182 protein-coding genes (1 of these 182 running past the window's edge) are annotated in these 228,838 nt (G+C 71.5%); 90 read left to right on the forward strand and 92 right to left on the reverse strand.

Annotated elements, in window-relative coordinates; translation table 11 throughout:
• The 5 genes from acnA to G4D85_RS02725 all read right to left on the reverse strand — a co-directional run.
• Positions 1-1,615: the 5' portion of an aconitate hydratase AcnA gene (gene acnA, locus G4D85_RS02705; RefSeq protein ID WP_164007558.1), read on the reverse strand. The gene continues 1,118 nt to the left of window position 1, outside the view; only the first 1,615 of its 2,733 coding nucleotides appear in the window; its start codon is at positions 1,613-1,615; its stop codon lies beyond the left edge, outside the window.
• Between the two features lie 215 nt (positions 1,616-1,830).
• A complete protein-coding gene (locus G4D85_RS02710) occupies positions 1,831-3,072 on the reverse strand; it encodes a phospholipase D-like domain-containing protein (protein ID WP_240359037.1) in 1,242 nt (413 codons plus the stop codon).
• Between the two features lie 194 nt (positions 3,073-3,266).
• Complete coding sequence (locus G4D85_RS02715; RefSeq protein ID WP_164007562.1) at positions 3,267-4,865, reverse strand: FHA domain-containing protein; 1,599 nt, start codon at positions 4,863-4,865, stop codon at positions 3,267-3,269.
• Between the two features lie 6 nt (positions 4,866-4,871).
• The gene (locus tag G4D85_RS02720) at positions 4,872-5,801 is read right to left on the reverse strand and encodes a helix-turn-helix transcriptional regulator (RefSeq protein WP_164007564.1); all 930 of its coding nucleotides are present in this window, start codon (positions 5,799-5,801) and stop codon (positions 4,872-4,874) included.
• On the reverse strand, positions 5,798-6,796 hold the full coding sequence (locus tag G4D85_RS02725) for a helix-turn-helix transcriptional regulator (RefSeq protein ID WP_164007567.1): 999 nt from the start codon (positions 6,794-6,796) through the stop codon (positions 5,798-5,800). Before G4D85_RS02725 ends, G4D85_RS02720 begins: the two co-directional genes overlap by 4 nt.
• A gap of 315 nt (positions 6,797-7,111) precedes the next feature.
• On the opposite strand from G4D85_RS02725, the gene G4D85_RS02730 reads away from it, so the two are divergent.
• Positions 7,112-7,582 (forward strand): hypothetical protein, encoded by a 471-nt coding sequence (locus tag G4D85_RS02730; protein WP_164007569.1) that lies wholly within the window; start codon positions 7,112-7,114, stop codon positions 7,580-7,582.
• Between the two features lie 29 nt (positions 7,583-7,611).
• Here G4D85_RS02730 and proB read toward each other — a convergent pair whose 3' ends face one another.
• Positions 7,612-8,745, reverse strand: coding sequence for a glutamate 5-kinase (proB, locus tag G4D85_RS02735; RefSeq protein ID WP_164007571.1), 1,134 nt, complete (start codon positions 8,743-8,745; stop codon positions 7,612-7,614).
• 186 nt (positions 8,746-8,931) lie between these two features.
• Between proB and hflX the strand changes: the two genes are divergently transcribed.
• On the forward strand, positions 8,932-10,584 hold the full coding sequence (gene hflX, locus G4D85_RS02740) for a GTPase HflX (protein ID WP_164007573.1): 1,653 nt from the start codon (positions 8,932-8,934) through the stop codon (positions 10,582-10,584).
• 57 nt (positions 10,585-10,641) lie between these two features.
• On the forward strand, positions 10,642-11,082 hold the full coding sequence (locus G4D85_RS02745; RefSeq protein WP_164007575.1) for a hypothetical protein: 441 nt from the start codon (positions 10,642-10,644) through the stop codon (positions 11,080-11,082).
• 1 nt (position 11,083) lies between these two features.
• On the opposite strand, the gene G4D85_RS02750 is transcribed toward G4D85_RS02745, so the two are convergent.
• A complete protein-coding gene (locus tag G4D85_RS02750) occupies positions 11,084-12,091 on the reverse strand; it encodes an NAD(P)H-dependent glycerol-3-phosphate dehydrogenase (RefSeq protein WP_164007577.1) in 1,008 nt (335 codons plus the stop codon).
• Between the two features lie 35 nt (positions 12,092-12,126).
• Positions 12,127-13,065: a hypothetical protein gene (locus tag G4D85_RS02755; protein ID WP_164007579.1), complete on the reverse strand. Its 939-nt coding sequence runs from the start codon at positions 13,063-13,065 to the stop codon at positions 12,127-12,129.
• A gap of 180 nt (positions 13,066-13,245) precedes the next feature.
• On the opposite strand from G4D85_RS02755, the gene G4D85_RS02760 reads away from it, so the two are divergent.
• The gene (locus G4D85_RS02760) at positions 13,246-13,815 is read left to right on the forward strand and encodes a hypothetical protein (RefSeq protein WP_164007580.1); all 570 of its coding nucleotides are present in this window, start codon (positions 13,246-13,248) and stop codon (positions 13,813-13,815) included.
• 75 nt (positions 13,816-13,890) lie between these two features.
• On the opposite strand, the gene G4D85_RS02765 is transcribed toward G4D85_RS02760, so the two are convergent.
• A complete protein-coding gene (locus tag G4D85_RS02765) occupies positions 13,891-15,897 on the reverse strand; it encodes a c-type cytochrome (RefSeq protein WP_164007582.1) in 2,007 nt (668 codons plus the stop codon).
• A gap of 258 nt (positions 15,898-16,155) precedes the next feature.
• Between G4D85_RS02765 and G4D85_RS02770 the strand changes: the two genes are divergently transcribed.
• Together G4D85_RS02770 and G4D85_RS02775 are read left to right on the forward strand one after the other, a co-directional pair.
• A complete protein-coding gene (locus G4D85_RS02770; protein WP_164007584.1) occupies positions 16,156-17,688 on the forward strand; it encodes a sensor histidine kinase in 1,533 nt (510 codons plus the stop codon).
• Complete coding sequence (locus G4D85_RS02775) at positions 17,685-18,380, forward strand: response regulator transcription factor (protein ID WP_164007586.1); 696 nt, start codon at positions 17,685-17,687, stop codon at positions 18,378-18,380. Before G4D85_RS02770 ends, G4D85_RS02775 begins: the two co-directional genes overlap by 4 nt.
• A 65-nt stretch (positions 18,381-18,445) precedes the next feature.
• Here G4D85_RS02775 and G4D85_RS02780 read toward each other — a convergent pair whose 3' ends face one another.
• Positions 18,446-19,144 (reverse strand): class I SAM-dependent methyltransferase, encoded by a 699-nt coding sequence (locus G4D85_RS02780; protein WP_164007588.1) that lies wholly within the window; start codon positions 19,142-19,144, stop codon positions 18,446-18,448.
• Between the two features lie 211 nt (positions 19,145-19,355).
• Here G4D85_RS02780 and G4D85_RS02785 point away from each other — a divergent pair, with 211 nt between their 5' ends.
• The gene (locus G4D85_RS02785) at positions 19,356-20,996 is read left to right on the forward strand and encodes a proline-rich domain-containing protein (protein WP_164007589.1); all 1,641 of its coding nucleotides are present in this window, start codon (positions 19,356-19,358) and stop codon (positions 20,994-20,996) included.
• A gap of 82 nt (positions 20,997-21,078) precedes the next feature.
• Here the strand turns inward: G4D85_RS02785 and G4D85_RS50175 are convergent, their stop codons facing one another.
• Positions 21,079-23,754 (reverse strand): amidohydrolase family protein, encoded by a 2,676-nt coding sequence (locus G4D85_RS50175; protein WP_164007591.1) that lies wholly within the window; start codon positions 23,752-23,754, stop codon positions 21,079-21,081.
• A gap of 120 nt (positions 23,755-23,874) precedes the next feature.
• On the opposite strand from G4D85_RS50175, the gene G4D85_RS02795 reads away from it, so the two are divergent.
• The 3 genes from G4D85_RS02795 (at position 23,875) to G4D85_RS02805 (ending at position 27,440) form a co-directional block, all read left to right on the forward strand.
• The gene (locus tag G4D85_RS02795; RefSeq protein WP_164007593.1) at positions 23,875-25,239 is read left to right on the forward strand and encodes a sigma 54-interacting transcriptional regulator; all 1,365 of its coding nucleotides are present in this window, start codon (positions 23,875-23,877) and stop codon (positions 25,237-25,239) included.
• A 200-nt stretch (positions 25,240-25,439) separates the two neighbouring features.
• Entirely contained in the window at positions 25,440-26,084 is a 645-nt protein-coding gene (locus G4D85_RS02800) for a DUF3332 domain-containing protein (protein ID WP_164007595.1), read from the forward strand.
• A 294-nt stretch (positions 26,085-26,378) separates the two neighbouring features.
• A complete protein-coding gene (locus G4D85_RS02805; RefSeq protein WP_164007597.1) occupies positions 26,379-27,440 on the forward strand; it encodes a PrsW family intramembrane metalloprotease in 1,062 nt (353 codons plus the stop codon).
• A gap of 9 nt (positions 27,441-27,449) precedes the next feature.
• On the opposite strand, the gene G4D85_RS02810 is transcribed toward G4D85_RS02805, so the two are convergent.
• Together G4D85_RS02810 and G4D85_RS02815 are read right to left on the reverse strand one after the other, a co-directional pair.
• Positions 27,450-28,007, reverse strand: a complete 558-nt coding sequence (locus G4D85_RS02810) for a hypothetical protein (RefSeq protein WP_164007599.1) — start codon at positions 28,005-28,007, stop codon at positions 27,450-27,452.
• Complete coding sequence (locus G4D85_RS02815; protein ID WP_164007601.1) at positions 28,004-29,344, reverse strand: hypothetical protein; 1,341 nt, start codon at positions 29,342-29,344, stop codon at positions 28,004-28,006. The genes G4D85_RS02810 and G4D85_RS02815 overlap by 4 nt, the downstream gene beginning before the upstream one ends.
• 132 nt (positions 29,345-29,476) lie before the next feature.
• Here G4D85_RS02815 and G4D85_RS02820 point away from each other — a divergent pair, with 132 nt between their 5' ends.
• Both G4D85_RS02820 and G4D85_RS02825 read left to right on the forward strand, forming a co-directional pair.
• The gene (locus tag G4D85_RS02820) at positions 29,477-30,130 is read left to right on the forward strand and encodes a gluconate 2-dehydrogenase subunit 3 family protein (protein WP_164007603.1); all 654 of its coding nucleotides are present in this window, start codon (positions 29,477-29,479) and stop codon (positions 30,128-30,130) included.
• Complete coding sequence (locus tag G4D85_RS02825) at positions 30,127-31,779, forward strand: GMC family oxidoreductase (protein ID WP_164007605.1); 1,653 nt, start codon at positions 30,127-30,129, stop codon at positions 31,777-31,779. Before G4D85_RS02820 ends, G4D85_RS02825 begins: the two co-directional genes overlap by 4 nt.
• Positions 31,780-31,787: 8 nt before the next feature.
• Here the strand turns inward: G4D85_RS02825 and G4D85_RS02830 are convergent, their stop codons facing one another.
• Positions 31,788-32,294: a hypothetical protein gene (locus tag G4D85_RS02830; protein ID WP_240359038.1), complete on the reverse strand. Its 507-nt coding sequence runs from the start codon at positions 32,292-32,294 to the stop codon at positions 31,788-31,790.
• Between the two features lie 32 nt (positions 32,295-32,326).
• On the opposite strand from G4D85_RS02830, the gene G4D85_RS02835 reads away from it, so the two are divergent.
• The gene (locus G4D85_RS02835; RefSeq protein WP_164007607.1) at positions 32,327-32,758 is read left to right on the forward strand and encodes a hypothetical protein; all 432 of its coding nucleotides are present in this window, start codon (positions 32,327-32,329) and stop codon (positions 32,756-32,758) included.
• Between the two features lie 62 nt (positions 32,759-32,820).
• On the opposite strand, the gene G4D85_RS02840 is transcribed toward G4D85_RS02835, so the two are convergent.
• The 9 genes from G4D85_RS02840 to G4D85_RS02880 all read right to left on the reverse strand — a co-directional run bounded on the left by G4D85_RS02840 (position 32,821) and on the right by G4D85_RS02880 (position 48,426).
• The gene (locus tag G4D85_RS02840; RefSeq protein ID WP_205525391.1) at positions 32,821-35,202 is read right to left on the reverse strand and encodes a hypothetical protein; all 2,382 of its coding nucleotides are present in this window, start codon (positions 35,200-35,202) and stop codon (positions 32,821-32,823) included.
• Positions 35,203-35,213: 11 nt separating this feature from the next.
• Positions 35,214-36,956 (reverse strand): VWA domain-containing protein, encoded by a 1,743-nt coding sequence (locus G4D85_RS02845; protein ID WP_164007611.1) that lies wholly within the window; start codon positions 36,954-36,956, stop codon positions 35,214-35,216.
• Positions 36,953-38,938 carry a cell-cell cohesion protein MtsD gene (mtsD, locus tag G4D85_RS02850; protein ID WP_164007613.1) on the reverse strand — a complete coding sequence of 662 codons (1,986 nt, stop codon included), beginning with the start codon at positions 38,936-38,938 and terminating at the stop codon, positions 36,953-36,955. The genes G4D85_RS02845 and mtsD overlap by 4 nt, the downstream gene beginning before the upstream one ends.
• A 34-nt stretch (positions 38,939-38,972) precedes the next feature.
• Positions 38,973-40,298: a cell-cell cohesion MYXO-CTERM protein MtsC gene (mtsC, locus tag G4D85_RS02855; protein ID WP_164007615.1), complete on the reverse strand. Its 1,326-nt coding sequence runs from the start codon at positions 40,296-40,298 to the stop codon at positions 38,973-38,975.
• A 170-nt stretch (positions 40,299-40,468) separates the two neighbouring features.
• Complete coding sequence (locus G4D85_RS02860) at positions 40,469-42,118, reverse strand: calcium-binding protein (RefSeq protein ID WP_164007617.1); 1,650 nt, start codon at positions 42,116-42,118, stop codon at positions 40,469-40,471.
• 177 nt (positions 42,119-42,295) lie between these two features.
• Positions 42,296-43,990, reverse strand: a complete 1,695-nt coding sequence (locus G4D85_RS02865; RefSeq protein WP_164007619.1) for a C25 family cysteine peptidase — start codon at positions 43,988-43,990, stop codon at positions 42,296-42,298.
• Between the two features lie 44 nt (positions 43,991-44,034).
• Entirely contained in the window at positions 44,035-44,796 is a 762-nt protein-coding gene (locus G4D85_RS02870; RefSeq protein ID WP_164007621.1) for a hypothetical protein, read from the reverse strand.
• Between the two features lie 79 nt (positions 44,797-44,875).
• Complete coding sequence (locus tag G4D85_RS02875) at positions 44,876-47,887, reverse strand: CHAT domain-containing protein (protein WP_164007623.1); 3,012 nt, start codon at positions 47,885-47,887, stop codon at positions 44,876-44,878.
• A 5-nt stretch (positions 47,888-47,892) separates the two neighbouring features.
• Positions 47,893-48,426: an RNA polymerase sigma factor gene (locus G4D85_RS02880; RefSeq protein ID WP_164007625.1), complete on the reverse strand. Its 534-nt coding sequence runs from the start codon at positions 48,424-48,426 to the stop codon at positions 47,893-47,895.
• Positions 48,427-48,843: 417 nt separating this feature from the next.
• Here G4D85_RS02880 and G4D85_RS02885 point away from each other — a divergent pair, with 417 nt between their 5' ends.
• Positions 48,844-52,068, forward strand: coding sequence for an nSTAND1 domain-containing NTPase (locus tag G4D85_RS02885; protein WP_164007626.1), 3,225 nt, complete (start codon positions 48,844-48,846; stop codon positions 52,066-52,068).
• A gap of 26 nt (positions 52,069-52,094) precedes the next feature.
• On the opposite strand, the gene G4D85_RS02890 is transcribed toward G4D85_RS02885, so the two are convergent.
• The 4 genes from G4D85_RS02890 to G4D85_RS02905 form a co-directional block, all read right to left on the reverse strand.
• Positions 52,095-53,414 carry a leucine-rich repeat domain-containing protein gene (locus tag G4D85_RS02890; protein WP_164007628.1) on the reverse strand — a complete coding sequence of 440 codons (1,320 nt, stop codon included), beginning with the start codon at positions 53,412-53,414 and terminating at the stop codon, positions 52,095-52,097.
• A gap of 69 nt (positions 53,415-53,483) precedes the next feature.
• Positions 53,484-53,843, reverse strand: a complete 360-nt coding sequence (locus G4D85_RS02895; protein WP_164007630.1) for a hypothetical protein — start codon at positions 53,841-53,843, stop codon at positions 53,484-53,486.
• Complete coding sequence (locus tag G4D85_RS02900; RefSeq protein ID WP_164007632.1) at positions 53,840-54,391, reverse strand: YaeQ family protein; 552 nt, start codon at positions 54,389-54,391, stop codon at positions 53,840-53,842. The genes G4D85_RS02895 and G4D85_RS02900 overlap by 4 nt, the downstream gene beginning before the upstream one ends.
• A gap of 45 nt (positions 54,392-54,436) precedes the next feature.
• A complete protein-coding gene (locus G4D85_RS02905; protein WP_205525392.1) occupies positions 54,437-56,770 on the reverse strand; it encodes an MtsA protein in 2,334 nt (777 codons plus the stop codon).
• Positions 56,771-57,067: 297 nt separating this feature from the next.
• Here G4D85_RS02905 and G4D85_RS02910 point away from each other — a divergent pair, with 297 nt between their 5' ends.
• The 8 genes from G4D85_RS02910 to G4D85_RS02945 are packed head-to-tail and all read left to right on the forward strand — an operon-like array spanning position 57,068 to position 68,369.
• Positions 57,068-57,415 (forward strand): hypothetical protein, encoded by a 348-nt coding sequence (locus G4D85_RS02910; protein ID WP_240359040.1) that lies wholly within the window; start codon positions 57,068-57,070, stop codon positions 57,413-57,415.
• Between the two features lie 39 nt (positions 57,416-57,454).
• Complete coding sequence (locus tag G4D85_RS02915) at positions 57,455-59,707, forward strand: AgmX/PglI C-terminal domain-containing protein (protein ID WP_164007634.1); 2,253 nt, start codon at positions 57,455-57,457, stop codon at positions 59,705-59,707.
• A gap of 50 nt (positions 59,708-59,757) precedes the next feature.
• Positions 59,758-60,393, forward strand: a complete 636-nt coding sequence (locus G4D85_RS02920; protein ID WP_164007636.1) for an outer membrane beta-barrel domain-containing protein — start codon at positions 59,758-59,760, stop codon at positions 60,391-60,393.
• Positions 60,390-62,036, forward strand: a complete 1,647-nt coding sequence (locus G4D85_RS02925; protein WP_164007638.1) for a hypothetical protein — start codon at positions 60,390-60,392, stop codon at positions 62,034-62,036. The genes G4D85_RS02920 and G4D85_RS02925 overlap by 4 nt, the downstream gene beginning before the upstream one ends.
• The gene (locus G4D85_RS02930; protein ID WP_164007641.1) at positions 62,033-65,302 is read left to right on the forward strand and encodes a tetratricopeptide repeat protein; all 3,270 of its coding nucleotides are present in this window, start codon (positions 62,033-62,035) and stop codon (positions 65,300-65,302) included. Before G4D85_RS02925 ends, G4D85_RS02930 begins: the two co-directional genes overlap by 4 nt.
• Positions 65,299-65,811 carry a hypothetical protein gene (locus G4D85_RS02935; RefSeq protein WP_240359041.1) on the forward strand — a complete coding sequence of 171 codons (513 nt, stop codon included), beginning with the start codon at positions 65,299-65,301 and terminating at the stop codon, positions 65,809-65,811. The genes G4D85_RS02930 and G4D85_RS02935 overlap by 4 nt, the downstream gene beginning before the upstream one ends.
• Positions 65,808-66,443: a hypothetical protein gene (locus tag G4D85_RS02940; RefSeq protein ID WP_164007644.1), complete on the forward strand. Its 636-nt coding sequence runs from the start codon at positions 65,808-65,810 to the stop codon at positions 66,441-66,443. The genes G4D85_RS02935 and G4D85_RS02940 overlap by 4 nt, the downstream gene beginning before the upstream one ends.
• Positions 66,444-68,369 carry a tetratricopeptide repeat protein gene (locus G4D85_RS02945; protein WP_164007646.1) on the forward strand — a complete coding sequence of 642 codons (1,926 nt, stop codon included), beginning with the start codon at positions 66,444-66,446 and terminating at the stop codon, positions 68,367-68,369.
• A 171-nt stretch (positions 68,370-68,540) separates the two neighbouring features.
• On the opposite strand, the gene G4D85_RS02950 is transcribed toward G4D85_RS02945, so the two are convergent.
• The 3 genes from G4D85_RS02950 to G4D85_RS02960 all read right to left on the reverse strand — a co-directional run bounded on the left by G4D85_RS02950 (position 68,541) and on the right by G4D85_RS02960 (position 72,860).
• Positions 68,541-69,389 carry an EamA family transporter gene (locus G4D85_RS02950; RefSeq protein ID WP_240359042.1) on the reverse strand — a complete coding sequence of 283 codons (849 nt, stop codon included), beginning with the start codon at positions 69,387-69,389 and terminating at the stop codon, positions 68,541-68,543.
• Positions 69,390-70,064: 675 nt separating this feature from the next.
• Positions 70,065-70,934, reverse strand: coding sequence for a hypothetical protein (locus tag G4D85_RS02955; protein ID WP_164007650.1), 870 nt, complete (start codon positions 70,932-70,934; stop codon positions 70,065-70,067).
• Between the two features lie 288 nt (positions 70,935-71,222).
• Positions 71,223-72,860 (reverse strand): hypothetical protein, encoded by a 1,638-nt coding sequence (locus G4D85_RS02960; protein ID WP_164007652.1) that lies wholly within the window; start codon positions 72,858-72,860, stop codon positions 71,223-71,225.
• 319 nt (positions 72,861-73,179) lie between these two features.
• Here G4D85_RS02960 and G4D85_RS02965 point away from each other — a divergent pair, with 319 nt between their 5' ends.
• Positions 73,180-74,055: a fatty acid desaturase family protein gene (locus tag G4D85_RS02965; RefSeq protein WP_164007653.1), complete on the forward strand. Its 876-nt coding sequence runs from the start codon at positions 73,180-73,182 to the stop codon at positions 74,053-74,055.
• A gap of 80 nt (positions 74,056-74,135) precedes the next feature.
• On the opposite strand, the gene G4D85_RS02970 is transcribed toward G4D85_RS02965, so the two are convergent.
• From G4D85_RS02970 to G4D85_RS03000, 8 genes are all read right to left on the reverse strand, one after another.
• A complete protein-coding gene (locus tag G4D85_RS02970; RefSeq protein ID WP_164007655.1) occupies positions 74,136-74,939 on the reverse strand; it encodes a heme ABC transporter ATP-binding protein in 804 nt (267 codons plus the stop codon).
• Entirely contained in the window at positions 74,936-76,024 is a 1,089-nt protein-coding gene (locus G4D85_RS02975; RefSeq protein ID WP_164007658.1) for a FecCD family ABC transporter permease, read from the reverse strand. Before G4D85_RS02975 ends, G4D85_RS02970 begins: the two co-directional genes overlap by 4 nt.
• Complete coding sequence (locus G4D85_RS02980) at positions 76,021-77,115, reverse strand: heme/hemin ABC transporter substrate-binding protein (RefSeq protein WP_240359043.1); 1,095 nt, start codon at positions 77,113-77,115, stop codon at positions 76,021-76,023. The genes G4D85_RS02975 and G4D85_RS02980 overlap by 4 nt, the downstream gene beginning before the upstream one ends.
• Positions 77,112-78,224 carry a hemin-degrading factor gene (locus tag G4D85_RS02985; RefSeq protein ID WP_164007660.1) on the reverse strand — a complete coding sequence of 371 codons (1,113 nt, stop codon included), beginning with the start codon at positions 78,222-78,224 and terminating at the stop codon, positions 77,112-77,114. The genes G4D85_RS02980 and G4D85_RS02985 overlap by 4 nt, the downstream gene beginning before the upstream one ends.
• A gap of 26 nt (positions 78,225-78,250) precedes the next feature.
• Positions 78,251-78,952, reverse strand: coding sequence for an HmuY family protein (locus G4D85_RS02990; protein ID WP_164007661.1), 702 nt, complete (start codon positions 78,950-78,952; stop codon positions 78,251-78,253).
• Positions 78,953-78,981: 29 nt separating this feature from the next.
• Positions 78,982-80,994, reverse strand: coding sequence for a TonB-dependent receptor plug domain-containing protein (locus G4D85_RS02995; protein WP_164007663.1), 2,013 nt, complete (start codon positions 80,992-80,994; stop codon positions 78,982-78,984).
• Positions 80,995-81,119: 125 nt separating this feature from the next.
• On the reverse strand, positions 81,120-81,293 hold the full coding sequence (locus G4D85_RS48765) for a hypothetical protein (protein WP_205525393.1): 174 nt from the start codon (positions 81,291-81,293) through the stop codon (positions 81,120-81,122).
• 110 nt (positions 81,294-81,403) lie between these two features.
• The gene (locus G4D85_RS03000) at positions 81,404-82,042 is read right to left on the reverse strand and encodes a hypothetical protein (RefSeq protein WP_164007665.1); all 639 of its coding nucleotides are present in this window, start codon (positions 82,040-82,042) and stop codon (positions 81,404-81,406) included.
• A gap of 55 nt (positions 82,043-82,097) precedes the next feature.
• Here G4D85_RS03000 and G4D85_RS03005 point away from each other — a divergent pair, with 55 nt between their 5' ends.
• Positions 82,098-82,940, forward strand: a complete 843-nt coding sequence (locus G4D85_RS03005) for an LEA/WHy family protein (protein ID WP_164007667.1) — start codon at positions 82,098-82,100, stop codon at positions 82,938-82,940.
• 12 nt (positions 82,941-82,952) lie between these two features.
• Positions 82,953-83,663 (forward strand): leucyl/phenylalanyl-tRNA--protein transferase, encoded by a 711-nt coding sequence (aat, locus tag G4D85_RS03010; RefSeq protein WP_164007669.1) that lies wholly within the window; start codon positions 82,953-82,955, stop codon positions 83,661-83,663.
• A gap of 51 nt (positions 83,664-83,714) precedes the next feature.
• Here the strand turns inward: aat and G4D85_RS03015 are convergent, their stop codons facing one another.
• The 3 genes from G4D85_RS03015 to G4D85_RS03025 all read right to left on the reverse strand — a co-directional run bounded on the left by G4D85_RS03015 (position 83,715) and on the right by G4D85_RS03025 (position 86,022).
• Positions 83,715-84,017: a hypothetical protein gene (locus G4D85_RS03015; protein ID WP_164007671.1), complete on the reverse strand. Its 303-nt coding sequence runs from the start codon at positions 84,015-84,017 to the stop codon at positions 83,715-83,717.
• Positions 84,018-84,174: 157 nt separating this feature from the next.
• Positions 84,175-85,203 (reverse strand): hypothetical protein, encoded by a 1,029-nt coding sequence (locus G4D85_RS03020; RefSeq protein WP_240359044.1) that lies wholly within the window; start codon positions 85,201-85,203, stop codon positions 84,175-84,177.
• Between the two features lie 45 nt (positions 85,204-85,248).
• Positions 85,249-86,022 (reverse strand): hypothetical protein, encoded by a 774-nt coding sequence (locus tag G4D85_RS03025; RefSeq protein ID WP_164007673.1) that lies wholly within the window; start codon positions 86,020-86,022, stop codon positions 85,249-85,251.
• Positions 86,023-86,076: 54 nt separating this feature from the next.
• Between G4D85_RS03025 and G4D85_RS03030 the strand changes: the two genes are divergently transcribed.
• Positions 86,077-87,489, forward strand: a complete 1,413-nt coding sequence (locus G4D85_RS03030; RefSeq protein ID WP_164007675.1) for a hemolysin family protein — start codon at positions 86,077-86,079, stop codon at positions 87,487-87,489.
• A 13-nt stretch (positions 87,490-87,502) separates the two neighbouring features.
• Here the strand turns inward: G4D85_RS03030 and G4D85_RS03035 are convergent, their stop codons facing one another.
• Genes G4D85_RS03035 through glgA form a run of 3 tightly spaced genes read right to left on the reverse strand, consistent with a single transcriptional unit; the run spans position 87,503 to position 90,377 of the window.
• Positions 87,503-87,991: a hypothetical protein gene (locus G4D85_RS03035; RefSeq protein ID WP_164007677.1), complete on the reverse strand. Its 489-nt coding sequence runs from the start codon at positions 87,989-87,991 to the stop codon at positions 87,503-87,505.
• A complete protein-coding gene (locus tag G4D85_RS03040; RefSeq protein ID WP_164007679.1) occupies positions 87,991-88,908 on the reverse strand; it encodes a serine/threonine protein kinase in 918 nt (305 codons plus the stop codon). Before G4D85_RS03040 ends, G4D85_RS03035 begins: the two co-directional genes overlap by 1 nt.
• A 35-nt stretch (positions 88,909-88,943) precedes the next feature.
• Positions 88,944-90,377 carry a glycogen synthase GlgA gene (gene glgA, locus G4D85_RS03045; RefSeq protein ID WP_164007680.1) on the reverse strand — a complete coding sequence of 478 codons (1,434 nt, stop codon included), beginning with the start codon at positions 90,375-90,377 and terminating at the stop codon, positions 88,944-88,946.
• 42 nt (positions 90,378-90,419) lie between these two features.
• Here glgA and pdxH point away from each other — a divergent pair, with 42 nt between their 5' ends.
• Positions 90,420-91,040 (forward strand): pyridoxamine 5'-phosphate oxidase, encoded by a 621-nt coding sequence (pdxH, locus tag G4D85_RS03050; RefSeq protein WP_420821688.1) that lies wholly within the window; start codon positions 90,420-90,422, stop codon positions 91,038-91,040.
• 37 nt (positions 91,041-91,077) lie between these two features.
• Here pdxH and G4D85_RS03055 read toward each other — a convergent pair whose 3' ends face one another.
• On the reverse strand, positions 91,078-91,767 hold the full coding sequence (locus tag G4D85_RS03055) for an SDR family oxidoreductase (protein ID WP_164009069.1): 690 nt from the start codon (positions 91,765-91,767) through the stop codon (positions 91,078-91,080).
• A 159-nt stretch (positions 91,768-91,926) separates the two neighbouring features.
• Between G4D85_RS03055 and hemG the strand changes: the two genes are divergently transcribed.
• The 4 genes from hemG to G4D85_RS03070 all read left to right on the forward strand — a co-directional run bounded on the left by hemG (position 91,927) and on the right by G4D85_RS03070 (position 95,432).
• Positions 91,927-93,318 carry a protoporphyrinogen oxidase gene (gene hemG / locus G4D85_RS03060; RefSeq protein WP_164007684.1) on the forward strand — a complete coding sequence of 464 codons (1,392 nt, stop codon included), beginning with the start codon at positions 91,927-91,929 and terminating at the stop codon, positions 93,316-93,318.
• A gap of 122 nt (positions 93,319-93,440) precedes the next feature.
• A complete protein-coding gene (locus tag G4D85_RS50180) occupies positions 93,441-93,563 on the forward strand; it encodes a hypothetical protein (protein WP_275900263.1) in 123 nt (40 codons plus the stop codon).
• Between the two features lie 31 nt (positions 93,564-93,594).
• A complete protein-coding gene (locus G4D85_RS03065) occupies positions 93,595-94,650 on the forward strand; it encodes a sensor histidine kinase (RefSeq protein ID WP_164007686.1) in 1,056 nt (351 codons plus the stop codon).
• On the forward strand, positions 94,647-95,432 hold the full coding sequence (locus G4D85_RS03070) for a LytR/AlgR family response regulator transcription factor (protein ID WP_164007688.1): 786 nt from the start codon (positions 94,647-94,649) through the stop codon (positions 95,430-95,432). Before G4D85_RS03065 ends, G4D85_RS03070 begins: the two co-directional genes overlap by 4 nt.
• A 234-nt stretch (positions 95,433-95,666) precedes the next feature.
• Here G4D85_RS03070 and G4D85_RS03075 read toward each other — a convergent pair whose 3' ends face one another.
• From G4D85_RS03075 to G4D85_RS03085, 3 genes are all read right to left on the reverse strand, one after another.
• Positions 95,667-96,416: a TolB family protein gene (locus G4D85_RS03075; RefSeq protein ID WP_240359045.1), complete on the reverse strand. Its 750-nt coding sequence runs from the start codon at positions 96,414-96,416 to the stop codon at positions 95,667-95,669.
• Positions 96,417-96,620: 204 nt separating this feature from the next.
• A complete protein-coding gene (locus tag G4D85_RS03080; protein ID WP_164007691.1) occupies positions 96,621-98,042 on the reverse strand; it encodes a hypothetical protein in 1,422 nt (473 codons plus the stop codon).
• 120 nt (positions 98,043-98,162) lie between these two features.
• On the reverse strand, positions 98,163-99,656 hold the full coding sequence (locus G4D85_RS03085; protein WP_164007693.1) for a glutamate-cysteine ligase family protein: 1,494 nt from the start codon (positions 99,654-99,656) through the stop codon (positions 98,163-98,165).
• A gap of 129 nt (positions 99,657-99,785) precedes the next feature.
• Between G4D85_RS03085 and rlmN the strand changes: the two genes are divergently transcribed.
• From rlmN to G4D85_RS03100, 3 genes are all read left to right on the forward strand, one after another.
• Complete coding sequence (gene rlmN / locus G4D85_RS03090) at positions 99,786-100,865, forward strand: dual-specificity RNA methyltransferase RlmN (protein ID WP_164009071.1); 1,080 nt, start codon at positions 99,786-99,788, stop codon at positions 100,863-100,865.
• 78 nt (positions 100,866-100,943) lie between these two features.
• Positions 100,944-101,810: an aldo/keto reductase gene (locus G4D85_RS03095; RefSeq protein WP_164007695.1), complete on the forward strand. Its 867-nt coding sequence runs from the start codon at positions 100,944-100,946 to the stop codon at positions 101,808-101,810.
• 148 nt (positions 101,811-101,958) lie between these two features.
• Positions 101,959-102,336, forward strand: coding sequence for a hypothetical protein (locus G4D85_RS03100; protein ID WP_164007698.1), 378 nt, complete (start codon positions 101,959-101,961; stop codon positions 102,334-102,336).
• Between the two features lie 63 nt (positions 102,337-102,399).
• On the opposite strand, the gene G4D85_RS03105 is transcribed toward G4D85_RS03100, so the two are convergent.
• The 3 genes from G4D85_RS03105 to G4D85_RS03115 form a co-directional block, all read right to left on the reverse strand.
• Positions 102,400-104,025, reverse strand: a complete 1,626-nt coding sequence (locus G4D85_RS03105) for an adenylate/guanylate cyclase domain-containing protein (RefSeq protein ID WP_164007700.1) — start codon at positions 104,023-104,025, stop codon at positions 102,400-102,402.
• A 32-nt stretch (positions 104,026-104,057) separates the two neighbouring features.
• The gene (locus tag G4D85_RS03110; RefSeq protein WP_164007702.1) at positions 104,058-104,912 is read right to left on the reverse strand and encodes a metallophosphoesterase family protein; all 855 of its coding nucleotides are present in this window, start codon (positions 104,910-104,912) and stop codon (positions 104,058-104,060) included.
• An 82-nt stretch (positions 104,913-104,994) separates the two neighbouring features.
• The gene (locus G4D85_RS03115; protein WP_164007704.1) at positions 104,995-105,588 is read right to left on the reverse strand and encodes a hypothetical protein; all 594 of its coding nucleotides are present in this window, start codon (positions 105,586-105,588) and stop codon (positions 104,995-104,997) included.
• Between the two features lie 605 nt (positions 105,589-106,193).
• Here G4D85_RS03115 and G4D85_RS03120 point away from each other — a divergent pair.
• From G4D85_RS03120 to G4D85_RS03135, 4 genes are all read left to right on the forward strand, one after another.
• On the forward strand, positions 106,194-107,414 hold the full coding sequence (locus tag G4D85_RS03120) for a PEGA domain-containing protein (protein WP_240359046.1): 1,221 nt from the start codon (positions 106,194-106,196) through the stop codon (positions 107,412-107,414).
• A complete protein-coding gene (gene gluQRS / locus G4D85_RS03125) occupies positions 107,411-108,358 on the forward strand; it encodes a tRNA glutamyl-Q(34) synthetase GluQRS (protein WP_164007706.1) in 948 nt (315 codons plus the stop codon). The genes G4D85_RS03120 and gluQRS overlap by 4 nt, the downstream gene beginning before the upstream one ends.
• Positions 108,359-108,503: 145 nt before the next feature.
• Positions 108,504-109,442: a hypothetical protein gene (locus G4D85_RS03130; RefSeq protein ID WP_205525394.1), complete on the forward strand. Its 939-nt coding sequence runs from the start codon at positions 108,504-108,506 to the stop codon at positions 109,440-109,442.
• Between the two features lie 260 nt (positions 109,443-109,702).
• Positions 109,703-110,362 (forward strand): AgmX/PglI C-terminal domain-containing protein, encoded by a 660-nt coding sequence (locus G4D85_RS03135; protein ID WP_164009075.1) that lies wholly within the window; start codon positions 109,703-109,705, stop codon positions 110,360-110,362.
• A 29-nt stretch (positions 110,363-110,391) separates the two neighbouring features.
• On the opposite strand, the gene G4D85_RS03140 is transcribed toward G4D85_RS03135, so the two are convergent.
• Positions 110,392-112,134, reverse strand: coding sequence for a DUF6311 domain-containing protein (locus G4D85_RS03140; RefSeq protein WP_164007707.1), 1,743 nt, complete (start codon positions 112,132-112,134; stop codon positions 110,392-110,394).
• Between the two features lie 262 nt (positions 112,135-112,396).
• Here G4D85_RS03140 and G4D85_RS03145 point away from each other — a divergent pair, with 262 nt between their 5' ends.
• Together G4D85_RS03145 and G4D85_RS03150 are read left to right on the forward strand one after the other, a co-directional pair.
• Positions 112,397-113,233, forward strand: a complete 837-nt coding sequence (locus G4D85_RS03145) for a DUF4081 domain-containing protein (RefSeq protein ID WP_164007709.1) — start codon at positions 112,397-112,399, stop codon at positions 113,231-113,233.
• 28 nt (positions 113,234-113,261) lie between these two features.
• On the forward strand, positions 113,262-113,885 hold the full coding sequence (locus tag G4D85_RS03150) for a MiaE family protein (protein ID WP_164007711.1): 624 nt from the start codon (positions 113,262-113,264) through the stop codon (positions 113,883-113,885).
• 15 nt (positions 113,886-113,900) lie between these two features.
• Here the strand turns inward: G4D85_RS03150 and G4D85_RS03155 are convergent, their stop codons facing one another.
• Positions 113,901-115,829 carry an SLC13 family permease gene (locus G4D85_RS03155; protein ID WP_164007714.1) on the reverse strand — a complete coding sequence of 643 codons (1,929 nt, stop codon included), beginning with the start codon at positions 115,827-115,829 and terminating at the stop codon, positions 113,901-113,903.
• A 253-nt stretch (positions 115,830-116,082) separates the two neighbouring features.
• Between G4D85_RS03155 and G4D85_RS03160 the strand changes: the two genes are divergently transcribed.
• From G4D85_RS03160 to G4D85_RS03170, 3 genes are all read left to right on the forward strand, one after another.
• Complete coding sequence (locus tag G4D85_RS03160) at positions 116,083-117,876, forward strand: phosphoenolpyruvate carboxykinase (GTP) (RefSeq protein ID WP_164007715.1); 1,794 nt, start codon at positions 116,083-116,085, stop codon at positions 117,874-117,876.
• Between the two features lie 139 nt (positions 117,877-118,015).
• Positions 118,016-118,837 carry a tetratricopeptide repeat protein gene (locus G4D85_RS03165; RefSeq protein WP_164007719.1) on the forward strand — a complete coding sequence of 274 codons (822 nt, stop codon included), beginning with the start codon at positions 118,016-118,018 and terminating at the stop codon, positions 118,835-118,837.
• Positions 118,837-120,267 carry an ABC transporter substrate-binding protein gene (locus G4D85_RS03170; protein WP_164007721.1) on the forward strand — a complete coding sequence of 477 codons (1,431 nt, stop codon included), beginning with the start codon at positions 118,837-118,839 and terminating at the stop codon, positions 120,265-120,267. The genes G4D85_RS03165 and G4D85_RS03170 overlap by 1 nt, the downstream gene beginning before the upstream one ends.
• Here G4D85_RS03170 and G4D85_RS03175 read toward each other — a convergent pair.
• The 6 genes from G4D85_RS03175 to G4D85_RS03200 all read right to left on the reverse strand — a co-directional run bounded on the left by G4D85_RS03175 (position 120,248) and on the right by G4D85_RS03200 (position 125,309).
• Positions 120,248-121,438, reverse strand: a complete 1,191-nt coding sequence (locus tag G4D85_RS03175; RefSeq protein ID WP_164007722.1) for a pyridoxal phosphate-dependent aminotransferase — start codon at positions 121,436-121,438, stop codon at positions 120,248-120,250. The two genes, G4D85_RS03170 and G4D85_RS03175, sit on opposite strands and share 20 nt — an antisense overlap.
• On the reverse strand, positions 121,435-121,713 hold the full coding sequence (locus tag G4D85_RS03180; RefSeq protein WP_164009077.1) for a hypothetical protein: 279 nt from the start codon (positions 121,711-121,713) through the stop codon (positions 121,435-121,437). The genes G4D85_RS03175 and G4D85_RS03180 overlap by 4 nt, the downstream gene beginning before the upstream one ends.
• 132 nt (positions 121,714-121,845) lie before the next feature.
• Positions 121,846-122,523, reverse strand: a complete 678-nt coding sequence (gene bioD / locus G4D85_RS03185) for a dethiobiotin synthase (protein WP_164007723.1) — start codon at positions 122,521-122,523, stop codon at positions 121,846-121,848.
• Positions 122,516-123,709 (reverse strand): 8-amino-7-oxononanoate synthase, encoded by a 1,194-nt coding sequence (gene bioF / locus G4D85_RS03190; protein WP_420821695.1) that lies wholly within the window; start codon positions 123,707-123,709, stop codon positions 122,516-122,518. The genes bioD and bioF overlap by 8 nt, the downstream gene beginning before the upstream one ends.
• A gap of 125 nt (positions 123,710-123,834) precedes the next feature.
• Positions 123,835-124,869, reverse strand: a complete 1,035-nt coding sequence (bioB, locus tag G4D85_RS03195) for a biotin synthase BioB (protein WP_164007725.1) — start codon at positions 124,867-124,869, stop codon at positions 123,835-123,837.
• 170 nt (positions 124,870-125,039) lie between these two features.
• On the reverse strand, positions 125,040-125,309 hold the full coding sequence (locus G4D85_RS03200) for a GlsB/YeaQ/YmgE family stress response membrane protein (RefSeq protein ID WP_164007727.1): 270 nt from the start codon (positions 125,307-125,309) through the stop codon (positions 125,040-125,042).
• 178 nt (positions 125,310-125,487) lie between these two features.
• Here G4D85_RS03200 and radA point away from each other — a divergent pair, with 178 nt between their 5' ends.
• Positions 125,488-126,852, forward strand: coding sequence for a DNA repair protein RadA (radA, locus tag G4D85_RS03205; RefSeq protein ID WP_164007729.1), 1,365 nt, complete (start codon positions 125,488-125,490; stop codon positions 126,850-126,852).
• Between the two features lie 93 nt (positions 126,853-126,945).
• Here the strand turns inward: radA and G4D85_RS03210 are convergent, their stop codons facing one another.
• Complete coding sequence (locus G4D85_RS03210) at positions 126,946-128,139, reverse strand: LLM class flavin-dependent oxidoreductase (RefSeq protein ID WP_164007731.1); 1,194 nt, start codon at positions 128,137-128,139, stop codon at positions 126,946-126,948.
• A 511-nt stretch (positions 128,140-128,650) separates the two neighbouring features.
• Here G4D85_RS03210 and G4D85_RS03215 point away from each other — a divergent pair.
• Together G4D85_RS03215 and G4D85_RS03220 are read left to right on the forward strand one after the other, a co-directional pair.
• Positions 128,651-130,591: a glycosyl hydrolase family 18 protein gene (locus G4D85_RS03215; RefSeq protein ID WP_240359047.1), complete on the forward strand. Its 1,941-nt coding sequence runs from the start codon at positions 128,651-128,653 to the stop codon at positions 130,589-130,591.
• Between the two features lie 324 nt (positions 130,592-130,915).
• Complete coding sequence (locus G4D85_RS03220; RefSeq protein WP_164007733.1) at positions 130,916-133,648, forward strand: glycosyltransferase; 2,733 nt, start codon at positions 130,916-130,918, stop codon at positions 133,646-133,648.
• Between the two features lie 48 nt (positions 133,649-133,696).
• On the opposite strand, the gene G4D85_RS03225 is transcribed toward G4D85_RS03220, so the two are convergent.
• Positions 133,697-134,290 carry a dihydrofolate reductase family protein gene (locus G4D85_RS03225; protein ID WP_164007736.1) on the reverse strand — a complete coding sequence of 198 codons (594 nt, stop codon included), beginning with the start codon at positions 134,288-134,290 and terminating at the stop codon, positions 133,697-133,699.
• 423 nt (positions 134,291-134,713) lie between these two features.
• Between G4D85_RS03225 and G4D85_RS03230 the strand changes: the two genes are divergently transcribed.
• From G4D85_RS03230 to G4D85_RS03240, 3 genes are all read left to right on the forward strand, one after another.
• A complete protein-coding gene (locus G4D85_RS03230) occupies positions 134,714-135,397 on the forward strand; it encodes a proline and serine-rich protein 1 family protein (protein WP_164007738.1) in 684 nt (227 codons plus the stop codon).
• 99 nt (positions 135,398-135,496) lie between these two features.
• Entirely contained in the window at positions 135,497-136,348 is an 852-nt protein-coding gene (locus G4D85_RS03235; protein WP_164007740.1) for a C40 family peptidase, read from the forward strand.
• Between the two features lie 46 nt (positions 136,349-136,394).
• The gene (locus G4D85_RS03240; protein ID WP_164007742.1) at positions 136,395-137,873 is read left to right on the forward strand and encodes a sensor histidine kinase; all 1,479 of its coding nucleotides are present in this window, start codon (positions 136,395-136,397) and stop codon (positions 137,871-137,873) included.
• Here G4D85_RS03240 and G4D85_RS03245 read toward each other — a convergent pair.
• Together G4D85_RS03245 and G4D85_RS03250 are read right to left on the reverse strand one after the other, a co-directional pair.
• A complete protein-coding gene (locus tag G4D85_RS03245; RefSeq protein WP_164007744.1) occupies positions 137,857-139,653 on the reverse strand; it encodes a methyl-accepting chemotaxis protein in 1,797 nt (598 codons plus the stop codon). The genes G4D85_RS03240 and G4D85_RS03245 overlap by 17 nt on opposite strands.
• A 216-nt stretch (positions 139,654-139,869) precedes the next feature.
• Complete coding sequence (locus G4D85_RS03250; RefSeq protein WP_164007746.1) at positions 139,870-141,213, reverse strand: cytochrome P450; 1,344 nt, start codon at positions 141,211-141,213, stop codon at positions 139,870-139,872.
• Between the two features lie 350 nt (positions 141,214-141,563).
• Between G4D85_RS03250 and G4D85_RS03255 the strand changes: the two genes are divergently transcribed.
• Genes G4D85_RS03255 through G4D85_RS03270 form a run of 4 tightly spaced genes read left to right on the forward strand, consistent with a single transcriptional unit; the run spans position 141,564 to position 146,366 of the window.
• Positions 141,564-141,836, forward strand: coding sequence for an acyl carrier protein (locus tag G4D85_RS03255; RefSeq protein WP_164007748.1), 273 nt, complete (start codon positions 141,564-141,566; stop codon positions 141,834-141,836).
• A gap of 4 nt (positions 141,837-141,840) precedes the next feature.
• A complete protein-coding gene (locus tag G4D85_RS03260; RefSeq protein ID WP_164007750.1) occupies positions 141,841-143,793 on the forward strand; it encodes an enoyl-CoA hydratase/isomerase family protein in 1,953 nt (650 codons plus the stop codon).
• Positions 143,786-144,520, forward strand: coding sequence for an SDR family NAD(P)-dependent oxidoreductase (locus tag G4D85_RS03265; RefSeq protein ID WP_164007752.1), 735 nt, complete (start codon positions 143,786-143,788; stop codon positions 144,518-144,520). The genes G4D85_RS03260 and G4D85_RS03265 overlap by 8 nt, the downstream gene beginning before the upstream one ends.
• A complete protein-coding gene (locus tag G4D85_RS03270) occupies positions 144,510-146,366 on the forward strand; it encodes an AMP-binding protein (protein ID WP_164007755.1) in 1,857 nt (618 codons plus the stop codon). Before G4D85_RS03265 ends, G4D85_RS03270 begins: the two co-directional genes overlap by 11 nt.
• A 55-nt stretch (positions 146,367-146,421) precedes the next feature.
• Here G4D85_RS03270 and G4D85_RS03275 read toward each other — a convergent pair whose 3' ends face one another.
• Positions 146,422-146,997, reverse strand: coding sequence for an NUDIX hydrolase (locus G4D85_RS03275; RefSeq protein WP_164007757.1), 576 nt, complete (start codon positions 146,995-146,997; stop codon positions 146,422-146,424).
• 161 nt (positions 146,998-147,158) lie between these two features.
• Here G4D85_RS03275 and G4D85_RS03280 point away from each other — a divergent pair, with 161 nt between their 5' ends.
• A complete protein-coding gene (locus tag G4D85_RS03280) occupies positions 147,159-148,565 on the forward strand; it encodes a sigma-54-dependent transcriptional regulator (protein WP_164007759.1) in 1,407 nt (468 codons plus the stop codon).
• A gap of 174 nt (positions 148,566-148,739) precedes the next feature.
• On the forward strand, positions 148,740-149,804 hold the full coding sequence (locus G4D85_RS03285; RefSeq protein ID WP_164007761.1) for a TetR family transcriptional regulator: 1,065 nt from the start codon (positions 148,740-148,742) through the stop codon (positions 149,802-149,804).
• Positions 149,805-149,819: 15 nt separating this feature from the next.
• On the opposite strand, the gene G4D85_RS03290 is transcribed toward G4D85_RS03285, so the two are convergent.
• Positions 149,820-150,356, reverse strand: a complete 537-nt coding sequence (locus G4D85_RS03290) for a hypothetical protein (protein WP_164007763.1) — start codon at positions 150,354-150,356, stop codon at positions 149,820-149,822.
• Positions 150,357-150,473: 117 nt separating this feature from the next.
• On the opposite strand from G4D85_RS03290, the gene G4D85_RS03295 reads away from it, so the two are divergent.
• A complete protein-coding gene (locus G4D85_RS03295) occupies positions 150,474-151,529 on the forward strand; it encodes a hypothetical protein (protein WP_164007765.1) in 1,056 nt (351 codons plus the stop codon).
• 25 nt (positions 151,530-151,554) lie between these two features.
• Here the strand turns inward: G4D85_RS03295 and G4D85_RS03300 are convergent, their stop codons facing one another.
• Positions 151,555-151,869: a tetratricopeptide repeat protein gene (locus G4D85_RS03300; RefSeq protein WP_240359048.1), complete on the reverse strand. Its 315-nt coding sequence runs from the start codon at positions 151,867-151,869 to the stop codon at positions 151,555-151,557.
• A 61-nt stretch (positions 151,870-151,930) separates the two neighbouring features.
• Between G4D85_RS03300 and rsfS the strand changes: the two genes are divergently transcribed.
• From rsfS to G4D85_RS03350, 9 genes are all read left to right on the forward strand, one after another.
• A complete protein-coding gene (rsfS, locus tag G4D85_RS03305) occupies positions 151,931-152,485 on the forward strand; it encodes a ribosome silencing factor (RefSeq protein ID WP_205525395.1) in 555 nt (184 codons plus the stop codon).
• The gene (locus tag G4D85_RS03310; protein WP_164009085.1) at positions 152,482-152,946 is read left to right on the forward strand and encodes a 23S rRNA (pseudouridine(1915)-N(3))-methyltransferase RlmH; all 465 of its coding nucleotides are present in this window, start codon (positions 152,482-152,484) and stop codon (positions 152,944-152,946) included. The genes rsfS and G4D85_RS03310 overlap by 4 nt, the downstream gene beginning before the upstream one ends.
• Before the next feature lie 71 nt (positions 152,947-153,017).
• Positions 153,018-154,172, forward strand: a complete 1,155-nt coding sequence (locus tag G4D85_RS03315; RefSeq protein WP_164007769.1) for an RNA ligase RtcB family protein — start codon at positions 153,018-153,020, stop codon at positions 154,170-154,172.
• Positions 154,173-154,250: 78 nt separating this feature from the next.
• The gene (gene gpmI / locus G4D85_RS03320) at positions 154,251-155,792 is read left to right on the forward strand and encodes a 2,3-bisphosphoglycerate-independent phosphoglycerate mutase (protein WP_164007772.1); all 1,542 of its coding nucleotides are present in this window, start codon (positions 154,251-154,253) and stop codon (positions 155,790-155,792) included.
• An 18-nt stretch (positions 155,793-155,810) separates the two neighbouring features.
• Positions 155,811-156,512, forward strand: a complete 702-nt coding sequence (locus tag G4D85_RS48770) for a ComF family protein (RefSeq protein ID WP_205525396.1) — start codon at positions 155,811-155,813, stop codon at positions 156,510-156,512.
• Positions 156,513-156,726: 214 nt separating this feature from the next.
• Complete coding sequence (locus G4D85_RS03335) at positions 156,727-159,447, forward strand: M1 family metallopeptidase (RefSeq protein WP_164007774.1); 2,721 nt, start codon at positions 156,727-156,729, stop codon at positions 159,445-159,447.
• A 51-nt stretch (positions 159,448-159,498) separates the two neighbouring features.
• On the forward strand, positions 159,499-160,257 hold the full coding sequence (locus tag G4D85_RS03340) for an arylamine N-acetyltransferase family protein (RefSeq protein WP_164007775.1): 759 nt from the start codon (positions 159,499-159,501) through the stop codon (positions 160,255-160,257).
• A gap of 146 nt (positions 160,258-160,403) precedes the next feature.
• Positions 160,404-160,919 (forward strand): chemotaxis protein CheW, encoded by a 516-nt coding sequence (locus G4D85_RS03345; RefSeq protein ID WP_164007777.1) that lies wholly within the window; start codon positions 160,404-160,406, stop codon positions 160,917-160,919.
• A gap of 175 nt (positions 160,920-161,094) precedes the next feature.
• On the forward strand, positions 161,095-164,754 hold the full coding sequence (locus G4D85_RS03350) for a DUF3857 domain-containing protein (protein WP_164007779.1): 3,660 nt from the start codon (positions 161,095-161,097) through the stop codon (positions 164,752-164,754).
• Positions 164,755-164,805: 51 nt separating this feature from the next.
• Here G4D85_RS03350 and G4D85_RS03355 read toward each other — a convergent pair whose 3' ends face one another.
• From G4D85_RS03355 to leuS, 6 genes are all read right to left on the reverse strand, one after another.
• Entirely contained in the window at positions 164,806-166,053 is a 1,248-nt protein-coding gene (locus tag G4D85_RS03355) for a serine hydrolase domain-containing protein (RefSeq protein ID WP_164007781.1), read from the reverse strand.
• A gap of 104 nt (positions 166,054-166,157) precedes the next feature.
• Positions 166,158-168,323, reverse strand: coding sequence for a bifunctional alpha,alpha-trehalose-phosphate synthase (UDP-forming)/trehalose-phosphatase (locus G4D85_RS03360; protein ID WP_164007783.1), 2,166 nt, complete (start codon positions 168,321-168,323; stop codon positions 166,158-166,160).
• A gap of 17 nt (positions 168,324-168,340) precedes the next feature.
• Positions 168,341-169,489 carry a hypothetical protein gene (locus G4D85_RS03365; RefSeq protein WP_164007785.1) on the reverse strand — a complete coding sequence of 383 codons (1,149 nt, stop codon included), beginning with the start codon at positions 169,487-169,489 and terminating at the stop codon, positions 168,341-168,343.
• Between the two features lie 39 nt (positions 169,490-169,528).
• On the reverse strand, positions 169,529-170,305 hold the full coding sequence (locus G4D85_RS03370; RefSeq protein ID WP_164007786.1) for an SDR family NAD(P)-dependent oxidoreductase: 777 nt from the start codon (positions 170,303-170,305) through the stop codon (positions 169,529-169,531).
• On the reverse strand, positions 170,305-170,976 hold the full coding sequence (locus G4D85_RS03375) for an SDR family oxidoreductase (protein WP_164007787.1): 672 nt from the start codon (positions 170,974-170,976) through the stop codon (positions 170,305-170,307). Before G4D85_RS03375 ends, G4D85_RS03370 begins: the two co-directional genes overlap by 1 nt.
• A gap of 93 nt (positions 170,977-171,069) precedes the next feature.
• On the reverse strand, positions 171,070-173,589 hold the full coding sequence (gene leuS / locus G4D85_RS03380; protein WP_164007788.1) for a leucine--tRNA ligase: 2,520 nt from the start codon (positions 173,587-173,589) through the stop codon (positions 171,070-171,072).
• 257 nt (positions 173,590-173,846) lie between these two features.
• Here leuS and G4D85_RS03385 point away from each other — a divergent pair, with 257 nt between their 5' ends.
• From G4D85_RS03385 to G4D85_RS03425, 9 genes are all read left to right on the forward strand, one after another.
• Positions 173,847-175,007, forward strand: coding sequence for a sensor histidine kinase (locus G4D85_RS03385; protein ID WP_240359118.1), 1,161 nt, complete (start codon positions 173,847-173,849; stop codon positions 175,005-175,007).
• Positions 175,004-176,356, forward strand: coding sequence for a sigma-54-dependent transcriptional regulator (locus tag G4D85_RS03390; protein ID WP_164007790.1), 1,353 nt, complete (start codon positions 175,004-175,006; stop codon positions 176,354-176,356). The genes G4D85_RS03385 and G4D85_RS03390 overlap by 4 nt, the downstream gene beginning before the upstream one ends.
• A gap of 100 nt (positions 176,357-176,456) precedes the next feature.
• A complete protein-coding gene (locus G4D85_RS03395) occupies positions 176,457-176,735 on the forward strand; it encodes a hypothetical protein (protein ID WP_164007791.1) in 279 nt (92 codons plus the stop codon).
• Positions 176,736-176,930: 195 nt separating this feature from the next.
• The gene (locus tag G4D85_RS03400; protein ID WP_164007792.1) at positions 176,931-178,400 is read left to right on the forward strand and encodes a DUF6209 family protein; all 1,470 of its coding nucleotides are present in this window, start codon (positions 176,931-176,933) and stop codon (positions 178,398-178,400) included.
• On the forward strand, positions 178,397-178,717 hold the full coding sequence (locus G4D85_RS03405; RefSeq protein ID WP_164007793.1) for a hypothetical protein: 321 nt from the start codon (positions 178,397-178,399) through the stop codon (positions 178,715-178,717). Before G4D85_RS03400 ends, G4D85_RS03405 begins: the two co-directional genes overlap by 4 nt.
• 357 nt (positions 178,718-179,074) lie before the next feature.
• Positions 179,075-181,591, forward strand: coding sequence for a BamA/TamA family outer membrane protein (locus G4D85_RS03410; protein ID WP_240359049.1), 2,517 nt, complete (start codon positions 179,075-179,077; stop codon positions 181,589-181,591).
• A 5-nt stretch (positions 181,592-181,596) separates the two neighbouring features.
• A complete protein-coding gene (locus G4D85_RS03415; protein WP_164007795.1) occupies positions 181,597-182,205 on the forward strand; it encodes a hypothetical protein in 609 nt (202 codons plus the stop codon).
• A 141-nt stretch (positions 182,206-182,346) separates the two neighbouring features.
• Positions 182,347-182,823, forward strand: coding sequence for a hypothetical protein (locus tag G4D85_RS03420; protein ID WP_205525397.1), 477 nt, complete (start codon positions 182,347-182,349; stop codon positions 182,821-182,823).
• 393 nt (positions 182,824-183,216) lie between these two features.
• Complete coding sequence (locus G4D85_RS03425; protein ID WP_164007797.1) at positions 183,217-184,410, forward strand: acyl-CoA dehydrogenase family protein; 1,194 nt, start codon at positions 183,217-183,219, stop codon at positions 184,408-184,410.
• 78 nt (positions 184,411-184,488) lie between these two features.
• On the opposite strand, the gene G4D85_RS03430 is transcribed toward G4D85_RS03425, so the two are convergent.
• Positions 184,489-186,216 (reverse strand): M23 family metallopeptidase, encoded by a 1,728-nt coding sequence (locus G4D85_RS03430; protein ID WP_164007799.1) that lies wholly within the window; start codon positions 186,214-186,216, stop codon positions 184,489-184,491.
• A 283-nt stretch (positions 186,217-186,499) separates the two neighbouring features.
• Between G4D85_RS03430 and G4D85_RS03435 the strand changes: the two genes are divergently transcribed.
• Positions 186,500-186,892 carry a LysM peptidoglycan-binding domain-containing protein gene (locus G4D85_RS03435; protein WP_164007801.1) on the forward strand — a complete coding sequence of 131 codons (393 nt, stop codon included), beginning with the start codon at positions 186,500-186,502 and terminating at the stop codon, positions 186,890-186,892.
• A 70-nt stretch (positions 186,893-186,962) separates the two neighbouring features.
• Here the strand turns inward: G4D85_RS03435 and G4D85_RS03440 are convergent, their stop codons facing one another.
• The 6 genes from G4D85_RS03440 to speD are packed head-to-tail and all read right to left on the reverse strand — an operon-like array spanning position 186,963 to position 192,819.
• Positions 186,963-188,597 (reverse strand): flavin monoamine oxidase family protein, encoded by a 1,635-nt coding sequence (locus tag G4D85_RS03440; protein WP_205525398.1) that lies wholly within the window; start codon positions 188,595-188,597, stop codon positions 186,963-186,965.
• Positions 188,588-190,084, reverse strand: coding sequence for a polyamine aminopropyltransferase (locus tag G4D85_RS03445; protein WP_164007805.1), 1,497 nt, complete (start codon positions 190,082-190,084; stop codon positions 188,588-188,590). The genes G4D85_RS03440 and G4D85_RS03445 overlap by 10 nt, the downstream gene beginning before the upstream one ends.
• 37 nt (positions 190,085-190,121) lie before the next feature.
• Positions 190,122-190,349: a DUF350 domain-containing protein gene (locus G4D85_RS03450; protein ID WP_164007806.1), complete on the reverse strand. Its 228-nt coding sequence runs from the start codon at positions 190,347-190,349 to the stop codon at positions 190,122-190,124.
• Positions 190,349-190,510: a hypothetical protein gene (locus G4D85_RS48775; RefSeq protein ID WP_205525399.1), complete on the reverse strand. Its 162-nt coding sequence runs from the start codon at positions 190,508-190,510 to the stop codon at positions 190,349-190,351. The genes G4D85_RS03450 and G4D85_RS48775 overlap by 1 nt, the downstream gene beginning before the upstream one ends.
• A gap of 24 nt (positions 190,511-190,534) precedes the next feature.
• A complete protein-coding gene (locus G4D85_RS03455; protein ID WP_240359050.1) occupies positions 190,535-192,436 on the reverse strand; it encodes a DUF4178 domain-containing protein in 1,902 nt (633 codons plus the stop codon).
• Complete coding sequence (gene speD, locus G4D85_RS03460) at positions 192,433-192,819, reverse strand: adenosylmethionine decarboxylase (protein WP_338052857.1); 387 nt, start codon at positions 192,817-192,819, stop codon at positions 192,433-192,435. Before speD ends, G4D85_RS03455 begins: the two co-directional genes overlap by 4 nt.
• Positions 192,820-192,918: 99 nt before the next feature.
• On the opposite strand from speD, the gene G4D85_RS03465 reads away from it, so the two are divergent.
• The gene (locus G4D85_RS03465) at positions 192,919-193,923 is read left to right on the forward strand and encodes a PGAP1-like alpha/beta domain-containing protein (protein ID WP_164007808.1); all 1,005 of its coding nucleotides are present in this window, start codon (positions 192,919-192,921) and stop codon (positions 193,921-193,923) included.
• A 1-nt stretch (position 193,924) separates the two neighbouring features.
• On the opposite strand, the gene G4D85_RS03470 is transcribed toward G4D85_RS03465, so the two are convergent.
• Together G4D85_RS03470 and G4D85_RS03475 are read right to left on the reverse strand one after the other, a co-directional pair.
• Positions 193,925-195,016: a trigger factor gene (locus G4D85_RS03470; RefSeq protein ID WP_164007810.1), complete on the reverse strand. Its 1,092-nt coding sequence runs from the start codon at positions 195,014-195,016 to the stop codon at positions 193,925-193,927.
• A gap of 84 nt (positions 195,017-195,100) precedes the next feature.
• Entirely contained in the window at positions 195,101-196,060 is a 960-nt protein-coding gene (locus G4D85_RS03475) for a hypothetical protein (RefSeq protein ID WP_164007812.1), read from the reverse strand.
• A gap of 179 nt (positions 196,061-196,239) precedes the next feature.
• On the opposite strand from G4D85_RS03475, the gene G4D85_RS03480 reads away from it, so the two are divergent.
• From G4D85_RS03480 to G4D85_RS03490, 3 genes are read left to right on the forward strand one after another with little or no spacing between them, the layout of a single operon-like run.
• A complete protein-coding gene (locus G4D85_RS03480) occupies positions 196,240-196,977 on the forward strand; it encodes a peptidylprolyl isomerase (protein WP_164007814.1) in 738 nt (245 codons plus the stop codon).
• Positions 196,977-197,726 carry an alpha/beta hydrolase gene (locus G4D85_RS03485; RefSeq protein WP_164007816.1) on the forward strand — a complete coding sequence of 250 codons (750 nt, stop codon included), beginning with the start codon at positions 196,977-196,979 and terminating at the stop codon, positions 197,724-197,726. Before G4D85_RS03480 ends, G4D85_RS03485 begins: the two co-directional genes overlap by 1 nt.
• 3 nt (positions 197,727-197,729) lie before the next feature.
• The gene (locus G4D85_RS03490) at positions 197,730-198,143 is read left to right on the forward strand and encodes a secondary thiamine-phosphate synthase enzyme YjbQ (RefSeq protein ID WP_164007817.1); all 414 of its coding nucleotides are present in this window, start codon (positions 197,730-197,732) and stop codon (positions 198,141-198,143) included.
• 15 nt (positions 198,144-198,158) lie between these two features.
• Here G4D85_RS03490 and G4D85_RS03495 read toward each other — a convergent pair whose 3' ends face one another.
• The 3 genes from G4D85_RS03495 to G4D85_RS03505 form a co-directional block, all read right to left on the reverse strand.
• Positions 198,159-200,243: a L,D-transpeptidase family protein gene (locus G4D85_RS03495; RefSeq protein ID WP_240359051.1), complete on the reverse strand. Its 2,085-nt coding sequence runs from the start codon at positions 200,241-200,243 to the stop codon at positions 198,159-198,161.
• 186 nt (positions 200,244-200,429) lie between these two features.
• Positions 200,430-201,251, reverse strand: a complete 822-nt coding sequence (locus tag G4D85_RS03500; protein ID WP_164007819.1) for a class I SAM-dependent methyltransferase — start codon at positions 201,249-201,251, stop codon at positions 200,430-200,432.
• A gap of 68 nt (positions 201,252-201,319) precedes the next feature.
• Complete coding sequence (locus tag G4D85_RS03505) at positions 201,320-202,573, reverse strand: peptidase C39 family protein (protein WP_164007821.1); 1,254 nt, start codon at positions 202,571-202,573, stop codon at positions 201,320-201,322.
• A gap of 187 nt (positions 202,574-202,760) precedes the next feature.
• On the opposite strand from G4D85_RS03505, the gene G4D85_RS03510 reads away from it, so the two are divergent.
• From G4D85_RS03510 to G4D85_RS03520, 3 genes are all read left to right on the forward strand, one after another.
• On the forward strand, positions 202,761-203,213 hold the full coding sequence (locus tag G4D85_RS03510) for a nuclear transport factor 2 family protein (protein WP_164007823.1): 453 nt from the start codon (positions 202,761-202,763) through the stop codon (positions 203,211-203,213).
• A 138-nt stretch (positions 203,214-203,351) separates the two neighbouring features.
• Positions 203,352-204,926 carry an SDR family NAD(P)-dependent oxidoreductase gene (locus G4D85_RS03515; RefSeq protein WP_164007825.1) on the forward strand — a complete coding sequence of 525 codons (1,575 nt, stop codon included), beginning with the start codon at positions 203,352-203,354 and terminating at the stop codon, positions 204,924-204,926.
• A gap of 224 nt (positions 204,927-205,150) precedes the next feature.
• A complete protein-coding gene (locus G4D85_RS03520) occupies positions 205,151-207,400 on the forward strand; it encodes a hybrid sensor histidine kinase/response regulator (protein ID WP_164007826.1) in 2,250 nt (749 codons plus the stop codon).
• A gap of 15 nt (positions 207,401-207,415) precedes the next feature.
• Here G4D85_RS03520 and G4D85_RS03525 read toward each other — a convergent pair whose 3' ends face one another.
• The gene (locus tag G4D85_RS03525) at positions 207,416-209,917 is read right to left on the reverse strand and encodes a PAS domain-containing sensor histidine kinase (RefSeq protein WP_164007828.1); all 2,502 of its coding nucleotides are present in this window, start codon (positions 209,915-209,917) and stop codon (positions 207,416-207,418) included.
• 372 nt (positions 209,918-210,289) lie between these two features.
• On the opposite strand from G4D85_RS03525, the gene G4D85_RS03530 reads away from it, so the two are divergent.
• Positions 210,290-210,658 carry a hypothetical protein gene (locus G4D85_RS03530; RefSeq protein ID WP_164007830.1) on the forward strand — a complete coding sequence of 123 codons (369 nt, stop codon included), beginning with the start codon at positions 210,290-210,292 and terminating at the stop codon, positions 210,656-210,658.
• Between the two features lie 148 nt (positions 210,659-210,806).
• Here the strand turns inward: G4D85_RS03530 and G4D85_RS03535 are convergent, their stop codons facing one another.
• Genes G4D85_RS03535 through G4D85_RS03545 form a run of 3 tightly spaced genes read right to left on the reverse strand, consistent with a single transcriptional unit; the run spans position 210,807 to position 214,079 of the window.
• Entirely contained in the window at positions 210,807-212,153 is a 1,347-nt protein-coding gene (locus G4D85_RS03535; RefSeq protein ID WP_164007832.1) for a sigma-54-dependent transcriptional regulator, read from the reverse strand.
• Positions 212,150-213,583, reverse strand: a complete 1,434-nt coding sequence (locus tag G4D85_RS03540; protein WP_164007834.1) for a sensor histidine kinase — start codon at positions 213,581-213,583, stop codon at positions 212,150-212,152. Before G4D85_RS03540 ends, G4D85_RS03535 begins: the two co-directional genes overlap by 4 nt.
• Before the next feature lie 37 nt (positions 213,584-213,620).
• Positions 213,621-214,079 carry a hypothetical protein gene (locus tag G4D85_RS03545; RefSeq protein WP_164007836.1) on the reverse strand — a complete coding sequence of 153 codons (459 nt, stop codon included), beginning with the start codon at positions 214,077-214,079 and terminating at the stop codon, positions 213,621-213,623.
• 301 nt (positions 214,080-214,380) lie between these two features.
• On the opposite strand from G4D85_RS03545, the gene G4D85_RS03550 reads away from it, so the two are divergent.
• The 4 genes from G4D85_RS03550 to G4D85_RS03565 all read left to right on the forward strand — a co-directional run bounded on the left by G4D85_RS03550 (position 214,381) and on the right by G4D85_RS03565 (position 221,367).
• Positions 214,381-214,635, forward strand: coding sequence for a hypothetical protein (locus tag G4D85_RS03550; RefSeq protein ID WP_164007837.1), 255 nt, complete (start codon positions 214,381-214,383; stop codon positions 214,633-214,635).
• Between the two features lie 313 nt (positions 214,636-214,948).
• Positions 214,949-215,539, forward strand: a complete 591-nt coding sequence (locus G4D85_RS03555; RefSeq protein ID WP_164007839.1) for a GAF domain-containing protein — start codon at positions 214,949-214,951, stop codon at positions 215,537-215,539.
• Between the two features lie 104 nt (positions 215,540-215,643).
• Positions 215,644-217,503 (forward strand): serine/threonine-protein kinase, encoded by a 1,860-nt coding sequence (locus G4D85_RS03560; protein WP_164007841.1) that lies wholly within the window; start codon positions 215,644-215,646, stop codon positions 217,501-217,503.
• Positions 217,504-217,587: 84 nt separating this feature from the next.
• The gene (locus G4D85_RS03565; RefSeq protein ID WP_164007843.1) at positions 217,588-221,367 is read left to right on the forward strand and encodes a DUF3857 domain-containing protein; all 3,780 of its coding nucleotides are present in this window, start codon (positions 217,588-217,590) and stop codon (positions 221,365-221,367) included.
• Here the strand turns inward: G4D85_RS03565 and G4D85_RS03570 are convergent.
• Positions 221,330-222,253 (reverse strand): ankyrin repeat domain-containing protein, encoded by a 924-nt coding sequence (locus G4D85_RS03570; protein WP_164007845.1) that lies wholly within the window; start codon positions 222,251-222,253, stop codon positions 221,330-221,332. The two genes, G4D85_RS03565 and G4D85_RS03570, sit on opposite strands and share 38 nt — an antisense overlap.
• Positions 222,254-222,490: 237 nt before the next feature.
• On the opposite strand from G4D85_RS03570, the gene G4D85_RS03575 reads away from it, so the two are divergent.
• The gene (locus G4D85_RS03575; protein WP_164007847.1) at positions 222,491-223,564 is read left to right on the forward strand and encodes a YXWGXW repeat-containing protein; all 1,074 of its coding nucleotides are present in this window, start codon (positions 222,491-222,493) and stop codon (positions 223,562-223,564) included.
• Positions 223,565-223,609: 45 nt separating this feature from the next.
• Here G4D85_RS03575 and G4D85_RS03580 read toward each other — a convergent pair whose 3' ends face one another.
• Positions 223,610-224,239: a TetR/AcrR family transcriptional regulator gene (locus G4D85_RS03580; protein WP_164007849.1), complete on the reverse strand. Its 630-nt coding sequence runs from the start codon at positions 224,237-224,239 to the stop codon at positions 223,610-223,612.
• Positions 224,240-224,363: 124 nt separating this feature from the next.
• Between G4D85_RS03580 and G4D85_RS03585 the strand changes: the two genes are divergently transcribed.
• Positions 224,364-225,221 (forward strand): DUF6463 family protein, encoded by an 858-nt coding sequence (locus tag G4D85_RS03585; RefSeq protein ID WP_164007851.1) that lies wholly within the window; start codon positions 224,364-224,366, stop codon positions 225,219-225,221.
• 37 nt (positions 225,222-225,258) lie between these two features.
• Here the strand turns inward: G4D85_RS03585 and G4D85_RS03590 are convergent, their stop codons facing one another.
• Positions 225,259-226,596 carry an alpha/beta hydrolase family protein gene (locus tag G4D85_RS03590; RefSeq protein ID WP_164007853.1) on the reverse strand — a complete coding sequence of 446 codons (1,338 nt, stop codon included), beginning with the start codon at positions 226,594-226,596 and terminating at the stop codon, positions 225,259-225,261.
• A gap of 137 nt (positions 226,597-226,733) precedes the next feature.
• The gene (locus G4D85_RS03595; protein ID WP_164007855.1) at positions 226,734-227,870 is read right to left on the reverse strand and encodes an isoaspartyl peptidase/L-asparaginase family protein; all 1,137 of its coding nucleotides are present in this window, start codon (positions 227,868-227,870) and stop codon (positions 226,734-226,736) included.
• Between the two features lie 284 nt (positions 227,871-228,154).
• On the opposite strand from G4D85_RS03595, the gene G4D85_RS03600 reads away from it, so the two are divergent.
• On the forward strand, positions 228,155-228,823 hold the full coding sequence (locus G4D85_RS03600) for a type 1 glutamine amidotransferase domain-containing protein (RefSeq protein ID WP_164007857.1): 669 nt from the start codon (positions 228,155-228,157) through the stop codon (positions 228,821-228,823).
• Positions 228,824-228,838 lie beyond the last annotated feature (15 nt).

A 228,838-nucleotide genomic window follows, 5' to 3' on the forward strand; every position in this document is an offset into this window, starting at 1 on the left:
CCTCGGTGACGGCGTTGGCGACGGGCTCGGGCAGCGGGCCGGAGTTGCCGATGCAGGTGGTGCAGCCGTAGCCCACCACGTGGAAGCCGACGGCCTCCAGGTAGGGCAGCAGGCCCGCGTCACGCAGGTACTCGGTGACGACGCGGCTGCCCGGGGCGAGGCTCGTCTTCACCCACGGCTTGGGGTTGAGGCCGCGCTCCACCGCGTTCTTCGCGAGGATGCCCGCCGCCACCAGCACCGCCGGGTTGGAGGTGTTGGTGCAGGAGGTAATCGACGCAATCACCACCGCGCCGTGGCCGAGCTGGTAGCTGGAGCGGCCCGACTTCACGGTGGACGTCTGGGCCAGGCGCTCCGGGGGCACCTCGGCCGCGGGGGCCTTGCCCTTGCCGCCGCCCTCGTCGTCCTCGCCCTTGCTCTTGCCGGCGGCGAGCATCTCCACCAGCGACTTCTCGTAGCCCGCCTTCATCTCCGTGAGGGGCACGCGGTCCTGCGGGCGCTTGGGGCCGGCGAGGCTGGGCACCACGGTGGACAGCTCCAGCTCCAGCGTGTCGCTGAAGACGGGCTCGGCCGCGTCATCCTTGCGCCACAGGCCCTGCTCCTTCGCGTAGGCCTCGGTGAGGGCCACGACGTCATCCGGGCGGCCGGTGAAGCGCAGGTAGTTGAGGCTCTCCTCGTCCACCGGGAAGAAGCCGATGGTGGCGCCGTACTCGGGCGCCATGTTGGCGATGGTGGCGCGGTCCGGCAGGGACAGCGACTTGAGGCCGCTGCCGAAGAACTCCACGAACTTGCCCACCACGCCCTTCTTGCGAAGCATCTGCGTGACGGTGAGCACCAGGTCCGTGGCGGTGGCGCCCGCGGGCAGCTGGCCCTTGAGCTTGAAGCCCACCACCTGGGGAATCAGCATCGTAATCGGCTGGCCGAGCAGCGCGGCCTCGGCCTCGATTCCGCCCACGCCCCAGCCCACCACGCCCAGGCCGTTGATCATCGTGGTGTGGCTGTCGGTGCCCACCAGGGTGTCCGGGTACACGGTGGTGCCCTCGCGGAACGTCACGCGGGCGAGGAACTCGAGGTTCACCTGGTGGCAGATGCCGATGTCCGGCGGGACGACGCCGAAGCCCTTGAAGGCGCTCTGGCCCCAGCGGAGGAAGGCGTAGCGCTCGCGGTTGCGCTCGAACTCCAGCTCCGCGTTCTCCTTGAAGGCCGCGGTGGTGGCGAAGGCGTCAATCTGGACCGAGTGGTCGATGACGAGGTCGGCGGGGTTGCGCGGGTTGATTTTCGCCGGGTCGCCGCCCATGGAGGCGAGCGCCTCGCGCATGGCGGCCATGTCCACCACGGCGGGCACGCCGGTGAAGTCCTGGAGGAGGACGCGGGCGGGGTGGAAGGAGATTTCGACGTCCGGGGTGGCCTTGGGGTCCCAGGCGAGCATCTTCTCCACGTGCTCGCGCTTGACGACGCGGCCATCCTCGTTGCGCAGCAGGTTCTCCAGCAGAACCTTGAGCGAGAACGGGAGGCGCTCCACCGCGGGGTGCGCCTTCGCCAGCCTGGCCAGGCTGTAGTAGTCGTACGTGGCCGAGCCCACCTTGAGCTGGGACTTCGTGCCGAAACTGTCGGTCATGTGCGTTGCCGTCCTTCCATGCGCGGGATGCGGCGACTTGTAGGCCCCCCTTTGACGCGTTGCAAAGGGTTCCTGCGCGGTCATCCAGGGCCGGACGGTTCCCCGTGGCGGAGTCCAGTCCCGCTCATTGGAACCATGCGTCCTGCTGGGGGTTCAGGCGCCGGGCCAGGCACATGTTCCGGGGCCGGAGGCCCGCCCCGGACGGTTGGAGCGCCTCAGAGCACCTTGCGGAAGGCGTACAGCACGCGCTCCAGGACCTTCTCCCAGAGGGGCCGGCGGCGGAACCCGGCCAGCGTCACCTCGCGGCAGTTGCCGCAGTCGGTGCGGAAGGACTCCTCCAGCTGCCGCCCCAGGCGGGGGTCGGCGAAGACGGCGTTCACCTCGTGGTTGAAGGCGAGGCTCAGCCGCTCCAGGTTGAAGGAGCCGATGGTGCCCCACACCCCGTCCACCACCGCCGTCTTGGCGTGCAGCACGCCGCGCTGCCACTCGAAGATGCGGATGCCGGAGGCCAGCAGCTTCTCGTAGAAGGCCCGGGTGGCGAACTCCAGGAAGGGGTGGTCGCTGCGGGCGTTGAGCAGCAGGTGCACCTCCACCCCCCGCTTCGAGGCCTCGCGCAGCGCGGCCACCATGCGCCGGTCCGGGATGAAGTACGCGGCGGCGATGAGCACGCTGCTGCGCGCCCGGTGAATCGCATGCAGGTACGCCCGGTGGATGCTCCGCCGGCTGGACAGCACCGCCAGGCTCACCTGACCTCGCCTGGGTGCCCGGCGCTTGAAGCGATGCAGCCCCGACGCCAGCCGGTGGAACCGGTCCTGGAACATCATCCGCCACGTGGCCAGGAAGCGCCGCTCCAGCTCGTGCACCGCAGGGCCCTCAATCCGCAGCACGTCGTCCCGCCACCCCGAGCCCTGCCCCGCCGGGGCCCAGTGCGCGGAGATGTTCACCCCGCCCGTGAAGGCCACCTCACCGTCCACCACGAGAATCTTCCGGTGGTCCCTGCGCAGCAGGTGGCGCAGCCCACGCGACAGGCTGAAGGGCTTGAAGGCGCGGATGTCCACCCCGCGCTGGCGCAGCGCCTCGAAGAAGCTCCGGCGGCTCGTCCACGAGCCCACCGCGTCGTAGAGCACCTTCACGTGCACGCCACGCTCGGCGGCCTCCGCCAGCGCCTGGCCGAACAGCTCACCGACGGCGTCGGTGATGAACATGTACGTCTCCAGGCGGATGTAGCGGCGCGCCCGGCGGATGGCCTCCAGCATGGCCGGATAGGCCTCGACACCGTCGCGCAGGAGCTGACACGCGTTGCCCGTCACCACCGCATGGCTGCGGGGCAGGTAGAAGCGCGACAGCAGGAGCCCGGAGACATTCTGGCTCCACACGGGCGGGTGCACCGGCACCGGCCCCGGGGAACGCACGAGCCCCGGCTCACCGTCGCTCGAAACGCCTGACTGCTCGCTCATCACCTCCAGGTCGCGCATGGCCACCCAACGGTGAGGACGACACCGCGAGCCGGCAACCCAAGGCCCCGACGCACGTCCGCAAGGCGGGCGACAGCGTTGGTTGGAGGACGGAGCAAGCTCCCGTCATACCGGGCGGCGGCACTTTCCGCCACCCGGCGACGGGCGTTGGCCCGTCCGGACTCCGGAGCGACGGGCTACAGCCCGTACTCCGAGCGCTTGTTCTCCGCGCGGGTGGCGCACGGCTGGTCGTACTCGGGGAAGTACTCCTTCACGTGGTCCAGCGTGGCGGAGGCGGCCTTGTAGTTGCCCTGGTTGTAGTAGCCCTCCACCTCGAGCAGCAGCTTGGCGCAGGTTCGGTCCAGCTCCTGCTGCGCCGCCCTCATGCGCTCCTGGGCCTCGAAGTAGAGGTCCGGCTTGGGCACCGGGTGGGCCTCCAGCATCAGCCACGACTCGCGGAAGGCCTTCCACGCCTCGTAGCGGTTGCGCGCGCCGATGTCCGGCGTGTCGAAGTTCTTCCGGCCGCGCCTGTAGGACTCGTTGGCCTTCAGCGCGAGCTCCTCCGGCAGCAGGTCCGGCAGCAGCGCGCGCTCGACCCACACGTTCCAGATGACCCACGGGTCCTCGCCCGGCGGGTTCTTCACGTTGTCGAAGATGATGCGGTTGGGCTCGCCCTTCTTGAGGTTCTCCGCCGGAATCATCAGCTCCAGCGCGCGGTCCTGGCTGGCCAGCGTGTCGGGCAGCACCTTGCCCACGTCCACGCCGTTGACGCTCACCACCACCTCGTCCTTGGAGATGCCCTGGGCCTGGTAGTGGAGGATGACCACCGCGCGCGTGGCGGCGGTGTATTCCCACTGGAAGATCTTCATGTCCGGCCGCTCCCAGGTGACGCCCTCACCCAGGCCGAACGAGTCGCGGATGGGCTGCGCGCTGAGCAGCGCGGGCTCCTCGCCCTTGCCCGGCCCGCCGTCGCCGTCGCTGATGACCAGCCAGTAGAGGAGGCCGAAGATGCCCAGCACCACCGCGGCGGCGCCGCCGAGGATGCCGCTGCGGACCCCGGAGCTGGCGTCCGCCCAGAAGAGCTTCGCGCCGGCGACGAGGCCGGGCGACTCGCGACGGATGCGGGCGCGCTCGGCCGCGGAGAGGCCTCCGCCCACCGGCTGGGCACCCCCGGTGCGCGGGCGCGCGGGGACCGGCGCCGCCGCCGCCGTGGAGCGCCTGGGGACGGGAGGTGCCGCCGCCGGAGCCGCGCGCTCGATGGCCGCCTTGGGCCCGGAGGCCCGGGGCGAGCTCGGCGCAGGGGCCACGGGACGCAGCGAGCGCATGTTGTGGCGGGTGGCGCCCTGGCGCATCTCCTCCAGCTCTTCCTCGTCCGCCCCTTCCGGCGCCAGCGCTACACCCTTGTTGCGCTGCCGCTTGATGGCGTCCACGGAGACGATGCGGGTGCTGTTGGCGGCGGGCGGCGCTTCGGCGGGAATCTCTTCCTCACCCGTGGACGCCTCGTCCGTCATCATGACGAAGACGAACGTCACCGGGCCGAGCGTCAGCTTGTCGCCGTCCTCCAGGGACTGCGTGGCCACCGGGGAGCCGTTGACGAGCGTGCCGTTGGCGCTGCCCTGGTCCTCGACGGAATAGGTCTCTCCGTCGAGGAAGATGCGGCAGTGCTTGCGGGAGACGCCGGGGTCGAACAGGGCGACGTCACAATCCGTCGACCTGCCGATGAGCACGGAGTCCTGGTCGAAGACGAACTCCTTACCGGCTTCTCTTCCTTCGGAGATCGTCAGCTGGAAAGGCATGGGGGGCTACAATCCTACCGAGGCCCGCGCCGCTCGGGCAACGGCGGCTCGCGCGCTTTCGGGTTCCATGACCTGCGCCTCGCCTCCAAACGACAGCACCCACTGCGTCAGCCAGCGCTCGCTATCGCCGGCCACCGACACCTCCACGCCCCCATCGGCGAGCGGGCGAGCGTCCCGGCCGAAGCGCTCCTTCACGTAGGGAGCGGCCACCGGGGAGAAGCGCACCCGCACGGAGACCTCGGTGCGGCTGCGGGCCGGGTTGGGCACGTCCGCCCGCGCGTCGGGCGGGGGCAGGAAGGCGGTGTCCGTGACGGCGATGTCCTCCATCCGGTCCAGCCGGAAGAGGCGCGCGTCCTGGCGCATGTGGTCGAAGCCCTGGAGGTACCACTGGCCCCGGTGGCTGAGCAGCTCGTACGGGCGCACCCGGCGCGCCTCGGGCGCGCGGCCCGGGGTGGCGTAGGCGAACGTCACCTCCAGCCGCTCGATGATGGCGCGGGTGAGCGGCGCCAGCGCCTGGGGCGCCTCGGCGGAGGCGTCGATCTTCCGGTACATCTCCCGGTAGCGCTCGCGGGTGGAGGGCGGGAGGATGCGCTCCAGCTTCTGGAGGGCGCTCTGCAGCGCGTCCCCCGCCGCCGGGCGCAACAGCTCCGCCGAGGCGGCCAGGGCCGCGGCCTCGCCCGGCGTCAACCGGGGCGGCGCGAAGAGGCGCTGGTCGAGGTCCACGTAGACGCGATCATTGTCCACGTAGATGTCGATGTAGTCGTCCGGGTTGAAGGGCGGCCGGCCCACGCAGGTGAGCAGGTCCAGCTCCTCCAGCAGGTCCTCACGGCTGATGTTGAGGGCCTTCGCGAGCGACTCCACCGTGACGCCGGGGTGCTTGGACACGTAGGGGACGAGGAACAGCAGGCGGCGGAGCCGCTCGTGGACGTTGCTCATACGTGTCGCTCCAGGATGCGCGTCGCCATCTCCGTCAGCCGCGCCTGGGCGCGCTCCGGGCCCTCCACGCGGCAGTCCGGACCCAGCTGCAGACAGAAGCGCACCAGGCCGTCCAGGAACGTCACCCGCATGCGAGCGCGGACGACGCCCTCCTCCGCGGGCTCCAGCGTGGCGCCGGGCAGCAGGCTCGCGGCGCGCGAGGCCAGCGCGCCCGACAGGCGGAGCACCACCTCCATCGGCTCGTGGAAGCGGTGCTGCCACGGGAAGTACGCCACGTGGGCGTCCAGCGAGAAGTCCTCCGGCACCTGGAAGTCCGGCGTGCGCGGACGGGCGGTGTTCACCTTCAGCTCCCGGACGCGGTGCACGTGGAACGTCCGCAGGCCGCCGCGCAGGTGGCAGTGGCCCACCAGCGTCCAGACGCCGCGGCGCAGCGCGAGCCCGTACGGGTCCACCTTGCGCTGCGTGGTGCTGGGGCTCTTGGGACTGGCGTAGGTGATGTCCACCCACTTGCGCGAGGCGCACGCGTCCCAGAGCTGCTCCAGGCGGGCGGACAGCTCCTTCTCCTCGCCCTCCTGCACGGCGCCCAGCTCCATGCGCACGCGGGGCGTGGGCAGCGACTCGCCGGCGAAGAAGCCAATCTTGCGCAGTGCGTGCGCCAGGTCGTCCCGGCCGGGGAAGGCGCCGGAGGCCAGCGCCGCGGAGCCGGCGGCGTACAGCACGGCCAGCTCCTCCTTGGTGAGGTCCGCCTCCGGCAGGTAGTAGGCGTCGCGGTCGACGATGTAGCCGTCGCGCCGGTCGTCGTCGCCCTGCACGTAGGTCAGCGGGAAGCCCAGCTCCACCAGCTCCGCCTTGTCACGCTCGAACTTTCGCTCGGCGGCATCGTCCGAGCCGCCGTAGTCAGAAGGGAAGTGCTCGCGCAGCTCGGCCCAGGAGATGGGCTCGCGCGCGTCGAGCAGAAGGGCTACGAGGTCGAGGATGCGTTCGGTGCGTTCCATTCGGGAAGGTCGTCGACGATGCCGGGCAGACCCCGGGGGGTCAAGGAAGTGGGAGGCGACGAGGAGAAACAGGCGGCGGGCCGACCCGCGTCCGGGCGGATATCCGGACTCGACTGAACAAACAAGCAGGTAGTCGATTGTGTGCCAGCCGACCCTTGGCACGGTGGCGGACAACCCATGACGGGGGGCTCGCACTCAGGGCGCGACTGGGATATTCCTGAGACGTCTAATGAAGTGAGAAGCGCCGATGACGGGCCGTGCCCGACTGGACGCCGCGCGGCCGGCGCGGCAAGGGCGCTTCGAAGGGACCTCACCATGGGCCGCACCTCCCTCGTCCGTAATGTGGTTGCCGGGCTGGCGCTGCTGGTGGGGCTGTCCTCTGTCGTGAGCCCCGCCGCCGCCAGCGCCGAGCCGCTCTACTTCGCCGTCGAGGTCCGCCGTGAGGGCCGGCTGGTGGCGAAGCCCCGGCTGCTGGGCGAGACGGGTCGCACCCTGCGCGCCGAGCGCCGCCGCCCGGGCGCCCCGCATCCGGACTACCGGCTGATCCTCACCCCCACCGCCGCCGGGGACTCCTTCCTCCTCCAGCTCGACTTGCAGTTGCCCGAGGCCAAGGGCCACTCCGAGCTGGCCCTGCTCCACGGGCAGGAGCGCAAGCTCCAGCTCGGCCGGGTGCCGGGGGAGCTGGAGGTCCACCTGCTCCTCATGAAGGTGGACTCCCCCGAGTTCCGCGCGCTGATGCAGCTGGGCCAGGACTCGGACAAGGGTTCGTCCACCTCCTCCATCTAGGCCGGCCCGCTCCCCTGCCCCGCGGGCTCCTACAGCACCGCCAGGTCGTCGCGGTGCACCGCCTCGTCCAGGTAGCGGTAGCCCAGCACCGCCTCGATGTCCGTCGTGCGCCGGCCGGCGATGCGCCGCAATTCGTTGGCGTCATAGGCGGCGAGGCCCCGGGCGAACACGGCGCCGGACGCGTCCGCCAGGTCCACCGGGTCTCCCCGGCCGAAGTCCCCCTCCACGCCGCGCACACCGCTGGGCAGCAGGCTGCGCTTGCCGGTGACGATGGCCTCGCGCGCCCCCGCGTCCACCGTGATTCGTCCCCGAGGCCGCAGGGCGTGGGCTATCCACGCGGCGCGGGCGCTGCGGCGGTTGCCGGTGGGCTCGAAGAGGGTGCCCACGGGCTCGCCCTCCAGCACCTCACGCAGCCGGCCCGGCACCGCGCCGGAGGTAATCACGCAGCGGATGCCGGACTCCGTGGCCCGCGCGGCGGCGCGCACCTTGGTGGCCATGCCGCCGGTGCCCACGCCGCTGGTGGTGTCGCCGGACAGGGCCAGCACCTCGGGCGTCACCTGCTCCACGGAGAGCATCAGCTCCGCGCCCTCATCCCGGCGAGGGTCCCCGGTGTAGAGCCCCTCCACGTCCGAGAGGAGGACGAGCGCCTCGGCCTCCACCACGCCCGCCACCAGCCCGGCCAGCGTGTCGTTGTCGCCGAACTTCAGCTCGTCCACGGACACGGTGTCGTTCTCGTTGATGACGGGCACCACCCCCGCCGCCAGCAGCCGCTCCAGGGCGTGCTTCACGTTGAGGTAGCGCCGCCGGTCCTGCACGTCCTCGTGGGTGAGGAGCACCTGGGCCACGGCCCGGCCCGCCCCGCTGAAGGCTTCCTCATAGGCCTGCATCAGCCGGCTCTGGCCCACCGCCGCGCACGCCTGCTTGCCGGGAATGTCCTTGGGGCGGCCCGGCAGGCCCAGGCGCTCCACGCCCAGGGCGATGGCGCCGCTGGAGACCACCACCAATTCCCGCCCCTGGGCCGCCCACAACAAATCCCGGCCCAGCGCATCGAAGTGGGGACGGTTGAAGCGCCCGGTGGCGTTCGTCAGCGCGTTGGTGCCGATCTTCACCACCACGCGACGGGCGGCGCGCAGGGCGGTGCGGCCAGCGGGAATCGAACTCACAGTCACCAGCGTAGGTCAGAATCGGAAACAGGGCGCGTCATCCGTGTGTTCACCCCTGTCGCTGTCCTCGGAACGAACAGCGGGAACGAACAGCGGGAACGTACGGGGACATGAAACCCACCCCGCCGGTGGCCATATAAAGTTCCGGATGCGTGGGGGCCTGGCGCCCCCACCAGGAGAAACGGTTTGAAGGAAATCCACGGCAACACCCTGGGCCTGAAGTCGAGCGAGCAGCACCGGCTGCGGAACACCTTCCGGCGGCGCGTGTCGCCGCACGAAATCGTGTCGCCCGAGCTTGCCCGCCACCTCACCGAGCTGTCGCGTGAGACGAACCGGCAGGTGGGTGTGCTCATCAACCGCAAGGGCGAAATCGAGCATGTGGTGGTGGGCAACGCGCACAAGCTGGAGCTGCCGGACATCGGCCGCGCCCGCGCGGGCCAGATTCGTCTGCGTGGCCTGCGGCTGGTCCACACCCACCTCAAGAGCGAGCCGCTGACGAAGGACGACCTGACGGACCTCGCGCTGCTGCGCCTGGACTGCGTGGCCGCCATCGGCGTGGGCGCGGAGGGCCTGCCCGGCGTGCTCCACTACGCGTACCTGGTGCCGGAGAACGGCAGCGGGGAGTTCTGGCACGTCGCCACCCTGCCCTCCGTCCACGGGGAGCAACCCAACCTGGAAGACACGCTGGGCGCGCTGGAGGAGGAGTTCAACCGCAAGGCGGCCGCCCGCACCGTCGGAGGCCGGGAGAAGGCCATCCTCGTGGCGGTGTGCCTGGACGGCAACCGCGGCAAGGCCGAGGCCAGCCTCGCGGAGCTGAAGGAGCTGGCGCGCACCGCGGGCGTGGAGGTCATCGACAGCGTGCTCCAGGTGCGCCGCGAGGCGGACCCGCGCTACCTCATCGGCCGCGGCAAGCTGGAGGACCTGAACCTGCGCTCCATGCAGTCCATGGTGGACCTGCTCATCTTCGACAAGGACCTCACCCCGTCGCAGGGGCGCCACATCGGCGAGGCCACCAGCCTCAAGGTGCTGGACCGCTCGCAGCTCATCCTCGACATCTTCGCGCAGCGCGCGCAGAGCGCCGAGGGCAAGCTCCAGGTGGAGCTGGCGCAGCTGAAGTACCGGCTGCCCCGGCTGGTGCAGAGCGACGACTCGCTCAGCCGGCTCGCGGGTGGCATCGGCGGACGCGGCCCTGGCGAGACGAAGCTGGAAATCGACCGACGCCGGGTGCGCGACAGGATTACGAATCTGGAGAAGCGCATCGACGCCATCAGCCGCGAGCGCAGCGTGCGGCGGGCCCAGCGCAACCGGCGCGAGCTGCCCGTCATCTCCATCGTCGGCTACACCAACGCGGGCAAGTCCACGCTGCTCAACGCGATTACCAACGCGGACGTGCTGACGGAGAACAAGCTGTTCGCCACGCTGGACCCCACCAGCCGGCGGCTGCGCTTCCCGCAGGAGCGGGAGGTCATCATCACCGACACGGTGGGCTTCATCCGGGACTTGCCCAAGGACCTGGTGGCGGCCTTCCGCGCCACGCTGGAGGAGCTGTACGACGCCAGCCTGCTGTTGCACGTGGTGGACGCGGCGGACCCGAGCTGCGACGACCAGGTGGAGGCGGTGGAGAACATCCTCGAGTCGCTGGACTTGATGGAGAAGCCGCGCCTCATGGTCTGGAACAAGGCGGACAAGCTGTCGCCGGAAGAGGTGGAGTCGCTGCTGCGCTCCAAGGGCGGCGTGGCCATCAGCGCCTCGACGCGCGAGGGGCTGGCGTCCCTGCTGGCCAAGGCGGACACCACCCTGTTCGCCGAGGGCGCCACCGAGGCCATCGGCGCCGTCTGACGGGGACGGACAGGCTGTTGCCGGACAGGCACGGCACCCTCTAGAGTCGGGGGCGCCGTGCCTACTTCCATTTCATTGCTGCCGCTCCAGGGCCTGCTCGCACAGGCCGCGCCGGACTACACCAAGCCGGTCTCCTCCCTGTCACCGAAGTACTTCGAGCTGCTGGAGCAGAACAGTCACATCATCTACCCCTCGCTGGCGGTGCTGACGCTGGTCATCATCGCCGCGGGCATCCTCCAGGCGTGGAGGACGCAGGACCTGGACGGCCTGCAGAAGAACGAGTTCAAGCGCGCCATCGTCAACGAGCTGCGCCGCAACATCAGCGGCATGCCCGGCGACATGCTGGCCAAGGCCGTGGGGTTGGACCGGCTCAAGACGAACCACCTCCTGGAGCAGATGCTGAAGGAGGGGCTGGTGGTGAGCCACACCAACTCGCAGCGGCTCACCGTGTGGCGCATCCGCGGCGCGACGCCGGACCCGAGCGTGCGGCAGTACTGACTCAGCCGCCCGACAGCTCCGACTTCGGCTGGCGCGTCATCAGGTCCACCACCGCGGCCTTCGCGTTCTTGCCTTCGTAGGCAATCAGGTAGACCTGATGGCAGATGGGCAGCTCCACGCCCGTCTTGAGCTCCAAGTCCCGGGCGCTCTTCGCCGTCTTCACGCCCTCGGCGACCTCCTTCATCTCCGCGAGGATGTCCGGCAGCTTGCGGCCCTTGCCCAGCTCCATGCCCACGTGCCGGTTGCGGCTCAGCTCGCCCGTACACGTCAGCACCAGGTCGCCCATGCCGGACAGGCCGGAGAGCGTCAGTGGGTTGGCGCCCTTGCGCACCGCCAGGCGCGTAATCTCCGCCAGGCCCCGGGTGATGATGGCCGCGCGCGCGTTGTGGCCCATGCCCAGCCCGTCCGCCATGCCCGCGGCAATGGCAATCACGTTCTTCAGCGCGCCGCCGTACTGCACGCCCACCACGTCCGTGGACGTGTAGCTGCGGAACGTCTCCGTCTGCAGCGCCTTCTGGCAGCGCACCGCCACCTTGTCCCAGTGGGACGCAATCGTCACCACCGTGGGCATGCGCCTGGCCAGCTCCTTGGCGAAGCTGGGCCCGGAGAGCACCGCGATGTACGGATGGAACTCCTCCGGCAGGCAGTCCTCCAGCAGCTCCGTCATCGTCAGCAGCGTCTCGTTCTCAATCCCCTTGGACACGGTGATGAGGGGCACGTGGCGCGGGAGGTACGGCTTCGCCTTCGCCACCACCTCGCGCGTGGCGTGGCTGGGCGTGGCCAGCACCACCAGCTCCGAGCCGGCGAGCGCCTCCTCCAGGCTGTTGGTGGCGCGCACGCGCTCGGAGATGGGGATGCCCTTGAGGTAGGTGGGGTTCTCGTGCCGGGTGTTGATGGCCTCGACGACGGAGGGCTCCCGGCCCCACAGCCGCACCTCCTCGCAGTTCACCGCGAGGACGTTCGCCAGGGCTGTACCGAAGGAGCCGGAGCCGATGACACTGCCACGCATGCAGGACCTCGCTGGAGGGGGGGCGGCTCGCGCCGCTAGAGACCGGTGACGACGCCGAGGGAGAGGACCGGCATGAAGTCCGCGTCCTCGGGACGCGTCCGCACATCGCCACCCACTGTCACAGAGTAGGACGTTTTCTCGCTGAGGGGCACTTCGGCGCCAAAGCGGATGGGGAAGGCGCTGCCCGTCACCACCGACGGCGGCAGGCCCCCCAGCGGCGTGCGCTGCAGCGGCTCCGTGTCCAGGGAGAGGTGGTAGCGCACGTCCAGGAACAGGCGCGCGGAGAGCGGCCCCTTGCGCTGGAGGTTGGCGACGATGCCGGGCAGCACGTTCCAGTTGCGCCGGCCGCTGAGGTAGCGCGCGCCCCTCAGCTCCACGCTCGCCGGCCGGAGGAAGAAGGCCTTGCCCCCCTCCACCGCCAGCCCCACGCTCCACCGCGGGCCGCCGTCCAGCACCATCCACCGCCCGCCCAGGCGCAGCTCGTTCATCATCCCGTAGAGGCTGTCCACGCCGGCGATGACGTCCACGCGCGGCAGCACGCCATACGCCACCCGGGCGGACAGCGTGGGGAAGCCCAGTGAGAAGCCCGCCGCGAGCCCTCCCGCCCCCACCGTGCGCGCGCCCAGCAGGCTCACCCGGTTGGGCACCGGCGGCGGGCCGGGCGGAGGCCGCGGCGCACGCCGCGCGGGAGAGGCCACCCGGTCATCATCCACCGGGACGAGGGGCGGCACCTCGGGCAGCTTCGGGAGCGCCGCGGCGTCGCCCCCCGTCGGCACCGACGTGGCGCCGGGGAAGTCCTGCCACGCGGCATCGTCCGGAGCGCTGTTGCGCCGGGGAGCCTCCACCTCACCGCCGGGCGCGGCCCAGGCCTCGTCCGGCGTCGGGTTGCGCGCGGCGGGCGCCTCGGAGGATTGCGCCAGGACGGGCACGCCCGGGACGAGCAGCAGCAGGATGAGGAGGCGGGGGGAGACCATGGAAGCGGGCAGGAGCTTAAACCACCGGGCAGGACGACACGAGGGAAGCCCGCCCGCTCCCCGAGCCGGCGGGAGAGCCGTCCGGAAGCGGGCACCCCCCCACGGGAAACGTGGCCGCCGCGGCCTTCCTCCGGTCTACCATCCGCGCCGCGCCGACGTGCGCCAGGGAGAGACCACGGGATGAGGGCAGGAGGGCGCGCGGCACTGGTCGTGGCACTGACGCTGGGCGCATGCCGCGCCCGCACCGGAGACGCCACCTCGGCGGACGCGGGCCCCGGCGCGGGCCTCAGGGCCCAGGCCGGCGCGCTGGCGCTTCCGGGCTGCGACGTGCTGCTCCCCACGGACGTGCGCGAATTGATGCTGCCCGGCTTCTCCATGCGGGAGGAGCGCGCGTGCCCCACGTGCGGCCCGCTGTGCGCCTTCCGCTCGACGGCGGACGCGGACACCTCCGTGTCGGTGGCCTGGGACTGCAACCCCCGCTACACGCAGGCGGACGTGCACTCGCTGCTGGCCCCCACCCTGCGCGCCGGAGGCACCGAGGTGCCCGCGCTGGGCCGCGCCGCCGTCCGCCGCGCGCCCGCCCAGGGCATGCTCCAGGTGATGACGTGGGACGACGACACGCCCTGCGCGCTCGTCGTCACCTGGCTGGGCGTGGACGCGGACCGGGCGCTGGACGTGGCGCGCTCCACCCTCGGCGCCACCACCCCGGCCTTGCTCGCCACGCCGCCCGCCGACGCGGGCGAGCCCTGAAACGGCGCGGGGGCCGGCCCCGCGACGCGCGGAAGCGGCCCCCGACGGCGACAGGCCCTCACGGGCCCCGCGCGCTCACAGCGTGCGCAGGTACTCCACCAGGTCGTCGATTTCCGCGTCGCTGAGGTGCGACGTGGAGCCGTGCTGGTTGCTCTGCCGGCCCTGGACGAAGCGCTCCTTCAGCGTCAGGGCGCTGCCGTCATGCAGGTACGGCGCCGTGCGGGCCAGGCCCAGCAGCGACGGCGTGTTGAGGCCCACCTTGCGCACGTTGGCGTCGTCCTGGATGGGGCCCGTGACGATGAAGGTGCCCACGTCGGCCTGCTTGTTGTTGGTGAGCGTCTCGCCCTCGTGGCAGCCGTCGCAGGCGGCCTTCTTGAAGACGAGCGCGCCACGGGCCTGCGCGTCGGTGAGCGTCTCGCGCTTGTGCGGGTTGTCCGGCGCGGGGATGACGTCGATGAAGGAGGACAGCTGCGACACCATGACGCCGTCCAGCGCCGAGCCGCCCATGCGCTTGCGCACCGTGGTGTCCAGGAAGTCGCGCAGCGTGGGGAACTCGCCGCTCCAGTGGAACGGGCCCGTCTGCGTCACCTTGCGGCCCGCGAGGCTGGGCGTCTGGCGCGGGCCGTCCGGGAAGCCCCAGACGTGGCCGTCATCCCGGGCGTCCAGGTGGCAGGACGCGCAGGAGGCGCCCACCGAGGCGCTCGTCATGCGCGAGTCCAGCGCGGAGAAGAACAGCTTGCGGCCCGCCACCGCGTGGGGCTCGAGCGTGTCGCCGGCCACCGGCAGCGGCTGGCCCTCGGCGCGCACGTTGGCCACGCCGGAGGAGCCGTCGCTCACCAGCGTCGTCACCGTGTGGTCGAACGCGTTGTAGACGTACGCCTTGCGCCCGTCCCGCGTCATGGCGATGCCGCTGGGCCCGGAGCCGACGCGGATGAGCTGGCGCACGCTGCTGCCGGTGAAGTTGGTGATGTCCGGCCCGGAGCGGCGGTCCGTGGGGATGATGGCCACGTTGTCCGTCTCGCGGTTCACCACGAACACCCAGAGGCCCGACGGGTCCACCACCGCGGCCACCGGGCCTTGGATGGCGTGCGTGGGCTCCGGGCTGACGATGGTGGAGGGCGGGAAGTCCGGCATCTCCTCCGGGGGCGGACGGCACTGGTCCAGGTCGTCCACCACCGGCGTGCCATCCTCCGTGTCGAAGGTGACGATGCCCGGGGCCACCACGCCGGCCGAGCTGCACGGGCTGCCGCCGCCGTACAGCGAGTCGCCGCCGGAAGGCATGCCCGGCTGCGTCGTGCCGCCGAGGGGGTCCTCGCGGGCCCACAGCACCGGGGCCAGGGCGCGCTCGCCGTCCGGCGTCAGCACCACGTCCGCCATGCCGCGCGGCCGGAAGGAGAGGTTCACCTCCAGGCCCGTAAACCGGTCCGTGGTGGGCTGCGAGGGGTCGCGCACGTTGGCGCGCGAGTACAGGTCCGTGCGCTCCTTCATGACGCGGGGCCGGCCGGAGTCCGACAGGTCCACCATCACCATGTCGCTGTGGCGGAAGAGGCTGACGAGCGCGCGCTTGCCGCCGTCCACGAGGGCGATGCCGCGCGGCTCCTCGCCCACCGGCAGCTCCCAGCGGACCGACAGCGAGCGCGTGTCCACGGCCATCAGCGTGCCGTGCTCGGTGGAGTCCAGCGCGGTGCTGTTCACCACGTACAGCGTGTCCCCGCCCGGCGTCACGGCGAGGCCCATGGGCTCCACGCCCACGGGGATGCGCGCCGCCTCGTTCCAGTCACCCCGGCGGATGACGGACACGGTGCGCTCGGCGCGGTTGGAGACGTAGACGGTGTCGTCCGGCCCCACCACCACGCGCTCGGGGCCGCGGCCGACCTTCACCTCGCCCACCTTCTCGCCGCGCCCGGTGTCCACCACCGCGAGCACGCCGTTGTCGGCGTCCACCACGTACAGGAAGGCGTCATCGCGGCTGAGCGCCACCGAGCCCGACGAGTTGTTCCACGTCGCCTCGGCCTGGCGGTCACCACACGCCGCCAGCCCCAGCGTCGAAGCCAGCACCACGGCAAGAACGTGCCGTCTCATAGGGAATGTCCTCCTCGCGACGTCCCGGCCACCACCCACCCGCCCGCGCCAGACTCCGGGACACCTGCGTCATGTGAGGGGGAACTGGCGGCCGGCCCTGGTCGCTCGCCTCCCCCGCGACCCCACATGCTTGCACCAGAACCCCCCGAAAGTCGATTCCTTCCACACCCGGTGTGTGGGCGATGGACAGTCCGGGGCCACCCCCTGGGTGAAACGCCACGAGCATGTGGCACCGGGTGGGAGTAAAGGAGTGGAGTCGTGGCGCGCTCCCCCCCTGTCATCCTCAACTTCCGGCGCACGTTCGCCCTGCTCATCGTCCTGGTGGTGGTGCCGTCCGCCGGCCTGTCCGGCTTCGGGGTGGTGGCCATCATCAACGAGCGCGCCGCGGTGGAGAAGCGGCTGGAGTCCGCCTGGCGCGGGACGCTGGAGTCCCTGTCGGCGGAGCTGCCCCGGGCCCTGGCCTCGGCCGACCTGGTGGAGGAGGCGGGCGCGCTGAGCCTGCGGATGCCGGACGGTCGGGTGGTGTCGGAGCCGGACGGCACCTTCCAGGTCGAGGACGGACGCGTCCACACCAGCGACCCCCAGTTGATGGAGGCCTTCACGGCCGTGCTCCCGGAGGCCGGCTCCGTGCCCACCGAGCCCACCGTCTTCTCGCTGGCGGCGGGCGGCCGCGCGCTGCTGGTGGCGGCCGAGCGGCGGGGCGACGACGTGCGCGGCGTGCGCCTGTCGGTACGGGCGCTGGAGTCGCTGCTGGCCGAGCGGGTGGACTCGCGCGTGGTGTCCGGCGAGCCGGTGCTCTTCACCCTGCTGCCCGTGCCGCGCGAAGTCGTGAGCGAGGGCGGGCTGATGGGCAAGCTGGTGTCGGAGGTGGCGCAGGCGCGCGCCAGCGCCCTGGCCCCGGTGGGGCTCGCCGAGCGCGTGTTGGACCCGCCCCTCCAGGACTTCCGGCTGGTGGTGCTGCCCACCGGCGAGGACCCGGTGGCGCGCGCCTCCACGCGCAACCGCGTGGTGTACGGCGTGCTGCTGGGCCTCTTCTACCTGACGCTCACCTTCGGCGTCGCCTACACGGGCCGCGCCCTCTACCGCGAGGCCCAGCTGTCCCGGATGAAGACGGACTTCGTGTCGCTGGTGAGCCATGAGCTGCGCACGCCGCTCACCTCCATCCGCATGTTCATCGAAACGCTCGCCCTGGGCCGGCTGAAGGACCCCGCGCAGATGCAGGAGGTGCTCACCCTGCTGACGCGCGAGACGGAGCGCCTGTCCATCTTCATCGAGCGCGTGCTGGACTGGGCGCGAATCGAGGGGGGCCGCAAGGTGTACCAGCGCACGCCCCTGCCGGTGACCGAGGTGGTGGAGGCGGCCGTGGCGGCCTTCCGCGCGCAGCGGCTGGAGGGCGGCGTGGAGCTGAAGCTGGACGTGCCCGAGGGCCTGCCGCGGCTGGACGCGGACAAGGACGCCATCGCCGGGGCGCTGCTCAACCTGCTCCAGAATGCGTACAAGTACAGCGGCCCGGACGACAGGCGCATCACCCTGTCCGCGCGCGCCGGGGGCAGGTTCGTGGACCTCATGGTGGAGGACAACGGCGTGGGCATCCCCACGAAGGAGCGCAAGCGCATCTTCGAGCGCTTCTACCGCGTGGACAACCTGCTGACACGGCGCACGGAGGGCAGCGGACTGGGGCTGGCCATCGCCCGGCGAATCATCGAGGCTCACGGCGGACGCATCGGCGTGCAGAGCGAGCCCGGCAAGGGCAGCCGGTTCACCATCCACCTGCCGGTGGGGAAGGCATGACGGAGACGACGCGGCGCATCCTGGTGGTGGAGGATGACCTGTCCATCCTCGCCGGCCTGTCCATGAACCTTCGCTTCGAGGGCTACGAGGTGCTCCAGGCCCAGGACGGCCGCACGGGGCTGGCGCGCGCGCTGGACGAGGCGCCGGACCTGGTGGTGTTGGACTTGATGCTGCCGGAGCTCAACGGCTTCGAGGTCCTCAAGGAGCTGCGCCAGCGCGGCCGGGACACGCCCGTGGTGGTGCTGTCCGCCAAGGGCATGGAGACGGACAAGATTCTGGGCCTCAACCTGGGCGCGGACGACTACGTGGTGAAGCCGTTCGGCCTCCAGGAGCTGCTGGCGCGAATCAAGGCCGTGCTGCGCCGCCGCTACCCCACGGTGGGCGCGGCGCCGCCGCCGGTGACGTTCGGCGACGTCAGCGTGGACATGACCGCGCGCACCGTGGCCCGCAACGGCACGCAGGTGGAGCTGACGGCGCAGGAGTTCAAGCTGCTGGCCCACTTCCTCGGGCACCCGGGGCGCACCTTCACCCGCGAGGAGCTGCTGTCCGGCGCGTGGGGCTACCACTACGAGGGCAGCGCCCGCACCGTGGACAACTTCATGCGCCAGCTCCGGCTGAAGTTCGAGCCGGACCCGGAGGCGCCCCGCCACTTCCTCACCGTGCGCGGCCTGGGCTACCGCTTCGAGCGCTGACGGGGGCTCCGAGCCTGGGGCCTGGGAACTGGGGAGCCTGGGCGTCTCGGGCGAGAGGCTCCCGCTCAGGGCCCGGCGATGCCGATGTGGCGCGAGTCCTCGAGGTCGAAGGGCTTGCCGTCGAAGCGGCCGTAGCGCTCGCGCGGGACGAGGCCGGCGGCGTTGAGGGCCGTGTCCAACTCCTCGGGGGAGAAGTGCCGCAGCTTGAGGCGGCGGATGGGGCTGGGGCCGCCGGGCTGCTTGCGCTCGCGCAGGTGCAGGGCGAACAGCGGGCGGCGCGGCTCCAGGCCGGCGCCGGGCTCCTCGTCGTCGCGCGGGAGCACCGGCTCGCGGGGCGTGTTGAGCACGTCGTAGACGAAGGTGCCGCCGGGGGCCAGGTGGTAGCGCACCGTGGCCAGGAAGGCCTCCAGGTCGTCATTGCCCTGCATCAGCCCCAGCGCGTGCTGCGGGGCCAGCACCAGCGGGAAGCGGTCCGGCAGGCGCAGCGAGCGCAGGTCCATCACCTGGAAGCGGGCGCGGTTGGAGACCTCGGCGGACTCCGAGGCGCGGCGCTCCTCGGCGGAGCGGATCATCACCTCGGACGGGTCCACGCCCACCGTGGTGAAGCCATGCTCGGCCAGCGCCCACACCACGCGGCCGTTGGCGGCGCCCAGCACCAGCACGGGCTCGCCGTGCTCGTTTGCCTGCCGCGTGTAGAAGAGGAGGTCCGGCTCCTGCCCCACCAGTGAAAGCGGCGTCCGGCCCCGCGCGTCGTTGCCACCCATCGTCCCACGGCCTAGCACGTTTCCGGGGCTGGCCGGGACAACCCCGTGCACACGGTGGGAACGGGGTTGCCCACCGCGTGTCCGGGAGCGGACGCTCCTCCCCCCTCCAGGGACACTCGGGGCTGGCATCCGCCTTGCGAAGGGAGGGGCGCGGACGCGGTGGCCCGTCCAGGGCGGCCGGTTTCTGGATTCTTCGCAGGGGTGGTGGCGGATGACGCGCGGATGGCGTTGGGCGGGCGCGCTCTTCATGGCGGGCGCGATGTGGACGACGGTGGGTTGCGCCTCCAAGGGCAGCGACGAGTCGGAGCGGGGCAACCCGGGGATGGATGACCCCAACCCCCAGGACGAGCGGCCGGGTGAGCTGCCGCCTCCCACGAACCCGCCGTGGGGCGATGGTGGCGTGCCGGACAGCGGCACGGACGCGGGCACGCCGCCTCCCGACGACGGAGGCACCGAGCAGCCGCCGCCCGACGGTGGCACCCAGCAGCCGCCTCCGGATGGAGGCACGACGCCTCCGCCCGACGGGGGCACCGAGCCGCCGCCTCCGGGCCGGAGCGTGGAGATTCCGCCCCTGCCCGCGGCGCCGGGCTGGAAGTTCTACGGCGTGGACCAGGGCGGCCCGCAGACGGTGTACGGCGTGACGGCGGACGAGGGCGGCAACGTCTGGGTGGCCGGTGGCGAGGAGGGGCTCTTCCTGCTGAAGCCGGGCGCGGAGACGTTCCAGCGCTTCGGCCTGGCGGACGGCCTGCGGCCCTACGGCTTCATGCCGGACGGCAGCGCGCCCCCGGGGCCCAAGTACCTCAAGGTCATCTCCGTGTCCGGCGGCAAGGCCGGCTCCGTCTTCGTGGGCTACGAGGGCATGCCCGGCAAGGGCGCGGACCACTGCGAGAGCAACTGGGACGGCCCCAGCCCGGACCCGGCGCGCTACAAGAGCGGTGACGCGGACAAGGTGACGCTGCAGCGGGATGGCACGCTGAGCGTGGTCCACTACGACATCTTCTCCGGCCCCGGCGTGGTGCGGGACGAGCTGCGCGGCCGCGAGAAGATCTGCAGCATCCTCCGCATCCGCTACGACAAGAACACGGCCAGCGTCTGGTTCGGCGCCAACCACGGCTTCGCGCGCGGCGAGGCCGAGTTCAGCGGCGCGCCCATGTGCAACGGGCAGCTCGGCTGCTCGGGCGTGCTGGAGCACGTGCACCCGCACATCAACGCGCTCAACGCCGCGGGCAGCGTCGTCCTCCTCACGGACGCGTACTACGGCGTGGGCCTGGACCCGAGCGGTGACGTCTGGTTCGGCGGCTCGGACCGCTCCACGCGCTTCCTCTACGGGACGAATGGCGGCAACTTCTGGCGCGCGCAGACGGGCACCGAGAACAACATGGCCAACAAGCTGGACGTGTGGCCGGACGCGAAGCCCGAGTACTCGAAGCCGAACGAGCGCGTGCAGGACAGCGTGTCCGGCGTCGCGGTGGCCCGGGACGGCTCGGTGTGGATGAGCTCGTTCTCCAACGGCCTGGCGCACCTGGACTCGAGCGGCAACGTGACGCGGCGGATGGGTGACGGCTCCGGGCTGGTGGCGAAGCACCTCTCGGCCCTCTCCCTGGACCCGGCGGACGGCAGCATCTGGGCGGGCGCCAGCTGGGGTGGCGGCATCTCCCGCGTGAAGGGCGGGGACATCACCAACTACAGCCTGAACACCTTTGGCCGGAAGTACGTCATGTCGCGCATCAGCGACATCCAGGCGGACCGCTCCGGAGACAAGCGCCGCATGCTCGTGGCCTTCATGGGCCACGACGACACCGTCAACAAGAAGTGGGTGACGGGCGGCATCGGCATCTATTCGGGTGACTGACCCCACACGGGTAGCCTGAAGGCACGGCGGCCGTCCTCCTCGCCGGGGGGACGGCCGCTGACTTTTTTGCAGGTGAAGCGCCCTACTTCGGCAGCACCTTGTACTTGTCGAACAGGGCCTGCTGGCGGCTGGTGAGCGGCACCTGCTTCCCCGCCAGCCACATGCCCACCGGACGCGAGGACAGCTCCAGCGGGTCGCCGTTCCACAGCACCAGGTCCGCCGGAGCGCCCGGCGCAATCCGGCCTCCGTCCAGGCCGAACGCCGCCGCCACGTCCTGCGTCACCGCGCGCAGCGCGTCCGTGTGCGGCAGGCCCCACGCCACCGCGTTGCCCGCCTCCTGAGCCAGCGTGCGCACCATCGCGGGCTCACCCAGCACGGAGAAGAGCACCTGCACGCCCGCCGCGCGCAGCAGCGCCGCCGAGTCTCCCCGGCTGTTCAGCCTGTCGAAGTCCGCCGGCAGGTTCTGCGTGGGCTGGAGGATGACCGGCACCTTCGCCGCCGCCAATTCGGGCGCCACCATCCACGCCTCGCTGCCCCCGGCGAGGATGAGCTTCAGGCCGTACTCCTTCGCCAGCGACAGCGCCGCGCGCAGGTCCGACACGCGGTCCGCCCTCACCACCACCGGCAGCCGGCCCGCCAGCACCGGCTGCAGGGCCTCCAAATCCAGCCGGCTCGCCGCCACGTCGCGCATGCGGCGCTGCTCGTAGTCCGCCTTGCGCCGGCCGTACTCGCGCGCGTCGAACAGCAATTCGCGCAGCCGCTCCAGCACGCGCGCCCGGGAGCCGGACACCGCGTCGCGGCCCGTCACTCCCAGGTTGATGTGCATGGCCAGCGTGGCCTGGCGGATGGCGCCATCCGTCGTGACGAAGGCGCTCTGCCCCGCCACCAGCCCGCCCTTCGGCGCCGCCACCGCGCCCGTCACCCCGCCCAGCCGCGCCACCGGAAAGACGGCCGACGCCGGGTTGATGCTGTCCGAGGCCTGGAGCGCCGCGCGCACGTCCTGCTTCGCCGCATCCCCGCGCAGCCCTTCGTCCTGCGTCGTCTCCTCGGCCCCCACCTCCACCAGCCCCAACTCCGTCAGCGGGTCGATGAGGCCCGGCGTCAGCACCCGGCCCTTCCCGTCCACCGCCTCGCAGCCCGCTGGCGCCACGGCCGCGCCCACGCTCCGCACGCGGCCGTCGGCCACCACCACCGTGACGTCCTTCAGCCACGCGGTGCCGGTGAAGGCCGTCACGCCCTGGAACGCGGTGCAGGTCGCCTTGCCTGGCGGCAGTGGCTGGGCGCAGGCGCGGTCCTTCCCCGCGTCGCAGCGCGTGGCCAGCCCGAGGTCCTGAAGCGACGGCACGGGCGCGGCGGCGGCCACCAGCCTGGCGGCGTTGGCGGCGCTGTCGCCCACCTCGAAGTCGCTCGGGTCCACCGCGCCCGTGGCCGCGTCATAGGTGACGACGCCGTCCGTCCACACGCGCTGCGCCCGCGCGTACACGCTCAGCGGGTGCCCCTTCCACAGCACCACGTCCGCCATCTTCCCCGGCTCCAGCGAGCCGGTGACGCCCTCCACGCCCATCATCCACGCGGGGTTGAGCGTCACCCAGCGCAGCGCCTCCTCCTCGGTGACGGGGATGCCGGACTCGAGCGCGCGCCACATCGCCTTGCCCGCCTCCTGGTTCAGCCGCTGGATTCCGTACTGCGAGTCGGAGTGGATGACGGCCTTCCCGCCCGCCTGCGCCACCAGCGCCGCGTTCTCCGGGATGCCGTCCCACGCCTCCAGCTTGAAGCCCCACCAGTCCGCCCACGTGGCCACGCCCACGTTCTTCTCCGCCAGCCTGTCACGCAGCTTGTAGGCCTCCAGCGCGTGGTGGAAGGCGCGAATCTGGAAGCCCGCTTCGTCCGCCACCTGGAGCATCACCGCCATCTCGTCCGCGCGGTAGCAGTGGTTCTGCACCAGGACGTTGCCGCGCAGCACCTCGGCCAGCGTCTCCAGCTTCAAGTCGCGCAGCGGCTCGGGGCCCGCCTCGTCGGGCTTCTTCTCCTTCTTCGTCCGCCAGTCCTCCCACTTGCTCATGTACTCGCGCGCCTGCGCGAAGGCCTGCCGGTAGCCGGCCACGTTGCCCATGCGCGTGGAGGGCGCCACCTTCTTCCCCTCGCCATAGACGCGCCGGGGATTCTCTCCGCACGCCATCTTCAGGACGTCCTTCGCCCCCGGAAAGCGCATCTCCGCCGCCGAGCGGCCGAAGTGCAGCTTCGCCGGGTAGCCCCGCCCTCCCACCAGGTTGGCGCTGCCCGGCAGCACCAGCAGCGAGGTGATGCCTCCCGCCGCCGCGCGCCGCAGCCCCGGGTCCTGCGGCCAGAAGGCGTGCTCGGCGGAGACCTCGGCCGTCACCGGCGCGGTGGCCTCGTTGCCATCGTCGTTTGAGAAACTGGAAGGCGAGGCGTACACGCCCAGGTGACTGTGCGCGTCGATGATGCCGGGCGTCACGAACAGGCCGGTGCCGTCCACCTCCTCGGCCCCCGGGGGCGTCGCCACGTCCGCGTTACGGCCCACCGCCACCACCTTCCCGTCGACGAAGGCCACCGCGCCGTCCTCCAGCGCCGGGCCGGTGGCCGGCATCACCGTGGCGTGACGCACCACCACCGCGCGGGGCTGCTTCCAGACGCGGGAGGTTGGCGTGACAGAGGAGACTTCCACGGGCGGCGGCGTCGCCTCGGGGACTGTGGCGCAGGCGGCGGCCAGCAACAGCAGCAGGGAGGGGGTGCGCATGGGGGCCCTCGTAGCAGGTCGTCCCAGGGCCGGCCACGCTCGGCTGCCCGCTGGGCGGAGACAGTGCGGACTACAGGAAGTCACCACGCGTCCCGAAGCCGTCTACAATCCCCGCCAGTCATGCCTGCCCTACCGCCATCCCCCATTCCCACACACACCGTCGTCGGCGCACGGGCGCAAGGGGAGCGGCTGTCCGCTCAGCACTTCCACCTCGTGCTCCTCGACACCGAGCGCGCCGGCACCGTCTTCCCCCTGGCCAACGAGGCGCTCAGCGTCGGCAAGGCCTCGGACAACGACGTCGTCATCGACCACCCCACCGTCAGCCGCAACCACCTGGTGGTGCGCCGCCAGGGCGACCGCTTCCTCGTGCAGGACCTGGGCTCCACCAACGGCACCTTCCTCGACGGCGCCCAGGTGCGCGAGGCGTACCTCCGCCCGGGCGCACTCCTGGAAGTCGGCGACGTGCGCCTGCGCTTCAGCCCGCAGGTGTCCCCCGTCCAGGTGGAGCCCACCGTCGAGGACCGCCTCGGCGATTTGGTCGGCCGCAGCGTGCCCATGCGGCAGATATTCGCCCTGCTCCAGCGCATCGCCCCCACCGACTCCACCGTGCTGCTGGTGGGCGAGACGGGCTCCGGCAAGGGCGCCGCCGCCAAGGCCATCCACAAGCTCAGCCCCCGCTCCCCCGGGCCGCTCGTCGTCTTCGACTGCGCCAGCGTGTCCGACTCCCTCATCGAGAGCGAGCTGTTCGGCCACGAGAAGGGCGCCTTCACCGGCGCGGTGGGCCAGCGCATCGGCTGCCTGGAGCGCGCCAACGGCGGCACCCTCTTCCTCGACGAAATCGACGACCTGGCCCTGGACCTCCAGCCCAAGCTGCTGCGCGCGATTGAGGACCGCGAGTTCCGCCGGCTCGGCTCGTCCTCGCCCATCTCCTTCGACGCGCGCATCGTCGTCGCCAGCAAGAAGGACTTGTGGTCCGAGACGCAGGCGGGCCGCTTCCGCGAGGACCTCTACTTCCGCCTCTCCGTCTTCACCTTCAGCCTGCCCCCCCTGAGAGACCGCAAGGAGGACATCCCCCTGCTGGTGGACACCTTCGCCGGCGAGGGGCTGTGGACGCGGCTGCCGGAGAAGATTCGCGAGCAGTTCACCGGGCACACCTGGCCGGGCAACGTGCGCGAGCTGCGCAATGCGCTCGAGCGCGCCCGGCACATGGTGGACATCCCCGAGCTGGCCGGGGACACGCTGCTGCGCGAGTTCACCCGCGAGGCCCCCGCCGCCGCCGGGGACTCCCTCCCCGTGGAGTTCACCGGCCCGTTCAAGGTCTGCAAGGACGAGCTGATTCGCGCCTTCGAGCGTGAGTACCTCACCCGGCTGCTGGGCCGCGCCCGGGGCAACATCGCCCGCGCCGCCCGCGAGGCCGAGCTGGACCGCAAGCACCTCTACTCGCTGCTGCACAAGTACGGGCTGGTGCAGAGCGAGGGGGACTGACGGCGCGGCACCGGCCTGGCCCACGTGTCAGGGCCGGGCTCCGAGGACTTCGCGGCGCGTGGGTTGCGCGCCGCGGGAGCACGGGGCGGAAAAGTGCCGGGCAGCGGACTCAGGCGTGAAAAAGCCGTGACACGGAGTGCACGCTTGGCATGGTGGCGCCGCACTCCCAGTCACCTCATCCCCCTTGAGGAGGGTTCACGATGAAGCGTCCGTCCCCCTGGCTCGCCGTGCTGTGCGCGGGTTTCTTCTCCACCCACGCCACCGGCTGCTTCGGTCAGTTCAAGCTCACGCAAGGCATCTGGAACTTCAACAAGAACGTCTCCGGCAACAAGTTCGTGCAGTGGCTGATGTTCCTCGTGCTGACCATCATCCCCGTCTACGGGCTCGGCGCGCTCATCGACGCGCTCGTCATCAACAGCATCGAGTTCTGGACCGGCAGCAACCCCGTGGGCAGCGTCGACGGCCAGGACGACGGCACCCGCATCGTCAAGCTCAGCCCCACCGACACGCTGCGCCTGTCCAGGGACGCGGAGACCGGCGTGATGCGGCTGCAGCTGGACCGCGCGGGCCAGGAGTCCATGGTGCGCTACTTCGAGCCGCTGGAGAACGGCATGGTCGTCCGTGACGAGGCCGGCGCCCTGCTCATCCAGGCCCAGGAGGCGGCGGACGGCGCCGTGGCCGTGACGGACGCGGCCGGCACCACCATGACGGTCCACGCCGCCGAGGCCCTCGCCGTCGCCCGCCGCGTGTACGAAGAGGGTGGCGCCGCGGCGCTCGCGCAGCACGCGAGGGCGCAGACGGACATGTCTCGCGGCCTGGCGCTCGGCGCCTGCGTGGCCCCGTAGCCGCCCAGGGGGCGTGCTGTTCGGAAATGTCGGGACATTTCGCGACGCAAAACCCCCGACATTTCCGAACAGCACGCCTCCGACTCCTCCCGGGGGCAGGACTCCTCCGTCCCTTGCTCCCAGCTTCCCCGTAACGCCGGGCCAGCCCCGCCCCGGTCTTCAAACAGCACCGCGTCGGTGATTGCGGAGCGTGGTTTCCTCCGCGCCCCGCCCCAGGTCTTCAAACAGCACCGCGTCAGCAGTGGCCGGGCGTGGTTTCCTCCGGGCCCCGCCCCCCTGCTACCGTGCCGCGCCATGTCGGCGTTGGTGCTCGGTGGTTCAGCGGTCGTCCCGTCCCTGTTGCTGTTCTGGTACGTCTACGCGAGGGACCAGCGGCCGGAGCCACATGGCCTGCTGCTCCGCACGTTCCTGCTCGGCGTGGCCACCTGCGCCCCCGTGCTGCCCGTGGCCCTGGCGCTCCAGGCGCTCGGTGAGCCGCTCGCCGTGGGCGTCTGGGGCTCCGCGCTGGTGCGGGCCTTCCTCGGCGCCGCCATCCCCGAGGAGGTGTTCAAGTTCCTCGTCCTGTACCTCTACGTCTGGCGCAAGCCCGCCTTCGACGAGCCGCTGGACGGCGTGGTGTATGGCGTCACGGCCTCGCTGGGCTTCGCCACGCTGGAGAACATCCTCTACGTGAGCGAGCACGGGCTGGGCGTGGCGATTCTGCGCGCCATCACCGCCGTGCCGGGCCATGCCTTCACCGGCGTCATCATGGGCGCCTTCGTCGGCCGCGCGAAGCTCGCCGAGGAGTCGTCGCAGCGCTTCGGCCTGCTCGCCGCGGGGCTCGCCTGGGCCACCCTGCTGCACGGCGCCTATGACACCTTCCTGATGACGAACACGAACTTCGCCGTGCTCGCGTTCGGCGTGCTCCTCATCGAGGTGCAGTGGGGCCGCAAGCTCTACCGCACCCTCCAGTCCGAGCAGCTCGCGCACATGGCCGCGCTCGGCCCCATGTCCGGAGAGCTCATCGTCGAGCAGACCCCCCTGGTCATGAATGGCCCGAGCGTCCCCGTGGCCACGGCGAGCGCCGTCATGCGGAGTACCGGACCGCAGGAGGCGCCCTGGCTGCTCGAGAACCTCCGGGAGCCCCGGCGCTCGGCGGGTGCGTGGCTGAAGCTCGTCATCGGTGGCCTGGGCCTGACGGCGGGGAGCCTGTGGCTGCTCGCACTCGCCGCCGCCATGTTCCAGTACGAATTCAAGGAGGCAACGGACTACGTCGCCTGTGCCCTGCTGGGCGGCATCTCGCTGGCCGCCGCCGGCGGCTTCCTGTGGCTGTTCCGCTCGGGACTGCGAGAACCGGAGGTCCTCCCCGAGCGGTAGCCCCACACCTCACGGAGGAGGGACGCCCGCGTCCAGCATCTCCCCCGGCTCGGGGCCGAAGCGCGCATCCACGGCCGTGGCCTTGAAGGTGCCCTCCAGGCTGCGGCCGGCGCCGTAGCCGTCCCCCTTCTGGAAGGACATGGAGAAGTCCCCGCGCGTCGTCTCGCCCGGGTTGCCACCCTCGTCCAGTTGGAGGTCGCCGTTCTCCACCGGAGCGAAGACCCGCGAGGGCTCGCCCGCGTTGAGGTGCACCACGGTGGCGCGCGCCAGCCCCGAGGGCGTCATCCCCGAGAGGTCCACCTTCGAGCCGGGCCGCAGCTCCAGCCCCTCGGTGGCCACGGTGAGCCGCACCACCAGGTCCACGTCCAGCTCGTTGTTCCGGTAGTAGCTCACCTGGAGCGCCTCGGCGTTGCGGAGCACCTCCACGCGGGAGACGTCCCCCAGCGGGAAGAGCTCCGACACGCTGCCGGACAGCTCGTTGTCCGACAGCCCGCACGCCGTCAGCCCCGCGCCGCACGCCAGGGCCGCGAGCGCCCATGCCACCAGTGCCCGCGTCGCCCGACTCATTGCTCCACCGCGAGCTTCAGGGTGCCGCTGTCCGGCGCCACCACCGGGGCCCGGTACATGATGACGCGCTTGCCGTTGGACAGGTACGCCAGCTTGGGAGACCAGCCGCCGCCCGCGTCCACCAGTTGCTCGCGCCAGATGCCGGAGATGCGCGTGGACACCACCAGCTCGTCGTCACCCGGGTTGCAGCTGGTGTCGTTGCGGCCGGACTCCAGCGCGCAGACGTAGAAGGCGATGGACGGCTCGTGGTTCACCGGGTCGAACGCCAGCGACGGGTACCAGCCGCCGGTGCCGATGTTGTACACGGGGTCCGGCGAGGACCAGTCGCTGGCCGCGGTGCACTTCGTCGCCGAGCTCTCGTCGCATTCAATGTACGTGAGCTTGTCGCCAACCTTGTCCACCACGGCGATGCCGAAGCCCGCCGTCGCGTCATACGCCACCGAGGCGCCGAGCTGCGTGTTGCTCACCGCCTGCACGCGCACCGCCGCGGACCAGGTGGAGCCATCCGTGTTGCGCCGCTGGAAGATGACGTCCGTGCCGCTGGCCATCGCGCCCTCGACGGCCTTGTCGTGGACCAACGCAGGCTGGTTACCCGCCATGATGAGGGAGATGTGCGCACCCCAGCCCAGCTTGTCATTCCCGCCCGGCGTCAACATGCGCGCCTGCCATGCCGTGGGGCCGCCCACGGCCAGCTCCAGGTCGCTCGGGCCCCAGTCCTGGTTGGGGAATTGCCCCTGGTGCCCGTCGCGATAGGCAACGAGGGCCTGATTGCCGGAGAAGACAATGGAGGGGTTGAGGCCCACGAGGAAGCCGCTGTCACTGACCGGGTTGCCTCCAGGCGCCTGGTTGGAGCGCGTCACGGCGATGCGCTGCGTCCACGTGCCGTTGGCGCTCCGGTACGCCACCGCCAGGTCGCTCTGCCACCAGAACGTCGAGTCGTCACTGCCACCGCCCAGGTACGTCAACGCCGGCTGCCCGTCCGGGCCGAAGGCCAGGGACACGCCGTACACGCGCTGCACCTTGGCCACCGTCTCCGCCGCACCCAGCGTGCCGGCGTTGAACTCGCGGTAGCGCAGCTCGAAGTCGAAGGCGTCGTTCGTCTTGGTGGTCAGCTTGACGAAGTACGCCATGCCGATGCGGTCCTGCGGCCCCACCGCCATGGCGATGGAGGAAATCAGGTGGAACTCGCTCGGGTCCGAGTCCACCACCAGCCGGGTGAAGCGCGATTGAGAGTTGGGGTCACCCGCATCGGGGTTGCCCGCGTCGGGGTTGCCTGGGTTGTCCTTGCCGCATCCCAGCGCTAGCGCCATTCCCAGTGCCCAGGCGTGCCGTCTCATGTGCTTCTCCTTGCGTGTTGTCGGCTCTGTACGACGTCTCGCCATCCTACGTCAGCGGGCCGTCGAGGGGAGCAGCCGAGCGGGTTTCATCTTCACGGCGGCGCGCGCCACGCTGGGTTAGGCTCGCACCCCATGCCACGCGCGAGCTCCCCCCGGCGCCGCCTGTCCCGGCGCTCCTTCATCCAGCGGCTGTCCTTCCTTGGCGGAGGCGTGGTGCTGCTCGGCCCCGCCTGCAAGCGCTCCGAGGAGAAGGCCAAGGCGCCGCCCGTGGACCCGGGCCCCCTGGGCACCACGGCCAGCGGCCAGGCGCTGCACACCTTCTCAACCTTCGAGTACGCCGTGGTGGCCGCCGCCGCCGAGCGCATCCTCCCCCGGGACGAGGACCCGGGCGCCGTGGACGCGGACGTGCCCGTCTACATCGACCGCATCCTCCAGACACCGGAGCTGGAGCCCGTGCGAGACGACTTCCTCAGCGGCGTGGCCGCGCTGGAGCGCCGCGCGCAGAGCATGTTCCAGAAGGGCTTCTCCGCCCTCACCGCCGAGCAGCAGGACGAGCTGCTCACCCTCTTCAAGGACAGCCCGCCCCGCAGCGGCGAGGCGCACTTCTTCGAGCTGCTCACCGTCATGACGCTGGAGGGCTACCTCGGGGACCCGTCCTATGGCGGCAACAAGGGCAAGGTGGGCTGGCGGCTGATGGGGTTCGACACCGTGGGCACCGTGGCCATGGCGCCCCCGGAAGGCCATGACGGGCCGAAGTGCCTGCGCGAGTGTGGGGTCCACAAGTGAGCCTGCCCGAGGTGGACGTCTGCATCATCGGCAGCGGCGCGGGCGGCGCGCCCATGGCGCTGGAGCTGGGCCGCGCGGGCTTCAAGGTGGTGGTGCTGGAGAAGGGCCGGCACTACCGCCCCCAGGACTTCGTCCACGACGAAATCCTGAACAGCCGCCGGAACTTCTTCATGCCGCTGCCGTGGGAGGAGCCGCACCTGGTGCGCCAGGGCGCGAAGGGCCGCTACGAGCGCTCCACCGCGGCGTGGACGGCCAACTGCGTGGGCGGCGGCACCGTGCACATGAGCGGCTTCTTCTACCGGCTCAAGCCGGTGGACTTCCGGCTGCGCTCCACGCTGGGCGCGGTGGCCGGCAGCACGGTGGCGGACTGGCCCATCTCCTACGAGGAGCTGGCGCCCTTCTACGACAAGGCCGAGGCCGAGCTGGGCGTGTCAGGCCAGGCCGTGCCCCACCCCTTCGCGGAGCCGCGCTCGGGGCCCTACCCGCTGCCCCCGCTGGACGTGCACCCGGTGGCGGGGGAAATCGACAAGGCCTGCACGGCCATGGGCTGGCACTCGCTGCCCACCGCGCGCGGCATCCTCAGCAAGCCCTACCGCGGGCGCTCGCCGTGCTCGTACTGCGCGCTGTGCGGCAGCTACGGCTGCGAGACGGGCGCCAAGAGCGGGACGAATGCCAGCCTCATCCCCGCCGCGCTGGCCACCGGCAACGTGCAGCTGCGCCCCGGCTGCATGGCGCGCACCGTGGAGGTGGACAAGCAGGGACGCGCGCGGAGCGTCATCTACCTGGACGCGGACGGCGTGACGCGTGAGCAGCCGGCGAAGGTGGTGGTGGTGTCCTGCACCGCGGTGGAGAGCGCGCGGCTCTTGCTCAACTCCACCTCCAGCCGCTTCCCGCGCGGGCTGGCCAACGGCAGCGGGCTGGTGGGGAAGAACCTCATCTTCAGCTCCTTCGGCGAGTCGCAGGCCACCTTCCGCGTGACGAAGCAGGCCGCCGCGCGCCCGTGGCTGAAGGACCCGGCGCCCTTCGTCAACCGCAGCCTCCAGGACTTCTACCTGATGCCCGACGCCCGCTACGGCTTCCGCAAGGGCGGCACGCTGGGCTTCATGTGGACGCACCCCAACCCCATCCACGCGGCCGTGGGGCTGGCCGGCACCGGAAAGGGCGCCCTCTTCGGCAAGGCGCTCAAGGACAAGATGCGGGAGTACCGCGACTCGCGCATCCTCCAGTTCGAAGTCTACGCGGAGTTCCTCCCCACGCCCGGCACCTACGTGTCCGTGGAGGACGGGGTGAAGGACAAGTTCGGCATCCCCGTGGCCGCAATCACGGTGGAGCGCCACCCCATGGACCTGGCCGCCACGCGCTTCCTGGTGGAGCGCGGCGAGGAAGTCCTGCTGCGGTTGGACCCGGACGACGTGAAGCGCGGGAGCACCTCGGGCGAGACGACCATCCTCCAGCACGGCACCTGCCGCTTCGGCAGCGACGCGGCGGCGTCCGTGCTGGACAAGCACTGCCGCGCCCACGAGGTGCCCAACCTCTACGTGGTGGACGGCAGCTTCATGCCCACCGGCGGCAGCGTGCCCTCCACGCTCACCATTGCGGCCAACAGCTTCCGCGTGGCGAATCACCTGGTGCGCGCGCTGAAGGGCTGACGGGCGCGCTACCGGTTGCGCAGGGGCGACACGTCCACCTTCACGATGTAGCGCGCCTGCATGTCGGACTCGAACTCGATGAGGTGGTCTCCCACGCCGGTGAGGTCCGCCTCGCGGGAGAACTCGCCGAACTTCTCCATGGTGTCGAGCACCGCGCGCCCGTCCGAGGCCTCGCGCGTGCGGGCCCGGCAGCCCTCTTCATGGAAGAGGACCACCGTCTCCTCGCCCGCCGACGTCACGTCCTCCAGGTAGAAGCGCACCTTCACGGTGGCGGCCTCCGGCACCTGGACGATGAACTGCCCGCGACCAGGGAAGCGGCCCTCCGAGTAGCTCTCCGTGCCGAGGATGCAGCCAGCCACGCGGCTGCATACGGGCCAGGACGCATCACACGTGTCCTTCACACGCGGGCCGATGAAGTCCTCGCGCGAGTCCCCACATGCTCCCAGGAACACCGCGAAGAACAGCCCCGCGGCCACCTGGGCCTTGCGCTGAAACACTGTTACAAACGACGTCATTCTCTGACCCTCAATCCGAGGAGTGGACGTTCATGCGACTGCGTACCCGGTGGCTCCCCATCATCTTCTTCGCCCTGGCCGGCTGTGGGAATGAGGCCGAGATTCCCACGACGCCCCAGCTCTTCACGGACCGCGACGAGATGGCCTTCAACCGCGAGTTCAACAGCGGCACCTTCGTCGGACAGGTGGGCTACAACTCGCTCGTCCTGGAGAACCGCGGCGAGGGCACGCTGCAAATCACCGACATCACCCTGTCCGCCCCGTCGCAGTTCAAGGTGGTGCTGCCGGAGGGCTTCACCCCCGGCACCCCGCTCGCGCTGGAGACGTACAAGCGGGCCTTCATCACGGTGGAGTTCCGGCCCACGGACGACGTGGAGTACACGGGCACGCTGACCATCAAGTCCAACGCGGCCAACACGCCGGAGAAGGTCATCGGCCTCAACGGCCTGGGCGTCCAGCCCTGAGTCCTGGCCGGAGTCCGGCGTGACAGGCGGGAGCCGAAGCTCCCGCCCTACCGCCACCGCGCTCATGGCTGGCGGGTGAAGACGCAGCCGCCGGCCCAGCCGAGGGGTGTCACGCCCCCGTCCGGAAGCGTCGTGCCGCCGTCCTGCACCGGCGCCGGGCAGGCCGCGCTGGCCCCGCCGTCCAGCGCGTAGCTCTGGGGATAGGCGCCGTAGCCGGTGCGCAGCGTGTAGTTGACGCGCTCGTAGTCGAGCCGCTCGGCCGCCGACACGTCCACCCGCATGGTGCCGCCACGGATGAAGCGCCGCTCCAGGCAGCCGCAGGCGTACGGCGCCAGGGTGACGACGGTGGAGTTCGGGCGCTCCTCCAGCGTGTACTGCGGCTGCAGGCTGCTCACCGAGGCGCTGCTCGGCGTGTGCCAGGCGCGCAGCGCGTCCGAGCGGTAGCCCAGCGTCAGCGAGCCGTTGCGGCTGCCCGTCGTCACCGGCGCGCAGATGCCCGCGCCGGCATCGGGCGAGTCGCCGTCGCAGAAGGTGAGGTCCAGCGCCAGGCCGTGCGGCGTGCCACCGTCCGCCAGCTTCTCCACCTCCCACTGCACCAGCCACGCGCGGTCCTCGGGGGCCGCCACGGAGGGCAGCTGGAACTGGTACGAGTCCACGTCCGAGGGCACCGCGTCGTAGTCCGCCGGGCCGCGCACGCCCAGGCCGTTGACGCGGTCATTGCCGCTGCGCAGCCGGCCGAAGCCGTGCGACAGCTGGCCGCTCACGGAGAACTCGGCGGTGTCCGGGGGCGCGGGATACGCGGTGGTGGACGCCAGGGTGCGGGCCACCGGCACCTCGGCCGCGCCGGGGTTGCGCGCCAGCTCGTCCGCGTCCTCCGCCTGCCAGTCCACCTCCAGCCGGTAGTCGCGGTCATCCGCCCAGTTGGTGCCGTCGTCCTGGACGAAGAAGTAGTACGTGACGGCGGCGGCGTGCGCGGGCACGGGGAGTTGGCCACGGAGGTTGCTCAGGTTGGCGAAGCGCGAGTTGGCCGTCACCTCCTCGCGGTACGAGTGCGTGCACATGGGCGCCGGCAGGTCCGTGCGGGTGCAGTAGCCCTCCACCAGCTGGCGCGCGTCCGGGTTCTCCCCGAAGCCCTTGGGGCAGGCGGTGACGTCGCTGAGGCAGGAGGTGCGCCACTCGTTGAGGTTGGCGCCCTTGGACACCAGCGTGACGACCTGCACCAGCCGGTCCGGCGTGCCCGGCAGCGGCGGGAAGCGTCCGCCCGTGCCCAGGGGCACCACGCGGTAGCGCAGCACCGTGGGCACGGTGGAGGCAGGCAGCCGCACCGAGTACCAGTCCCGGTCCGCCTTGTAGCCCAGGCGGCCGGTGATGGACGTCGTGGCGCCCGCGCTGCCGGGCGCGGAGCCCTCGAAGCTGCGGGCCGTGGCCCCCTGGATGGTGTCATTGGTCGGGGCCGTGCGGTCCTGGGGGTCCTCCTCGTCCATGACGCGCACCTCGACCTCGTAGCGCTGGCGCAGGTCGCCCTGGGCCGTGTCCTTGTCGTCGGTGCCGCGGTAGCCCTTCACCACCAGCGTCCACGTGCCCGTCTGCTGCACCTTGCGCGCCGTGGCCAGCTCGCCGCCGCGCACCTGGGGAGGCACCTGGCCCTCGTCCTCCTTCTCCGCGAAGCCCGGGCGGCGCAGCTCGTAGGCCAGGCGCCAGTTGGGGACGAACTCCTGGTTGGGCGCGACGAGGCGCACGTACGCCACCTTCCCCGCCGTGAGGGCGAAGGTGTAGTGGTCCACGTCGTTGTCCGTGGCGAGGTAGCCCGTGGCGGTGCCCACCAACTGCCCCGCCTCGGAGGCCAGCGTCACCGGGGTGGCCGCCGTCGGCACGTCGTTGGGCTCGTGCGTGTCCGGGTTGGTGGCAATCTGCATGGTCAGCCGGTACCGGCTCTTCGCGTCGTAGTTGGGCCGCGAAACCACGTCCGGCGAGTCCTGCACCAGCACCAGCAGCGTCTTGCTCTTCAGGTCCTCGCGCAGCGGCAGCACCATGTCCACCGGCCGGGGCGCGCCCTGGCCGTGCTTGTCCTCCTTCTTCACCAGGGCCGAGTCGCTGCCGCTGGCGAGGGGCTCCAGCACGGTGACGGACAGATTCACCGCGGTGCTGGCGGCCAGGTAGGCGCCGTTGACGTTGAGCAGCGTGCGCGCGCTGGTGTCGGCGGGCAGGACGATGCGGTACCAGTCCTGGTCCCCCGCCTTCACCTCGCCCGCCTGCGCGAGGAAGCGCTCCAGCGGCTCGCCGGGCTTCAGCTCGCACTCGGCCAGCGTCAGCGCCTCCTCGCGGGTGTTGCAGAGGTCCTCCACCGGGTTGGTGCCCGCGTCCGTCTCCTCGTCCTCACCTCCGGACGAGCAGGCGACGAGGGCGAGCAGCGCGAGCGGCAGCAGTCGGACTTGGGTGGGCATGGCTTGGGTTCTCAAGGCGTCTGGGGCACGTCGACGCGGCCGGGGCAGCCGTCGACGAACATCTCGGGCTCCACGCGGATGATGCCGTCGGCGGGCGATTTGATGCCGCCCACCGGGTAGCGCACGGTGTCCACGCGGAAGGTGCGGACCTGCGTGCGCGCGGTGGGGTCGTCCGCGGGCACCATGGCCACGGACAGGGACAAGTCGTTGAAGCCGGCTCCGCGCTGCACCACGCCCGCGTCGTCCGCGTCCGCCTGGGTGGGCGCCAGCAGGACGTTGTCCACGCGCAGGCGGTAGCACTGGCGGCCGTCCGCATCCGGGGCGCCGTCCGCCTCGAAGGAGTAGCGGTAGCCGTCCACCGACAGGTTCGCGGTGTCCACCTCCAGCGGGCGCGTGTGCAGGCGCAACTCGGCGCGGCTCGTCAGCCCGTCGCTGTCCGGGTCCTCGTCCAAATCGTCACTGGCGCCCTGGGTGCCGCCGCGCCACTCCACGCCGTCCGGCACGCCGTCGCGGTCGCTGTCGGCGAGGTTGGCGTTGGTGCCGATGAACTGCTCGTCGCAGTCCAGCAGCCGGTCGCAGTCCGAGTCCTCCGCGCGCAGCGCCGGGGGGCAGCCCTTGTCCAGCCCGCCGCCGTCCGGCAGCGGAATCTGCGTGGGGTTGAAGTCCACGCCGCGCTCGCGGAAGTACACCTCCACGCCGTCGCTGAAGCCGTCCGTGTCGGTGTCCACGAGGTTGGGGTCCGTGCCCACCTCGGCCTCGCGCGCATCGGTGAGGCCGTCCCCGTCCGTGTCCGCCTCGTCCGGCGGGCTGCCCGGGGGCGCGGAGAAGTTGCTGGCGATGACCTCCTTCACGATGAAGGAGCGGCGCACCTGGCCGAAGGTGAAGTCCAGGAAGTTGATGGGCTCGTTGTTGCGGAAGTCGCGGAAGTTGCCGCCGCCCCGGTTGGCCATCTGCTCCAGCCGATCCGCGTTCTGATTGATGATGAGCAGCGGGCAGCCGCCGTCCCCGGCGATGTCGCACCCGCCCACCGGCTGCGTGGGGTTGAAGACGTGCACGGTGTTGACGCGCACGTCCTCCACCAGGTCCCGCAGCTGGCGGATGCGCACCACCGCGTCACCCTGGATGAGCTCGTCGTCCTGGTCGTTGGTGGGCTTGCCGTCCGACAGGAAGATGACGGAATAGCGCGCCTGCGCCAGCGCCTGGGCGCCTCCCGGCTCCAGCCGGCTGCGGGCGATGTCCGTGTTGATGAGCGAGTAGATGTCCGACAGCGGCTTGACGAAGTCCGTCGAGTCCCGGTTCGGAGAGTTGTCCGGGTTGCGGAAGGTGAGCAGCTGCTCGGTGAGCTGGCGGCGCGTGGCGTCGTCCATGGTGGAGACCTGGACGAAGCCGTCCTCCGGCGGATTCCCCGGCGCCTGGGTGAGGAAGGCCGTGGTGCTGCCGGCGAAGAGCACCACCGCGATATAGACTTCGGGGTCCCTCGGCAGGTTCTCAATCAGCTGCACCAGCGCGTTGGCGCGCGTGCCGTCCGGGTCGCTCACGCGCATGGACTGCGAGGCGTCCATGGCGACGACGAGCTTGATGGGGCGCACCACCTCGTTGCTGCCCACGGTGCAGAAGCGGCCCTCGAAGGCCACGGCCCGGTCCACCGGGACTTCCGCGTCGCGGCGCGGGTCATAGAGGTACGAGTCCGTGCAGGCCACCACCACCACGAGCGCGGCCAGGGCGCACGCCAACGCGCGTCCGGCGCCGCTCACGGGTTGCCCCCCTGCGCGCCCGAGGGCGGCGTTCCCACGCAGTCGTTCTGGTTGTTCCACGGGTTGCTCAGCTGGTCGGGCCGGCGGAAGTCCGCATCCGTCAGGGACAGCTCGGGGCCGGCGGGGACGCGCACGCTGGGCGGCGCGTACTGGGCCCAGGCGCAGGAGGCGCGCCACACGCCGTAGTCGGTGGACACGCCGCTTTCCGGCGCCTCCGCGAACCACACCTTGTAGAGGTTGTGTCCCTGCTTCGCGCCCGCGCGGTCCGGCGGGGTGACGAGCTGCAGGTTGGACACGGTGAAGTCGTAGCAGATGCTGCCGTCCGGGCGGACCTCGGCGATGCGCGTCTCGTACTGGTAGCCGTAGCGCTCGTAGAAGGCGCGGTCCCTGCGGGTGGGGTCCGTGCCCGAGCGCAGCTCCACGTCGTCCGGCAGCCCGTCCCCGTCCGTGTCCAGGCCCGCCACGCTGGGCTCCAGCGGGTCCAAGCCCCAGCGCGCCTCCATCCGGTCCGGGGCGCCGTCGCCGTCGCTGTCCACGATTCCGGTGCGCGTGCGCAGGTAGTCCTCGGCGAACTGCGACAGGCCGTCACCGTCCGTGTCGCGGCACACGCAGTTGCGCGTGAGCGGGGACGCCGGGTCGCATCCGCGCGCGTCCAGGTCATTGCTCGCCTGGAAGCCCTGGTCCTCGCGGCGGGCCTCGAAGCCGTCTTCCAGGCAGTCGCCGTCGCTGTCGGCGAGGAAGGTGTTGGTCTTCAGCGTGAAGGAGTTGTCCAGCGAGTCCGGCACGCCGTCGCCGTCGCTGTCCAGCACCCGCGCCTCTTCACCCGGGGCGGAGCTGAGCGACTCGACCACCAGCGACTTCATCACGTTGCGCGAGGCGAAGGACGAGTAGTCCAGCGCGCCCAGGCCCAGGTTGGAGATTTCCCCCGTGTCGTTGAACTCCTGGTAGACGCCGTTGCCCATCTCCGCGAAGCGACGCAGCAGCCACGCGGCAATCTTCTTCGCGGCCTCCGGGTAGCGGGCCTGCTCGACGCCGGGGTAGATGCCGTAGATTTCCTGGCAGATGGGGCCGCAGGCGCGCACCGCCTCCTGGTTGAAGAGCAGCACCGTGTGCATGCGCACGTCGCCCACGTTGTACTGGTCCTTCAGCTCCATCAGCCGGCGCACGTAGCTGAACAGCTGGTAGTTCTGGTTGCGGTCCGTGCCCACCTCGAAGCCATCAATGACATCCGTGGTGTTGGTGGCGTTGCAGAAGTCGACGAGGGAGTCCGCCCACGTCAGGTCCGGGCTGTCCGGGTTGGCGTAGACGCTGAGGTTGTCGGTGGCGGAGCAGCGCGGGTACGGGGTGCCGTCGGTGAGGAAGACGACGACGTACCGGGTGCGCGGCAGCAGCTCCGGGTTGGACTGGGCCACCGCGTTGATGTCGCTGGCGATGACGCTGTACGCGTACGACAGCGCGCCCTGGTAGTCGGTGCCCTTGCCGAGCTGGCTCTGCAGGCCCTCGATGTAGGTGTCGATGTTGTTGTCGGGCCGTGCGAAGCGGCTGCCCACGGTGGTGGGCGGCCAGACGTTGCGCACGTTGGTCTCGAAGGGGGCGACGGACAGCTGCACGTTGCCGCCCTGGGCGTTGACCTGGCGGAACTGCGCCACCAGTCGCTTGAGGGCGCGCACGCGGGCGGGCTCGGTGACGCCCGGAGGGATGATGGCCTGCACCTCCGCGCGCTGGCAGAAGCCGCTGTCCAGCTGCGAGCCGGGCGGGTCGGAGATGCACATGCTGCCCGACTCGTCGATGACGACGACCACCTTCACCGGGAAGCCGGAGGGGTTGGGCGGGCGCGTACACACCCGCCCCTGAAGCGTCAGCCGGTCATCGAGCTGGGTCTTCGCCTCCGCCCGGGGTTCGAGCAGCGAGTCGGTACAGGAAAGCAGGCCGGTGGCCAGGAGGCCCGCCGCGAGAAGCGGGAAACGAACGAGGCGGCGCATACGAATGAGACCTCCTGGCATGAGGGCTGCGATGTTACTGCTGGCGGCGACGACGACGCATCAGCACGCTGAGCAGGGCGGCGCCCAGCGCGGTCGCGCTGAAGCCCGCGGGAACCGAGCTGCAGGCGGGGCCGTCGCCCGAGCCCTTGCCCACCCGGACGATGACGCTGGAGGTGGAGACGCGCTGGTCAGGGAAGACGCGGTCGGCGAAGGCCAGACGCGCCGTCACCTGCAGCTCGTACTCACCCTCCTCGTCGGGGGTGAAGAAGGGAACGCTGCCGTCGACGTAGGTGTACTGCCAGTCGCGGCTCAGCGTCACCGCGCCCTGCGGGTTCTCCACCACCGCGTTGGAGCCCTCGGGGCGCTTCACCACCGTCCACTTGTACTCCATGGCCGCGCCGTTGCGGTTGGCGAAGAGCGGCGGGCGCATCGGCTCGCCCGTCTTCTCGGTGGTCAGGAAGCCGCCACCGCTGACGGTGAAGGGCGCCTTGGGGTCCAGGCAGTCGTCCGGACGGGCCTGGTCCAGCACGAGGCAGTAGCGCGTGTCGCAGGCGTCACCGACGGCGTCGCGGTCGTCATCGAGCTGCTCGCGGTTGGGGACGGCCGGGCAGTTGTCCTGCGCGTTGAGGACGCTGTCGTCGTCGATGTCCGCGTCGCACGCGTCACCCTGGTTGTCCGCGTCCGCGTCCGCCTGGTCCGGGTTGGCCAGGCCGGGGCAGTTGTCGCCGTTGTCGGAGATGTTGTCGCCGTCCGCGTCCACGCGGCACTGGCTGCCGTCCGTCGGCATCACCTGGCTGGGGTTGGACAGGCGCGGGCAGTTGTCCTGGCCGTCGCTGATGCCGTCGTTGTCGTCGTCCAAATCACAGACGTCGCCGGCACCGTCGGTGTCCAGGTCGCTCTGGTCCTTGTTGGGCACCAGCGCGCAGTTGTCGGCCGCGTTGGCGACGGTGTCGTTGTCCTGGTCCGCGTCGCAGTCGTCGCCGCGGCCGTCACCGTCCGCGTCGCGCTGCTGGAAGTTGGAGAGCGTGGAGCAGTTGTCGCACGCGTTGCCCACCGCGTCGCCGTCGTCGTCCGTCTGGTCGCGGTTGGAGACGAAGGGGCAGTTGTCGCGGTCATCCGCGCGGCCGTCGCCGTCCGCGTCGTCGGTGTAGGACAGCGTGTCGCCATCGTCCGTGTAGTTCACCCAGACGGAGCCGCCACCACAGCCACAACCACCACCACCCACCTCCTGGGGCGCGCCGCAGCTGTTACCCAGGCACTCCGGGTTGTCAGGGTTGTTGTTGGACTGCGCCTGCGCCTCGGGACTCAGGAAGAGGAAGGCCCCGAGGGTGAAGGCAGAAGCGAAACGAGCGATTGTCATGGTGACTCCTTTCAGCCAGTGCTCCTTAGCAAGGAGCGATCCGTACCCGACACTTGAGTGAAACCCAGGAGATTCAAGATGTTGGACACAGGCTGGGGGGACACGGGCGGGGGGGTGTGGGGGGCACTCCCCATTGAGAGCGAGGGGTTCACCCCACACCCCGGGGTGGATCAGGTTCCGAGGATGAAGGCGTCGGGCTCGAGGGAGATGGTGCCCGCCGGGGTGCGCCCGTCCTTGTCGCTGTACTCGACGGGCTGGATGAAGAGCGAGCCGATGCCGGCGCCGCGCGGGTCATTGTCCCGGCCCGCCTGGAGGTAGATGTACACCTCGTTGGTGCCGGCGGGGATGACCTCGCCCGGGATGAAGGGGTGGGGCCGGGCGCGGGTGGGCAGCACGGTGATGTTCTCCGCGCGGGCGGCGTAGCAGGTGCGGCCGTCGGGCGTGGCCTCGGACTCGACCAGGTTGTAGCCGTAGCCGCGCTCGCGGTGGAAGTCGAGGTCGGCGCTGAGCGGGTCGCCATGCGCCTCCACCTCGGCGACGTTGGTGATGCCGTCGCGGTCCGAGTCGAGCAGGTCCTCGGGGACGAGCGGGTTCGTCATGGACAGCGTCTCCACCAGGTCCGGCACCGCGTCCCCGTCCGTGTCGCCGATGCACGGGTCGGTGCCCAGCACGCGCTCCTCGCAGGTGTTGAGCCGGTCGCCGTCCTCGTCCAGGGACAGGTTGCAGCCGTTGATGACGTCCGGAACGAGCGGGTCCAGGCCCATGCGGACCTCCAGGCCGTCCATCAGCCCGTCCTGGTCCGAGTCCAGCACGAGCGCGTCCGTGCCGAGCACGTCCTCGTCCACGTCCGGCAGGCCGTCCCCGTCGCTGTCGGCGAGCGCCTGGCCGGCGCGCACCACCACGTTGCGGTTGAAGGCGATGAAGCGCTTGAGCTTGAGGGTGTTCGTCCGCGCGGCGTACTGGATGCCGGTGAGGGCGCCGGGCAGGCCCGCGAAGTCCACTTCAATGGGCTCGGTGCCACCGGCGCTGGCGATGGCGGCCACCACCTGGCGGGTGAGCGGGTCCGGCGTGGTGCCGCGCACGTAGATGGGCTGCACCACCACCTCGCCGGCGCCGAACTGCTGGGCCAACGCCTTGATTTCACCGGTGACGGCCGTCAGCTCACAGCTCGCGCAGGCCGTGTCGCAGGCATCGCGCCCCGGGGTGCCGATGGCGCCGCAGCTCGCCGCCTGCGCCAGGGCGAGGCAGCGCGAGTCGAGCCCCACGCCGAAGTCGGCGTTGTCGCGCGCCCGGGCGCAGGTCCTGTCTCCACTGCGGATCACCACCACCACCATGTAGCGCGTGCGGGCCACCTCGCCGCGGCAGGACGTCTGCATGTCGCCGGACAGCAGCGTCTTGGAGAGCCGCAGGGCCGAGCGCACGCTCACCGGCCCCGACTCCTGGTACGTCGCGTAGCGCGGCAGCGTGGCCTGGAAGTCCGACGCGTCGGAGAAGCCGCCCAACAGGCCGGTGGCCACCGTGTGGTAGGCCACGAGCCCGAACTGGACGAAGGGGCCGGAGAAGCGGCTCGTCAGCGTGGCCAGGCCGTCCGTGGCGTAGCCCACCATCTCCGCCTCGACGCCGTCCCCGCCTTCAATCGCGAAGAGCACCTTGGTGGGGAACGCGTCACCGCCCGCCAGGGGCACACAGACGTTGCCGGCGAAGCTGGCGCGGTCCTTCCCATCCGGGCCGCGCCCGCCCAGGGCATACAGGCCCGCGTCGGAGCACGACAGCAACAGCACGGGAACGAGGAGCCAGGCAGACCGTGAGAGGGCGCGCATCAGTCGGATTGTACACCTTAGCCCCCCAAGTGGACGCAAGTGACTCCGGCACAGGTCGCGGATTCAGGGGGAGAGTGGCACAGCGGGGGCCGAGATTTCGGCCCGCCGTGGAACCGGCCCGTCAGGCTGGTTGCTCTCCTGGCCCCGCGGTGCATGGACCTCAAGGTGCGCGTGCGCTCACCCCTGTCCCGAGAGGTGACGGGCCAGGGCCGCGAGGCCGGCGGCGCGGTAGAGCGCCTCCCACCGTCGCAGTTCCGTGACGGAGACGCCGTGCGCGTCGGCGAGTACCCCGGCGTCCTGCTGCCCGGAGAGCAGCGCGAGGACGACCGCCTCCAGCGCCTCGGGGCCGTGCGCGGGCGCTTCCAGGGAGGGCATCCGGAACTGGTCTCTCAGGACGCTGGACGCCAGCCGGTTGAAGTCGGCGGGGGCCGGCGCCGGGGCCACGGCGCGCGCGGGCTCGCGAGGGGAGGCCAGCGGCAGCCGGACGGCGGGGTCGCCCAGGAGGAGGTAGTTGGCGAGGTCCTGGCGGAGAATCCAGAGCCGGGCCCGCTCCAGCAGGTCGATGGAGGAGGGCAGCCCGCCCGCGCGCTCCTGCTCCTCCTGGTTGTAGAGCGACGCCAGCTCGCTGCTCGTCTCGTTGAGCACCTGTGTCAGCGTGTGCAGCGCGACGCCCGCGCGGCTTCCCCGGGCCAGCTCCTTGAGCAGCTCGATGAAGCGCGACGGCGTGCCCTGGCCCCTGTCACTGAAGCTGTGGGACCAGGCGAGGTCCACGTGGCCCAGCACCGCCAGCGGCCCGTCGGGGTTGGCCAGCGCGGCCCGGGCCGGCGCGGCGATGAAGGGCGTCTCGCCCTCCCGGGGCAGCGCCTCCAGGCCCCGGCGCGCGTTCGGGTCGGTGGAGGGCAGCTTGCGCAGCCAGTGCGCGTAGCTGCTGCGCGACGGCGTGCCCGCGCTGAAGCACGCGAAGCTGAACCAGACGCCGCCCGGGACGAAGGGCCGCGACGCCAGCGCGTCGGCGGAGAGGAAGCGTCCGTCCGGCAGCTTCAGCTCGCCCTGGTGCGCGAGGCGCTCCCCGGGCCCGGCCCAGCCGCTCGGCGGCCGTCCCCGGCCATGGCTGAGGGTGAAGAGCACGCCCGCCCCGACATCCGAGGCGCGGGCCAGGAGCGACTCCTGCGTGCCGCCCAGCTCGTGGATGTCCGCGCGGGGGAAGTCGGCATCCTCCTGGCGCTGACGGCAGGCCGCCATGCTCGGGGTGATGAGCGCCCGGTAGCCGGTCTCCGTCGCGGAGGTGCCGTCCCGCGAGGTGTAGAAGAGCAGGCGCGCCCGCGACTCGCGCGCGGGCTCTCGCTCCCAGCGCAGCACCTTGGCGACATAGGCCTCGTAGTCCGCGTCCGCGGCGAAGGCCAGCCGGCCCACGTAGGCGTCCGTGGACAGCTCGGCCTGCAGCTCCAGCGGCAGCTCGTGCAGGTCTCCCAGCAGCAGCAGGTAGCGCGGCCGGTCCTTCTCGGGGGTGCGCTCGTCCCGGTAGACCTCGCGCTTCCAGCCCCGGGCATACGCGCTGTCCATCACCGGGCGGACCCGGTAGACGGCCACGGGCGCGCCGCCCTGCGCCTCCTGCCGCCAGCGCCGCAGCGGCTCGACGAGCCCGAGGAGCCTGTCTCCCCGGGGACCGCTTGGCGCCACCAGCCCCCACCGCTGGCGGCGCAAGTCATTCGGGTCTCCCGTCGCGTCCCACAGCGCGTCGGGCTCGTCGAGCGGCGCGGGCCGAGGAGCACTCCGGAGGCACTCCAGGGGAAGCCCGTAGCGAGGCACGGCCGCCTCGTCGTCATCGGCGAGCAGCAACTCGACGGTCCTCGGGCGTCCCCTGTCCTGCACGGCCCTTCCCTTCTCCAATGACCTTCGGCTTGCGGCCTCCGGCGTCAGGAGGCCCGCGCGGCGACCTGCGCGCTCGTGTGGGTGAGGATTTCGCACGTGCCCGCAGCGCAGGCGCAGGCCGAGAACAGCGCGCCGGCGTGCTGGTCGACGTACGCCTGGAGGAACGGCAGCGGCGGCGCGTCGCGCAGCTCCAGGCTGGCCCCGGCCAGCTTCATCCGCTCGCTGAAGCCGCCGAGGTGGTCGCTCACACGGCCCCGGGCCACGAAGACGAACCGGTCCGGCGCGCCGCACACGCCGAACGCGACGAAGTCATCCTCGCCCGACGCCGGGATGACGATGACGCGCCGGCTGGGCGTCACCTCCGCGGGCCAGGAGAAGCTCGCGGTGGAGAGCGGCTCCGGCGGGGTCTCCAGCAGGCCCGCGCCGCCCGTCTGCGCGCCACCACCCAGGGCGACGAAGCCCTGCACGGGCGGATTCTTGGGCCCCTCCGTCTCCTGGCTCTCGTAGGGGTCATCGGACGTGTACCGCTTCACGAGGTGCCAGGGCAGCGGCGGCCGCGCGTACAGCTCCACCCGGGCCCCGTCCCGCTCCAGGGTGGCGAGGAACGCGCCCAGGTGCGCGCCCACCCTGCCCCGCGCCACGAAGAGTACCGTGTCGCCGGGGCCCACCACGCCGAAGGCCACGAACCGGGTGGCGTCGGGCAGCGGCATCAGGAAGGTGCGGCGCGAGGCCGCTCCGGCCCCGGTCCAGAAGTCCACATCGTCAGAGAACTCCAGGTTGTAGACGGCCGGCTCCTGTTGGCTCATGACTCCCTCCCTTGGTGGGTAGCGGTGGAATTGCTCTACCCACTGGAGAAACGCCGCCACCCGGAATTCTTACGCGCCTTCATTCAAACAGCAGGACGCTGTCGAGCCAGGGCGCGCCGCGCTGCTGCTCCAGCCACCGCATGCGCTCGTCGCGCAGCGCGAGGGCCGGCGGTGCCCCGGAGCGGATGCGCTCGCGGACCGCGTTGAAGAAGGCCGCGGCCTCCAGGTCGGGAATCTCCACCGTCGCCGCGAGCACCCCGCGCGCGCCCGCTTCGATGAAGGAGGCGGGAAGGCTGAAGGGCGAGTCGAGCGTGTAGGCCGTGTGCGCGGCGTGGCAGGCGGCCAGCACCACGAAGGGAGCCCCCCGCAGCGTCGCGGAGCGCACCCGCGAGACGCTCAGCTCCGGGTCCTCCTGGCCCGGTGCCAGCAGCAGGTAGGACGAGCTGGAGGAGCCGTCGACGATGCCATGCGCCACCAGGTCGACTTCCGTCGCGTCCTGCATGGCGGCGAGGACGCGCGAAGGCGTGGCCTCCGGCCCCGTCAGCGTTTCGCGCTGCTCGTCAGGGCCGAAGCCGGGCGTCCACGCGTTGAGGCGCTGGAGGGGGCTGCCGGGTGGCAGCTCCACGTCCGAGACGACGAGGTGTCTGGCGGGCCCGAGGCGCGGCGGAGCGGGCGGCGTGGTGCGCGTCAGGTAGCTCCACGCCAGGTCCGAGGGCAGCAGCCCGGCCCGGCCATGGAGCGGAGGCCGCGCGAGCACCTCCACGCGGGAGCACGCACGCAGCGCCGTCAGCAGATTCTCCGGCACCAGCCCGTCCAGCCGCCGGGGCAGCGGGTGCCGCCGGGACTCGTCGAAGTGGCCCAGCAGCTCGCCAGAGGGGCTCAGCGCCAGGAGCAGGGTCCGCTCGGAGTCCGCGGTGACGGCCAGCAGGCACTGGCCCGGCAACCTGACACGCAGCATGCTCGAAGCTCGCATCACTGCGTTGTTGGGCGTCGGCTTCTGGTACCGGGACGGCGGCCCCAGGTTCCGCTCCTTCGCGAACAGCTCCAGCGCCGTCACGAAGTCCCCGCGCCGGCCCGCCTCATGGAGCAGCGAGGTGTAGCTGTAGGCCCGCGCCCGCCTCGCCGCCGCGTCGTCCTGGACGCCCACGGCCTCCGCCTCTTCGATGGCGCGCCAGAGCATCGCGCGCCCCCGCTCCGTGTCCTGCTCGATGAGGAACCGGCCCATGATGTGCGTGGCGACCGCGCGCCCGCCCGCGCTGAGCATGGGCTGGGCCGTCTCCAGCGCCCGACTCAGGTGCGCCTCGTCACCGGGCGCGCGCTTGAGACGGGAGATGTCCGCCAGGAAGCTCGCGCCGCTGAACGAGAGCGGAAGTCCCGTGGCCAGCGCGGCGTCGATTTCCCGCCGGGCCTCGTCCACCCACAGCTCCTGGATGGCCATGCTCGCGAGGTCCTGATGGGCCCGGCGCTCGTCGTCCGGGTCTCCCCTCCCGCGCTCCAGGTACTCCCCGAGGTAGGCGCGCGTCAGGGAGCCGTTGTTCACCACGCGGGAAATCTGGGCGAGGTTCCACAGCAGGTCCTGCTCCAGCGACCACTCATTGCTCGCGCCGGCCTCCTTCCAGCCGGCCTCGGCATGGGGGAGCGCGGCGTCCATCATGTTGCGCTGGATATAGAGGTTGGACAGCTCCCGCTGGAGGAAGAGGCAGCGGTACTCCAGGCCTTCCGCCGGGCAGCCCGCGAGCGCGTCGAGCAGCGTCCGCAGGGCCTGCTTCCATTCTCCGGCGGAGGCCTGGACTCTCGCGCGCTCCTGCGCCGCGAAGAGCTGGAACCAGGTGTCCCCCGTGGCCAGGGCCTTCGCCGTGTAGAGGTCCAGGTTGTCGGTGTTGATCCCCGCCTTGAAGAGCGCGCCCAGGAAGATGTCGTCCTCTCGGGACTGGAGCAGCGCCTCCAGGAAGCGCTCCTGTTCCGTCCGCGCGGGCGCCTGCCGACCCTGGGCCGCGTAGTCCCGGGCGAGCGGGGCGCGCCGGGAGAAGTCCGCCTCCGCGACGCGGCGCACATAGCGCTCCAGCACGGAGCCCCCCGCGCGAGCGTCCAGCTCCCGGGCGAGGGGCAGCAACTCCAGCACACGCTCGCGGTTCGGCGCGGCCCGGATGGCGTCGTAGAAGAAGAGGCGGGCAATGGGCAGCTGCTCGAAGCCCTGGGGGAGGATGGCCGGTGGCGCCTCGAGCAGGGCCATGCCCGCCTTGTACGCCGTCCGCCACCGTGCCCCGCGCTCGCGCGTGGCGCGCTGGAGGTCCTCCGCCTTGCGCGCCGCCTCCTCGGCCCAGCCGGGCTCGCGGAGGGCGGCGACCTCGCTGAAGGACCGCGCCGCCATCAGCGGCAGGCCCAGTTGGCGCAGCACCAGTCCCCGGTTCCACAGGGCCTGCGCATGGCGCGGGTGCTCGCGCAGCACCGCGTCCAGCAGTTGGAGTGACTCCTGGGGCCTGCCCTTGAGCATCAGCGCCACCGCGCGGTCATTGTCCTGCTCCGGGGAGCGCTCCTTCAGCTCACCCAGCTTCTGGAGCGCCCGGGCCGCCAGCCCCGCGTCATTGCGCACGAGGTAGGCCGCCGCCAGCCCGTGGAGGTCCTTCTCGCGCTCCAGCCAGGCGAGCGCCTCCAGCGGCAGGTCCTCGGGCACGCTGTCGGCGCTCATCAGCTTCGCGGCGGGAGGGCGGTAGACGTCGGCGCCCGGGTAGCCGACGCGTGCCTCCAGTTGGCGATGCGAGCTCTTCCGCATCCACGGGTCCTGCGGCGGAGTGGAGGACAGCACCTGAGGCCCCCCCACCAGCACCAGCAGCGACGCGGCGAGGGCGGACACCGCCACGCCGAAGGAGCGCCGCCGGAACAGCGGAATGGGGGCGGACGGTAATGACGCCGGCGCCTGTCGCTCGGCGTTCTCCACCTGGCGTCGCGCCAGGAACTTGAGCTGGACCAGCTCCGTCATCTCGCGCTGGCAGCGCGCGCAGTCCGGGAGGTGCTCGCGGAAGGACTCGGCCTCATCGGGACCAAGCTCTCCATCCACGAACGGGCCGACTGTGTCGCAAAGGGTGGCCATGTCGATTACTCCCGCTTCAACAGCTTCAAAAGGAACTCACGCACCCGGGCGCGCGCGTCGAAGATGCGCTTGGAGACGGTGCCTATGGTGGTGTCGAGCTCGTCGGCGATCTCCCGGTACTTCAGCCCCTTCGCATGCAGCTCGAAGGTGGCGCGCAGCTTGGGGCTCAGCGACTGGGTGGCCTGGGCCAGCTGCTCGTCCGTCACGGACTCGAACAGCGGAGGCGTCTCGGGGTCGGCGGGGTCCATGACCTCGTTCGTCTGCTGGGGGTCTTCCGCGTGCCGGGCCCTCACGCGCCGCCGACGGCACTGGTCGAAGAAGCGGCGGGTGAGGATGGTGAGCAGCAGCAGCACACAGCCGCGCTCGTCGGTGGGGGCGCCCGGCTTGTCCGCGCTCTGGACGAACCTCAGCAGGGTGTCCTGCACCAGGTCGTCCGCGTCGGCCGCGTTGCGGCAGTACTTGTTGGCCTCGGCGACAAGCAGTCCCCTGTTCCGGGCAACGACGTCCCGGACCCAGTGCTCGTGGCGTTCCCTGTCCATTGGCTGTGACTGCCCCCCGCTTCGTCCCGCGTCGCGCTCGCGGGCCCGGACGGGCAGCTTTATGACACGGGCGCTCCGTACCGGGGAGGAGTCCCCCCCGACAGGTCGCCCTCCCCTGGAAGGGGACTCCCAGGGTCGTTCCACACCCGGCGACACGAAGCCCTCCAGCAAGGGTTCCTCGCGGGCGTCGGCTGGACACAGCGGTGGTGGTTCCTGGAGGCCCATCCGTCTCCTCGAGTCAGGGGTCCTGGAGGGGACAGTGGGCTCCCCCTCTGGACCGAGAAGACGCGGGGAGTGGGATTTGTTACCCACCGTCTCCAGTCGCATGCGTGCGTAAGAAATCACCCGCGTCGCGTCATCTAGCGAGAGCGGAGGGCGCCGGCGCACCCGGGGCCCTCCCTTGCGAGGGGAGGGTCGATGGGAACGGCGCGCCTGGAGCTGGTGGGCCCGAGGCCAGCAGTCGAGGAGCAGGAGGCGCTCGAGGACCCGTCGTACGAGCTGGTGCTGGAGCTGACGCGCGCGCAGCGGGCGGAGGACCCGCACGCGTGGCTGGACTTGAGGCCTCAGGAGTACCGGCTGCGGGGGGAGCTGGGGGCGGTGAGGAGCGCGAGCTTCCCCTGGAGCCGGAGCGTGGTGGAGGACCTGGCGGCGCTGGCCCGCGAGGTGCCGGACCTGGTGGCGGCGCGGCGGCTGGGAGAGGAGCTCCGCTGCTTCCTGGACGCGCTGGACTGGGGTGGGCACGAGGAGACGCTGGAGCGACAGGTGAAGCAGAGCCGCGGGCCCCGGCTGGTGGTGCGCTCGGCGGCGGCGGAGCTGTACTCGCTGCCGTGGGAGCTGGTGACGCTCAAGGACAGCGGGCTGCACCTGGCGGACCTCCCCGGCTTCTCGCTGCGCTACGAATGGCCCCGGAGCCTGTCCGACAAGCCCGCGCCGACGGCGGCCGGACAAGGGCGCGTGCTGCTGGCCTGGTCGGAGGCGGCGGGCGGCGTGCCGGACGAGCGGCACGAGCAGGCGCTGCGAAGGGCCAGCCTGGACGGCGGCTTCGACTTCGACCCGCGCCGGGACGTGCTGCGCAGGGTGTCGCTGGAGAGCCTCGAGCGGACGCTGCGCGCGGCCCGGGAGGCAGGCGAGCCCGTGGCGGTGCTGCACCTGCTCTGCCATGGGGCGCCGCTGGAGCCGGAGTCCCTCAACTACGGACTGGCGTTCAACCAGCCGGGAGGCCGGGACGGCCGGCACGTGGTGGATGCAGGGACGCTGAAGGCGGTGCTGGCGCCCTTCAAGGACACGCTGCGGATGGTGGTGCTGTGCGCCTGCCACGGTGGGGACGTGGGGCCCATGGCCAGCCACCTGGGCGGCATCGCGCAGGAGCTGCACCGCGCGGGCCTGGAGATGGTGGTGGCCTCGCGGCTGCCCCTGACGACCGAGGGCTCCGTGCTGCTGGCGGAGACGCTGTACGAGAAGCTGCTGGTGGACTCGGACTCGCTGGAGAAGGCCCTGGGGGCGGTGCGGCACAGGCTGCGGGTGGAGGGCAAGGGCCTCGACTGGGCCTCGCTGCAGCTCTACGCGCGGCGCGAGGGCCACCCGGACCTGCGGCCGGTGGTGCTGCGGCCCTACCAGGGACTGCTGCCCTTCGAGCCGAAGAATCGGCGCTTCTTCTTCGGCCGGAGCAGCCTGGAGGCGGAGCTACTGACGCGGGTGCGCGAGGCGGAGGAGGGCCGGCGGCCGCGCTTCCAGGTGGTGGCGGGGGCCTCCGGCGCGGGGAAGTCCTCCGTCGTCATGGCGGGGCTGATACCCCAGCTTCCCGCGGACGTCTGGGACGTGGTGGTGGTCAGGCCCGGAGCACTGGTGCGCGCCCTGCCGAGGACGGTGGGCGTGCGCTCGGACGCCCTGGGTGAGCTGCGGCAGCGGCTGCACCGGGTGTGGGATTCGGAGCCGCTGAAGGACGGCGCGAAGGCCAGTCCCCAGGAGGTGCTCGCGGAGGCGCGGCGGCTGAGGCAGGCGCGCCTCGAGAAGAAGCTGCTGCTGGTGGTGGACCAGCTGGAAGAGGTGTTCACCCACCTGGAGGCGGCGGAGCGCCAGTCGCTGATGCAGGTGCTGTGGGCGCTGGCGGGAGAGGCGCGGCTGGAGTGCGTGGTGGTGGCGACGCTGCGGGTGGACGCCTTCGAGCGCTGCGGCGAGGTGGCGCTGGACGCGGCCACGCGGCTGGACGCCGTGGTGTACGCGGAGGAGCACCGCGTATTCGTGGCGCAGCTGGGGCCGGAGGAGCTGGCGGAGGCCATCCAGAAGCCGGCGCGAAGGGTGGGACTGGAGCTGGAGCCGGGGTTGATGGACCGGCTGTGCCACGACGTGGGGCAGGAGCCGGGGGCGCTGCCGCTGCTGGAGCATGCGCTGGACCTGCTGTGGCAGGGGCGCGAGGGCCACCTGCTGACGCACCGGCTCTATGACCGGATGGAGGGCGTGGCGGGCGCGCTGACGCAGACGGCGGAGCGGCTGTACGAGGAGCTGGAAGACGGCGAGCGCGAGCAGGCGCGGCGGCTGCGCGCGGAGCTGGTGTCCCTGGGCGAGGAGACGACGCCCGACAGCCGGAGGCGCGTCTGGCTGGAGGACATCCGACCCCAGGAGTCCCGGGAGCAGGCCGACTTCGACCGCGTGCTGGAGCGGCTGGTGAACGCGCGCCTGGTCATCCGGAGCAGCGACGTGGAGCGCTCCGGGCGCGTCTGGCTGGAGGTTGCGCACGAGGCGCTCATCCGTCGGTGGCCGCGCCTGCGAGGCTGGCTGCGGGCGAACCGGAAGCGCCTGCTCCAGTGGCGCGAGCTGCGGGCCATGGCCGAGTCGTGGCAGGCGCACCGGAAGGACCCGGACGGTGGCAGCTCCTACCTCGCCACGGGCGAGCGGCTGGCGGCGGCGCTCCGCATCGGGCGCGAGCACGAGCGGCACCTGACGACGCCCGTGAAGCAGTTCCTCAAGGCCTGCGAGGCCCACGAGCGCCGGAAGATGCAGCGGCTGTCGGTGTGGGCCTTCTGCCTGGTGGCGGGGATGGGCTGTAGCGTCGTGCTCGCCATCGACGCGTCGACGCAGCGCGACCTCCTGGAGGACCGCGTGGGCGAGGCCGGCAACCTGGCCCGGCTCCTCTACGGCACGAGCCAGTCGCTGGACGCGCTCGGCACCGTGGAGCGGGAAGCGCTCCTCCGACAGGTGGAGCGGCTGCTGCTGGAGCTGGGCGCGGCCACCGAGTCCGACATCCGCATGAAGCGGCTCGACCACCATCTGGCCGGAGGCGACAAGGCCACGCAGGCGGGCGATTTCGCGAAGGCGCACGCGGAATACAGCCAGGCGCTCCAGCAAGCCACCCGGCTATTCGCGGACCACCCCGACACGGGGCGCTACCAGCAGGCGCAGGGCACGCTCCGCTCGAAGCTGGGAGACACGGCCCTGGAGCGCGGCCAGTTCAAGGATGCCCTGGAGCACTACCTGGCACACCGCGAGCTGCTCGACGTGCTCCTCTTGAGGAACCCGAAGGACCCGCTGCTCCTGGAGGAAAAGAAGGCCGTCCATGACCGGCTGGAGAAGCTGACGGCCCCCCAGCGCACGCCCCTGGAGACCACCGAAGACCTCGACGCGGATCGACTCTGGCACAAGTAGCTCCACCGGAGCCGTGTGACAGCCGCTCAGTACCCCACGTGCAGGCGGCCGGGTGGCAGCGCCGCCTCCAGTCGCTTCACCTCCGCCTCGGGGACGCGGTCCAACCCCAGCTTGAACTGCTTGAGCCGGGCAAGTGGAGCGAGGCCCCCGGGCAGCGCGGACAGCTCCCCCTGGAAGAACCCGGCATGAGTCAGCTTCGGCATCCGGCCCATGCCGTCCACCAGGAGCTGGACCCGGCCCGGCGTCGTCTTGAAGAAGCGCCACCACCAGAGCTTCTTGAGGCGCGGCAGCCGGGTCAGCACCTCGGGAAAGCCCTCCAGGGCCATGGCGTCGAGGTACAGCTCCTCCAGCGACTCCAGCTCGCCGAATGCGTCCGGGAGCCGGGTGAGGTTGTTGCAATACCGCAGGCTCAGCTTCTTGAGCGCGGGGAGCCGGCACAGCTCCACGGGCAGGGTCTTCAGCGGGAGGGACTCCAGGCTGAGACTCTTCAGCGCCCGCAGCTCGCCAATCCGGGGGGATAGCTCCGCGACGTCATTCGAGTCCAGCGTGAGGCTTTCGAGCCAGGTGAGGGAGAAGACCTCCTCCGGAATGGCCTTCAGCTTCTTCTGCGTGAGCCCGAGCCGCGTGGCCTTCTCGCCTCGCGCCGCCTTCTCCCTCACGGCGGCAATCGCCTTCTCGACGGGGCCGAGCTTCGTGTCTCCCAGCACGGGCTTCCCCGCGCGCAGCTTCGCGAGGAGGCCCTTCCGGTCGAGCGTCGAATCGCTGACGCCGTCCTCGTCTTCTTCCTCCGCGCTCCAGGTGCCCGGAAGGAGCGCCTCGTGCGGCTGGAGCGTCTGGCGAGGGCGTCCCGGTGCGGTGAGCTTGCTGCCCACGAGCACCTCGACGTCGAGCGCGCCGTGGACCTCGATGTGGTGGTGCTCCTCGACGAGGGTGCGCGCCGTCAGCCCTCCACCGACCCAGAAGATGTCATCGCCGAGCGAGTCGCCGAAGAGGAGTCCCCGAATCCGGACGTTGCCCGCGACGAACATCGCCGAGAAGGTCGCGACGTTCTCCACCTCCAGGTCTCCCAGCACCACCAGGAGCGTGTGGTCCGCCGCGTGTCCATCCTCGAGCAGGCCCTTCAGCCGGACGCTCCCGGAGACGACGAGCGGCTTCGGCCCGACGACGAGCGAGTCCGCCTCCAGGTCGCCCTCGTGGAAGAGGACGCCTTCCTCGGTGACGCCCTGCCACCACGAGGCCAGGTTCTCCCGCCACCCGGGCGTCGTCACCGACTCCAGACGGGGCCACAGCTCCTGCGCGGAGACCTCACGCCCCCAGACCTTCACCCCGTCCTGTTTCACAGCCATGCCCTTGAAGCTCCCATCGCCGTCCGGTCACGTGCCCCGCGGCAGCAGGCCAGGCAGGCGCCGCGTGCATCATCCGCCTTCTACCTGGAGCAGCGCCGCGAGGAACAGCGAGTAGGTCAGCTCGGCCACGGGCCGCTGCTCGCGGCGGGCCTGGGTGCGCAGCGCCTTGGGCAGGGAGCAAGGCTTGCCGCGCTCGCCATCGCGCAGCTGCACGTAGCCGCGCTCGGAGTACCCCAGCACCTGCCAGCCCCGCTGACGGAGCGCCTGGCTCAGGTCATCCGTGAGCTGGTGATGAATGGCCTTGGACAGGGGATGCAGGCCGAAGATTTCGCTCGACCACCCACCCTCCTCCTCACGCCACCCGCGCGAGCGCAGGTAGTGGGCCTTCCGGGCGAGTGAGAGCCCTCCAACGTGGCGCTCGAGCTTCACGGGCTCGCGATGGTGAGCGGGCCGTCGAAGCTCTGCCCGTCGCACTCGACATAGATGTGGTCGCCAACGAAGGTCAGCGACACCTTGATTCTCCGCGTGTCGAACTCCGCGAGCGAGCGCAGCAGGTCGGCATCCACCGCGATGAGCTGGGCCTTCGCCACCCGTGTCGCCTTCGCCTCGCGCGCCTCCGCGAGGAACGCCTCCAGCCGCTGGGCGGACTCGAACACCACGGACACCTTCGCGTGCGGGTTCTGGTCCACGGCGCGCTGAATCTTCAGCGGGTCGCCCTTCCCGACGCGCACCCAGCTGGTGACGAGGCCGGTGTAGTCGCGGCACTCCAGGTCCGGAGCATCAGGCTCCGCCAGCCCCTTGCCGAACGCCAGCCGCTCCTCCCACAGCCAGCAGAACGCAATCACCCGCAGCCACGCGCGCTGCATCGTCTCCGACGGGTGGCGCGCGAGCTTGATGACGAGCTGGGGCTGGTCAATCGAGCGGTCCACATGGCTCAAGGCGACCTGGAAGTCGTACAGCGTCGGAACGAGGGTCATCGGGAGCCCTCTCTAGCGCATCCCTCTCGCAGTTGCCTGGGCGCCCTACAGCGTCAGGAGGAACGCGAGCAGGTCGTCGCGCTGCTCGGGCGTGAGGGCCCGGGTGTCGCCGTGCTTCGGCCCGGAGGTCTCCAGCAGCGCGCGCAGCGGGAAGCGCGTCTCCACCACCAGCCGCCCGTCCTTCACGCCATACCCGGCGGTGGCGCTCGTCAGCAGCGGCCACACGTCCCACGTGCCCACCAGCGACGGCGGCGCCGCGCCCGTCACCAGCGTCTGCTGCTCCAGCCGCAACGGCAGCGCCACCGGCGTGCCCACGTCGAGGTACTTCCCGCGCGTGGCCACGTCCTGGTCCAGCGTGTAGAGCGGCGCGGGGTGGCACTCCAGGCACCCGCCCTGCCCCTCGAACAGCTCGCGCCCTCGCGCGGGCCGCCCCACCCGGCCGTCCGGCAACTCCACCGTCTCCAGCGGCGCGCCGTCCTCGCCCCGGAACGGGTTGGGCGGCGTGGCCATCAGCGCATTGAAGAGGGTGAGCGCCTCCACCTCCTCGGGGGACGGGTCCGGGTTGTGGAAGCGGTTGCGCGCGCCCACGAAGCTCGCCGTCTCCGCGAGGCTGTGGTGGCTGGCCGGCGTGAAGTACGGCGGCGTGTCGCGGCTGCCCAGCACCGTGGTGGAGCGGTAGATGCGGTTGGGCTGCGTCTTCTCGTAGAAGACGCCGCCGGTGTGGCCCTCGATGTGGCAGCCGTCGCAGGTGATGCCCGAGCGCCCGAGGTCCACGTAGTAGAGCACCTGTCCCAGCCGGCGCTTGGCCTGCGCGCGCGACACCACCACCGTGAGCTGGCGCAACACGCGAGCACGGCCCGTCCGCGCCTCGCGCACGTCCACCACCGCCACCGTCCGCGTGAAGCGGTTGAGCACGTAGAGCGTGCGCCCGTCCGGAGCCAGCGCCAGCGCGCGCGGCCCGGAGTGCAGCTCCTCCCCTGCCCGCCCGTTCGTCCCGAAGTCCGCGGCCGGGCGGATGCGGGGCGTGCCGTCCGGCGGCTCCAGCTCCACCTCCTGAAGCACCGCACCGCGCGCCGCCTTCTCGCCCGCCACCAGCGCCCGCGCGTCCAGCACCCGCACCCGGCCCAGGCCCACGTCCGCCGCGTAGAGCAGCCCGGCGGCGTCATCCAGCGCCAGCCCCTCCGTCACGCCCGCGCCGAAGCCCCGGTGTCGCACGTAGCCGCCGCTCGCCGGGTCCACCACCGCCACGCCGCTGTTGGCGCTCACCTCCATGCGCTGGGGGTTGGGGCCCACGTTCGGCCCCAGGCTGGCCATGAAGAGGCGTCCCAGCCGCTCGCTCGCCACCAGCGCGCGCGGGGCCTTGCCGCCCATCACCTGCGCGCGGAAGGGCTCCGTGTGGCCGCCCACAATCGACACGCCCGGCCCCGGCACCACCGTGGCCACGGGCGCGCCGTCCTCCTGGCGAAGCAGCTCCAGTTGCCCCGTCTGGAGGCTGCCCACCGCCAGCAGGTCCTTCCACCGCGCGAGCGCGCGAGGGTTGGGGTCCACCGCCACGGACCACCGGGGCTTTCCGTCGGCGAGCGACAGCGCGTGGACCCTGTCCCGCACGTGCTCGGCGACGAAGGCCACGCCGCGCGCGCCATCCACCTCCAGCCCATGTGCGCCGAGCGGCGCGGGCAGCACCCGGGGCGCGCTCCCCGGAGCATCCAGCGCGTACAGGTGGAGCTCCGGCTGGTAGCGGTGCACCACGGCCAGCCACGGCTTCCCTGTCGCATCATTATATGTATCGAGCGCGGAGGGCCCGTCCCCCACCGCCAGCCGCTCCACGCGTCCGGACTCCACGTCCAGCGTGAATACGGTGTCCGTGGGCGGCGAGGCGATGAACAGCGTGCGCCCGTCCGGGGCCAGCGCCATCGCCGTCAGGTCTTGGAAGGCCGCGTCGTTCACCACCGTGAGGCGCGCGGCGCCTTCCCCGCCTTCGAGCCGAGCCTCCACCACCACCTGCGGCGCGTCCTCCGGCAGCGCCAGGCCGGCCGGCAGGCGGGTGTAGGCGTGGCCCGCGTCCACCACCACCAGCGGCAGCTCGCGAGACAGCGGCGGGCCCAGCACCAGCTTCAGCCCGGGCACCAGCCGCTCGCCCTGGATGGACAGCGGCTGAGACGTCTCATTGCTGAGGAGGCGCGGCCCCACCGAGACGAGCCGGGGCCGCGCAGAGGGCGCGGCCGTCGGCGCATCCCCCGGAGCCTCGGGCCCGGGTCCGCCGCGACGCAGCACCACCACGCCCGTGGCGGCCAGCACCGCCACCGCCACCAGCGCCGCCAGCACTCCCCGCCTGCGAGCCGAGCCCGTCAATGTCGTGAAACCTCCTCGCGGCAGCATCCCCCATCGCCCATCACGCCGCGATGATCATGAGCCTTGCCTGCTCGGCCGCACTCCGACGGCGGGAGCACGAAATCACGCCCTCCCACGCCAATCTTCCAGCGGGCCGGCACAGAATGAGCCGTTTCGGGGAGCACGCGCCCCACATGGGGTGGAGTGCCCCCCACACCTATGTGTGCGCGCATTCAGGATGGAACTGGAGTGTGCGTTGACAGGTCGGTACACGCATCGCTTAACCTGTTGATGATGCGACGCTTCCTCCTCTGCATGGCCGTCGCCCAGCTCCTCGGAATCGGCATGCTGATCACCCCGAGTGACTCCTGGGCCCAGAGCCGCGGCCGTAACGCGCGCTCTGCGAAGTCGAAGTCCAGCAAGAAGGCCAGCTCCAAGGCCCCGCCGAAAATCGAGACGAAGGGCACAGCCGTGACGGATCCGGTGACGGGCGAGCCCGACGCCGCCGCCTCGTCCGCACCGCCGCAGCGCGGCCCGGCCCGTATCGACTTCGACGACCGGCTCATCCAGGGCCAGACGAACAAGTCCGGAGCCGTCTATCTCTATGACCGCAAGGAGCTGAAGACGCGGTCCATGATCCGCGAGCGCGAGAGCTTCCGTTCCGAGACGCTCTCCACGGTGTACGACCAATAGGGCAGCACCGCCCACCTGCCCTTGAAGGGAGCGTCACCGTTGAGCGGTCAGCCCAGTGTCCTGCAAGTCGTCATCCTCCGCGACGGACTCCTCGTGGGAACGGAGGTGTTCGTCCCCGGCACCTATGCGCTCGGCTCGGACCCGACGTCCGACCTGCGCCTGGATGACCCGTCCGTCGAGCCGCGCCACGCGCTGCTCTACTTCCAGAACGGGCGCGCGGCCATCCAGGACGCGGGCTCCGCCATCGGCCTCTTCGTCAACGGCCACCGCGTGTCCGCGTGCGAAATCCGCTCCGTGGACGAGGTGCTCTGCGGCCCCTTCGTCCTGAAGACCCGGGTGCTGGCGCAGAGGCCACAGGAGGCCAAGCCCCAGCCGCCGCCGGAAGTCGCCGCGCTGCTCGGCACCGTCCAGCCTCCGCCACCCGTGGCCCCCGCGCCCATGGCGCAGCAGCCCTCGCCCGTGCGGCAGCTCCGTCCGGCGGTGCAGCAGCAGGTCGCTCCGCAGCAGCCGCTCGCCACCACCGTCCCCGCCGTGCGCGCCGTGCCGCAGCCTCCGCCGCCCCAGCCCGCGCTCCGGCCGGTGCCGCCGCAGCCCGCGGCCCCCATGCGCGGGAGCAACGTGGTGACGCAGGCCGCGTACGCGCCCTCCACCCCGGTCCCCATGCCGGCGCCCGAGCCGCAGGCCGTCTCGCCCATGCCCGTTCCGGGGGCGCACGCGCCGTGGCCCTCGCAGCAGCAGGCGCCCGTGCCCGTGCCGGCCGGCACCCTGCCCTCGGTGCGCCGCCGCGCCACGCAGGACCCGCAGCCCGCCGTCAACACCGGCATCCTGCTCGCGGACGACCTGATGGCGGACCTCGCCCTCGAGCCGCTGCCCGAGTCCACGGGCCCGCTGCTCCAGGAGCAGCGCGTCGCCACCCGGCCCACGCACGCGCCGCGCATCGCCCCCGGCAAGGGCTCCGCGCAGCTCTACCTGGAGCTGTACTGGGGCGCCATCCGCCGCGACGCGCGCCGCTTCAAGCCCGACAAGAAGAAGCCGGTGCAGGCCTCGCTGGACCTGCCGGAGGCCATGCCGCTGTGGGGCTTCACGCTGCCGGAGACGGGCGCGCCCTTCACCCTCGCCGAGACGCTCAACGGCTCCTTCCGCCTCTTCGTGCCCCCGGGCACCGAGGTGGAGAAGAGCGGCAATGACGGCCGCTTCGCCCCCGTCACCGGCGCCGCGCTGGAGTCCGACGGCAGCCGCCGCTTCCTCACCCTGCGCGAGGGCACCGCCGCGCGCCTGACGCAGGGCCACATGTCGCTGGTGGCCTACGCGGCCCCCAAGCCCGCGCGCGTCTGGGTGAACCCCTTCCAGGGCATGCCCTGGCTGGCGCTGGCGTGCTTCATCATGTTCGGCGGCGCCTTCGCGTCCTTCATCGTCCTCAAGCCGGAGAGCCCGGAGACGGCGGACTTCACGCAGAAGAACCTGCCGCCCGTGGCCCTGCGCCTCATCGCCCCCGAGCCGAAGAAGAAGGAAGAGGCGAAGAAGAAGCTGGAGGCCCTGAAGCAGAAGGCCCCCAAGCCGGTGAAGGAGAAGGTCGCGGAGAAGGCCCCGCCCAAGCCGGTGGAGAAGACGCCGCCCCAGCCCGCCAAGGCCGTGGCCGCCCCGCCGGAGAGCAAGGCGCTCAAGGCGCTGGCCAAGCTGTCCGCCGCCGGCCCCGCCACCAATGACCTGCTCGCCGCCGTGGACAAGCTGGGCAGCGGCCCGGGCAGCAAGAACGTGAAGAACAGCAACTACAAGCTGTCCGGCCTCATCGGGAAGGCCCCCATCGCCAACGCGGGCCTGGGCACCTTCGGCCTGGGCGGCGGTGGCAAGGGCGGCGGCGCCACGCTGGGCGCTGAAATCCTGCGCGGCAAGGGCGGCGGCGGCATTGGCGCGCTGGGCGTGGGCGGCGTGGGCAAGGGCAAGGTGGGCGGCACCGTCACCCGCGCCACGGCCCGCAGCATCGCCTCCACCCAGGGCACCGTGGACCGCGAGGCCGTGGCCCGCGTCATCAACAGCCACCTCAACGAGGTGCACGGCTGCTACGAGCGCGCGCTGCTGAAGAACCCCGGCCTCGCCGGCAAGGTGGTGCTGGAGTGGACCATCGGCGCCGCCGGCCGCGTCGTCGCCGCCAAGACGAAGTCCTCCACGCTCAGCAACGCCGCCGTCGAGGCCTGCATCCTCTCCAGCCTCAAGACGTGGACCTTCCCCGCCCCCAAGGGTGGTGTCGTCATCATCACCTACCCGTTCCTCTTCAACTCGGTCGGCTACTGACGCGGCCCCCTCCGCGCCCGTTCCCCCCATCCGTCCAGGAAGCCCCCATCGTGCGATACGCCCTGCTCATCCTCCTGTTCCTGGTGCCCGGCCTCGCCCGTGCGCAGGCCGAGGCGCTCGAGAACCCCGGCACCGTCTCCGCCATCCAGGAGCGCCAGTACCGGCTGCAACATGAGCTGACGCTCGGCGTCGGCGTGCTGCCCGATGACGCCTTCTACAAGGGCCTCATCGGCACCGTCGCGTACACGTACCACTTCAGCGACAGCTTCGGCTGGCAGGTGGGACGCGGCACCTACAGCTACAACGTCCAGACGGCCCTGCGCACCCAGCTGGAGCGCGACTTCGAGGTGGCCCCCACGGCGTCCGCCTACGAGGACCAGGTCCAGTGGATGGTGGGCTCGGACCTCGTCTGGAGCCCGCTGTACGGGAAGTTCGCCTTCCTCAACAACCGGGTGCTGCACTTCGAGGCGTTCCTCCTCGGCGGCGGCACCGTGGTGAAGATCAACCGCGCGGACGGCTTCCGTCCCGCGGCCAACGTGGGCGTGGGCCTGCGGCTCTTCAGCGGCCCGACGCTCTCCTTCCGGCTGGACGTGACGAACAACGTCGTCTTCGCCGGTACGTCGCGCATCAACAACGTCCTCTCGGTCCAGCTCGGCACCGCGTTCAACTTCGGCGCCACGGAATGAATCCCCGCTCACTCGTCGCCGCGCTCGCCAGCGCCGCGCTCCTCGTGTCCCCGGCACCCGCCACCGCCCAGCAGTCCGGCGGCGGCGCGCTGCCCATGCCCCCGCCTCCCGCCGGTGCCCCGCGCCCGGCCGGTGGCGCCACTTCCACGCCCGCCAGCGGCAAGCCCGCAGCTGCCTCCGGCACGGCGCCTGCTCCGGCCGCCGGTGCACCGGCCACGCCCGCTGCCGCCGAGGCTCCCGCCAAGCCCGCCGAGGCCGCTCCGCCCCCGCCGCAGAAGGTGGACAACGCCGTCTTCGACAAGGCGCTGCAGGACTACTTCGACGGCGACCCGCGCGCCGCCGCCGGGCCGCTGTACGCCTGGCTGCAGCAGGCGCCGAAGACGGACGAGAACTACGCCTGGGGCCAGTACTTCCTCGCGCGGAGCCTCATCGACCTGGGCCTGACGCACGCGGGGGCCTCGTACCTCGCGCGCATCGCCCGCGAGCGCTCCAACCCCAACGCGCTGCCCCGTGCGCTGGACTCGCTCAAGCAGCTGACGAACCGGCCGCACGACGAGGTGATGATCGACGAGCAGGTCTTCGGCGCGCTGGACCTCGGCTTCCTGCCGGAGGAGACGGGCGCGTACGCCCACTACCAGCAGGGCCTGGTGGACCTGCGCGTGGGCAACGAGCGCTGGGCCAACACCCACTTCGCCAAGCTCTCCGAGACGAGCCCCGAGGCCAGCCACGCGAAGTTCGCCCTGCTCGTCACCCGGCTCAAGTCGGTAAAGGAGCCCTCCGAGGAGCTCATCACCGACTTCCTCGGCCTGTCCAAGGACGAGAAGCTCACCCGCGAGGCGCGCAACGAGGCGGCGCTCGCGGTGGCCCGCCTGCGCTACGAGCGCAAGGACTACACGGGCGCGCTGGAGGCGTACAACCTCGTCAAGCTGCCGGAGCTGGACCCGGGCCGCGCCAGCCTCTACCTGGAGGAGGCGTGGACCCGCTACAAGCTGGGGGAGCTGCGCGCCTCGCTGGGCATCCTCACCACGCTGGACGCCCCCGTCTTCCGCGACGAGTTCCTCCCGGACAAGTACCTGCTGCGCGCGCTCATCTACCGTGACTTGTGCCACTACCTGCCCGCCAAGCGCGCCGCCAAGGAGCTGACGCGCCGCTTCGCGGACTCGCTGGAGGCCGTGCGCGAGCGCGAGGACCTCACCCAGGACGTGCGCCTGCGCCGCGCGGCCAACGCCCACGGCGGCACCCAGCGCGCCGCGCGCTTCGTGGAAGTGCTGGACCTCGAGGGCGAGCGCCTGGGCCGCTACGCCGGCAGCTTCGGCGACCGGCTCTTCGCGCACCTCACCAAGATGTATGACCTTTCCCGCGCCGAAGCGGTCCGCGTCCACGACGCGCGGCTGGCCGAGGCAGTGCGCCAGGAAGCAGACACCCTGCTGCGCGCCGCCGAGCAGGTGCGACTCATGGAGTACGAAGTGGGCCTGAAGCTGTACGAGCGCGTGAAGAAGGGCGCGAAGGTGGTGGCGCCGGAGGACGAGCAGGCGCTCTCCCCCGCCCAGGTCGCCTTCCGCTTCAGCGGTGAGTACTGGAACGACGAGCTGAAGTCGTACCGGGTCAACATCGAGAGCCGCTGCATCGAGGAGACCCCATGACCGGCCACCTGACCGGCCTGATTGCCGCCGCGCTGCTCGCGGCCGCCCCCGGAAGCCCCGGCCGCGCCGGCCCGGGCGCCAACCCGATTGTGTCCAAGGCGAAGGAGCGCGACGAGTTCGTCTCCAAGCTCAAGCGCGACATCTTCAAGGTGGACCGCTCCATCGGCGAGACGGAGAAGCTCATCTCCAAGAGCCGCAACGCGCCGTACCTGCCGGACCTCCAGTTCCGGCTGGCCGAGCTGTACGTGGAGAAGAGCCGCTACGTGTACTACCTCCAGGTCGAGTCCCGGCCCGAGGGTGCCAGCGGCGCCATCGTCTCTCCCGAGACGCGGCTGATGAAGCAGAAGGCCGTGCAGATGTACTACCGGCTGCTGCGCGAGTACCCGGACTTCAAGGACGGCGACCAGGTGACGTTCTACCTGGCGCACGAGCAGCGCGAGCTGGGCCAGTTCGACGAGATGCTCAAGACGCTCGGCGACCTGACGCGCAAGTTCCCCAACAGCCCGCTGCGGCTGGAGGCGGAGCAGATTCTGGGCGACCACTTCTTCGACAAGGCGGACCTCGTCGAGGCGGAGAAGCACTACCAGGCGATTCTCGAGGCCCCGCCCTCGCCGGTGCACGACCTGGCCCGCTACAAGATGGGCTGGATTCGCGTCAACCAGGCCAAGCACGCGGAGGCGGTGACGTTCTTCGAGGCCGCCGCCGCCAGCGCGCCGCTGCCCGGCACGGACGTGAAGAAGGCGCTCAACGTCAAGCGCGAGGCGCTGCTGGACCTCGTCTACAGCTACACCGAGGCCAAGCCCCCCAAGGGCGCGCTCAACTACTTCGAGAAGCTCAGCGACAGTCGCGCCACGTACTCGCTCGCGCTGGACAAGCTGGGCAACCGCTACTTCATCAAGCAGCAGTACGAGTGGGCCATCCCCGCGCTGCGCAAGCTGATGGAAATCCAGCATGACCCGGAGCTCGACTTGGAGCGCGGGCAGAAGCTCTATGACGCCATCAAGGCGTCCAAGGGCAAGGTGATGCCGGAGCCGGAGGACCTGCGCTTCCTCGTGCGCGCGGCCGTGCAGAGCAAGACGGACCCGGAGCTGGCGGAGGTGGAGCGCAAGAAGCACCTGGTGGAGCTGGAGGAGATGGCGAGAGACCTCTCCACCCTGCTGCACGTGGCGGCGCAGAAGAAGGAGGAGAAGGACCTCTACCTGCGCGCGGCGGCGGCCTACGAGGCGTACCTGGGCCTCTTCCGTCCCGACCAGTACGTGCGGCCCATCATGAAGAACCGCGCCGAGGCGCTGTTCGCCGCCAACGCCTTCCCGGAGGCCGCGCGCCAGTTCGAGGAGCTGGCCCAGTACGAGGCCAAGGCGAAGGACGCCAAGGGCGAGGAGGAGGCCCTCAACGCGGCGCTGCTCGCGCACTTCTCCACGCTCAAGCCGGAGGAGGCGCAGAAGCGCAACGCCTTCGAGGTGGCGGACGCGCGCCAGGCCATGAAGCTCTTGGGCGCCGAGTTCGTGTCGCGCTACCCGCAGAGCGGCAACGCGCTCAACGTGAAGTTCAACATCGCCCGCGCCTACTACGAGGACGGCGAGTACCCGAAGGCGGCGGAGCTGTTCACCGCCTTCGCCCTCACCCACCCCTCGCACAAGGAAGCCGCCGTCGCCGGCAACCTCGCGCTGGACAGCCTGCGGCAGGTCAACGACTTCAAGGGCCTGGACGAGACGGGGAAGAAGTTCCTCTCCTCGCCGCTGCCGGCCGCCTTCCGCGCGGACGTGCAGAAGATTCTCACCCAGAGCCGCGCCGAGGCGCTGGACGAGCTGGCCCTCGCGAGCGCCCAGGAGACGGGCGACGTCATCCAGGGCCTCGTCAAGGTGGCGGACGAGAACAAGAACTCCGAAATCGGCGAGAAGGCCCTGTACGGCGCCTTCACCGCGGCGCGCGAGAAGCGCGACATGCAGGCCGAGCGCGAGCTGGGCGCGAAGCTGGCGCAGGACTACCCGAAGAGCCAGTACCTGTCCGACGTGCTGCTGACGCTGGGCCGGCACTCGGCGGAGGCCGCGGCGTTCGGCGAGGCGGCGAGCTGGTTCGAGCAGGTGGGCCAGAAGCTCGGCGGCGACTTCGCCGCGGTGGACGGCTGGCTGGCCGGCGCGCGGCTGCGCATGGCGCTGGGTGAGTACAAGGAAGCGGCCCGCAACCTGGAAGCCGCGGCCGAAGTCTCCGGCGCGCGCAAGTCCGAGGTGCTGGTGCTGCTGGCCGAGACGCGCCTGAAGCAGAAGGACTACACCCGCGCGAAGACGGCGGCGGACGCCGCGCTGAAGCTGGACGCGCGCAGCGCGGGCGCCGCGGCGGTGCTGGCGCAGGTGCAGGCCGCCACCGCCCCCACGGCGCCGGCGGACGCGCTCATCGCCACCCTCACCAAGGCGGTGCAGGGCCCCAACGGGCAGACGGAGGAGGCCGCCAAGGGCCTGTGGTACCTCGGCGAAATCCTCTACCGCGGCTACAAGGATTTGCCGGCCGACAAGGTGGAGGAGAAGGTCGCTGCCCTGCAGAGCCTGGAGGGCATCTACACGCAGGCCGCGCAGCTGGGCTACCCCGAGTGGGCGGTGGCCTCGCTGTGGAAGCTGGGCCTGGCGTACGGGCACATCGCGGACGTGGTGGAGGGGACGCCGGTGCCGGCGGGCCTGTCCGCCGCGGAGTCGCAGCAGTTCCAGGCGGCGGTGAAGGAGCAGGTCGGGCCGCTGAAGCAGCGCTCGGACGAGGCCTTCAAGGCGTGCCTCTCGCGCGCCGAGTCGCTGGAGGTCTTCAGCGCCGCGGTGGTGGGCTGCCGGAGCCGCACGGAGACGGCGGCGCTGCCGGTGCCGCAGCCGGGCGCGCCCACGCAGCCGGGCGCCCTGGAGGAGCTGCGCAAGAAGGCCGAGCGCACGCTCAGCGCCGACTCCCTGGAAGCGCTGGGCCTGGCGTACCTGGACGCGCGCCAGTACGGAATCGCTCAGCTCACCCTGGGCCGCGTCACGGAATTGCAGGACACGCGGGCCTCGGCGCACAACGCGCTGGGCTGGGCGCTGCTCAACACGGGTGACGCCATGGGCGCGCGCGCCGCGTACGCCAAGGCGATGGACTCGGACCCCACCTACGACAAGGCGCGCCTCAACCTGGCCGCGCTGCGCTGCCGCTTCGGCGACGTGGACGGGGCCCGCCGCGAGCTGGCCGTCCTCAAGGATGTGAATACGCTCACCGGCGCCGACGTGGACGGAGGGTGGAAGGCGTGCAAGTGAGCCTCTTCGCTCCGCGCGCGGCGGCGCGGGCCCTGGCGCTCGGGGCCGTGCTCCTGGCCTCCGGCGGCTGCTCCTCCGAGGGCGGCGAGCTGGAGGGCAGCGCGTCCCCGCTCATGGACCTCCGCTACGAGCGCTCGGAGGCCCAGTGGTCTCCGGGCGAGCTGGCCATCAACTTCATCACCCCGCAGGGCGCGGGAGTGAACACGAAGCTGAAGGTCAGCGCCTTCGTGGGAGACATGATTCCCGAGGGCTACGTGGGCCCGCTGCAAATCAACCTGGCCGAGGTGCTGGAGGGCGGCGCGCAGCGCGGCGCCATTGGCCGCAGCGTGCTCGATGAGCCGGCGCGGACCTTCCCCCAGCTGGAGGTCGGCATGCTGACCGTGGACGGCACGCCCGTCACCGCCGGCAGCCGGATTACCGGTGACTTCCACGTCACCTTCGTCAACGGCACGGACGTCTTTTCAGGCCGCACCATCTTCGGAAGCTTCGAGGCTACGGTCCAACAATGAAGCGCATTCTCCTGCTCACCCTGCCCCTCCTCGCCGCCTGCGGCCCGCGCTACGGCATGCGCGTGCCCGACTCGATGGAGAAGAAGCTGCCCTACGAGGCGCGCATCGAGCTGCTGGAGGCGGAGAACGACCTGGCGCTCGCCATCGACAAGGTCGACGAGGCCGACAACGAGATTGGCCGCGCTCGCGACAACATCCGCCGGGCCCGCTCCCGCCAGGAGGCGGCCGAGGACGAGGTGGACCGCGCCACCGACGAGGTGTCCCGCGAGGTGGCGAAGCTGGCCATCGACGAGTCCGAGGCCCGCGTGGAGTACCTGCGCGCCCGGCAGCGGCTCAGCGTGGGCCTGCGCGAGGTGGAGCGGCTGTCCCTGCGCTGCGCCTTCGCGAAGTTCGAGCTGGCCCGGCTCACCGTGGCCCGCAAGTCCAAGGTGGAGGGCAGCGAGCGGCTGGAGCCGAAGGAGTTCGAGGAGCAGCTGTCCGAGTGCGAGGCGGAGGTGAAGGAGGAGCGCGCCGACCTCGCCGAGGACGAGAAGGAGGAGAAGGCGGCGCGGGAGGCGTGGGAGGCGAAGAAGACCGCGCTCGCGAAGAAGACCTTCGACGCTCGCGCGAGTCCCTACGTGGAGAACCTATAAATGTCGACGACAGGCGGCTTCCTGGTCCTCCAGCTGCTCACGGCGCAGGCCCCCGGGCCGGACGCGGCGACCCTCGAGCGCACCGCCGCCGTGGAGAGCGCGCGCCTGGAGCAGTCCCCCGAGGACGCGGACGCGCTGTACCGGCTGGGCACGGCCTTCCTCCAGCTCAACAAGCCGAAGAAGGCGGTGGAGCCGCTGACGAAGCTGGTGGCGCTCGAGCCGGACCTGGTGCCGCCCAAGCTCGCCCTCGCCCGGGCGCTGCGACTCGCGGGGGACGCGGAGAAGGCGCGCACGGTGCTGGACACGGCCATCGCCGCCTTCCCCGAGGACTACACCCTGCGCGCCGAGCGAGGCCTGCTGGCGCGCGTGCTGGACGAGACGGACGTGGCCATCAGCCAGTACTCGGTGGCCTCGGAGCTGTCCCCGCAGGACGCGGAGCTGCGCTTCAACCTGGGCGAGGCCCTGCAGCGCGCCGGCCGCACGGACGACGCGATTGAGGCCTACCGCGAGGCGCTGAAGCTGGACGCCCGGCTCAACGTCGCCCGCGTCAACCTGGGCAAGGCGCTGGCGGAGAAGGGCCTCAACGCGGAGGCCAAGGAGACGCTGCGCGAGGCCACCCGCGAGAAGCTGGGCGACTCGGAGGCGCACTACAACCTGGGCGTCATCCTGATGCGGGAGAACGACCTGGACGGCGCCATCGCCGAGTACCAGCGCACCCTCGCCGCCGACCCGAAGCACGAGCAGGCGCACAACAACCTGGGCGTGGCGCTGAACGAGAAGGGCGACCCGCGCAAGGCCACCGAGGCCTTCCTCAAGGCCATCTCCGCGGACCCGAAGTTCGCCGAGGCGCACTTCAACCTGGGGCTGGCGTACTTCCAGCTCGGCGACAACGTGCGCGCCACCAAGTCCTTCGAGAAGGCGCTGGTGCTGGAGCCGCGCCGCGCCAGCGGGCCGTACACGCAGCTGGGCCACCTGTACCTCGCGCAGGGCAAGAAGAAGCAGGCGGTGGTGGCCTTCCAGAAGGCGATTGAGAAGAGCACCGAGGACGGCCGGAAGACGACCGAGGCGTACCAGGGCCTCGCGCGGGCGTACCTGGGGCTGGGCAAGGCGGACGAGGCGGTGGCCACGCTGAAGACGGCGGTGGAGGCCTTCCCGAAGGACGCGAGCGCCCGGGCCGCCTATGGCGACGCGCTCAAGGCCAAGGGCGACCTGGACGGGGCCATTGCGCAGTACGAGGAAGTCGTGGCGCTGACGCCCACCGTGGAGAACCGGCTGGGGCTGGCGGACGCGTACTCGAAGAAGCGGGTGAGCGCGAAGGCGCGGCCGATATACGAGGCGCTGCTCAAGGAAGAGCCGGGCAACCGCGTGGCGCAGCTCGCGCTGGCGGACCTGCTGCTGGCCATGGGCGACTACGTGACGGCGGAAGGCCTGCTGAAGCCGAAGGAGGGCGAGGAGCCCGACACGGCGGCGCTGGCGCGGCTGGGCATCATCCACTCGCGGCGCGGCCGGCCGGACCTGGCGGTGACGGAGCTGGAGGCGGTGGCCGCGAAGGACCCGGCGCAGTTGGAGGCCCGGGCCGAGCTGGGCTTCATCTATCTGCGCGGCGGCGACGGCGCGAAGGCGAAGAAGGTGCTGACGGCCGTGCTGGCGGTGGAGCCGCGCAACGCGCTGGGGCTGCTGTACCTGGGTCATGCGCTGTACCAGCAGGGCAACACGAAGGACGCGGAGAAGTCCTTCCGGGGCTCCGCGCAGGTGGACCCGAACTTCGCCGAGCCTCACAACGCGCTCGGGCAATTGCTGGAGGCCGCGAAGCGTCTGGACGAGGCGAAGCAGTCCTACGAGACGGCGCTGAAGCTCCAGCCGGACCACGCGGACGCGAAGGCGGCCCTCCAGCGGATGACGACGGCGGCGGCTCCGACGCCGTAGTCCTTGAGGGGCGTTGGCGGCGTCACGCGCCGCCTTCGCCAGCCCGGCCCGGAGTCGAAGCAGGCGCCATCAAGCCACACCAGTGCGGTAAGGCACCAGGCTCGCGCATTCGGCCAGCGACTCAGCGCCGACAGTGCCGCACCCGGCGAACTGCCGCCGCTCCAAGCGCCTTCAGCCCTGCACGCCCAGCAGCACCGCTCCCACGGCGACGAGCGCCGCGCCCGTGAGCTGCCGCCGCTCCAGCCGCTCACCTTGAAGCGCGGCGAGCGCCAGCGCGAAGGTGATGGAGGTATTGCGCAGCGTCAGCACCGCGCCCGCGCCGCTGCTGCCCAGCGCGGACAGCAGGAGCGCGAAGGACAGCGTGCAGATGATGCCCGTGAAGATGACGAGCCCGGGGCGCACCAGCGCCTCGCGCTTGAGCGTGGCCCACCCGAGCTTCCGCGCCCGCTCCAGGACGAGCACCGGCAGCGCGACGAGGAGCCCCGTGGCGAAGAGGGCCGGCGGCTGCGCGCCCTCTCCGAGCGCCAGCTTGTAGGCGAGGTGATAGCCGGCGATGCATACGGCGGCCAGCGCGGCCCATGCAACGCCCGTGGCCGCCGGCCCCGAGGGACGGGACAGGTTCATCACCACCAGTCCCACGCCCAGCAGCGCCGCGCCGGACACCATCCACACCGACACCGCCTCGCCCAGCCACAGCACGGACACCGGCCACACCAGCAACATGGCGCCACCGCGAGACACCGTGTACGCGAGCCCCAGCGGCGCCTGCTTCAGCGCCCGGGACAGCGCCGCCAGGTAGATGCTCTCGCACGCCCCTGCCCCCAGCGCCCACGCGAGGCCACGTGCCGTGGGAAAGGCCTGCCCCTGCATCCCGAGCGTCCACAGCCCACCGCCCACCACGGCGACGCAGATGACGCTCACCACGCCGACCTCGGGGTTCGGGTGCCGCTTGAGCAGCGCGTTCCACGATGCGTGGAAGAACGCGGACGACAGCACCAGCACCAGCGCGACGGTCTCCAACGAGGCTCCTCCACGGCGACGGAGGCCCGTGTCTAACGCGGCTGTGTCCTCCGTGCAGGCCCCTTGCGTCCCCGGGAGGGAGCCGGTCCGCCGACGTGGTGTGCGGGACATAGGGAGCGGATGGCATTCCACCGACCTCACGCTCGGGACGCAGGGTCCGGCTGCCGCTCCACCGACCTCGCCATCGGGACTCCGGGTCCGGCTGGCGCTCCACCGACCTCACGCTCGGGACGCCGGGTCCGGCTGGCGCTCCACCGACCTCACGCTCGGGACGCCGGGTCTGGATGCCGCTCCACCGACCTCGCGCTCGGGACGCCGGGTCTGGATGCCGAGCCACCGACCTCACCATCGGGACTCGGGGAGCGAAGGGGCTCGGTGGCGCCTCGCGGGAGCGGCCGGAGACCGACCCAAGTCCCCGTGAGCCCGCACTCCACCGGGTCCCCGGGACGGTCCGGGAGCGTGCTGTTCGGAAATGTCGGGGGGTTTGTGCCGCGAAATGTCCCGACATTTCCGAACAGGACGCCTTCAGTCCCGGCCTACGCGGCACCAATTCAACCGGGTCCTTGTCGAGGGCGGACCTGCTGGCTTGTCGAGTTCGCCGTCCACCGGGAGCTGCGCCGCCCACGTCACCGCACCTGCGACAATCCCTCTCCCGATTCGAGCCGCGGCCACGCGTCAGGGCAGTGGCTCTCCGGTGTCGCTGGCGGGCGCGGGGGCTTCCTCGCCCATCATGAGCGCGGGCGACAACGGCGGGCCATCAGGCACGGGGCGCGGCGCGGCGGCGGGCATGCGTCCGAAGGCGTAGTGCTCCTCCGCGTGAGCGCCGAAGGACGCGCCCTCGACATGCGCCACCAGCACCAGGTCCTCGGTGGGCCGGGCTCCGGTCGCGAACGTGACGACGTACGCCACGGTGCGGACGTCGCCACCCGGGCCCTCGGGCACGATGAAGTCCGAGGGGCCCTCGACGAGCGCCGCGCCGCGAGGCAGGGAGATGCGCACCTCCACCGGAGCGCCGAAGCCCATCCGCCGCTCCACCTCGGCCAGGAGCCGCACATGCCCGGAGGAGGTCTCCACCACCGTCCAGCCCACACGCATGGGCGCGGGGATGCGAGCGGTGAGTCCCGACATCGAAGCATCCCGAGCATGCGCCTCGGCGTGGTCCTCGGGCGCGGTCACCTCTGTCGGCCCGGCATCCTCCGCGCCTACGTCGCCACCCCATGCCGGGTGCTGCTTCGCCCGAGCCTGAGTGGACCGCACGTCCCGCTCGCGTCGAGCGATGGAGGAGCCCGGAACCTCGGGAGCCACGGTCACCACGGGCTCAAGAGGCCGCGCAGCCACCGGCGGTGTCGCCCGCGGAATGACGGTTCCTTCCGCGCCCACCCGGGCCCGGACCTTGTCTCGTTGGGAGAACGGAGGCGGCGGCTCCGGCCGCTTTCGAGACCTGCCCCGGACGCGCTCCACGCCGGAGGCCACGCCCGCCGAGAGCGCTCCCGCCAGCGCGAGGGCCAGCACCACTCCCGCGATTCTCCGTCGCGTCAGGAGCACCGGGGCGCCTCGTGAAAGGAGCACGAACACCCCGAGGACACCGAACACCCACGGACATGGAGGCTTCGCATCAGACGCATCAGGACACCTCCGGGAAGGCGCACGAACACCCCGAGGGCACCGAGCACCCACGGACATGGAGGCTTCGCATCAGGAGCACCGAGACACCTCGAGGAAGGCGCACGAACACCCCGAGGGCACCGGGCACCCATGGACATGGAGGCTTCGCATCAGACGCATCAGGACACCTCACATACGGGGCACGGCTTCATCGCAGTCACCGAACGCTCACCGGCACAGCGGGGAATGACTCGGGTACGGGTAGGCGACGGCAGGCTCGGTGGCGAGGTCCATCACCGACCGTGGGAAGCCCCGACACATCAGCGCGTCCAGGAAGTCCGCCAGGCACGGCGCGGAGCTGTCCGTCTGTTCCACGTCCACCATCTTCCCGTCCTCCATCCGCCAGCGGTGGCGCAGGTAGCCACGTGCCCACGGCGCGGCCTTCATCGCGGGCGCGGCGAGCGCGTCGTACAGCGGCTGCCGTGACGGCGTGCCCCGGCCGAGCCGGTAGAGGATGGCGGCCACCTCGTTCTCGTCGATGCGCTGGAGCAGGCCCTCCTCGGGTCTCGGCCGAGACCACGAGCCCGTCGCGGGCTCGCGCGTCTCCAGGTCCACCCAGAACATCGTCCCGCCCTGCCTGTCGTAATAGCGCGGGCTGTTGCGCACGTCCGCGCTGAACCACGTGGCCCACCCCTCGCTCCACGCCTGTCCCGGGAAGGTGGGCACGCCGACGAAGTGGGGACCGCCCTCCTCGGGGCTGCTGCCATGGCTGGCCATCACCCAGTGCCCCAGCTCGTGAAGCACCATGGCCTCGGACCACCAGGCCGCATCGCCGTCGCCGGGCAGCCACACCTGCGCCTCCCACCGCCGCCCCGCCGCCGTCACCGCCCTGGGCGAGAAGCACGCGCCACAGGACCACGTGGTGCCAAAGCCCAGCCACGCCACCACCGGCAGGCCCGGCTTCCCGTACCGCTCCCGAGCCCGGTGCCACGCCACTCGCAGCGCATCGAACACGGCCGCCGCTCCCGAGCCATCCGACTCGTGGAGGGTGAACACCGGCCGCTCCACCAGCGCCCGCGCCGAGCGCGACCAGCTCCAGATTCGCGCCGACGCGCCGGGCGCCGCCGGCACGCGCTGCGCACCGGAGAGCGCGGGGTCCGCCACCGCGTAGTCAATCGTGGCGGAACTGCCCCGCCCGGCCGCGTAGACGACGATGCGGTCCCGCTCCTGCAATCCGGCCGGCACCTTCACCGTGAAGTGCCCGTCGAAGTCCGTCACCTCCATGTCCACCAGCGTCTCGCCCCGGTAGGACGCGATGAGGAAGCCCGCCGCTGGCACCAGCTCCGCCTCGGGCGTCCAGTCGCGGAACGCGGCATCCGGCCGACGGCGCGCATAGCGCACGTTGCCGCTCAGCGTGCTCCCCGGTGAGCCACACCACCCCCGGCGGCCTTCCTCCACACAGCCCGCCACGCACTCGCGCGAGCGCCAGCGCCCGTCAGTGCACGTCTCCAGCTCCCCGGAGCCCGCGCAGCGGGTGACCCCATCCACGCACGCCGCTCCCTCCACGCACCGGGCGCCGTCCGCCTCCTCCACGCACGCCTCACCCGCCTCGCAGTCCTCGCGCAGGGGCATGCCCAGCAGGCACCGCTCCACCACCCGGGAGCCCAGACACCGGCCTCCCTCGGGCAGGGACGAGCAGTCACCCGCGGCGCGCAGGGCCTCGTCCGGAGCGTCGGAGCAGGCCCGCTCAAGGCACTCGACGTCGCCCTCCGCGCACGCCTCCTCGCAGGGCGCATGGCCCTGTCCTGACCCGCAGGCCAGCAGGAGCAGCACCAGGACCCAGGACGCCCGCCACTCGAAACGCAACGCCGTGGAACCTCCAGCCCCGCCGCGACCGCGTCGGATTCGGGGCAGGACAGCACGCACCGCGCGCCGCGCAGCAGGACCGGGGAGCCCACGGGTCCCCTGCCCGCTCGCTGCGACCGCATGGGGTGTCTGACAGGCGACACGCGACGGCCCGGCAATCCCGCCTGCCTGCTTGCCTGCCCGCCTGCTCGCACGCTCGCGCCGTGGTGCCCACGCGCGCGGTCAATGTCTGTCAGCGCGAGGAGGAGGCATCATGAACTCGCGCTGCGGCGACGGGTTGCTACAGTCGACCGCTGATTCGCGGCCAGGCGGGACTCCCATGACCGACACGAAAGCCACGCGGGTGGATCCACGGCTGGACCTCCCGAGCCTCGGGGTGCACGCGCTCTGGGCAGGCTGGCTGGCGGCGCTCGTCGTGGGCTGGAGCGGCTGGAGCGTCCCGGTCCGCGTGGGCGCGCTGGTGCTCGGCGGCGGGGTGATGTTCTGGAACTACGCCGTGCTGCACAACCACATGCATGTGCCCATCGCGAAGCCCCGGGCGTTGAAGTGGCTGGTGTCCCGGACGCTGGGGCTCGCGTGTGGCTTCGCGTATCGCGGCTACTACCTGCACCACTTCAACCACCACCGCTACAACGACGGCGAGGGCGACTGGGGACGGCGCCACCCGGGTGAGAGCGCGGTGCGCTACTGCGTGCGCTGGGCCCTCACCCCGTGGCTCTGGCCCTTCAACACGGTGAAGAAGGTCTGGCACGCGTGCAAGACGCGGGGCCAGAAGGTGGAGCTGCTCATCGACTTCGCGGTGGTGGACGGCACGCTGCTGGCGCTGACGCTGTGGCAGCCGTCGCTCGGCCTGTCGCTGCTGGGCACCCTCGTCGTCACGCAGGTGTGCATCCACTACCTCAACCTCGCGGCGCACCTGGACGCGGACGCGACGGACCGCACGCGGCTGGCGGTGACGTCCACCTCGCGCTTCTACAACCGGTGGTTCTTCAACGCCGGCTACCACCAGGCGCACCACCTGAAGCCCCAGACGCCGTGGCGCGCGCTGCCGGAAGTCACAGAGGGGCTCGCCCGCCAGGGACAGCTCCCCGCCGAGCTCCAGACGGACGTGTCTCCCATCAGCCCCGCCTGGGCCGCGCGAGTCGTCACCCGCGTGGGCGTCACGCGCCCCGTCACGCCCGGCGTGAGCACCTGAAGCTCCGCGGGACGGTGCCAACACCCACCCTGGAGGGGTAGAGAGCGTTCGGGCACCGTCCCGCGAAGCAACCTCGCGGCTCAGCGCGGAGGGGAAGCCCGTCCCGACGGGAGGACCCAGGGCCCGGACACTCCCGGCCACTCGGCGATGACCACGTCGAGGCCGAAGGTGTCGGCGATGAGCTCCGGCCGGAGCACCTGGGCGGGAGGCCCCTCTTCCACCAGCCGCCCCCCGGCCAGCAGCACCAGCCGGTGCGCGTGGCGCGCGGCAAGGTTCAAATCATGCAGCACGGCGAGCACGGCGCCACCCTCGCGCGCGAATCGCCCCGCCGCCTCGAGCACGAGGTGCTGGTGGGCGAGGTCCAGGCTCGCGGTGGGCTCGTCGAGCAGGAGGTAGCGGTGCCCCTGCTCCAGCGGCGCTGAGAGCTGGGCCAGCACGCGCGCGAGCTGCACCCGCTGCTTCTCTCCCCCCGACAGCGTGGGGTACGGCCGCGAGGCCAGGTGCCGCATGTCGGTGGCGTCCAGCGCCGCCAGGGCCGCGTCCAGGTCCGCACCCTGCGAGCCCCGGCCGGTGTGCGGGCTGCGCCCGAGGAGCGCCACCTCCAGGACCGTGAAGCCGAAGCCCAGGGAGGACTCCTGGGGCAGCACGGCGAGCCTGCGGGCCCGCTCGCGGGGTTGCCAGCGCTCCAGCGGAAGTCCCTCCAGCAGCACCTCCCCGGCCGCGAGGCGAAGCTCTCCCGCGAGCGCCGACAGGAGCGTGGACTTGCCCGCGCCATTGGGCCCCACGACAGCCACCACCTCTCCGGGCTGAAGCACGAGGTCGATGGGACCAATCGTCCTGCCCCGGCCGCGCCAGACCTCCACACCGCTCGCAGTCAGGCTCATGTGACGCCCCTGCGAGCCAGCAGGCCGATGAAGACGGGAACGCCCAGCACCGACGTCAGCGCGCCGACGGGCAGCTCGGCGGGAGCCGCGGCGGTCCGGGCCAGCAGGTCCGCGGCCACGAGCAGCGCGGCGCCGAGCAGCGCGGAGGCACCTAGCAGCCGCCGGTGGTCCGGCCCCATCGCGAGGCGCAGCAGCGCGGGCACCAGCAGCCCCACGAAGCCGATGATGCCCGTGGCGGACACGGCGGCGCCCACGCCCAGGGCCGCGGCGAGGACGAGCCGGCGCTTGAGCCGCTCCACGTCCACCCCCAGGTGCCAGGCCTCGCGCTCGCCCAGCAGCAGCAGGTTGAGGGAGCGGGCCTCGCGCAGCAGCAGCACCAGCGCCACGCACAGCGGCACCGCGGCGGCCCCCACCACGTCCCAGGACGCGCCGCCCAGGCTGCCCCAGCTCCAGAAGGTGATGGAGCGCAGCTGCGCATCCGTGGCCACCTGGGTGAGCAGGCCGATGCCCGCGCTCGCGCCCGCGCTCACCGCCACTCCCGCGAGGAGGATGCGCGCCGTCTCCGTGCGCCCGTCTCCCCGGCCCAGCCGTTGGGCCAGCAGCGTGGCGCCCAGTGCGCCCACGAAGGCCGCGCACGGCACGGCCAGCACTCGCAGCGACCCCAGCCTCGCGCTCAGGGCCACGTCCAGGACGATGGCCGACACCGCGCCCAGGGCCGCGCCGCTGGAGGTGCCCAGCAGCCCGGGCTCCACCAGGGGGTTGCGAAACAGCGCCTGGAGCGCGGCGCCGCATGTGGCCAGCACCGCCCCCACCAGCACGCCGAGCACCACGCGCGGCAGCCGGATGGAGAGGAGCACCGCCTCCTGCGCGGGCGCGAGCTGGCGCCCGGTCTCCAGGCCCAGGGCCTCGAGGACACCGCCCAACAGCGCCACGGGCGGCACGTGCACCGCGCCCACGGCCAGCGAGGCCAGCGCCACGCCCACGAGCAACAATCCCAGGGGCATCCACGGGCGCGGCGCCGGAGGCTGCACCTCGCCCCGCCCCGGATACGCGGCGGAGACGGGAGCGATGCCCGACGCGCTCATCGCATGCTCCCAGCGGCGGGCAGGCCCAGTCCATCCTGCAGCCGCCCCACCGCCCTGCCCAGCGAGGGCCCCAGCGACATGAAGTGGACGTCCTCCACGGTAACGATCCGCCAACCCTTCACCTGGGACAGCCCCGGCACGCGTCCCAGTCCCTCCGCGCCGCCCAGGGACGTGGCCGAGCTGGCGGGGAGCAGGATGATGTCGGGCGCGGCCTCGACCACGGCCTCCGCGGTGAGCGGCTTGTGGCCGGTGAAGCGGGAGACGGCATTCACGCCGCCCGCGAGTTGGATGAGCACGTCGGACGCCGTCTCCGTGCCCGCGACCATGAGCGTCCCCGCGCCCCGCGCGTAGAGCGCCAGGACGCGCGGCCGCTTCCCCTCCTTCATCGCGGCCACGCGCGTCGAGGCGCGCTCCAGGTCCTTCTCCAGCTCCGCGAGGAGCTCCGTGCCCTTCTGTTCCCTGCCGAGCCGCGCGGCCACCGTCCGGATGCGCTGGCGCGCCGCCTCCACCGTGGGCGCGTTGGAAAGCATCACCACCTCCACGCCGGAGGACCTCAGCTGCGCCAGCACGCCCGGCGGGCCCGCCTCCTCGGACGCCAGCAACTGGGAGGCCCCCGCCGCCAGCACGGCCTCCGCGGAGAGGGCGCGCTGGTAGCCCACCTTGGGTGCACAGGCCGCGGCCTCGAGCGCGAGGCTGGTGTCATCCACGCCGACCACCTGCGCTCCCGCGCCCAGGGCGAAGACAGTCTCCGTGACGGCCGGGCCCACGGTGACCAGCCGGGGCGCGGCGTCGGGGGCCTTCGCTGGCGCCGCGTCGGGGCCCTTCGCTGGCGCCGCGTTGAGGCCCTTTGCTGGCGCCGCGTTGGGGGCCTTCGCTGGCGCGGCGTTGGGGCCCTTTGCTGGCGCCGCGTCGGAGGCCTTCGCTGGCGCTGCGTCGGGAGCCTTCGCTGGCGCCGCGGTTGCTGCCTGGGCATGCACGGAAGACGCATTCCCTCCGCCCATCCGAGGCGGCGGAACGGCGCCTACCGCGCGCGCACCGGTCAGCCCCACCAGCACGGCGAGGAACCCGGACACCCTCCGCATGCGGCTCATGGCTGCGCCTCCGGCACGGAAAGCGCTTCGGTCAGCTCCCGCATCAGCGTCTGCCATGCGGGCAGCTCGGGGTGCCCCGGCTTCCGCTGCCCGAAGACGAGCGCGATGTTCTCTCCCGCCGCGTCGAACAACTCCAACGAGGTGACGACCCCGTCGCGAGTGGTCTTGCGGACGACCCAGGCGGCCTGGATGTTGTCCGCGCGCACGTGCAGGTTGAAGCCCGGGTCCAGCACGTTCAGCCAGGGCCCCGTCGGGCGCACCGTGCGCACCGGCCCGGTGTGAATCTGGATGACGCCCGGGTTGCCGACGAACACCATGATGGACAGCCCCGAGGCGGCGACCCGCTCCAGCACCCACGCGAGGGACTCCGGCGCCACGGGCGTGGCCAGCTCCCGCCCTACCAGCCGCAGCGCCTGCGTCCGCGCCACCCCCAGACGCTGGAGCAGCGGGAAGAAGTCATGCGTGTCCTTCAGGGCCAGCCAGCCCGCGCGGAGGCCCTCCACGTCCACCTCGCCATCCGGACGCGGCGGAGCCACCGGACTGGCCCGCTCCACTGGCAGGAGCTGAACCTGGTCGACATGACGCAGCTCCTCCACCAGCGCGTCGAACGCCGCCGCGCCGCCTGGGTCCTCCAGGAAGACCTTGTGGACGGCCGTGCCCGTCGCGTCGAAGAACTGGAGGCTGCGCCGGAGGCCATCCGCCAGGTGCTCGCGCAGCGCGAAGCCGAAGCGCCAGCGCGACAGGAAGAGGCGCAGGTCGATGTCCTCGTCCAGCACCAGCGCCCTGAGCCCGTGCAGCTCCACGTTGCGCCAGGTGCCCCGCTTCTCATGGACCGCGTGGGCGTTGCGCGTGAGCGACATCACACGCCCCAGCGACTCCAGCCGGGGCAGGAGCACGTCGAAGCGCAGGTCGAGGCGGACGGCGTCCTCCCCCACCCCCGTGGCGAGAAGCTGCGCCTCGCTCACGCCGAGCTGGTCCGCGGCATCGCGGGCCCTCGTGCGCGGCTGGGACTGGCGCAGCGCCTGCCAGCGCTGGCGCAGGAGCGCGGGCTCGGAAGCCAGCGCGGAAGCGGACTCGGAAGCCGGCTCGGAAACGGAAGACTGTTGCATGAAGGGAACCTCGGCGACGGGACGCATCAGAGGGAGCCGGGGCCCGCGTGGACGTGCCCACCCGAGACGGGGCCAGGCACCTTCGCCCAGCGCAGCTTCAGCATCGCGGGCGTGCCCGCGTCGTCGTAGTACGCGAGCATCTCCACCTTGAAGTAGGCGCCAGCGTCCGAGCGCACCACGTAGACGTTCGGACGCGGGGTGAGCTTGTGCGTCGTCACGTCATAGGCGTACCAGCCGTCCCCTGCCTGGAAGACGGTGTCCGGGTCCTCGCCCATGTCGGCGCCATCCGCGGCGTCGGTGGCGTAGCCGCTCGCGGGCGCCTGCGTCACCTGCGCGAAGCCCTGGCCGGCGAGCACCGCCACCTCCACCCCGCCGGTGCCACTCACTCCGCCGCGCGAGCGGATGCCGAAGCGCTGGAAGGACAAATCCCAGACGGTGTCCTCCGCCGCGCTCGACTGCTTGCCCAGGTCCAGGTCCAGGCCAATCCACTCCGTCTTGCTCGTCGCATCCACGGTGGTGGTGAACGAGCCATCACGGTTGTCCTGGTGGCGCACGTGGGTGCCGTTCTCCGGCCCCGAGCCACTCGGAGTCTCCTCCTGGGGGTCGGGGTCCACCTGCTCGTCACCGGGCGTGGGCTCGAGGTCGTCACCGCACGCGGTCAGCAGCCCCGCCAGCAGCAGGGCGGCGGTACGGAGGGAAGCGCGGGAACGCGGGGAGAAGCGAGACATGAGGGCTCCTTCAGGTAGGGGTTGGGACATCACAGCCGGGCGGAGAGCCCGGCCTGGAAGGTGCGGGGAGGAATGGGCAGGTCCGTGGGGTTGCCGGCGTCCGCGAGGTTGGTGCCCAGCACGAAGAGCTGGAGTTCTTCGCGCAGCCGCCAGCCCACCCGGGCATCCACGGTGACGTAGGAACGGGCGTTATAGGGCTCCACCACTCCGTCGCCGTCCGCGTCCGGGTAGAAGGGCCGTGGGCCCACGAGCGCGCCACGCGCCCAGGCCTCCACACCCGACTCCCGGTGACGCCAGGACGCCTGCGCCGTGAGCCGGTGGCGGGCCTGTCCTTCCAGCGCGCGCCCCGTGGACTCGGAGCGGCCATCCGTCAGGGTGTAGCCCAGCTCCGCGGTGATGCGGCCCGGCAGGCGCTGGCGCACGCCCAGCTCGCCGCCGCGAAGGGTGGCCCTCTCCACGTTGACGTAGGTGAAGAGCGACGCCTCTCCGCCCTGCTGGAGCGACACGCCGATCATGTCCCGCAGCGTGTGCTGGAAGGCGCCCACCCAGAGCAGCGACTCGCTGGCGGGCCGCGCTTCCGCGGACAGGTTCAGGCTGCGCGAGCGCTCCGGCCGGAGGTCCGGGTTGCCACGCACGGCGTAGCCGACGGAGGGGTTCTCGAAGTCGAGCAGCAGCTCCTGGAAGCCCGGAGCGCGATAGCCCCAGCCGTAGCCACCGCGCAGCGTGAGCCAGGACAGCGGGTCCACGCGGAGCGCCAGCCGGGGCGTGACGGCCGAGCCGAACTGCGAATCCGTGTCCACGCGCGCACCGGGGACGAGCACCAGCCCCGGGCGGGCCAGCACCGTCCAGCTGTCCTGCGCGTACACGGAGCCGCGAGCCCGCCGTCCGCGCCCCGTCTCCAGCCGGTCCGACGACAGCCACTCGCCAAGCAGCTCCGCGCCCACCACCATCACGTGACTCGCTCCGGGCCGGGCGTCGAGCTGCGCTCCGAGCCGCCCCTGCTGCTCGCGGGTGTCCTCCACCGTGTCCAGCGCGGACGAGCGCCGCTGGTCCCGCAGGTAGCGGCGGTTGAACCACGCATACGCGCCGTCCGCGCGCAGCGTCACGTCCCGGCCCAGGGTCCACGAGGGCGCCAGCCGCGCGGAGACGGAGTCATCCCGGCTCGCGCGGTCGAAGATGGCGCCCGCCACGCCCAGGTCCACGCCCCGCTGCGTGCGCCGCGAGTAGGACGCGTTCCCCTCCAGCGCGTGGCCGCTCGCGGCGCGCAGGTCTCCCTTCGCGGAGACGTCGAAGCCCTCCAGGCTGCTGCCCGTGGTGCCCAGGTCCGCCGGCTCCAGGTCATACGAATCCGCCCGCTGCAGGCCACCACTGAGCCGCACGCCCCAGCCCTCGCCCCGCGCCTCCCCCGTGCCATCCAGCTCCAGCCGGCGCAGGCTTCCGTAGGAGGCCCGCAGCTCACCGCCCAGGGGCCGCCGTGCCCGCCGGGTGATGAGGTTCACCACCCCGGCCACCGCGTCGCTGCCATAGAGCGCCGAGGACGGCCCCTTGACGATTTCCACCTGCTCGACGTCCTCGAGCGACAAGCGGGACAGGTCCACGCCTCCGGCCATCCGCCCGGCGACGCGCTCGCCATCCACCAGCACCAGCACGTACTCGGACCCGAGCCCCTGCACCTGGAGCGTGGCCCCCGAGAAGGAGTGCACCACCTCCAGGCCCGGGTGCGCCGCGAGCAGCTCCGCCGCGTTGCGCGCCCCGCTCGCCAGGATGTCGGCGCGGGTGATGACCTCCGTGGCCACCGGCGTCTCGCCGAGCCGCTCCGCCGTGCGCGACGCCGTCACCACCGTCCGTGGCACAGCGGGGTCGTCCACCTCGGAGTCGACCAAGGGCGCAGGCGCAGCCACCTCGATGCCGGCCTCGGGCACAGGTGCACCCGCCTCGGCCGCAGGCGCGTCCACGCCAGCGTCGGCGGCCGACGGGGCCTCGCCCCACGCCACCGGCGGCAGGGCACACGCCAGGATGAGAAGACACCCGCGCCAGGACATACCGCGTCCTCCGGCTCAAGGCCGGTGGGCCTCCCGTGGGAGGCCCTGTGGGGCGCTGGGCTCAAGGCCTCGGGCCGCAGGAAAGACACCACTCCGGGCCCGCGAGGCCCGCTGACTTCACGCGCTCAGCGACCTTCGTCCTGCCCGTCCTCCGCCCCGCCCTGCAGCGGCACCACGCGCGTGCGGCGGCACCGCCGGCACTTCAGCTCCACGCCCCCGGGCACCAGCCGCGCCAGGAGGCTGCCGCACAGGCACCGCACCTCCCCGTCCCCGCCCTCTGGCTGACATTCCTCGCGCATCCCGGCTCCGTAGCTCGAAACGGCAGGGACGATATTGATACTGATTATCAGAGTCAACCATCAACCAATACGAGGCCCCAGAAGGACGGGCGAAGCGGAGGGGGTGTTGGTCAGTGCACCTTGACGCGCGCCGACGCCTCGCGCGCGGCGCGGGGCTTGGGCGTCACCATGCGGGCGATACCGTAATAGAGCTGGTCCTCGGTGTAGACCTTGCGCACGCGGCGGTGGGTGCCGGGGACGTAGGCGGGGCCGGGGCGCTCCAGCCACTGGAGGACGCGCACCTCGCCGGTGTGGGCCAGGGCGCCCAGCAATTCCGGCGGACACAGCTTGAGGTAGCGGCGCACCAGCGGCTTCAGCTTGCGGGAGAACGCCTTGCCCAGCACCGCGTGCCGCCGGCCGGAGTGCAGCGTCCCGTCGAAGCGGCGCGACAGGTGGAAGAGCTCGTGCAGCACCGTCTCCACCCGGGCCTGGGCGCTGGAGCCCCGGAAGAAGAGGGGCCGCAGGGTGATGCAGTAGAGCATCCGCTTGCCCCGGATGCGGATGACGGGCTTGCGGCGGCCAGTGCGGTCCATGCTCTTGCCGCCCCGGAAGCACAGTGGCTTCACGGTGCCTCGCGAGGCCCGGCGCGCCTCGCCGGCCACCAGCAGGATGCGGCCCGGCTTCACATGGCCGAACTCCGGCATCTTCGCCGCGATGTCCCGGATGAGGGAGCGGAGCGTCTTGTTGAAGTTGGGGCGGCGTCGGGCCACGAGTGGTGGACAGTCTAGCGGAAAAAACCTTGGGTCAGCCCGGGGGCTGGTCACAATGTCTAACGTGATGCGCTCGACTCCGCCCCTCTTCCGCCTGGTAGCCCTGCTCACCCTTGGCCTGGGGTGTGCCTCGGCACCCACGAAGCCCACCAGCCCCGCCGTCCTCACTGCCCAGGAGACCACCGTGCTCTCCCAGGCCCTCACCGAGGCCGCCGTCCGCTACCGCGCCCAGGTGGCCAGTCCCGGCCCGGCCGTGGTGGAGCGGGCGGACTACGAGCTCGTCTCCAACGGAGAGGTGGTGAAGACGGGCTCCGCGAAGCTGGACGTCCGGCTGGAGCCGGGCATCCCCGCGGACATCACCTTCGAGGAGCGCGCACCCTACGTGAAGAACGCGGAGGACCTCGCCCGGCTGAGCGCCCAGGGGGGCACGCTGCTGCTCGCGCTCCGGGGGACGCTGGTGGTGCGCTCGGGAGAGCAGGAGGAGAAGCTCCCCTTCGCGGCCAGCCGCGCGGCCCGCGTGCCCCGCCTGCCCACGGTGGTGGTGGAGGAATTGGACGGAGCGCGCTACTCCCCCGAGGAGGTCCAGCTCAACGTGCGCCTGGGTGTGCGCAACCCCAACCCCTTCCCGCTGAAGCTGGAGGGGCTGACCTTCCAGGTCGCCGTGGCCGGGAAGACGCTGGAGAGCGGGACGGTGGCGCAGGCGGACAGCGTGGCCGCGTCCGCCACGGGGGTGTACCCGGTGGAGGTGGCGGTGACGAAGGACACCTGGGGCCCGGACGTGAAGGCGCTCATCTCCAAGGGCGTGCTGCCCTACGGGGTGACGGGCGAGCTGACCGGCCCGCTGCTGCGCGTGCCCTACTCGCTGACGGGAGAGGTGAAGCTGAACGTGTCCCGGTAGAATGTCGCGCGCGTGCCCATCTACCTGCTGAGCGACGAGCACCCGGAGCTGTTCCCTCCCCCGGAGCGAGCCGACAAGAGCGGCGTCATCGCGGTGGGAGGAGACCTGCGGCCGGAGCGGCTGCTGACCGCGTACTCGCGCGGCATCTTCCCCTGGTACAGCCCGGGGGACCCCATTCTCTGGCACTCGCCGGACCCGCGCTTCGTGCTGGAGCCCGAGCGGCTCCACGTGGGCCGCTCGCTGCGCAAGACGATGGCGCGAGGCACCTACGAGGTGCGCTACGACACGGCCTTCGCGCGCGTCATCGAGGAGTGCAGCCGCGTGCCGCGTCCCGGCCAGGATGGCACGTGGATTACGGACGAGATGCTCCAGGCCTACGTCACGCTGCACGAGCTGGGCTTCGCGCACTCGGTGGAGACGTGGGCGGAGGGTGAGCTGAAGGGCGGCCTGTACGGCGTGTCGCTGGGCGCGGCCTTCTTCGGGGAGAGCATGTTCGCCCTCGCGCCGGACGCGTCGAAGGTGGCCTTCGTCGCGTCGGTGGAGCGCCTCAAGGCGTGGGGCTTCCAGCTCATCGACTGCCAGGTGGAGACCGAGCACCTCGCGCGCTTCGGCGCGGAGCAATGGTCGCGAAAGCGCTTCCTCGCTGCGCTCGCCCGCGCGCTGAAGGAGCCCACGCGGCGCGGGAAGTGGACGGACACGACGGACGCGACGCCGGTGGGTTGAGCCGTCCTCCGGCGCCAGCGGGAGCAGCCGAAGGAGCTGGAGCGAGCCCGGTCAGTGCCCGGACGCGGCGGACGCGGTGATTTCCTCGGACATCTGCCAGGTGAAGGCGAAGGGAAGCTTGCAGCGTCCCGGAGCGGCCGACGTGTCCAGGGGCTTGCGTGCCTGGGCTGCCCGCCAGCCGAGCACCCCCAGGGACGCGAGGCCCAGGAGCGTGGGGACGACGGCGAGCGCACGCAGGCGTCGCGACCAGGGCGCGCCAAGGCCGCAGGACGTCACCGCCAGCAGGACGGGAATGGCACGGGGACTCGAACCGAGCCAGGAACGCAGCTTCACGGGGAGGGAGGGGGGGCTCATGGCCTTCAAGGGTAGGGCGCGCGCTCGCCCACGGCGTTCCCTCCCCGGCGGCCTGCTCGTTGGCCATACCGGGGAGCGGGGGCTCCCCCTCAACGGCATCCTCTTCTGGGGCTTCGGGCAGGAGCACCTCTGCCCATGACGCCCCGCCCACCGTGCCTCAGAGCTTCTTGCACGGAGACAGCGTGCGCTTCGCCGTCGCCAGGTCCTCTTCCGAGGGGCTGCCGTAGCGTATGGACTTCGGCGCGGCCTTGGGCTTCATCACATCGTGCACGTGCAACACGCCCAGGTGGCGGCTGAGCACGGTGCGCAGGCCGGTGCTGTCGTACAGCGCTCCAAGGAACGCGCCGCCGGACTTCAGCGGGCTCGGCGCCAGCGCTCCGGGCGCACGCAGCAGCAGGATGGAGAAGTCCTCCGTGGCCCAGTCGCACGGGTTCTTCTTCCCCTTGCGCTCCAGCCACGACACCGTGAGGTCATACACCGCGCTGTCATCGTCCCAGCGGCTGCCGAAGCTCTCCCACAGCCGCACGCACTCGGGCTCCTCGCATTCGCGGGTGGGGATGAAGTCCATCATCGACAGCGGCAGCCCCACGCCGGCCCGGCCCGTGTCGTTGTCGTCGGCGCGGCGCAGCTTGCACCCGTTGGGCGCGTCCTTCTGGCGCACCGCCACCGGCGTGCCGGGCAGGCGGCCCGGCGGCAGCAAATCGCAGCCCACCTCCAGCTCCGCCATGAGGTACGTCTTGCGGTCCTCGTCCGTGCCCATGCGCACCGCCCACCACGTCGTGGGCACCGCGCGGCACGGCGCCGCGTCCGCCTTGCCGAAGACCCACAGCGGCACGCTCGGGTCCGGCGCGCCCAGTCGGCGCACGTCCTCCGGCGGCACCGGCTTCACGCCCGCGCGTCCGGCCTCGACGCCCTTGAAGAAGGAGTCCTTCGACTCCGGGATGACGGCCTGATGCACCAGCCACCCCGAGCCGGACAGCCCCACCGCCGTACGCGAGGTGAAGGGCACCACGTCCGGCTTCACCGGGCAGCCGCGCTCCGCCTCCTCGAGGGAAATCACCTGGGCCTCGCCATCATCCTGCGCGAGCGCTCCCAGGGGCATCAGTAGCGACAGGCCCAGCACCAGCACCTTCGAAGTCCGCCTCACCGCGCACATCATCAGGCTCCTCCACTCGAAGAGGCCCACGTCATACCTCAAGACGCCCACGTGCGAGCAGCGCGGGCGCGCATGTCAGCGCTTGCGGCTCTTCTTCGACGGAGGAGGCAGCACCTCCACCGGAATCGGCGCCTCCGGCTTCACCTCCGGGCCCGCGTCCGGCGCGGCCGGAGGGGCCTCGGGGGCCTTCACCTCCACCCGGTCCTCCAGGGGCACCCGGCCCACGGAACGGCGGAACAGCTCCCACAGCGCGCGGTGGTGCGCCTCCGGCGTGGCGGCACCGGACAGGACGACGCCCGCGCCGCTGTAGTGCGCCGTCAGGCCCAGCGGCTGGAGCCCCGCGCCAACCAGGGCGAGCTGCTCCTGGAGGACGGGCACGTCGAAGGTCAGGTCCAGCTCGCGCGCCACGTACGCGTCCGTGCGCAGCAGCTCCAGCAGCGCCGTCCTGCACGCGGCGTTCTTCACGGTGGCGGTCAGGCTCCGCTCCGCGCCCTCCGTGGCCTTCAAATCGGGACACGCCTTGCGCGCGGCGGCCAGCCGGGACGCGACGTCCTCGGGGGGCGGCGTGCCCACCGTGAGGCGCCACACCGCGAAGCGGCCCCCGGCGTACAGGAGGAGGAGCGTCCGGCCCGTCGAGTGCCCGGTGAGCAACAGTTCATTGCTCCCCGGGAGGACCTCGGCGGTGGCCACGGAGGCGTCCTCCACCTCCACCCAGTCCACGGTGGACAACTTGTGGAAGTGCTCCTTCCCGGGCTCCAGGGGGACGGCCAGGTCCACCGGCCAGGCGCCGGCCAGGGCCGGGACGAGGAGGGCCAGGAGTGCTCCAACGGAATACATGCGAGCGGGCATGGGGGCTCCGGCGGGGTGGTACACACCCCTAGCACGGGATAAGAACGTGGCTCTATGCCTACCTGGACCCTCTGGGTCGCCTGCCTGGCGCTGTGCTTCATCCGGGCCATGGTCGCCGCCGCGGAGTCCGCGCTCTACGGCACCTCGGACCTGCGCGCCCAGGATCTGGTGGACACGCAGCCGGGCGCCGCGGCCCGCCGGGTGTACCGGCACAAGACGAACCGCGAGGCCACCGCCACCGCCCTGCGGCTGGGCACCCTCCTGAGCGGCTTCCTCGCCGCCGCCATCGGCGCCTTCGTCCCCCCTCGCATGCTGGACATGACCCAGTATGGCGAGGCCGCCTGGCTGCCCGTGGCCACCGTGGCCGCCGGCGCCCTCTTCGTCGGCGTGCTGGCCAGCCTCATGGAAGTCACCATGCGCGGCCTCGCCAATGCCAACCCGGAGCGTTGGGCGCTGCGGCTGTCAGGCCTGGTGTCGCTGCTGGTGTTCCTGCTCTACCCGCCCATGCGGCTGACGCTGGGCGTGCTCAACCTCGTGGCCCGCACCTTCGGCCGCACGCTGCGCTTCGAGCCCCCGCCCCCGCCGCTGGAGGAGCTGGAGAAGCTGCTGGCCGCCCAGGCCGCGAAGAACGAGGTGGACAAGAGCGCCCCGCAGCTCATCCGCTCCATCTTCGAGCTGTCCGACAAGCGCTGCCGCGACGTCATGGTGCCCCGCACGGACGTCGTCACGGTGGACATCACCGTCACCACGGACGAGCTGCTGCGGCTGCTGGCCGAGGAGAACCACTCGCGCATCCCCGTCTACCGGGACGACGTGGACCACATCATCGGCGTGCTCCACGCGCGCGACATCATCCCCCTGCTCCAGCACCCGGAGCTCATCGTCCTGCAGGACATCATCCGCCCCGCCCACTTCGTGCCGTGGATGAAGCCCGTGGGCGACCTGCTCCGGGACATGCAGAAGCGCAAGATTCACATGGCCATGGTCGTCGACGAGTACGGCGGCTTCATGGGAATCGTCACGCTGGAGGACATCCTCCGCGAAATCGTCGGCGACATCGGCGACGAGTTCGAGGTGGAGGAGAAGCAGGTGGAGAAGCTGGCCGACGGCAGCTTCCTGGTGGACGCCGCGCTGGAGGTGGACAGCTTCACCCAGGCGTTCGGCTTCCCCCTGCCCGAGGGCGACTTCGACACGCTGGGCGGCTTCCTCTCCTCGCTCGCCGGCCACCTGCCGGACGTGGGCGAGCGCTTCACCTACAACGGCTGGCAGCTCGTCGTGGCCACCAAGGAAGGGCCGCGCATCGACCGCGTGCGGATGACGCGCCTGAAGGCCGGCTCCGGCAAGGAGGGCAAGGACGGGAAGGACGGGAAGGACGGCCGCGAGCCCCGCGACGGCCCCCCGCGCGACGGCAAGGAGCCCGCCTCCCGCGACACGCGCGTGGAGCCGGCCTCCTCCGCCAAGAACTGAGCGCCCCCGGGCGTCAGTTGCCCTCCGGGCCCTCCAGCGGCGGCACGAAGGCCAGGGGCAGCACGCGCGCGTCCGCGAAGGGCGCGCGCCGCTCCGTCCCGCCGAAGCGCAGCACCACCCCGCCCCGCACCCGCACCTCGCGACGCACCGGCTCCGGGCCTCCGGTGGCGCGCTCGCTGGCCAGCGGGAAGAACACCCGCAGCGGCAGCCGCACCTCCGGCGCCAGCGCCACGGACACCTGCTGCGCGCCCACCGCCACGCGCCGCCCGTCCACCCGCAGCTCGAAGTCCACCGAGGACACGCTGGCCGCGTCCGAGGACGGGTTGCCCACGCTCAGCCCCAAATCCAGCACCCCGGAGCCGTCCGGCCGGAAGTCCACGGCCACGGACTCCACGCGCACCGCCTCGTCATAGGCGCGGGGCTTGAGGGGCACCGCGCCCAGACACCCGGACAGGACGCCGCCACCCACGAGCAGCGCCAGCACCGGGCGCCCCGCGCGCATCAGCCGCCCAGCAGAGGCTGGAGCGCCTCCACCGTCAGGGGCCAGCCCGCGCGGCGGGACAGCGCCTCCAGCGCCTTGATGAACTCCGCGGCCGTCTGGAAGCGCCGCGCCCGGTCCGCGAAGAGCGCCTTGCGCGCCACCTGCACCGCGTAGTCCGGCAGGTCCGGCGCCACCGACGACAGGAGCGGCACCCGCGCATCGCGCACCTTGTGCATCAGCTCCGACTCGTTCTCCCCGGTGTGCAGGCGGCGGCCGGCCCACAACTCCCAGAGGATGACGCCCACCGCGAACAAGTCGCTGCGCGCATCCACCGCCTGGCCCAGCACCTGCTCCGGGCTCATGTACGGCACGGTGCCGCGCAGCGCGCCCGAGTCGCCGCGCATCATCCCCTCCACCTCCGCCACGCCGAAGTCCGTGAGCTTCACGTCGCCGTTGATGCCCAGCAGCACGTTGGCCGGATTCACGTCGCGGTGGACGATGGTGGCGCCGTTCTCCCCCACCTTCGCCCGGTGGATGTAGTCCAGCGCCTTGAGCAGGCACCAGGCGATGTAGCAGGCGGACTCGGGCGGCATGGCCGCGCCGGCCTTGATGAGCAGCTCCTGCATGTAGCCGAGCGTCCGGCCACTGACGAGCTCCTGCACCATGAGGTAGTCCGGCCCTGCCTTGAAGAGGCGGTAGGTGCGGACGATGTGCTGATGGCGCAGACGCACCGTCAGCTTCGCCTCGTCGACGAAGGCCTTCACATAGGCTGTGTCACTGCGGAACGAGGGGTGCAGCCGTTTGATGACGACTTCTTCCGGCTCACCCGGCGAGCGCTGCGTGGTGACCCGGGCACGCGCCTGGTACACCTCCGCCATGCCGCCGACTGCCAACCGGCCGACCACCTCATAACCGCCCAGGTCCGGAGCTTCCGCCACGTCTCAAGCCTACTGCGAATTTCCGCCGGCACCCACTATTCCGCCATGAGGTCGGCGTAGAGGGCCTCGTATTTCCGGGCGGAGGCGTCCCAGGAGAAGTCCTTCTCCATTCCCCTGCGGCGGAATTCCCCCAGCCGGGGCGGGTCCGCGTAGAGGGCCAGGGCCCGGCGGATGGCCGCCAGGAGGGCGGCGGGGTGGAAGGTCTCGAAGAGGATGCCGTTGCCGTCCAGGCCCCCCTCCACCGTGTCCACCAGTCCACCCGTGGCCCGGACGATGGGCACCGTTCCGTAACGAAGTGAATACATCTGGTTCAGCCCGCACGGCTCATAGCGGCTGGGCATGAGGAAGAAGTCCGCCCCCGCCTCCACCTGGTGCGACAGCGCCGGGTCGAAGCCGATGTGGAAGGCCATCTGCTTCGGGTGGCGGGCCTGGAGCGCCTTCAGACCCTCCTCCAGGGGCCCCTCGCCGGTGCCGATGCCCACGAAGCGGATGTCCGCCTGGAGCGCGGTGGGCAGCACGTCCAGCAGCAGGTCCATGCCCTTCTGCCACGCCAGCCGGCTGACGATGGCGAACACCGGCGCATCCCCATCCGGCAGCCCGAAGCGCTTCAGCAGCTCCCGCTTGCACGCGGCCTTGCCCGTAAGGTCGTGCGGGCCGAAGCGGGCCGGCAGGAAGGGGTCCGCCTGGGGGTCCCACTCGTGCGCGTCGATGCCGTTGAGGATGCCGTGCAGCCGGTGCGAGCGGCGGCGCAGCAGGCCGTCCAGCCCGTAGCCCTGCTCCGGCGCCTGGATTTCCCGCGCGTAGGTGGGCGACACGGTGGTGAGCGCGTCGGAGAAGGCGAGGCCGCCCTTGAGGAAGTTGACCTGGTCGTAGAACTCCAGGCCCCCCTCGGCGGTGTACAGCTCCCACGGCAGCCCCAGCTCGCCCATGACGGACTTGGGGAAGTGCCCCTGGTAGGCCAGGTTGTGGATGGTGAAGACGCTCTTCGCGTGGGCCAGCGGGGTGGCGCGGAAGCCACGCTGGAGCGCCACGGGGACGAGCCCCGTCTGCCAGTCGTTGGCGTGGATGATGTCCGGGACGAAGCCCAGCCGCTGCGCGGCCTGGAGCGCGCCCACCGAGAGGTAGCCGAAGCGCCGGGCGTTGTCGCCGAACTCGCCCCACGCGTCGCCGTACAGGCCGTCGCGGTTGCCGTAGAGGAACTCGTTCTCCAGGAAGAGCACCTCCAGGTGTGCGGAGAGGCGCGCGGAGAGGATGGGGCCGGAGGCCTCACCGGCGGGGAAGCGCACCGTCAGCGACTGGCCGGTGGGGGTGAGCCGCGCCGCGTCGCGAAGCTCGCGGTAGCGCGGGGTGACGACCTTCACGTCGTGGCCAAGGGCGGCGAGCGCGGCGGGCAGGGCCCCGGCCACGTCCCCCAGGCCCCCCGTCTTGGAGAACGGGGCCACCTCCGAGGAGATGAAGAGAATCTTCATGGGCCCACATTGACGCGTGGCAGGCGCGAGTCAACCGCGAACGTGCGCCTGGAACGCCCGTCCCTTATGGTGCTCCGCGTGCAGATTCCTCCGGACCCCATCCAGCGTTTCTCCGACGTCTTCGAGCGGGCGAAGAAGGCCATCCCCGTGGACCCCAATGCCATGGTGGTCGCCACCGTCGGCGAAGGCGGGCGCCCCAGCGCGCGCGTGGTGTTGCTGAAGGACTTCGATGCGCGCGGCTTCGTCTTCTTCACCAACTTCGAGAGCCGCAAGGGACGCGAACTGCTGGCGCACCCCTTCGCCGCGCTGTGCTTCCACTGGGCGCCGCTGGAGGAGCAGGTGCGGGTAGAGGGCCGCGTGGAGCGCGTGTCCGACGCCGAGGCGGACGCGTACTTCCACAGCCGGGCGCACGGCAGCCAGGTGGGCGCGTGGGCCAGCCTCCAGAGCCGGCCCCTGCCCTCACGTGACGACCTGGACGCGCGGGTGGCGGAGGTGGAAGCGCGCTACACCGGCGGCGAGGTGCCCCGCCCGCCGCACTGGTCCGGCTTCCGCGTGGTGCCGGACCGCATCGAGTTCTGGCACTCCCGCCCCAGCCGGCTCCATGACCGGCATGTCTACCTGCGCGAGGCTGACGGCTGGCGCACGGAGATGCTGTACCCGTAACACCCGGCCCCGGGCTCCCTCGCCCGGGCCCAGGGGACTACCAGGGGACTTCCTCGCCCTGGTAGTCGAAGAACCGGCCGCTGTGCTCCGGCCCCATGCCGTCGATGACGCGCAGCATGCCGCGCACCGAGTCCACCGCCGGCAGCGTCGCCTGCGGCCCCCCCATGTCCGTCTGCACCCAGCCGGGGTGCAGGAGCACGGTGGTGAGGCCCTCCGCGCGCAAGTCATTGGCCAGGGTGCGCACGCCCATGTTCAGCGCGGCCTTGGACATGCGGTACGCGTAGGCGCCACCCTCCGTGTTGGAGGAGACCGAGCCCATGCGCGAGCTGACGTGGGCCACCTTGCGCACCGCGCCCCGGCGCAGCGCGGGCAGCAGCGCGCTGGTGACGCGCAGGGGGCCCAGCGCGTTGACGGCGAGGGTGCGCGCCAGGTCCGTGTAGTCCACCTCCGTGAAGGCGCACCACAGCCCCGACACACCCGCGTTGTTGATGAGCACGTCCACCGGCGCGGCGCAGACGTCCGCGGCGAACGAGCGGATGCTGGCATCGCTCTCCACGTCGAGCGCGTGGATGCGCAAGCGATTGCCGACCTCCCGTGTCAGCGGCTCCAGCCGGCGCGCGCCCTCGGGCGAGCGCACCCCCGCGTCGACGGTGTCCCCGCGTCGCAAGAGCTGCTGGACGAACTCGAAACCAATACCCCTGCTCGCACCGGTGATGACGTAGCGCATGAGGTGCATTAACGCGCCGAATGGAGTGCGTTGGCAAAATGCGGCTGTTGACGAGTGAGGAGTGCAAGGAGGGAATGCATGGTGGTCGCCGGAAGCCCTGCTCTTCGGGTGAGGCTTGCACGATAGAGCTTCAATGCACTGCTGTCAGAGGAACAACCGATGAAAGTCGCCGTCGTGGGAGGTGGGATTTCCGGACTGGTGGTGGCGCACCGGTTGCGCTCTCGCGGTATGGATTGCGTGCTCCTGGAGTCCTCGTCCCGGCTCGGAGGCGCGGTGGGAACGCGTGCGCGCGACGGGTACCTCGTGGAGCAGGGCCCCAACAGCTTCCTGGACCGCGAGCCGGCCACGCGCGAGCTGGCGGCGACGCTGAAGCTGGAAGGCCGCATCCGCGCGGCGGACCCGGCGGCGAAGCGTCGCTATGTGTACACGCGAGGCCGACTCCGGTCCGTGCCCGCGTCCCCGCCCGCGTTCCTGGGCTCGGACATCCTCCCGCTCGGCGCGAGGCTGCGCGTCATCGGAGAGCTGTTCACCGGCCGTGCCCCCGAAGGCGTGGACGAGTCGCTGGCCGACTTCGGCCGCCGCCACCTGGGGCGCACGGCGACGGAGGTGCTGCTGGACGCGGTGCAGACGGGCATCTACGCCGGCAACGTGGAGCGGCTCAGCGTGGGCGCCACCTTCCCCCCACTGGTGAAGCTGGAGCGCGAGCACCGCAGCCTCATCCTCGGCGCCATCCATGCCCAGAAGGCCCAGAAGGCCCTGCCCGCGGGCACGGGTGTCACGGGAGGCGCGGCCTCGCCGCCGAAGCTGAGCGGGGCGCTGAGCACATTCGAAGGCGGCCTGCAGACGCTCATCGACGCGCTGGCGGCGGCGCTGGGTGACGCGGTGCACGTGGGCGCGACGGTGGAGGGGCTCGCGCGGGTGGACGGCGGCTGGCGGCTCACGGTGAACGAGCACGGGCGGACGGCGGAGCTGACGGCGGAGCACGTGGTGCTCGCGGTGCCGTCGCATGTGGCGGAGCGCCTGCTGCGACCGATGGATGCGCCGCTCGCCACGAAGCTGGCGGAAATCGAGTACGCGCCCATTGCCGTCGTGCACCTGGGCTTCGACGCGGGGACGACGCCCGCTCCGGACGGCTTCGGCTTCCTCGTGCCGTCGGGGGAGAAGCGGCGGCTGCTGGGCGCCATCCACGCGTCCACCACGTTCCCCTTCCGCGTGGAGGGCGGGCGGGTGCTCTACACGTGCATGGTGGGCGGAGCGCGCCAGCCGGAGCTGGTGAAGCTGGACGAGGCGGAGCTGGTGAAGCTGGCCCACGAGGAGCTGAAGGCGCTGGCGGGGGTGACGGCGGCCCCCTCCTTCACGGAGGTCATCCGCTGGCCGCGAGGCATCCCCCAGTACAACGTGGGACACCTGGAGCGCGTGTCCGCCCTCGACGCGGCGCTCCAGCGCTGGCCCGGGCTGCACCTGACGGGCAACGCATATAAAGGAGTGGGCCTCAACGACTGCATCCGCAACGGCGCGCATCTCGCGGAGGCGCTGGCGGCCCGGCCGTAGCCGGAAATAGCCCGGGCGACCGCTCGTTGTCAGGAAGCGACCGCTCGGGCCGGGGGCGTCAGCACAGCCAGGGAAGGCACGTCAGACTGTAAAGGCATGCTTCCCGGAGCCAGGAGCCCCCCATGTTCGCCCTCCCCTCCCCCTTCCTCGTCCTCGCCGCCATCCTCCTCTTCCCCATCGTCCTCGCCGGCAGCCTGGTGCTCGACGTCCTGGAGACCGAGGTGGACCCGGGCCCCGCGCACTGAGCGACGCGGCGGTGTAGGCTTCCGCCGGAGCATGTCGGAGCAGTCGGAAGCCTCCATCGTCCGCGCCACCTTGAGGGCTCTCGTCGAGCCCCGGAGGCTGCTGCCCATCCTCCTGGTGTGCGCGCCGCTGGTCGCCGCCCAGGTGCGCTTCAGCCGCGAGCCGCTCGCCCTCCACCTGGGCATCCTGATGTGCCTGCTCTTCGTGGCGGTGGCCCCGGTGTCCTACCGGGTCCTCTTCCCCGAGGGCCTGGACCTGAGCCACGGCGGCGTCCGCCTGCTGCTCTACGCCACCGCGGGCAGCGGCGTGGTGCTCACCTCCGGCTTCGTCCTGCCGAAGCTGCTGGGCATGGGCCCCACCTTCCTCACCCAGTCCACCAACCTCGCCGTGTGCGGCGCCCTCTTCCTCGTGGGCGGCTGGGGCCTGGGCCGCGACATCGGCTTCGAGGTGAGCCTCACCCGCGAGCGCGCCCGCGCCGCGCGCTTCGCCCTGGAGGCCGAGCAGGCGCAGCTGCTCGCCCTGCGCAGCCACCTGGACCCGCACTTCCTCTTCAACACCCTCAACGCCATCGCCGAGTGGTGCCGCGAGGACGGCGCCGTGGCCGAGGCCGCCGTGCTGAAGCTGTCCACCATGCTCCGCTCCGTGCTCGCCGGCGTGCGCAGCGCCACGTGGCCCCTGGCCCAGGAGCTGGAGCTCATCCGCACCCTCTTCGACCTGCACCTCCTGAGGGACCCGGACCTCTTCCAGCTTGGAATGAACGTTCCTTCCGGCCTGGGCGACGTGCCCGTCCCGCCGCTGGTGCTGCTGCCGCTCGCGGAGAACGCCGTGAAGCACGGCCCCGCCGCAGGCCACCGGGGTCCCCTGTCGCTGGCCATCACCCTGCGCGGCGACGAGGTGGAGGTGGCCATTGAGAACCCCGGCGCCTCCAAGGGCCCTCGCGAGGGCAGCGCCGGCCTGCCCACCGTGGAGCGCCGCCTGACCCTGGCCTATGGCGGCCGGGCCCGCCTCGCGCTCACCAGCACCGACGCCCGCACCCGCGTCACCGTCACCCTGCCCCGCTCGGGCCCCCTCCCAGGAGTCCTCACGTGAGCCCGCCCCTGCGTGTCCTCGTCGCCGATGACGAGCTGCTCGCCCGAAAGCGCCTGTCCCGCCTGCTGGCCGCCTTCCCGGACACGGAGGTGTGTGGCGAGGCCGCGGACGGAGCGGCCGTCCTCGCCGCCGTGCGCGCCGGGGGCGTGGACGTGGTGCTGCTGGACATCCACATGCCTGGACTCAGCGGCCTGGACGCGCTGGCCCTGCTGCCGGAGGGACGCCCGCGCGTCATCCTCTGCACCGCCCACGCCGAGCATGCCGTGGACGCCTTCAACCATGGCGCCGTGGACTACGTCCTCAAGCCCGTGGAGCCCGCGCGCCTGCAGAAGGCCCTGGAGCGCGCCCGCGCGCGCCTGGACGCAGCCCCGAGGGAGGCGCCCGCCGCGGCCGCGGACCGGACCCCGGCCGCCACCGCCGCCGTGCGCGGGCTGGCGCGGCTGCCCATTCCCACGCGCCAGGGCATCGTCCTGGTGGACCCGGACACGATTTCGCACGCGGCGCTGGAGGACGAGCTGGTGACGGTGTTCACCGGGCAGGGCGACTTCCTCACCGACTTCACCCTCAACGAGCTGGCGGAGAAGCTGCCCGCGGAGCGCTTCCACCGCGTCCACCGGCGCGCGCTGCTCAACCTGTCCCACGTCACCCGGCTGGAGCCGCTGGAGACGGGCGGCTACCTGGCGCGCACCGCCCGGGGCCATGCGGTGGAGGTCAGCCGCCAGTCCGCGCGCGAGCTGCGGCGCATGCTCGGCCTGCGCCGGGGCGCCGAGGACGAGGGCTGACACCCGGTGCTTCCCGCTGCCTGACGTCACTGACCCCGCGCGAGGAAGCACCTCGCCACGGGACGTGAAGCCGGCCGCGGCGTGAGAGGGCCTCGATTGCCCCTCCCCACGGGCGCCTGCGCTCCGCTGCTTCCGCGCCGGCCCGCCTGCGGCCACTTCACCTTGCTGCCCTGCTTCACGAACCTGCCCTGCCTCGCGGCACCGGCTCGCGGCCCCGCGTCACTTCCGTGCGACTCAGTCCACGCTCACTTCGACGAAGGTGACCTGGCCGCCATTGTTCTGCGAGAAGACCACGGTGCCCTGCTCGGTCCACCGGGGCGAGTAGCCCTGGCCCAGGCTGTACGACTTCTCCACGTCGAGCTGCCGGTCGAAGTCGATGACGCGCACGTCGCCGTTGGTCAGGCTGGTGGTGCTGTAGACGATGATGCGGCGCTCCGTCGGCGCCCACTGGGCCTCGGTGCTCGAGACGGGGTTGGGGATGTAGCCGGCCGCGTTCCTCACGAGGCCCTCGTTCGTCACCTGCTCCAGGCCGTTGCCGCCCACCCGGACCTTCCACAGCGAGGCCATTCCCGTGCGGCGGGTGGACTGGAACAACAGGTTGCGCCCGTCCGGCGTCCAGATGGGCTCCGCGTCGTCATGGCCGCGCGTCAGCCGCTCGCTCTTGCCCGACTTCGAGTCGAACACGTGCAGCTCCGCGTGCTCCACCGGGTCGCCCGCGTTCCACGTGTCCGGCAGCTTCGCGTACGCCACCTGGCGGCCATCCGGAGACACCATCGGCACGCCGCTGCGCTGCGCCAGCAGGACGTCCTTCCCCTTCTTGTCTACCGTGTACAGTTGCAACGACGTGGTCTGATACACGATGATACGACGCTCGTTGGCGACACCCTCGTCCAGCGACTGGGACTCCGAAGCGTACGGGTCAACGGACGCTGACGCCTCCGCCGCCGGTTCGCCGCACCCGGCCATGACCAGGGAAGAAGCCATCCACAGCGCGAGGGTCCTACGAGAGAAGCGAGCTCGGACTTCGGTTGGATGCATACGGTCCTCTGGGTGGAATTGCCCTATTAGACAAGGCGGGTCTGACATGTCGTCCAGGCCCACGCTCCGGGTCATTTCACGTCAGAAGTCCTAAACAATCCACCCAGTCTTGAATGACACCGGCACCTGGTCAACGCGCCGTGCGCCGGCTCACGGAGACGCGAAGAGCTGGGGAACCCGCGCTGCGTCATCTCCCAGGACTTCAGAGAGGACACGGTAAGCAGGAGTGGGGAGCGTGGTGCCAGCCCGTGCACATCGGGCCGCCTCGTCCAGGCTGAGCATGGGGTTGGCGCAGTAGGACTCGCGCCAGTGCTCCACGAGCTGCTGGGAGAAGCGCCTGCCCAGCTCCTCCACGCGCGCCTCGAGCCAGACCTGGGGCGGCGTGAAGGACACGCGCTGCGGAGTCACGCCCCCGTCATGGAACGTGACGTCATGCTCGTAGCCGTGCTCGGAGAACTGGTCCTGCAGGACGGTGGAGAGGGGCGCGCGTCGCGAGTCGAGCACGCCGGTGGCGGACAGGGCCACGCGGTGGTCCACCGACAGTCGCAGCGCGTGATACTCGAAGGTCCTCGACACATCGCGATACTTGGTGACGGGCACGGTGAAGGTGCGCGTGTACGTCCGCGTCTTGGTGACGGTGCGCGTCTTCTTCTCACCCTTGCTGTCCGTGTACTCCTCCTCCTCGGTGTAGGGCTCCTCGATTGTCTCCGTGCGCTCCTCGTGGTCCGTGTAGGGCACCTGCTCCGTGTAGGGCGCGGTGAGCTCCACGGAGGTGCTGTCGCGCTCGGTGGAGAAGCGTCCGTCGATTGAGAACTCCGGCCGGGCCGTGGCGCCGGTGGAGAACCAGGGCGAGGTCTCGAAGGCCTCCGTCAGGCGCGACCGGAGCCGGTTCAGCTCCGCCTCGCCCAGGCCGGACACGTCGCCCTGGAACCCGGGAGGTCCGAAGAGCTCCGGGGCCGCGGGGGGCCGAGGCGCGTACTCGCTCCAATGGGTGCAGTAGCGGAACACCAGCTCCTTCCAGTGCGGGGTGTCCTCCGAGCTGACGGTCCGCAGCCGCTGGCACGCGTCCTTGCCGCTCTGCAGCACCACGTTCTCCATCTCCCGCTGGATGACGACCATCTCCCGGTGGGCCAGCAGCGGCCGCTTGCGGACCAGGGCCTGCTCCGCCGTCAGCGCCAGTCCCTGCTGGGCCGGAGCGCCGATGAGCGTGCGCAGGTGCTGGTGCGTCCCGCCCATCTCCTCCAGCAGCGAGCTCTCCAGCGCGCCGTTCAGCTTCGAGTTCCACTCGGCCCGGTGGTCGAGGAAGCGCAGGAGGTCCGCCTCCGCGGGCTCGTCCCGTCCCTCCATGCGGTAGCGCCGGGCGTTTCCCAGCAGCTGCTCCAGCGCCCTCCACCGCAGGTCATCCCGGGCGGAGACGAGCTCCGGCTGGTGGGGGCTCTTCTGGACCAGGTCGTCGTAGATGGCGGCGGCCTCGACGAACTGGCCCTTGCGCGCCAGGTCATCGGCGCGGCCGCGCAGGGTGGTGCAGGCACTCAGGAGCAGGAACGGCAACAGACGGAGGAGTCGGACCATGGGCGGCCTGAGGGTTTCGAAGCGGGCGCACTGCCAGCCCGCTGACGCGGCAGGCGGCCGGATATTCACCGCGATGCGCGCGTCCTCGCAATCCACCCACCCCGGAAGGAGCGGGGCCGCCTACTCCACGGGCCAGGTGTGCACGGGCGCTCCGGACTCGGAGTGCTGGAGGTAGCGCTCCAGCATCGCCGCCAGTGCGTCCTGGCGGGGCAGGCCCGACCCTTCCAGGAAGGCCAGCACCTGCCGCTGCCAGCGTGCGCCGGTGCGCCGCAGCGCCACGCGCCGCTCGATGATGCCCAGCATGGCGTCCGCGTCGGCCCCGTCCACCCCGGCCTTCACCAGTCCCTCTCGCGCCATCGGCAGCAGCCGGGGCACCAGCTCCATCACCTGCACGGGCCTCGGGCTGGGCGCCGCCTCCCCGGGCCACAGCAGCTCCGCGTCCAGTCCCTGCCGCGCGGCGCGGATGAAGTTGCCGTACGCGTGGACGAAGGGGAGCGCGGGCAGCAGCGCGTCCACACCCTCGGCCAGCGCCAGCGTCAGCCCATACAGGAACGCGCCATTGGCCACCATGTCCACCACGGTGGGCCCCGCGGGCAGGGCGCGCAGCTCGATGCGCAGGTGGCCGGAGTCCTTCGGGTCATAGATGGCGCGGTTCCAGCTCCACACCGTGCTCTGGTGCAGCCGCAGCTCGTCCAGCCCCGGCAGCCCGCCCGCCGCCACGCGCTCCAGCGGGGACTCGCGCCCCAGCACGGGCAGCAGCGGCGGGTGCAGCGCCACCGACTCGGCGAACAGCTCATAGGCGCCCTCGCGCGCCCAGCCATGCCCGAAGGACACGCGCGCGTGGGGCTGGAAGCCGCCCTCTCCCGGCTCGCCCCTGTCGTCCACCGCCTGCCGGAACAGCGCCACCCGCGTCTCGTCCCACAGCTGGCGCCCCAGGAACAGCGGCGAGTTGCCGGACACCGCCAGCACCGGCGCCGTCGCCAACTGCGCCGCGTTGTACAGCCGGGCGAAGTCACCGGGCGCCACGCGCAGGTGGTACTGGAGCGACGTGTTGGCGCCCTCCAGCGTCACGTCGTCCCAGGTGAGCGCCAGCGCCTCCTTCTCACCGTGGATGGACACGTGGAAGGGCGAGGCGCGCCGGCGCCGGATGGCCGCCGACAGCGCGCGGTAGCGGGGCAGCCCCGTCAGCGCGCCGCGCCCCAGGTCCGCCTCGCGCAGCGTGGGGAGGATGCCGATGACGGCCACCCGCGCGCCCTGCGTGGCCGCCGCGCGCCGCACCTCTCCCAGCGTGTCCTCGAACTCCGCGCGCAGCGCGGTGAAGGGCCGGCCCGCCAGCGGCCCCGGGCGCAGGTTGACCTCCAGGTTGAAGCGGTCCAGCTCCAGCGTCACCCGGGGGTCCACCGTCTGCGACAGCACCTGCCGGTTGATGGGCAGCGGAAAGCCCGCCGCGTCCACGAGGTACAGCTCCAGCTCCGCGCCGATGGTGCACGCCCCCACCCCGAAGCCCGGGCGCGCCAGCAGCGTGCGCAGCGCCTCCAGGCTCTCCGTCAGCCGCCGGGAGAAGCGCGCGTAGTCCTCCGGGCGGAACTCCTCCTGTTGGATGGCCAGACCCATATGGGCTCAAGGTGGGCACGGTCGGCTGCTCCTGCACGGGGGCGGAGGGGCCCGCCCGCCCGCCTGCGGACCTCCTGCCCTGGCGGGGGAGATGCACGCCCGCCGGGTGTGTTATCTCCGTCCATGGCCATGCCGTCCGCCACGCCCACCAACCTCTATGACTTGACGCGCCCCGCGCTGGGCGAGCTGCTCTCCGGCTGGGGCTTCGGGCCCTACCACCGGGATTTGCTGTGGACGGCGCTCTATCGGAAGCAGGTGCGCTCGCTGGACGACGTGGAGGGCCTGCGCCCGGACCTCCGGGATGCGCTGCGCGAGCGGACCCGCCTGGGCCACCTCGCCACCCACCACGAGAGCTTCAGCAGCGACGGCTACACCCACAAGCTGCTGCTGCGCCTGGATGACGGCCAGACGATTGAAACGGTCCTCATGCGTTTCAAGGGCCGCGCCACCGTGTGCCTCAGCACGCAGGCGGGCTGCGCCATGGGGTGCGTCTTCTGCGCCACGGGGCAGATGGGACTGTCGCGCCACCTGACGCCCGGCGAAATCGTGGGCCAGGTGATGCACGTCAACCGCATCCTCCGCGAGTCCGGCGAGTCGCTGCGCAACGTCGTCCTCATGGGCATGGGCGAGCCGCTGCACAACTACGAGCACACCATGTCCGCGCTGGACGTGCTGGTGGACGCGCTCGGGCTGGCCATGGGGCCGCGCTTCCTCACGCTGAGCACCGTGGGCGTGGTGCCCGGCATCCGCCGGCTCGCGGACGAGGAGCGCCCCGTGCAGCTCGCCGTCAGCCTCCACGGCGCCACCGACGCGGAGCGCGCCGCCCTCGTCCCCGCGGGCCGCCGCTGGCCCCTGGCCGAGCTGATGGACGCCTGCCGCTACTACAGCGAGAAGCGCAAGCGCCGCATCTTCTTCGAGTGGACGCTCATCTCCGGCCGCAACGACACGCCCGAGCACGCGCACACGCTGGGCCGGCTGCTCCAAGGCATGGACGCGCACGTCAACGTCATCCCGCTCAACCCCACCGTGGGCTACGACGGCGGGCCCAGCCGGCCGGAGTCGGTGCGCGCCTTCCAGGACGTGCTGACCTCCTACGCGGTGCCCAGCACCGTGCGTCAACGTCGGGGCATCGACATCGACGCGGGCTGTGGCCAGCTGAAGGCCGCCGTGGAGCGACCTTCTCGCCGTTCACTTCCTACCAGCCCTTGAGGGTGGGGCGGTAAGCACGAGCGGGTGTCACCCACGTCCGTTAACGTGCGCGACCTTCTCCATCCCGAGGTTCGCGCGATGTCCACCGCACCCATGACACCTCCCGCCGCCGCCGCGGGAACCTTCAAGCTTGGCGACCTCACCGTGAATCGCATGGGCTTCGGCGCCATGCGCATCACCGGCGAGGGCATCTGGGGCGAGCCGAGGAATCCCACCGAGGCGAAGGCGGTGCTGCGCCGCGCTGTGGAGCTGGGCGTGCAGCTCATCGACACCGCGGACTCGTACGGGCCCGACGTCTCCGAGCGGCTCATCGGCGAGACGCTCCACCCGTACCCGGCGGGGGTCGTCATCGCCACCAAGGGCGGTCTGGTCCGCCCCGCCCCCGGTGCCTGGGAGCGCGACTGCCGCCCCGAGCACCTCACCCGCGCACTGGAGGGCAGCCTCAAGCGCCTGCGCGTGGAGCGCATCGACGTGTACCAGCTCCACACGGTGGACCCGCGCGTGCCGCTGGAGGAGTCCGTCGGGACGCTCGCGCGCCTGCGGGAGCAGGGGAAGATCCGCCATGTCGCGCTGTCCAACGTCACGGTGGCGCAGCTGCGCGCGGCGCGGCGCATCGTCCCCATCGTCTCGGTGCAGAACCGCTACAACCTCACGGACCGGAGCAGCGACGACGTGCTGGCCGAGTGCGAGCGCGAGGGCCTGGGCTTCATGCCCTACTTCCCGCTGGCGGCCAACGCGCTGACGGGGAGCGCCAGCCCGCTGGTCCAGGCAGCGAAGCGCCATGGCGTCGCGCCGGGGCAGCTCGCGCTTGCATGGCTGCTGCACCGCTCGCCCGTCATGCTACCGATTCCTGGCACCTCCTCCGTCAAACACCTGGAGGAGAACGTCGCCGCGGCGGCGATGAAGCTCTCCGCGGACGAGCTGCGCGCGCTGGAGCGTGGGTGACGTAGCGAAGTGCGGGGCCCTCCCCACACCACCCACGTGTGTGCGTCCTGTCGATGACGGACACCGCTGGTGAAACCCGAGGGGGGCCCTTGCACGCGACATGGGCGTGGGCACATTCTTTCCATCGGCTTCCCCGGGGAGGTGGGCGATGCTTTCCATCCAGGAGCACGCAACGCTGGACGAGGCGAGCAGCGACTTGCTCGACTTCATCCTCGAGCCGTTCAACTGGCTCTCGGTGGCACAGACGGACCCGGCCGCGTGGCCCGGGCAGAACACGGTGTACCAGCGCCGCGTGGGCCCGCTGCGCATCTGTGCCTCGGTGGACGTGGGCGCCACGCTGGACGTCTACCTGCACGTCGCCTTCCGCGCGCCGGGCCTCACGCCCGTGAAGGCCGCGGACCACCTGGAGGGCTTCCTCAAGCAGCGCCTGCCGCTGACGCCCAACTCCGAGTGGCAGGTGGAAGTCGACGAGCGCCGGTGGATTCACTTCTCCCGGCGCTACGCGGCCCCGCACCTCAAGGCTTGAGCCGCGCCAGCGCTCAAGCCGTCATCTCAAGTCCTGAGCCGCGTCAGCGCCCAGGCCGTCATCTCACGGCTTGAGCGGTGTCAGCTGGTAGTGGCGCAGCGGCTGCGCCACGTTCTTCACCGGCGTCTCCGTCAACGGACCGAAGCGCAGGCCCTGGACGAAGGGCTCGCGCGAGCCGCCCAGCACCTCGCGCACGCTCGCCATCACCAACGTCTCGCGGAAGCCCGCCAGCGACTGCAGGCGCGCCGTCTGGTTCATTCCGCTGGAGAAGGCCGTGTACTGCCGGTTGGGGCCGAAGAGGCCGCAGTTGGCGTTGGCCAGGTTGACGCCCACCGCCACGCCCAGCCCGGGCAGCTTCACCTTCTGACACAGCGCCGCGACTTCCTCCCGCGCGCCCAGTGACGCGGTGAAGTCCTGGATGCCGCACGCGGCACGCACCGCGGCCTGCGCGCGCTCCAGCCGGCTGGACTTGAAGAAGGGCGGGCCGAAGAGGCCGATGACGCAGTCACCCACCATCTTGTCGAAGACGCCGCCGTGCTCCCAGATGCAGCCCACGGCGCGCTCGCTCCACTCGTCCACGAAGCGGCCGATGTTGCGCGGGCTGTCGAAGCCATGCTCGCAGATGCGGGTGAAGCCGTTGATGTCCGCGAAGAGGATGCCGACTTCCTGGTCCTGCGCACGCAGGAACTGGGCGTAGTTCGGGTCCTGCAAGAGCGCGTCGATGACGGAGGTGGGGAAGAACTGCGACAGGTGGATGCGCTCGCGGTTGTAGTCCAGCAGGCGCTGGCTGAGCGTGGAGGCCAGCACCCGGATGAGGTCCATGGCGTAGGCGGAGAAGCCCTCGTCGCTCCAGACGACGATTTTCCCCAGCGGCTCGCTGGTGGCCGCGCCGGAGATGAGCACCGCCTCGGTGGTTCGGCCGGCGAACAGCTGCCGCAGCGCGGAGTCCTCGCCCACGAGCAGGCGCGGGCCGTGCTGGCGGATGGCCTTCTCCAGCACGGGGCTGGGCTGCTCCCCGCTCTCGAACTCCAGGTGCCCGTTGCGGTAGGTGCGGTAGTGCAGCACCTGGGGCCGCACGGCGTCCCGGTACAGCAGGAGGAAGCCCGGCAGCCGCACGCGCTGCGCCAGCGTCAGCACCGCCTGGTCCATGCCCGCCTCGAAGACGGGGTTGGCCAGGTGGGCGTTGCACTGGAGGATGAGCTGGTGCTTCTCCGACGCGGTGTGCACGAGGCACAGCACGGTGTCGAGCTGCTCGGCGACGGTGTCCAGCACCCGCAGCGCGCGCGCGGTGGCCTCGGGGGAGGAGAGGTCGCCAGGGAAGAGCAGGCCGAAGGTGCCCACGCGCGAGCCGGCCACGTCCAGCGCCTGGGTGACGAGCGTGTTCTCCTCCACGCGCCGCGCGCCGGAGGGCCCCTCCAGGAGCGAGCCGGGGAAGCGGTCTCCCCAGTCGCCCTCGCTCCAGGTCTGCTCCACCAGCTCCTCGTCGCGCGTCGTTATCGCCACGGCGCGGGCGCCGGTGAGCCGGAGCACCTGCGGGAAGCAGCGGCGGAAGGACTGGGTGAGGTTCTCCCGCTCGCGGAGACTCTCCTCCAGGAGGTCATCCACGGCGCGCTGGAGGGCCCGGAGGAACTTGTACTCCTCCAGGGTGAAGTCGCTGGGCGACGGCTGCGGGTGCGGCGCGTTCGGCATGGAACGGTTTCTACCGCCGCTGGCCCGTGCTGTCACAATGAGGGCGTGTGGAGACTGCCGCCCACCACCTGCCCGTGGGCCACCTCGATGACCCAGTAGCCCTCGTGGCCGGCCTCGGTGGAGGAGCCGGCGCCGAAGAGGTGGGGCCGGTCAGCGGTGGCCGGGTGGTGGTAGCGCTCGTGGATGTGGCCATGGAGGACGGCGAAGCGCGGGCCGGGCAGCAGGCGCAGCAGGGCGTCCGCGTCCCGCAGGCCGTGGTTCCACCGGTCCGGCCGGCCCTGGCGGTTGCGGGGCGCGTGGTGGACGACGACGAGCACCGCCCGGCCGTCCAGGCGAGCGTCTTTCAGCAGGGCCGCCAGGCCTTCGAGCTGGGCCTCGCCAATGTCGCCGTAGGGGAAGGCGGGCGTGGGGGCCACCCGGGTGGACAGCAGGCCCACGACGGCGGCCTCGTCGCCCACGAGCCGGACGAAGGGGTAGGCGCCCTCGCGCCGGTACTCGGGCAGGTCGCTCTCCAGCAATTGGCCGAAGTGGCGCGCGAAGCGGCCGCTGCGGATGCTGCCCGGGGTGAAGACGTCATGGTTGCCGGGGACGACGGTGCAGCGGCGCGGGTCCTCCGCCAGCGGGCCCAGGGCCTTCCGGGCCCCCGCGAACTCGCCCTCGAGGGCGTAGGCGGTGAGGTCTCCGGAGAGGATGAAGTGGTCCGCCCCGTGGGCCTCGGCGTCGCGGACGATGGCGGAGAGGACCTGGGGGGCGCGGGTGTACCGCTTCGCGCGGCCGCCCAGGGTGAGCTCGACGAGGGCCAGCCAGCGCCGCCAGCCGAGCCGGTGCAGGGGGAGCGCGAAGTAGTCCTCGGTGATGTGGACGTCGGAGCAGTGAACGAAGCGCATCGGGTATCCGCCTGGGCAACGGCCGACCGGGGGCCGGCATTCTCCACGGATGCCCGGCGGGGGGAAGCGATTCGCGAGGCGCTCACCGCGCCGCGCCCGCCCCTGCATCGGGAATCGGCAATGGAGTCGTGGTGCCCGCGTCACCAGGGGCGGAGAGCGTCCCACGGACCCGCAGGCTCGCGGCGCGGCCTTCACGAGGGTGGAAGGTGAACTCCACCTCGATGCAAGCCACCTCCGGCCCGTTGAGGCCCTCCGTGAAGAGGGGAATCCGGACGTCCTTTCCGTACCAGTAACCGGGCTTGAGCATCAGGAGGTCCTCGTCTCGGGGCGGGCGCGCCAGGACATCCATCTCCAGGAAGGAGAGCTTCCGGCCCGTCCCGCACTCCACGACGGACTCCGTCGTCAGGACGACGCTCTCGATGAGCCGCGTGTCCAGAAGGAGGCTGCCCTCCTCGGCGGTCACCAGGAGACGGCCGGAGAGTGACTGCCCGTCGAAGCGGATGTCCTGAAGCTCCACCTGCGTCCGCGCGGGAGTCGCGGCACCTCCGTCTGGGAGCCCGGAAGCGCCCATCCCTCCGGCCCCGATGCCCCCGGCGACTTCCTGCCTCGGTCGAGGAGCCCCCGTACAGGCCGGCATCATGAGGAGCGAGGCTGCCGTGATGATTGTCAGGCTCATTCGCATGGGAGGTATCCATTGTCTCCGGGCACTCCGAGCCCCTGGTGGTGACGCCATCCGCAGGAGTGCGCGAGTTCGTGAACCATGGCCCCGGCGCGGCAAGCTCGCGATGCCGGCTGCTCGCACCAGTTGACCTCCTTCGATGGGTGGTCGCAGGAGACCGGCACGTCAGAGAAGCGGACGACATATCCCAGGGGCGTGATTCCCTCGGCCTCACTCGCTTCCCTGCAGCGCTTCTGGATTTCCGCGCTCCCGCAGTTGACCTTGACTCCCGCGCACTGCATCTCCACGCACGTCCTGAGGCAGCTATCGGTAATCACTCCCGCCGCAGCCTGACACTCCTCCACCGTGGGCAGCTCGCGGCAGGAGCCCTGCATCGCGGTCCCCGGATGAGCGCATCCGCTCCCGGTCATGAGCCCCACCATCAGGATGGCGCCAGGAGAGCACCGGACGCGAGCAGGGCCTGGAGAGTCCACTTCTCGCATACGAGGAGACGCTGGCATGAACACCCAGCGTAGCATCGCCTCACCAAGGAGCGACCCGACCCACGTCGTACCGCCGCATTCCGCCAGGGCCCACCCGGTCGGGTATTCTCTTCATCGACGATGATTCGCACCGCGCTCCTGCTCGCCCTCCTCCTGGGTGCCCTCCCCGCCTCCGCGAAGCCGGGCACCTCCGTGAAGGTGGCGGTACTCCCGTTCCAGGCCCTCTCCGCCGACGTGCCCGCGCGCGCCGGCCCCCGCGTCACCGCGCGCCTCGTCTCGGAGGTCCATGCCACCCGGGGCCTCGCCCTCGCCGAGCCGCCCCGCGCCACCGAAGAGTCCCCTCCCTCTCCCCTGGCCACCGCACGCGCCGCGGTGAAGGAGGCCACCACCGCCCGCGAGGCTCGGGACTTCGCCCGCGCCGACGCCGCGCTGGGCCGCGCGCTGGACGCCTACGCCGCCAGCGCCGTCGACCTCACGGACGCCTCCGAGCTCGCGGACGCCCACGCCCTGCACGCCGCCGTCCGCTACGCCACCGGCCGTGACGAGGACGCCGCCGCCAGCCTCGCCCATGCCTTCGCCATGGCTCCCGGGCGTCCCCTCCCGCTGGCCGCGACGTCACCCCTCTTCGCGAAGACGGTGGAGCGCGTGCGCGCCTCGCACGACTCCCGCCCGCGCGGCGGCGTGCGCTTCGACTCCGTGCCGTATGGACTTCCGGTGACGCTCGACGGCCAGCCCGTGGGCACCGCGCCCGTGCGCGTGACGGAGGTGCCTCCCGGTGTGCACCTGTGGCGCTCGGTGCTGCCCTCGGGAGAAGCGGTGGGCGGCGTGGTGGAGGTGGTCTCCGACCGCCAGGCCGTGGTGACGGTGCGCCCCGCCGGCACGGGCCCTGACGCCACGCTCGCGCGGGCCCTCGCGAGCAATCGACTGGACGCCGCCGCGGTGGACGCGGCCTCCGCGCTGGGCCGCACGGCGGGCGCGGACCTCGTGGTGTTCGGCACCGTGGCGCGCGAGGGTGCGGGCCTCGCGCTCGACGCCTTCGTCCTCGCTCCCGGAGACAAGGCCCCGCGCCGCCTGCCGCGCCTCACGGTGGATGCGGAGCTGCTGGACGCGGGCACTCCGCTGCGCACCTGCGTGGCCGCCCTGGCCGCGCGCGGCGTCGAGGCCGGCGTCACCGAGTCCCTGCCCGTGACGCCCGCCCCGGATGAAGCCTTCGCGCCCCCGCCCGCGCAGGTGGCGTATCCGGCGAGCACCGGGCGCACCCCGAGCGCGGACAAGCCCGCCGGGCCCGTCCCGGACCGCAAGCCCCTGGCCCCCATCCGCAAGCCGCTGGTCCGCCCGTGAGTCCCTTCCGAGGCCGCTTCGCGCCCAGTCCCACCGGGCGCATGCACCTGGGCAACATCCGCAGCGCGCTGCTCGGGTGGCTCCAGGCGCGCGCCGCCGGAGGCCAGTTCCTGCTGCGCATCGAGGACCTGGACCGCGCGCGCTGCAAGCCCCAGCACGTGGACGACCTGCTGCGCGACTTGGAGTGGCTCGGCCTCGGCTGGGACGAGCCGCCTCTCTTCCAGAGCCAGCGCGACGACGTCTACCGCGAGGCGCTCGCGAAGCTGGAGCGCGAGGGGCTCGTCTACCCGTGCTTCTGCACGCGCGGCGAGATTGCCCGCGCCGCCAGCGCGCCGCACGGCCTGTCCGAGGAAGGCCCTCGCTACCCCGGCACCTGCGCGCACCTCACCGCTTCGCAAGCCGCCGAGCGAGCCCGCACCCGAGCCCCCGCGTACCGCTTCCGCGCACGCCCCGGCGAGGTGCGCTTCGTGGACGAGCTGCTGGGCCCCTACTCGCAGGACGTGGACGCGGTGGTGGGTGACTTCGTGGTGCGCCGCAATGACGGCGTGGCCAGCTACCAGCTCGCGGTGGTGGTGGACGACGCGGCCAGCGGCATCACCCACGTGCTGCGCGGCGATGACCTGCTCTCCTCCACGCCCCGGCAGCTCCAGCTCTACGCGGCGCTCGGCCTGCCCGCGCCGGCCTTCCTCCACGTCCCGCTGGTGCTCGGCGAGGACGGAAAGCGGCTGGCCAAGCGCGAGGGCGCCTTCGCCCTGGCCGAGCTGCGCGAGCGCGACATTGCGCCCGAGCGTGTGCTCGGCCTGCTCGCCGCCTGGAGTGGCCTGGGAGAGGGCGGGCCGGTGACACTCCAGGAACTGGTGCGGGGTTTCCGTCCCGAGGCATTGCCTCAGTCACCGGTGGTGGCTCGCGAGGCGGTGCTCATGGAGGCACTCGGCCTGAGGTGAGCCACCTCGCCACTCGCTCCTCCGGGAAGGCCTCCAGGCGGAAGGGAATCGTCCTCACCCGGGCTCATGCCCATCTTTGTCTTGGACCTGAGCGGCCATGTCACCCTCATCTGGCGCGCTCCCCTGGGGCAAGTGAGGCCACACCATGGCAGCCATCGTGGAGAACGAGAGACCCGGCGTCGTTCCAGCCGTCGCGGGTATACCCTTCAAGCTGAGCTGGAGCTCCATCCTGGGAGGTGCCTTCGTCGCTCTGGGCATCTGGATCCTCCTGTACTCGCTGGGTCTCGCGCTCGGGCTGTCCTCGGTGGACCCGGGTGACCCAGGCAGCGCCCGCTCGGCGGGCATCGGCACCGGCATCTGGAGCCTCATCGCGCCGCTCATCGCCCTCTTCGTCGGTGGCTACGTCGCCTCGCGCACCGCGGGAGTGGTGGACAAGATGGGGGGCGCACTGCACGGCGTCGTGCTGTGGGGCCTGACGACGCTCGCGGGCACCCTCCTCATGGGCATGGCCATCTCCTCACTGATGGGCGCGGTGTTCAGCGTCGGCAAGACGGCGGTGGGCGCGGCGGGCACGGCCGTGTCGAGCGCCGCCTCTCAGGGTGGCGATGTCGCACAGACCTTCGGCCTGGACGCCAACGACGCGCTCGCGCCCATCAACCAGCGGCTGGCCCAGGAGGGCAAGCCGGCCATCACCGCCAACCAGCTCCAGGCGGCCACGGGCGATGTCCTCAACACCGCCATCCGCACCGGCAAGCTCGACCGCGAGGTGCTCGTCAGCTCCATCGCGGAGAACACGAAGCTGTCCCGGCAGGACTCGGAGGAGATCGCCACTCGCGTCGAGCAGCAGTTCAACCAGACGAAGGGGCAGGTGCAGCAGCAGGTGGGCCAGGTGGGCCAGCAGGTCCAGCAAGGCGCGCTCAAGGCCGCGGACACCACCGGTCGCGTCTTCTGGGGCATCTTCGGCGCGCTGCTGTTCGGCCTCGTCTCCGCGGTGCTCGGCTCCACGCTGGGCGTGAGCAAGCGCCAGCGCCTGTACGCCGAAGGGGCCATCACCCCGGGCTCCCGCCGCGAGGTGTATCCGTAGGCGCGTGAGTCCGCGCGCCAGCGGAGCCCGGACCTCTCGAGGGTTTCACCGTGCGGTTCGGGCAGACCCAGACAACAGCGGGCCCGCCGACGGCCTCCAGCAGCGTGCTGTTCGGAAATGTCGGGACATTTCGCGGCGCAAAACCCCCGACATTTCCGAACAGCACGCCCTCGGCCCCGCCCCCAGGCCGCCGGAGGAAGGACCGGCCGAGCGGATGACGCCCCCACTTCACCGCTTGGAGGCATAGGCTTCACGTGTCGATGCCGAACCGCTCCATCATCCGCTGGGTCCTCATCCCCGGGCTGAGCCTGGGCGTGCTCGTCTTGAGCGCGGCCCTCTCCTTCTGGCTCACGCGGCCCGTGCTCCCGGAACCGTCCCGGGACATGCCCGAGCCCGCCACCCTGGCGCCGGAGTCCCTCCCCGCCGAGCCACCGTCCCGTCCCGCCGACCCGTCCCTGCCCCCCATCGACCCGCCAGCCGCCGTCCCACCGCCGCCCTTCCCGTCACCCCGGAGCCAGCTCCCGGTAGCACCGGAGACCGCGCCGGCCGGCACGCGACGCGTGGTGGAAGTCGAGCCGGTCATCGAGTCCGCCACCGGGCGCATCGACTCCCAGGACGTCCGCGTCGCCCTCCGCGCCGTGACGCCCCTCGTGCAGCAATGCTTCGAGGACGCGGCACAGCGCAACCGGGGGCCGCAGACGGTGCGGCTGCGCTTCACCGTGGAGCCCGGCGGTGAGCGGGGCGAGGCGGGCCAGCTGACCGGGGGCGAGCTGCTGGAGAGCACCATTCCGGACCCGATGGTGCAGGCGTGTGTGCTGGACTCGCTGCTGGACGCCCGGTTCCCGGCCCCGCCGGGTGGGGGGAAGGCCACGGTCGTCTACCCCTTCGAGTTCCGCGCGCCGGAGAACGCGGGCCCGTAGCCCGTCAGAAGCCCGCCGCCGCGGAGGCGCTACCCACCGGAAGGCACCGCGTCGAGGACGCACATCCAGAGCCCCTCTTCCTGGGTGCAGCGGGTGCCGGGAATGGCGCGGAACTGCCCCAGCCGCTGGGGGATGGAGAGGTAGACAATCTCCGGGTCCAACCGGCCCGCCTGGACATCGGCATCCAGCCCCAGGCAGTAGGCCTGCGCGCGGGAGTCGTCCAGCCGCGCCACATAGCCGCTGTTGAACGTCAGCCCGAGGAGGTACGCGCGGTACGCCCAGCGGTGGAAGTCCGTGGGGCCGGCGCGGCAGCCCCGGCCCGAGCCGTCATGGGACTGCGGCGGATACAGCACCAGGTGCTTGCGCCCCCTGGCGGCCTCGCGGAGCGCGTCGGAGGGCCGCGGGTGCCACCGCCCGCCCTCGTGGGCCTGCCGCCCGCCGCCCAGGTCGACGTCGAGCACCTGCAGCGTCAGGGCCAGCGCCAGCAGCACGGGCGCGGAGGCCGGCTTCGGGAGGCGAAGGAGCGCGAGGGAGGAGCCCAGCAGGACGAGGTAGTAGAGCGGCCACACGAAGCGGCCCGAGGCGCGGAAGGCCTCCACCCACCGCAGGCCGGGCCGGTAGAGCGCCGAGACATCGGCGACCTGCTCCCCCATCCAGGTGATGCGCCAGGAGAGCGCGAAGAACGCCAGCCCCAGGGCCACCACGGCGACGGGGCCCCACCGCCGCCACAGCCGCCGCACGTCTCGCGCCCTCAGGCCCGCCAGGACGAGCGCGGCCCCGAGGGCGAAGAGCCCGCCCACGCCCAGGTAGCCGAAGCCCTCGTACTGTCCGCTCGCCCTGCGCAGGTTGGGAAGGAAGCGAGACCAGTTGATGTCGCGGTACCCGAACGGGTTGAGGAAGGTCGCCAGGTCCGCGGAGAAGTCGCCGAAGCCGACGGCGCCCAGGGGCCCGGTCATCCCGAAGTAGCCGAAGCCCGCGAGGAGCCCGGCCACGGCGGCGACGTCCACCCCCGCGGCGAGCGCCGGCCAACGCCAGCCCCATTGCCCCTCCAGCGCGGTGCGCACGCAGAGCGACACCGCGAGCGCCAGCACCATGGCGGCGAGCACGGGGTGGATGCCCGCCGCGAGCACGCAGAGCAGCAGCCCGAGGCCCAGGGCCCGCTTCGCGTCTCGCGCGTCCCGCTGGGGGAGGAGGTGGAGCCCCACCAGGAGCACGATGAGCCAGTGGGCGCTGAGGGCGTCGTGCGACATGCTCATCCGGGCGAGGAGCGCGGGCGACAGCACGAGCAGCGCGCCGATGAGCCACTGGAGCGGCACCCGCGCGCCCATCCCCCGCGCCACCCACGCCCCCACCGCGCCCTGGAGTCCGAGGCACAGGGCCATCCAGGGCCCGATGTACTGGAAGTCCACCGGCAACAGCGCTGAGAACGGCCGGAGCAGCAACCCCACCCAGGGCAGCGAGTCCGTGTACCCGAGCGTCGTCCCCAGCGGATGGACGTACCCGGGAATGGCGCCCAGCGGCAGCCCGGGTGGCGAGTTGCGGAAGAAGAGCCACCCCAGCAGGTGCTGGCTGAAGTCGTCGCGCATGAGCCAGCCGAGCCGGGTCGGGTCCAGCGCCGCCGGCCCATACATGGCGAGGAACGTGAGGACCCCCACCAGCGCCGCGCCCAGGGGCCCCGTCTGCGCCACGGCGAAGCGCGCGGCGGAGGCCAGGACGCGCCGCGCCCCACCACGCGAGCTGGGGGCTGGGGGGACGGGGCTCACGTCGGACATGGGCAGCGCGCTAAGCACGGAGGTTTCAGAGCCGTCAAGGAATCGAAGCAGGGCGCCCCGCCGGAGGCGCCCTCCGCCACGACTCCACCCGTGCAACAATGTTCCGAGGATGTGGGACAGCGGAACGCCTGGGCGCCCGGTGTCCGGCCCCGGCGGATGGGGGGAAGGCAACGCTCGTCGCCCCCCGGGGAGTTCCGCGTACTGGGGGAGGCTGGCCGGTAGGGCCGGGTTTTGCGTAAGGTCCCCGAAGCCCCCCATCTTCATGCCCGTCACCGTCGAACAGCTTGGTTCCCAGGACGCGGATTCCCTGCGTGCATTGCTGTCGAAGGACCCGGTCCACAACCTCTACCTGCTGGGGTTGCTGGAGGAGTTCGGCATTGCCCCGCGCGGGCGGGTGCCCTTCGCCTTCTATGGGCGCTTCGACAACGCGGTGCTCACCGCCGCCGTCTTCGTCGGGGGTGAGGGGGGCCTGGTGGTGCCCAGCGCGAGCGACGCCTCGGCCACCAGCGTGATTGCCGACGCGCTGGCCTCGTCGATGAAGCTGCGGGGCACGGTGGGGGACAAGTCCGCGGTGGACGCGCTGGTGCGCAGCCTGTGCCAGGGCAAGCCGCGCCTGTCTCGCACGCAGCGGCTGTTCAGCGTGTCGGCGGACGACCTGGGCCCCTTCACCAACCCGCTGCTGCGGCTGGCGCGTGAGGAGGACATCCCCCGGCTGCTGCCGCTGGCGCAGGGCTTCGTGCGCGAGGCCCTGGAGAGAGACCCGCTGGCGGAGGACCCCCAGGGTTACGAGGCCCGCGTCGTCCAGCGCGTGCGCCAGCGCCGCACGTACGTGCTGGAGGAGGCGGGCGGGCTGGTGTTCAAGGTCGACATCGGCAGCCGCTCCCAGTACGGCGCGGAGCTGGAGGGCCTCTACACGCTGCCGGCCGAGCGGAAGAAGGGGAATGCCACCCTGTGTCTCGGGCAGATTTCCCGGCACCTGCTGTCCTCGCTGCCCCGGCTGACGATGCGCATCGACGAGCGCGACGAGAGCACCGCGCGCATCGCCCGCAAGGTCGGCTACCTGGCCGGCCGCACGCAGCGACTCGTCCTGGTCGACTAGCGGGGCCTGCCGTACAGTCCGCGCGTCCATGAGCCGTCCCACGCCTTCCCGCCGTCCCCTCTCTGGAGAGGGCCCCGTCATCCTCCACGTCGCCACGGACCCGGGCTGGCTGCCGCTGGCGCTGGAGCGCTTCGACGAGGTGCTGGTGGACCACGCCCACTGCGAGAAGAAGGCCGCGGCCAACGCGCTGTCGCTGCTCCAGATGTACCCGGACCTGCCGGGGCTGCCCGCGCAGATGGCGCGGCTGGCGCGCGAGGAGAGCGCACACCTGGCGAAGGTGCTGGAATTGATGGACGCGCGCGGCCTGACGCTGACGAAGGACTCGGGAGACCCGTACGCGCAGGGCCTGCAGAAGCTGGTGCGCACGCCGTCCGCCGAGCGCCGCGTGGACCGGCTGCTGGTGGCGGCCGTCATCGAGGCCCGCTCGTGCGAGCGCCTGTCGCTGCTCGCGGAGGGGCTGACGGACCCGGCGCTCGCCCGCTTCTACGGAGAGCTGGCCCAGTCCGAGGACGGGCACCAGTCCCTCTTCTTCCGGCTGGCCGTCACCGCCGCCAACGGCGACGAGGCCGGCGTGCGCGAGCGGCTGGAGTGGATGCTCGAGCGCGAGGCCCAGGTCATCTCCGACGTGGGCCTGCGCGCCGCCATCCACTGAAGCCGCGGCGGAACCTCAAGGCGACAGGCCGCCCGTGGGAGCCAGGCCCGCCGAGGACACGCCCCCCGGCGACAGGCCGCCCGGAGCCTCGGCCGCCGGAGCCACGGCGCTCACCGGACTCCCCTGCGCGGGCGCCGGGTGGCTCGCCTCCGTGAAGGGCCACGCCCAGGGCACGGCCACCATCAGCGCGGCCACGAGCAGCGCGGTGAGCGGCGTGCCCAGTCGGAAGAAGTCCGTGAAGCGGTAGTGCCCGGGGCCGTAGACGAGCACGCAGCTGGGCTCCAGCGGGGTGATGAACGAGCAGCTCGCCGCCAGCGTCACGCCCATGGCGAAGGACCTCGGGTCCACGCCCAGCTGCTGCGCGGCGTTGATGGCCACCGGCAGCACCACCAGGGCGGCGGCCTGGTTGCTCATGGGCGCCGACAGGAGGATGGTCAGCACCATCAGCAGTCCCAGCACCGTGCGGGGGCCGCCATACGCGCCCAGCTCCGCCACCGCGTTGCCGATGTACTTCCCCGCGCCGCTCTCCTCCATGGCCAGGCCCAGCGCCATCATGGAGCCGATGAGCAACACCACCCGCCAGTCCACCCGGAAGGCGAGGCGCGCGTCCACGCACCCGGTGGCAATCATCGCCAGCATGCCGGTGAGCCCCGCCACCGACAGCGGCACCAACCCCAGCGACCCCGCCCCCAGCGCGCCCAGGAAGAGCACCACCGCCAGCAGCGCCTTGCCGTAGCGCGGCGGCTGGTACTCGTGGCCGGTGAGCACCACCAGGTTGGCGCCCCCCGCCAGCTCCGACACCTTCTCCTTCGGGCCGCGCAGCAGCAGCACGTCGCCCACCGACAGCGGCAGCAGGGACAGCGAGCGCTCGCCGAAGATGCGCCCCAACAGCTGCAGCTTGGTGACGCGCTGAATCGCCGGCTTGCGGTGCAGCGCCAGCGCCACCAGGCCGTAGCGCTCCAGGAACAGCGTCTCCTTCAGGCTGCGCCCCACCAGCTGGCTGCCCTGGGGCACGCTGGCTTCAATCAAGATGCTGTCCTTGTCGGCCAGCTCGGTGTCCGACAGCCTCACGTCCGGGCGGATTTCAATGCCTCGCAGGTCCTTCACCCGGAGGATGTCCTCCCGGTTGCCCTCGACGATGAAGCGCTCGTCGCCCCGCAGCCGGTGGCCGGGCACCGCCTCCAGCGTCTGCCCTTCGCGGATGATGCCGATGACGCGCAGCCCCAGCCCCTCGGTGATGTCCGCCAGCTCCCTGCCCACGTAGCGCGAGTCCGCCGGCAGCACCGCCTCGGTGATGTAGTCGCGCAGCGTCCAGTCCTCGATGCTCCCCTGCCCCTCGCGCGCGGGCAGGAGCAGCGGCGCCAGCAGCACCACCACGACGATGCCGATGATGGCCAGCGGGAAGCCCACCGGCGCCAGCTCCGTCACGCCGATGCCCGACATCCCCATGCGCTGCAGCGCCGCGGACACCACCAGGTTGGTGGACGTGCCGTAGAGGAAGACCATCCCGCCCAGCATCGACGCGTACGCCAGCGGCAGCAGCACCTTGCTCTTGGGCACCTTCGCCCGGTGCGCCGCGCCAATGGCCACCGGCAGGAAGGCCGCCGTCGTCACCGTGTTGGAGATGATGGACGAGAAGGCCGCCACCGCCACCATCATCGCCATGACGAACGTCTGGTGGCCGAAGCGGGCGAAGAAGGCCAGCCGCTGCCCCACCAGCTGCACCACCCCCGTGGAGGCCAGCCCCTGCGTCATGGCCAGCAGCGTGAAGATGAAGATGACGGTGTCGTTGCTGAACCCCTCGAACGCCTGCGTGGGCGTGAGCACGCCCGTCAACGCCAGCAGGCACACCACCACCAGCGAGCTCACCTCGATGGGGATGGTGTCGAGCGAGAACAGCACCAGCGCGACGACGACGATGCCGAGGACGATGGCGATGGTCATGAGCCCGCTCCCATCCTGCGTTCTCCCACCGTGTGGGGTGAGCCCCTGGCGCACTGCGCCGTCAACTACTGGATGCCCGGTCGCTGATAAGAGGAATTAGCGGAGCCCTGGCTGGTGAGCCGGTTGACTGCCGGACGCCAGTTGCATTCCCGCCCTCCTTCCAGAAGGTTTGTCGTCTCTCCCGTTGGTAGGTTCCGCCCTCTTGGGACCGCACGCGGGAATCCCTATTTCGAGACGACACGAGGATACTTCGATGGCTTCGACGCAAGTGGCGGCGGTGGGCGACAAGGCCCCCACGAAGAACCCCACGCTGCTGGCCTGGGTGGCGAAGATGGCCCAGCTGACGCAGCCGGATAACATCGTCTGGTGCGACGGCTCCGAGGAGGAGAAGAAGCGCCTGACGGACCAGGCGGTGAAGGAGGGCATCCTCATCCCCCTGAACCAGCAGAAGCGGCCCGGCTGCTACCTGCACCGCTCCAACCCCAATGACGTGGCGCGCGTCGAGCACCTCACGTTCATCTGTACGCCCAACAAGACGGACGCCGGCCCCACCAACAACTGGATGGACCCGGACGAGGCGTACACCAAGCTGAGCCAGCACTTCGACGGCAGCATGAAGGGCCGCACCATGTACGTGGTGCCCTACGCCATGGGCCCCATCGGCAGCCCCTTCACCAAGATTGGCGTCGAGCTGACCGACAGCGTCTACGTCGTGCTGAACATGCGGATCATGGCCCGCATGGGCAAGCAGGCGCTGGACATGCTGGGCGACAGCGACGACTTCAACCGCGGCCTGCACAGCACCGGCGACGTGAATCCGGACCGCCGCTACATCTGCCACTTCCCCCAGGACAACACCATCTGGAGCTTCGGCTCGGGATATGGCGGCAACGTGCTGCTCGGGAAGAAATGCCTCGCGCTGCGCATCGGCAGCTACCTGGGCCGCGAGGAGGGCTGGCTCGCCGAGCACATGCTCATCCTCGGCGTCACCAGCCCCAAGGGTGAGACGACCTACGTCGCCGCCGCCTTCCCGTCCGCCTGCGGCAAGACGAACTTCGCGATGATGATTCCTCCGGCCGAGTACAAGGGCTGGAAGATTGAGACGGTCGGCGACGACATCGCCTGGATGCGCCCCGGCCCGGATGGCCGCCTCTACGCCATCAACCCCGAGGCCGGCTACTTCGGCGTCGTCCCCGGCACCAACTACAAGACCAACCCCAACGCGATGGAGACCATCGCCAGGGACACCCTCTTCACCAACGTGGCGATGACGGCCGACGGTGACGTGTGGTGGGAGGGCAAGGACGGCGAGGTGCCGGACGAGCTCACCGACTGGCAGGGCCGGCCCTGGAAGAAGGGCAGCACGGAGAAGGCGGCGCACCCGAACAGCCGCTTCACCGCGCCCATGTCCAACAACCCGGTGCTCAGCTCCAAGGCCAATGACCCGATGGGCGTGCCCATCTCCGCCCTCATCTTCGGCGGCCGCCGCTCCAACACCGTCCCGCTCGTCCTCCAGGCCTTCAACTGGACGCACGGCGTGTTCCTCGGCGCCACCATGGGCAGTGAGACCACCGCCGCCGCCACCGGCAAGGTCGGCGTCGTGCGCAGAGACCCCATGGCCATGCTGCCCTTCTGCGGCTACCACATGGGCGACTACCTCCAGCACTGGCTGGACATGCAGAAGTCCATCCCCCAGCTGCCGAAAATCTTCCAGGTCAACTGGTTCCGCCAGGACAAGAACGGCAAGTTCATCTGGCCGGGCTTCGGGGACAACATGCGCGTCCTCGAGTGGATCGTGAACCGCGTCCACGGCCGCGTCCCCACGAAGGAGACGCTGCTGGGCTGGGTGCCGCGCTCCGACGAGGGCCTCAACCTCAAGGGCCTGGACCTCGCCCCCGAGGCCGTCCTCGAGGCCACCTCCATCAAGGAAGACGAGTGGAAGGCCGAGCTCAAGAGCCAGGAGGTCTTCTTCGAGCAGCTGGGCACCAAGGCCCCCGAGGCCCTCATGCTCCAGCGCAAGCTCCTCATCTCCCGCCTGGAGACGTAGGCGCCCGCCTGTAGCGCCTTGAAGCCCTCCGGGGCCGCTTCCCGCCTGGCAGCCAGGCGCGGGGCGGCCCCGGTGCTTTTCACGGGAAGTGAAGTCGCCGACTTCGCCGGGCGGGCGGCTCCGGGCTAGGCTTGGGGCCATGAGATTGGCTTGTGTGTTGACGGCGGCCCTGGTGCTCGCGCCCCCCGTGGCGCTCGCCCAGCGCGGGGCCAGGAATACGACGTCCCTCATCCGCGAGGGCGAGCGGCTGTACCAGGCCGGGAAGTACAAGGAGGCGGCGGAGGCGCTGAAGAAGGCGCACGAGGCGTCGCCCAACCCGAAGCTCATCTACAACATCGCCGTCGCCCTGGAGAACGCGGGCGAGCTGCGCGAGGCGCTCTCCTTCTATCAGCAGTACGTCGGCAACACGGAGGGCACGGACCCCACGCTGCTCAAGCGCAGCGCGCGCGGCATCGACCGGCTCCAGGTCCTCCTCAAGAAGGAGGAGCAGGCCCAGGCCAGCGCGGACGTCGAGCGCCAGAAGCTCCAGGCCGAGGCGGACGCGGCACGCCGCCAGGCGGAGGAGGAGCAGCTGGCGGCCCGGCGCGCCGAGGAGGAGAACCGGCGCCAGCAGGAGGCCGAGTACGCGCGCGCGCTGAAGTCCTACAAGCGCCAGCGCATCGCCGCCTTCGCCGTGGGCGGCGTGGCGGTGGCCGGCGTGGGCGCCGGGGTGCTCTTCGGCATGCAGGCGCGCGACGCGCGCGAGCAGTTCGACGCCGCCACCCGGCTCGAGGACAAGCAGGCCCGCGCGGACGACACGAAGAGCAAGGCGCTGCTCGCGGACATCGGCTTCGGCGTGGGCCTGGCCGGGGCGATTACCGCCATCATCCTCTACCCGAAGGAGGGGCCGCCCGTGGAGGGTGAGGTACGGGTGACGCTGGCCCCTCGCGGCGTCGGCGCCGGAATGGAGGTCAGCTTCTGATGCGCGCACTGAACCTGATGACGTGCTGCACCCTGCTCCTGGCCGGCTGCAGCTTCACCACCGCGGGCGGCCTCACCGAGTGTGAGTCCAGCGCGGACTGCGACACCGGCCAGGTGTGCGACACCAGCGCCGGCTTCTGCCTGCCCCAGCCCGTGGGCTGTGGCGACGTGTTCGACCCCACCAAGAACCCCAACGCCATTCCCATTGGCGCGGCGCTGCCCTTGACGACCTCCGAGGGCCCGGATGAGTCGGAGGAGCAGGCGCTCAACTCCATCAAGCTGGCCATCGAAGAGGTCAACCAGCGCGAGGGCATCAACGGCCGGCCCTTCCTCCTCTACATCTGCGACACCGGCTCCGACGCCGCGCGGGCCCGCGAGCAGGCCGAGTGGCTGGTGAACGAGAAGGACGTGCCGGTGGTCTTCACCTCCGGCAGTGCGCAGACGATTGCCGCCTCCAGCGTCACCATCGCCGCCGGCGCGCTGATGATGACGCACACCTCGACGAGCCCGGACATCGCCACGCTGCCCGACAAGACGCAGGGCACCGCGGGCCTGGTGTGGCGCACGGCGCCCTCGGACACGCTGCAGGGCCGCATCATCGGCGACCTGCTCCAGGGCGACATCGCCGTGGCGGGCGGCGCGACGCCCTTCGCCGGCACGGACAACGTGGTCATCGCCTACGTGGACGACCCGTACGGCCAGGGCCTGTTCGGCGTGACGCTCCGCCGGCTCGTCGAGCCGCGCGTCACCTCCGCGCAGTACAAGCGCAATGGGGACGTGAGTCCGGCGGTGACGGCCATCACCAACAACCAGCCCGACGTCACGGTGATGGTGGGCTTCTCCGAGGACAACGCCAAAATCATCAGCCAGCTCGTGTCCCAGGGCCGGACGGGGCTGAAGTGGTTCTTCACGGACGCCGGCAAGGACCCGGGCCTGTTCACCTCGCTGGGCGCCAACAGCAGCCAGGTCACTGGCGCCTACGGCACCGCCCCGGCCCAGGCCCGCCCCGGGGACGACGTGTACCGCCAGTTCGCCAACCGCTTCGAGGCCGCCTACGGCAAGGACCCGGGCCAGTTCTCCTTCACCGCGCACGCCTATGACGCCATGTACATGGTGGCCCTGGGTGCCGCCTACGCCGCGGGCGCCGACGCCGCCAAGCCCCAGCCCATCACCGGGGCCCGCATCGCCGAGGGCCTGACGCGCATGACGCCCGTCGCGGGTGTCTCCGCTCCCCCCTTCTCCCTGGGCTTCAACGACTTCACCAGCGCCCGGAACGCCATCCGCACGGGCACGGTCATCAACGTGAAGGGCGCCAGCGGCGAGCTGGACTTCGACAACAACACCGGCGAGGCCCCGTCCGAGTACGAGCTGTGGCGCGTGGTGAACGGCGCCTTCGAGACGGTGCAGCTCATCAACCCGCCCGCGGACTGACGGGGCCCTCCCCCAGCACCCGCGCCAGCACCTCCACGGCGGCGGCGAACACCTCGGGCTGTGGCAGCAGCGACAGCACGAGGAAGGCGCCGCCGCCGAAGTCGTAGAAGAAGCCCGGCTGCGCCAGCACGCCCGCGTCCAGCAGGGCAAGGCACGTGGCCTCCTCCCCCGGCTCCCGGGGCAGCCGCAGCACCGCGCTCCACCCGCCGTGCGCGGGCACCACGTCCCACGTGGCGCCCACCGGGCGGGCCGCGACGAGCCGCTGGCGGTTGCCCCTCACGCGCTCCAGCACCGCCGCCTGGAAGCGGGGCACGTGGCCCAGCAGCGCCGGCAGCGCCAGCTGCACGGGCGTGCCCACCGGCAGGTACGTGTCCGCCACCCACTCCAGCCGGGCCAGCGCCTCGTCCCGCAAGGCGGGCGGGCCGCCCACGTGCGTCCAGCCCAGCTTGAGGCCGGGCAGGCCGGCCACCTTGGACAGGCCGGACAGGGCGAAGGTGAGCGCGGGCAGCGCGCGTCCGGCCACCGTGGGCACCCGGCCCGGCTCGGCGTCCCACGCGAAGTCGCTGAACACCTCGTCGGAGACGAGCGCCAGCCCGTGGCGCGCGCACGCGTCCGCCAGGGCGGCCAGCTCGCCCTCGTGCAGGTAGTGGCCGGTGGGGTTGCCGGGATTCACCACCAGCACCGCGCGGGTGCGGGCGTCGCGCGCGGCCTCCACCTCGTCCACGTCCAGGCCGAAGCCGTGCGCGCGGGGCAGGCGGTAGGGCCGCGTCTCCACGCCCTCCAGGCGCGCGAGGTGCTCGAAGAGGGGGTAGCTGGGCGCGGGGACGAGGACGTTGTCCCCCGGCTCGCACAGCAGCTTGAAGAGCCAGCCGTAGGCCTCGCTGGTGCTGGCCGTCAGCACCAGGTGCTCGGGCGAGACGGCCGCGCCCCGTGCCGCCAGGTGCGTGGCCAGGGCCTCACGCGCGGAGAGGAGGCCCGGGGCCTCCGGGGCGTAGCCACAGGCGCCGGGAGGGGCGAGCAGGGCCTCCGCGGGGGCGGGCAGCCCCACGCGCGTGGGGTTGGACTCGGTGACGTCCAACAGCGGGCGCCCGCGGGCGCGGTGCCGGGCGAGCGCCTCGGCCAGCGGGTTGGGCGTGCGGGGGAAGTCGGAGCGCGCGGAGAAGCCGCTCACAGGCCCGTCTGCAGCATGGCACTGGCCACGCGGCGGATGAGCTCCCTGCGCACTTCCTTGCGGCAGTGCTCGATGGCCTTCTCGTGGGGCCTCGGCAGCTCGGGGTCTCTGGCGCGCAGGGCAGTCCGCAGGACGAGCTCGACCTTGGAGGGCTCGATGTGGAACAGCCGAGGCCCCTCCTTCTGGAGGAAGTAGCTGAGCCCCCTCTGGTCGATGAGCTTCTTGAAGAAGCGCCGGACGTCCGCGTGGAACGTGAGGTCGATGATGTCCGCCATTCGCAACGCGTTCTCGCGCGGAAAAAACGGCGCGTCCATTTCACGGCCATGTCACCTGAAAACTTGCGCGACCTGTAGCACTGGCCCTCTGGACGAAACGCGCCGGAGGCCGATTTTCCGGCCTCCGCGCGATCAGGGCATCAGCGGCTGGAGCGCGCGGCGGAACGCGGCGTGCCGTCGCCGCGCGTCAGGCAGGTACGGCACCGGGCCCAGCACCGGCACGCCGTGGCGCTCCTCCAGCAGCAGGCGGTTGTCGCGCTCCGACGCGTCTCTCGCGGGGGTGCCGCGCGACAGCAGCACGGCCTTCACGGGGATGCGGCGCGCGGTGAGCGCCTGGAGCGACAGGGCCGTGTGGTTGAGGGTGCCCAGGCCCGCGCGGGCCACCAGCAGCACGGGCAGGCGCAGGGCGGCGATGAGGTCGATGACGTCGTGCCGCGAGTCCAGGGGGACGAAGAGGCCGCCGGCCCCCTCCACCACCGTGGCGCCATGGGAGAGCCGCTTCCAGGCGGCCAGGGTGACGTCCCAGTCCGGCTCCCGGCCCAGGCGGCGCGCGGCCACGCCGGGGGCCAGGGGCGCGCGGAATCGGTGGGGACAGAGCGCGTCCACGGGCAGCGTGCTGCGCGCGGCCTCGCGCAGGGCCAGGGTGTCGGCGGGGGCGCGCAGGGAGGCGCAGCCGCTCTCGTAGGGCTTGAAGCCCTGGGGCTGGAGGCCCGCATCCGCCAGCAGCGACAGCAGCGCGCACGAGGCCTGCGTCTTGCCCACGCCGGTGTCCGTGCCGGTGACGAAGATTTGGAAGGGGCGGCTAGCCATGGTGCACTCCCACCCTGCGCAGGGCGTCCAGCGCCAGGTCCACGTGGCCCACGGTGTGGGCGGCGGAGAGGCAGAAGCGCAGCCGGCTGGTGCCCTCGGGCACGGTGGGCGGGCGGATGGCCTTCACCAGCACGCCCGCCTCGCGCAGACGGCGCGCGGCGTCCAGGGCGCGCTCGGGCTCGCCGAGGATGATGGGAAAGACGGCGCTGCGGGCTTCGGCGCGCAGGCCCAGGGCGCGCAGTCCGGCGGCGAAGCGGCGGATGTTGCGCCACAGCCGCTCGCGCAGGGCCGGGTCTCCCTCCACGACGTCCACGGCGGCCTCGGCGGCGGCGCACAGCGCGGCGGGCAGCGCGGTGGAGAAGACGAAGGGGCGCGCGCGGGACACCAGCAGGTCCGCCACCGCGCGCGACGTGGCCACGTACGCGCCCATGACACCCAGCGCCTTGCTCAGCGTGCCCATGCGCAGGTCCACCCGGCCCTCCAGGCCCAGCTCCTCGCACAGGCCGGCGCCCCGGGCGCCCAGCACGCCCGTGGCATGGGCCTCGTCCACCATCAGCGCGGCGCCGTGCGCTTCGCACGCTTCGACGATATCCCGCAGCGGGGCCACGTCGCCGTCCATGGAGAAGACGGTGTCGGTGACGACCAGCTTGCGCCGCGCGGGCGTGTCCGCCAGGGCGCGGGCCAGGGCCTCCACGTCCGCGTGCGGGTAGACGACGACGCGGGCGCGGGACAGGCGGCAGCCGTCCACGAGGGAGGCATGGTTGAGGGCGTCGGAGAAGACGGCATCCCCGGGCCCCACCAGCGCGGGGAGGATGCCGGTGTTGGCGGCGTAGCCGCTGTTGAAGAGGAGGACGGCCTCGGCGCGCTCGAAGGCGGCCAGCCTCGCCTCCAGCTGGTGGTGGGCGGACGTGTCGCCCACGACGAGCCGGCTGGCGCCGGTGCCCATACCGTACCGCTCCAGTGCTGCTGCGGCGGCGGCGCGCGGGGACGGCGACGCGGCCAGCCCCAGGTAGTCGTTGGAGGAGAAGTTGACGAGCGTCTCCCCGCCCACGCGGACCACCGGGCCCTGGGCCGACTCCAGCGGCTCCAGGTACCGGCACAGGCCGCGCGCGGAGAGGGAGGACAGGTCCTCCCGCGCCCACGCCGAGGCCACGCCTTGCGCCGCAGGCCCTGGCGTTTCAGACACGGAGCCCGCCAGCGCCACGGCTTCCTGAGCTTCAGACACGGAGCCCGCCAGCACCACGCCCTCGGGCGCGCTCCCCTGCCCCGGCTCCAGGGCCACCGCCGCCTTCGTGCCGCTCACGCGCGGACCTACCCGTCCCGCCGCGGCTCCAGCGGGCGGATGCCGGCCTTCTCCAGCAGGGCCATGTCCTGGCCGTACTCGGGGTTGCCGGTGGTGAGCAGCTTCTCGCCGAAGAAGAGCGAGTTGGCGCCCGCCATCATGCACAGCAGCTGCGCCTCCTCGTTCATCTGCTGGCGGCCCGCGGACAGGCGCACCATGGCCTGGGGCATGAGGATGCGGGCGGTGGCGATGGTGCGCACCATGTCCACCGTGTCCACGCGCGGCTGCTCGGCCAGCGGCGTGCCCTCGACGGCGACCAGCGCGTTGATGGGCACCGACTCCGGGTGGTGGTCCTGGTTGGACAGGGTGCGCAGCAGGTTGCAGCGGTCGTCCACGGACTCGCCCATGCCGATGATGCCGCCGCAGCACACGGAGATGCCGGCGTCGCGCACCCGGTTGAGCGTCCGCAGCCGGTCGTCGAAGGTGCGGGTGGAGATGATGTCGCCGTAGTGCTCGGGCGAGGTGTCCAGGTTGTGGTTGTACGCGGACAGGCCCGCCTCGCGCAGGCGCTTCGCCTGGCTGTCGGTGAGCATGCCCAGCGTGGCGCACGCCTCCATGCCCAGGGAGCGCACGCCGCGCACCATCTCCAGCACGCTGTCGAACTGCGGGCCGTCCTTCACCTCGCGCCAGGCGGCGCCCATGCAGAAGCGGGTGGCCCCGGCGGCGCGGGCCTTCGACGCGGCCGCCAGCACCTCCGGCACCGCCATCAGCTTGTCCGCCTTGACGCCCGTCTTGTAGCGGGCCGCCTGCGGGCAGTACGCGCAGTCCTCGGAGCAGCCGCCCGTCTTGATGGACAGCAGCGAGCACAGCTGCACCTTGTTGTCCTGGAACACGGAGCGGTGCACCGTCTGCGCCCGGTGGACCAGGTCCAGCAGCGGCATCCCGTAGATGGCGCGGACCTCGGCCAGCGACCAGTCATGGCGCACGTCCACGCCCGGGGGCGGCGGCGCGGCCGTGTGGGAATGACCGTGGAACGACTCGCTGGGGGCGGAGGTGTCGGGCATGGGCTCCTCGGCAGGCATGAGGAGCGCGAACGTGCGCGGGCGCCGGGAACTTGTCAACGCATCTGAGCGAGGAGGTTGACGACTTTCCCCAAGACAACGGGCCGGCACTGTCCGGGGAAGCCCCCGGGGTGCCGGCCCTGCCCTCTTCAATCCTTCAATCGAAGCTGGCGCTAGACACGTACGCGTCGGCGCCCGCCGGCCATGCCCACCAGGAACAGCACCAGCAGCGCGCCCAGCACGGAGAACAGCAGCCCCGTCGGGTGCAGGTCGAAGATGCGGCCGTCGCTGCGGAACAGCGAGGCGACGAAGCCGCCCACGAAGGAGCCGGCGACGCCGAGCAGCGTGGTGGCGATGAGCCCCATGGACTGGTTGCCCGGCATGAGCGCGCGAGCGATGAGGCCGGCCAGCAGACCGATAACCAGGAAAGCAATGATCCCCATGACTACCTCCCTTGCTTGGGAGCGGCGCTGCGTGCGCCACTCACTTGGAAGCAAAGTGGGTGGCCCTCCCCGGAGGTACAACTTGACAGCCGGGGGTTGACACTGAGCTTGCCTGCTCCCCTGTCTGCCCAACCTGTAAGGGCGTAAAAACGTCAGGGTTCCGCGCTATGCCCCACCCATGGCGAAGGCGAAGACGCACTACTCCTGCCAGGCGTGCGGGTACCAGACGGCGAAGTGGCTCGGGAAGTGCCCGGACTGCGGCGCGTGGAGCTCACTGCTGGAGGAGACGGAAGCAAAGGTGGACGACAAGCGCCCGGCATGGGGCGCGTCGGGCGGCGCGTCCCGGCCGGTGTTGCTCAAGGAGGTGAGCGGCGAGACGGAGGTGCGCCGCCGCACGGGCATCGCCGAGTTCGACCGAGTGCTGGGTGGCGGCGTGGTGAGCGGCTCGCTGGTGCTGCTGGGCGGAGACCCGGGCATCGGCAAGTCCACGCTGCTGCTGGCGGCGCTGGACAAGCTGGCCCGCCACGGGCCGGTGCTCTACGTGTCGGGTGAGGAGAGCCTGCGGCAGACGAAGATGCGCGCCGAGCGACTCCAGGTAGCGGGCGACGCCATCCACCTGTTCGCGGAGACGGACGCGGAGCGGGTGCTGGCGGCCACCGAGGCGCTCAAGCCGCAGGCGCTGGTGGTGGACTCCATCCAGACCATGTACCTGCCGGAGCTGGGCAACGCGCCGGGCAGCATCACCCAGGTGCGCGAGGTGGCGGGCCGGCTGATGGCGTACGCCAAGCGCACGGGGGTGCCCACCTTCCTCGTGGGCCACGTGACGAAGGAGGGCTCCATCGCGGGCCCGCGCGTGCTGGAGCACATGGTGGACACCGTCCTCTACTTCGAGGGCGAGCGCGGCCACCCGTTCCGAATCCTGCGCGCACACAAGAACCGCTTCGGCTCCACCAACGAGATTGGCGTCTTCGAGATGAAGGGCGCGGGGCTGATGGAAGTCACGGACCCATCCGCCCTCTTCCTCTCCGAGCGTCCGCTGGGCAAGTCCGGCAGCGTCGTCACCAGCACGCTGAACGGCACGCGGCCGTTGCTGGTGGAGGTGCAGGCGCTGGTGGCGCCCACGGGCTACGGCACCGCGCGGCGCACGGCCATTGGCGTGGACGGCAACCGCGTGGCGCTGCTGGCGGCGGTGCTGGAGAAGAAGGAGGAGATTCCGCTGGTGGGCTGCGACCTGTTCGTCAACGTCGCGGGCGGCATGCAGCTCAACGAGCCCGCGTGTGACCTCGCGGTGTGCGCGGCGCTGGTGAGCAGCCTGCAGAACCGGCCGCTGGACGCGAAGACGCTGGTGCTGGGCGAGGTGGGCCTGGCCGGCGAGGTGCGCGCGGTGGGCCAGGTGGAGCCCCGGCTCGCCGAGGCGGCGAAGATGGGCTTCCAGCGGGTGGTGATGCCCGCCGGCAGCGCGCGGAGGCTGGACGGCGCCGTGAAGATGAAGGTGGTGGGCGTGGAGACGCTCGGCGAGGCGCTGGCGGCGATGTTCGACTGAGCCGGCCGCCCACCGACGGCCTCCCGCCGCGCTGCTCGCTTCGGCCTGAGCCGAAGCGAGCGGGGGCCACGCCCGTGCTCCCGGACTCGGCGCCTACGGTGCCGCGGGCGTCTTGAACTCGGGGATGAGCTCCCCGGTGAGGCGGATGCTCTTCATGACCTTGTCATGCGGCAGGGCGCCCACCTGGTGGAAGGACATCAGCGCGTCGATGCCCAGCGCCTCGTAGCGCTTCAGGCGCGTGCGCACCTGGTCCTGGGTGCCGACAATCAGCGAGTCCTGCTCGCTGAGCACCTCCCAGACCTGTCCGTCCGGTACGTCCTCCCCCCCGACGATGCGGCCGAGCAGCCGCTGCGCCCGGGACTGCGGCGCGTTCGGGTCCTTCTTGCGCATGAACTGCCCCGTCAGGCCTCCACCCGCGGGGTCCTTCGCCAGCGCCTCCAATTCGGCCGCCGTGCGCATGAAGACCTCCTTCGCCTCGAAGAAGGTGAAGGAGCCATTCGTGTACCAGGCCGCGGCCTTCGCGGCGCCGTTCTCCATGGCCTCCCGCTCGGTGTCCGCGCAGTGCACGAAGGTGAAGAAGGCGACCTGGTTGTTGACGAACTCGCCCACCGGCTCGCACCGCGTGCGCAGGGCCTCGCGGTAGATGTGAATCATCTCCGCGACTTCCTCGGGCGAGGCCCAGAGCGTCACGCCCAGCGCGCCCACTCCGTTGCGCCCCGCCTGCTCGAATGACGCCGGGCTGGAGCACGCCTGCCACAGCGGCGGGTGCGGCTTGCGGTACGGCTTGGGAATGACGCTGATGTCCTTGAGCTTGTAGTCCGGGCTGTCCCAGGAGAACTTCTCCCGGGTCCACATCTTCGGAACCATCTCGAAGGCCTGCTGCATCTGCCCGCGCGTGGAGTCCGGGTCGATGTTGAAGGTGCGCCACTCGGGGATGGTGCTGCGGGCCAGGCCGAGCTGGAAGCGGCCCCCGCTCAGGTGGTCGATGAAGGCCCCGCGCTCCGCGATGCGGATGGGGTGGTTGAAGCGCCCCGGCGCCAGCACCGACGAGTGGCCCACGTGCAGGTTCTTCGTGCTCATGGCGATGGCCGTGAGCATGCACTCGGGCGCCGAGCTGTAGCTGAACTCCACGGCGGTGTGGTGCTCCACCTGCCACCAGACGCCGTAGCCCATCTCATCCGCCAGCTTCGCCTGCTCCAGCGTCTCCTGGATGAGCCGGTGCTCATGGTCCGGACCGGTCCAGTGCTCCTTCGGGTGCTGCATCTCCGAGAAGATGTCGAGTCTCATGTCCCCCTCCTCTTGTTGACACGGGTGCGCCCGCCCTCCGGGGCAGGGCTCCGGCAGCGTAGACCAGGCGGGCAGGCAGCCGAGATACCCCTGTCGACAAAGCGGTAGGCGTCCAGGCCACATCGCCCGGCGTGACGACAGCGGTGTACGATTGAAACAGCCGGGCTCCCCGAGGGAGCGGGCCCGGGCACCACCGGAGTGAAGCAGACACGCCATTCATGCAAGCCATTGGCTCCCCGCGCGAGCCCCAGGCGCATTTCCCTCTGGGAACCAATGCCTTGCACGCCTGTCTCCCCGCCACGCCGGGGGCCGTGCGAAGTGCCGAAATGACTCACCCCATGCCTTGAAAGTCGACGGCGGCCTTTGATGTTTGTGCCCCCACTTGCCAGGCACCCCTTGCACGCCCCGCCATCATCGGCGCGGCGGTTGAGCCATCGAGAGCCCCTTCCGTTCCTTGTGTCCGGAGTAGCGGGGTCCACGGTCGCTCACATTCCCTGGCTGCTGGAGCACCATGAGAAAGCAGCTCAAGTGGTTCATGTTGGCAGTCGGCGTTCAGGCCACCGCGTGCGGTGGCGCGTCCGACTTTCAAGGCACCACGCCCGAGGTCACCACCCCGGAGGTGTCCACACCCGAGACCGCTCCACCCTCCGAGTCCGCGCCCGGCGACGTCGAAGCCGCCGCGGTGGACTCGAACACCCTCTTCGCGGACGCGCTCGGCACCGGCTGGACGGACTGGTCCTGGGCCACGCGCAACCTCGCGGCGACGTCCCCCGTCGCCTCCGGCACGCGCGCCGTGTCCGTCACCTTCGGCCCCTGGTCGGGCCTCTACTTCCACCACGCGGGGGTCCCCACCACGGGGCTCGAGTTCCTGGAGCTCCAGGTCCACGGTGGCGTGACGGCCAACCCGGCCCTCACCGCGTATGCCACCGTCGCCACCCAGGCCCGCCCCACGGTGGGGGTGAACCGGTACTGTGACGGTGGCACCATCAAGGCGGGTGCCTGGACGCGGTGCCGCGTGCCCCTGTCCGCGCTCGGCGTCACCAACGTCACGCTGGACGGCATCGTCCTCCAGGAGGGCGCCGGCCGCACGCTGCCGGTGATGACCTTCGACAACCTCCGCCTCGGCACCTCCGTGGCCGCGCCGCAGGGCGTGAGCATCACCCTCACCCCCACCAGCGCGTCACTGGCGACGGGCGCCACGCGGACCTTCACGGCCACCGTGACGGGCAGCACCAACAAGGCCGTCACCTGGTCCATCCAGCAGGGCGCGTCCGGCGGCACCGTCACCAGCGCGGGCCTGTACACCGCGCCGCAGACGGCGGGCACGTACCACGTCATCGCCACCAGTCAGGCGGACACCACGAAGAAGGCGTCCGCCACCGTCACCGTCACCCGGCCTCCGAGCGGCGGCACCGGCAAGTGGGTGTCTGGCTATTACACCGGCTGGAACGCGGACCTGTACCCCCCGGAGAAGGTGGACTTCAGCGCGATGACGCACATCATCGTCGGCCGCGCCACGCCCCGCACGGACGGCACGCTGAGCACGGCCTTCGACAACTCGAATGGCCCGGCCATGGCGCGCACCCTCGCCACCCGGGCCCATGCGGCCGGTCGCAAGGCCATCATCATGGTCGGCGGCGCCGGTGAGCACGCCAACTGGGTGGGCGCCGCCAGCAACGCCAACCGCGCGAAGTTCGTGCAGAACCTGCTCTCCGCCATGGACAGCCTCGGCTACGACGGCCTCGACATCGACTGGGAGCCCGTCGAGGCGGCCGACAAGCCCAACCTGCTCGCCCTGGTGAAGGAGCTGCGCGCGGCCCGGCCGGGCATGCTGCTCACCTTCCCCATCGGGTGGATCAACACCAACTTCGCCTCCGACGTGGACCCCTGGTTCGCCCAGCTCGCGCCCTACCTGGACCAGATCAACATCATGTCCTACGAGATGATTGGCCCGTGGGACGGCTGGCAGTCCTGGTACACCTCCGCGCTGTACGGCCACAACGGCAGCCACCCGACGTCCGTCTCCGCCAGCCTCAATGGCTGGGTCGCCGCGGGCATCCCCAAGGCCAAGCTGGGCATGGGCATCCCCTTCTACGGCATGGCCTGGCGCAACATCACCGGCCCCTACCAGAGCTTCACCAACTGGTCCGACTACGTGGGCAGCGACAACTCCTTCACGTACAAGAAAATCCAGCAACTCTCCGCGTCCGGCACCTACCGCTGGGACGCCGTGGCCGGGGCCAGCTACGTCACCTTCTCCTCCCCCGTGGAGGACGGCACCGTGCGGTGGATTTCCTATGACAGCCCGCAGGCCATCGCCGCCAAGGGCGCCTACACCCGCGACAACGGCTTCGGCGGCACCATCATCTGGACCATCAACCAGGGCTGCACCGACCCCGCCACCGGCGCCAACCCGCTCCTGGACGCCGTGAAGGGCGCCTTCCTCCAGTAACCGGAGGAGCTGTCCAGTATGGCTCGGCTGCCCGGTCGGCGCTCCTCCGGCCGGGCAGCCCGTGTCCCAGGGGTGCGGCCATTCCACCCACCTGGGGGTGAAGGGCCGTGCTTCCGTTGCCTGGACAGAGGCAGATACGGTAGAAGGCGCCGCCCAGTCCGCCCGAGCATGGGGCCCCGCGGTAAGCACCGGCCGGGTCCGCTGGGTTCCCCCCCGGGCAGGCAGATAGGCAGGCCCCGCCCAAAGCCCCCCCGTGTGTGTGTTGCCGGTGGGGGCTAGACTGCCGGGCCCTTGGTCGGACAGGCCGAAAAGGAGTTGGTGGACGTGAAGAGGAAGCAGCGTATCTCGGTCGTCATCCCCTGCTACAACGACGGAAGGTACCTTCCGGAGACCCTCGACTGCCTCGCGTCCCAGACCCGCAAGGTGGACGAGGTCCTGGTCGTCAATGACGGCTCCACGGACCCGGATACCCTCGCCCTGCTGGGCCGGCTCCCACCCGCCATCCGCGTCCTCCACCAGGAGAACCAGGGCCTGGGCTTCGCGCGGAACAACGGCATCAAGCTGCTCACCGGCGACCTGGTCCTCATCCTGGACAGCGATGACCTCATCGCGCCCGACACCCTGGAGAAGATGGAGGCCGCGCTCGAGGCGAACCCCGACGCGTCCTGGGTCTACACCCAGATTGAGTCCTTCGGCGCGTGGCAGGACATCGTCCCGGTGCCCCGGTGGAACCCGTACCTCCAGCTCGACAACAACTACTGCGTGGTGATGTCGCTGGTGCGCCGCTCCGTCTACTCGGAGCTGGGGCTGCTCTACCCGAGGATGCGCGGCTACGAGGACTGGTCCTTCTGGATGTCCTGCATCGAGGCGGGCCTCAAGGGCGTGGTCATCGACGAGCCCCTGTTCAAGTACCGCCGCAAGCTCACCGGCTCGCTGCTCACCTCGTCGGACCGCGTCCGGCACGAGCTGCGCACGGAGCTGATGCAGCAGCACCCCGCCCTCTTCACCCGCGAGGCGCGCGCCGCCCTCAAGTCCGCGCATGCACCCGGGCTCGAGGTGCTGTGGACGGGCCCGGCCGCTGACGCCCCGGCAGTCCGCGCCTTCCTGGACCGGCAGACCCTCTCGGACGTGGTGCTGACCACGGACTTCCCGGCGGACGCCCGCGGGCTCCTGCGCGCCATCAAGGGCAAGTACGTGGTGGCGTTCGGCCCCGCGCACCTGCCGCTGCTCGAGCGCTGCTCGCCCACCTTCCTGGAGCAGCTGCTCCGCGCCTCGGAGACCCGCAACACGCCGGCCATCGTCGTCCCCACCGACGCGCCCACCCTGGTGGAGCACACCGCCCGCTCGCGCGTGTGCACCTACCCGGTGGAGCGGCTGGACCGCGGCCTGGCGGACCTCTGCTTCCTGCGCACCTTCTACGCCAGCAACCTCACCACCGCCGACCTGTCCGCGGACAGCGAAGCGGCGGCGCTGTTCCACAAGGTGTTGCGAGAGCAGGGCGGGCTCCTCTTCGCGCACGACTTCTTCTTCCAGGTGAAGGAGCTGCCGGCGAAGTCGGCCCTCCCCTCCGCCAGCGCCCTCCAGCGGGCGCCGGACGAGACGAAGAGCCTGCGCATGGCCGTGTCCCTCGCGCGCAAGGGCATCGTCAGGGTGCTCGGCGAGGACGAGACGGCGCGCCTGCTGCACCCCATCAAGGTGGGCCTGAGGGACCAGAAGCAGCGGCTGCAGCGCATGATACCCACCATCCTCGGGCCGCGGCCCCAGAAGCCCCTGCCCCCCTCGAGGGAGCCGCGGCTGCTCTGCCCGAGCCAGTTCGAGGAGCGCCGCATCCTGAACGGCATCGGCGTGGCCTTCGAGCGCCACGCTCCGGTGGCCACGCAGGGCAGCGGCCGGCGCGTCCTGATGATGCTGCCATGGGTGAACTGCGGCGGCGTGGACAAGGCGGCGGTGGACCAGGCCGCGCTCCTCAAGTCCGCCGGGTACGAGGTGTCCCTGGCCACCAACATCACCTCGGGCAACGAGTGGGCCCACAAGTTCAACGCGCACGTGAGCGACGTGTGGCACATGGACTACTCCGTGCCGACCGTCGAGCAGGTCGGCGTGGTGGCGGAGCTGGTGCGCACCCGCGGCATCGACGCCGTCTACATGTGCCACTCCTGGCTGGGCTACCAGTCGGCCGAGGCGCTCAAGCGGAGGCTGCCGGGCGTGAAGACGGTGGACTACCTCCACATGAACAGCGCCTACATGAAGGAGTCCTACCGCTACTTCGACCGCTTCCTCGACATGCACATGACGTCGAGCGAGTACCTCATCGAGAAGGCGGTGAAGGCGGGCGTGAGCCGGAGCAAGCTGCGCCTCATCCGCACCGCGTGCGACGAGGAGGGCCTCTTCAACCCCGCCCGCGTGTCCGAGGGCTGGCTGTACGAGCGGCTCCGCCTGCGTCGCGGCACGCCGCTGGTGGGCTTCGTGGGCCGCCTCCACGCGGACAAGAACCCCCTCTTCCTGTCCCGCCTCCACGCCCGCATCCGCTCCCGCTGGTCCCAGCCCAACCGGCCGCTGCACTTCGTCTTCATCGGCAGCGGGCCGGAGGAGGAGCGGCTCCAGGCGCTCGTCACCGAGCAGGGCATGCACCACTTCACGCACTTCCTGCCCAGCGACACCCCCATCGCGCTGGCCATGCGGGACATGTCCCTGCTGCTGCTCGCCTCGAAAATCGAGGGCCTCCCGCTGGTCTTCTTCGAGGCCATGGCCATGGGCGTCCCCGTGGTGAGCACCTCCATCCAGGGCATCCCGGAGCTCGTCACCAGCGAGGTGGGCGCCTGCGTGCCCAACCTCAAGGACCCGGAGCGGCGCATGGAGCGGCTGAGCGACGCCGCCCTGCGCATCCTGGAGAACGACGAGCTGCGCGCCGCCATGGGCCGCCGCGCCCGCCTCCGCCTCCAGGGCGGCGGCTTCAGCCTCGCCGAGGCGAACGCCGCCTACCTCCAGGCGTTCGAGGAGCTGCTGCGCGGCTCCGCCGACGCGGCGGGCACGCTGGAGCTGGTCAAGGTCGGCTGAGCCGTCACGACGGACTGGGAGCGCGGTTCCCCGCGCTCCCAGCGACTCTCATTCCGCCGGGGGCGTGCCCGGAGGCGGCACGGCGTTCGTCCCCGGTGCGCCCTCGGGCATCACCGCGTAGCGCAGGAGCAGCACGCCGTTCTTGTAGACCTTGGTGGACAGCAGCTCCAGGCTCTGCGTCCCCCGGAGCCGCGTGACGAGGGGGATTCCCGAGCCCAGCAGCAGCGGGTTGAGCTTGATGAGCACCTCGTCGACGAGCCCCGCCTCCAGCACCTTCGACGCGAAGTCCGCGCCCCCCGCGAGGTAGAGGTCCTTGCCCGGCTGCGCCTTCAGCCGCCGGATGACGCCCAGGGCATCCTCGCCCACGAGCTTCACCCGCGGATTCGGACTCTCCTTCATCGAGCGCGAGAAGACGTACGTCTCCATCATGGGGTACGGGTCCGTCACCCCCACCTTCAGCGCCGGCTCGTAGGTGCGCCGTCCCATCAACACGGCGTCGTACGTCGCGAAGGACGCGAGGTAGTCGGTGATGTGCTCGCCATCCTTCACGAGGCGTTCCTGCAGGAAGGCCCCGTAGGTGTCGTCCTCGTGGGCGATGAAGCCATCAACGGTGGAAGCCACGTGGTACTTGAGCTTTCTCATACGAAAATCTCCAAAGGCAGCGCATGCGCCCGGCGCACCGGGCGGACGGGGTTGGGTTCGCGGCGGGGACTCGGTGAGGCTCACGCGTCCGGACGGCAGGCGACGACGCACCGCAGCGGAAATGCCGGGGCGACGAGGGCAGTCACGGAGGGAGCTGTCAGCGAGAGGAGATCATGGGACGACGCCGTGAGGCGCCGGGCGGAACATTAAGCACGCCCTCCGTACACCCGCAATGCCTCTCTTCAATGCCTGGGTTTGTTCGGCCCCAGGAGCCGCCCGGCTGGAAAATCCCGGGCTGGCTTTCCTTCAATGCACACGGGCCGTGAATATCTGCGGTGAGGGTGCGTCCAGGCATTCACGTGCACGCCTCCCTGCTCCTGGGGGGGCTGGACACCCTCTCCTCACACCCCGAAGGAACCCAGAATGACCCCGCTTGCCCGTGCAGTGATTGCCGCGTCCGTGTTCGTTGCCTCTGTCGCCTCGGCCCAGGACGTCGAGATGAACATGAACGTCCAGGTCGATGACCAGGACCTGCCCTCGGCGAACATCCAGATGAAGGGCACGGGCCCGGGTGGCGAGGAAGGCGTGGACATGAACGTCCAGGCCGGTGGCGCCCGCATGCAGATCAAGGTGCAGGGCAACGGAATGAAGAGCGAGACGAGCGAGCGCACCGAGAAGAAGGAGCACCGGGAGCGCCGCCAGGAGGTACGGCACGAGGAGCCCCGCGTGGTGCACGTCAAGACTGTCACGTCGGAGCCGGCGTTCCGCGACTGTGGCACCGGCGAGGACTCGGGCTGCACCATGAAGCGTGACGGCCAGCTGGCGATGGACGCGGAGACCTTCCGCGGCATCATGAAGTCCCTCAAGGCCGTGGGCAACGAGCTGACCCGCGAGGACATGGCGGAGAAGATGTTCAAGCGGAACTACCTCACCGCGAAGCAGTTCGGCCTGGTGCTGGACCTGTTCGAGAACGAGCTCACCCGCCTGGACGTGGCGAAGAACGCGGCGCCCCACGTGGTGAACCCGCAGCACGCGCTGGGCTTCTCCTCCAAGTGGGACAACTCGCTGAACGGCGAGGACTACGTCGAAATCATGTCCGCCCAGTAGGCGCCCGCCGCCTCCCTCGGGGGGCGGCCGCGTCACAAGGGCCGGCGGCGTTGTCCACCTCGGGGGGAGCATGGGCGCTCCCCCTCGAAAGGAGACGCCATGCGTGAGCAGGAACCCCAGCTCCCGGCCGAGGGCCGGGCACCCAGAGCCGACCCCCTCCTCCAGCAGGGCTCGACGGGCTCCGCCGTCGTCGAGCTGCAGACGCTGCTGGCGAAGGCGGGCTTCAGTCCCGGGGTGGCCGACGGAAACTTCGGGCCGATGACGAAGACGGCGGTGATGAACTTCCAGCGCGCGCGAGGGCTGGGCGCGGACGGCCTCGTCGGTCCCGCCACCTGGGCGGCGCTGAGGGCCCCCGCGCCCACGCCCGTGAGCGGGCTGCGCGAGAAGCTTGTCGCCGAGGCGCAGTGGGGCCTCTCCAATGCGGGCGGCATCCACTACCGGCAGCTGCGCCCCATGGACGGCATCAACCAGCGCCACAAGCTGCCGCTCGACACGGACTGCTCGGGCTTCGTCACGCTCTGCTACAAGTGGGCGGGCGCCGGGGACCCCAACGGCCTGGGGTTCAATGGCCAGGGGTACACGGGCACGCTGCTGGGCTACCTCACCGCCGTCACGCAGTCGCAGGTGAAGGCGGGAGACCTGGTCCTCTGGTCGCGCAATGGCGCGGGGAAGCACGTGGCCCTCGTCCTCGAGCCGGGCAGCGACCCGCTGCTCGTGTCCCACGGCGAGGAGGCGGGCCCCTACACCGTCCGCTTCTCCGCCTCCAACCGCTATCACGCGGGCGACAGCGTGCACTGGCTGAGGCTGCCCTCGGTGGACGGCACGTATCGCGAGGCGCCGTCCGAAGCACTCCGCGCGGCCAGGCCGCGTGTGGAGGCGAGCGGCCAGAGCGACGCGCCCACCGAAGCCGGGCTGGCGCGGGAGGCTGGTACCCCACCCGTCCGGCACTGACGCTCCCTGACGGAGCGGCGAAGCTCGTCTAGAGTCCGCCGCACCCATGGCCGACGGAGCCCGACACACCTCGCGCTGGAGCGACGCCCTGGGCTCGCTCTCGGCGCGGCTGCTGGTGGCGTTCCTCATCCCCACCCTGCTCTTCGTCGCGCTGGCGGGCTCGGCGGTGTACCAGCTCGCGCGCGCCATCCTGGAGGAGGAGCTGGGCACCAGCCTCTCCGCCATCGCCGCCGCCACCGCCAGCCAGGTCAACGGCGAGCGCATGCTCACCGTGGAGCCCGGCGACGACGTGACGGGCACGCGCACCTGGCGCAACCTCGTCCGGACGCTGGAGGCCGTGCGCGAGGCCAGCGGCGTGCGCCGCGTCTACGCCGTGGACGCGCAGGGCCGCGTGCGGGTGGACGTGGGCGGCGGGCTGCCGGTGGGCGTGGAGGTGCCGGAGCTGGCCCGGGACAGGCTGGAGCTGGCCCGCGTCTTCGCCGGCGAGCGCGCCGCCAGCCAGGTGCTCTTCACCGGCACCGATGGGCTCCTCTACAAGACGGGCTATGCCCCCGTGCGCCACGAGGGCCGCGTCGTGGGCGCGGTGGGCGTGGAGGGCAGCGCGGCCTTCTTCGGCCCGCTCCAGCGCCTGTCGCGCACCTTCACCACCATGGGCGCGGTGGTGCTGGCCGCGCTCGCCGTCATCGCCCTGCTCACCGCGCGCGGGCTGGCCCGTCCGCTGCGGCGGCTGATGGACTCCGCGCTGCGCATCGGCCGGGGAGACCTGACGACGCCCGTGCCGCCGGAGCCCACGCGCGAAATCGGCGTGCTGGCGCGCGAGCTGGAGGTCATGCGCGGCGCGCTGGAGAGCCGGGACAGGCAGCTCAAGATGATGCTGGCCGGCGTGGCCCACGAGGTGCGCAACCCCATTGGCGGCATCGCCCTCTTCTCCGGCATCCTCCAGGAGGACCTCCAGGCCGGCGCCCACTCCGAGGCGGGCGAGCACGTGAAGCGCATCCAGCGCGAGGTGGCCTACCTCCAGCGAATCGTGGAGGACTTCCTCGCCTTCGCCCGCGAGCAGCCGCTGGCCCGCGCGCCGGTAGGGGCCCCGGAGCTGCTCTCCAGCGCCTGTGAGCTGCTGGCCGTCGAGGCCGGTGCCCGGGGCGTCGCGGTGGAGGTGGAGGCCGCGCCCGCCGTGCTGGAGGCCGACGGCAGCCTGCTCACCGCCGCGCTGGTGAACCTGGTGAAGAACGCGGTGCAGGCGTCTCCCGAGGGAGGCAAGGTGCGCGTGTCCGGCGCCGCCGCGGACGGCCGCTACACCATCCAGGTCCGCGACGCCGGGCCCGGCGTGCCCGAGCCCGAGCGCGAGCGCATCTTCGAGCCCTTCTTCACCACGCGCGAGAAGGGCACGGGGCTGGGCCTGCCGCTGGCGCGCAAGATTGCGCTGGCGCACGGAGGCGAGCTGCGCCTCGCCTCCGCGCCGGGCGACACCACCTTCATCCTCACGCTGCCGCTGGGGAACGGGAGCGTCAGCTCGTCGCGGTGAACTGCCGCGCCATCTGCCCCACCTGCTGGGACACGGCGGACAGCGTGGCGGTGGCCTCCTGCGTGGACTCCAGGCGCTTCAGCGTGGAGTCCATGATTTGCGACAGGTCGCCAATGGCGGTGAAGATTTGTGAGAAGCCCGCGTTCTGCTGCGTCACCGCGGAGGCAATCTGCCGAGCCGCCACCGAGTTCTCCTGGGAGATGCGCGACAGCTCCCGCAGCGACTCGCCGGAAGCCTTCATCTGGTCCAGGCCGGTGCCGATGGTGTGCACGCCCTGCTCGCCCATCAGCGCCGCGTCGCGGATGCCCTGGCTGATGTCATGGAGGATGCCGCGGATGCGCCGCGTGGCCTGGATGGACTGGTCCGCCAGCCCGCGAATCTCCTTCGCCACCACCGCGAAGCCCTTGCCCTGCTCGCCCGAGCGCGCCGCCTCAATCGCCGCGTTGACGGCCAGCAGGTGCGACTGGTCGGCCAGGTCCTTCACCGTCTCGGTGATGTCGCCAATCTGCGTGGTGCTCTCCGCCAGCCGCACCAGCCGCTGCTGGATGCCGTCCACGGCGCGGCGGATGTCCGCCAGCCCGGTGACGCTCTGCTCCACCGCGGCCTCGCCCTTCTGGCCCAGCTCCTCGGCGCGGCGCGCCACCTGGAGCACGGCGTCCGCGCGGTCGGCCGCCATCAGCGAGGTGCGCTTGATTTCCTCCGACGTCACCTGCGCCTCGTGCAGCGCCGCCGCCTGCCGGACGAGGCTCGCCTGTTGCTCGTCGTTGGCCGTGCGCAGGTGGCTGCCCGCGTCGCCCAGCTGCGAGGCCGAGGCCTGCAGCGCCATGGGAAGCTGCCGCAGCTTGGCCAGCACCGTGTTCATCCCCGACGCCAGGGTGCCAATCTCGTCCGTGGACACCCACTCGGGCGACGTGGTGCGGCCATGCGCCAGCGCCTCGATTGCCACGCCCACCGCGCCGGTGCCCTGCGCCTGCCGGCGCGCGAGCATGTACGTGGTGATGGTGGGGAGGATGAGCACCAGGCCGGCCACCCACGCCATGGAGCCGACCAGCTCCGTCACCAGCGTGCCGCCCAGCAAGTCCAGCAGCTGCGAGGTGGTGATGGCCCCGTGCTCGGCCAGGTCCTCGCGCAGCAAGTCCCTCAGCCCCAGTATCTTCACCGTCATCACACACCCGCTCAGCAGCAGCGTGGAGACGATGGACGCCACGAAGGTGAAGGGCAGGAACCAGGCCTGGCGCGGCCAGAAGAAGCCGCCGCCCCGGGGGGCCACGCCCGGGTGCAGGCGATGCTCCTCCATGGCGAGCGGCACGAGCTGCTTCTCCAGGCTCAGCGCGATGGGAAACGACATCACCACGCCGAAGCAGAAGGCGATGGTGGAGCCCAGCACCACGCGCAGCACCTCCTTGTCGAACTGGAGGCACACCGGGATGCTGAAGCTCAGCCCGCCCAGCGTCCACGCCGCGTACGTGGTGAAGACGGTGCTCTGCCAGGGCAGCCGGAGGATGCGGCCCAGCCGCTCGCCGGGCCTGTCATCCGGGCGGTGCCTCAGGGCCCGGGACGCCAGCACGCGCAGCGCCACGTACGGGTAGACGGTGCCGAAGAAGAAGATGAGCGCGGGGGCGATGCGCGTGGTGGCCCACAGCCCCTCCTCGCTGTTGAGGCCCATGGAGAGCGCGATGAGGTACGCGCAGTTGAGGCCGGGCAATGCCACCCAGCTGATGAACGTCAGAGCCCCCCGCTTGGCGAACTCACCAATGACCTTCTCATCCAAGTTGTCCATGACTCGTGCCCCCCCGAAACGTGAGCGCGCCCCCAGCGTGGCTGTCCCCCCGGACGTGGCATGTAACAGCGTTACCGTCTCCGCCGCGCATGCCTGCGCTCACCGCCACAGCTTAATGAGCACCACCTCACGGATTCCAGCCACCGGGCCGACATGGAGGCCCGCAATTGTGAGAAATGATTGGAATCCCTGTACTCCCAGTACGGATGAGACGATTCAGGAGCGCAGTCGTTCGACGAGCATACGCAGCCCCCCTGACGGGGCGAGGGTGACGGCCCGGCGCTGAGGTCTTACCTGTACGTCCACAGGCTTCAATTCGAAGCGTGAGAGGACGAGCCCGAGCACGACCTTCATCTCATAGAGCGCGAGCGCCATTCCAATACATCGGCGCACACCGCCCCCGAAGGGCAGGTATTCGAAGGGGGACCAGGCCCGCTCCAGGAAGCGCTCGGGGCGGAAGGTGTCTGACTCAGCGAAGGTCTCCGGGCGGTGGTGGGCGAGGTAGATGCACGCGGCCACCGTGACGCCCGCGGGCACCTCGTGGCCCTGGACCTGGAAGGGGGCCTGGGTGCGGCGGGCCACGACGGGGATGATGGGGTGCAGGCGCAATGTCTCCTGGCACACAGCCTTCAGGAAGGGCGCGTGGCTCCCGGCGAGCGCGGCCGGGGTCGGCTCGGCCCCCAGGCCCCGCAGCTCCTCGCGCAGCCGCTCCAGCGCGGCCGGGGTGACGTGGAGCCAGTGGAGCGCCCAGGCGATGGCCGTCGCCGTCGTCTCGTAGCCCGTCACCACCAGCGTCATCAGCTCGTCGCGCAGCACGGCGTCCTCCAACGGCGCGCCGTCCTCGTACGTCGCGGCCAGCAGCATGCCGAGGATGTCGCCGCGCTCGCAGTCGCCTACCACGCGCCGGTGCCGCACCTCCTCCAGCAGCAGCTCGTCGATGCGCTCCAGGGCCCGCTTGAAGGTGGCCCACGCGCCGGACGCCGCGTCGTCCTCGCGGAGCTGGCCCAGGTTGCCCAGGTTGAACTTGGAGTCGTTGAGGAACGCCTGGATGCGCTCGCTGAGCTCCTCGGCCCGGGCGCCGCCCTCCAGGCCGAACACCGCCGTCAGGATGACCCGCAGCGACACGCGCTGCATGACGTCCTGGATGACGACGGATTGCCCGGGGCGCCAGTCCTGGAGCGTTGCCAGGGTGGCCTCGCGCACGAGCGCGCCATACTGCTCGATGCGCCGCGAGTGGAAGGCCGGCCCCAGCATGCGCCGCTCGCGCTGGTGCGGCTTCTCCTCCAGCAGCAGCAGCGAGTGCGCGCCCAGCAGCGGGCGCAGCACCGCGTTGCCCTCGCCCGCGTGGAGCACCGCCGGGTCCGCGCTGAAGATGGCCCGGAGCGCGTCCGGGTGGGAGAACATGGCGTACGCACCATGGCTCCCGAGGTCCAACGTGAAGGCATCCCCCAGTCGCTCCCGGCAGCTCCGCAACAGCTCATAGGGACGCGCGCGCCACAGCAGGGACTGCTGCACCGCCGGAAGCTCCACGCGCGGAGGCAGCGGAGGAAGAGTCATCATGCGCAGGTGCCCTCGAAGGACGTGAGGCTACTCCTCCATGCCCCTCCAGGAAGGAGCCGCACCCCGCCGACCGGCGGGCGAGTGAACACCCAGCGTGTCCCCTGCGCGTCGCTTGCATCGCCGATATGTCATTCAGTGTGCAACAAACGATGAATGATACAGGGTCACCCTACACTCACTTTGCCTGCATAGACTCCTCCTGTATCTTTTTATCAGGCGTTGATTTCGAGTCGGGTTGGAGACGTGGGCTGGGGTGTGGGGAACGTTGCCCGGGGTTGGGGCACAGCGCCGCTCCTGGAATAGACAACCGGGCCTCGCGTGCAGCGGCCCAGTGATTGGGGGGTTCCTCGATGCTGACCGGGAGCAACACCGATTCCATCCTCCATGCCGTGGTGGCCGCGACGCGCGCCGCGTGCAAGCTGCCACTGCCCGAGGTCATCAGCCCGGGGCACTGCTTCGTCACGGACCTGGGCTTCGACTCGATGAGCATCGCCCGCCTGGCGCTGGAGTTGGAGGACCGCGTCCAGCAGCCGGTGCTGCTGGACGACTGGATTGCCAGCGAACCGGACCCGTCCGCGCTCACCGTGGGCTCGCTCTGCAACTACGTCGCCGCCCTGGGGTAGCCCCATGTCCACGAAGCTCTTCAGGACGCAGTGGGTGGGCGATGTGCTGGTGCTGACGCTGGACACGCCGGGGGGTGACTTCAACATCTTCAGCCACGAGGCGGCGGTGCAGCTTCTGGAGCTGCTGGAGGGCGTGGACCGCGAGCGCGTGCGGGCCCTGGTCTTCCGCAGCGCCAAGCCGGGCAGCTTCATCAACGGCGTGGGGTTGATGATGGCGGGCACCGCGCAGGCGCCCGAGGACATCCCGAGGATGACGGAGACGGTGACGCGGGCCTACCGCGCGGTGCGCGAGTTCCCCGCGCCCACCATCGCCGCCATCCGCGGCAACTGCTACGGCTGTGGGGTGGAGTTCACGCTGCACTGCGACTACCGGGTCGCCGCGCACACGTACGAGACGCACTTCTACATGACCGAAATCGCCGAGTACCTGTTCGTCCCGGCGTTCGGCAGCACGCAGGACCTGCCCCGCCTCCTCGGCCTGGAGAGCGCCACGGACGCGCTGCTGTGGGGCGAGCGCTGGTCCGCGCCGGAGGCGCTGCGCCGGGGGCTGGTGGATGCCTGCTTCGACGACGCGGACTTCGACGCCAGCGTGTCGCGCTTCGTGCGGGTGCTGCTGGAGTGCGGCGCGCCCAAGCGCTCGGGAAGGGCGCGGCCGGGCCGCGCGCCCGCGTCGCCCGACTTCGATGCGAACACCCGCGCCCGCATCGCCAGCCTGCCCACCAGCTACCAGCCCGTGTACACGGAGTGCTTCGACCTGATGGTGCAGGCCGCGCGGCGGCTCCGGACGGATGCGGCGGACTACCAGCGGGAGGTGGAGGCCTGCGGGCGCGCGGTGGTGAGTCCCATCGCCAAGGCCGCGCTCTCCATCTTCTTCGTGCGGCGGCTCGCGCTGCACCACAGCCTGCGCGAGCACGAGCTGCCAGCGCTCACGCACCTGGTCATCGACACCGAGGACGCGAGGCTGGCGGCGCTCGCGGAGGACCTGCGCACCCGGCGCGTGCGGGGCCTGTCGGTGGACGTGGCGCCGTGCACGCCGCCACCGGACGCTCCGGCGCTGCACGTCGTGCGCTACGCCCCGGAGCAGGGCCCGCTGCCGGAGGGCACGGTGTCCCTGGCGGTGGACCTGGTGACGGGCCCGCTCCAGCAGCCCTCGGACCTGGTGCTCTACGCGCCGCTGCTGGAGGCGGGGCTGCCGGTGGTGGAGCTGCGCGCCGGGCAGGGCCGCTCCGTCGAGGAAGCGCGCACCCTCTTCGCGCTGCTGCACCGCGCCGGCTTCCACCCGGTGATGTCGCAGGCGATGGGAGCGCCGGTGCTACAGACGCTGCTGGGCGCATACCTGGGGCCGCTGGTGGCGCATGTGCTCGAAGGCGGCGAGGCGCGTGACGCGCTGGCCACGGTGCGCACCATCGGCTTCGTGCGCTCTCCCTCGGAGCTCATCCGGGCCCTGCCTCGCGCCGCGCTGGCCATGGCGCTGGCCCCGCACCTGCCGGGGCCGGTTCCGCTCCAACGGGTGCAGGAGGCGCTGGAGGCGCTCGCCACGGCCGAGGCCCGGGGCGCGCAGGGCTCCGCGCCGCTCGCGGACGCGGTGCTCATCTCGCTGCTCGGCTTCGCCTCCCGCGCGCTCGCGGAGCGCACGCTGGGGCACCCCACCGTGGTGGACGTGCTGGCGCGGGAGCTCATCGACTTCCCGCTCGGCTTCGGCAGCCTCTGTCGCTACCTCACGCGCGAGCGGGCGGCCCGGCTGCTGACTTCCGACGCGGTGCGGGCCCTGCTGCCACGCGAGCCCATGGAGGCGCTGGACGTGTTCATCGCCAGGGGGCGCGACTTCTACCCGCAGGCACGGCCCACGAGTCGCCCGGCCGCCGCGCCTTCCGTGACCATGGAGCAGCGCGCTCCGGCTTCCGCGCCCCGCTCCGACGTAGAGAGCGACACCGCCCCAAGGGCCCTGCATGTCTGAGCCCCGCGTCGCCGTCGTCACAGGGGCGGCGGGGGGCATCGGTCGCGCGGTGGTGCAGCGCCTGCTGCGGGCCGGACTGCACGTCGTCGCGACTGACCACGCCGAGGAGTCCCTGCGGGAGCTGGCGGAGGTCGCGAAGGACCAGCCGCGCCTGAGCTGCGAGGTGCTGGACGTGGGGGACGTGGAGTCCGTGCGCCGCGCCGCCGCCCGCGTGGACACGGCCCACCACCGTGTGGACGTGCTCGTCACCTGCGCGGGGGTGTTCCAGCAAATCTCCGCGCTGAAGGACGATGCGGCGGCAATCGAGCGCGTGCTGCGCATCAACCTCACGGGCACGCTCCACACCACCACGCACTTCGGCACCATCATGGCGCGCACCGGCGGGCGCATCGTCCACGTGAGCTCCATCGCCGGACTCACCGGCGCGGCCCTCGCGGGGCCGTACGCCGCGTCGAAGGCGGGGATGGTGGCCCTCACGCAGTCGCACGCGCGAGAGCTGGCGCCCCACGGCATCTCCGTCAACGCGGTGCTCCCGGGCTATGTCGACACACCCATGGCCGCGCCCATGCGCGCCACGCTGCAGCAGTTCGTGATGCCCCGCGTTCCCCTGCGCCGCTTCGCCCAGCCCGACGAAGTCGCCGAGGTCATCGAGTTCCTCGCCACCTGCAAGACGCCCTACCTGACGGGGGCAGCCATCCCCATCGATGGGGGCCTGCATGTCGGCTGAGCCGGGTGCGCCGGATGCGGTGAGGAAGCACGACCCGGCAATCCCCTCGGACCGCCCTGCTCCGGCGGGCGCGTTGAACACGGCGAGGGCTCACGGCCCGGGCAGCCCCCTTCCGGCCGTTGCGCCTCCTGTCGCGGCGTGGCTGCCCGAGCCGTCGCTCACCTTCCCGGAGGCGTTCTCGCTCCGCGTGGCGCGGACACCCGACCAGCCGGTGCTCCAGGTGGTGAGCTTCGCCGGACGAGAGCCGCAGGCGCGCCCCTTCAGCTACGCGGCACTCGCGAAGGGAGTCCACCAGGCCGCGGCCCTCCTGGCCCGCGCGGGAGTAGGGCCGGGGGACGTGGTGCTGCTGTGCGTGTCCCGAGCGGACGCGTTCTTCTCCTTCCTCCTCGCCACGCAGGTCCTGGGCGCCATCCCCGCGCCGCTGCCGTCCATGGCGGATTTACAGCTGCAGTCGTACCAGTCCCGCCTCCGCTCGGTGGCCCGTGACGCGAGGCCTCGCGCGCTGGTGGTGGACGACGCGCGGGCCCGGCAGGCGGTGGCTGGCGCGCTGGAGGACGTGGCGCCCGCCCTCGTGGAGTTGGCGGAGCTCGACGGCGAGTCCGTGCCGCTGGAGCGGCCCCTGGACTGGCGCTGCCGTCCGGACGGCGTGGCCTTCCTCCAGTACACGTCAGGCAGCACGGGCGAGCCCAAGGGCGTGGTGGTGCGGCACGACAACCTCGTCGCCAACCTCCGGGCCATCATCGAAGGCGGACGGATGGACGGGCGCGACGCCGTCTACTCGTGGCTGCCCGTGTTCCACGACATGGGACTGGTGGCCGGGCTGCTGCTGGGCGTGTACCTGGGCATCCCCGCCTACGTCGCCCCGCTGAAGAGCTTCGTCTACCGCCCGGACTCGTGGCTGCGAGCCATCCACCGCTTCCGGGCCACGTTCAGCCCCGCGCCCAACTTCGCCTATCACCTGCTCGCGCACCGCATCCCCGAGAGCGCGCTGCGGGAGCTGGACCTGTCGTCCTGGCGGCTGGCCTTCGACGGGGCGGAGCCCATCGACCCGCTGACGGCCGAGGCCTTCATCCGCCGCTTCGAACCGGCGGGCTTCCGCGCCACCAGCTTCCGCCCTGCCTATGGCCTGGCCGAGGCCACGCTGGCCGTCTCCTTCGCGCCTCCGGACGCGCCCCTGCGCTGCGACAGCGTGGAGCGCGAAGCGCTCACGGCCCGGGGAGAGGCACGCCCGGTGGAGCGAGGCACGGCGGACAGCACCACCTTCATCAGCGTGGGCCGGGCCGTGCCCGGGCACCACGTGCGCATCCTCTCCACCGGGGACGGCCGCGAGCTGCCCGAGCGGCACCTGGGTGAGGTCGCGGTGTCGGGCCCGTCCGTGACACCCGGGTATTTCCATGAACTGCGCGAGGGCGGCGTGCCGCGCGCGGAGCTGCGCACCGGGGACCTGGGCTACCTCGCGGAGGGAGAGCTGTTCATCGTCGACCGGCTGAAGGATTTGCTAGTCGTGGGTGGGCGGAAACATGCGCCGGCCGACGTGGAGCGCGTGGTGGGGGCCCTGGTCGGCGTGCGCGCTGGCGCGGTGGTGGCCTTCAGCGTGCGCGGCTCGGAAGGCACGGAGGAGGTCGTCCTCGCCGTGACTCCGGAAGCGGGCGCGGAGCTCTCAGCGCTGGAGGTGACGGTGCAGCGGGCCGCGCAGGAGCACTTCGGGTTCCCGCCGCGGGTGGTGTTCGTGAAGCCCGGGGCGTTGCCGAAGACCTCCAGCGGCAAGCATCAGCGCTCCGCCTGCCGCGCAAAGTACCTGGACGAGACGCTCCAGCGATTCAAGCGGGAGCCGGCGCAGGAGTAACGCCGGTCAGCGGGTCGGCAGCTCGCTGAACTCCACTTCGTCCAAGCCGAGCCACTCAGCGAGCAGCCGCCGCCACCCGCCGGGCCTTCTCCAGCATCCGCCGCATCGGAGCCTCATCCGCCCGTGCCAGCGCCTCGTCCCATGACAGCCACTGCACGCCCGTGGACTCGGCCGGGTCATGCATCAGCGCCTCCGGGTTCTCCGCCACCAGCAGGAAGCGCACGTCCAGGTGGTGATGCTCCAGCTCGTCGCGGCGCGCGGGAATCGTGTGGATGTCCACGTCCAGCGGCCGGGGAGCGGCGGGATGCACATGCACCCGGCAGCCCGTCTCCTCGCGGGCCTCGCGCAGCGCCGTGGCCTCCATCTCCCCGCCATCCGCCGCGTCCGCATGCCCGCCTGGCTGCAGCCAGCGCTTCAGCTTCCCGTGGTGCAGCATCACCACGCGCCCACCCTCCGGGTCCACCACCACCGCGCTGCCAGTGAAGTGGGCCGTGGCCTGCGAGCGGGAGAAGGGCTGCTCCAGCGTGGCGGCGTACTGGCGCATGCGCTCCAGGTCATCGCGCTCCTTCTCGTCCGTGGGGACATGGCGCGCGAGCAGTGCCTTCAGGGAGGTGGAAGCCGGGAAGTCCATGCCCGCCCACGTACCGCCGCCACCGCCCCCGCGCCAGCGCCTTCGCACGGCGGGCGTGCAGGCGGCAGCAGCCGGTGTAGGGTGCCGCCCCGGGTGTGTTCTCATGCAGGCGCACCCGGGGCGGCCGGCGCCCGGAAGTGCATGGAGAATCGAGCAACGCCATGGCGCGCATCCTCGTCATCGACGACCACGACACCCTGCGCGAGGGCATGGCCGTCACCCTCACCCGCTCCGGGCACACCGTCGCCGCGGTGCGCAGCGGAGCGGACGGCCTCGCGTCGTACCGCAAGGCGCCCTTCGACCTCGTCGTCACCGACTTGAAGATGGACGGCATGGACGGCATCGAGGTGACGAAGACGCTCAAGTCACTCGACCCGGCCGCCGTCGTCATGGTGGTGACGGCCTTCGGCACCATTGAAACGGCCGTGCGCGCCATGCAGGAGGGCGCCTACGACTTCATCACCAAGCCCTTCCCCCCCGAGGTGCTGCGCGCCAAGGTGGACAAGGGGCTGGAGCTGGCCACCGCGCGCCGGCAGGTGGAGCGGCTCACCGCGCGCACCGCCGCGCACGACGCGGACGCGGCCCTCACCCACGGCAACCTCGTGGGCGACAGCGAGCCCATGCAGCGGCTCGTCGCGCAGGTGCGCAAGGTGGCCGCGAGCGAGGCCACCGTGCTGGTCCGCGGCGAGAGTGGCACCGGCAAGGAATTGGTCGCCCGCATGGTCCACCAGATGTCCCCGCGCGACGCCGGCCCCTTCGTCGTCGTCCACTGCGCGGCCCTGGCCGAGACGCTGCTGGAGAGCGAGCTGTTCGGCCACGAGCGCGGCGCCTTCACCGGCGCGGTGAAGCGCAAGCTGGGCCGCTTCGAGCTGGCCGACGGCGGCACCCTCTTCCTCGACGAGATTGGCGAGATTCCCGCCTCCGTCCAGACGAAGCTCCTGCGCGTCCTCCAGGAGAAGGAAATCCAGCGCGTGGGCGGCGAAGAGACGCTCAAGGTGAACGTGCGCGTGGTGAGCGCCACCCACCGTGACTTGCAGGCCGAGGTGAAGGCCGGCCGCTTCCGCGAAGACCTCTACTACCGGCTCCACATCGTCCCGCTGACACTGCCCCCGCTGCGCGAGCGGCCCGAGGACATCGCCGTGCTCGCCCGCCACTTCGTGGCCAAGCACTCCCAGCGGGTGAACCGGCGCGTGACGGGGCTGGACGAGAGCGCCCTGCGCGCCCTCGCCCGCCACGCCTGGCCCGGCAACGTGCGCGAGCTGGAGAACGTCATCGAGCAGGCCCTCGTCTTCGCCGAGGGCGAGGTGCTCACCGAGGTGGACCTGCCCTCGCACCTCACCGGCGGCGCGCCGCGCATGGACGCGGGCCTGCCCGTGCCCCATGGCGACCGCCCCCTGCCGGAGATCCTCGAGGACCTGGAGCGCCAGCTCATCGCCCGCGCCTACGAGAAGGCCGGCGGCGTGAAGACCGAGACGGCGCGCCTGCTCGGCATCAAGACGTCCGCGCTGTATTACAAGCTGGAGAAGTACGGCTTCCTCCCGAAAGGGACGCCCCCCGAGGAAGGTTGAACCTCGAAAATCCGTTACACCCGGACATGCCACCGTGATTTTCCACCGCGGTCCCACCCCCTCCCACTCCCCCCCGCCCTGCCCAGGTCTCCGGAATCCTTCGGCTTTTCCAGGTGGCACCGGCCCACGGCCGCGGGCCGGGCTGGCATCCGCCTTGCTCAGGAAGCCCCGTTGATGAACCCCCGCCTCCCCGCCCTCCTGCTGTGCCTGCTGCTTGCCGCGCCCGCCTGGGGCGCGTCCGGGCTGGACACGGTGCGCGGGCGGGCCCAGACGGCGCGCACGGAGGTGCGCACCCTGCGCGGCCAGCAGCAGGCGCTGCGCGAGGAGCTGAACGGGCTGGCGGCGCGAATCGAGGCGCTGAAGGCGGAGCGCCAGGGACGGCTGACGGCGGGGACGGAGCTGGAGTCGGCGCTGCGCCGCTCGCAGGAGCTGAGCGGCTCGCTCACCGGGCTGGCGCAGTCGGTGGCGGCGGCGGAGGGCGAGTCGGAGCGGTCGCACCTGGCGCTGCACACCGCGCTCTCGGAGGAGCTGTCGCGGCTGCGCACGGCGTGGGACGGGACGACGGACCGGGACCAGCGCGCGAAGCTGCTGGAGTCCATGCGCACCGTGCGCGCCGAGCGGGAGGCCGTCCGCGCGGCGCTGCCGGCCTCGCGGGTGCCGGCCCTGGACCGGGCAGCCCCCGGTGGGGACGACCCCGAGGACCTGCTGGAGCAGGCGGACACCCTGCGCGACACCGAGGACAAGGTCCGCGAGCGGCTGAAGGCCCTGCGCGGGCGCATCACCGAGGTGCGCGAGGAGCGGGACCTGGACCGGCGGATGAGCGACTTCCTCGGCGAGGAGTCCATGTTCGACGAGCAGGACCGCCGGCTCCGCCTGCGGGTGAGCGGAGACCGTGTGCAGGTGGACCGCAGCCCGCGCCGGGGAGACGAAAGCCCCACCTTCTATGAAGGCGACTCGGCCGCGCAGCCACCGCCGGCGACCGGCGTTCCCGGGGGCGGACAGGTGGGCGAGAACCCGGGCACCACGCCGCTCGATGACGGCCCCCGCACCAGCCCGGCCCGCGCGAGCGACCGCCGGCCGCTGGTGGAGTCGGTGCGCGCCCAGGCGCTGGCCGCGGGAGGCCCGGTGGACCTGGCTGCCCTGGAGGCCGAGGCGGCGAAGCTGGAGGCCCTGGCCCGCGAGCTGGGCGGCCGCGCCTCCACGCTGGAGCGCCGTGCCCAGGAGCTCGAGAAGCGCTGAGTGCGGCGGGTGGGGCTACAGCAGCCCGCCCTCCACCTCGAGCGTCACCACGGCCTGCAGCCGCACCTCGCGCTCGGGCATGACGCCGCGGCCCCGGACGATGATGCTCATGGTGGGCGCGGAGACGAAGGGCTGAAGCTCCACGTCGTCCACGTCCAGCGAGAGGACGGGGTTGGGCGGCCTCAGGTTCAGCGTGGAGATGTTCTCCCGCCGGGCGATGAGCGCCTCGCGGTCCCCGGCCCGGGCGAAGAACTCCGCCACCGACAGGAAGGCGAAGTCCTGGTCATTGGGGCTGAGCACCTTGAGCGTCACGGACTTCACCTTCACGGACGTCACGTCGCCCTTGCTGATGCCCTGGTTCTTGAAGTCCTGGTTCTGGTCGAAGTCCATCCCCGCGAAGCTGCTGATGCTGGGGAAGGCGTTGAGGCTGGTGGTGCCGCCTGGGGGGCCCGCGGGCACGGTGGCCTCCCCCTTCACCTCGGTGGTGAAGGAAGAGGGAGCGCAGGCCGCCAGCCCAAGGCCGGCCGCCGCGAGGAGGGACGCGAGGCGCATGTTTCAAGTGTATCGGTCCACCGGGGGGCCCGTCACCGTTTGGACCAACCGGCCGGACGGGCCCGCCCTCCCGCGAGTGGGGCGTACAGGCGCGAGGCCGGTTATGGTGCGCCCGTCGTGGCCCGCTCCTGTCCACTCCTGCTGCTCGCTCTCACCGTGCTCGCCGCCAGCCGCGCGCCCGCGGCCGAGTGGGAGGGCGCGCTGAAGGCCACCAGCCGTGTGCTGGTGGACACCAATGCGTCGCGCGAGTTCTCCGACGCCGCCGCGACGGGTACAGCCGGGCTGGACCAGGCGCTCAGCCTGCTCGGCTCGGCGGAGGGGCGCGCCACCTTCGAGCGCTCGCAACTGGTGGGCCGCTACGAGCTGGGCGTGCGCAAGTACCTGGGCTTCACGGACGAGGACACGCTGGTGCAGGCCGGCGCCCTGGAGGGCTCGCTGGCGCTGGGCACCGAGTTCGGCGTCGGCCTGGAGGGCCACGCGAAGGACCGGCGCGGCGGCACGCGGGCGTACTCGGACCTGGGGGCGAGCGCCTTCCTCGAGTACGCACCGGACGTGCGCCTGGCGCTGCGCGTGCGAGGAGGCGCCCGGCGCTTCGTGTACCGACCGGACGCCACGGCCAACTTCGGCGGGCCGGAGCTGGGGGTGCTGGGGCGCTACCGCTTCAACCGCCGGCACAGCCTGTCCCTCTTCGGCGACTGGGGCTCGCGGGGCTACGGCACGCAGGCCCGGGCCCGGCCTGGGACGACGGGCACCGCCCCCGACCGGCGTGAGGACGGGGCGCTCACGGCCGGCGCGACGTATTCCTACCGCGGCCCCGTGGCGGTGGGGCTGACGTACGCGTACCAGGAGTCCTCCTCCAACAGCTTCGGGGAGACGGTGCTCCGCCACCGGCTGTCGGGCAACGCGGGGGTGCGCCTTCCCTGGAGCGTGACGCTGCTGGCGCAGGCCTCGCTGGGCTTCAGCAGCTACCCGGACGGCATCTTCCTCTCCCCCGAAATCATCCTGGTGGAGGAGGACGAGGGGCAGAACTCCCTCTCCCTGAAGCTGGCCCGCCCGCTGACGGAGACGGTGGACGTGGAGGTGTCCTGGGGCCTGTGGAGCACGCGGCTGCCCCGCAACGGGCTCACCTACACGCGCCAGGTCTTCGGCGTGGGCTTCACCTGGCGCGACTGAAGGGGACAGGGGGCCTTCACACGGCTCAACCCAGGTCGGCGATGCGCTCGTCGATTTCCTCGGCGAGGCCGGGGTGTCCCTGGGACAGGGCGTGCTCCTTCGCCCGGCCGAGCACCTCACGGGCCTTCTCGGTCTCCCCGGCCCCGACCCAGGCGTCCCCCAGGGCCACCATGGCGGCGGCATAGCCCGGGTCCAGCCGGACGGCGGACTCCAGGGCCTGGGCGGCCTCGGCGTACTGCCGGCGCTCCAGGTACAGCTTCCCCAGGGAGAAGTGGCTCATGGGGGAGTCGGGAAAACTGGCCACCATCTTCTTGAACTGCTCCAGCCGGGCGTCGCTCATGGACATCAGGAGATAGAGGACCGCTTCCTCCTTGCCAAGGGTGCGCTAGGGTGCGCCGCACATGGCTACGAAGAAGAAGAGCACGAAAACGATGGGCGGCCGGACCCCGGCGCGCAAGAAGACGGCGGGCAAGAAGGCTCCGACGGGCAAGGGCAAGGCCCCGGCGCGCAAGGCCCCGGCGCGCAAGAAGGCGACGCTCAAGCCTCCGGCACGCAAGAAGGCGAAGCTGCCTGCCGCACTGGCCCAGAAGGCGGGCCCGGCGGAGAACCCCGCGGCGAAGGCGCTGGCGCACCGGATTGCCCAGCTCCTCCTCGACAAGAAGGCCGAGGACGTCGTCATCCTCGACGTGCGCGGGATGACGTCCTACGCGGACTACTTCGTCATTGCCTCCGCCGAGAGCGACCGGCAGGTGAGCGCCATGGCGGAGAACGTCCAGGTGCAGCTCAAGACGGGCGAAGAAGTCCAGCGCCCCATCGGCACCGAGGGCCTGGAGACGGGCCAGTGGGTGCTGCTCGACTACGGCGAGGTGGTGGCGCACCTGTTCCTCACGGACCTGCGCGCGCACTATGACCTCGAGGGCCTCTGGGCCGACGCGGCGCGGGAGAAGGTGGCCTGAAACTCAGGCTCCTCTCCATCGGCAAGGACCGCTCGGGCCTGTATGAGCCCGCGGTCCAGGAGTACGCCAAACGGCTGGGCCACTACACCCGCTTCGAGTTGGTGGAGCTGTCCGAGGCCAGCGGCAAGAAGCTCAAGCCGGGCGATGCGAAGGCCGCGGAGGCCGACGCGATTCTCGCGAAGCGCAAGCCCCAGGACTGGCTGGTGGCGCTGGACGAGCGCGGCTCGCTGCTCGACTCGGTGGAGCTGAGCCGCTACGTCGCGAAGGCGCAGACGGGTGCGAAGGATTTGCTCTTCATCATCGGCGGGGATGAGGGGCTGGATGCGAAGGTGCGCGACGCGGCGAACCTCACGCTGTCCCTGTCGAAGATGACGCTGCCGCACCGGCTGGCGCGGGTGGTGCTCATCGAGCAGCTCTACCGCGCCTTCACCATCCTCAAGGGCGAGCCCTACCACAAGTAGGCAGCCGGGCGGGCCCGGGCGCTCCGGGCCTGCCCCGTCAGGGCGGGGATGGGCGTGGCGTCTGCGGGGGCATGAGCACCGCCGCCTCCTCCGCTACCCCCTCCTCCGCGCCCATGGCGCAAGTCCGCGTCATCGCCTCGCCCCAGTCCTGGGTGGAGGGCGAGGCCGTGCGCCAGCTCGAAGCCATGGCGCGACTGCCCGGCATGCGACTGGCGGTGGGACTCCCGGACCTGCACCCCGGCAAGGGGGCCCCGGTGGGCGCCGCCTTCACGTCGGAGGGCTTCGTCTACCCCTACCTCGTCGGCAACGACATCGGCTGTGGCATGGGCCTGTTCGACGTGGACCTGCTGGCGCGCAAGGCGAAGCCAGAGCGGTGGGCGGCGAAGCTGGATTTGGAGGGGCCGTGGAGCGGGGACGTGGACGGCTTCCTCTCGGAGCATGGCGTGAAGGCCACCGGCTTCGAGGCGGCGCTGGGCACGGTGGGCGGTGGCAACCACTTCGCGGAGGTGCAGCGGGTGGACGCGGTGCACGACGCGGAGGCCTTCGCGGCGCTGGGGCTGGCGGCGGACCGGTTGCTCCTGCTGGTGCACTCCGGCTCTCGCGGGCTGGGCGAGGCGATTCTCCGGGCCCACGTGGACCGTCACGCGGCGGGCGGGCTGGTGGATGACTCCGCGGAGGCACGCAACTACCTCGCGCGGCATGACCATGCAGTGGAGTGGGGCCGGGCCAACCGGGCGCTGGTGGCGCGGCGGGTGCTGGACGGAATCGGAGCCCTCGGTCGTCGCGTCCTGGACGTGTGCCACAACAGCGTCACCCCGCTCCGGGTGGACGGAGGCACGCAGTGGCTGCACCGCAAGGGCGCGGCCCCGTCGGACGAGGGGCCGGTGGTGATTCCCGGCAGCCGGGGTGCGCTGAGCTATCTGGTGGCGCCGGTGGGAGACGGGACGGGCAACGCGCACAGCCTGGCGCACGGCGCCGGCCGCAAGTGGACGCGCACCGCCGCCCGGGAGCGCATGCGCGAGCGCTTCACCGCGGAGTCCCTCACGCGCACCACCTTCAAGAGCCACGTGGTGTGTGAGAACAAGGACCTCCTCTTCGAGGAGGCGCCGCCCGCGTACAAGGCCATTGACCGGGTGGTGACGGACCTGGTGGAGGCGGGCCTCGTCCGGGTGGTGGCCACGCTGGCGCCCGTGCTGACGTACAAGACGCGCGCCCGGGGGGAGTGACGGCCACCCGGCAGCCAGGAAGAGGGGCTGGCGCTTTTTGTCCTCTCCGCCCGCCGCCCGCGTGGTTAGGGTTCGGCCATGACTCCCGCGCACAAGGTCCTGCTCTGCATCCTGGACGGCTGGGGCATCCGCCAGGAGCGTGATGCGAATGCCATCCTCCTGGCTGGCACGCCCCACCTCGACAAGCTGGCGAGCCCCTACCCCTTCACCGAGCTGCAGACGGCCGGCCTGGCCGTGGGCCTGCCCGAGGGGCAGATGGGCAACTCGGAGGTGGGCCACACCAACATCGGCGCTGGCCGAGTCGTCTACCAGGACCTGGTGCGCATCAACCGCGCCGCTGAGTCCGGCGAGCTGGGCCAGAACCCCGTGCTCCGCGCGGCCATGGACGGCGTGAAGGCGGACGGCAAGGCGCTGCACCTGCTCGGGCTGGTGTCTCCCGGCGGCGTGCACTCGTCCATGGAGCACCTGTACGCGCTGCTGCGCGCCGCGCGTGAGCGGGGTGTCCCCCACGTCTATGTGCACGCCTTCCTGGACGGTCGCGACACGCCGCCGCAGAGCGCGCTGGGCTACGTGGAGGAGCTGGAGCGCTTCCTCCACGAGACGCATGCCGGCCGCATCGCCACGGTGAGCGGGCGCTACTACGCCATGGACCGCGACAAGCGGTGGGACCGGGTGCAGCTCGCCTACGAGGCGCTGGTGTACGGCAGGGGCCCCAAGGCACCGGACGCGCTGAGCGCCATCCGCGCGTCCTACGCGGAGAAGGTGACGGACGAGTTCGTGAAGCCCACGGTGCTGGCCAGCGGCGACGGCACGCCGGTGGGCCGCATCCAGGACGGCGACACGGTGCTCTTCTTCAACTTCCGCGCGGACCGGGCCCGGGAGCTGACGAAGGCGCTCGCGTACCCGGACTTCAAGGAGTTCGACCGGGGTGGACTGCGGCTGGGCCGCTACGTCTGCATGACCCAGTACGATGAGACTTTCGACTTGCCGGTGGCCTTCGCGCCGGACCAGCCGCAGGACATCTTCCCGGAATTGCTGTCCCAGAGGGGCCTGCGCCAGCTGCGCACGGCGGAGACGGAGAAGTACGCGCACGTGACGTTCTTCTTCAACGGCGGCCGCGAGGTGGTGTACCCGGGCGAGGACCGGTACATGGTGCCCAGCCCGCGCGACGTGAAGACGTACGACTTGAAGCCGGAGATGGCCGCGCGCGAGGTGACGGCGGAGCTGGTGCGGCGTCTCGACTCGGGGACGTACGACTTCGCGCTGGTGAACTTCGCCAACCCGGACATGGTGGGCCACAGCGGCCGGCTGGACGCGGCGATGCAGGCGGTGCGGGTGGTGGACGAGTGCCTCGGCGTGCTCGGCAAGGCGTGCGAGCGCAATGGCTGGGTGCTGGCCATCTCCGCGGACCACGGCAACTGCGAGCAGATGGTGGACCCGGTGACGGGCGAGCCGCACACCGCGCACACCCTCAACCCCGTCCCCTTCCACCTCATCCACCCGGCCTTCCGGGGACAGAAGCTGCGGCCGGGCATCCTCGCGGACATCGCCCCCACGCTGTGCAAGGTGATGGGGCTGCCGCAGTCGAAGGAGATGAACCGGATGGGGCTGCTGCCGTGAGCAGCACGGGGCGGTGACGTGCTGAAGGCGCTGCTCGACTTGCTCTACCCGCCTTCGTGCATCGCCTGCGCGAAGGTGCTGCCGGGCCCCGGCGCCTTCTTCTGCGAGGCGTGCGACACCGCGCTGGAGCGGCTGCCTCCGGCGTGCTGCCGCACCTGCGCGGAGCCCGGGACGTTCCCCGGCGGAGCCTGTCATCGGTGCCGCGCGGCACCGCCGCCGTTCTCCCGTGCCTGGGCCCCCTTCTCCCACGAGGGGCCCATGGCGCGCGCCATCCACCGCTTCAAGTACGAGGACCACCCGGAGCTGGCCGCGCCGCTGGGCGAGCTGCTCGCGGACGAGGCCCGCGACTTCCTGGGCCGGGCGCCCTCCTTCGTGGTGGCGCTGCCGCTGCACACCCGCCGCTACCACGCGCGCAAGTATGACCAGGCCCAGCTCCTCGCCGGCACGCTGGCCAAGGCCACGGGGCGCGAGTCGCCAACAGGCTGGCTCACTCGCACCCGCGAGACGCAGCGGCAGGTGGGGCTGAGCGAGTCGGAGCGCGTGAGCAACGTGGCCAGCGCCTTCACCGCCGCGCCACTCGTGAAGGGCCGCGAGGTGCTGCTGGTGGATGACGTCTTCACCACGGGCTCCACCGCTCGCGCCGCCGCCACCGCGTTACGTGAAGCCGGCGCCGTGCGGGTGGAGGTGCTGACCGTGGCGCGGGCCTTCAGCCTCACCTGAACAGGGCCGCCAGCCTCCTTCGCGTGCGGAGCCCCTCCATGGAAGCTCGCACGCTCCCAGGCGCGGCAGGGCTGACCGGGCCAGCCGGCCTTCCCTCCTGAAGCATGCACGGCCGGTGAGTCTCACGGCATGGAAGCGCTCGCCGCTGTCCACCGCCTGGTCACCTTCGCACCTTGCCCTCCTGCCTCATGACGAAGCGGGATAGCCTCGCCGCATGCGCTGGCCCCTGCCCCTCCTCTTCGCACTCCTCGCCCTCCGCTGCGCCCACGCGCCCGAATCGCAGCCTCCCGCACCCCAGCCCGTGGCAGCGGCGCCGGCATATCCGGAGCCCCAGCCCCCCGCGCTGCGGCTGCCCGACACGGTCCGCCCCGTCCTCTACCACCTGGACCTGAAGCTCCTCCCCGCCGAGCCCACGTTCACCGGCTCCGTCACCATCGACGTGGAGGTGAGCGAGCCCGTGCGCCAGGTATGGCTGCATGGCCAGAACCTGGAGATAACGCAGGCCCGCGTCGAGACTGGCGAGCGCACACTGGAGGCCCGCGCCGTCACCGCGAGCGAGGGGCGCCTGGGCCTGCTGCTGCCCGAGCCGCTCCCCGCGGGCAAGGCCCGCATCCACCTGAGCTTCACCGGCAAGGTGGACCGTGAGCGCAGCCGGGGTCTCTACGGCGTGGAGGAGCGCGGCGAGCCGTACCTCTACACCTTCTTCGAGCCCGTGGACGCGCGCCGCGCCTTCCCCTGCTTCGACGAGCCGGGCTTCAAGGTGCCGTGGCGCCTGCGCTTCACGGTGAAGTCCGGGCACGTGGCGCTGGCCAACCACGCCATCGTCTCGCGCGAGCCGCTGCCGGAGGGACTGGAGCGCGTCACCTTCGCGGAGAGCCGTCCCATGCCGAGCTACCTCGTGGCCTTCATGGTGGGCCCCTTCGACGTGGTGGACGCGGGCACAGTGGGGCGCAAGGCCGTGCCGCTGCGCTTCATCGTCCCGCGCGGCCGGGGCCCGGAGACGGCGTACGCGGCCAGCGTCACCCCGCGCATCGTCACGCAATTGGAGGACTTCTTCGACCAGCCGTACCCGTACGAGAAGCTCGACGTGGCGGTGGTGCCCCGCTACTGGGGCACCATGGAGCACCCGGGCCTGGTGGCGCTCGGGCAGCCGCTCACGCTCATCCCTCCCGGCGAGGAGACGCTCGCGCGCCGCAAGTGGTACGTCACCATCGCCAACCACGAGCTGGGCCACTACTGGTTCGGCAACATCGTCACGTGCAGGTGGTGGGACGACATCTGGCTCAACGAGTCCCTCACCTCGTGGCTGGACAGGAAGACGGTGGAGACCTTCGACCCGAGCTGGGGCTTCGCGCGGGAGGCGAGCATGGGCGCGGTGTCCTTCGCGCTCGACTCGGATGCGCTCGCGGCCGCGCTGCCCGTGCGCAAGCCGGCGGACACGCATGACGACGTGCTCGGCGCCTTCGACAACGGCACCACCTATGCCAAGGGCTCGGCGGTCATCGGCATGTTCGAGGCGTGGCTCGGCCCGGAGCGCATGCGAGACTTGCTGCGCGGCTACGTCCGCGAGCACGCCTGGAAGCCGGTGACGTCCGAGGACTTCGCCACCACGCTCTCCAAGGCCGCCGGCCCGGACGTGGCCAAATCCTTCCGGAGCTTCCTCGACCAGCCCGGCGCCCCGCGCATCTCCGCCGAGCTCCAGTGCAAGCCCGGCACGCCGACGCGCCTGAAGCTGTCCCAGGAGCGCTTCCTGCCGGCCGGCTCCACCGCCAGCGCCGCCCAGACGTGGTCGGTGCCGGTGTGCGTGCGCGCTGGGACTGGCGGCGGCTCCCACCGGGTCTGCACGCTGCTCACCGAGGCGACGGGCGAGCTGTCGCTGCCCATGCGGGACTGCCCGAAGTGGCTCCTGCTCAACGCGGGTGGCACCGGTTACTACCGCGCGGGCTACTCGCGCGAGCAGCTCGCGCGGGTGCTGGCCGCGCCCCCGTCGCAGCTGACGGTGGAGGAGCGACTGGCGCTGCTGGCGGACGTGGAGGCCGCGGTGCGCCGGGGCGACCTGCCGCTCGGCGAGGCGCTGCGGCTCGTCCCCACCACCGCGAGCGACAAGGAGCGCACCATCGTCCAGCGCGGCGCGCGGCTGCTGCAGCTCGTGAACGAGGACGGTCTGTCCGCGGCGGAGCGCGCCCGCTTCCGGACGTGGGTGGGCGAAGTCTACGGCCCCCGGGCACGCGCGCTGGGCTGGGAGCCCAGGCCGGGCGACAGCGACGAGGTGAAGCAGGAACGCTCGCGCCTGCTGGAGCTGGCGACGGCGCGCGGTGAGGACCCCGTCCTCGTCCGCGAGGCGGGCCGGCTCGCGCGGGCGTGGCTGGGCGACCGGAAGGCCGTCCACCCGGAGGCGGTGCCCCTGGTGCTGGCGGTGGCGGCGCGCAACGGGGACCGGGCGCTCTTCGACACGCTGCTCAAGGAGGCGCGTGGGACGCAGGACCGGAACGAGCGCAGCCGGATGCTCACCGCGCTCGCCGTGTTCCGTGAGCCCGCGCTGGTGCGCGAGGCGCTGGCCCTCGTGTCGGGCACGGAGTTCGACCCGCGCGACACCCGGCCCCTCCTCACGGGCGCCTTCATGATGCCCGAGACGCGCGAGCTGGCGTGGGCCTTCTACCGCGAGCACTTCGACACGCTCGCGGGGCGGCTGCGCTCGGACGAGCTGGGCTGGCTCGTCGGGCTCGTGGGCAACCTCTGCGACGAGCAACGCGCCGCGGAGGTGGAGGCCTTCCTCGGGCCGCGCGTCTCGCGCCTGGAGAACGCACCGCGCGCGCTCGTCCGGGCCCGGGAGTCCATCCGCCTGTGCGCCGAGTCCGACCGGCTCCACCGGCAGGGCGTGCAGACCTTCCTGCGCGCTCCCCCCACGGTGCCCGGCCCCCGTCCGACGCGCTGAGGCAGAGGAGAATGAATCGCCCCGCCGGGCCCGTCGCGTTACACAGCCCCCATGTTCGACGCCGCACGCTACCTGGAGCGCCTCGGGGTGGACGCGGGCTTGCCGCTCGCCGAGCTCCACCGCGTCCACCTCCAGTCCATTGCCTTCGAGAACCTCGACATCCACCTGAAGCGGCCCATCCTCCTCGACGAGGATGCCTTCTTCGACAAGGTCATCGTCCAGCGGCGCGGTGGGTTCTGCTACGAGCTCAACGGGCTCTTCGCCCGCCTGCTGCGGACGCTCGGGCACGACGTGACGCTGCTCTCGGCGCGCGTGGCCACGCAGCCCGACGGTGGCGCCTATGGCCCCGAGTTCGACCACCTGGCGCTCCTGCTGGAGGACGCCTCGGGCCGCTGGCTGGTCGACGTCGGCTTCGGCGACTGCTTCCTGGAGCCGCTGCGATTCGACGAGCGTGGTGTCCAGGTGCAGGACGGGCGCGGCTACCGGCTCGCCGAGGAGGGTGAGTCACTCGTCCTCTGGCGCGAGGCTGCAACGGAGGGCTGGGAGGCCCAGTACGTCGTCTCCCCCATCCCTCGCCAGCTCGCGGACTTCGCCAGCATGTGTCACCACCAGCAGACGTCTCCGGACTCCATCTTCACGCAGCGCCGCCTGTGCACCCGGGCCACCCCCGACGGACGCATCACCCTCAAGGAGGGAATGCTCGTCGTCACCACGGGCGGTGTCCGCCACGAGCAGTCGCTCCCGGACGAGGCCGCCTGGAGGGACGCGCTCGCTCGGCACTTCGACATCACCCTCCCCAAAGGCGGGTGACGGACGTGCGACACGTGGCGCAGCGACACCCACCTCCGACCCAGGCTGCCATGCAACCGGAGGCCCTCTTGTCATCTACCCGTCAAAGCGGTACGCCTTTGATTGCAACTTCCGGAAGCAACGGAGCGCACTCCAGAACCGACATCATGATGAACGCCGGCACACCCGGGAACGCCGAGCCGTACCTCCACTTCGTGGTGGGCGGCGAGCACTACGCCGCGCCCGCCGCGCATGTGGCGGGTGTGGTACCCGAGGCTCAGCTGGAGCCGCTCCTGGGCGCACCGCCCCACGTTCGCGGGGTCCTCGTCCAGGAAGGCCAGGCCGTCCCGGTGGTGGACCTGTCCCACCTGCTGGGTCAGGCGTTGCGCACGGTTCGGACGCGGCCCACGGTGGTGGTGGCGCAGGTGCACTGCTGCGGGGAGCCGCTGCGGCTGGGCCTCGCGGTGGACGGCGTGGGCGCTCCGCTGCAGCTGTCCGCACGCGACGTGGTGCCGGCGCCCTCCTTCGGCGCCGCCATGCCGGTGGACTTCCTGGTGGGCATGGGCCGGCACGGCGAGGGGCTGGTGCTGCTGATGGACGTGGCGCGCGTCCTCTCCGAGCCCCAGCTCCACAAGGCCCTGATGCTGGTCTCCCCGGCCGGGCCAAAGGCCCACGGGAACTGACGCACCCGCACCTACCTCGTCACCTGTCGCACCCTTGGTGACGTTTTCGGTTGCCTGCCCGCCACCCGGGGCCGCATGCAGGGGAAGGCCCTGAAAGGGTCACCTGTTCATCGCCGTCGGCGCCCCCGTTTCCAGGCCGGGCGCCCCCTACCGTAGACGTCAACGAGGAGAACGGATGTCCCGCTTCACATGGCTGGCCGCGGTTTTCGTGCTCACCTGCCCGCTCTGGGCGCAGGCGAGGCCGGCAGCGGACGAGACAGCGCGAGGCTACGCGGCCGAGGCCCTGAAGCAGGCCTCCTCCCCCCGGGGCGCCGCCACCCTGCTGCGGATGCACTCCCTGATAGACGACCTGGAGGACCTGGCACCCCTCCTCAATACCTACTCCCTCATCGCCTCGCGGCGCTCGTCGGACCCGAGCACCCGCGCCACCGCGCAACTGCTGCTGCTCGACACCGAGCGCTCCCGGGGCCGGCTGGTGCGGGCCAACGAGGTGAAGCAGTGGCTGGGCTTCGTCGGCGACTACTACGTCGTCGGTGGCTTCGAGAACGAGGGCAAGGCCGGCTGTGACACGGACTTCGGCCCCGAGGCCGCCAACCTGGACCTGACCGCCACGTACCCTGGCGCCAAGGGCCGCGAGGCGACCTGGCGCAAGCTGACCGCGAACACCGCGGACGGGTACGTGGACCTTGCCACGGCGGTGCGGCCCAACCGTGAGACGGTGGCCTATGCCGTCACCTGGCTGGAGGCGCCCAACGAGACGCGCGTGTCCATGGGCGTGGGCACCTCCGGCGCGTTCCGCCTGTGGGTGAACGGGCAGCTGGCCGCGAAGGAGGACCGCTACAACCTCCCCCGGCCGGACCAGTCCCGCGTGTCCGTGAAGCTGCGCAAGGGCCTCAACCGCGTCCTCGTGAAGGTGTGCCAGGAGTCCGGCCCGCTGGGCTTCTACCTGCGCCACGAGTCCCCCGCCGTGCGCGCGTCGCTGCCGGCGAAGGCGCCGGCCCTGGAGCGCGGCGCCGCCCCCGCCCCGCAGCCGCTGCCCACCCTCACCTCCGCGCTGCGCGCCCTGGTGGAGAAGGACCCCGCGGACGCCGAGCTGCGCGGCGACTATGCCCGCGTGCTGGGCTTCTTCCGCGCCTATGACGAGCGCGAGCACACCGCCACCGTGGAGGCCGCGCGCGCGGCCGAGGCCGACCCGAAGAACGCGCGCCTGCAGCTGCTCGCCGCCGGCCAGCAGCGCGACGACCTGAACGAGCGCCGCCGCTTCCTGGAAGCGGCCCTGAAGGCGGACCCCGACTTCGCCGAGGCGCGCGTGGCGCTGGCGGACCACGAGCTGGACCGCGGCCACCCGGAGCGCGTGCCCGCGTTGGTGTCCCCCGTGCTGGAGAAGGACCCGGACTCCGTGAGCGCCCGGCTGATGCTGGCGCGTGCCTACGAGGCGCTGGACGAGCGCCCGCGCGCCAATGCCATGGTGGAGGAGACCTTCCGCCGCCAGCCGCGCGTGCCCCGCGCGGCGCGCGCCGCGGCCCAGGCGTCCCGGCAGATGGGCCGCAACCGCGAGGCCATGGACCGGATGCGCGTGGTGCTGGCGCTGCGCTTCGACGACGTGACGACGCGCCGAGGCCTGGCCTCGCTGCTGGCGGACGCCGGCCAGGTGGAGGCCGCCCAGCGCGAGTACTCGCAGCTGGTGGCCCTCAACCCCTTCGACAACGGCGCGCGCGTGCGGCTGGCGGAGCTGAAGGCCAACAACGGCGCGGTGGACCAGGCCGTGGCCCTCTTCGGTGAGGCCCGCGCGCTGTCTCCGGACGAGCCCGAGGTGTACGAGCGCGAGGGCCGCGCCCTGCTGGCCGCCGGCCGCCGTGAGCCGGCGCTGGCCGCCTTCGAGAAGTCCCTGGCCCTGCGCCCGCAGAACCCGGGCCTGAAGGAAGCCCTGCGCACCCTCAAGGGTGAGACGTCCGGCGCGGGCATGCAGTACCTGGTGGACTCGAAGGGGCTGGACAAGGAGGCGGAGGCCTACGTCCACGAGGACGCCCTCTACCTGGTGGACAGCACCTACGTGCGCGTCCAGAAGAGCGGCCTGTCCAGCCGCCTGCACCAGCAGGTGGTGAAGGTGCTGAACGCGCGCGGCGTGGAGTCCTTCCGGATGATGCCCATCACCTACTCGCCGGACCGCCAGGAGGTCCGCATCCTGAAGGCCCGCGTGGTGAAGGCGGACGGCTCCGTGGTGGAGAGCTACGGAGAGAACGACCGCAACATCAACGAGCCGTGGACGGGCATGTACTACGACGCCCGCGCCAAGGTGCTGACCTTCCCCTCGCTGGCCGCTGGCGACACGCTGGAGCTGACGTACCGGCTGGACGACACCGCGCAGGAGAACCTCCTCTCCGACTACTGGGGTGACGTGGAGAGCGTGCAGGGCGTCTACCCGAAGGTGCGCTTCCAGTACCTCGTGGACATGCCGAAGGAGCGCCCCCTCTACTGGAACAAGAGCAAGCTCACCGGCGTGCAGGGCGCGCAGGAGCAGCTGGACGGAGGGCGCGTGCTCTACCGCTGGAACGCGAAGCACGTGTCCAAGGTGGTGCCGGAGCCGGGCATGCCGGGCTGGGCCGAGGTGGCGCAGAACCTCCACGTCTCCACGTACCAGACGTGGGACCAGGTGGGCCGCTACTGGTGGGGCCTCGTCCGCGACCAGCTCCAGCCCAACGCCGAGCTGCGGCAGACGGTGGACACGGTGCTGCAGGGCGTGGACCGCAAGGACGAGCTGGCGGTGGTGCGCGCCATCTACAACTTCGTGGTGACGAACACGCGCTACGTCGCGCTGGAGTTCGGCATCCACGGCTACAAGCCCTACCGGGTGGACCGCGTGCTGGCGCGCCGCTTCGGTGACTGCAAGGACAAGGCGAGCCTCATCCACTCCATGCTGCGGGTGGCGGGCGTGGACAGTAAGCTGGTGCTGCTGCGCATGCGCAACCTGGGCGCCATCGGCGAGGAGCCGGCGAGCCTGGCGGCCTTCAACCACGCGATTGCGTACGTGCCCAAGTACGACCTGTACCTGGATGGCACGGCGGAGTTCCACGGCGCCAAGGAGCTGCCCAGCGCGGACCGGGTGGCCAACGTGCTGGTGGTGGAGCCGGACGGCAAGAGCACCTTCCTCACCACGCCGGAGTCGAAGGCGCAGGACAACGCCACGCGCCTGACGCTGGACGTGGCGCTGACCGCGTCGGGCGGCGCCGACATCACGGGCGCGAGCACGGTGGGCGGGCAGAGCGCGCCGGACTACCGCCGGGCGTACCGGCCGGAGGCCACGCGCAAGTCCACCTTCGAGCGCGCCTGGGCGCAGAGCTTCCCCGGCCTGACGGTGACCGAGGTGAAGCTGAACGACACCACGCGCCTGGACGACGACGTGGCCCTGGACTTCAAGATGCACATCCCCCGCTACGCGGAGGTGCTGCCCAACGGCATGCGCTTCCTGCCCTTCGGCACGGGCCGCACGTACCAGCAGGCGTATGCGTCGCTCGCCGAGCGCCGCTTCGACCTGATGATGCAGGGCCCGTGGCTGAACAGCTTCGCGCTGCGCTACACGCTGCCCGCGGGCTGGACGGTGGCGGAGCTGCCGCAGGCAGTGGAGGAGACCACCAGGTTCGGCTACGTGAAGCTGAGCTACAAGATGGAGGGCGGCAAGCTGGTGGCGGAGGGAGAGATGGCCCTCACCGAAGCGCGCGTGAAGGCGGAGGACTACGCCGCGTTCCGCGAGTTCCTCGGCCGCGTGGACCGGGCCTTCGGGCGCCGGGTGCTCATCCAGGGCCCCGGCAACCGCACCGCGTCCGCGGCGCAGTAACCCCTCCGGAGGGGTCATTCCTCCAGCAGGGAATGGCCCCTCCGGCGCGCGCTACGGCCGGGAGGGAGTCCCCACGGCGGCCACGATGATGCGGCCGGTGATGGGCGGCGGCTCCTGCCCCATGCGCAGCGTGTTGACGGAGTAGACGAGGCGCCGCCGCAAGTCCCTCGTGGCGCCCATCCCGTTGTTGTAGCCGTGGCGGTCTCCGCTCTTCCCCCACAGCGTGATGCCATTGACCTCGAAGCGGGCGAGCCCCGCGCTGTAGCTGGCGCGCCCTCCGTCCACCGAGGGCACGTCCGGCACCGTGAACATCTCCTCCAGCTGCGCACGCGGCAGCAGCCGCCCCTTGAAGAGCGCAACGAGGAAGCGGTCCAGGTCGGCCGTCGTCGAAACCATCTCCCCCGCCGCCCAGGGCACGGACTGGCTGGCGTCGGTGACGTCCACCAGGCACAGCGCCCCATACGCGGTGGCGCCGGGCGGGCAGCCCGCCTCCTCCGGCGAGACGCTTTCGTAGCCACGGGCATGCGGCCCCGGAATCGTCACCTCGTTGCCGGGCACGAAGGTGTCCCGCAGGTGCAGCGGACGGAGGATGCGGTCCCTCACCTCGTGCCCGTAGGGACGGCCCGTGACCTTCTCGATGAGCAGCCCGGCGACGATGTAGCCGATGTTGCCGTAGTCCTGCTGCGTGCCCGGCTCGAAGCGGGGCCCCGGCGGGAGCGCCAGCGCGACGAGCTCTCGGGGAGTGAAGCGCCGGAACCGGTTCTCGAAGAACCACGCGGGGTCCTTCTGCGGCACCGGCACGCCGGGAAGTCCATGCGTGTGATTGAGCAACTGCCGCACGGTGATGGGCGCGTAGACGCCGTCGGGCAGCAGGCGCGGCAGGTAGTGCTGGACGGGCCGGTCCAGGTCCACCCGGCCCTCGGCGACGAGCTGCAGCACGACGGTGGCGGTGAACGTCTTGGTGATGCTGCCGATGCGGAAGCGCCCCTCCGCGAGCACCGGGGCGCCGGTGCGGAGGTCCGCCACTCCGGAGGCACCGAGCCAGTGGCCATCGGCGCCACTCACCCGGACCATGGCCCCGGTCACCTTCGTGTCCGGCAGGCCGGAGATGGCCTGACGCAGCGCCTCGCGGTCCAAGGGCGGCAGGGGCGCCGGTCTCGCGGCCTGTCCCAGCTCACCGGACTCCAGCTCGCTCACCTCGGGGGCACTTCCAACGGGAGCCTCCGGGCCGCAGGCCGGGGCCATGAAGCCCGCGAGCAATGCCATACCTACCCGAAGACCTCGGTGCAGGACCGCCATGTTCCATCTCCTGTCTGGGGAAGGCCGGCGCGCTGCCGGCTGGCGGATGGAACACCGGCACTGCACGGCGGTGTCACCCGCCGGAGTCCCCGAAGCGCCCGGCCTCAGGAGACCAGGCCGTTCAACAGCTTCCGGACATCGCCAGGCCCGTTCAGCCGGTAGGCGGCGCGCGAGGGCTTGTGCCCCGCGTGGATGGTGAGCCCGCCCTCTGGCATGGCCGCGAACATGTCCTCGTCGGTGCGGTCGTCTCCGATGGCCACCACCAGCGTGCCCGGTGGAAGGTCCTGGGTGGCCTCGCCCACCACGCGGCCCTTGTGCACTCCCTTGGGCCGCACCTCCACCACCCGGTCTCCCGGGAGGATGTCCATGGGCTGCCCGGCGAACGTCTCCGCCAGGAGCAGCCGCAGCTCGCGGGACTGATTGGCGCCGAACTCAGGGTCCACCTGCCGGTAGTGCCAGGCCAGCGACGCCGTCTTCTCCTCCACGAACGAGCCCGGCACTCGCGCACTGAAGGCGTCCAGCACCGGGCGCGCCTGGGCCTTCCACCCGAAGGACACGCCCTCCAGCATCCGCCACGGCTGGCCCGGCCGCGTGCGGGACCACAGGCCGTGCTCCGCGTGCAGGCTGATGGGCAGCTCCCCGAACCAGGCCTCCAGCGTCTCCCGGGGCCGGCCGCTGACGATACTCAGCGAGGTGCCCGGCCGCGCCAGCAGCTTCGCCAGCAGCTCCCGCAGCGCATCATCCGGCGCGGCCAGCTCCGGCCGGGGCGCGAAGCCCACCAGCGTACCGTCGTAATCGAGTAGCAGGTGCAGCCGGGAGGCCGCCTTCATCCGCTCCAGCACCTCGGGCCCGCCCGCCGTTGCCCGCACCGACGCGGTGGGCAATCCCTGGAGCCGGTCCAGGAAGCTGGCCGTCCACCAATGCACGTCGTGGGTCTTCACCTGGGCGCGCAGCTCCCGCATCCGCGAGTGGCGCTCGGCCTCGCCCATCTCCAGCGCCTGCTCAATCGCGTCCGCCATGGCCTCCACATCGAAGGCGTTGACGATGAGCGCGCTGCCCATCTCCGCGGCGGCGCCGGCGAACTCGCTGAGCACCAGCACGCCGTCCTCGTCCGGGCGCGCCGCGCAGAACTCCTTCGCCACCAGGTTCATGCCGTCCCGCACCGGCGTGACGAGCATGACGTCCGCCGCACGGTACAGCCCCACGAGCTGCTTCTCGTTGAAGGAGCGGTAGAGGTAGTGCACGGGCACGCTGTGGACGCCGCCGTACTGGCCGTTGATGCGGCCCACCAGCTCGTTCACCAGCTCGCGGTAGGTGGCGTAGTCTTCCACCTGGGTGCGGCTGGGCACGGCCACCTGGATGAAGCGCAGGCGCCCGCGCCACGAGGGCTCGCGCTCCAGCACGCGCTGGACTGCCAGCAGGCGCCGCGGAATGCCCTTGGTGTAGTCCAGCCGGTCGATGCCCAGGAGGACGCACTGGCCCTCGGCCTTCCGGCGCAGCGTGGCCACCTCCTCCAGCACGCCCGCGTCGTTGGCGAGCGTCTCGAAGGCCGTGGCGTCGATGCCCATGGGGAAGGCCCCCACCCGCACCTCGCGCCCGTCCCAGATGACGCGGTCGATGTCCGTGTCCAGCCCGAGCTGCCGCAGCAGCGCGCCGGAGAAGTGCCGCACGTAGCTCACCGTGTGGAAGCCGATGAGGTCCGCGCCCAGCAGGCCCTTGAGCAGCTCGAGGCGGCGGGGAAGCGTGCTGAAGATTTCGGACGACGGGAAGGGGATGTGGTGGAAGTAGCCGATGCGCGCCCCGGGCAACCGCTGGCGCAGCAGGCCCGGCACCAGCATGAGCTGGTAGTCGTGGACCCAGATGGTGTCCCCCGGCTGATAGTGGCGGACGACCAGGTCGGCGAAGCGCTCGTTGACCTTGCGGTAGACCTCCCAGTCCCGGTCCTGGCGGGGGATGCGGTCCACCATGTAGTGGCACAGCGGCCAGAGGACGCGGTTGGAGTAGCCCTCGTAGTAGCGGCTCACCTCGCTGGCGCTGAGGTACAGCGGCACGCAGCGCAGTCCCTCGAGCTGCGCCTCCACCTTGGCGCGCTGGGCATCCGTCAGGCGTGAAACATCCCCGGGCCAGCCCAGCCACACGCCGCCGGAGCGCTCATGTGGGCGGCTCAGGCCGGTGGCCAGGCCACCCGCGCTGCGCACCACGGTGACGCTGTCCTTCTCAGCCTTGACGGTGACGGGGAGACGGTTCGATACGAGCAGGAGTCGGGACATAAAGGGCCACCTGACCCTTATTCACTCCCCTCCTGAATGACCATCGCCGAAACGGGCATCGTGCTGGATGGTGGACCCTCGCGCCCTGCCGGCGGGGCCCAGCCCAGGCGGGACAGCAGCGCCGGCTCGCGGCCGGGCTTCCAGATGAAGGCATCCAGGACGTAGTGCGTGGCCTGCGGCAGTGCAAGCAGCGGCACCACCAGCGCGAGCAGGTCCGCCGGCAGCTCCACGGTGCTTGTCCCGAAGAGGGTGGCGCGCTCGTGCCAGATGAGCCAATCCCAGAACAGCTCCTCTGTCAGCGCCAGCGCCACGAGGAAGAGGAGGAAGCCGGGCAGCCCGGCGCGCAGGAGGGTACTCCCCACGCCATAGTCCCCCTCCGCGTGCCGCCCGCGTGCGTAGCGGAACAGCAGCGCGAAGTACGGCACGCCGTGCAGCGTGATGTTCATCACAGTGAAGGCGAAGTCATCGCGCGCCAGGACGATGCCGCCGAACCACGCCACCCAGGTGGCCGCCACCAGCAGCACCTTGCCCACCTGCACACCCTCACCCCTCGCCACACGCAGCACCTGGAAGCCCACCCAGGCCGCGAGGACGACGGCATGCATGGCCAGCGACACCGTCCCCACCCAGCGGGGCAGGCCGGACAGGAAGTCCCCCTCCACGAACCACCAGAAGTCGCGGGGAAGGTTCGCGTGCCACCAGACGACAGGCCCCAGGGTGGCGGCGTAGATGGCGGCGGCGTCCAGCCGGCGCTCGGCGGTGGAGGCGCGGGCCTTGCGGCCGTAGAGGGCCACCCAGCCGTACTGCTGGCGGACGAAGTGCGACAGGGCCACGTAGGCGAACAGCGTCCAGAAGGCCCGGGGCGAGGCGAGGTGCGCCACCACACCCGTGACGTAGGCGACGAGCGGCGCGCCCAGGTAGAGGCCGGGGCGGCGGCGCAGCTCGCCCACGTCCAGGTAGGTGCGGAACAGCGTGGACCAGACGTGGGCCACGTCCACGCAGACGACGAAGAGGACCCAGGCCCACAGCGGCGTGTCCCCCACCGCGCCCAGCCACGGCGCGGCGAGCACGAAGAGCACGGAGAGCAGCGCGCTGCCGGCGAAGACAGTCAGGTCCACTCCCGGGCTGAACAACCAGCCCTGGGAGGGCGAGAAGAGACGGGGCATCGGAGGGCCCAGGCTACCACCGGAACGTCCGGGCCCGGCTCACTCCGAAGGCACGTCGTTGGCCAGATGCGACGACAGGCCGCCGTCGACCACCAGCGCACTGCCGTTGATGTAGCCGCCGTGAGGCCCGACGAGGAAGGCCACCACCTTTGCCACCTCCTCGGGGGTTCCGAACCTCCTGGCGGGAATCCTCCGCAGCAGCTCCGTCCTCGACGCCGGGTCCGCGTTCAGCAGCATCTCCGTGTCGATGTAGCCCGGACAGACGGCGTTGCAGGTGATGCCAAAGGCGCCCCACTCGGCTGCGAGGCTCCGGGTGTAGCCGATGAGCGCATGCTTGGTGGCCGCATAGGTGGACGAGCGCGCGCCACCAAACAGGCCCTGGATGGAGGAGATGTTCACGATGCGCCCGTACCGCCCCGCCTTCATGCGGGGGAGTGCCCATCGGCAGAGGTGGTAGACGCCATCCACATTCACCCCGAACAAGGCCTCCCACTCCTCATTGGAGACCTCGTCCGCGCGATGAAAGGGCCCACCGACCCCGGCGTTGTTCACGATGATGCCGGGGACGCCCAGGCTCGCCTCGACTCTGGCGAGCGTCGCATCCACCGCGGCCCCGTTCGCGACATCGCAGACGAAGGAGTGTGCCTGGGCACCGGCGGCCACCAGCTTCTTCTCGAGTCTGGACAGGGCCTCCGCATCACGGGCCAGCAGGACCACCCGCCGACCGCTCTCCGCGAGCGCTTCCGCAATCGCCGCGCCGATTCCCCGACTGGCTCCGGTGACGAGCGCGAGGTTCACATCCGGTTGCACCGCCATCACAGCACTCCCTTTGACGGAAGAAGGCGAATCTCATCGACCCGCACGTTCAAGGGCTTCCGGGCGACCTCCCAGATACTCTGGGCCACGTCTTCCACGGTCAGCATGTCGGCCGCGCTGAACTCCGGGCGCGACTTCCAGAACGAGGTGTAGACGGCCCCCAGGGAGATGAGCGTGGCCCGGATGGAATGGTCCTTCCCTTCCTCGTTCAAGACTCCCGTCAGCCCTCTGACACCATGCTTGGAAGCGGCATAGGCCGCGTTCAGGGGCAGGGTGAGGTGGTCGCTCACGGAGCCGATGTGGACGATTCTCCCGCCCGCCCCCGCCTTCATGCGCTTGAACGCTTCGCGCGAGCAGAGGAAGGCCCCGGTCAGGTTCACCTCGAGAGTCCTGCGCCAATCCTGAACCGAGGTGTCCGCGATGGACGTGAAGACGCCGACGCCCGCGCAGTTGACCAGCAGGGAGAGCGGGCCCAGCTCCTTCTCCGCTTTCTCGAACAGCGCCGCCACGGAGGCCTCATCCGTGATGTCGACGCACATCCCGTCCGGCGTCTCGGGCCTCACGTCGTTCGCGGCGCACACGACGCGCAGCCCCTCCGCCCGGAGCCTGTCGATGACGGCCTTGCCGATGTCGCCGGTCCCACCGACGACGATTGCACTCCTCACGCCCATGCGCTGCGCCTTTCCAGGTTCTTCCAGGGGAGTGTAGGACGAATCGTCGCAATGAAGCTCTCGCTCGCTCCACCCGCCTCGTGAAGAGCGCGCCTAGCGCACGACGATGTTGACGATTCTGTCGGGCACGATGATGACCTTGCTCACCGTCTTCCCGCCCTCCAACTGGCGGACCACGTTGGGCAGGGCCAGCGCCTGCTCGCGCACCTCGGCCTCCGGCGTGCCGCGCTCCAGCTCCAGGCTGCCGCGCAGCTTGCCGTTCACCTGGACGGCGTACGTCACCTGGGCATCCACCGTGAGCGCCACGTCGAACGTGGGCCAGTCCTGCTCCAGCAGGAAGCCCTTCCCGCCGAGCCGCTCCCACGCCTCGTCTCCCAAATGCGGCGCGAAGGGGCCCACCAGCTTCACCAGCGTGACCAGGTCCTCGCGGGTGCTGCCCTTCAAGGTCAGCTCGTTCGTGTAGGTCATCAACGCGGCGATGGCGGTGTTGAACTGGAGGCGCTCCAGGTCCGCCGCCACGCGCTGAATCGTCTTGTGCCGCAATTTCAAGTGTGGGTCGCCCTCGGGAGCGCGCAACGGCTCATGCTCCTCGACCAGGCGCCAGACGCGGCGCAGGAAGCGGCCGCAGCCCTCGATGGCGCGCGGGTCCCACGGTTTGGACAGCTCGAACTCGCCCATGAACAGCTCGTACAGGCGCAGCACGTCCGCGCCATGCTCGGCCACCACGCTGTCCGGGTTGACGCCGTTGAGCTTGGACTTGGCCATCTTCTCGACCTGGACGCGCAGCTTCTCGCCCGTGGCACGGAGGAAGGCCTCATCGCCGCGCAGCTCCACCTCGGACAGCTCGTGGTAGTGCTCCGCCGCGTCCTGGTACGTGTACGCCAGCACCGTGCCCTGGTGGCGCAGCTTCTTGAAGGGCTCCTTCGTGGAGACGTGGCCCAGGTCGAACAACACCTTGTGCCAGAAGCGCGCGTAGAGCAGGTGCAGCACCGCGTGCTCGGCGCCGCCCACGTACAGGTCCACGCTCATCCACTGCCGCTCGGCCTCCTTCGACCAGGGCTCGCTGGCGTTCGTCGGGTCCAGGTAGCGCAGGTAGTACCAGCACGAGCCCGCCCACTGCGGCATGGTGTTCGTCTCGCGGCGGCCCGGGCCGTCGCACTGGGGGCAGCGCGTCTCCAGCCACTCGGGGATGGTGGCCAGCGGGGACTCGCCGGTGCCGGAGGGCTTGTAGCGCTCGACCTCGGGCAGGGTGACGGGGAGCTGGTCCTCGGGTACGGGCACCGCGCCGCACTTCGCGCAGTGGACGATGGGGATGGGCTCACCCCAGTAGCGCTGGCGCGAGAAGATCCAATCGCGCAGGCGATAGCTCACCGTGCGCCGGCCCTGGCCGCGCGCCTCCAGCATGGCCACCACCCGCTGCTTGGCCTCGGCCGTGGGCAGGCCGTCCAGCTCGCCCGAGCCCACCGCGATGCCGTCGCCCGTGAAGGCCTCGCCGGGCTCTGGCGCCGCCTCGTCCACCGGACGCACCACCTCGCGGATGGGCAGGCCGAACTTCAACGCGAAGTCCTGGTCTCTCTGGTCATGCGCGGGCACGGCCATGATGGCGCCGGTGCCGTAGGTGGCCAGGACGTAGTCGGCAATCCAGATGGGGATGCGCTCGCCGTTGACGGGATTGATGGCGTGACTGCCCGTGAAGGCGCCCGTCTTCTCCTTGGCCAGCTCCGTGCGCTCCAAATCGCTCTTGAGCCGCGCGGCGGCCTGGGAGTCCGTCACCGCGGTCCGCTGCTCCGGCATCGTCAGCGACTCGACCAGCCGATGCTCGGGCGAGAGCACCAGGTACGTCGCTCCGTGCAGCGTGTCCGGGCGGGTGGTGAAGACCTTCAGCTCCGCGCCCGCCGCCGGGCCGTCCGCGACGCGGAAGACCACCTCGGCGCCCTCGGAGCGGCCAATCCATTTGCGCTGCATCATCAGCGTGGACTCGGGCCAGTCCACCTCGGCCAGGTCTTCCAGCAGGCGGTCCGCGTACGCGGTGATGCGCAGCATCCACTGGCGCAAATCCTTGCGCTCCACCTGGGTGCCACAACGGTCGCACCTGCCCCTGGCGGCCTCCTCATTGGCCAGTCCCGTCTTGCACGAGGGACACCAGTTGATGGGCATCACGCTCTCGTACGCGAGCCCCTTCTTGAACAGCTGCAGGAAGATCCACTGGGTCCACTTGTAGTAACGCGGGTCGGTGGTGTTGACCTCGCGCTCCCAGTCGTAGGCGAAGCCCACGGAGTCAATCTGTCTCCGGAAGTTGGAGACGGCCTGTTCCGTGGTGATGCGCGGGTGGATGCCCGTCTTGATGGCGTAGTTCTCCGCCGGCAGTCCGAAGGCGTCCCACCCCATGGGGTGCAGCACGTTCCAGCCCTGCATCCGCTTCCACCGCGTCACCACGTCGGTGGCCGTGTAGCCCTCGCAATGTCCGACGTGGATGCCCGCGCCGGAGGGGTACGGGAACATGTCGAGCACGTAGAACTTCGGCTTCGTCGGGTCGAAGGTCGTCCGGTGCAGGCGGGCTTCGCGCCAGCGCGCCTGCCACCGGGGCTCCACGTCACGGGGGTCGAAAGGCATGGTTCCTTTTTAGTACGCCCACCGCGCTGGATTCCTGACCTGACCCCAGGGGTCGCCACCACCGTGGGACGCCCACCAATACCCCACCCCCGGGGACGGGCCGCTGATGCGATATGAACGACGGCATCATGCGCGGTTCCCCGCCGTCACAGGCGACCTCCAGCCCACCCCTCCTGCCCTCTCCGACGGTGGCCGGCAGCGCCTCGGGAGCGCTCCGCCCGCCCCCACCCCGCTTCCGGCAGCGGCTGCTGGTGGTGATGCTGCTCGCGGGCCTCCTGCCGCTGGTGCTCCTCGGCGTGCTGGCACAGGGCGCGCTGGAGCGCGTGCTGTCCGTCTCCATCGCCCCCGTGGAAGGCGTGCTGGACGGGGTCTCCTCGGAGCTGGAGCGCCGGGGCCTGCCCCAGGACTCGCTGAACGAGGCGCGCCTCAACCTCGCCCAGGCGGAGCTGGCGCGGCGGGCCCTGGTGCGTCGAGTCCCTGCGTTCATCACCGCGCTGGTGCTCGTCTCCGGCGTGGTGCTGGCCCTGGCGGCGGTACTGCTCGGCCGCGCCCTCACCCGCCCGGTGGACACCCTGACCCAGGGCATGTGGGCCTATGCGCGCGGGGACCTCTCCGTGCGCCTCGCCGCGCCGGAGCCTCCCCGGGATGAGCTCCAGTTCCTCCTCGGCCAGTTCAACCGCATGGGGCAGGACCTGCTCGCCCAGCGCGAGCGCCTCAAGGCCGCCGAGCAGATTGCCGCCTGGCAGGACGTGGCCCGCGCCCTGGCCCACGAGCTGAAGAACCCGCTCACCGCAATGAAGCTCTCACTCGCCCGTCTGTCCCGCACGGACGCGAGCATGCCCATCGACACCACCCGCATCACCGAGGCCGTGGCCCTCCTCCAGGAAGAGGTGGACCTCCTGATGCGGATGACCCAGAGCTTCTCCACCTTCGCGAGGCTGCCTGCCCCGCGCTTCCAGGACGTGGCCCTGCGTCCGCTGCTGGCCGAGGTGTGTGCCCTCTACGCGGGCACCTCGCCCGTCCCCGTGGAGCTGGCCCCCGGCCCCGACGCCTCGCTGCGCGCGGACCCCGACGGCCTGCGCCGCCTCTTCGGCAACCTGGTGAAGAACGCCACCGAGGCCTCTCCCACCGGCGCGGCCCCCGTGCGCGTCGCGCTGGAGCCCCTCGACGCGGGCGGGGTGCGCGTCACCGTGACGGACGGAGGCGCCGGCATCCCCACGGTGATGGAGGGCCCCGCCCTCACCCGGGGCCTGTTCAGCACCAAGCCCGAGGGCAGCGGGCTGGGCCTGCCCATTGCCCAGAAAATCGTCCACGAGCACGGCGGCACCCTGCGCCTGGAACCTGCGTCAGGTGGGGGTACGCTGGCGCGCGTGGACCTGCCCCTCGCCCCTCCCCTCTTCGTCCCGGCCGCCGCATGAAGCCCGGCCCCCGCATCCTCGTCGTCGATGACGACCCTGGCGTCCTCAAGGCCCTGCGCGGGCTGCTGAGCGACGAGGGCTTCACCCCGGTAGAGGCCCGCTCCGCCGCGGAGGCCGCGCGGCTGCTCGATGCGCCCGAGGGCCCGCCCGCGCTGATGCTGTTGGACTTGCGCATGCCGGGCGAGACGGGGCTGGAGCTGCTCGCGCGTCTGCCCCGGCCGCTGCCCGCGCCGGTGGTGGTGCTGTCCGGAGAGGCGTCCCCCGCGGAGGCGGTGCAGGCGCTGAAGCTGGGCGCGACGGACTTCGTGGAGAAGCCGCCCTCGCCCGAGCGGCTCATCACGGCGCTGCGCAACGCGATGGCGCTGGGCTCGCTCCAGGAGGAGCGGGAGCGGCTGCTCGACGCGCTGGCCCGTCCCGGCCACCTCGTGGGCGACAGCCCGAGCATGGAGTCGCTGCGCCGGCTCATCGCCCGCGTGGCGCCGAGCGACACCGCCATCCTCATCACCGGAGAGACGGGCACCGGCAAGGAGCGCGTCGCACGGGCGCTGCACCTGGCCTCGGGGCGCAAGGGCCGGCTCGTCGCCGTCAACTGCGCGGCCATCCCCGCCACGCTGCTGGAGAGCGAGCTGTTCGGCCACGAGAAGGGCGCCTTCTCCGGCGCGGTGGCGCGGCGCGCGGGCCGGATTGAGCAGGCGCACGGCGGCACGCTGCTGCTGGACGAGCTGGGCGACATGCCGCTGGAGCTCCAGGCCAAGCTGCTGCGCGTGCTGGAGACGAAGGAGGTGGAGCGGCTGGGTGGCTCGGTGCCGGTGCCCGTGGACGCGCGCATCCTCGCGGCCACGCACCAGGACCTCGCCCGCGCGGTGAAGGAGGGCCGCTTTCGCCAGGACCTCTTCTTCCGCCTCAACGTGATGCCGCTCCAGATACCACCGCTGCGCGAGCGCCCGGAGGACCTGCTCCCGCTGGCCCGCACCTTCGCGGCGGAGTTCGCCGGGCCGAATGCGCCGCTGGCCCTGGCACCGGGAGCGGAGGCCGCCCTGCGCGCCTACCCGTGGCCCGGGAATGTGCGCGAGCTGCGCAACCTCATCGAGCGACTCAACCTGCTGCGTGGCGACGGCCCGCTGACACTGGGGCCAGAAGCCATACAGGGTCCGCTGGCGCCCGCCGCGCCCACACGTCCCACCCTGGGAGACAGGAGCTACCGGGAGCACGTGGAGGACTTCGAGCGGGAGCTCATCCGCGCGGCGCTTCAGGAGGGCGGCAGCATCGCCGGGGCCGCGAGGCTCTTGCAGGTGGACCGGGGCAATCTCTATCGGCGCATCAAGGCCCTCGGGCTCCCGGTCTCCTGACCTTCCCGACGGGAATCGACCTCCAGGCCCTTGGAAGGGAACTCCGGGCGATGCTTGAATCTGGATTGCAGTTGCAATCCGTTCCCGCCAAGGAGGATGCATGAAGAAGGCCCTGTTGCTCCCGTGCCTGCTGCTGCTCGCCGCTTGTGGGGGTTCCGAAGTGGAGCAGGCGGAGTCCGCTCCACCCACCTCGCCCACCCCGCTGCTCGCCTCGCAGGAGGAGAGCCTCGGGCCGGCGCCCTTCTGGTACACGTGCAAGCTGCCGTGCCGGACGGGCTACTGCGCCACCAGCTCCATCTACTATCCGGACTGCGCGCCCTACGGCTCCACCACCCGGTACACCTGTACGCCGTGCAGCGGCGGTCCCGTTGATCCGTGAGCTGACGCCCTCCTGACGTCTCCGGCCCTCCCGCCTCCATCGTGGGTGGGAGTGCCGGCCGCCTGGCTGCCCCGCTCCAGGGTGTCTTCCCACCCACACTGTGAGCAGACCTGACACCTCCCAGACAACTCCTGGCGCGTCGCGGCGATAATCGGCCAGACGCACGCCGGATGCCCCCACCGGGAGAGCTGTTTCATGTCGAACCGCATTGGCCGCCCCTCCTTCGTCACGCCTCCGCCCACCGCGGCGACTCCGGAGCGCACCGTGCGCCCCGCGGGAGGAGAGAAGGCGCCCGGCGCCCGCTCCCAGGCAGACCAGTTCGAAGCGCGTGGCACCCGGCCGTCCCAGAGCACCTCACGTAGCGCCGCGCTGCTGACGGGCACGAGCGCCTCGGAGGCTGTCGTTCCGTCGCGGCTGGCGGACCTCCAGCCCGAGGTCCACGGCGCCAGCGGCTATGAGGCCCACTTCGGCATGGGCGGCCGCACCGCCCGCGCCACCGTGGACGGCCAGGGCCAGGTCGCGCTGCCCACCGGCAACGGCCGGGGCCCCTCGTTCCATGCGGAGGCCGGCAAGCCGCTGACGGTGACGGTGGACCCCGCGCGCCTGTCGAAGACGGCCGAGAAGGCGGAGCTCGTCTGGCGGGTGGCGCCTGGCGGCACCGAGGTGGCCATTCCCCTCACGGACGGCACCCGCGACGCGAGCGGCCGGCTGAACACGGTGCCCGCGAAGATTGACCTGCCTGCGGACGCCTTCGGCACGCTGCGCATGTCCATCCGCACCACGGGCGCGGACGGCAAGACGTCGACCCAGTGGGACCCCAGCTCCGACGCGGCGATTGCCCCCAAGGAAGGCGCCACCGTCGTCTTCTCCGACGACTGGAAGACGCAGGTCGAGGGGAAGCTGCGCGCGGGCGACAAGGTCGAGCTTGCCTACGACCGGGACCGGCTGGCCGCGCTCCTCGGCGGCAAGACGCCCTCGGACGTCGTCGCGTGCGTGTCCTTCAACGGCGAGCCCCCTCGCGAGGTTCCGCTCACCCTGCAGCCGGGTGAGGGGGGCCGCCCCGGGACGATGTTCATGCCTTCGCTCCAGGTGCCCCTCGAGGCCACGAAGATGACCCTGTGGTTCAAGGGCCAGGGCGAAGGGAACACGAGCTACGACTCGTCCTTCGGGAAGAACTTCGAGTTCAAGATCAACCCCGCCCGGGATGACGCCGACCCGTCCTGGAAGGCGGAGATGCTGCGCAGCAAGAGCTTCCCCAACCTCCAGGAGGAAGACTTCGTCGGCATCGGCCCGTCGTCGCAGAAGTACAACTGCATCGCCTGGACGATGGGCATCCAGGACGAGTGGGTGTGGCCGGGCACGCGCCTCGAGGACTTCGACAAGCTGTACGCGACGCAGGGCTACCAGCCCATGTCCTCGATGGACCTGAGCAACGACCCGAACCTGGAGAAGGTCGTCGTCTACGGGCTCAAGCCGAAGTCGGGGACGGGCGCGATTGAAGTGACGCACGGCGCGCTGATGGACGAGCAGGGCCGGCTGACGAGCAAGATTGGCACCCAGCCGCTCATCCGTCACAACAGCGCTGACGACCTGACCGGCCCCTCGTATGGTGAGCCGGTGCGTGTCTACGTGCGTCCCCGTCAGCCCGCGGTGAACAACTCATGAGCGATGTCGGCGCCCGCTTCGAAGGACTGGCGAAGGAGTGGGAGGAGCACTGCGCCGCGCACCGCGAGGCGTCCAACCCCTACGTGTTCCTCAACCACCCCTCCTTCGAGGCGCTCGTCGCCCTGGGCCGGCCCGCCGTGCCCCTGATTGTCGAGCGCTACCGCGAGGGGAGCGTCTTCTGGGGCGCGGCCCTGCGGCGCATCACCGGCGTCACCACCTTCGGCGATGGCGTCGTGGGGAACCTCGACGCCACCCGGCGCGGCTGGCTCAAGTGGTGGGACGAGAACAAGGCCGGCTTCAGCGGCCGCGCCTCCTGAGTCCCCTCACGGCCGGCCTCTGCCCCACGGGCACATTGGCGAGTAGCTGCAGTGACGCTTCCACCCTCCCGGGAGCAGGTGCCGGTAGAGGAGGATGAGCCACGCCTTGGCGTCCCTGCCGGTGCGTGGATACGAGACACGCGAGACCTCGGCGAGCGAGACCCCACATCGGGAGGTCCGTGCGTCCGGAAGTGGCCGCCATGACCGGAGGCCCAGGCCCGCGGCCCCGTGCAATCGTCGCGGTAGATGTCAGTATCACATCGCTGCTCGACATCAGGATGTGTCCATGACATCGGCAGCCGCGCCTGCCCCTCGTCCTTTCAAGCACTTGCCCCAGCCCTCCCGTTGGAACGGCGCGTGCTCTCCCGTCCGGTCATGAACCGCTTCGCACTCTTCCTCTGTCTCCTCTCCCTCGCGGCCGGTGCGCAGGCTCTCGGCGCGGCCATGACGGAACCCGCGGATGCCGGGACGGCGCCCGCCGCCACCGGCGCTCCGGCCCCGGCCGCTCCCACCACCCCCACCCCGTCCCCCAGCTCGGCCGAGCCACAGCCCCGCACCCGGGATGAGCGTGAGGACCGCGACGACGAGGATGCCCGCCCCGGTGCCGAGGAGCGCAACGAGGCCGCCGCGGACGCACGGGAGCGCGGCGAGTGGGGCAAGCGGGACGATTGCCCCGAGCACTTCGACGAGGAGGAAGAGGAGGAGGAGGAAATGGAAGACCCGACCGTCCTCGCGCCACTCCAGCTCAGCGTGGACGGGCGCACGCTCACGCCCGGGAGCCTCGAGCTCCACGGACTGCAGCGGCTCTCCGAGGGCCAGGTGCGTGCACTCATTGGCGCGCCCCTCACGGAAGCTCCGGCGCTGACCTCACGGCGGGCGCAGACCTTGCTCCGCCGCCTCGCCCGCTCGGGCCTCTTCGCCCGCGTGGAGCCACGCCTGCGCGTCTCCGAGACGGGGCCCGCGGTGCTGGAGGTCCACCTGGAGGAGAACCCCACCCTCACCTCCGTGGAGCTGGAGGGGCTGCAGGACCTCCAGGCCAGCGAATTGATGGAGGAGCTGTTCCGCCTTCCCCACCGCTTCCCCAACGAGGACGAGGACGAAGACGAGGACATCATCGCCACGCTGCGCGTGGACTCGCGGCGCGGCACGCTGTCCGTCGTCCGTCCGTGCCCGGTGCCGCGCCCGCCTCGCGAATGGCTGGCCCGCATGGAGCGCGACGAGTACCGCCCCGGCATCGTCCTGGGCGGCGTGGCCCAGGCGCTGGAGCGCACGCTGAGGGACTTGAGGGACGACGGCTACCTCCTCGCGAGCCTCTCCGCCACGCTGCACCCGGACGGACGGCTGGTGGTCTCCGTGGACGAGGGCCGGCTGGAGGACGTGGAGGTGCGGGGCGTGAGCGGTGACATGGCCGCGCGGGTGCGCGAGTCGCTGGACCTGAAGCCCGGTGACGTCTTCCTGCGCAGCGACGCGAAGCGCGCCGTGCAGCGCCTGGAGTCGCGGATGCCCTTCCTGGAGCCCGCCGACGTGGATGACGAGGACGATGGGCTGCACCGCCGGGCGCGCATCGTCGAGGAGCGCGGCGCCGATGGCACGCGGAGCTACCGCACCCAGGAGGAGGAGCGGCGGAACCGGCGGCGGCGCGAGCAGGTGGAGTTCGAGGTGAGCTGGAACCAGCTCGTCAATTGGTGGGAGCATGGGGAGGACGGCGAGGGCATCTCGCTCGAGGGCAAGCGCCTCGTCATCCACGTGCGCCCGCGCCGGCCGGACCTGGACGTGGACCTGCTCCCGGTGCACACGCAGGTGACGGGCTTCGCGCCGGGCCTTGCGGGCCACCTGCGCATCTGGGACCCGAAGGACCGGGCCCACCTCACGCTGGACGCGGCCCTCTTCATCCCGCTGCGGCTGGGGGGACAGCGCCTGCCGGACGACCCCGAGGGCACGAAGCGCCAGCGCCGGCTGAACCTGCTGGGCGGCGTGAAGACGCGGGTGCCCTCCGCGCGGCTCGCGGAGCTGGGCGTGCAGGGCCACGACTTCACCGACACGCTGGACCGCTGGCGGATGGGCGACATCGACTCGTACATCTACTCGTTCCTCATCAACCGGCCGGACCGCGAGTACTTCCGCCGCAAGGGCTTCACGGCCTTCGCCACCTGGCGCTGGGCGGATGACTGGCTCGCGGGCGTCGAGTACCGCGCCGACCGCTACGAGTCGATGCAGAGCTTCACCCCGCCGCTCACCCTCTTCCGGCGCGACTCGACGCCCTTCCCCAACTCCCCCGTCACCGAGGGCCGCTTCAAGTCCGTGGTGCTCCGGATGGAGTACGCCAGCGACGCCCCGGCCGACGCCGATGTGGGCTCGGTCTTCCGCACGCCGGAGACGTCCCTGTTCGACCGCGGCGGGGACTGGAACGACCGCGCCTCGCTGCGCGGGCTGCTCACGCTGGAGGTGGGTGATGGCCCCGGGGCTTCCGGCGCGGACACTCGCTTCTGGAAGCTGGTGAGCGACCTGGCGCTGGACGTGCCCACCGGCTGGAAGACGGGGCTGCACCTGCGCGTGCGCACCGCCGGAGGCGACAACCTGCCCGAGCAGAAGCGCGAGGCGCTGGGCGGCTGGAGCGCGCTGCGGGGCATTGGCTTCAAGGAGCTGCGCGGCGACATGTCGCTGCTCACCACCGCCGAGTACCGCTGGCACGTCTTCGGCATCTTCGCGGACGTGGGCTCGGTGCGCGCGGACAACGAGTGGACGGAGGCGAAGCTGGGCCTGGGCAGCAGCTTCCACTTCAGCGAGGACGTGCGGCTGGACGTCGCGTGGCGCACGGACGACAAGGCCACGGCCGTTCCCGAGGCGCGGCTGTTCTTCGTGCGGACCTTCTGAGACGCATGGCACGGACGCGGATACGGGCGGGGCAGAGACTCGGCGCGGCGCTGGTGGCCGCGGCGGGGCTGCTCGCGCCCATGGCTCATGCGGAGGAGGAGCCTCGGGCCTCCTGCTCCGCCATCCTCTCCGGGCGGCGCGTGGTGGCGCGGCCGGAGGCGTTCGCCTTCATCTCCCCGGAGCTGGACCGGCTGGTGCGGCTGGGCATGGCGGGCAGGGTGGAGGTGGAGGTGACGCTCTGGAGGCGCCGCTCGCTGTGGTTCAACGCGCGGGTGGATGGGACGCGGCTGACGCAGGTGCTCGCCTTCACGCGCGGTAGCTACGTGCTGGACGGCCGGCCCCTGCCGGAAGGCCCGGGGGCGCTGGAGTTGGAGCGCGTGGCCTGGATGCTGGAAGAGCGCCCGGAGGCGGGAGACCGCTACCTGGTGCAGGTGGAGGTGCGGCTGCACGTGGTGACGGCCGCGAGCCTTGGCCGGGTGGCGTCGTGGCTCACGCAGGAGAAGAGCGCACAGGGGGAGGAGCGCTCCGGACTGACTGGCACCGTGCTGCGCTCCGTCGCGGAGGACCTCTCGCGCGGCGCCTCCGGGCGCTGTGAGGTCACCCTGCCGCCCTGAGCCGGGCGTCGTGAACGGACGGCGTGCAGGCCTCTCAGGGCCCGCGCCTTCTGACAACCGTTGCGAATCACCGCCCGCGTGGCCGGCGGGCACCAGGACTCACGAATTGCCCGCCCATGGGTCGAGGCAAGGAGGACCGTCATGTGCCGTTGGATGTCCCTGCTGCTCGTCATGGCCGCGGCGTGCGGCCTCTGTCCCGATTCCTCATCGCGCCTCTCCGGTCTCGGCGACGGTGCGGGCCCAGATGCGGCTCCACACCGGACCGTGCACGTCCACGCGCCCCCGGGCGTGGAGGCCGCGGGCAGCAACGTCCCCCTGCTCTACCTGGAGGAAGGACATGCCCTGTTCTTCCCTCAGGGCGCGTCGCGCCCGGCCCACGCGCTGGTGCCCGGCCCAGGCGAGCTGGTCGCGCTGGGACGGCGCCAGGACATCGTCATCATCACGGTCGGCCCGGAGCCTTCCATCCAGGCGAACACCGACCACCATGCCACCCCGGAGCCTTCCGAGCAGGCGGCAACCGGACCCGCGGACCCGAAGCCTTCCGCCCAGGCAGCCACCCCACCAGATGGATGGACGCGCTACATCACCCGCCTCATCCCACTCGCCCTGGCGCCATGAGGCGGCGAGCGCCGCGGCAGCCCTCATGGAGAAGAGCGCCCGGAGGGAGCATCGCGAGGCTGGCCGGACGTGACCGACAGCGTGCTGTTCGGAAATGTCGGGACATTTGAGGGCTCAGAACCCCCGACATTTCCGAACAGCACGCTCACCAACGGCTCCGGGCCTGCGGCGACGACGCTCCTGGGTGCCATCGCCACGGACAGTCCGTCACAGCGCGAGCCCTCACACCCCAGCGGGCACACCGGCGGAGCTTCTCAATCCACGCAGCGCGCAAGCGCACCCTCACGCGGCGGAAGTTCCTGCCACGTCCAGCTACCGCCCTCCTCGGAGAGCGAGGCACGAGGCCAGAGGCCCCCTGGCGACCCGCGCTCGATTCTTCATAGGCTTACGGTCATGACGAGCCCGCTCCCGCACGCCGCCCCTGCCGCCTCCGAAGCCTCTCCGCACCCGCTGCTGGCCGCCGCCGAGGCGCTGTTCCCGCGCCTGTCCGCGCGCTCGGATGAAATCGAGAACGCACGCAGGCTGCCTCCGGACCTGGTCGCCGAGCTCGCCCGCGACGGCTACTTCCGGATGATGATTCCGGAGTCCCTCGGCGGGCTGGAGCTGCACCCGGCCGTGTCCTTCCAGGTGATGGAGTCGCTCGCGAGGGCGGACGGCGCCACGGGCTGGTGCGTGATGATTGGCGCCGCCACGGCGCTGACCTCCGCCTGGCTGTTCGAGCCCGCGGCCCAGGCCATCTTCACCCGCCCGGACGTCATCACCGGCGGAGTGGCGGCGCCCATCGGCCGCGCCGAGCGCGTCGAAGGTGGCTACCGGCTCTCCGGTCGCTGGCCCTGGGCGAGCGGCAGCCAGCACTGTCATTGGCTGGTGGGAGGCGGGGTGGTGACGGAGGGCGGCAAGCCCCGCATGGTCCGCGAGGGCATGCCGGAGGTGCGCATGTTCTTCTTCCCCCAGGAGCGCGCGGTGCTCCACGACACGTGGTTCGCCTCGGGCCTGTGCGGCACGGGCAGCGGAGACATGGAGGTCAAGGACCTCTTCATCCCGGACGAGTACACGTTCTCTCTTGCGGGCCAGCCGCCGCGCGTCGCCCGCCCGCTCTACGGCTTCCCCTTCGGACTGCTGGGGATGGGAATCCCGGCCGTGGCGCTCGGCATTGCCCGTCGCGCCATCGACGAGCTGACGGCGCTGTCCCGGCAGAAGACACTGATGCTGGAGCGCCGCCTGCTGGCCGCGCGCCCCGCCGCGCAGGAAGCCGTCGCCGACGCCGAGGCCACCGTGCGCTCCGCCCGCGCCTTCCTCCTGGAGTCCCTCCACGCCATCCACGCCGAGTCCACGCGAGGCCCCGTCTCCGTGCGCTCCCGCGCCGAGCTGCGGCTGGCGATGACGCACGCCACCCGGAGCGCCGCGCGCGCCGTGGACCGGATGTATGAGGCCGCGGGCGGCACCGCCGTCTTCCGCTCCAGCCCCCTGCAGCGCTGCTTCCGGGACGTCCACACCGCCACCCAGCACGCCATGGTGGCCCCGGCCACGCTGGAGCTGACGGGCGGCCTGCTCCTGGGACTCGAGCTGCCCACCTTCACGCTGTAGCCGCGGTGACGAAGAAGGCCCGGCCCCACCTGGAGGACAGGTGGACGCCGGGCCTCGAAGGACGGCTACGTCACGGGCTCACTGGCAGGTGCCGCTGGCCTTGTCGAAGATGGCCGTGAAGTTGGCGCCGTTGTTGTAGACCTGCAGCTTGCGCAGGCCGTACCCCAGGTTCGCCTCGGTGCTGTAGGCGGACTGGTAGGCGCTCATGGCCCCGTTCACATAGACATGGGGAGCGCAGCCGCTGGCATCGTTCGCGATGTAGGCGAAGCGCGGCGGGCTGACCGTCGGGTCCGCGACGATGTTCTCCACATGCAGTCCCTGCCCCGGCAGCGAGGCAATCTCCGTCTCGGCGAAGGACTCCGACGCGTTGTAGCGGAGCCAGCGGGTGTTGTTGTCCGTGTTGCTGAACAGCACCGCATACAGCTGCACGCCCGCCTCGCGGTACGCGAAGAAGTCCTCCACCCGCCAGCCCGAGTTCACCACGTAGGTGGTGTAGAGCGAGTCCAGGCTGGCCTGCGTCAGGCGGTGCTCGAAGCGGACCACCTCGTTGGTGCGCAGTTTGCCGAAGATGGTGCTGTAGCGGGCCAGGCCGGAGGAGTTGAGCCGGACGCGCGTCTCACGCGGCACGTAGCCGGACTGCTTCCACTGGTCCACCACCGCGTCGAAGCTGGCGCTGTCCAGGCCCGCCTGCACGCCCCACTGCCTGTCCGTGGAGTAGGAGTAGGAGCCCGCCACGCGCAGCGCGCCGTTCACCTCGTAGTAGGTGAGCGTCCGCGGACGGTAGCTCATGCCGCTGTAGTACTCGGGCAGCTCGACGAAGGTGTCCCAGGTGACGTTGTGGAAGTCCGGGTAGTGGGGCATCCACAGCCGGGGGTAGTACGTGGACTGGAAGCCGTCGTAGCAGCCGGTGGAGACCTTCTCGTAGACGCCGTACGGGTCCACCTCCACGGCCACCTTCGGGTCCGTGGGCGTGGGCGCGCCGATGTACACATGCAGGTGGTTGTTGGCGTGGTTGCTGGCGGGCTCGCCGTCCGTCGCGAGCGTGCCGGCCGTCATCGTGTTGCCGGACTTCGCGATTTTCTGCCCCGCGCTGACCCACTGCCCCAGGGAGACGGGGATGGCGTCGCTGTCGGTGCCCCAGGACGGGTGGTTCGGGTAGTTCTTCGCCATCAACTGGTAGCGCGCGCACCAGTCATTGCCCACGTTGCAGGTCATCGCCTTGACGGCGGCCACGTCCCTGGCGCGGCCGTTCCGCAGGTGCATGTAGAAGCTGTAGAGCTTCTTCCCGTTGGCGCCGGTGTGCTCGAGGACCACCGTGTTGCCGCCGCCGCCGGACGGCCCGTCGAAGTAGATGCCAATCACCCTGCCTTCCGCGATGGCCAGCACGTCGAAGCTGGGGTCCGCGTCAGCAGGCGTGCTGGCGCGGCTGATGTCCAGGCCCCGGTGGATGCCGCCACCGTTGTAGCGCCAGCCATGGCCGAGCCGCACCTCGGTGCCGGAGATGAAGGGCGAGTTCGAGGCGAAGGGCAGCCGCAGCGGCAGCGGCGTGCGCAGGTTGCGCAGGAAGGACTGGGCGTCGGCCGGTGTGGCGAAGGCGGAGTACGGGCTCCGCAGGTGGGTGAGCATCCGGTTCTGCAAGTCCGTGCGGAGCGTGGACGCGGGCAGGGCGTCCACGACTTCACGCCACTCGTCCAGCTCGCCACCGGAAGCCGTCTCCAGCGACTCGAAGCCGGAGGGGTCCGGCAGGACACACGTTTCGGCGACGGTATCGACCAGTTCGGGCTGTTCCTGCTCGCCCAGGCTCATGGGCTGCGCCTCGTCGAGAGGGCCTCCACAGGCGGTGAGAACGAGTGGGAGCAGCGCCCCGTAGGAGAGAGTCCTTGATTTCATTCCCCCTGAACGGGACTGCCCCGCAATATTCCTCACGATGACTTCTTGTCAGGCGCTCGCTGCGAAGCGTTGAGCGCCGAGCATGCCAACGCGCCTGCCACGCGTGTCGATTGAGACCCACACGTGGCCCCCATACCTTGCCCGGCCTCACGTACCGGTGTGTGTCCGCGCAACGTCGCGCGGCACCTGAGGAGGAGCCATGGCCCTGCAGGACAACTACAAGGACGTGCTGGACGTCGCGAAGAGCGTGGGCGCCCAGGTCGAGTCTCGCGAGGAGAACGGCAAGCTCATCATCAAGGGGAAGACGAACTACGCCTACGACCGGGACCGCATCTGGGACCAGATCAAGGCGAAGCACTCGAACTGGCAGAGCGAAGTCATGGTCATGCTCGACGTGACGAACAACGACGCGTACGGCGTCCACACCGTCAAGTCGGGGGACACGCTGAGCAAGCTGGCCAAGGACATCTACGGGGACATGAAGCTCTACCCGAAGATTTTCGAGCTCAACAAGGACCAGCTGAAGAACCCCGACACCATCAAGGTCGGCCAGGTGCTGAAGCTGCCGCCCAAGTCCATCGCCAACGCCTGAGCCCTCGCGGCAGGTGTGACGGGCCCGGGGCCGTGCGCTCCGGGCCCGAAGTCCCGGGCGCCGGGCCCGCTCACAGCCAGCTCGCCTCGCGCCGTCCCAGCTCCGCCAGCACGCGCTCCGCGGCGCGCACGCCGAACCAGTTGGCCTCCTCGAAGAGGGCCATGCCGCCCAGGTCCGTGTGCGCGAAGTGCAGGCTCCGCCCCAGGCTCTCCTTCGCCGCCTTCTTCGCCGCGCCCCACATGAAGCCCGGCGAGGGCCGCACCATGGCGTGTCCCCAGCGCTGCACCTCCAGCCGCTGCGCCTGCGCGGCGATGCCCGGGTGCGCCGGCAGCAGGTCCGCCATGACGAGCGCCTCCCAGTCCGCGTACGTCGCGGACAGCGCCTTCTCCCGCTCCGCCTTCACGTCCGCGCCGTCCATGGGCAGGTACCAGGTGAGCACCGTGGGGCCCTGCTCGTCCTGGCGCAGCAACTGGTGCGTGGCCACCACGTAGCCCAGGCTGCGGCTCTCGTAGAAGACGTTGTCCCAGGCCAGCGGGAAGCCGCGCGAGCGTGGCGGCGAGGACAGCGTCAGGTTGGCCACCACCCACGGCCCATACGAGAAGTCCGCGAGCCACGCGGGCCGCTGTTGCCGCCAGGGCGCCACCACATGCGCCACCAGGAAGCGGGGGCACGCCAGCACCACCTGCCGCGCCTGGAAGGCCCTGGGCCGCCCCGTGCCCGCCTCCAGCGCGTCCACCCGGCAGCCGCCCGCGTTGGGCTCCACCGTGTGCACCAGCACGTTCCGCTCCACCGCCCCGGGCGGCAGCGCGGACATCAGCTGCTGGACGAGCCGGCCATTGCCCTCGGGCCAGCTCAGGAAGCCGTCGCTGCGCTCCCCCTTCCCGTCCTGCCGCGCGGCGAAGTACCAGATGCCCGCCCACGCGGACACGTGCTCGGACGTGGTGCCGTAGTCATCCCGGCAGGCGTAGTCCACCACCCACTTCAGCCGGGGGGACTTGAAGCCCTCGCGCGTGAGCCACGCCGCCATGCTCAGCCCGTCCAGCGCCGTCCACTCCGCGTCGTCGCTGGACAGTCCGGAGGGCACCGCGAAGGCCTTGCGTCCCTTCGCGTCCCGCGCGGCGGCGAAGGCGTTCATCCTCGCCTCGAAGCGCGCCAGCTCCGCCACGTCCTCCGGGCTCGCGCCCGCGCGCAGGTAGAGGCCCTCGTACCAGTGCCCCCGGTAGAAGAGGCGCTCCTCCGGCTCGTGGATGAGGAGCGGCTCGTCGAAGGTGGGGTAGCCCTCCGCGTCCACGCCGGTGACGGCGCCCATCTCCCGCAGCAGCCGCACCACCGGCCCTTTGTCCTCCAGCGGCGCCGGCAGGTAGTGCGCGCCCCACGGGTACGAGGAGACGGCGTTGCGGCCGGAGCGCGACGTGCCGCCCGCCTCCGCCTCCAGCTCCAGCACCCGCACGCCCTTCACACCCGCGCCCGCCAGCCGCCAGGCCGCGGACAGGCCGGCCACGCCCGCGCCCACCACCAGCACGTCCACGGGCTCCAGCACGTCCGCGCGGGGCAGCGGCCCGCCGCGCAGCTTGTGCCCCACCTCCACCGCGCGGTCGATGATGGCGCCCGGCACCGGCTCGCGAGTCCCCGAGCGCTTGCACGCGCTGGCCGCCACCGCCGAGCCGAGGAACGCGGCGACCAGCTCCCGCCGCGTCAGTTCCACCGCCGCCACTCCTCCTCGTAGTAGTGCACCAGCACCTGGTTGTTCAGCCGGTTCACCTCCACGGGCGTGGGGCCCATGTCCGGAGGGAAGCGGGTGAGCGACTCCAGCGTGGGCTCGTCCAGGAAGAGCAGCCCCTCCGGCAGCGGGCGGTGCCGCCCCTGGGGCTGGTGCGCCACCAGCACGTAGCCCCACTCGCCGAAGGAGGGCACCAGCGCGTGGTACGGCTCCGTCCAGAAGCCCGCCGCCTTCAGCGTCTCCGCCACGCACCAGAAGGAGCGCCGGGCGAACAGCGGGCTGGTGCTCTGCACCACCGCCACCCCGTCCGGCGCCAGCCGCTTCTTCAGCAGCTTGTAGAAGCCCGTCGTGTACAGCTTCCCCAGCGCGAAGTTGTTCGGGTCCGGGAAGTCCACCACCACCACGTCGTACTGCTCGTCGCCCTCCGCGAGGAAGCGCATGGCGTCCGTGTTCAGCACCCGCACCTTCGGGTCCGACAGCGCGCGTCCGTTGAGCCGCGCCAGCTCGCCGTAGCTCGTGGCCAGCCCGGTAATCGCCGGGTCCAGGTCCACCAGCGTGACGGAGCGCACCTGTGGGTGGCGCAGCACCTCGCGCGCGGCCAGCCCGTCCCCGCCGCCGAGGATGAGCACCCGCTCCACCTTCCCCGCCCGCACCATGGCCGGGTGCACCAGGGACTCGTGGTAGCGGTACTCGTCGATGCTGGCGAACTGGAGGTTGCCGTTGAGGAACAGCGAGAAGCCCCGCTTGCCGCGCGTGAGGACGATGCGCTGGTACGGCGAGCTGGACGCGTGCACCACGTCGTCCGCGTAGAGCTGGTCCTCGTAGAACGTCGTGAGCCTGTCCCCCAGCACGAAGCCCACCAGCAGGAACACCGTCAGCAGCACCGCCTTGACGCGCAGCCGCAGCGGGTTGCCCAGCAGCGGCGCCAGCAGCCACGTGCTCCACAGCCCCACGGCCGCGTTGAGCACGCCGAACAGCAGCGAGGTGCGCACAAGCCCCAGCTTGGGCACCAGCAGCAGCGGGAAGGCCACGCTCGCCGCCAGCGCGCCCAGGTAGTCCAGCGACAGCACCTGGCTGACCAGGTCCTTGAACTTGAGCTGGTCCTTGAGGATGCGCAGCAGGAGGGGAATCTCCAGCCCCACCAGCGTGCCAATGGCAATCACGCTGCCGTACAGCGCCACCTGGAACATGTCGGTGAGCGTGAAGGTGAGGAAGAGCACCGGCGCGCACAGGCCGCCCAGCAGCGCCACCGCCAGCTCCACCTCCACGAAGCGCTGCGCCACCCCGCGCTCGATGAAGCGCGACAGGTAGCTGCCGATGCCCATGGCGAACAGGTAGCCGCCAATGACGGTGGAGAACTGGGTGATGGAGTCCCCGAGCAGGTAGCTCGCGAGCGCCCCGACGACGAGCTCGTAGATGAGCCCGCACGTCGCGATGACGAGGACGGTGATGTACAGCAGCGTTCTGTTCAAGTCGTCACTTCACTTCACACGGGAGGCGGCGCGCCCCTCAACCACCGATGGCGGCCGCCACGATGATGGCCAGGCCGATGATGAAGGAGCCGATGACGACGCCGACCGCCGTGTTCTGGTCGACCTCCAGCTCCTTGTGCACGTCGAAGGGCATGATGAGGCGGATGACGTAGAAGCCCGCCACGAACACCGCCAGCCCGATGAGCGAGTAGATGACGCTCGCCAGCACTCCATCCAGGCTCACCACAACGCCGAGTAGCAACATCACTTTCCTCCCTGGTAGCCACCGGTCCACAGCAGGATGCCGCCCGGCCCGCGCCGCACGTTCCCGGGGACCTGGTCCCGCTGCTCGCTGCTGAAGGGCCACCAGCCGGACACGGTCAACGCCGCATAGCCCAGCAACACCAGCCCACCGAAGTACTTCATTCCGTGCCTCCGTGAGTCATGGACTCAGTCCCCGAAGTTGCTCTCCGCCCACCGCTGCGTCTCGAAGCCGTGCGAGCGGAACAGCGCCCACGCCGGGCCCAGCGCCAACAGGATGAAGGCCAGGCAGAACCAGCTCCCGTTGGGCGAGTCGTGGGTGAGCTTCACGTTGAACGCGCGCGGGCGGCCATTCCCCTGCTCGAAGGACGCCGTGGTGCGCAGCACGTACTTGCCCGGCGGCAGCGGGGACAGCTTCGCGCTGCCAGAGCGGGAGCCCTCGCTCCAAGAGCCGTCGCTGTCGCTCCCGCTGTAGTAGCCCAGCTCCTCGCTGAACCCCACCACCTCGCCCGTGTCCTGGTTCACCAGGTCGCCCTGGATGCCCAGCCAGTCGTTTTCGAGCCCGGAGGCTGAAATCTCCACCTCCATGTTGCCGCGCTTGGTCAGCTCGAAGGGCTCGCTGAAGTTCATGGCCGCCGGTGTGCCGGGCTGGGCGTCCGGGGGCACCACCACCGCGTGCTCCAGCACCACGCGGTTGTCCGCACGCGCGGCGAAGAAGCCGGACATGACGAAGAGCCCCACCATCCAGATGAACATCCACACGAAGGTGGAGCGCAGCCCCGCCTGGTGCGGGTTGGGCTGGCTGGGGGCGATGCCGTGCGGCGCCGGCAGGGCCTCCTTCAGCTTGAAGGCCTCCTTCACCACGCCCGGCGCCAGGTACTCGCCGTGGGTGTACGACACCTCGTTGTCGGTGGCGTCCACATTCACCGAGTAGGGCGGCGCCACGTACTCCGAGGCCCGTGCCGTCTCGCCCGCCGTCACCTCCCAGTAGAACTCGCCCTGCACCGCCTCCGTGACGGCGATGACCTCCTGGAAGGCCTTGTAGCGCCGGCTCTCGTAGTAGGCGCCCACATGCGGTGCCAGCGACACGTCACCGGCGGGCAGCGGCTTGAGGAACACCCAATGGCCGTTGGAGTGCATCAGCCACGTGAAACCCCGCGCCGCGTTGTAGAGGAGGTACTCCTCCCACGGGTAGCGCACGCCCTCCACGGTGCACGAGCGCACCAGGAAGCCGATGCAGATCCACTCCGTGTCCTCCAGCCGGCCCTTCGCTCCCAGGGGGATGAGGGGCGCGTCGGCGGGCTTGTCCAGCAGGCGCAGGAAGGACAGCTTCCCCTGGCTGACGTCCAGCAGCGCGCCGCAGTAGGGGCACGCCACGCGCAGGGACTTGTCCGGCGCGCGCAGCTCCAGCGGGCCGTTGCAGTGGGTGCAGCGCGCCTGCTTCAGCTCCACCTTGCGCGCGCGCGGGCGGAGCTGCCCGGCTGGAATGCCGAGCTGCTCCAGCTTCAGCGCCTCGCCGGTGAAGACCTCCGGGTCCTGCCCCCGGGTGCCGAAGTCCAGCGTGACGAAGGCGCCCTTGGTGCCGGTGGCGTCCACGTACCAGCCGTCCTGGGTGGGGTCCACGTCGCTGGGGAGCTGCCCTTCCGCGGACACCACGCGACCGTGGCCGCGCTCCTCGACAACCCAGGCGCGGTCCCTCAGGCGCAGCCGCTCGCCGGGGTGCAGGTCCTCCAGTGAGAGCCCCTCCTCGACGCCCGCGTCGAAGAGCAGGTGGAAGGCGCCCTCGGACTCGCTGATCCACCCGGTGCGCCCGTCGTCGAACTCGACGTACCACTCGTCCCACGGACCGGCGCCGTGGTCCTTCTGGAGGTGGCCGACGATGCGGTAGCCGGCCCTCGCGAAGCGCCCCTCAGCATGAAGCTGGAGCGGCGAGTCGGTGGGGACGATACGGCCAATCTTCCCGTGGGCCTCGAAGGTGGCACCGCTGCGCGCCACCACCGTCTGGCAGTGGGAGCACACCACCACCTGCGCCGAGCCGGCGGTGAACTCAATCGCCGCGCCACATGACGGACACTGCCCCTCCTGCGTCACGCCGTCACCCCCCGCTTCAGCTCACGCACGTGACAGGACGCCGCACCCAGGTGCCGCGCCAGCAGGGACTCGAAGTCCGGGCGCGCGCGGGTGCGGCAGCAGTAGACGTTGAGCGCGGCGAAGCCGTGCTCGGGAAACGTGTGGATGGTCAGATGGCTCTCCGCCAGGAGCGTCAGCCCGGTGATGCCCCCGGGCTCCGGGAACACGTGCCACTGCGGCTGGCCCACCACCTTCAGCTCCAGCAAGACAATGAACTCCTCGAAGAGCGCGGCGAGCGACGCCGCGTCCTTGAGCCGCTCGGGCGTGCAGCCACTCGCGTCAACCAGCCACTCCTGTCCGGTCGTCAGCGTCGGACTCCCTCCTGCGTGTGAGCTTCCTATCACAGCCCCCTCCCCGGGGGGCGACCCCATGAGCACCACCCGGGCAGGCACGGCCGGGCGGTTGGCGCGCGGAGTCACCTTCCCGGTACGCTGCCGGGTGAGATGACGCAGTCGCTGCCCGACGCTCCCCTTCCCCCGCCCCCCACTCCCACCCCGACGCCCGCGCCGGTCCGCGAGTCGAGCGCCATCGCCCGGCTGTCGCGGAGCCTGCGCGGCCTGCCGCCCGCGGAGCGCTGGTGGGGCCCCGGCTGTGGGGGCATGGCCGGCTGGCTCCAGCGGTCCGCCGGGGCGCTCCCCGCCGAGGACCTCACCCCGCGCTTCAAGGCGCTGCTGGCGCGCGTGCGCGAGGGCGAGCCGGTGCTGCCGGACGCGGCGAAGCGGCACCAGTACGTGCTGGTGCGCGGCATGCTGGGCGACGAGCTGCCCGGCTACCTGCTGGACAACGTGCAGCGGCTGGAGCAGCGGGGCCTGGAGGTGCGCGAGGCCTCGGTGGACACCGAAGGGCTGATGGCGGACAACGTGGCGGTGCTGCGCGAGGCGCTGCTGGACGCGGAGCACTTCGGCCGCTCGGTGGTGCTGGTGGGCCACAGCAAGGGCGGCGTGGAGTGCACGGCCACCCTGGCCCTGCACCCGGAGTTGCGCCGGGTGGTGCGCGCGGTGGTGACGCTGCAGGCACCCTACGGCGGCTCCTCCATCGCCCATGACCTGGCCACCGCGCCGGAGATGCGGCGGCTCATCGACTTCGCCTTCCCTCTGCTGTTCCATGGCGTGTCCCGGTCCGTGGAGGAGCTTTCCTATACAAGTCGGATGGAGTTCATCCGAAAGCACCCCTATCCGGATGGGGTCCCCACCGTGTCCCTGGCCACCTCGCGCCTGTCGCGCCTGTCCAGCCTGTACCCCCTGGAGCGCTACCTCCACGACAGGTACGGCTACGCGTCCGACGGCATGGTGACGGCCCTGGACGCGGAGGTGCCCGGCGCGGGCGTGGTCCGCCTGGACGACCTGGACCACGCGGACGCCGCGCTGCGCGCCCTGCCCGGCCTGGGCCGCTACCACCCCGGTGACCTCACCGAGGCCATGGTGGCCCTGGCGCTGGACGCCCGCTAGCTCACGGCGCGGGCGGCGTCAGCTTCACCTTCTTCATCACATGGTCGACGGTGGCCAGGTGCTGCGCCAGGTCGTACAGCCGCCGGGCGAGCGCCGGGTCCTCCTTCACTGACCTGCCCAGCTCCTGGCGGGACACACCGGAGAGGCTGGCCAGGTCATCAATCAGCGCGTCCGTGGCCTTGCGGTCCGGCTGCACGCCGTCGCGCGTGGCGATGGCCCTCAGCACCAGGGCCAGCGTCAGCCGCCGCGCCGCGTCCGCGCGCGTGAGCGGGTCCGCCAGCCACCCCTCCAGCGCCTCCTGGAGTTCGTCCGGCTGGAGGCTCTTGCGGGCCAGGATGGGACGCTCGGCCTCCGCCCAGCGGCGGCGAATCTCCTCGTCCACCAAGGCCGAGGACAGCGACACCTGCGCGCGCTCCACCAGCGCGTCCATCACCCGCTCCTGGGTGAGGCGGTCCATCTCCTCGATGCGCTCGCGGGCCAGCTCATCGGACAGGTGGCGCATGACGTCCGTGAGCGTTCCCTTCCCCAGCTTCTTCAGCAGCTCGGGCGAGTCATCCGCCGGCAGTTGCAGCTCCCGCGCCGCCTTCACGTCCAGGAGGAAGCGCGCCGTCTGCCCGCGCAGTGCTTCCGCCGGGTAGGTGTCCGGCAGCTTCAGCTCGATGCCGAAGGACTGGCCCACCTTGGCGCCCTCGAGCGTCTCGAAGAAGCCCGGCAGCACCGGGTCCTGGGCCACGTACGTCCACCAGTTCTCCCGCGCGGAGAAGGGCAGCAGCCGGCCGTTGGCGAAGCCCAGCACGTCCAGCAGCACCTCGTCCCCGGCGCCCACGTCCTCGCCCGGCTTGCGCTCGCGGCGCTCGGCGTGTTGGCGGCGCAGCGAGTCGAAGCGTTCGACCAGGTCCTGCTCCGTCAGCGGGGCCGGGGCCACCAGGGCCACCGTCAGCCCCTCCAATGAGGGAGCCTCCACCGTCGGCAGGTCCACCGGCTCGGTGCTGTCCAGAGAGAAGGCGGCGGGCATCCGCTTCATGATGCCGAGCGCATGAAGCTCGGCCAGCGAACGCGCACCACCGCCTTTTGAATCGTCCTTCTTCGTCATGGTCTCTCGCTCCGGAAGCCTCGGATACCACACCCGTCAGGGGGACCGAAGCTCCGGAGCGGCGAGCCGGAACGGCGGCGTCCTCTAGAAGAAGGAGCCGATGAAGCTGGACACCGTGGAGACGGCGGCGCCCACCTGGCTGACCACCGGGATGTTGGTGGCGGCGGCGATGGAGCCCAGCGCGGTGATGCCGGCGGTGACCTTCTTGCCCGTGGAGGCGTTCGGGTCGGCGATGGTGCTCACGGCCACGGCGGTGTCCGCCACGGCGATGGCCACGTTCAGGCCCGGGGCGAAGCGGCCGGCGGCGCGAGCCACCGCGGTGCCGCCACCGTGCAGGGCGGTGCGGGCGGCGTTGGCGCCCAGGCGGCCAGCGGCCTCCAGGCCCTCACCCGCGGCGCGGGCGGCCACGGCGCGAACCACCTGACGGGAGCCCCCCTCCACCGCCTCGCGGGCGGCGGTGGTGGCGACGCGGTTGGCCACGGCGCGAGCCGCGTCCGGCGCAGCCTGCGTGAAGGCGGTGCGAGCGGCGTTCGTCGCGGCGCGCAGGTTGCTGATGTTGCCGGCCGTCTCCAGGCCACCCTTCACCACGTTGAGGGCGGTGGAGGCGGCGCCGGCCACGGAGCCGAACGCCTTGTTGGCGGTGGCGCCGGAGGGGTTGCGGAAGAAGTCACGCGTGTCGCGGAAGGCCGTGTAGGCGGCGCCCGGCAGCTGAGCCGCGCTGGCCAGGGTGCCCACGACGCCGGCGCCTCGCGAGGCGCGGGTGTTGACGCCCTCCACGGTGGCGCCGCCGGCGCGGCCCGGAATCTCCCAGGGGCCGAACCGCTGCGGGCCTGGAGCGCGGCGCACCTGCGTGGCGGCCACGCCGTCGGAGATGGACTTCGCCCCGTTGGCGACCTGGCTCACCTGGTTGTGGGCCTCCTCGAACCGGTCCGACTGCGGCTGCCCGGCCGGACGGGCCTCCGCGCGAGGCGCGGGAGCCGGCGTGGGCGTGGGGCGCACGGTCGGGGTGGGGACAGGACGGGGCTCGTTACGGATGGGCGCCATGGCGACTGACTCCAAAAGGGTCTTCGTGAAGCTCTGCGTGGATCATCGCGCTTTGTCGCCCCAAGTTGCGTCGCGACGGCGCTTTTGCGCCTTTTCTACCCCAAGTGCGTGTTGGCCGTCGACGAGGGCCCACGTAACCCCCTGGAATTCATCGGAGCCGGCGCTAAGGTGCGCACGCCATGCGGACCCGAATCCTGACGACTGTCCTCCTCTGCCTCTCCCTCGCCGCCTGCAAGGACTCCGACAAGAAGGAGCCCACCGGCAGCGCCACCCCTCCCGCAGCCACGCCGGCCCAGCCCGCGCGGCCCTCCAGCCCCGCCGAGCAGGCCCCGCCCGCCGAGGCCGCCGCCTCCGGTGAGTGGTCGAAGAAGGTCCAGGCCGGCCAGGAGGTCTTCGCCACCCTCAGCACCAACCAGGGTGACATCGTCGTGCGCCTGTTCTCCAAGGACGCGCCGAAGACGGTGACCAACTTCGTGGGCCTGGCCACGGGCGAGAAGCCGTGGACGGACCCCAACTCCGGCCAGCGCGTGGAGGGCAAGTCGCTGTACCAGGGCGTCATCTTCCACCGCGTGATTCCGGGCTTCATGATTCAGGGCGGAGACCCCACGGGCACCGGCCGCGGCGACCCGGGCTACCGCTTCGAGGACGAGTTCCAGAGCGGCCGCACCTTCAACAAGCCGGGCCTGCTGGCCATGGCCAACGCGGGCCGCAACACCAACGGCAGCCAGTTCTTCATCACCACGTCCATGCCGGACTACCTCAACAACCGGCACACCATCTTCGGTGAGGTGGTGAGCGGCTATGACGTGGTGGAGAAGATCTCCAACGTGGAGCGCGACCGGAGCGACAGGCCGCTGCAGCCGGTGGTCATCCAGAAGATTGCGATGAGCGACCAGGCTCCGTCGGGCAAGAAGTAATGGGCGGCCGCACCGCGCGACGCCTCACCACCCGCCTGGGCGAGCTGGACTGCCAGGTGGTGGACGCGCTCCCCGAGGGCGCCACGCCCGAGCTGGTCGTGGTCCTCTGCCACGGCTTCGGCGCTCCGGCCACGGACCTGGTGCCGCTGGCGCCGGAGCTGATGTCCGTGGAGGAGTCGCTCGCCGGGCGCGTGCGCTTCGTGTTCCCCGGCGCCCCACTGACGCTGGAAGCGTGGGGCATGCCGAGCGGGCGTGCCTGGTTCCACCTGCCCGAGGCCATCATGCGCGGGCAGCTGCGCGACTGGGACTTGTTCGCCCGCGAGGTGCCGCCGGGGCTGCCGGCTGCGCGCCGGGGGCTGATGAGCGTGGTGGACGCGGTGTCCGCGTCGATGAAGCTGCCCTACGGCCGCATCGTCCTGGGCGGCTTCAGCCAGGGCGGCATGGTGACGACGGACGTGGCGCTGCGGCTGGAGGAGGCACCCGCCGGCCTGTGCATCCTGTCCGGCACGCTCACCTCGGAGGCGGAGTGGCGGCAGAAGGCCCAGGCGCGCAAGGGACTGCCGGTGTTCCAGGGCCACGGCCGCCATGACGACGTGCTGCCCTTCTCCGCCGCCGAGCGCTTGCGCGACGTGCTGACGGAGTCCGGGCTGGCCGTGGACTTCCTCCCCTTCGACGGGCCCCACACGATTGCCCCCGAGGAGCTGGAGCGCATGGCCGCGTTCCTGGCGGCGAGGCTGGGAGGGCGCTGAGGCATGTACCACGCGAAGGAGCTGACGGTGTCCACGCGGGGCCGCGGCTTCACCGACATCACCGGCGAGGTGCAGCGCGCGGTGACGGAGAGCGGCGCCCGGCAGGGGCTGTGCACCGTGTTCCTCCACCACACGAGCGCGTCCCTGCTGCTGTGTGAGAACGCGGACCCGGACGTGCGCAGGGACTTGGAGTCCTTCTTCTCGCGGCTGGTGAAGGACGGGGACCCGCTCTTCGTCCACGACGCGGAGGGGCCGGATGACATGCCCGCGCACGTGCGCACGGTGCTCACGCAGAACTCGCTGAGCATCCCCGTGAAGGACGGCTCGGCGGACCTGGGCACGTGGCAGGGCGTCTACGTCTGGGAGCACCGCACGTCACACCACCGCCGCCGTGTCACGGTGTCGGTGGTGGGCTGAGTTCCGCCGTCCCCGCTAGCGCTCGCGCCGGGCGGTGGCCGCGACGGAGACCTTCCGCGCGTTGCCCTTCGCCCGTGCCTGGCCGCGAATGCGCACCCAGGAGCCCGGGGCCTCCGGCGTCGCGTGGACCATGGACCAGCCGGTAGGCACTTCCGGCGCGGCCCAGGTGTAGAGAGCTCGCGCATCTTTCGGCGACAGGTTGACGCAGCCGTGGCTCATCGGCTCGCCGAAGCGGTCGTGCCAGTAGGCCGTGTGCAGGGCGTAGTCGTCCTGGAAGAACATGGTCCACGGCACCGTGGCCACGCGGTACGTCTCGTTGCCCGCGGTGCCGTTGCCCGTCATGTCCGCCTCCGCGAACTTTATCCAGATGCGGTAGAGCCCCTCCGGCGTGTCCGTGCCCGGCTTCCCCGAGGAGATGAGCGTCGCGTACACCGGCCGCTCACCTTCGTAGGCGACGAGCACCTGCGCCTCCAGGTCCACGTCCAGCCACCGCTCGCCGGGCGCCACCCCGGGCGGCGTGGGCGTGAACCAGGCCACGTGCAGGTCCTCCCGCGCCACCCAGTGGTCCTCCGAGATGAGCACCCAGTTCCCGTCGGTGGATAGCTCCCGCACCGCCACCAGCGTGCGCGGCGGCAGCACCGTCTCCCGCGCGGCCCTCGCATCCGGCGCTACCCGCACCTCCACGTTGGCCCGGGGCCGCGTGCGCGACTGCGCCCAGGCGAAGGGCGTCGGCAGCTCCGCGAGCGTCTCCGCGCCCACCCCCTCGAAGTCGGAGGGCCGGTACTCGCGCAGCACCCGCGCCTCCAGGTACTGGCCGTCCGTGGTGCGCCAGAAGGTGCGACGGCCCTCGCGCACCTGCCCGCGCAACTGCACCGTCACCGAGCCCTTCAGCAGCACGCCCTTCCGCTTCCGCTTCGCCAGGGCGAGGCTCGGATACGCGCGCACGCGCTTGCCCACGACACGCGCGTAGATGCCCGGCGTCAGCTCGCCCTCGCGCAGCTTCGGTACGTCCCGCACGCGGGGCTCGCGGAAGTTGGGCTCCAGGTAGCGCTCGCAGACCCAGCCGCGAGGCTCGATTTCCACCCACGCGTCGCAGTCCGGCCCGCGCATCGCCGTGTCGCCCTTCCAGCGCACCCGCATGTCCTGCGCCACCGTGCCCACGGGCGGCGCGTCCCGGCGAGGCTCCAGGCGCACGGCGATGGAGCGCCTCACACGCAGTGAGCCCGCGTCCGGTGCATAGGGAATGGCGTAGGGCGCCGTGCCCGCGTCCGCGCCGCTCACGGTCTCCAGACCCGGCTCGAACTCCTCAGGGTCCAGCGACGGGTCGATGTCGTCGAGCACCAGCCCCGTGTCCTCCAGCGGCTCCCCGTCGGGGCCGAGCACCAGCTCCTCGCCCGGGTTCTTCCGGTCCGGGATGACGACGAGCTGCTCGGCGGCGAGGGGCTCCGGGGCCTGCTCCGCGTCCGGGTCCTCCCGAGGCTCGGGCCCGGGCATGACGCTCAAGGCCGGGTCATTGGCCAGCGCGGGCCCCTCGGCTCGCGAGCCGTCGGCACCCGGCAGCATCGAGGCCACGACGAGGCCCACGTTCACGTTGGGGCCAATGAGCGCTCCGAGGTCCTGCACGGAGTGATTCACCTGCGCGCCGGAAGCAACGCCGCCATCCGCGCTCAAGGAGCGGTCGGTACGCTGCCACGCCGCGAGCAGGTGTTCCGAGGAGGCGTGAGCGGAGTCCTCATCCTCGAGGGCCTGCTCGCCCGTACCGCCGTCAGTGGCAGCCTGGGCTCCCATCGCCAGCGCATCGACGGCCACGCTCGGGGAGGCACCTGCCGCGACCCTTGAATCGCCCGCCCCGGCTGGCGCCCCCGCGTCCAGGGGCACGCCCTGAGTGGTGGATGGCTCACCCGCCGCCGGGACTGCTTGCGCACCGCCAGGCGGGGAGGCAGCCGCAATGGACGTGGGCACCATCGCCAGGGCGGCATCCGGCGCGGACTCACTCCCGTGCGCAATCACGCCCCCATCCACGCGCGACTGCTCCGGCTTGGACGGAGGAGTGCAGGCGATGCCAGGCAGGAGCAGGACGAGCGGAAGCCAACGACGCATGGAATGTCGCACGGTACGAAGGTGTGCGGCGGGGCTCAACGTCGTCTGAGGTGAGGTCGCCTGCGCGGGGCCCCGCGCGAGTGCGCATTCCGTGCGTCCGCAGCGGTGGTTGTCACATGTAACGGAATAAACGACTCAGCACCCGTCCTGGAGCCGCCGCCATCCAAGACAGCCGAGACAGCCGTCTCAATCCGTCCGCCTCGTGCCCACCGTGAGGTACGCGTTGAACGCGGCCACCTGAGGACCTGGGCCCAGCGCAGCGGACACGCGCTCCAGCAGGGCCCGCGCGACGTCGTCCCACTTCTCGCCCAGGGCCTTGCGCGCGAGCACGATGGGCGCACTCGAGCGAATCATCGCGTCGACCAGCGCGGCCGTGGAGGCGTACGCCGCCTGTGCCACCACCTCGTGCACTGCGACGTCGGCGAAGCCGGCTCCGGACATCTCCCGCTGACACGTCTCCGGGTCCGACAGCGGCATCATGCCGTCGCGCGGTGCCCCGCCCCCGTTCATCAGCTCGGCGAAGCTCTTGTAGACCACGTTCATCACGGGCGAGCGTTCGAAGGGAATCCAGCTCGACACGACGGCGCGGCCGCCCGGGACGAGCACCCGGTGGAGCTCGCGGAAGCCGCGGGGGCGGTCCGGGAAGAACATCAGCCCGAACATCGAGAACGCCGCGTCGAACGTCCGGTCCGGCAGGGGCAGCGCCATGCCATCTCCCACGAGCGACTCGACTTCGAGCCGGGCCTCCGCCGCGCGCTCGCGCAGGGCGGCAATCATCCGGGGCGCGAAGTCGACCGCCGTCACCTTCGCGCCTTCCCGCGCCGCGAGCAGCGAGAGCGTCCCGGGGCCGGCCGCCACGTCCACCACGCGCGAGCCCCGGCTGACCGCCGCGCGTGAGAGCGCGTCGCGGGAGAAGTTCTCGAACACGGGCAGCAGCTCGCGCACGTACTCGGGCACGACGAGGTCCCAGGGCTCGGGGACCGCGAGGGGTGATGAGGTCGACGACACGGGAGGTTCCCCCTGGAAATGGAAGCGCGGATTTCGACCTGAACGGGCAGCGGAGGCTTGGAAGAACTTCACCTCAGGATGCTGAGCAGGTCCGCGGGCAGCGCGGTGCCCGTCGGCCACAGCACATACGCGGCATGCCGCGAGTGACGCCAGGCCCGCCAGAGCTGCTCGCGCTTGTAGGTCACCTCCACCGTCTCATTGGTCTTGAAGGCGGGGTCGTTGCACACCACGTCCCCTTCCGCCGTGAAGCCCTTCACCACGATGAGGTGCCCGTCCAAGCGGCGCACCGGCGAGCCCGCCAGCGCTCCCTCCTCGTAGGCGATGCTGATGATGACCGGGATGCCCGCGGCGATGAGCCGCTCCACCTGCGTGAAGCTGTCCAGGCGCAGCACCATGCCGTGCAGCGCCCCGCCCCCCATGGCCGAGGCATACGCCGTGTTGAAGGGCCAGTTGCCGGTGCCCTCGTAGGCCCAGTCATAGGTACGGTCCGCCGCGGCGGGCACCGTGGTGTGCAGCTCCGGCCGCCCCAGCTTCTGGCCCCAGTAGTCGAGCAACATCGTGGTGGACGTGGGCGAGCACCACACCGGCCCGCCGTCCGGGTACAGCATCTGCGAGTAGTTCGGCACGTCCAGCACCGTCCCCCACGCCGTCCGGTCCGACACGCCGTCCCCGGGCAGGCCGTGCTTGTCACTCACCGTCGCCGCCAGCGCGCGGACCCGCGGCGTGGCCTCCGGGCGCGAGGAGTAGAGCCACACCGTCATCCGCAACGCGTCCGCCCGGCGCTTGAGGTTGAGCGTGTCCGTGGACACCGTGCCATCCGCGTCGCGCTGGCCATTCACGCTGTGCCGGGCCACGGGCTCCTTGTCGAAGGCCCACACGCCCAGCTCGTAGTCCTGCGTCCAGGCGCCGTCGATGCGCGCGGCGAGCGTCACCTTCAGCCACGTACCGGGCGGCGTCAGCGCGTCGAAGGAAGGCACCACGCTGGTGAACCCACCCGGGACGAGCTGCGTGTCGGAGACCGCCATGCCGTAGCGGTACTCCCCAGCGAGGTAGCGCGTTCCGCCGTCCGCCTCCACGCCCGCCGTAAAGGGCTCACCACTGGAGCGGGCCGTCGCGTCCAACTCCAGCGCGCCATCCGCCGCGAGCGCCGTCCCTTCACGGGTGAAGCGCTCGAAGTCCCGCTCCACCGCGCTCCTCCGCCACAGGCGGGCCGGAGGGCCTGCCTCCACGGGCTCCGCCTCGGGACTCCGAGGCTGCGAGACACAGGCCGTCAGGGTGGAGGCCAGCAGGAGCATGGAGGTCGCCAGCGCGCGGAAGTTCATCCCGCGGAGTCTGTAAGGCCGGGAGCCCCGAGACAAGGCACATCCCACCCGGCATGGCCGCCCGCGGGGTGCGGGCGGCCCCTTCCGTCAATTGGCTGGAACTTTCGCGGTGGTGGCCTTCGGAACGGCCTCCGGGCGCTTCCGGGTACGCTCCCCGGCCGCGTGCCCCCGCACGGAGGAGGAACCGATGATGAAGCCACTCGCCGCGTGTCTCATGCTGTTCGCCATGACTGCTCCCGCCCTCGCGGCGCCGAAGTCCGAGGAGACCGCCGTCATCGAGGCGCTCCACGCGGGGTGTGAGGCGTTCCGCACCGGAGATGTCCGTGCGGCAACCGACTTCCTGGGGGAAGGCTTCACCCTCACCGACTCGTCCGGGAATGTGACTTCCCTGGAGCAGACCCTCACCGAGCTCCGGAACAAGGAGCCCCGCTACGAGGTGTTCCGCAACCACGGCATGAAGGTGCGGCTCTACGGCGACACGGCCGTGGTGAATGGCATCACGTCCGTCAAGGGCACGTCGGGCGGACAGCCCTTCGCCGCCGAGCTCCAATTCACCGACACGCTGGTGAAGCGCGGCGGGAAGTGGCGCATCGTCGCCAGCCACGTGTCCCCGCTCCCCAAGGCAAAGGACCCGAAGTGAGGCCGGGGCTACCCGGGCCTTGAAGCCGGGAGGCCGGGTGGGAGCCCTGGCCCGGCCTCTCGCCCGGCGTGCCGCCCGTCGAGCCCGCGCCAGACGCCGTTCTTCCCTCTCGTCCCTCCGAAGGGTATTCACCTGGGAATGAAGGACGCCGAGACTCTCTCCCTGCCCCCGGATGCAGCCCCCCCCACCGCCGTGTCCCTGGACGAGGTGCGCCAGTGCACCCGGCTGCTGCAGGCCATGGCCCGGGACCGCCGCCTGATGGTGGAGCTGCCCGAGACGGAGAAGGTCGCCCTGCTGACCGCGGCGACGCAGGTGGTGTTCCCGGACCGCGAGACGAAGACGCGGCTCGTGAAGACCATGCGGCGCGAGCGCAAGCAGGCGAAGCAGAGCCATGACCGCACCGTCCGCGCGACGACCGAGATTCGCTCGCTGCGCAAGGCCGCCGTCTTCACCGTGCCCCAGCTCCCGCCGCCGCCTCCGACGGAGGAGGGCCCGGAGCGAATCCTCGCCGAGCCGCGCAAGTGCTACGTGTGCAAGGCGGAGTACCGGAAGCTGCACTTCTTCTACGACGCGATGTGCACCGAGTGCGCGGACTTCAACTACGCGAAGCGGGCCCAGCGGGCGCCGCTGAGCGGGAAGGTCGCGCTCATCACCGGCGCGCGCGTGAAGATTGGCTACCAGGCGTCGCTGATGCTCCTGCGCTCGGGCGCGCGCGTCATCGCCACCACCCGGTTCCCCAACGACGCGGCCGAGCGCTACCTGCGCGAGCCCGACTTCTCGGAGTGGTCCCACCGGCTGCACATCCATGGCCTGGACCTGCGACACGCCCCCAGCGTGGAGCTGTTCGCGCGGCACGTGGAGCAGACGCACCACCGGCTGGACATCCTCATCAACAACGCGGCGCAGACGGTGCGCCGGCCGCCCGGCTTCTATGCGCACCTGCTGGCGGGTGAGTTGCGCCGCGTGGCCGAGCTGCCCGAGGCGGCACGCCCGCTGCTCGCGGGACACCTGGCGTGCGTCGAGGCGGTGCACCCGGCCCTCGGCGCGGGCGGCCCGGACGCGCCGGCGCTCGCGCCCACCTGGCGCAGCAACGACCCGGCCCTGGGCATCCACTCGTCCGCCGCGCTGTCGCTGCTCCCATATGCGCTGGAGCAGGAGGGTGACACGCGCGCCCTCTTTCCCAAGGGACGGCTGGATGCGGACCTGCAGCAGGTGGACCTGCGCGACATGAACTCGTGGCGGATGAAGCTCGCGGACGTGCCGACGGCGGAGATGCTGGAGGTGCACCTTGTGAATGCGGTGGCGCCGTTCATCCTCTGCGGGAAGCTGAAGCCGCTGATGATGCGCGAGCGCTCCACCCCCGGCCACATCGTCAACGTCTCCGCCATGGAGGGCAGCTTCTCGCGCGGGACGAAGACGGACCGGCACCCGCACACCAACATGGCGAAGGCCGCGCTGAACATGATGACGCACACCTCCGCGCCCGACTACGCGAAGGACGGCATCTACATGAACGCGGTGGACACCGGCTGGGTCACCGACGAGGACCCGGCGCTGTTCGCGGAGCGCAAGCTGCAGGACCTCGACTTCCAGCCGCCGCTGGACATCGTCGACGGCGCGGCCCGCGTGGTGGACCCGGTCATCTCCTCGGAGAACACCGGCCACTTCGTGTGGGGCAACTTCTTCAAGGACTACCGCCACACCAACTGGTGAAGGCGGGCGCCCGCCCGCCCGCCCGGAGACCTGCACACCCTCACGCCCCCCCCCGCCTCGGTAGAGGGACGTCCAGCTGTGCACGCCTGCCCGCTGTCCTTCCTCCTCGTACTGGACGTGTGACGCGCGGATGACTTGCGGCGCGGCCAGGGGAATGGTCGGCTCCCGGGCGCTTCGCCCCTCCCAGGGCGGGCGCAGTCCCACCTCGCAGAATCACCCGGACCATGGCTCAACGCCCCCGTGACCCCCTGCCGCTGCGCTGGCACCTGGTGCGGCTCGTGCTGGGTACGCTGCTGCCGGTCACCGCCTTCGCCTGCGGCCTGTTCTTCTTCCTCGCGCGCGCGGAGCGCGAGGCCACCGAGCGGCGCGTGCTCACCTCGGCGCGCGCGCTCGCGGACGCCTTCGACAGCGAGATGGAGAGCTCGCTCCACACGCTCGAGGCGCTGGCCGCCTCCGCCTGGCTCGACGCGAGCGACCTGGAGGGCTTCCGCACGCAGTGCACGCGGGTCCTGAAGACCCAGCGCGGCTGGTTGACGGTCATCCTGCTGTCGCCGGACGGCGTCCCGCTGTTGAACGCAGGGCTCCCCCCGGGCAGCCCGCTGCCGGCCCTCGCGGAGTCGGAGAGCCTGGCCAGGGTGCGGGACACGCTGCGGCCCGTGGTAGGGGACCTGGCCCGGGGACGCGGGGAAAAGAAGCAGCTGGCCGTTCCCATCCGGGTTCCCGTGCTTCGCGACGGTGAGCTGCGCTACGTGCTCACCGCGGTCATCAGCGCCGCCGCATTCCACGAGGTGGTGGGGCGGCAGGACTCGGACGACGTCGAGTGGACGCGCACCCTGGTGGACACCCGGGGCGTCGTGGCCGCCCGCACCCGAGACCCGGCACGCTTCGTGGGGCAGTCCGCGACGGTGCCCTTCCTCCAGCGCACGCGCGGCGCGTTCGAGGGCGTCTACGCGGACCTCTCCATGGAGGGCGAGCCCGTCTACGCGGCGTTCAGCCATTCCGCGTACGGGTGGACCACCACGGTGGTCAGCCCCCGGCGCGTGCTCGATGCGCCCGCGCGGCGCTCGCTGCTGGCGGGGGGCCTGCTCGGGCTCGCCATGCTGCTGCTGAGCGCCGCCGGGGCCTGGGCGTTCTCCCGGCGCATCGGGCGCTCCATCTCCAGCGCCGCGGACGCGGCCGACGCGCTCGCCAGCGGCGCCCCGGTGCGGGTGGAGCCCTCGGAGGTGCGCGAGCTGGCGCGGCTCAACGAGGCCCTCGTGCGCTCCGGGCGGCTGCTCGAGGCGCAGGAGCGCGAGCGTGAAGCCCACCTGGAGGTGGCCGAGGCCGCCCGCGCCGAGGCCATCGCCGCCACCCAGGCCAAGGACGCCTTCCTCGCCATGCTCGGACACGAGCTGCGCAACCCGCTGGCGCCCATCGTCTCCTCGCTGGAGCTGCTGCGCCTGCGCGGGCTGGCGCAGACGCCCGAGCATGAGGTCATCCGCCGCCAGCTGAGCCACGTGGTGCGGCTGGTGGACGACCTGCTCGACCTGGCCCGAATCGTGCGCGGGCAGATGTCGCTGCACCAGGCTCCGCTCGAGCTGTCGGCGGTGGTGACCCGGGCCGTGGAAGTGGTGGCGCCGCTCGTCGAGAAGCGCCAGCACACCCTCGAGGTGGCCGTCCCGTCCACGGGCCTGACGGTGCTGGGCGACCCGGACCGGCTCACCCAGGTGGTGACCAACCTGCTCACCAACGCGACGAAGTACACCCCTCCGGGAGGGAGGCTCCAGATGCGGGCGGAGTCCGGTGCGGACGAGGTCGTCCTCACCGTGACGGACGATGGCGAGGGCGTCGAGCCCGAGCTGGCCGGGCGCATCTTCACGCCCTTCGTGCAGGGGCCGCGCTCGGTGGACCGCGGCGCGGGCGGGCTCGGCATCGGCCTGGCGCTGGTGCACAGCGTGGTGACGGCGCACGGCGGTCGCGTCGCGGTCCACAGTGAAGGCCCTGGGAAGGGCAGCACCTTCACCGTCTGGCTGCCGCGCCACGCCGCCCCGCCCGAGCACCTGGCCGGAGCCTCCCCGACGAAGGACGTCCGTCCGTCCGAGGCCCCCTCCACGGCGCTGCGCGTGCTGGTGGTGGACGACAACGTGGACGCCGCCGAGGCGCTGGCCGACCTGCTGGAGATGTCCGGCTACACCGTGGCCATGGCGCATGACCACCGCCAGGCGCTGCAGCGGCTCGACACCTTCACCCCCGACGTGGCCATCCTGGACATCGGCCTGCCGGAGGTGGACGGCTACGGGCTGGCCGCGCTCATCCGCGAGCGCCTGGGCGCCGCGAGCCCCACCTTCGCCGCCCTCACCGGCTATGGCCAGCACGAGGACCGGCGTCGCAGCGAGGCGGCGGGCTTCCACCACCACTTCGTGAAGCCCGTGCAGCTCGCCGACCTGGTGGCCTTCCTGGAGTCACACCGGCGGCCGCACCGCGGCGCCGCCTGAGCCCGGGGCCCCGACTCAGCCTCGCTTCGCGCGGGGCAGCCGCACCTGGAACACCGTGCCCGTCTCCCGTGTGGAGCGCACCTCGACGCGGCCTCCATGCGCGTTGACGATTTCCTGCACGATGAAGAGGCCCAGCCCTACTCCCTTCAGCGGGTCGCCGCCCTCCTCCGCGCGGGTGAAGGGCTGGAAGAGGCGGGGCAGCAGCGAGGGGGGAATGGGGTTGCCCGCGTTGGCCACCTCCAGCACCACCTCGTCACCGTCGCCGTCTCCCCGCACCTCCACGGGGACGCCCCTCGCGCCGTGTGTGAGGGCGTTGGCGACGAGGTTGCCCACCAACTGCGCCAGCCGGTCCAGGTCCCACTCCCCCACCAGGTCCCCGCGCAGGCCCAGGTGGATGTCCCGGTCCGGGTACGCGGTCACCAGCTCGTCCACGACGATGCGGCAGGCATCGCCCAGGCTCACACGTCGGCGCTGGATGGGGAGCGTGCCCCCCTGGCTCACGCGCGCGAAGTCCAGCAGGTCGCGGATGAGGTGGTCCATCCGCCGCACGCTCATGAGGATGCGGGCCGCGCGCTTGTGCTGCGAGGACTCCGGGTCGCTGTCGCGCAGCAGCATGGTGCTGGACATGGCGATGGCCTGCAGCGGGCTGCGCAGGTCGTGCCCCACGATGCCCATCAGCCGGTCTCGCGTCTCGGCCTCGCGGCGCAGGGCGGCCTGCATCACATGGTGCGCGGTGACGTCGATGGACACCGCCACTCCCGCGAGGGGGCGCCCCTGCGCATCGTGGACCCGTGTGGTGCTGAGGTCGATGTAGCGCGCGTCGCCGTCGCGCATGCGAAGGCGCACCGGCTCACGCAGCACCGTCTCGCCATGCAGCAGCGAGCGCGACAGGGGCCACTCCTCCGGCTGGTAGGGCGTGCCGTCCGGCCTGAAACCCTGGTAGGCGACGTACTCGGGGATGTCCCTTGAAGCCACGAAGGGGTGGCCCCAGATGGTCTCCATCGCCGCGTTGCCCCGGGTGAGCCGGCCACCCGGCTCGGCGAGGACGACACCCACCGGGAGCTGGTCCAGCACGGCCTCCAGCAGGCCCCGCTCTGCGGCAAGCCTGTCCCGGAGCTGCTCGGCCTCCTCGCGGGCGCGGCGCTCGGCGTCGTACAGGCGAGCGCGCTCCAGCGCGAGGGCGCACTGCTGGCCGAGCGACTCCATGAACTGGAGCATCTCCGGCTCGAAGTCCTGCTCCTGCGCGAAGCTGAAGCCGAAGGCACCGAGGGTGCGCCCGTCCACCTTCAGCGGCAGCGCGGCGAAGGCGCGGCCCAGCAGGGTGGGCTCGTCCCTCAGGCCCGGATAGTCCCGGAGGAAGGTCTCCAGGTCCGCATAGAGCACCGGCCGGCCCGTGCGCACGGCCTCGCGGTACATGATGGGCGTGTCCACGGGGAAGCGCTGCCAGGGCGCGAGCGACTCCTCGGAGAAGCCGTGCGCGGCGCGCAGCTCGAACGCGGTGCCATCCTCGCTCAGCAGCACCAGTGAGGCGGAGACGGCGTCGAGCGCCGCGGCCCCCTCACGCACCACCACCTCCGCCAGCGCGTCGGGCAGCAGCACCCGGGACAGCGTGGAAGAAACGGCCGCCAGCCGGTCCGCGCGGGCGCGGGCCTGCCGCGGCGCGGTGATGTCCTGCAGGGTGCCGATGAAGCGCAGGGGCTGCTTGCGCGCATCGAAGTGCACCCGCCCGTGCGCGGACAACCAGCGCTCCCGCGTCACCAGGGGGCCCGCCGCGCGAAACTCGACGTGGAAGCTTCCGTCACCCTCCGGGTCGACCGCCCTCCGCAGGGCCACGTCCAGACAGGGGCGGTCCTCGGGGTGCACACACTCCCGGAGCATCCCGGGCTCGACGGGGTGGCCTGGCGGCAGGCCGAGCAGCTCCAGGCTCCGCTCGCTGAAGCTTCGCTCGCCCGAGGCGAACTCCCGGTCCCAGGTGCCCAGGTCCGCGGCCTCCAGGGCCAGGCGCAGCCGGTCCTCGCTCTCGCGCAGCTTGCGGGCCATGCGCCCGGCTTCCTCCCCCTGGCGCAGCTCGGTGACGTCGGAGACCATTCCCACGTACCCGACAACGCGGCCGTCCGAATCCACGTGCGGCAGGTAGTCCGCCTGCACCACGCGCGTGCCACCGTCCCGGTACGGCATGGCGCGCTCGAAGCGCACCGGCTGCCCGGACAAGGCAGCTCGCAGGTGGGGCAGGACGGCCTGGTACGCGGAGTCGCCCAGCAGCTCGCGCACGCTTCGTCCGAGAACCTGCTCCCGCCTGGTACCGAACCAGCGCTCATACGTCTGGTTGCAGAAGCGGTAGCGCTCCTCCGCGTCCACGTACGCGAGCAGCACGGGCGCGGCGTCCACCGTCACCAGCAGCTTCTCGATGAGGCTCCGGTCGCCCAGCATGCCCCCTTCGCGGGGACGGGCCCGGTCCACCATCAGCAACTGGTCGATGACCTCACGGAGGTGGGAGACGGGCGGGGGGAGGGTCATGACTGGCGGTGAGAGCAGAGCCGTACTGGGGCACAACGCGCTCCACCCGGTTGGATAGTCAGGCTGATTGGCACCTGGCACGGCAATCGGCAAGGACCCCCGTCGCCCTCTGTCCAGCAGTCGGGCAGCGCAGGGCTTCCAGCAAGCAGCGCGGGTTGCGAAGCCGTGTGAGGTGCGACTTTCCGACCTCCCAGGAGTGCGCTGGGAGCGACCCACCCGGAGGCAGCGGCGACACCGGCACCGTCAGGTGAATGGGGTGGGAATCCTGGCGGCTCGCTTCGTTCGGTACGTCAGGAGGGCTCCATACGCTCTCCTTTCCGTGCGGGGGCAGGACTCCCAACGGCATCCGGGCAACGTCCCGAGGAGGCAGCAATGAAGCGAGTGTCCGCATTTTGCGCAGTGATGATGTCGGTGCTCTTCGCAGGCCCCGCGCACGCCGCGCCGACGACGGTGAGCGGCTACGTCTGCTCGGCGACGTACACGCGGCAGAACAACGTCTTCTATGGCAATGGCTGGGTGCAGGTGCAGGTGTACGCCGCGCCGGGCTGCACCGGCGGTGTCGTCGGCACGTACCAGTACCTGGGGTCGGGCGCCTCCAACTCGGGCTACCAGCACAGCGAGGCCGAGCGGCTGCAGCTGTTCCAGCAGGCCAACCAGGCCGCTACCCAGGGCACCCGCGTCAGCCTCTTCATCGAGAGCGTAGGCGGGGCCATCCTCCACACCACCTACTCCGCCAACTGACGGAGGCGGAAGCTCAGCGCCGGGTGACAGGGACTGTGCAGCTCGCGGTCCCTGTCGCCGTGCCGCGCGAGCCGCCGGCCTCCCCGTGACGGCCCGGTGCGCGTCTCGCGACAGCGCGTCTCGGAGCGTCGTGGCACGGTCTCTCGACCTACGACTCCGTGCCGGCCTCCGGCGCCTCCAGCAGCTTGTAGAGCGTCTTGCGGTCCACATCGAGCAGCCGCGCCGCCTCGCTCTTGTTGCCGCCCACGTGCTGGAGCACCTGCGCCGCGTACCGCCGCGACAGCTCCGCGAGGCTGGGCATGTCTCCCGCCAGCCCCGTCAGCTTCTGCGTCGCATCGCCAATGGGCTCCGGGAAGTCCTGCGGCCCCAGCACGCCCGTCACGTTCAGCGCCAGCGCCCGCGCCACCACGTTCTCCAGCTGCCGCACGTTGCCCGGCCAGTCGTAGCCCGTCAGCCGCGTCATCGCCTCGGGCGTCACCACCGGCCGCACCCCGCCCCGCGCGTGCCGCCCCGCGAAGTGCTCCACCAGCGCCGGCACGTCCTCGCGCCGCTCCCGCAGTGGCGGCAGGTGCAGGTGCACCACGTCCAGCCGGTACAGCAGGTCCTCGCGGAACAGCCCCTCCACCACCCGCGCCTTCAGGTCCTTGTTCGTCGCCGCCACCACCCGCACGTCCACCTTCACCGGGACGCTCTCGCCCACGCGGCGAATCTCGCCCTCCTGCAGCACGCGCAGGAGCTGCGACTGCACCTTCATCCCCACGTCGCCAATCTCGTCCAGGAAGAGCGTCCCGCCGCTCGCCTCCTCGAAGACGCCCCGCCGCGCGCCCGAGGCGCCCGTGAAGCTGCCCTTCGCGTGGCCGAACAGCTCGCTCTCCATCAGCGACTCGGTGATGGCCCCACAGTCCACCGGGATGAACGCCCCACCCGCGCGTGGCGAGCGCTTGTGCAGCGAACGCGCCACCATCTCCTTCCCCGTCCCCGTCTCCCCCGTAATCAGCACCGGCACGTTGCTGGCCGCCGCGCGCGCCACGTGCTTGTACACCTCCAGCAGCGCCGGGCTGCGCCCCACCAGCACCAGCGAGGTGCGCTCCACCTGCTTCCGCAGCGAGCGGTTCTCCTCCACCAGCCGCTTCTGCTCCAGCGCCCGCCGCGCCACGCGCAGAATCGCGTCCACGTCGAACGGCTTCGCCAGGTAGTCGAACGCGCCCTGCTGGATGCTGTCCAGCGCGCCCTCGATGTTGCCGAACGCCGTCACCACGATGACCGGCGTGTCCGGCAGGTGCGTCTTCACATCCTGCAGCACCTTCAGCCCATCCCCCGGCTCGGGCATGGCCATGTCCGTCATCACCAGGTCAAACGGCCCCTCCGCCAGTCGCTCCGCCGCGCGCTTCGGGTCCGGCGCCTGCGTCACCGCCCCCAGCGTGCCCAGCAACCGCTGGAGCAAATCCCTGGCCTGGGGGTCATCGTCCACCACGAGGATGCGGGCTGTGCTCATGTGCCGACCTTGCGCATTGCGGAAGCGGCGGACGAAGCCAGCGACTCACCGGTGCCACCCGCCGCCACCGGGCGCACCACGCGGGGAAAGCGCACCACCACCCGCGTGCCCTTCCCTTCCTCCGAGCGCACCACCAGCGTGCCCCCGTGCGCCTCCACCACGCGCTTCGTGGTGGCCAGGCCCAGGCCATGGCCCGGCAGCCCCCGCACCTCCGGCGCGCGGAAGAAGGGCTGGAAGAGCGAGGCCAGCGTCGGCGCCGCCATGCCGATGCCGTTGTCCTCCACCTCCAGCACCACCTCCTGCCCCTCGGTGGCCACCCGCACCTTCACCTTCGGCTCCGGCCGGCCCGCCGTGTACTTCACCGCGTTCGTCAGCAGGTTGCGCGCGCTCACCTGCAGGAGCTGCCCCGGGCAGTCCACCGCCACGCCCGGCTCCAGCTCCCGCTCCAGCGCCACGCCCTGCGCCGCCGCCGTCTGCGCCACCTCCAGCAGCACCGTGGTGACGGCCGTGTCCAGTTCGCCCACCGTGCGCTCTCCTCGCGTGCCCGCGCGACAGAAGCGCAGCAGCGCTTCAATCAGCTCGCCCATGCGCACCGCGCTGGACTCGCACTGCGCCAGCATCTCCAGCGCCTCCGCGTCCTTCACCGCGCCCGTGCGGCGGATGAGCGTCAGGTAGCCCTTGAGCGGCGCCAGCGGCGAGATGAGGTCGTGCGCCACGCGGCGCGTGAAGGAGTCCAGCTCCTGGTTGTGCCGGCCCAGCTCCTCCAGCTGCCCCTGAATCGTGGCGTCCTGGCGCTTGAGCAGCGAGGTGATGTGCCAGCCCACCCCCAGCGACAGCAGCAGCGCCAGCAGCGTGGCGCCCGCGCCCAGGGCGGTGTTGCGCACGCGCAGGTCCGCCAGCCGGCCCACCACCGCGCGCGCCTCGGCCGCGTTCTCCTGGGACAGCGTGCCTGCCAGCGTGTCCAGCTCCGCCGCCAGGGGGCGGATGCGCTCGGCCAGGTGGCGCCGCGCCCGGTCCGCCTCGCGCCGCTGCGAGAAGACGGCCGCCGCCCGCACCTGCCCCGCCAGCCCCTGGCACGCGGCGTTGAAGCGCTGCCACACCGCCTTCTCTCCCGGCGGCAGGTTGCGCGTGTACGCCTCCGACGCGTCGCGGATGTCGCCGAGAATCTCCTCCATCACCGCGTCCGCGGCCCGGCGCTCGTCGTCATCCGTGGCGCGGATGTGCGCCTCAATCGCCGACTCCAGTGACAGCGCGTCCACGCGGATGCGGCCGATGAGGCTCGCGCGCTCCAGCGCCTCCTGCACCAGAGCGTCCACCTGCCGCCCCGTGCGCACCTCCGTCCACAGGGTGAAGGCGGTGACGGCGGACAGCAGGACCACCACGAAGAAGAAACCGGCGCGGTAGCCACGGATGGACTTACGGGAGCTCACGAGGGCCTACTCCTCTACCACGGAGCCCGCCCGTCCTTCAGGGGGTGCCCGTGTTGGCGGCGCCCGGCGGAGGGCCCGGCTCACGGGGAGGCTGCGTGCGCCGCTTCGCGCGCTCCAGCGCGGACTCGTACCAGACGTCCGACAGCTCCTCGTGCATCTCCTTCAGTTCCTTCAGCTCGTTCAGCTGGCGCTCCAGCGTGAGGAGCTGTGCGTTGTGCTCCTCCAGCGCATGCCGGTCCGCCTCCGTGCGCACCAGCTCCTCCAACACCACCGCGCGTCCCTGCTCCGCCTCGGCCCGCTCCAGCGACAGCCGCTCCATGGTGGCTTCGAGCGCCGCCAGCCGCGCCGCCAGCGCCTCGGTGCGCTCACGCTCCGCCTCGTACTCGCGCCGCCAGCGCTCCGTCTCCAGCACCTGGGCGCTCAGCTGCTCGGGAGGGATTCCCGCGCACCCGACTCCCAGCCATGCCACCGCCGTAACGAGCCGCAGGGACCGCATACACCGTCTCTCCCGCGCCGCGGCCACGCGACATGCGCGGCGAAGGACCCGGGCCTGCCACCCAGCGCAACCGGGTGACGCATGCAGCTTGCTCAACTGCTCCGGTGTCGTCAAAGCGACAAGCGCCTGCTTGGGGAGCAGGGCCACACCGTTGGAATGCCAACCGGGGAGTTTCTCCCCAGACCGCGGCCACCAGCGCCCGCGCCCTCCTCTGGGAGCAGCCCTGGCACGCCGGCTGCTCAAGGGACGGCTCACCACAAGCGACGCAATCCAGCGTCGTCCCCCCCGAACGGAGCTTTCCATGAAGACCGTGTTCGCCGCCGCCCTCCTCGCCGCCGCCACCGCGTTCGCCAACACCCCGGCTCCCGCCGCCGCCGCCGTCGAGGCCAAGCCGGCCGCCGCCGCCGAGGCCCCCAAGGCCGAGGCCGCGCCCGCCGCGGAGCAGAAGGCCGAAGCTGCCCCCGCCGCCGCCGAGGCCCCCAAGGCCGAGGCCAAGCCCGCGAAGAAGTCCAAGAAGGCCGCTCCCAAGACGGAGACGGCTGCGGACACCAAGTAATCCGGTTTTACAGCTTCGGTAGCAACAGGCGGGGGTGCCCCATCCAAGGGGGGCGCCCCCGCTGTCTTTTCCGGGTCCAAGCCCACCCACTTCACTCTCCGAAACAGGCACCCACTCGGGGAGAGACATGGGAGTCACATCCACCCCGCCCGGGTCATTTTTCTCGTTACGCACCAGCTCAATTCAATGAGTTTGAGATTTGACAGGGACAGAGGAATCCTGCTTAATGTGACTTCAGAGGATGACAGCCGGTTCCGGTGAGTTCCGGAACTCGGTCCCCCCCACCCCCGTCCTTGCTGGAGATTGCCCCCCAATGATTGAAGCCTTCTCGAAGGTGTCGGAAGCCTCGAAGCTGATGCTGGACAAGGGCCTCTGCGCGAGCACCGGCGGGGAGGCGCTGCGGATGGTGGGCCACGCGCTCGGAGTGGACCGGGCCTACATCTTCGAGAACCGCACCCAGCAGACCTACGGGCGGTTCATCACGGACATGCGCCACGCCTGGGCCGAGGCGCCCACGCCGTCGCCGCTGGCCAACCCGGTGCTGCGCGCCTTCTCCTTCCGGGACTTCGCGCCGGGCTGGGTGGACATGCTGGAGGCGGGCATGGTGGTGGCCTGCCCCACGCGCGACGCGCCGCCGATGATGAAGGACCTGCTGGAGCGCCAGGGAACACAGTCGGTGCTGCTGTGCCCCATCAACCCCTCGCGGCAGCAGTGGTGGGGCGTGGTGGGTTTCGAGGACTGCCGCAAGCCGCGCATCTGGAAGCCCGAGGACATCAGCCTCCTCAAGTCGCTGTCCCGGGCGGTGGCCGCGTCGGTGCGCCACGGGCAGATGCGCTCCTCGCTGGACCAGGTCCGCAACAGCCTGCGGGCGGCCGTGAGCCGCACCCCGGTCTCCGGCCACTGACGGTCGCCCGGTCGCCCGCCTGGGGGGGCGGCGGCGACCCCTGAATGGAGCGGATAGTACGGCGGCGCGTTTCTGCTACCCTGGCGGCCCCCTCGCCTACCGCCATGTCCTCAATCGACCCCACCGCGATCAGCCGGCCACGCACTCCGGACCTCATCAGCGGCTACCACCTCGAGAAGCTGGTCGGTAGCGGCGGCATGGGAGAGGTACACAAGGCCACCCAGCTCTCGCTGGGCCGCACGGTGGCCGTGAAGCTCCTCAACCCGGAGCTGGCGAAGGACCCGGCCTTCATCGCGCGCTTCCAGAAGGAAGCCGCCGCGCTCGCCGCGCTGAGTCATCCCCATATCGTCTCCATCGTCGACAAGGGGAAGACGGAGACCACCTACTACCTGGTGATGGAGTTCGTGGATGGCCCGTCGCTGCGCGAGCTGATCCGCGCGCCGGAGCTGGACGTGCCGGGGGCGCTGCGGCGGATGCTCGAAATCTGCCGGGCCATCGAGTACGCGCATGGCCGCGGCGTCATCCACCGGGACTTGAAGCCGGAGAACATCCTGCTGGACCAGCAGGCCGGCGGCATCGCCAAGGTGTCGGACTTCGGGCTGGCCTCGTTCCTGGCGGATGCCAGTCCGTCCTCGCGCTACGCGCTCACCTCCACGCACGTGTCCATGGGCACGCTGTCGTACATGGCGCCCGAGCAGCGCGTGGACGCGAAGAACGCGGACGCGCGCGCGGACATCTTCTCGCTGGGCGTCATCCTCTATGAGTGGCTCACCGGCGAGGTGCCGCTGGGCACCTTCGATTTGCCCTCTCGCCGCCGTCAGGGGATGGACCCGCGGCTGGACGACATCGTCACCCGGTGCCTCAAGCCGGACCCGGAGGACCGCTACCCGTCGGTGACGGCGCTCATCGCGGACCTCATGGTCCTGGTGCCCGGCAGCCTGGCGTCCATGGCCCCCGTGAAGCTGACGCGCTTCCAGCGCTTCCGCGAGGGCGTGCGCAAGGTGGTGCGGACCACGGTGCGCGTGGCGGCCATGGCGACGGTGGTGGCGTCCGTGGGCGTGCTGGGCCTTGCCTGGTGGAACACCAGCCATCCCCTTCCGCAGGTGCGGCCGGGCTCGGCGTTGACGTCCGGGCTGGGACTCGGGCCACCCTTGAAGACGACCGGCCCCGGGCGCCTGGAGAACGGCCACGAGAAGCGCGCGGTGTCCGTGGGGGATGGGCCGAACGACGGGGTGGCACTGGTGGTCGCGGGCCGGCTGGTGAGCTTCGAGGAGAAGACGCTCGTCTTCCCGCCAGCGGACGGCCAGTCCCGCGTGGGGCGTACCCACGTGGACGTGACGCCGCGCATGGCGGGCGACATCGCCTCGCTCAGCGCGCGCGTGCGGACGGACACCCCCGAGAAGACGTGGGCAGACCATGCGCTTGCCATGGTGGGCAGGGCTCCTCCGCAGCCGGCGTCGGCGCTGCTGTTGATGGGCAGTGACAGCCGCTACGTGGCGCTCATCCACAAGGGCCCCGACACTCCTCTGGAGCTGGAGTGGTCGCTGGGAGAGCGCACCGGCACCATGCTGGGCCTGGCGGCGCCGGAAGGCGAAGCGGTGCTGGAACTGAAAGTGGACGCGGAGGGCATCCTCCGGGCGTACGTGGGCAAGGGCAGGGACCAGCGCGCCATCGCCGAGCCCCTCACCCTGGGGCCCGGCTGGATGGAACACTTCGGCGACGCGCCGCCCGAACCCGGCTTCGGCTGCATCGAAGGCACCTGCCGCGCCGAGGGGTTCACCTATACCGTGCGGCAGTCGCCGCCCCCGGGCACAACGGCCCCGGTGCCGCCGACGCCCGTGGTGAGGGCGGTGGCGGCCAACACGGTGCCCGCCAAGGCCGTGACGCCCAAGAAGGCGCCGCCGCCTCCGCCGCCCAAGAAGCAGCCCGTCAAGGCCCCCCCGAAGGGCGGCAAGAAGCGGTAACGGGCGCCAAGCGCCCGCATCGGACATCTCGACGCAGGGGAATATGGCCACCCACGAGGGATTGCATTATCCCTCGGCCCTCCTATGCGCATTTTCCGTCGCGGACTCGCCGCGCTCGCCTTCGTCGCCGCCCTGTCGGGCTGCCCCAAGTCTTCCTCCTCCGTCACGCCCCACGTCCTGGAGTCCGCTGCGGAGCGGGCCGAGAAGGGCTCCGACGAGGCCCGCACGCTCGCGCTCGCGGGCTTCCACTCGTACCTGGTGAAGGGTGACGCCGCGCTGGCGCAGCAGCGCTTCGACTCCGCGGTGGCGAAGGACGCGGGCGACGTCTACGCGCTGGCCGGTCAGCACCTGATGGCGCGGCGCGCGGGCAAGGTGGACCGGGCGCTGGCGGCCTCGCTGGAGCTGGCCGCCCGCGCTCCCCGGCACCCGCTGGCGGTGCCCGCGGCGCGGTACGTGCTCGAGTCGGTGGGGACGTCGCGCGCGCAGGACGACGACATCCTCAAGGGCGTGGAGCGGGCGCTGGCGGCGGGCGCGGAGGGCGAGACGGCCTACCTGCTGCGCGGCGCGCGCCTGTCCGTGCACGTGGTGCGGGGCGACGCGAAGGCGCGGGACGCGACGCTGCGCGAGCTGGGCGGCGCGGGCGAGGCGTCGCTGGTCGGCCCCTTCTCCCCCTTCCACGTGCTGGCCTGGGACGAGCAGGACCCTGTGCGCAAGGACGGCTCGGTGACAGGCCCCTTCCCCAGCCCCTTCGGTCCGCTCCCCGTGCGCACGCTGCGCGCGCCGGACGGCCGCTTTGATTTGGGCGGCGAGCCCGGCGAGGGCGACCTGTACCTGCTGGCCATCGACGCGGAGGTGACGGAGCCGGGCGCGTACGTGGTGCGCTCGGTGAGCGGCACGTCGCACCAGGTGCTGCTGGACGGGACGCCGCTGATGGAGCGCCGAGGCTGGGCGCGCGCCACCTCCACCGTCTCCGCGCGCACCGTGGACCTGCCCGCCGGCAAGCACCGCTTCCTCATCCGCCAGCTCAAGGCCGGCACCTCGGGCGTGCTCACCCTCTCCCTGCTTCGCGTGGATGGGCGGCCCTCCGGCGTGCGCTTCACCGCGGCCTCCGGGCCCGCACCCCAGCCGTGGGGCAAGGGGCCGAGCGGCTCCGAGGAGACGCCGGGCGTCTACCCCACGACGGAGTCCCTGAAGGTCGCGCTGCAAGGCGAGGCCGGAGACCTGCTGGCCACGGTGCTCGCGGCGCGCGACGGCCTGGCGAGGGACCCGGACGGCGCGCGGCGGCTGATGTCGGCGGTGGAGGCCACCACCCCGGGCCTGATGGCGCTGCGCGCCGAGTCGGCGGCCGCGGACCGCACCGTGCCCAGCAAGGTGGCGAAGGGCCGGGCCACGCGAGACCTCGAGTCCGTGCTGTCGAAGGACCCGGGCAACGTGGCCGCGCTGCTCGTGCGCGCGGACCTCTTCCTGGATGACGGGCAGCCGGCGGCGGCGATGGAGACGCTGAAGTCGGTGGACGCGACGAAGGGCCCCGTCCCCCACCTCGTGTCCCTGCTGCGGGCGCGCGCGGCGCTGGCGCTGGACGTGGAGGCGCTGGCGGAGGAGTCCCTGGAGGCCGCGCTGGAGGTGCAGCCGGGCCTGTGTGAGGCGCTGGGGCTCCAGTACAGCCTGGCGCGCCGGCGTGACGCGGTGGAGCGCGGGGACGCACTGGTGGAGGCGCAGCGCGGCTGCCCCGGCACCGCGGCGCGCGAGGCCGAGCACGCGCGCACCCGGGGCGACATGGAGACCGCGGCGAAGCTGTACGCGGAGCTGCTGACGCGAGACCCCAGCAGCGTGAGCACCGGCACGTCGCTGGCCAACATCTACGTGTCCCTGCGCCGCTACGACGACGCGACGGCGGTGCTGCGTGAGCTGGCGAAGGTGTGGCCGCGCAGCGCGGAGCTGGTGAAGCGGATGGCGGACGTGCGCGAGTACGCGGGCCAGCCGGCCGAGGCGCTGGCGCTGCGGGAGAAGGCGCTGACCCTGGAGGGCGAGGACCTGTCGCTGCGCCGCGCGGTGGAGCGGGCGAAGACGGGCCGCGAGCTCTTGCAGGAGTTCGCCATCGACGGACGGGAGGCCATCCGCGCGTACGAGGCGGAGCCCATCGGCGGCGGCAGCGCGGCGGCCTTCGTGCTGGATGCGGCCGCGGTACGGGTGTACCCGGACGGCAGCATCGTCAACCGCATCCACACGGTGCAGAAGGCGCTGGAGCAGTCCGGCGTGCAGGACATCGCCGAGGTCACCGTGCCCCGCGGCGCGCAGGTGCTGTCGCTGCGCACGCTGAAGGCGGACGGACGGGTGCTGGAGCCGGAGAACATCGAGGGCAAGGACACGGTGAGCCTGCCGGGCGTGGCGGTGGGCGACTACATCGAGGTGGAGTACCTGCTGGCGGAGGGCCCTCGCGGCCCCGCGCAGCCGGGCTTCACGGCGTCCGCGTTCTACTTCCAGATTGCCAACCAGCCGAACGCCTGGACGACCTACACGGTGGTGGCGCCCAAGGGCGTTGGGATGAAGGTCGACGCGCACGGGATGAAGGCGCCCGCGCCGAAGGTGAATGGGGACGTGGAGGTCTTCCACTACGAGGCGCGCCGGGTGCCGCCGTTCATCGCGGAGCCGGATTCGCCGCCGTCGAGCAACGAGTACCTGCCCTTCGTCATCGTGGGCGCCGGCGCCACGGGCAACGACGGGCTGGTGCGCATCTACGGCGACGTGTTCCAGGACCGGTGGATGCGCACGTCGGAGGTGGAGGCCTTCGCGCGCAAGGCGGCGGAGGGCAAGGAGGGGCTGGAGGCGGTGAAGGCGCTGCACGCGGCGGTGATGCAGCGCTTCTCCGGGCGGGACTCGGGGCTGGGGCAGTCCGCGGCGTCCACGCTGTCACAGGACCGGGGCAGCCGGCTGATGCTGATGAAGGCGGGGCTGGAGACGCTGGGGATTCCGTCGCGGGTGGTGGCCATCCGCACGTTCAACACGGACCCGGCGCCCTACCTCTTCCCGCAGGACAGCCTGCTGCCGTTCGCCGCGCTGCGGGTGGAGGTGCCGGGGAGCGAGCCGGTGTGGGTGGACACCTCGGTGCGCTTCGGTCCCTTCGGCGAGCTGCCGGAGACGGCCATGGGCGGGCTCGAGGCGTACCTGCTGCCGGAGCCCGGCCGCACGCTGGAGAAGGTGGCGACGCCGGCGATGAAGGAGGCGCCCGGCAAGGAGGTGCGGCTGTCGCTGAAGCTGGCGGCGGACGGGCAGCTCACCGGCAAGGGCGAGGAGACGTACTCGGGCTTCGAGGCGGCGCAGATTGCCGAGGCGTTCAGCCAGCTGTCGGCGGAGAGCCGCAACCAGGCGCTCCAGGGCGCGGTGGCGCGGTACTTCGGCGGGGCATCGCTGTCGAGCGTGAAGCTGGACCACCAGGAGCAGGTGGGCGCTCCCTTCGTGCTGCGCTACGAGTTCACCGTGCCGCGCTTCGGGCGGATGGAGGGCGACACGCGGATGGCGCTGGGGCCCCTCACCTTCCCGGCGCAGCTGGGCCGGCGCTACGTGCAGCTGAGCACGCGCAGCACGCCGCTCTACATCGACAACACGGAGGCCAGCCGCACGCAGGTGACGCTGGAGATGCCGAAGGGCTGGAGGCTGGCGGACCCGCAGGCGTCACTCAACGTGGAGACCGTCTTCGGCCGGTTCACCCGCGCGGAGAAGCAGGAGGGCGGCACGCTCACCATCAACGAGTCGCTGCGGCTGCCTCGCAACCGCGTCGCGCCGAAGCAGTATGAGCAGTTCTCCGGCTTCACCGGCGACGTGGACCTCATCCAGACCCGCGAGCTGGTGCTGGTGAAGCAGTAGGCGCCTGGTCGGGCTGGGGCACGGCCGCCTCCAGGAGGCTGACGACGGCTGCGTGGCCCTCGGCGCGGGCCACGTCCAACGGCGTTTGCTTCAGGTCGTTCCTGGCGAACGGGTCCGCGCCCGCGGACAGCAGCGCCGACACCAGGTCCTCCAGCCCGCGCAGGGCCGCCAGGTGCAGCGGGGTGAACTCCAGCGGGCCCCTCGCGTGGGGACTCGCCCCGCGAGCCACCAGCAGCGCGGCCAGCGCGGTGCGCTTGTACGCCAGCGCCAGCATCAGCGGCGTCTGTCCCAGGCAGTCCACCGCATCCACCGCGCAGCCGAGCTCCAGCAGCCGCCGCGCCACCTCCACCGAGCCGGAGCGCGCCGCCACCTCGTGCAGCGCGGTGAGCCCCCGCTCGTCCACCGCGTTCCAGTCCACGCCCTTCTCCAGCAGCACCTCCAGCACCGCGAGCTGCCCGGCCCCACAGGCGAAGTGCAGGCTGGTGGCGCCCGGCCGGGCCGGCACCCTGTCCGACGTGGCCAGCCGCGCCCGCTGATTCACCTCCACACCCAGCTCCAGGAAGCGCCTCACCAGGTCCACGTGGCCTTGCAGCGCCGCCACGTGCAGCGCGCCCTGCCCCCAGCCGTCGATTCCCGCCGGGTCCACCCCGCGCGCCAGCAGCAGCTCGACGATGGCGCCGCTGCCCTGGGACGCCGCGGCCTGGAGCGGCCCGCGCAGGGACGCCCTGGCGGCGGCGAGCGCCTCCGGCTTGCGGCGCAGCAGCGCCTCCACCCGGGCAGCGTTCCCCTGGCGGATGGTCGCCAACAGATCCCTCCGGGAGCGGAGGGTGCGGTAAACAAGCAGGGACAGGACCACCAGGGCCACCACGGCGGCGACAAGGTACATGCCGGCAGTTTCTTCTGAATTCAGAGACTTGCAACAGGAGGAGGGGGCGCGACGACCTCCCCTCCCTCCAGGGGCCGTACGCCCCGGCCGCCAGCCCCCCCCTGGCTGCCCCCACAAACGCCGTCGGAGAGTGAATAGACGGAGGCGGCGTCCGTCCTCACCTTCGTGCCAGGACCCGGGGTGCCCCTTCCCTGGCCTGGAGCGGAACGTGTTCCGCACTCAACGGAGAATGACTTCATGACTCCTCGATTCTGGGTCTGCCTGGTGGCCTTGCTGGCGGCGCCGGTGGTGCATGGACAGACGAGCCCGCTCCCCGCCCAGGACCCCGAAGCCCAGGGTTACGAGGAGTACGACGGCGCCTACGACGGCACGGAGCCCGAGGAGGAGGACGTCCCCACCGCGCCCTACGCGCCCCCCGAGCTGCCTCAGGAGAATCCCCCGGCCCGGCCCTTCGCGGGCGCCGTGTGGGCCTCCGGCCACTGGTACTGGGACGGCAGCGAGTGGCGCTACAACGCGGGCACGTGGCTGGCCGCGATGCCCGGCTACCGGTTCATCAACGGCTACTGGGAGCAGGACAGCCAGGGCTGGCGCTGGGTGACCGGCGGCTGGGCCCGGCCCGACTCGACGATGGTGGAGATTCCCGTCGCCCCCACGAGCGAAGCGCTCTCCACCACCCAGGCGCCGCCGGCACTCCAGGTCGAAGCGCCGCCGCCGGCTCCTGCTCCGGACCTCACGTGGACGCCCGGCTACTGGTACTGGTCCGGTGACAACTGGGCCTGGGTGGGTGGCACCTGGGTGGAGCCGCCCCAGCCGAACCTGGTCTACGTCGCGCCCAGGTGGACCCGGCGCGGACCGTCCTGGTTCTTCTCGTGCGGCGGCTGGGCGGTCCGAGGCTCGGTCCGCGTCACCGTCCCCGTCTACCGCCACGCGAGCATCAGCGTGAGGTGGGGCCACCCCTACTACTTCGCCCATTCCTGGCGCCGCTATCCGGTGGTGCGCCACTACGAGTACGGGGGCCACCACGGCTACCGCTACCGGGACGGTGGGTATCGCAACCGCGACTCCGGGTACCGGTACCGGGACACCGGCTATCAGCACCGGGGCACCGGCTATCAGCACCGGGACAACGGCTACAGGCACCGCGACACCGGCTATCAGCACCGGGACAACGGCTCCCGGCAGCGGGACAATGGCTCCCGGCAGCGTGATAACGGCTACAGGGGCCGGGACCAGGGACGCGGGCGGGAGTCACGCCAGCACTCCGCGTCTCCCGGGGGCACTCACTCCCGGAACCGTGGCGACCGTCGCTGAGCACCACAAGGCCTCACACTGTTGGCGAGTGACTCGCCCGGGCGCTCAAGCAGGCATGAGCGTCCGGGCGATGTGCTTGACGTACTCCGCCCGGGCGCGGCTGGAGCTGAGCGTCTCCGGGCTGGCGATGGCGAGATGCAGGAGCCCCACGTACGTGGAATACGCCTGCAGGGCCCAGTTGCGCGCCTCGCGGGCCGGCAGGCCGAGCGCCCGATACAGCTTCACCAGGTAGTCGATGCGCTGCTCCGACACCCGCGCGAGGACCGGCTGGATGCGCGGGTCCGCCGCAGCCCCTGCGACGATGGCGACTTCAATCTTCCCGTGCGGGTCGGCCTCGAACGTCAGCGCCAGCAGCTGGCTCAGACGCTCCCTCGGGTCCGGCAGGGACTCCAGCCGGGCGATGACTCCGGTGGTGGCCAGCTGCTCCCAGCGAGCAAGCGCCGCCTGGAGCAGCTCCGCGCGGTCTTTGAAGTGCCAGTAGAAGCCCCCCTTCGTCACCCCGAGCTTCCGGGCCAGCCGCTCCACCGAGAGCGCCTCGACACCGTCCGCGAGGCTCCACAGGGCGCCATCCGCCCAGTCCTCCGCCGTGAGGCCCGGGCCCCGGCGCTGCTTGCGGATGTCGTCGAGACTGCGGAAGGGCGCGGGCTGCGCCGGACGGGAAGAAGCGCGGCTCATCGTTGCCCCCAGTCTGGCGGACCCCTTCCCTGGCGTCCAGCGCGGCGTCCCTGTCTGCCCTGGCCTATACGGTGGCGTATCGCGATACGGGACCGTATCCGATAGACAGGAAGCGAGGCCGCGCATGCAAGTGACGACGGGGACGTTGCTGATGCTCACCGGAGGGCTTCACCAGGCGGTGGGCCTGGTGCTCTTCCGGCAGCCGCTGCTGGAGATGGTGCGAGCAGGCGTTTTCGACAGCGTGGGAGAGGACACCAGCGTCCGAGCGGCGGCCTTCTGGTTCCTGGCGATGGGCTGGGGCCTCATCTTCATGGGAGCGCTGCTCCGCCACCTCGAGCGCGAGCTGGACCGCCCGCCACCCGCGAGCTTCGGCTGGGGCCTGCTCGGCATGGCGCTCTTCTGCGTGGTGCCCATGCCCATCACCGGAGCGTGGGTCCTCTTCCCGCTCGGCCTGCGGGTGCTGTTCCAGGCCCGAACGTCCACGCCGCTGCCGGAGGTGCTGCGCCCCTTCGCCGAGGGCGCGGACCACGTGGACGTGAAGACGGTGGAGTCGGAGGCCTCGCTTCGCGCCTTCCTCGCCGGGCTGCTGTCGTACCAACCCGCGTGGGTGACGGCCCTGTACGGGGTGCGCGCCGTCTTTGTCCGGCTGCTCGGGATGCGCCAGCACGGCATGCCTCGGCCTCAGCGCGCGCGCCCGGAAGACATCCCCATGGTGCCGGGCAGCGCCGCCTCGTTCTTCACGGTGCGCCATGCCGAAGAGGAGCACGTCTGGGTGGTGAGCGCGGCGGACACGCACCTGGACGCCACCCTGGCCGTCGTCATGGAGCCTACCGGAGGGCCCCGGCGGCGCTTCCACGTCGTGACGCTGGTGCACTACCGGAAGTGGACGGGGCCGGTGTACTTCAACGTCATCCGGCCCTTCCACCACCTGGTGGTCGGCGGCATGGCACGTAACGCCGCGAGCCCCCTGCGCACGGCGTGAGCCGGCGAGCCTGGCTTGCGACGCACGGGGTTCCGGGTCAGGGAGGCAGCCCCACCGCGAGCGCCTCCCGGATGTTGGCGGCCGTGTACCCTGTGCCCCAGATGGCATTGACCACCGCCGCCACCCACTCGGCTCCGGCGACCACCCTGCCGCTGGACGGCTCGAACAGCAGCACGCGCGCGTCGGCAAGCTCGCGGAGCCGGGGCGCCACGGCGCTCACGTCGTAGCCGTACCACTGGAGCACTCGCACGTCCCACATCCAGGTCGCCAGCGTCACCTCCGTGAAGGGGACGACGAGGAACTGGGTGGGGCGGCCCAGCTCCGTCAGCAGGTAGCCCAGGGACACCGTCTGGACGACGCTCCAGTACGCCGACGTCAGCGGGCCGTGCGAGAGGTCCCGGGTGTTCCAGTCGACAGGGTCCCAGTGCTGGAAGTAGAGCGCCGACATCCGCGAGCCCATCAGCGCCGACAGCGTCTGCGTCTGCTCCACCGGCACCAGGGTGTCCCAGTCCTCGTGGAGGACGAGGAAGGGAACGCTCAGCGTCGAGGCGAGGTGCTCCCGGGTCCACCGGCTGTAGTCCGTACCCGGAGCGCCCGGCGCGCCGCCGGTGGTGGCGAAGATGCGGCGCAGGTAGGGCTCGAAGAACGTCGCGTACTGTCCCCGCAGCGTCGGGTCCGTCACCCGCGTGGGGAGGACGTTGAAGAGGTACTCCACCTCCCGCGCGAAGTCGGAGAGCGGGAACAGGGCCACGCCCACCTTCGGGCGGGACCCGGCCGGGGCATCCGCCGCGGCGTACAGCGCCTCGAAGCCGCCCCAGGAGCCGCCGTGGATACCGATGCGCGAGCGGTCCACTCCCGGAGCCTGGGCGAGGAAGCTCATCCCCGCGTGCATGTCGTCCCGGTCGTTCTGGAGGTTGCCGCCCGCGTAGAAGCGGCCGAAGACGGCGAGCACACCGAAGTCGTGGAACAGATAATAGAAGGCCTCCGCCGTGATGAACTCGGGAGGACTGAGCGAGTAGGCGATGGCCGAGGAGCCGGCGTGGTAGTGCGGCTCGCTGTCGTCGGGGTGGATGCCGGGTCCGCGTGCGGCCCACTTCGCGTCCACCGCCTCCCCCGTCCAGGAGATTCCGTCGTAGGGGCGCGTGAGCATCATCGTCGGCGAGACGCCCGGGTTCCGGGGCGGGAACCACTGGGCATACGTGGGCGCCTTGCCGGGTTCCTGCAACCGCAGGAGCTGGTACTGCCAGAGCTGGCCTCCGGCCTCGGCCTGTCCCGTGCCGAGCACCGTCACCATCAACCCGGTACTCGCGGCATCGGACCGGGCCGGCCCTCCCAGGAGGGCCAACCCCAGAATCGTCAGTAGGAAGAAGCGCATGCTCCTCAGACACCGCGAGGGGCGATTACAGAAAGCGAGCCCGGCGGATTCTCCGGGTGCGCCGCGCTACTTCGACGAAGCGGGCCGCGAAGGGCCCTTACAGCAAGGGGGCCTGCGGATTCCTGACGTGCGCCGCGCTACTTCGACGAGGCGGGCTGCGGCGGGTCCTTGAAGATGGACACGTGGGGCTGGCCATCCTCGCCCATGTAGCCGCGGTACATGCCGCTGGAGTTGAAGGGCATGGCCACATTGCCCTGACGGTCCATGGCGATGATGCCGCCCTCGCCGCCGGCCTTCACCAGCACGTCGTTGACGACAAGGTTGGCGGCCTCGGGCAGGGGCAGTTCCTGGTACTCCACGCGGGCGCAGATGTCGCGCGCCACCGTGTAGCGGATGAAGAACTCACCATGGCCCGTGGCGGAGACGGCGCAGCGCGGGTCGGCATAGGTGCCGGCGCCGATGATGGGCGCGTCCCCCACCCGCCCGTAGCGCTTGTTCGTCATGCCTCCGGTGGACGTGCCCGCCGCGAGGTTGCCGGCCTGGTCCAGCGCCACCGCGCCCACGGTGCCGAACTTGTGGTCCCCCGTCACCGGGTCATACCCGGGCGGGAGCGCGGAAGACGGCTGTCCCGGAGGCGCCGCCTGCTGCTGCTCGCGCTCCTTCTGCAGCGCGCGCTGGAGCCCCTGCCAGCGCTCCTCCGTGTAGAAGTACTTCGCGTCCACCAACTCCAGGCCCTGGGCCTTCGCGAAGGTCTCCGCGCCCTCGCCAATCATCATCACGTGCGGTGACTTCTCCATCACCCGCCGCGCCAGGTCGATGGGGTTCTTCACGTGCCGCAGGCCCGCCACCGAGCCGGCCATGCGCGTCGTCCCATCCATGATGGCGGCATCCAGCTCATTGACGCCGTCGTGGTTGAAGACGGCGCCCTTGCCGGCGTTGAAGTGCGGCGAGTCCTCCAGCACGCGGATGGCGGCGGACACCGCGTCCAGGCTGCTGCCGCCCTTCGCCAGCACGGCATGGCCCGTCTGGAGCGCCTGGGTGAGCACGGCGCGGACCGCGGCCTCGCGCTCAGGGGAGAGGTTCTCCCGGGAGATGACGCCCGCGCCGCCGTGGATGACGAGGCCCCACTTCGGCTTCGTGGCGGGCGTGTCATCGGTGGAGATCCGGGACGACTCCACGCGGGCCGACTCGACGCTGGTACAGCCCACGGGGCCGAGGAGCAGCGCGGTGCCCGCGATGAGTCCGCGGTGAAGGGGAGAGAGCGAGCTGAGCATTCGGGGGGACCTCCGGAAGCATCCAAGGGGACGAGGACCACGCGTCATCAACCGCAACCGTCTGGACGGAGCGCACTCCACCCGCTGTCACCAGTCGGTTCGTCGGGTCGGTAGCACGCCCTCCAGGGAGGCACAACGCCTCGGCCGTGCCTGGCTGCGGCGCAACGGAACTGTGTGGGCGGAGAGGAAGGGGCATCCCTGCCCGCTCCCTCCTCCATTCACGGGCCCGGCGGTCATGCACAGGGTCAGGAGCGACAGCCTTTCGGGACGACAGGGTGAGCGCGATGCAGAAGCTGAAGGGATTGCGAGTGGCCGTGCTGGCAGCGGATGGCTTCGAGCAGGTGGAGCTGACGATTCCCGTCAAGAAGCTGAAGCGCGAGGGCGCGGACGTGTCGATTGTCTCGCTCCACAAGGGGAAGATTCGCGGGATGAACCTGCTGTACCCCGGCAGGAAGGTCACCGTGGACGCGACGCTCCAGGAGGTGAAGGCCGCGGACTACGACGCGGTGCTCATCCCCGGCGGCTTCGTGAATCCGGACTTCCTGCGGCAGAGCGCTCTGGCCCAGGACTTCGTGCGCGACGCGGACATCCTCAACCTGCCCATGGCCATCATCTGCCACGGGCCGTGGGTGCTGGTGTCCGCGGGCCTCGTGGAGGGACGGAAGCTGACGTCCTGGCCCGGCATCAAGGACGACGTGAAGAACGCGGGCGCGGAGTGGGTGGACGAGCCCGTCATCCGGGACCGCAACTGGGTCTCCAGCCGGGGCCCGCACGACATGCTCGCCTTCCTGAATGGAATGGTGGAGCTGTTCGCGGAGAAGATGCCGGAGGTGGCAATCCGCGTCCCGCCCCAGGTCGAAGCGCCCCGGAAGCGGTGGCCGAAGCTGCTCGCGGGCGGATTGGCCTCGGCGGCGCTCGGAATCGGGGCGCGCAGGCTCGCGGCGCTGCGCTGACACCGGCAGGCGTGG

Source organism: Pyxidicoccus trucidator, assembly GCF_010894435.1.
GTDB lineage: Bacteria > Myxococcota > Myxococcia > Myxococcales > Myxococcaceae > Myxococcus > Myxococcus trucidator.

What these genes read in the sequence shown, in the direction of transcription:
- G4D85_RS02710 (WP_240359037.1), bottom strand. Translation starts at nt 3,072, where the DNA reads ATGAGCGAGCAGTCAGGCGTTTCGAGCGACGGTGAGCCGGGGCTCGTG.
- G4D85_RS02715 (WP_164007562.1), bottom strand. Translation starts at nt 4,865, where the DNA reads ATGCCTTTCCAGCTGACGATCTCCGAAGGAAGAGAAGCCGGTAAGGAG.
- G4D85_RS02720 (WP_164007564.1), bottom strand. Translation starts at nt 5,801, where the DNA reads ATGAGCAACGTCCACGAGCGGCTCCGCCGCCTGCTGTTCCTCGTCCCC.
- G4D85_RS02725 (WP_164007567.1), bottom strand. Translation starts at nt 6,796, where the DNA reads ATGGAACGCACCGAACGCATCCTCGACCTCGTAGCCCTTCTGCTCGAC.
- G4D85_RS02730 (WP_164007569.1), top strand. Translation starts at nt 7,112, where the DNA reads ATGGGCCGCACCTCCCTCGTCCGTAATGTGGTTGCCGGGCTGGCGCTG.
- G4D85_RS02750 (WP_164007577.1), bottom strand. Translation starts at nt 12,091, where the DNA reads ATGCGTGGCAGTGTCATCGGCTCCGGCTCCTTCGGTACAGCCCTGGCG.
- G4D85_RS02755 (WP_164007579.1), bottom strand. Translation starts at nt 13,065, where the DNA reads ATGGTCTCCCCCCGCCTCCTCATCCTGCTGCTGCTCGTCCCGGGCGTG.
- G4D85_RS02760 (WP_164007580.1), top strand. Translation starts at nt 13,246, where the DNA reads ATGAGGGCAGGAGGGCGCGCGGCACTGGTCGTGGCACTGACGCTGGGC.
- G4D85_RS02765 (WP_164007582.1), bottom strand. Translation starts at nt 15,897, where the DNA reads ATGAGACGGCACGTTCTTGCCGTGGTGCTGGCTTCGACGCTGGGGCTG.
- G4D85_RS02775 (WP_164007586.1), top strand. Translation starts at nt 17,685, where the DNA reads ATGACGGAGACGACGCGGCGCATCCTGGTGGTGGAGGATGACCTGTCC.
- G4D85_RS02780 (WP_164007588.1), bottom strand. Translation starts at nt 19,144, where the DNA reads ATGGGTGGCAACGACGCGCGGGGCCGGACGCCGCTTTCACTGGTGGGG.
- G4D85_RS02785 (WP_164007589.1), top strand. Translation starts at nt 19,356, where the DNA reads ATGACGCGCGGATGGCGTTGGGCGGGCGCGCTCTTCATGGCGGGCGCG.
- G4D85_RS50175 (WP_164007591.1), bottom strand. Translation starts at nt 23,754, where the DNA reads ATGCGCACCCCCTCCCTGCTGCTGTTGCTGGCCGCCGCCTGCGCCACA.
- G4D85_RS02795 (WP_164007593.1), top strand. Translation starts at nt 23,875, where the DNA reads ATGCCTGCCCTACCGCCATCCCCCATTCCCACACACACCGTCGTCGGC.
- G4D85_RS02800 (WP_164007595.1), top strand. Translation starts at nt 25,440, where the DNA reads ATGAAGCGTCCGTCCCCCTGGCTCGCCGTGCTGTGCGCGGGTTTCTTC.
- G4D85_RS02805 (WP_164007597.1), top strand. Translation starts at nt 26,379, where the DNA reads ATGTCGGCGTTGGTGCTCGGTGGTTCAGCGGTCGTCCCGTCCCTGTTG.
- G4D85_RS02810 (WP_164007599.1), bottom strand. Translation starts at nt 28,007, where the DNA reads ATGAGTCGGGCGACGCGGGCACTGGTGGCATGGGCGCTCGCGGCCCTG.
- G4D85_RS02815 (WP_164007601.1), bottom strand. Translation starts at nt 29,344, where the DNA reads ATGAGACGGCACGCCTGGGCACTGGGAATGGCGCTAGCGCTGGGATGC.
- G4D85_RS02820 (WP_164007603.1), top strand. Translation starts at nt 29,477, where the DNA reads ATGCCACGCGCGAGCTCCCCCCGGCGCCGCCTGTCCCGGCGCTCCTTC.
- G4D85_RS02830 (WP_240359038.1), bottom strand. Translation starts at nt 32,294, where the DNA reads ATGACGTCGTTTGTAACAGTGTTTCAGCGCAAGGCCCAGGTGGCCGCG.
- G4D85_RS02835 (WP_164007607.1), top strand. Translation starts at nt 32,327, where the DNA reads ATGCGACTGCGTACCCGGTGGCTCCCCATCATCTTCTTCGCCCTGGCC.
- G4D85_RS02840 (WP_205525391.1), bottom strand. Translation starts at nt 35,202, where the DNA reads ATGCCCACCCAAGTCCGACTGCTGCCGCTCGCGCTGCTCGCCCTCGTC.
- mtsD (WP_164007613.1), bottom strand. Translation starts at nt 38,938, where the DNA reads ATGCGCCGCCTCGTTCGTTTCCCGCTTCTCGCGGCGGGCCTCCTGGCC.
- mtsC (WP_164007615.1), bottom strand. Translation starts at nt 40,298, where the DNA reads ATGACAATCGCTCGTTTCGCTTCTGCCTTCACCCTCGGGGCCTTCCTC.
- G4D85_RS02860 (WP_164007617.1), bottom strand. Translation starts at nt 42,118, where the DNA reads ATGCGCGCCCTCTCACGGTCTGCCTGGCTCCTCGTTCCCGTGCTGTTG.
- G4D85_RS02870 (WP_164007621.1), bottom strand. Translation starts at nt 44,796, where the DNA reads ATGAGCCAACAGGAGCCGGCCGTCTACAACCTGGAGTTCTCTGACGAT.
- G4D85_RS02875 (WP_164007623.1), bottom strand. Translation starts at nt 47,887, where the DNA reads ATGGCCACCCTTTGCGACACAGTCGGCCCGTTCGTGGATGGAGAGCTT.
- G4D85_RS02880 (WP_164007625.1), bottom strand. Translation starts at nt 48,426, where the DNA reads ATGGACAGGGAACGCCACGAGCACTGGGTCCGGGACGTCGTTGCCCGG.
- G4D85_RS02885 (WP_164007626.1), top strand. Translation starts at nt 48,844, where the DNA reads ATGGGAACGGCGCGCCTGGAGCTGGTGGGCCCGAGGCCAGCAGTCGAG.
- G4D85_RS02890 (WP_164007628.1), bottom strand. Translation starts at nt 53,414, where the DNA reads ATGGCTGTGAAACAGGACGGGGTGAAGGTCTGGGGGCGTGAGGTCTCC.
- G4D85_RS02900 (WP_164007632.1), bottom strand. Translation starts at nt 54,391, where the DNA reads ATGACCCTCGTTCCGACGCTGTACGACTTCCAGGTCGCCTTGAGCCAT.
- G4D85_RS02905 (WP_205525392.1), bottom strand. Translation starts at nt 56,770, where the DNA reads ATGCTGCCGCGAGGAGGTTTCACGACATTGACGGGCTCGGCTCGCAGG.
- G4D85_RS02910 (WP_240359040.1), top strand. Translation starts at nt 57,068, where the DNA reads ATGCTGATCACCCCGAGTGACTCCTGGGCCCAGAGCCGCGGCCGTAAC.
- G4D85_RS02925 (WP_164007638.1), top strand. Translation starts at nt 60,390, where the DNA reads ATGAATCCCCGCTCACTCGTCGCCGCGCTCGCCAGCGCCGCGCTCCTC.
- G4D85_RS02930 (WP_164007641.1), top strand. Translation starts at nt 62,033, where the DNA reads ATGACCGGCCACCTGACCGGCCTGATTGCCGCCGCGCTGCTCGCGGCC.
- G4D85_RS02940 (WP_164007644.1), top strand. Translation starts at nt 65,808, where the DNA reads ATGAAGCGCATTCTCCTGCTCACCCTGCCCCTCCTCGCCGCCTGCGGC.
- G4D85_RS02945 (WP_164007646.1), top strand. Translation starts at nt 66,444, where the DNA reads ATGTCGACGACAGGCGGCTTCCTGGTCCTCCAGCTGCTCACGGCGCAG.
- G4D85_RS02965 (WP_164007653.1), top strand. Translation starts at nt 73,180, where the DNA reads ATGACCGACACGAAAGCCACGCGGGTGGATCCACGGCTGGACCTCCCG.
- G4D85_RS02970 (WP_164007655.1), bottom strand. Translation starts at nt 74,939, where the DNA reads ATGAGCCTGACTGCGAGCGGTGTGGAGGTCTGGCGCGGCCGGGGCAGG.
- G4D85_RS02975 (WP_164007658.1), bottom strand. Translation starts at nt 76,024, where the DNA reads ATGAGCGCGTCGGGCATCGCTCCCGTCTCCGCCGCGTATCCGGGGCGG.
- G4D85_RS02980 (WP_240359043.1), bottom strand. Translation starts at nt 77,115, where the DNA reads ATGAGCCGCATGCGGAGGGTGTCCGGGTTCCTCGCCGTGCTGGTGGGG.
- G4D85_RS02985 (WP_164007660.1), bottom strand. Translation starts at nt 78,224, where the DNA reads ATGCAACAGTCTTCCGTTTCCGAGCCGGCTTCCGAGTCCGCTTCCGCG.
- G4D85_RS02990 (WP_164007661.1), bottom strand. Translation starts at nt 78,952, where the DNA reads ATGTCTCGCTTCTCCCCGCGTTCCCGCGCTTCCCTCCGTACCGCCGCC.
- G4D85_RS02995 (WP_164007663.1), bottom strand. Translation starts at nt 80,994, where the DNA reads ATGTCCTGGCGCGGGTGTCTTCTCATCCTGGCGTGTGCCCTGCCGCCG.
- G4D85_RS48765 (WP_205525393.1), bottom strand. Translation starts at nt 81,293, where the DNA reads ATGCGCGAGGAATGTCAGCCAGAGGGCGGGGACGGGGAGGTGCGGTGC.
- G4D85_RS03005 (WP_164007667.1), top strand. Translation starts at nt 82,098, where the DNA reads ATGTCTAACGTGATGCGCTCGACTCCGCCCCTCTTCCGCCTGGTAGCC.
- G4D85_RS03015 (WP_164007671.1), bottom strand. Translation starts at nt 84,017, where the DNA reads ATGAGCCCCCCCTCCCTCCCCGTGAAGCTGCGTTCCTGGCTCGGTTCG.
- G4D85_RS03025 (WP_164007673.1), bottom strand. Translation starts at nt 86,022, where the DNA reads ATGCCCGCTCGCATGTATTCCGTTGGAGCACTCCTGGCCCTCCTCGTC.
- G4D85_RS03030 (WP_164007675.1), top strand. Translation starts at nt 86,077, where the DNA reads ATGCCTACCTGGACCCTCTGGGTCGCCTGCCTGGCGCTGTGCTTCATC.
- G4D85_RS03035 (WP_164007677.1), bottom strand. Translation starts at nt 87,991, where the DNA reads ATGCGCGCGGGGCGCCCGGTGCTGGCGCTGCTCGTGGGTGGCGGCGTC.
- glgA (WP_164007680.1), bottom strand. Translation starts at nt 90,377, where the DNA reads ATGAAGATTCTCTTCATCTCCTCGGAGGTGGCCCCGTTCTCCAAGACG.
- G4D85_RS03055 (WP_164009069.1), bottom strand. Translation starts at nt 91,767, where the DNA reads ATGCGCTACGTCATCACCGGTGCGAGCAGGGGTATTGGTTTCGAGTTC.
- hemG (WP_164007684.1), top strand. Translation starts at nt 91,927, where the DNA reads ATGAAAGTCGCCGTCGTGGGAGGTGGGATTTCCGGACTGGTGGTGGCG.
- G4D85_RS50180 (WP_275900263.1), top strand. Translation starts at nt 93,441, where the DNA reads ATGTTCGCCCTCCCCTCCCCCTTCCTCGTCCTCGCCGCCATCCTCCTC.
- G4D85_RS03065 (WP_164007686.1), top strand. Translation starts at nt 93,595, where the DNA reads ATGTCGGAGCAGTCGGAAGCCTCCATCGTCCGCGCCACCTTGAGGGCT.
- G4D85_RS03075 (WP_240359045.1), bottom strand. Translation starts at nt 96,416, where the DNA reads ATGGCTTCTTCCCTGGTCATGGCCGGGTGCGGCGAACCGGCGGCGGAG.
- G4D85_RS03080 (WP_164007691.1), bottom strand. Translation starts at nt 98,042, where the DNA reads ATGGTCCGACTCCTCCGTCTGTTGCCGTTCCTGCTCCTGAGTGCCTGC.
- G4D85_RS03085 (WP_164007693.1), bottom strand. Translation starts at nt 99,656, where the DNA reads ATGGGTCTGGCCATCCAACAGGAGGAGTTCCGCCCGGAGGACTACGCG.
- rlmN (WP_164009071.1), top strand. Translation starts at nt 99,786, where the DNA reads ATGCCGTCCGCCACGCCCACCAACCTCTATGACTTGACGCGCCCCGCG.
- G4D85_RS03095 (WP_164007695.1), top strand. Translation starts at nt 100,944, where the DNA reads ATGTCCACCGCACCCATGACACCTCCCGCCGCCGCCGCGGGAACCTTC.
- G4D85_RS03100 (WP_164007698.1), top strand. Translation starts at nt 101,959, where the DNA reads ATGCTTTCCATCCAGGAGCACGCAACGCTGGACGAGGCGAGCAGCGAC.
- G4D85_RS03105 (WP_164007700.1), bottom strand. Translation starts at nt 104,025, where the DNA reads ATGCCGAACGCGCCGCACCCGCAGCCGTCGCCCAGCGACTTCACCCTG.
- G4D85_RS03110 (WP_164007702.1), bottom strand. Translation starts at nt 104,912, where the DNA reads ATGCGCTTCGTTCACTGCTCCGACGTCCACATCACCGAGGACTACTTC.
- G4D85_RS03115 (WP_164007704.1), bottom strand. Translation starts at nt 105,588, where the DNA reads ATGAGCCTGACAATCATCACGGCAGCCTCGCTCCTCATGATGCCGGCC.
- G4D85_RS03120 (WP_240359046.1), top strand. Translation starts at nt 106,194, where the DNA reads ATGATTCGCACCGCGCTCCTGCTCGCCCTCCTCCTGGGTGCCCTCCCC.
- G4D85_RS03130 (WP_205525394.1), top strand. Translation starts at nt 108,504, where the DNA reads ATGGCAGCCATCGTGGAGAACGAGAGACCCGGCGTCGTTCCAGCCGTC.
- G4D85_RS03135 (WP_164009075.1), top strand. Translation starts at nt 109,703, where the DNA reads ATGCCGAACCGCTCCATCATCCGCTGGGTCCTCATCCCCGGGCTGAGC.
- G4D85_RS03140 (WP_164007707.1), bottom strand. Translation starts at nt 112,134, where the DNA reads ATGTCCGACGTGAGCCCCGTCCCCCCAGCCCCCAGCTCGCGTGGTGGG.
- G4D85_RS03145 (WP_164007709.1), top strand. Translation starts at nt 112,397, where the DNA reads ATGCCCGTCACCGTCGAACAGCTTGGTTCCCAGGACGCGGATTCCCTG.
- G4D85_RS03150 (WP_164007711.1), top strand. Translation starts at nt 113,262, where the DNA reads ATGAGCCGTCCCACGCCTTCCCGCCGTCCCCTCTCTGGAGAGGGCCCC.
- G4D85_RS03155 (WP_164007714.1), bottom strand. Translation starts at nt 115,829, where the DNA reads ATGACCATCGCCATCGTCCTCGGCATCGTCGTCGTCGCGCTGGTGCTG.
- G4D85_RS03160 (WP_164007715.1), top strand. Translation starts at nt 116,083, where the DNA reads ATGGCTTCGACGCAAGTGGCGGCGGTGGGCGACAAGGCCCCCACGAAG.
- G4D85_RS03165 (WP_164007719.1), top strand. Translation starts at nt 118,016, where the DNA reads ATGAGATTGGCTTGTGTGTTGACGGCGGCCCTGGTGCTCGCGCCCCCC.
- G4D85_RS03170 (WP_164007721.1), top strand. Translation starts at nt 118,837, where the DNA reads ATGCGCGCACTGAACCTGATGACGTGCTGCACCCTGCTCCTGGCCGGC.
- G4D85_RS03180 (WP_164009077.1), bottom strand. Translation starts at nt 121,713, where the DNA reads ATGGCGGACATCATCGACCTCACGTTCCACGCGGACGTCCGGCGCTTC.
- bioD (WP_164007723.1), bottom strand. Translation starts at nt 122,523, where the DNA reads ATGGCTAGCCGCCCCTTCCAAATCTTCGTCACCGGCACGGACACCGGC.
- bioB (WP_164007725.1), bottom strand. Translation starts at nt 124,869, where the DNA reads ATGCCCGACACCTCCGCCCCCAGCGAGTCGTTCCACGGTCATTCCCAC.
- G4D85_RS03200 (WP_164007727.1), bottom strand. Translation starts at nt 125,309, where the DNA reads ATGGGGATCATTGCTTTCCTGGTTATCGGTCTGCTGGCCGGCCTCATC.
- radA (WP_164007729.1), top strand. Translation starts at nt 125,488, where the DNA reads ATGGCGAAGGCGAAGACGCACTACTCCTGCCAGGCGTGCGGGTACCAG.
- G4D85_RS03210 (WP_164007731.1), bottom strand. Translation starts at nt 128,139, where the DNA reads ATGAGACTCGACATCTTCTCGGAGATGCAGCACCCGAAGGAGCACTGG.
- G4D85_RS03215 (WP_240359047.1), top strand. Translation starts at nt 128,651, where the DNA reads ATGAGAAAGCAGCTCAAGTGGTTCATGTTGGCAGTCGGCGTTCAGGCC.
- G4D85_RS03225 (WP_164007736.1), bottom strand. Translation starts at nt 134,290, where the DNA reads ATGAGAAAGCTCAAGTACCACGTGGCTTCCACCGTTGATGGCTTCATC.
- G4D85_RS03230 (WP_164007738.1), top strand. Translation starts at nt 134,714, where the DNA reads ATGACCCCGCTTGCCCGTGCAGTGATTGCCGCGTCCGTGTTCGTTGCC.
- G4D85_RS03235 (WP_164007740.1), top strand. Translation starts at nt 135,497, where the DNA reads ATGCGTGAGCAGGAACCCCAGCTCCCGGCCGAGGGCCGGGCACCCAGA.
- G4D85_RS03240 (WP_164007742.1), top strand. Translation starts at nt 136,395, where the DNA reads ATGGCCGACGGAGCCCGACACACCTCGCGCTGGAGCGACGCCCTGGGC.
- G4D85_RS03245 (WP_164007744.1), bottom strand. Translation starts at nt 139,653, where the DNA reads ATGGACAACTTGGATGAGAAGGTCATTGGTGAGTTCGCCAAGCGGGGG.
- G4D85_RS03250 (WP_164007746.1), bottom strand. Translation starts at nt 141,213, where the DNA reads ATGATGACTCTTCCTCCGCTGCCTCCGCGCGTGGAGCTTCCGGCGGTG.
- G4D85_RS03255 (WP_164007748.1), top strand. Translation starts at nt 141,564, where the DNA reads ATGCTGACCGGGAGCAACACCGATTCCATCCTCCATGCCGTGGTGGCC.
- G4D85_RS03260 (WP_164007750.1), top strand. Translation starts at nt 141,841, where the DNA reads ATGTCCACGAAGCTCTTCAGGACGCAGTGGGTGGGCGATGTGCTGGTG.
- G4D85_RS03265 (WP_164007752.1), top strand. Translation starts at nt 143,786, where the DNA reads ATGTCTGAGCCCCGCGTCGCCGTCGTCACAGGGGCGGCGGGGGGCATC.
- G4D85_RS03270 (WP_164007755.1), top strand. Translation starts at nt 144,510, where the DNA reads ATGTCGGCTGAGCCGGGTGCGCCGGATGCGGTGAGGAAGCACGACCCG.
- G4D85_RS03275 (WP_164007757.1), bottom strand. Translation starts at nt 146,997, where the DNA reads ATGGACTTCCCGGCTTCCACCTCCCTGAAGGCACTGCTCGCGCGCCAT.
- G4D85_RS03280 (WP_164007759.1), top strand. Translation starts at nt 147,159, where the DNA reads ATGGCGCGCATCCTCGTCATCGACGACCACGACACCCTGCGCGAGGGC.
- G4D85_RS03285 (WP_164007761.1), top strand. Translation starts at nt 148,740, where the DNA reads ATGAACCCCCGCCTCCCCGCCCTCCTGCTGTGCCTGCTGCTTGCCGCG.
- G4D85_RS03290 (WP_164007763.1), bottom strand. Translation starts at nt 150,356, where the DNA reads ATGCGCCTCGCGTCCCTCCTCGCGGCGGCCGGCCTTGGGCTGGCGGCC.
- G4D85_RS03300 (WP_240359048.1), bottom strand. Translation starts at nt 151,869, where the DNA reads ATGAGCGACGCCCGGCTGGAGCAGTTCAAGAAGATGGTGGCCAGTTTT.
- rsfS (WP_205525395.1), top strand. Translation starts at nt 151,931, where the DNA reads ATGGCTACGAAGAAGAAGAGCACGAAAACGATGGGCGGCCGGACCCCG.
- G4D85_RS03315 (WP_164007769.1), top strand. Translation starts at nt 153,018, where the DNA reads ATGAGCACCGCCGCCTCCTCCGCTACCCCCTCCTCCGCGCCCATGGCG.
- gpmI (WP_164007772.1), top strand. Translation starts at nt 154,251, where the DNA reads ATGACTCCCGCGCACAAGGTCCTGCTCTGCATCCTGGACGGCTGGGGC.
- G4D85_RS03335 (WP_164007774.1), top strand. Translation starts at nt 156,727, where the DNA reads ATGCGCTGGCCCCTGCCCCTCCTCTTCGCACTCCTCGCCCTCCGCTGC.
- G4D85_RS03340 (WP_164007775.1), top strand. Translation starts at nt 159,499, where the DNA reads ATGTTCGACGCCGCACGCTACCTGGAGCGCCTCGGGGTGGACGCGGGC.
- G4D85_RS03345 (WP_164007777.1), top strand. Translation starts at nt 160,404, where the DNA reads ATGATGAACGCCGGCACACCCGGGAACGCCGAGCCGTACCTCCACTTC.
- G4D85_RS03350 (WP_164007779.1), top strand. Translation starts at nt 161,095, where the DNA reads ATGTCCCGCTTCACATGGCTGGCCGCGGTTTTCGTGCTCACCTGCCCG.
- G4D85_RS03355 (WP_164007781.1), bottom strand. Translation starts at nt 166,053, where the DNA reads ATGGCGGTCCTGCACCGAGGTCTTCGGGTAGGTATGGCATTGCTCGCG.
- G4D85_RS03360 (WP_164007783.1), bottom strand. Translation starts at nt 168,323, where the DNA reads ATGTCCCGACTCCTGCTCGTATCGAACCGTCTCCCCGTCACCGTCAAG.
- G4D85_RS03365 (WP_164007785.1), bottom strand. Translation starts at nt 169,489, where the DNA reads ATGCCCCGTCTCTTCTCGCCCTCCCAGGGCTGGTTGTTCAGCCCGGGA.
- G4D85_RS03370 (WP_164007786.1), bottom strand. Translation starts at nt 170,305, where the DNA reads ATGGCGGTGCAACCGGATGTGAACCTCGCGCTCGTCACCGGAGCCAGT.
- G4D85_RS03375 (WP_164007787.1), bottom strand. Translation starts at nt 170,976, where the DNA reads ATGGGCGTGAGGAGTGCAATCGTCGTCGGTGGGACCGGCGACATCGGC.
- leuS (WP_164007788.1), bottom strand. Translation starts at nt 173,589, where the DNA reads ATGCCTTTCGACCCCCGTGACGTGGAGCCCCGGTGGCAGGCGCGCTGG.
- G4D85_RS03385 (WP_240359118.1), top strand. Translation starts at nt 173,847, where the DNA reads ATGCTGCTCGCGGGCCTCCTGCCGCTGGTGCTCCTCGGCGTGCTGGCA.
- G4D85_RS03390 (WP_164007790.1), top strand. Translation starts at nt 175,004, where the DNA reads ATGAAGCCCGGCCCCCGCATCCTCGTCGTCGATGACGACCCTGGCGTC.
- G4D85_RS03395 (WP_164007791.1), top strand. Translation starts at nt 176,457, where the DNA reads ATGAAGAAGGCCCTGTTGCTCCCGTGCCTGCTGCTGCTCGCCGCTTGT.
- G4D85_RS03400 (WP_164007792.1), top strand. Translation starts at nt 176,931, where the DNA reads ATGTCGAACCGCATTGGCCGCCCCTCCTTCGTCACGCCTCCGCCCACC.
- G4D85_RS03405 (WP_164007793.1), top strand. Translation starts at nt 178,397, where the DNA reads ATGAGCGATGTCGGCGCCCGCTTCGAAGGACTGGCGAAGGAGTGGGAG.
- G4D85_RS03415 (WP_164007795.1), top strand. Translation starts at nt 181,597, where the DNA reads ATGGCACGGACGCGGATACGGGCGGGGCAGAGACTCGGCGCGGCGCTG.
- G4D85_RS03420 (WP_205525397.1), top strand. Translation starts at nt 182,347, where the DNA reads ATGTGCCGTTGGATGTCCCTGCTGCTCGTCATGGCCGCGGCGTGCGGC.
- G4D85_RS03425 (WP_164007797.1), top strand. Translation starts at nt 183,217, where the DNA reads ATGACGAGCCCGCTCCCGCACGCCGCCCCTGCCGCCTCCGAAGCCTCT.
- G4D85_RS03430 (WP_164007799.1), bottom strand. Translation starts at nt 186,216, where the DNA reads ATGAGCCTGGGCGAGCAGGAACAGCCCGAACTGGTCGATACCGTCGCC.
- G4D85_RS03435 (WP_164007801.1), top strand. Translation starts at nt 186,500, where the DNA reads ATGGCCCTGCAGGACAACTACAAGGACGTGCTGGACGTCGCGAAGAGC.
- G4D85_RS03450 (WP_164007806.1), bottom strand. Translation starts at nt 190,349, where the DNA reads ATGTTGCTACTCGGCGTTGTGGTGAGCCTGGATGGAGTGCTGGCGAGC.
- G4D85_RS48775 (WP_205525399.1), bottom strand. Translation starts at nt 190,510, where the DNA reads ATGAAGTACTTCGGTGGGCTGGTGTTGCTGGGCTATGCGGCGTTGACC.
- G4D85_RS03465 (WP_164007808.1), top strand. Translation starts at nt 192,919, where the DNA reads ATGACGCAGTCGCTGCCCGACGCTCCCCTTCCCCCGCCCCCCACTCCC.
- G4D85_RS03470 (WP_164007810.1), bottom strand. Translation starts at nt 195,016, where the DNA reads ATGACGAAGAAGGACGATTCAAAAGGCGGTGGTGCGCGTTCGCTGGCC.
- G4D85_RS03475 (WP_164007812.1), bottom strand. Translation starts at nt 196,060, where the DNA reads ATGGCGCCCATCCGTAACGAGCCCCGTCCTGTCCCCACCCCGACCGTG.
- G4D85_RS03480 (WP_164007814.1), top strand. Translation starts at nt 196,240, where the DNA reads ATGCGGACCCGAATCCTGACGACTGTCCTCCTCTGCCTCTCCCTCGCC.
- G4D85_RS03485 (WP_164007816.1), top strand. Translation starts at nt 196,977, where the DNA reads ATGGGCGGCCGCACCGCGCGACGCCTCACCACCCGCCTGGGCGAGCTG.
- G4D85_RS03490 (WP_164007817.1), top strand. Translation starts at nt 197,730, where the DNA reads ATGTACCACGCGAAGGAGCTGACGGTGTCCACGCGGGGCCGCGGCTTC.
- G4D85_RS03495 (WP_240359051.1), bottom strand. Translation starts at nt 200,243, where the DNA reads ATGCGTCGTTGGCTTCCGCTCGTCCTGCTCCTGCCTGGCATCGCCTGC.
- G4D85_RS03505 (WP_164007821.1), bottom strand. Translation starts at nt 202,573, where the DNA reads ATGAACTTCCGCGCGCTGGCGACCTCCATGCTCCTGCTGGCCTCCACC.
- G4D85_RS03510 (WP_164007823.1), top strand. Translation starts at nt 202,761, where the DNA reads ATGATGAAGCCACTCGCCGCGTGTCTCATGCTGTTCGCCATGACTGCT.
- G4D85_RS03515 (WP_164007825.1), top strand. Translation starts at nt 203,352, where the DNA reads ATGAAGGACGCCGAGACTCTCTCCCTGCCCCCGGATGCAGCCCCCCCC.
- G4D85_RS03520 (WP_164007826.1), top strand. Translation starts at nt 205,151, where the DNA reads ATGGCTCAACGCCCCCGTGACCCCCTGCCGCTGCGCTGGCACCTGGTG.
- G4D85_RS03525 (WP_164007828.1), bottom strand. Translation starts at nt 209,917, where the DNA reads ATGACCCTCCCCCCGCCCGTCTCCCACCTCCGTGAGGTCATCGACCAG.
- G4D85_RS03530 (WP_164007830.1), top strand. Translation starts at nt 210,290, where the DNA reads ATGAAGCGAGTGTCCGCATTTTGCGCAGTGATGATGTCGGTGCTCTTC.
- G4D85_RS03535 (WP_164007832.1), bottom strand. Translation starts at nt 212,153, where the DNA reads ATGAGCACAGCCCGCATCCTCGTGGTGGACGATGACCCCCAGGCCAGG.
- G4D85_RS03545 (WP_164007836.1), bottom strand. Translation starts at nt 214,079, where the DNA reads ATGCGGTCCCTGCGGCTCGTTACGGCGGTGGCATGGCTGGGAGTCGGG.
- G4D85_RS03550 (WP_164007837.1), top strand. Translation starts at nt 214,381, where the DNA reads ATGAAGACCGTGTTCGCCGCCGCCCTCCTCGCCGCCGCCACCGCGTTC.
- G4D85_RS03555 (WP_164007839.1), top strand. Translation starts at nt 214,949, where the DNA reads ATGATTGAAGCCTTCTCGAAGGTGTCGGAAGCCTCGAAGCTGATGCTG.
- G4D85_RS03560 (WP_164007841.1), top strand. Translation starts at nt 215,644, where the DNA reads ATGTCCTCAATCGACCCCACCGCGATCAGCCGGCCACGCACTCCGGAC.
- G4D85_RS03565 (WP_164007843.1), top strand. Translation starts at nt 217,588, where the DNA reads ATGCGCATTTTCCGTCGCGGACTCGCCGCGCTCGCCTTCGTCGCCGCC.
- G4D85_RS03570 (WP_164007845.1), bottom strand. Translation starts at nt 222,253, where the DNA reads ATGTACCTTGTCGCCGCCGTGGTGGCCCTGGTGGTCCTGTCCCTGCTT.
- G4D85_RS03575 (WP_164007847.1), top strand. Translation starts at nt 222,491, where the DNA reads ATGACTCCTCGATTCTGGGTCTGCCTGGTGGCCTTGCTGGCGGCGCCG.
- G4D85_RS03580 (WP_164007849.1), bottom strand. Translation starts at nt 224,239, where the DNA reads ATGAGCCGCGCTTCTTCCCGTCCGGCGCAGCCCGCGCCCTTCCGCAGT.
- G4D85_RS03585 (WP_164007851.1), top strand. Translation starts at nt 224,364, where the DNA reads ATGCAAGTGACGACGGGGACGTTGCTGATGCTCACCGGAGGGCTTCAC.
- G4D85_RS03590 (WP_164007853.1), bottom strand. Translation starts at nt 226,596, where the DNA reads ATGCGCTTCTTCCTACTGACGATTCTGGGGTTGGCCCTCCTGGGAGGG.
- G4D85_RS03595 (WP_164007855.1), bottom strand. Translation starts at nt 227,870, where the DNA reads ATGCTCAGCTCGCTCTCTCCCCTTCACCGCGGACTCATCGCGGGCACC.
- G4D85_RS03600 (WP_164007857.1), top strand. Translation starts at nt 228,155, where the DNA reads ATGCAGAAGCTGAAGGGATTGCGAGTGGCCGTGCTGGCAGCGGATGGC.